The sequence below is a fragment of the Lentzea sp. NPDC051838 genome (genome assembly GCF_040681245.1).
In the GTDB taxonomy this organism is placed as follows: Bacteria; Actinomycetota; Actinomycetes; order Mycobacteriales; family Pseudonocardiaceae; genus Lentzea.
Window position 1 is genome coordinate 1 of the sequence record NZ_JBFAYI010000015.1, and the last position, 191,331, is coordinate 191,331.

Sequence of the window (191,331 nt, forward strand, 5' to 3'; positions counted from 1 at the left end):
TTTTCTGGGGGGTGCTTTTCCTTTTTGGTTGGTGGGCCGCGCCTGGTCTGGGGTGTCAACTCGACACGCTTTTCGTCGAGTTGACACCCCTGACCTGGTGTGGCTCGCTCGGACGCGACTCGTGACGGGACCCACCCCACCACCGCAACCAACAACGCAACAGCAAGCCGCCCAAAGCAACAGGCGTGCCATCAACCCGCGTATGGCGCTGGTGGGTCTTTGATCAGATTGGCGGGGTCTGGGGCGGAGCCCCAGAAAGCACCAGGAACAGACCTAAGCAACAGCACCACCTACGGACACAACCCAAGCGTCAGACCAGCCCCAACGCAGCCGGAGCCTTGGGGTCAGAATCGGCGAGGAAGGTGGAGCACCGCTCCCACTCCTCATCCTCCCCAATCTCCCGAGCAGCACGGGCAAGCGCGGCAAGCGCCCGCAAAAACCCCTGGTTCGGCCGGTGATCCCAAGGCACAGGCCCAAACCCCTTCCACCCAGACCGACGCAGTTGGTCCAGCCCACGGTGGTACCCAGTACGCGCATACGCGTAAGCAGCCACAGGATCGCCGGCGTGCAACGCCCGCTCAGCCAACAAGGCCCAAGCCTCAGAAAAGTCCGGATAAGCCCGGACGATCTTGCCGGGGTCGGTGCCACCGTCCGCGGCGGCCTGCGCCTCAGGGCGGTCGGGAAGACGGGTCGGCTCGGGCCCGAGGAGGTTCTCAACCATGCGGCCCATCGTGCCGCACGAACACGTGTCAGGAGACGAAGACCCTCACGACAGCACGTCTCAGGAGATGAAGACCCGCATGACAGCGGCCACAACGGCGAGCATGAGGGCGGTCACGAGCACTCCGGCGATGATCTTCTGGTTCATGTCCCGGCATGGTTCCGCGCTAGCCGGGTCAGATCAACGCCGTTCACCTGATCGTGCACACGAATTGGAAACATCAGGGTAAAACCAGGGTGGTTGTGACTTCCTGAACGCCGGTGATCCGCTCATGATGTTCGGATGATTCAGGGGGTAAAGCAGTTCCGCGACCAGTACTGGGAGCGGGGCACACCAGGCAGGACCACACCGGCGACGCTCACCAAGCAGCTCTACCAGCTGTGGCTGGTGGGCCTGCTGCTCAAGCTGCTGGGCTCGTCGTGGGACGTCTCGTGGCACTTCAAGTGGCTGCGCGACGACCTGGCGCCGCCCCACCTGATCAACACCGTCGGCACGGTGATCGTGGTCGGCCTCACGTTGTTCCACACCTTCACCGGCTACGGCGTGGACAAGCTGACGCTGCGGCTGATGCAGATCGGCTGCGGGATCTTCCTGGTCGCGTTGCCGATCGACGTGATCAACCACCGCATCAACGGCCTCGACATCACGTCGTGGTCCGGCTCGCACGCCCTGCTCTACCTGGGCACGGCGGTGATGCTGGCCGGTGCGATCCGCGGCTGGATGAAGTACTTCCCGGCCGGCAACGCCAGGACGTTCGGGCTCGTCGCGCTGTGGTTCTTCTTCCTGGAGAACGTCTGGTTCCCCAACCAGCACCAGGAGTACGGCGTGCGCGCGCTGCAGGCCTACGACAGCGGTAGGCCCGAGGCCGAGCCGATCCTGTTGCAGTTCGCCGCGGACCAGATGGGCATCTCGGTCGGGCGCGAGGCCGTCGTGCACTTCGCGTTGCCGATCGCGGACTGGGTCTACCCCGTGTGGGGTCTGGTCGCGGCCGCGATCGTGCTGGTGATCGCGCGCAGGACGATCGACCGTCCGTGGGCGGCTACGGCCGTCGTGGGCGGCTATGTGGCGTACCGGTGCCTGATCTGGCCGTTGCTCGCGGGGATCGACTTCCCGAAGTCCGCGGTGCCGTTGTTCCTGATCTTCGTCGGGCTCGCGATCGACGCGGCGCACGTGATCAAGATGCCGACGCCCGCCGCGGCCGTGCTGGGCTCCGCGACCGTCACGACGGTCGGTTACGTCGGCATCTGGTTCCAGCAGGAGTACCTGTGGGGGCCGCCGATCTCGTTCTCGTCGGCGGCGGTCACGGCGGTGCTGCTGGCCGTGCTGTGGACGGTCGGGGACATGGTGATCCACCGGCCGGAGCTACAGGTGATCGCCTCGCGGCTCAAGCTCGGCTGACAGCTTCCGGGTGATCCGCCCGAAGAGGTCCGCGAGCGGCTCGCCGACGTCCCGCCCGAACTCGGTCAACCCGTAGGTGACCTGGGGCGGGGTCGTCGGCTCCACGCGCCGCCAGATCAGGCCGTCCTCGACGAGGCCGCGCAACGTCTGGGAGAGCATCTTCTCGCTGATGCCCCGGATGCTCTCGCGCAGCTCGAAGAACCTCAGATCGTTGGTCTGCAGCGAGATCAGCACCCAGATGCCCCACCGGCTGGTGACGTGGTCGACCATCTCGCGCGCCGGGCAGTCGGTGTGAAACACCTCATACCGCTCGGTCGTCTCGTTGCGCGTGAACTGAACTCCGACCGCCATGTCTGGAGCTTACCCAGAGGTACGTCCTTACGAAAAGTAAGCCTGGTTCCTAGCGTCGTGTCCGACATCGACGAAGGAGCTGGAAATGATCGTGGTTACTGGGGCGACCGGGAACGTCGGAAGGCCTCTCACGCAGGCATTGGTCGAGGCGGGCGAGCAGGTGACGACCGTGTCGCGGCACGCGGCCGAGGTGCCGGAGGGTGTGCGGCACGTGGTGGCCGATCTCGCGGACCCGGCGAGTCTCGAACCGGTGCTGGGTGGGGCGAAGGCTTTGTTCCTGCTGCTGTCCGGCGACCTGCACGCCGTCGGGGCCGACCCGGCCGACGTCATCGGCCGGGCGGTGGCGAGCGGCGTGCGCCGAGTCGTCCTGTTGTCGTCGCTGGGAGTGGCGACCAGGCCGTTCGGTCCGACGCGGATCGCGTTGCGGGAGCTGGAGGACGTGCTGCGCGAGTCCGGTGCGGACTGGGCGATCCTGCGGCCGGGCGGGTTCATGTCCAACGCGCTGTGGTGGGCCGAGTCCGTTCGCGCCCAACGGGTCGTCGCGGCACCGTTCGGCGACGTCGGCGTGCCGATCATCGACCCCGCGGACATCGCCGAGGTCGCGGCCGCCTGCCTGCTGGACGACCGGCACACCGGTGGCGTGTACGAGCTGACCGGCCAGGAGGTGGTCACGCCGAGGCAGCAGGCGGAGGCCCTCGCACGAGCATTGGGCGAGGACGTGAGGTTCCACGAGCTGACTCGGGCGGAAGCTCACGCCGGGATGACGCAGCTGATGCCGGGCGAGCTCGCCGACGACACGCTCGACATCCTCGGCGCACCAACGGAAGCCGAGCTGCGCGTCAGCCCGGACGTGCAGAAGATCCTCGGCCGTGCCCCGCGCACGTTCGCCGACTGGGCCGCGCGCAACGTCGCCGCGTTCCGATGAGAAAGGCCCCGGCGGATCACCGCCGGGGCCCTCTCACAGCACGTGTCAGCCCGCGATCATGCGGCCCGACGACTTGAGGTGCTCGCACGCCTGCGCGATGCGGGCGCCCATGGCCGTCTCGGCGGCCTTGAGGTAGCTGCGCGGGTCGTAGGTCTTCTTGTTGCCGACCTCGCCGTCGATCTTCAGCACGCCGTCGTAGTTCGCGAACATGTGCGCCGCGATCGGACGGGTGAAGGCGTACTGCGTGTCCGTGTCGATGTTCATCTTGATGACGCCGTACGACACGGCTTCGTGGATCTCCTCGAGCAGCGAGCCGGAGCCGCCGTGGAAGACGAGGTCGAACGGCTTCGAGCCGGCCGGGAGGCCCAGCTTCTCGGCCGCCACGTCCTGACCCTGCTTGAGGATCTCCGGACGCAGCTTGACGTTGCCCGGCTTGTACACGCCGTGCACGTTGCCGAACGTCGCGGCGAGCAGGTAACGACCCTTCTCACCGGCGCCGATCGCCTCGATCGTCTTGAGGTAGTCCTCGGGCGTCGTGTAGAGCTTGTCGTTGATCTCGTTGTCGACGCCGTCCTCCTCGCCACCGACGACACCGACCTCGATCTCGAGGACGATCTTCGCCTTGGCGGAGAGGTCGAGCAGCTCGCTCGCGATCTGGAGGTTCTCCTCCAGCGGCACGGCCGAGCCGTCCCACATGTGCGACTGGAAGAGCGGGTTGCCGCCCTTGTCCACCCGCTCCTGGCTGATCGCGATCAGCGGACGCACGTACCCGTCGAGCTTGTCCTTCGGGCAGTGGTCGGTGTGCAGCGCGATGTTCACCGGGTACTTGGCCGCGACGACGTGCGCGAACTCCGCGAGCGCCACAGCGCCGGTCACCATGTCCTTGACCTTGGTGCCCGAGGCGAACTCGGCACCACCGGTCGAGATCTGGATGATGCCGTCGCTCTCGGCTTCGGCGAATCCGCGCAGAGCCGCGTTGAGAGTCTCCGACGAGGTGACGTTGATCGCGGGGTAGGCGAACTCGTTCGCCTTGGCCCGGTCAAGCATCTCCGCGTAGACCTCGGGAGTTGCGATGGGCATCGGTGGTCCTCCTCAGGTGCCCTGAACGCCGTGTCGTCCGCATCCTACGAGGACGTGTCACGGGGCCAACGCGGCGGCCAGCCGTTCGTAAATGATCGATCAAGTACCACTTGACCAGCCGGTCTCCGTTACTCGCCGGTACAGGCATAGTGGATGACATGGCAACCGCTCAGTGGAACGGCAAGGTCATCGCTTCTTCCGACGACACCGTGGTCGTCGAAGGCAACCACTACTTCCCGTTGGAGTCCGTGGACGAGTCGGTGCTCAAGCCGTCCGAACACACCTCCTTCTGCCCGTGGAAGGGCACCGCGAACTACTACTCGTTGCAGGTCAACGGCTCGGAGAACGCCAACGCGGCCTGGTACTACGCCGAGCCGAAAGAAGCGGCGGCGCAGATCAAGGACCGCGTGGCGTTCTGGAAGGGCGTCGAGATCACGCCTTGAGCCGGAGTGCGCCGGCCAGTTCGGCGTAGTGGCCGTTCAACGACTGGATCGCCACGTGATCGGCACCCGCGTCCAGGTGTGCCCGCAGTTTCGCGGCCACCTGGTCCGGCGTGCCCCACGCCACGAGCGCGTCGATCAGCCGGTCGGAACCGGGCGCGGTGATCTCGTCGGCCGAGAAGCCCCAGCGCTGCCAGCTGTTCGTGTAGTTGGTGAGCGAGAAGTAGTACGACAGCTGTTCACGGGCGATGGCCCGCGCGGTCTGCGGGTCCTCCTCGACGACCACGGTCACCTCGGGGGCCAGCAGCTTGTCGCCGAGCACCTTGCGCGCCTCTGCCGTGTGCTCGACCGGCACGAGGTACGGGTGCGCGCCTGCCGTGCGGTCCGCGGCGAGCTTGAGCACCTTCGGGCCGAGCGCGGCGAGCAGCAGCCGGTCCTGGGGCACGTCCAAGCGGTCCAGGTAGGACACGAGCTTGTCGTACGGCTTCTCGTAGGCCTGGTCGATCTGCTTGTGGCCGATGCCGACGCCGAGCACGAACCTGTCGCTGGCCAGCCTCGCGACCTCGGCCGACACGACCGCGGGATCGGTCTGCCAGACGTTGGTGATGCCGGTCGCGATGGTGATCGACCTCGTGGCGTTCAACGCCCGCTCGACCAGCGCCATCTCCGGTGAGCTGCCGATCCAGAACGTGCCGAAGCCCAGTTCCTCGATCTCCGCGATCTCGTCGATCCTGTCGGCCCACTGGTAGTGCGAGCCCCACACGCCGAACGTTCCCAGGAAGTCGCTCATACCTCTCGGCAACACGGACTACCGTCTCGTTATGCCGATCTTGAGCACCACTGGTTTGAACGTGTCCCGACTTTGCCTGGGTGGCAACGTCTTCGGCTGGACGGCCGACGAGGACACCTCGTTCGCAGTGCTCGACGCCTACACCGAGGCGGGCGGGAACTTCCTCGACACCGCGGACGTCTACTCCGCCTGGGCCGAGGGCAACTCCGGCGGCGAGTCGGAGACGATCATCGGCAGGTGGCTGGCCAAACGCAGCGACCGCGACCAGATCGTGGTCGCGACCAAGGTCGGCATGCTCGCCGGGTTCAACAACCAGAAGCGCGACACGGTCCTGAGCAGCGCCGATCGCTCGTTGAAGCGGCTCGGCGTCGACCACATCGACCTCTACTACAACCACCTGGACGACCCGAACACGCCGCTCGAGGAGACGCTGGCCGCGTACGACCAGCTCGTGCGCGACGGCAAGGTCCGCTACATCGCGGCGTCCAACTTCTCCGCCGAGCGCCTCCGGCAGGCCCTGGAGATCCAGGAACGCGAGGGCTTCGCGAAGTTCGTGGCGCTGCAGCCCGAGTACAACCTGGTCAGCCGCGACAAGTTCGAGGGCGATCTGCAGGACGTGGTCGCGACGAACGGGCTCGCCGCGGTGCCGTACTTCGGCCTGGCCAGGGGCTTCCTGACGGGCAAGTACCGCCCTGGTGTCGAGGTCCAGAGCCCGCGAGCCGGTGCGGCCTCGAAGCACCTCGACGAGCACGGCCTGCAGGTGCTGGAGGTGCTCGACGAACTGGCCGAGACGCACGAGACCACGGTGGCCGCGGTCGCGCTGGCGTGGCTCGCCCAGCAGCCGACGGTGGCCGCGCCGATCGCGTCCGCCCGCACGTTGGAGCAGCTCAGCGACCTGCTGCCGCTGCTCACGCTCGAACTGTCGCAGGCAGAGGTGGACCGCCTGAGCGCAATTTAACTTGCCAGTAGCTTACTGGGAGTAGGTTGCGTTACCGTGACGGCATGGACGTCACGGGCAAGGTGGTACTGATCACCGGCGCGGCCAGGGGCATCGGCGCCGAGGTGGCGAGGCAACTGGCCGCGCGCGGGGCTCGTCTCGCGCTCGTCGGGCTCGAGAAGGACCTGCTCGAAGAGGTCGCGCGGCAGACCGGCGGCAAGGCGTGGGAAGCCGATGTCACGGACTGGGACGTGCTCGAACGCGTGATGAACGAGGCCGCCGAGCACTTCGGCGCCATCGACGTCGTCATCGCGAACGCGGGCATCGCGGCCACCGGCTTCGTGCGCTCGATGGACCCGAAGGCGTTCGAACGGGTCATCGAGGTCAACCTGCTCGGCGTGTGGCGCACGGTTCGCACGGCACTGCCGCATCTGATCAAAAGCCGCGGCTACTGCCTGGTCGTGTCGTCGCTGGCCGCGATCGTGCACATCCCCGGCAACGCGGCCTACTCGGCGGCGAAGGCGGGCTGCGAGGCGTTCGCGGACAGCCTGCGCGCGGAGGTCAGGCACCTCGGCGTCGACGTCGGCACCGCGTACTTCTCGTGGATCTCCACGGACATGGTCAACAGCGCCGACGAACACCCGGTCTTCGGCAAGCTGCGCAAGGGCATGCCGGGCGTCGCCGGCAAGAAGTACCCGGTCCGCAACGTGGGCAGGGCCGTGGTCAGGGGCGTCGAGAAACGAGCGAAGGCGGTCCACGTCCCCGGCTGGGTCGGCGCGTTGAAGTACTTCCGCGCGTTCACGCCGATGGTCGTGGACCGCCAGGCGGTCGAAGAGGTGGCCGACGCCGACCGGCAGATGGCTGCCAGCGACACGTCAGGCCTGGTCGGACCAGGTGGTCAAGCCGCTAGTCGGTGAGCCACGAGCCCAGTACGACGTTCCAGACGCGGATCTCCCACTTCACGATGACGTTGGCGGGCGTGTACGGGTCGGCGGAGATGATCTCCTTCAACGTCGCCTCGTCGGCGGCGTCGTAGATGATCAACGCGCCGGTGTCGTCCGCGTACGGACCTGCGGCGAGGACGACGCCCTTCTCTGCGAGAGAGGCGATGTACTCGCGGTGTGCGGGGCGCACCGCGAGGCGCTTCTCCCGATCGGGACCGAAGACCAATTCGACTGCAAAGCGGGCCATGCCACCACCGTAGTGAAGCCGACCGGTACCGTCCTACCTTGTGGTTGGCGACGAAACCCCGCGCACCGTGCAGGACACCCTGACCAACCTGCGGATCCAGGACGGCGTCGCAGGACCACCCACAGGGCCCCTCACGCTCGAAGACCTGTACAAGCAGCACCGCATGCGCCTCATCAGGCTCGCGCTGCTGCTGGTGGACGAGCCGTCCACGGCCGAGGACGTGGTGCAGGAGGCCTTCACGGGCCTGCACCGCAACTGGAAGGGCCTGCGGGACTCCCAGGCTGCCGTGGGCTACCTCCGCACAGCCGTGGTCAACGGCTCGCGCAGCGTGCTGCGCCGGCGCAAGACCGCGCGCGACTACACCCCGCCGCACGTGGCGAACGCGCGGTCGGCCGAGTCGCTCGCGATGCTGACGGCCGAGCACCAGGCGGTCGTCAAGGCGCTGCAGCAGCTGCCGCCGCGTCAGCGCGAGGTTCTCGTGCTGCGCTACTACGGCGACCTGTCGGAGGCCGAGATCGCCGAGGCGACCGGCATCTCGAAGGGCACCGTGAAGTCGACGGCGTCCCGCGCTCTGGACGCCCTGCAGAAGATCATGGCGGGCTAAACCAGATCGTTAGCAACGTTCAAGTTTTCCCCAGTTGAGCCGTTTTGCCCGGTGAGAGCGGTTTCAGCTCGTAAGACCACACCCCCAAATCGGTACTTGGTATAGACCAATAGGGCTCCGATGCCGCAGGATCAGTCCTCGTGGCACGCAGACACGTGGTCGCCGTAGACATCGGTGGCACCGAAACCAAGGCGGCGCTGGTCTCCGGCACCTCGGACGCGGTGGCGGCGCAGAAGCACGCCCGTCGCGCGACTCCGGCCGAGCTGGAGCCGCTCCTCGCCGTGATCGCCGAGCTCGTCGACGAGCTCCGGCACGCCTCCGAGCACGAGATCGACGCCGTGGGAGTCGTGGCGCCGGGCATCGTGGACGAGGCCAACGGCGTCGGCGTGTACACGACCAACCTGCCGTGGAGCCAGTTCCCGTTCAGCTCGGTCCTCACGGAACGGCTGGGCGTGCCTGTCGCGTTCGGACACGACGTCCGGGCCGCCGGGCTCGCCGAGTGCCGCATGGGTGCCGCGAAGGACCTGCGCAACGCGGTGATCATGCCGATCGGCACCGGGATCGCCGGCGCGCTGCTGCTCGACGGGAAGATCTTCAGCGGCGACGGCTACGCGGGTGAGATCGGACATGTGAACGTCGGCCACGGCGTGCCTTGCGCGTGTGGCCAGATCGGCTGCGTGGAGACAGTGGCGTCCTCCGCGGCGATCGCCCGCCGGTACACCGCACATACCGGCACCCCCGTCAACGGCGCCGCTGAAGTCGCACGCAGGGTGTCCGACGGGGAGCAGGACGCCATCGCCGTGTGGCACGAGGCCGTGGACGCGCTCGCCAGGGGGATCCTGGTGCTGGCGACGCTGCTCGGTCCTGAGGCCGTTGTGCTCGGCGGTGGGCTCGCGCTCGCAGGAGACCTGCTGGTGGAGCCGTTGCGGGAAAGGCTGGACGGGCTGATCGCCTTCCAGCGCCGACCGGAGCTGCGGCTCGCGGCGCTCGGCGACGAGGCGGGCTTCCTCGGCGCGGCGCTGCTGGCCATCGACATGCTGGAGGCGTCATGAGCACGTGGGGTGGACCTGTCGACGTGACCCTGACCAATGGTCGGGTCGTCACGCCGGACAGGGTGCTCGAGAACGGGTGGGTGAGCGTCCGGGACGGCCGGATCGCCGCGGTCGGTGAGGGCGCCGCGCCCGACGGACCGACCACGGACGTCGGCGGCGGTGTGATCGTGCCGGGCTTCGTGGACATCCACTGCCACGGCGGCGGCGGTGACGCGTTCACCAGCAGCGACCCGGTGAAGGTGCGCAAGGCCGCGTCCGCGCACCGCAGGCACGGCACGACGACGTTGCTGGCCTCGCTGGTCTCCCGCCCGGTGCCGGAGCTGGCCGACCAGGTGTCCGCGCTGGCCGAGCTGGTCCAGGAGGGTGTCGTCGCCGGCATCCACCTCGAAGGGCCGTTCCTCTCAGCTGCTCGTTGCGGTGCGCACGACCCAGCGATCCTGTGCCCGCCGGAGCAGACCGCGGTGACGAAGCTGCTCGACGCGGGCAAGGGCACGGTCCGGATGATCACCATCGCGCCCGAGCTGGAAGGCGCGGTCCAGGCCGTCCGCCAGCTCGTCGACTCGGGCGTCATCGCCGCCATCGGCCACACCGACGCGACCGAGGCGCAGGTCCGCCCGGCCGTCGACGCGGGCGCCTCGGTGGCGACGCACCTGTTCAACGGCATGCGGCCGCTGCACCACCGCGAGCCCGGCCCGATCGGCGCGCTGCTGGACGACGACCGCGTCACCGTCGAGCTCATCTGCGACCTCGTGCACCTGCACCCGACCGCCGTCCGCCTCGCCGCGCACCACGCGGGCCTTCGCAGGACCGTCCTCATCACCGACGCCATCGCGGCCGCGGGTGTGGGCGACGGCGTGTACGACGTCGGCGGGCTCGAAGTGCGGGTCGTCGACGGCGTGCCAACGTTGGCAGGCGGCGCGGCGCTGGCCGGCAGCACGCTGACCATGGACATGGCTTTCCGCAACGCCGTCAACTCCTGCGGACTGTCGCTCGTGGAGGCCGCGTACGCCAGCTCGACCCGCGGCGCGGAGCTGCTCGGGCTCGACACGGGCAAGCTCGAAGCGGGCCTCGCGGCGGACATCGTGGTGCTCGATGCAGAATTGAAGCCGAGGGACGTGATGAGCAAGGGCGAGTGGGTCAAGGAATAGGTGGATGGCGGACGATCCGGAACGGCTGGTGACCGACGCGTTGCGCGCGCAAGCGACCAGCACGAATGCCGGATTTGCCGTACACGTCCCGGTTCCTGACGAGCGCCCGGCACCCATGTCCGCGTGGCTGGTGCTGGGCCTCGCCCTGCTGTTGGGCCTGGCAGCGGGCACGGTGGCCGCAGTGATCACGCTCAGCTGACCTGTACCTTGGTTGCCGTGACGATTGCATTGGGCCCTGACTGGCTGGACCCCGAAAAACTGCTGACGATGCTCGGCCCGTGGATGCTCGTCGGGCTGTGCTTGATCGTCTTCGCCGAGTGCGGGCTCCTCGTCGGGTTCTTCCTGCCGGGCGACTCGCTGCTGTTCACGGCGGGTCTCTTCGTCGCGGCAGGTCACATCTCGACGCCGCTCTGGCTCGTCTGCGTGTTGCTGACGGTGTGCGCGTTCGTCGGCAACGTCTGTGGTTACTACATAGGCCAGAAGGCCGGTCCGGCACTGTTCAACAAGCCGGAGTCGAAGATCTTCAAGAAGGAGTACGTCGACAAGACGCAGGAGTTCTTCGACAAGTACGGCCCGCGCGCCATCGTCCTCGCGCGGTTCGTGCCGATCGTCCGCACGTTCATCACCGCGATGGCCGGCGTCGGGCGCATGGACCCGAAGAAGTACTTCACCTACTCCGCGATCGGCGGCGTGGCGTGGGCGGCGGGTCTGACGATCCTGGGCTACTTCCTCGGCCAGGTGGAGTTCATCCGCAAGAACCTCGAGCTCACGCTCATCGCCATCGTGCTGCTCTCGGTCGTGCCGATCATCTTCGAGGTGATCAAGGCGCGCAAGGAGAAGAAGGCGCTGCTGCAGGCCGAGGCGGACGACATCACCAAGGTCATGGACACCCAGGTCCACCAGGACGACTCGACGCAGATCATCCCGCGCGTCGAACGCTGAGTCGCAGCTCAGGCCCGTCTGTTCCGACAGGCGGGCCTTTTGCTGGCCTAGTTTGAATACAGGGCTGTACTGTATTCATATGGTCATCATTGCGGGGGCGGGTCCGACCGGCTTGGCGCTGGCGTGCGGACTCCGGCAGTACGGGGTGGATGTTCGGGTCGTGGACGCGGCGGACAGGCCGGCCACGACGTCACGGGCGCTGGGCGTGCAGCCACGCGGCGCCGAGGTGCTCTACCGGCTGGGCGCGCTGGGCGACCTGCCCGACAAGGCGATCCGGCTGGACGCGTTGCGGCTCAACGGCGTGCAGCGGCTCGACCTGAGGCCGATGGCGGGCGCGGGGGCGTTGATCGCGTCGCAGACCTGGGTCGAGGCGCGGCTGCGCGACCGGCTCTCGGCGCTGGGGGTCGAGGTCGAGTGGGGGACGCCGATCTCGGAGGTCCCGGTGTCGGACGACGACTGGCTGGTCGGCTGCGACGGCGCGCACTCGGCCGTGCGGAAGATGGCCGGGATCTCGTTCGACGGCGAGGCGGTGATGGAGAACTTCCTGCTGCGCGACGTGCACGCGCGGTGGGACCTCGACCGGTCGTCGGTGCACATCTACATCAACGACGGCGGGCTGACGGCGATCTTCCCGTTGCCCGGCGACGACCTGTGGCGGGTCATGTCACCGGACGGCCGCTGGGCACCCGGCGAGATCGACGCGGTCGACTGGGAGTCGACGTTCCGGATCCACAAGCGGCTCGCGTCGACCTACCGGCGTGGCAACGTGTTCCTGGCGGGCGACGCCGCGCACATCCACAGCCCGTTGGGCGGGCAGGGCATGAACACGGGACTCGGCGACGCGGAGAACCTCGCGTGGAAGCTCGCGTTGGTCGTGCAGGGCAGGGCTTCCGAGAAGCTGCTCGACACCTACGAGGCGGAACGGCGCCCGATCGCCGCGGCCGTGCTCGGCTCGACCACGCCGGCGACCAGGATCTCGATGGGATCCGGGCGCGTCCAGCGGCTGCTGCGCGACCTGGTGGTGTTCCCGGCGCTGAGCCTGCCGCCGGTCCAGCGGCTGATCATCGGGTTCGCGTCGCAGCTGGGCGTGAAGTACTCGGGTCCGCTCGCGGTCGGCAAGCACGGCGGTGAACGCATGCCGGCGTTCGCGCGCACCGGCAAGTGGGTGCTCGCGGGTCCGTCGACGTGTCTGGAGGTGGCGCGGGACCGGCTCGGGGACGTCGTGCACCATGAACGCGCCGGTGACACGCTGCTGGTGCGCCCCGACGGACACATGGCGTGGCGTGGCCCCTCTGAAAGGTTCTCTGCGTGGCTGAACGAAGTGCTGGGCGTCCCCGAGACCCCGAGGCTGACAACGCGATCCTGACGGCGGCGTTCGAGCTGTTCCTGGAGCGCGGTCTCGACGGCACCTCGATCGAGCAGGTGGCCCGTCGCGCGGGAGTGACTCGCGCGACGGTCTACCGCCGGTTCGCCACGAAGGAAGACCTGCTGTTCAGCGTGATCGAGCTGCCGCGCGACGTCGCGGCGCTCGATCCGGAACGCATGGCGGTGTCGTCGGAGCAGGAGATCATCTCCAGCTGGGCGGCTCTGATGTCGACCAGCCAGGCGGTGCAGCTGATGCGCCGGATCGTGGGGGCTTCGGCGGACAACTTCCCGTTGATGCAGCGGTACTGGGAACTCTTCATCGCGCCGCGGCGCACCGTGCTGATGGACCGGCTGCGTTCCGGTTTTCCACCCGGTACCGACATGAACGTGGTGCTGGACCTGGCCGGAGGTGCACTTTTCTACCGCTCGCTGGTCCATCCGACGCAACTTCCGCTGGCAGAACTGGAGACCTACCTCCACAAGGTGTTGCACCAGATCGGATATCGCCCTTAGGTTTTCAGTGGTCTGAACCACTGGAGGCTCGCGATGTCGTTGTTCCGCAAGGGATTGGCGGTCGCACTGGCCGCCGTTTCCGTCTCACTTGGCGTCGGTGCCGCCGACGCCGCGCCGTCGAAGAAGATCGTCGGCGCCTACTACGGCAACTGGTACAGCGGCTCGAAGCCGATCTCGTCGATTCCTTCCAACACGCCGATCACGCACCTGTTCTACGCGTTCGCCCTGATCAAGGACGGCAAGTGCGTGATGGAGGCCGAGACAGCGGCTCGCGACTTCGCCGACATCCGGGACCTGAAGAAACGCAAGCCGTCGCTGAAGGCCCTGATCTCGCTCGGTGGCTGGGGTGCCGGCGGTTTCTCGGACGCCGCTCTCACTTCGGCGTCACGCAAGACGCTCGTTCAGTCCTGTGTGGACCTGTTCTTCTCCGACGGCACGTTCGACGGCATCGACCTCGACTGGGAGTTCCCGGTGTACGGCGGTCCGACCGAGATCAAGGACCGGCCGGAAGATCGTCGGAACATGACGTTGCTGACGAAGGACTTCCGGCGCGCGCTCGGGAAGAAGCTGGTCACCGCGGCGCTGCCCACCGGTCGCCTGCAGACCGACGGCTCGTACGACCCGGCGAAGTCGTTCGAGCTGCGCGAGCTGTCGCAGATCATGGACTTCATCAACGTCATGACCTACGACATGGGCACCGGTTTCTCGCCCGTGGCCACGTTCAACGCGGGTTTCCGAGAGGTCGCGCAGGACCCGATGCCCGCCGCCGACCGCAAGTGGAACAACGTCGTCGGCGCCATCAACTACTACGAGATGCACGGCGTCTCCCCGCGCAAGATGGTGCTCGGCACCCCGTTCTACGGCCGCGGCTTCAACGTGAAGACCGAGGGCCCGCAGCACGGCCTCTACCAGCCCTACGACAGCGCGTTCTGGGTCGACGGCTACGAGGACGCCTTGAAGCTCAAGGCGACCCCGGGCTGGAAGGAGTACTGGCACCCGGTCGCGCAGTCGCCGTGGCTCTACAACGCGGCCGAGAAGAAGTTCGTCTCCTACGAGAACCCGCGGTCGATCGGGATCCGCGCGGACTTCGCTCGCTCGCGCGGGCTGCTCGGCACGTTCATGTGGGAGCTGGGGTCCGACGACGCCCAGTACTCGCTGCTCAAGGCGATGTCCCGCTAAAGAGGTTTGAGTCTGACGTAACGTCAAGGTGTTGGTTGAACGGCATGACCACCACTCGACGTGAAGTACTGGGCTGGCTGGCAGGGCTCGGTGCGGCAGCAGTGCTCGCACCGAGCCAGGCCAACGCCTCCGTCGGCGTCACCGCACTGCGAGGCGTCACGCTGATCGACTCGGCGGGCACGCGCCCGAACGCGACCATCGTGCTGGCGGACAACAGGATTCTCGCGGTCGGCTCGTGCGACCTGCCGTTGCCGCGCGGGTCCACGGTGCTGGACCTGGCCGGCAAGTTCGTCATCCCCGGCCTCTGGGACATGCACGTCCACGGCGCGTTCATGGACCGCATCACGTTGCCGCTGTGCCTGGTCAACGGCGTGACAGGCATCCGCGAGATGTGGGGCTTCCCGCCGATTTACGCGCTGCGGGACCGCATCGAGCGCGGCGAGGTGTTCGGGCCGCAGCTGATCGTCGGCAGCACGATCATCGACGGCCCGCACTCGACGTTGCCGGGCGCGCAGATCGTTGCCACGCCGGAGGAAGGCCGCCAGGCCGTGCGGGACGCCAAGACCCAGGGCGCGGACTTCGTGAAGGTCTACTCGTACCTGGACCGGCCCACACTCGCGGCCATCGCGGACGAGTGCGCGCGCCAGAACCTCACGTTCGCCGGACACTGCTCGGACCACGTGGCGATGGGCGACGCGAGCTCGCTCGGCCAGCGCACGTTCGAGCACATGTACGGCCTCCCGCTCGCCACGAGCACGCACGAAACCCAACTGCGGCAAGCGATCGCGGACCTTCCACTCGACCCCGCCAACTCGTTCGCGTGGTTCAAGCAGGTGCTGGAGCTCGAACGCCGGGCCACGCTGTCGCACAGCCGGAGCAAGGCGGTGAGGCTCGCGAACCTGCTGCGGCGCAACGGATCCGCTTTGTGCCCGACGATGGTCACGATGCGGGTGTTGTCCAGCCCCGCGGACCGGTACGCCAACGACCCGCGGATGAAGTACATGCCGGCGTTCTACCGAGACCTGTGGCGCGACAGCCTGAAGAACTGGGCTCCCGTGACACCGCAGGAGATCCGCGACCAGGCCGAGTTCTTCCAGCGTCGCCAGGAACAGGTCGCCGAGATGCACGACCACGGCGTCGAGATCCTGGTCGGCACGGACGCGGGCAACCCGTACTCGTTCTCGGGTTTCTCGGTGCACGACGAACTCGAACTGCTCGTCGAAGCGGGTCTGTCGCCCAAAGCCGCACTCAACGCGGGCACGCGCAGCGCCAAGCTCCAGCCTGGCGAGGCGGCGAACCTCGTCGTGCTCGACGGCAACCCGCTCAAGGACATCCGCAACACCCAGCGGATCCACGCCGTGCTGACCCGCGGCCGGGTGCTCGGCGCAGCGGAACGAGCGGCCATGCTGAAGGAAGTGGAGAAAGCCTCTCAGGAACCGCTTTTTCCCGCTGTGCGCACGGCCTGTTGCTGAGTATTGTCTGCCCGGAGTTCCGGCTGGGGGCCGGGACATCGTCTGGGGGACAACCGAATGAGACGCACGTTCAGTGCACTGCTGATCGCTGCCGGGGTCATGGCGCTCGCCGTGACCCCGGCGACGGCAGAGGGTCAGCACATGACCCGCGACCTGACGCTTTCCGGCGTGGGCTACACCGACATCCGGGAACCGTCCAAAACCCTGACCGGCAAGGACATGCCGGTCGGCGCCTGGCTGGACGAGCAGCAGGGGTACCACGTCTCGAAGGCCTACTTCACCATCGATCTGAAGCCGTTGCGAGGCGTGCGCCTGTTCAACGTCTACGCGTACGCCTACGAGTCGGCGGTGACCGACTGCACCAAGCCGCGCACGACCGAGCTGTGGCACACCAAGCTCACCGAGCAGCCGACGTGGTTGCGCGCACCCAGGGAACTGACCCGTCAGGAAGGCACCGCCGGCACCGGCTGCCGCACCAACCTGCGCTGGGACCTCACCGACACCGCCGCGAAGGAGATCGCCGCAGGTGCCGAGAAGGCCACGTTCGCGCTGCGGCTGCCCGTGGACACGTACACCAACGTCGAGCACGGCCGTCGCATCGCGGGCCTTCAGGTGGAAGCCCGCTACAACACGGCGCCGAGCGCGGCGACCGATCCGCAGACCAACGGCAAGCCGTGCGACGGAACGGATCACTTCGTCGGCAAGGCGCCCGCCCTGTTCGCGAAGGTCACCGACGCGGATCCGGTGCCGGGCTTCCAGATCCGGTACGTGGTGACCGACGTCGCCGACCCGGCCAAGCGTCACGAGGGTGTCGTCAGCTCGTTCACGGGCAGCCCGTACACCTACCTTCCCGACAGCTTCCTCGAGCACGGCCACACCTACTCGTGGACCGCCCAGGGTGAGGACGGGTTCGACAAGGGCGAGGCCAGCCCGCCGTGCCGGTTCACCGCGGATCTGGTCGCACCCGCCAACGCGCCGACCATCGCGTCGAAGAACTTCACCCCGAACGGCCCGACCACGGGTGTGGGCATGCCGGGTGAGTTCACCTTCGACGCCAACGGTGACGAGGACGTCGTCGGGTTCCGGTACCGCCTGCGCGACGACGCGATGCACGAGGTGGCTGCCGACCGTCCTGGCGGCAAGGCGACAGCAACCGTGCGCGTACCGATCTCGGGTGACAACAGGATCGAGGCGTACGCGGTCGACCGGGTCGGCCACGGCTCCCCGTTCAGCACCTACGCGTTCAAGGTGCGCTACAACGGCCCGAGCGTGCACGCGCCCGAAGAAGCACAGCTGGGATCGACGATCGAGGTCTCGATGAGCTCGGCCGAGCCGAACATCACCGAGTTCGTCTACCAGGCCACCAGCAACGGCCCCGAGCTCACCGTCCCGGCGGTGTCCGGCGCGGCGAAGGTGTCGGTCCGGGTCACCAGCGCGCACTCGACCAGCGTCCGGGTGTGGGCCAAGACCGCGGCCGGCGATCGCACCGCGTCGAGCGGCAGCTTCACCCGCACCGCCGACTCCACGCCGACGATCACGCGTGACGGCGACCTGTACACGTTCGCGCCGGGCATGCCGGGCGTCGTCGAGTACGTCTACAGCGTCAACTCGGGGCCGGACCAGGTCATCGCCGCCGGACCGGACGGCAGGGTGACACTGCCGCTCGACCTCGGGGACGTCGAGTTCCCGCCCCCGAGCGTGGAGGTGCGGTCACGGACCGCGGACGGGTTGGTCTCGCGGATGGCGACGTACTACAAGGAAAGCTAGAGGCTGAACATCGAGCCGGGGTTGAACAGGTTCTCCGGGTCCAGCGCGCGTTTGATGTCGCGGTGGACCCGGAGGCCGACCGGCCCGATCTCCTTCGCCAGCCACTCGCGCTTGATCTTGCCGATGCCGTGTTCACCGGTCACCGTGCCGCCCAAGGACAACCCCACGGCGAGGATGTCGTCGAATGCCTTCTGCGCGCGGGCGAACTCGTCCTCGGAGGCGGGGTTGTAGACGATCGTCGGGTGCATGTTGCCGTCGCCAGCGTGGCCGACGACGGCGATCTTGAGGCCGACCTCCTTCGAGATGTCCTCGCAGCCCTGGATCAGCTCGGCGATGCGGGTGCGCGGCACACACACGTCGTCAGTCAGCCACGAGCCGTAGACCTCCAACGCCGTGAGCACCGCCCGTCGCGCCGTCAGCAGGTCGCGGCCCTCGTTGATGTCGTGGGTGGCGTAGACGAGGTCGGCTTCGAGGCAGATCTCCTCGATCTTCTGCAGCTCGTGCCGCGCCTGCTCGCCGCCCGCGTCGGACTGGCAGATCAGCAGCGCGGCGCAGCCGGGACCGGCGCCGAGCTCAGTCTTCAGGTACTGCTCGACGGCCTCGATCGAGGTCCTGTCCATGATCTCCATCAACGACGGCACCAGGCCCTCGCGGACGATCCTGCTCACCGCGGCGCCGGCCGTGGCGGTGCTGATGAAGGCGGCGACCAACGTCGCGGGAGCCTGCGGGAGCGGTTTCAAAGCCAGCGTGGCCTTGGTGATCACGCCCAGCGTGCCCTCGGAGCCGATGAAGAGCTTCGTGAGGTCGTAGCCCGCGACGCCCTTGACCGTGCGGCGACCGGTCTTGAGCACCTCGCCGTCGGCCAGCACGACCTCCAGGCCCAGCACGGAGTCGGTGGTCACGCCGTACTTCACGCAGCACAGGCCACCGGCGTTGGTGGAGAGGTTGCCGCCGATCGTGCACCAGTCGTAGCTGCTCGGGTCCGGTGGGTAGAACAGGCCGTTCTTCTCCACGGCACCGCGCAGGTCGAGGTTCACGACGCCCGGCTCGACGACGGCCAGGCGGTTGTCCGCGTCGATCTCGACGATGGCGTCCATCTTGGTCGTGACCAGGACGACGCAGCCCTCGATGGCGTTCGCCGCGCCGGAGAGGCCGCTGCCGGCGCCACGCGGAACGATGGGGACTCTCGCACGCGCACAAGCACGGACAACTGCCTGCACCTGCTCGGTGTTCAGCGGGAACACCACCGCCAACGGGCTGCCGTGCGGCGCCAACGGCATCATGTCGCGCTGGTAACTCGCGGTGACATCGGCATCGGTCAGGACACCGCCATCACCCACAGCGGTCCGGAGTTCGGCGAGCAAGGTCTCCATAGTCACCACGCTAGTCCGATTCGACTGGTTCACTCGAAGGTGATCTCAACGAAGAGGAGTTCACGTGGTGACCGAGCGTGCTCAATCAAGATTTCGTCATCCCGTTAGACCGATGTCGCCGTGCCGCCGGCGCACCACGACGTAGGCTGGCAAACCGTGGCGCATGCTTTCGCCTCGCTGGAGACCGCGGGTCCGGTGGCCGTGTGGGTCATCGTGCTGAGCTTCATCTTCGTCGAGTGCGCATTCATCTTCGGGCTGTTCCTGCCCGGTGACTCGCTGCTGTTCGCCGCCGGAGTCGTGCTGGCGACGCACAACAGCGAGCTTTCCGCGTGGGCGCTGTCCCTCGCGGCGCTGATCGTGGCCGTCGTCGGCAACCAGGTCGGGTACTTCATCGGCAGGGGCACCGGCACGCGCGTGCTCGCTCGCAAGGGCGGCAAGGTGCTGAACCGGCGCAACCTGAAGCGCGCCGGCGACTTCCTCGACCGCCGCGGGTTCTGGGCGGTCGTGCTCGCCCGCTGGCTGCCGTGGATCCGCACGCTGGCTCCGATGATCGCCGGTGCCGCGCGGATGGACCTCCGCCGCTTCACCCTGGCCACCACCCTCGGTGCCATCGCGTGGGTGCCGACGCTGGTGCTCGCCGGCTACTACGGCGCGGGCATCCTGCAGGAGCTGCCGTGGCTCGAGACGGCCGCGCTGGTCGTCAGCATCGCGTTCTTCCTCGGCGGCACCGGGTGGGGCATCTGGCGCTACCGGCAGGAGATGCGCAAGCCGATCGACGAGACCAGCGACGACCTCGCCCACGTCAGCGAGCACCACGCAAGCTAGAGCACCTCGGTGATCAGCAGGTCCGCTGAGCCCTTCGACGAGTTCACCATCAGCGCGTTGACGTGGTCGGTGCCGTGGAGCACGCGTTCCTCGGCCTCGGACAGGGTTCGCCCGTAGCGCAGGTGGCGGTCGATCAGCCGCTGCACGCGCACGTCCTCGTCGATGAACAGGAACCACGCCTCGTCCAGGATGATCCGGACGCGCTTCCACTTGTCGTAGTTGAGCAGCAGGTAGTTGCCCTCGGTCACGACGAGCGGGACGTCCGGGTGCACCGGCACCGCGCACGCGATCGGCTCCTCGATCTCGCGGCGGAACTCCGGCGCGTAGATCATGTCCGGCCCGCAGGCCTTGATCCGGCCCAGCAGGTCCACGTAACCGGGGATGTCGAACGTGTCCGGCGCGCCCTTGCGCTCGACCAGCCGCAGCCGTTCCAGCTCGCTCTGCGCGAGGTGGAAGCCGTCCATCTCGACGAGCACCGCCTGGCCGTCGAGCGCCTCGACGATCCGGCGCGCGAGTGTCGACTTGCCGGAACCTGGTGCCCCGCCGATGCCGAGGATCTTCCGTTCCCCGAGGTCGGTGAGCGCGCGAGCGCGCTCTAGCAGCTCTTCGAACCTGACCTGCTGTCCTGCCACCGTGCCAGCCTCTCAACCCAGTCCCCGACCGCACCGACCCGGACGGCCGCCGCCTCCGACGCGAAGCCGATGGCGGCCACCGGGTCCGCACCTGACGCCAGCGCGTAGGCGTACGCGCCGTGCCAGACGTCGCCGGCACCATTCGTGTCCTTCACCTCCGCCACCGGCACGGGCACCTCGCCGGACGAGCCGTTCCGCGACCAGGTCACCGGCATCGCACCCTGCGTGCGAATGACCAGCGGCACTCCGTACGAGTGCACCTCGGCCTCGGACCGCTCGAACCCCGAACTGCAGGCAGCCACGTCCACCAGCGGCAACAGGTGATCGAGGACAGGTTTCCAGCTCCCGGCGTCCAACACCACAGGCAATCCGAGAGCTTTCGCCTGCTGGGCGACGGGGATCACCAGGCCTTCGTGGTGTCCGTCCAAGAGCACCACGTCGACACCGGACAGAAGATCGGACAGATCGGGCGCGACGACGGGCACGGACGCGTTGCGGGAAACTACAGTGCGCTCCCCATCAGCGTCTCTGACGACGACCATGCTCACGGGCGTCGTTCCGGCCACGGCGGTGACGTGGACCGGGTCCAAGGAGGCCCGCACAAATTCACCCAGTGCGTCGGCACCCAGTGCGGTGAGCAGTGACGACTTTCCGCCGAGTGCCGCGACGGCACGGGCCGCGTTGGCCGCAGGACCGCCGGGCGAGAGCTCCGCGCCGAGCGAACGGATCTTCTGGCCGGGTTCCGGGAAGTCGTCCACCCGTTGAGTCACGTCGAGAGTTGTGAGCCCGACACACAGCACGGCTGCCATCTGGGCTTCCTCCAAACGGGTAAGGTCCCTGGCCATGGTCACCATGCGGGATGTCGCGGCTCTCGCGGGGGTCTCCATCACCACGGTGTCACACGTGATCAACGAGACCAGGCCCGTCGCCGGAGACACGCGAGAGCGCGTCCAGAAGGCGATCGACGAAACCGGGTACACGGGTGACGCCATCGCGCGATCGCTGGTCATGGGCGGGACGAAGTCGCTGGGCCTGGCGGTGTCGCTGGTCTCCCACCCGTACTTCGCGGAGCTGATCGCCGCCATCGAGTCCGAGGCGACGCGCAACGGCTACTCGCTCGTGCTGATCGACACCAGAGACACCCCCGAGTCCGAGCAGGCGGCGGTCAAGAAGCTGCGCTCGAGACGAGTGGACGGCCTGCTGCTGACACCGTCGGCCGGCGCCGGGGGCAGCCTGGTGCTGCCGGAGCTCAAGCGGCTCGGCATCCCGACGGTGCTGGTCGACCGGCTGACCGTCGCGAAGGACATCGACCAGGTCGGGCCGGAGAACGTCCAGGCCACCTCGGGTCTGGTGAAGCACCTCGCGGAACTCGGGCACCGCCGGATCGGCATCGTCTGCGGCAAGACCGGCGTGGCGACGACCGAGGAACGCATCCTCGGCTACCGGCTCGGCCTCGGCCGCGCGGGTCTGAAGTGGGACGAGGCGCTGGTGTCGCAGAGCGGCTGGCTCGCGCCGCTGCTCGACCAGGACGACCCGGCGACGGCCGTCGTGGCCGCCGACCACCTCGTCACCGTCGGCATGCTGCACGAAGCCCGCGCTCGTGGGTTGAAGCTCGGCACCGATCTCGCGGTCGTCGCGTACGACGAGGTCGAGTGGGCGACGTTGATCGAACCGCCGCTGACCACGCTGGCCCAGCCGGTCGAGGAGATCGGCAGAACCGCGGTGAAGCTGCTGCTGTCCCGCATCGCCGACCCGGAGCGGCCGCCGGAGACGATCCGGCTCGCGCCGTCGCTGATGCACCGGCAGTCCTGCGGATGCTGATCCCCGGCCTGGTGTCCGTGACGTTCCGGCAGCTGACGATCTCCGAGATCGGGGAGCTGGCGACGGAGTGCGGGCTGCAGGCCGTGGAGTGGGGTGGCGACGTGCACGTGCCGCCCGGCGACTTCGCGGCGGCACGGCGTGCGTTGGACACCGGGTTGAAGGTCGCGGCGTACGGGTCGTACTACCGCGCGGGCGTGACCGATCGGGCCGAGCTGGCGCCGATCCTGGAGACCGCGGCCGAGCTGGACGCGCCGCTCGTCCGCGTCTGGGCGGGAACCGCCGGCTCGGACGAGTGCCCTGATCGCGGGCCGGTGATCGAGGCGTTGCAGCACGCCGTCGAGCACGCCGACGCGATGGGCACGCGGATCGCGTTGGAGTACCACCGGAACACGCTGACGGACACGCTGGAGTCCGCGGTGCAGCTGCTCGACGAGGTCGAGGGCGTGGTGCCGTACTGGCAGCCGCGCGGAGGCCAGGACGTGTTCTCCGCTGTGCACGAGGTGCGGACGCTGGAACCGGTGACAGCGCACGTCTTCTCGTGGGGCGAGGGCGGCTTCAAGGAACGGCTGCCGCTCGCCGCGCGCCGCGACCTGTGGAAGCCGGTGCTGACCGAGCTCGCGCGCGACGGCATCGAGCGCAACGCGTTGCTGGAGTTCGTGATCGACGACTCCCCGGAGCAGTTCCGCGAGGACGCCAAGACGTTGCTGAGCTACCTCAAGGCGTAGCGAGCCCGTTGCGTTCCAGCAGAGCGGCCGCCTCCAGGCACATCCAGCCGCCGAGCTGAACGGACAGGTCGCGGCCTTCCCGCTCGTCCGCCGGAACCGTCCACTCCGGACCGAACAACGGGCCGCTCACCGCCATCACGCGGTTGAGCCACGCCGACTCCGCCGACTGGATCACCAGTTCTCGCGCCAGATCAGCGGTTTCCGCCCGATCGGGATCCAGCTCGGGGATCGTCAACGCTGCCTGGGCGAGGTAGCGCGTGAGGATGCCCGCGAACAGACCGCCGTCACCGCCGCCCTGCCCCTTGATCACGCCGTTGGTGGCCAGGTCGTCGTGGACCGCGGTGATCGTGCGGGCGGCCTTGTCGAGCCACTTGTCGGCCTGCCCGTGCTTCGCCAGCTCGACGCACGCGCCGATCAGAACTCCTTGGCAGTACGTGTAGATGTTCTTCTCGACCTCGCGGATCTCGCCGTTCGGGTGGACGTGGAGGCCGTCCCACGCGAGACCGCTGCCGGGGTCGACGAGGTGTTCCTCGATCCAGTCCACCGTGGACCGTGCGCGGGCGAGGTCGGTGCGTTCGTTCTGCCGTGCCAGGAAGATCGCGGCCGGGCCGTTGGCGGGCACGTTCTTGAAGTCGACGTTGCGCTTCCACCAGATGCCGCCGCCCGCGTGGTCGGTCCAGCCGTCGCGCAGCTGCTCGGCGATCGCCTTGAGCGCCTTGGGTTTCGCGATGCCGACGTGCTGCTCGGCGCGTTGCAGGGCGAGCCCGAGCCACGCGATGTCGTCGTAGTAGCTGTTGGTCCAGCCGAGGACGTTGCGCACCCGGATGCCCCGGACGACCTTGGTGATCCCGGCCTTGCGCAGCTCACTGGGCGAACGCAGGTAACCGTCGACCATGCAGTCCAGCAGGTGCGCCTGCCACCAGTAGTTGAACCTGGCGTGCAGCTTGTCCCGGAAGAGCGGGGGCCACACCCGTGCCCCGAGCAGCGTGCCCGGCACACCCCAGACCCGCCGCAGGTGCCTGGAGTACACCGCGCGCTCGGCAACGCCCGCGCGCGCCGCCAGCAGTTTCGCGATCACCACTCCGCCATCGTGCGTGCTTGACCGGTCAAGAAGCTCGGTGAATCACCCAGTGGTACAGGCCCATGGCCACAGAAGTTGTCAGGTTGTAACTGCTGACCTTCTCGCGCATGGGCAGCCGGACGATCCGGGTGGCCTTCTCGCGGACTTCCTGGCTCAGCCCGTGGCGTTCCGAGCCGAACGCCAGCACGGCGTTGTCGGGGATCGGTCCCGCCAGAAGATCACCGTCCGCGTCGAACGCGATCAGCTCACCGTCGAAGTCGAGGCTCTCGGCTTTGGCGACCGGCAGTGCGAAGTGCAGGCCCGCGCTTCCGCGAAGAACGTTGGGGTGCCACGGATCCACGTCACCGGTGGAGATCACGCCGCCCGCGTCCATCCCGGCCGCCACGCGGATCGTGGCGCCGAAGTTGCCGAGGTTGCGCGGGTTGTCGAGCAGCACCACCGGAGCGTCGCGGTCGAACGGCAGGTCCGGCTTCTCGGCGAACCCGGCCACCCCCGTCGGATGCGTGCGGCCGACGCGGATCTTGAAGTGGTTCTGGTCGACCTCGGTGGCAGCCTTGAACTGCTCGACGAGGTCCGGCGCGTGCGTCTCGGCGAGGCCGATGGCTGCGCTCAGGTCCGTGGTGATCAACGGATGCACGTCGGCGCCGAAGCGCAACGCGTGCTTAACAGCGTGAAAGCCTTCGAGCAGCACGGTGACCAGCATAGAAGCCGATCCACGACACCAGCACGATCGACCCCAGCACCAGCTGCACCAGCGTCGACGCGCTCTCCGGATACCAGACGCCGTCGATGTAGTAGTCGATGAACCCTGTGCCCAGCGACGGCATCCCGGCCTGCGCGCGGAAGAACTCCTCCGCCGTCGTCAACGGGCACGTCACCGGCATCAACAGGCTGAGGATCGCCCACGCGCCGATCGCGAGGTGCGGGTAGATCACGCCGCGCCAGCGCCACGCGACGTACCCGCCCACGAGCAGGAACGCCAGCACCGCGAAGTGCAACACCATGACCGCTTCCGCGAAGAACCTGGCCATTCGCACCACCCCGCCCTCCAATGTAGGACGGGGTAGCTCGACGCGCGCTTGATAAAACCCGGTCAGGCGAGTCCGAGGTCGTTCAGGTCCAACAGATACCGGTACTGCAGACCCTCCGCCTCGATGGCCTCCTTGGCGCCCGTACCGCGGTCGACGACCGTCGCGACACCGATCACGTCGGCACCGTGCTCCCGCAACGCCGCGACGGCCGTGAGCACCGAACCGCCCGTGGTGGAGGTGTCCTCGACCGCGAGCACCCGCTGGCCGCGCACGTCGATGCCCTCGATCTGCCGCTGCATGCCGTGCGCCTTGCTGGCCTTGCGCACCACGAACGCGTCCAGCACGTCACCGTCGGCCGCGGCGGAATGCATCATCGCGTAGGCAACGGGGTCGGCACCGAGCGTGAGACCGCCGACAGCGACGAAGTCCCAGTCGCTGGTGAGCTGGCGCAGCAGCTTGCCGATCAGGGGAGCCGCCGCGTGGTGCAGCGTCGCCCGCCGCAGGTCGACGTAGTAGTCGGCTTCCTTGCCGCTCGAGAGGGTCACCTTGCCGTGCACCACGGCCAACTCGCTCACCAGACGGGCGAGCTCCGACTTCGCGTTCGCGTCCAAGACCACTTCAGTTCGCACGGGTCGTCAGCTTCGCACACCTCGAGGGCGGACGCCGCATACCCTGCATCACCGTGAGCACCCTCTTCGTCGAACAGCCCTGGACGGCCATGAGCCTGTTGTTCCGGCCGCAGTATCGGGTGGAGGTGTTCGACGAGCGCGACGTGCCGGTCGCCGTGGTCCGCGAGCGGAGCGGTCCCGGGTTGCAGAGTCCGTTGCGCTACACCGGGTTCTCCGGCTGGACGACGTTCGATCTCGACGTCGTGGCACCCAGCGGTCAGCCGATCATGCACATCAGCAAGCGGTTCGGGCGCCGTCCGCACGTGCGCGTCAGTACGCCGGACGGGCAGCTGATCGGGACCATCAAGACCCACGGCGCGTGGCAGCAGTCACTGCACGACTCGAACGGTCAGCAGCTGTCCTTCTTCGGTGACATCGGTCGCATCGAGACCGGCAGGCGAGCCAAGCGCAACGGCAGCCGGGTGCGGCGGGACCACGTCCAGATCAATCCCGCCGTCACCGAGCCGGTGCGCTCGCTGGCGTTCGCCTGCGCCGTCGCGTTCGACGTCGTTCGCGGTACCGGGACCAGCCACACCAGCAGCGGTGGCGTGGACTGGCCGGTCTAGTGCCGTGGCCTACCAGGCGTCCTTGCGGAAGTGGCTCGGGCCGTCGTCCTCGTCGTCATCGTCACGACGCGGCGGCCTCGGGGCCGGGGTGCCCGACGCGATGATGTCGTCGATGTCCTGGCCCTCCTCGATCGCACGGTAGGCGCGCTGAAGGTCGGGAACGCCGACGGCGAGCGCCTTCTGCACGCCCTCGTCGTCCAACGCCCTGCCCGCGGCGACGTCGGCCCACGACAGCTCGCCGGATTCGACGCGCCGCTGGAAGTCCTTGAGCTCCTTCGGCGCACCCGGCGACTTCGCGAACCGTTCGATCTCGGCGAGGTCCTGTTCGGAGAGCCCTCGCGACCGGCGCTGCACCTGCGACGCGGCCGTCGCGACGTTGCCGAGGTCGGTGATCCGGGCGTCCACGCCGTCGAACAACGCCTGCAGCCGCGCCTGGTCGTACGGGAACGTCACTGCTGACCACCACCAGTCGGAGCGGGAGCCGGTGCCGGGGCGGGGGCGCCACCCGAGGGTGACCCGCTGGAGCCGCGGCCGGATGCGGCGGAGCCCGCCTTGCCGAGGCTGTAGGCACCGAGGCCCACCCCGATCGCGCCGGACTTCGCGGCAGCCTTGCCGTTGTCGAACTTCTGCTTGCCGTCCTGCACGCCGTCGACGACGTCGAGCGCGTCGTTCACGTCACGGACGTCCTTGAGCTTCATCAGCGCCGTGCCCATCGCCACGATGCCGTCGACCATGCCCTTGACGCCCTCGATCAGCGTCATGATCGACTGGATGATCTTGCGGATCGCGTCGACGATCTGGATCGCGTCGTAGACCATCCACACCGCGCGGCCCCACCCGACGACCGGGATCACCGCCGTCATCGCGGCTTCGAGCAGCATGGTGCAGAGCTTGTCGAGCAGGAACAGGGCGATCTTCGTGGCCGACCGGCACGCGGACGCCATGGACTGGAACTTGTTGCCGATGATCCGGGCGACCTGGGAGTCCGCCTCGATCGCGATGACCCACATGGTGTCCATGCGGCGTTCGAAGCCCTGAGCGGCCTTGCCGTCCCAGTGCGGGCCCAGCTGGCCGACGCCCTCGCCGACGTTGTGCCGCACGGCGTCCAGGGCCTTGGCAACCTGGTCCCACGCGTTGGCGTTGGCGTCGATCTTCTCGAAGTCACCGACCAGCGGGCTGATCAGCGACTCGATCAGGTTCTCGCCGGTGACCTTCTCGTAGATCCAGTTGACGCCCTGCAGCTTCCACCCGGCGGCTTCGATGAGCTCCTTGGTGGTCTGCCGGCCAGGACGGTCCTCGGCGGCCGCGTTGAGCGCGACCGAAGGGTCCTGGGTGTCTGCGTATGCCGTGGTCATCGGCCACCTCCGGCCTGCTGCATCAGGTTGACGCCGTGGAGGTCGACCTTCTCGTAGGAATCTGCCGTCTTCTTGAGCGCGTCGGAGTCCTTGAGCATCATCTTGTTCGCGAAGTCCAACGTCTCCCCGAAGAGGTTCGCGACGCCGGTCACGACCGGGTGCAGCAACGTCAGCAGGCCGGTGAACCCGCTGGTGTCGCCGCCCTTGGAGATCGCGTGATCCTTGATGGTCAGGAAGTGCTGGGCGTTGCGGTCCAGCAGTTCGCTGTACCCGCGCAGCTCGTCCGGCACGACATGGAACTGTTCACTCACATCCGCTCCGACGCCGCGTTCACCCGAATGGTTCCACTCACGTCCTGCCGCGGCCGCCGGCGAACCTCGACGCCATCTTGCGCACGAGGGGACGCGGGAGCAGGCGGGTGATCGTCACGATGGCCTTGTACTGGAGGCCGGGGATCGACAACGGCTTGCCGCGGCGCAGGTCGCGCAGGGCTTCGTGCACCAACCGGTCGGCGTCGACGTAGAGCCAGCTCGGCGTCTTGGACATGTCGATGTTCGCGCGCTTGTGGAACTCGGTGCGCACGAAACCGGGGCACAGCGCCATGATCCGCACGCCGCTGCCTTCGACGGCGAGGTTCATGCCCTCGGAGAACGTCGTCACCCACGCCTTGTCGGCGCTGTAGCTCGTGCCGCGGCCGGGCAGGAAGCTCGCGACGCTCGACACGTTGATCACGTCGCCCTTGCCGCGCGCGATCATGCCGGGAATCGCGGCCCTGGAGAGCCGGAGCACCGTGGCCACGTTGACGTCGAGCTGGGCCTGCAGCTTCTCGATGTCGGCCGCGAAGAACTCGCCGGTGTTCGCGAAGCCGGCGTTGTTGACGAGCAGGTCGACGGGCGACTCGGCGAGGCGAGCCTCGACCTTGGCCCTGTCGGTCTTGTCGCTGAGGTCGGCGGGCAGCACGTCCACGTGGACGCCGTGCCGCTCGTGCAGCTGCTGCGCGAGCTCCTCGAGCGCGGACGCCGTGCGCGCCACCAGTACGAGGTCATATCCCTCGGCGGCGAGCCTGCGCGCGAAGGCGGCTCCGATCCCGACGGTCGATCCGGTCACCAGTGCGGTTGGCATGCCACCGCACGGTAGTCGGGTCTAGGTCGGGGTCGGAAGCGCGCCGGTGATCACGTGCTGTTCTTCGTCGGACGACGTAGAACCACGAGGCGCAGCGCCAGGCCGGAAACGACCAGAGCGACTCCGCCGAACAGCAACCATCCGACCGACGCACCCGTGTTGGCCAGCGTCACGACGGACGCGGTGCCGGCAACTGCGACGGGCGGAACAACCTTTCCTCCGTACATCGTGCTTCCCTCCGGGGGGTTGGGGACACGACGCTTACGCACGGAGTATCTGAATCACCCTGGAATGTTTTACACAGAGTGAAGTGTGACGTAGCTCACACCACTTTGGTGACGGGATGGAATTCCGCTGGCAGGCGTGGCACGACGGCCGGTACATACGGCCCGTGACTACGGAACGTCATACGAGTTACGGCTGCTTGCGTCCGAACGACGGGCGGTAGACCTCGCCACCCTCGTCGTCCTCTGCCACCGGCTCCTCGTGCTCGGAGGGGTCCGGATCGAAGGGGTCGATGACGTCCGCCAGCTCACCGATGTCGCGCAGCAGCCGCTCCAGGCGCGCGGGCGACGAGTTCGGCGGCGCGGCGGCCAGCACCCAGTCGTTCTCCAGCCAGACAACCGTGACGTCGCCGCCGATCTCCTCGGCGGCGTCGATCAGGTCGGGCGTGATGATCTTGCGGGCGGCCGGCACGTCGGTGACGAACGCGTACCGCGACCCCACCGGCCCGAGCAGGTCGGGCATCGGCATCTTGTCGTTGTCGCGCTGGAACGGCACGGTCGACAGCCAGAGCTCGATCACCACCGACAGCGCTCTGCGGCAGCGCACGCCGACCAGCACGGAGTTGACCTTGCCGCCGGTCTCGTGGTCGAGCACGTAGACCTGCCTGCGCCCGTCCGCGGTGAAGGTCGAGCCCGCGACCACGTCCCGGGCGAGCCCGGTGCCGTAGTACGCGATGGCTCCCGCCTCCCACCGGGTCGGCAGCACGTGGTCTGTCTCCTCGAACTGCCAGCCGCGCAGGGCAGCCCAACGGCGCCGTTCACGATTACGCGCGGTTCGTTGCGCCCGGTCGGTCGCGAGCAGGGCGAACCCCGCCACGCCCGCCACCGCGGCGACGGTGAACCAGACCCACGCCGGTATGCCCACAGTGGAAGCGTAGTGGGTCGGCGCCGAGGAACGAAGATCACTTCCCCCGCGTCGTGAACTGGGCGCGCGTATTCGACGTGGTTCAGGGCATGTCCGCCACGTTCCCGTTCACCACGCCCCGCTCGTTGGACAACGAACCGGAAGCCCAGGAGCTGCTCGCCAACTCCGGTCCCGTGGCGCCCGCCACGATGGGCCCGATCCCCATCTGGCTGGCGCTTTCCTACGCCGCCTGCAGACAGGTGCTGACCGATCCGCGCTTCAGCCGGGAGGAGGCCGTCCGCCCCGGCGGCCCCGTCACCGCGCCGTCCGCGGCCAACCCCCTGGTCCTCACGTCGATGGAGGGCCGCAAGCACGCCCGCACCCGCAAGCTCGTTGCCTCCGCGTTCAGCCCGCGGATGGTCGCGTTGCTGGAACCGCGGGTGCAGGCCATCGTGGACTCGCTTTTGGACGCTCAGCCTCGGGACCTCGTCGCCGGGTTGTGCGTGCCGTTGCCGACGATGGTGATCTGCGAGCTGCTCGGAGCGCCCTACTCCGACGCCGCGGACATCCGCCGCTGGACCGGTCGCCTGATGACGTCCGTTCTCACGCCTGAGGAGTTGAAGAAGGCCGAGAACGACATGCAGGGCTACCTCGCCGACCTGGTCGAGGAGAAGCGCGTCCGGCCCGACGACAAGCTGATCACCGCGCTGGTCGCCGTCCACGACGAGGGCGGGCACCTGACGTCGTCCGAACTTCTCGCCAATCTCCAGTTGTTGCTCGCGGCCGGGCACGACACGACCGTCAACCAGCTGGGCAACTCGCTGCTGACACTGCTGCGCCACCCCGCCGAGATGCGGCGGCTGATCGACGATCCCGCGTTGATCGGCACGGCGGTCGACGAGCTGCTGCGGTTTTCGCGGTTGATGGCCGCGACGCTGCCCCGCGTCACGACCGAGGCCGTCGAGCTGGACGGCGTGCCGCTGCCGGCGGGTGCGGGCGTGCTGCCGATCATCTCGGCGGCCAACCGGGACCCGGCGGTGTTCCCGGATCCCGACCGCCTGGACGTGGCACGTGCCGACGCGGCGCCGCTCGCGATGGGGTTCGGGCCGCACTACTGCCTGGGCGCGCAGCTCGCGAAGATGGAGCTGCGGGTCGCGCTGACGTCGGTGCTCAAGCGGTTCCCCGGCTTGTCGTTGGCCGTCGACGAGTCCGAGTTGACCTACCGGATGGAGACCAACGTCCGTGCGCTGAAGTCGTTGCCCGTGACCTGGTGATCAGGCTGGCTGGAACAGCTCCACGGGGTTGCCGGACGGGTCGTCGAACACGATCTGCTGCCCACCCGGACCTTTGACGATGTCGCTGCGGAAGCGGACCAGCCCCTGGAGGCGGTCCACTTCGGCCGCGATGTCGTCGACGATCAGGTGGATGCGGTTCCAGCCACCGGGACCGGGCTTGGTGCCGTCGGGCATCTCCCTGCCCGCCGAGCTGGTCGGCCCGCTCAGCAGCAGGCGCAGGTTGCCGCGGACGACGTCGGCGAAGGCCGGTGCGAAGTTCGTGTTGACCGTGAACCCGAGGTTCTCGGTGTAGAAGGCGAGCGAGGCCTCCACGTCGTCAACGAGGTATCGCACGCTCACAAGGTCGGTCATCTCAGACCTCCAGGAGTCGGATGCGCCCGTCGAGCTCTTCGGCGGTGCGCTGGAACGCGGTGTCGGGATCGGGGTCGTGCGCGGGGTCGGCGATGCTCCAGTGCGCGAATCGCGGCTTCCCCGCGAACGCCGGCAACACCTCCCGCACCCGGTCGCACAGGGTGATCACGAGGTCGAAACGCTTGCGGCGCACAGCATCCAGATGCGTTGGCTCATGCTCGACCGTGATGCCGTACGGCTTCAGCGCCTTGATCGCGTTGGGGTGCAACGGCTTCGGCTGGCTGCCCGCGCTCCGGACCTCGACGTGCCCGGCCCGGTGCCGCAACAACGCCTCGGCCATCGGCGACCGGCCGCTGTTTCCCGTGCAGACGAACAGCACCTTCGAGACCGGGCTCGAGCTCAGCGCGACGCCTTCCCACGCAGCCGCGTACCGCCCCAGGTCCAGGTGGTAGTAGCTGTCCCGGCCGTCGAAACTGCTGCGGCGTGCGGTGACCAGACCGGCATCCCTGAGCTGTTTCAGGTGGTAGGAGACCAGGTTCTGCGGTTGGCCGAGAGCGGCCACCAGCTCGCGGACACGGCGGTCACCGACGGCCAGCTCGCGGGCGATTCGCCAGCGCAGCGGGTCGGCCATGAGCCGCAGGATGAGCGGCACCTCGTCGCCGGACACAGTCAGCACGATACATCAATCCAGATTGATGCACTTGTCGATCACGCGGGCACCACGACGACCTGGTCCGCGTCCTCGTAGACGACGCGGCCGGGATCGTCGGACTCCACTCGCTGCCACTCCACGCCGTGCGCGTCGAGGATCGCCAGATAGCCGGGCAAGCGGGCGGTCAGGTGCGTCGCCGAGGTCTTGAACCACGCGGTGGCGCCGGGATTGATCTCCCGGTCGTACACCGTCGGATCGACCGTCGACGGGTCGGTGTAGGCCGCGTTGTACCAGGCGCCGTTGGTGCGGCAGAACGATTCCTGCTCCTCGGTGAGCCGACCGGCTCTCCGCAGGCCGTTCACCAGGCCGAAGACACCGGCGAAGGTGCCCCGGGACGTGGGCTCGACCCCTTGGAACCGCACATAGCGAAAATCCCCCATGGGGCCCGAACCTACAGGCCCCACAGGGGATTCGAACTCAGACTCCGCGACCCACGATCAGACCGGAGTTGTCGTCCAGCACGTCGACCCGCACGACGTCGCCGTCGCGCACCTCGCCCGCCAGCAGCTCCTTCGCCAGCTGGTCACCGATCGCCGACTGCACCAGCCGCCGCAACGGCCGAGCCCCGTACACCGGATCGAAACCGTTGAGCGCCAGCCAGTCGCGAGCCGACGCGGTGACGTCGAGCGTCAACCGGCGGGTGGCCAGGCGGTCGGCGAGGCGAGCGATCTGGATGTCCACAATGGACGTCAGTTCCTCGGTCGCCAGCGCGTGGAACACCACGACGTCGTCCAGCCGGTTCAGGAACTCCGGCTTGAAGTGCCGCTGCACCACCGCCATCACGGCATCGCGGCGCTCGAGCTCGGTCAGCGACGGCAGCGCGATCGCCTGCGAGCCGAGGTTCGAGGTCAGCACCAGGATCGTGTTGCGGAAGTCCACGGTCCGGCCCTGGCCGTCGGTCAGGCGGCCGTCGTCGAGCACCTGCAGCAGCACGTCGAACACGTCCGGGTGCGCCTTCTCGACCTCGTCCAGCAGCACGACCGAGTACGGACGGCGGCGAACCGACTCGGTGAGCTGGCCGCCCTGGTCGTAGCCGACGTAGCCGGGAGGGGCGCCGACCAGGCGGGCCACCGAGTGCTTCTCGGAGTACTCGCTCATGTCGATGCGGATCATCGCCCGCTCGTCGTCGAACAGGAACGCCGCCAGCGCCTTGGCCAGCTCGGTCTTGCCGACGCCGGTGGGGCCGAGGAACAGGAACGAACCCGTCGGGCGGTCCGGGTCGGCGACGCCGGCACGGGTGCGCCGCACGGCATCGGACACCACTCGCACCGCTTCGGTCTGGCCGACGACGCGGCGGCCGAGCTCGTCCTCCATCCTCAGCAGCTTCGCGGTCTCGCCCTCCATCAGGCGCCCGGCCGGGATGCCGGTCCACGCCGAGACCACGTCGGCGATGTCGTCCGGGCCGACCTCCTCCTGGAGCATCGCGGTGTCCTGAGTGGACTCCGAAGCCGCGGCGAGCTCCTTCTCCAGCGCGGGAATCCGGCCGTACCGCAGCTCGGCCGCACGACCGAGCTCGCCGTCGCGCTCGGCACGCTCCGACTCGCCGCGCAACGACTCCAGCTGCTCCTTCAGACCGCGCACCCGGTCGATGGAGCCCTTCTCGTTCTGCCACTGGGCGGTCAGCGCGGACAGCTGCTCGCGCTTCTCCGCCAGCTCGAAGCGCAGTGCTTCCAGCCGTTGGACCGAGGCCGGGTCGGACTCCTTCGCGAGCGCCATCTCCTCGATCTCCAGACGGGTCACCGTGCGCTTGAGCTCGTCGATCTCGATCGGGCTCGAGTCGAGCTCCATCCGCACCCGTGACGCCGCCTCGTCGACCAGGTCGATGGCCTTGTCCGGCAGGAAGCGCGCGGTGATGTACCTGTCGGAGAGGGTGGCCGCGGCCACGAGGGCGCTGTCGCTGATCGTCACACCGTGATGGGTGTCGTAGCGCTCCTTGAGACCACGCAGGATGCTGATCGTGTCTCCCACCGAGGGCTCACCGACGAGTACCTGCTGGAAGCGGCGTTCCAGGGCGGCGTCCTTCTCGATGTGCTCGCGGTACTCGTCCAGGGTCGTGGCACCGACCATCCGGAGCTCGCCGCGGGCCAGCATCGGCTTGATCATGTTGCCGGCGTCCATGGCCGACTCGCCGGTCGCACCCGCGCCGACGATCGTGTGCAGCTCGTCGATGAACGTGATGACCTGGCCGGCCGAGTCGGTGATCTCCTTCAGGACGGCCTTGAGCCGCTCCTCGAACTCGCCGCGGTACTTGGCGCCCGCGACCATCGAGCCGAGGTCCAGCGACACGACTCGCTTGCCGCGCAACGACTCCGGCACGTCACCGGCCACCACGCGCTGCGCCAGTCCCTCGACGATCGCCGTCTTGCCGACGCCGGGCTCGCCGATCAGCACCGGGTTGTTCTTGGTCCGCCGCGACAGCACCTGCACGACGCGGCGGATCTCGGCGTCACGGCCGATCACCGGGTCGAGCTCGCCCTTGCGGGCACGTTCGGTCAGGTCGACGCCGTACTTCTCCAGCGCCTTGTAGGTGCCCTCGGGATCGGGCGACGTCACCCGCGCCGACCCTCGGACCTTCACGAAGGCCTCGCGAAGCGCGTCCGGCGTCGCACCGTGCCGGCGCAGCAGGTCGGCCACCTGGCCGCCGTGCTGCGCCAGCCCGACCAGCAGGTGCTCGGCGGACACGTACTCGTCACCCATCTCGGTGGCGAGCTCCTGTGCCCTGCTGAGCGCCCGCGCGGCGTCGCGCGAGAACTGCGGAGCGGAGACCGTCGAGCCCGACGCGCTGGGCAAGGAGCGGGAGACCTGCTCCAGCTCCTTGCGCACCAGCGTCGGGTCGGCGCCCACCGCCTTGAGCAACGGCGCGGTCAACCCGTCCGTCTGGGCCAGCAGCGCGCTGAGCAGGTGCGCCGAACTCACGTCCGGGTTGCCGTTGAGGGTCGCCGCCTGCACAGCTGCGGAAACAGCCTGCTGAGTCTTCGTCGTCGGGTTGAAAGCGTCCATTCCTCCACCTCGTGGTCAGCTTCCAGCATGGACCATCATCCCGCACAACGTCAGAAAAGTTGAGCGTGTTCCGCTCAACTATGAGAACGGGCCCACATCACTCATGGTCAACGGACGACGTACGGGCCGTGACCAGCTCGACGCCTCCACAGCCCCAACGTCCGGCGGGGACAAGCGGTTGCGTCCGAGCACGTCGAACTTGCCGTAACCGCGCACACCCGCCCGCAGCGCTGCCCTGGTCGGCTCCAGCAACCCGTGCGAACCCCGCACCAGCGCCGGATCCTCCACCAGGAACCCGGGACCGGACACACCCGGCTGCGGCGACCACACGAGGTTGCCACCGTAGACAGGCCGCGTGACAGTGGCCGCGTTGCCGACACCAAGACCCGCACTGGCGCTGACCAGGTTGTTCGCGAACGTCAGATCCTCCGGCGGCTTCACCCCTCCACCGAAGTCGACGCCACGACCGGCCGTCGCGATGAACGAGTTGCCCGTGACGACCGCCTTGCGCACCTGCGCGTGCCCGGTGAACGGACCCGACGGCGGCACACCGGGCGGCGGGTTGCCGGGCTTCTCGTCGCCCGCGAACATCAGGAACGCGTCCTCCAACGTCTCCACGTAGTTGTCCGTGATGACGTGGTCGTCCTCGCTCAGCCGGATCCCGTGCGCGGCCTTGAGCCCGTCGGCGAACACGAAGTTGCCGTGGATGACGTTGGCCTGCCCCGCCCGGATGTTGATCTCACCGGCCGACTCGCGGACCGTGTTGTAGCGGAAGGTGTTCGCCGAGCTCTTCAGCGACAGCACCTCGGCGTCCCCGGACAGCCTGACCAGCAGGTTGTACTCGAACACCGTGTGCGCGTGGAAGTAGTCGCCGGGCGGCCCGAACCCGCCGACGCGCAACGCCTCGCCGCCTTGGACTCCAGGCGCGAGGTCGTGCAGGTAGTTGCGGTCGACCAGGGTGTTGGTCGGGGTGAACGGGTTCTTGCCGATCTGGATCATGTGCCCGAGCTGCGCCTTCGGGCCCATCTCGTTGTGGTCGACCCTGTTGCGGTCCCCCTTCTGCCCGTGGACCTGCACGAACTCCGCGGCCGACGACCGGAACAGGCTGCGGGTGATCCGCGAGCCGACCGTGTTGTCGAGCCGGAAGTTCGCGCTGCCGGTGAACGTGAAGCCTTCGACGGTGACGCCCGAACCCGTGACGATCACGGTCCCGGAGGTGAACCCGGCGCCCAAGCGTTTGCGCGCCTTCAGGTGCACCTTGTCCGCAACGACCGTGACCGGCGCATACGTGCCGTCCTCGACGACAACGCACGCACCGGCTTTCGTGATCGCCTCGGCCAATGCGGCATCCGTGGCCACCGATGTACAAGGTGCCGCAGACGCCACGCCCGGTACGAGCAGGCCGGCTATGAGTGCGGCTGGAACCAACAGCCTCATGGAACGCGCCCTTTCCCGAAATTCGGGCGGCGGTTCACCCAGGCTAGGCGAAGATCAGCCCCATGACTTCAGTCATCCACAACGTCACCGTTGACGCACGGGACTCGTACACGATCGCCTCCTGGTGGGGCCAGGTGCTCGGCCTGCCGCTCGACCCGGAGGACAACCCCGACGACCCGGAGTGCCTGATCCACCTGCCCAGCGGCATCCGCTACCTCTTCATCAACGTGCCGGAGGGCAAGGAGCTCAAGAACCGCCTGCACATCGACCTGCAGCCGACCGACGGCACCCGCGACGAGGAGGTCGAGCGCCTCCAGGGCATCGGCGCGACGATCTACGACGATCAGCGCAGGCCCGACGGCACCGGCTGGGTCACCATGCGCGACCCCGAGGGCAACGAGTTCTGCGTGGAACGCAGCGCAGCCGAACGCGCCGCGACCTCCTGACCACCGTCACTCGAAAGCACCAACAGCTTGTCCACAGCGGAGCCCGAGTTATCCACAATCCGCTGTTCAGTATCCACAGGTGAATCAAGCTCAGTGGCGACCGTCTGTGCACCAGAACCCGTTGGAGTGACGTCCACGGAGTCCCGCAGCGGTTGCTCCTTGATCAACAAGACCGCGATCACCGTGAAGACCGCGAGACCGGCGGCGATCAGGAACAGCTCACCCATCGCATCGCCGTAGGAGTCCCGCACGACTGGGGAGAGGGAACCGCGGTCGAGCGTCTTGGTGCTCACCTGGGCAGCCAGCACAGCGCCCAACACCGAGACGCCGGCCGTCCCACCCAACGACCGCAGGAACGTGGCCGTCGAGCTGGCAGCCCCGAGATCCGACATCCCCACGCCGTTCTGCACGGCCAGCACGAGGTTCTGCATCGTCAACCCGACGCCGACCCCCACGAGCAACAGGTACGCGCCCATCAACGTGAGGTTCGTGCGGTGGTCGATCGTCCCGAGCAACGCCAGCCCGATGACCAGCGAAAACGCACCCCACACCAGGTAGCTCTTCCACTTGCCGCTCCTGGCGATGAGCTGCCCGCTGACCGTCGACGAAATGCTCAGCCCCAACACCAACGGCACCGTCAGCAACCCGGCCTTGGTAGGCGAGAACCCGCGCGCGATCTGGAAGTACTGCCCCATGAACACCGACGCCCCGAACATCGCCGTACCGACAGCGATGCCACCGAGCATCGCCAGCACGACCGTCCGGTTCTTGAACAGGTGCAGCGGGATGACGGGGCTGCTCGCCCGTCGCTCGACGAAGTAGGCCGTGATGAGCGCGAGAGCGGCCCCACCCGCGAACAACGCGCTCTCCTTGCTGAACCAGGCGAAGTCCTTGCCCGCGAACGACACCCACATGAGGACCAGGCTCACGCCACCCGTGATGAGCGTGGCGCCCAGGTAGTCGATCTTCACGTGCTGCCTCTTGGTCGGCAGGTGCAGCGTCTTGTGCAGCACGGCCAGCGCGACCAACGCCAACGGCACGCAGACGAAGAAGCACCAGCGCCAGCCCGGCCAGTCGACGAGGAACCCGCCGACCAGCGGTCCGCCGACGGTGCCCGCGGAGATCACCATGCCGGTGTACCCGCTGTACCGGCCGCGCTCACGAGGGCTGAGCAGCGCACCGACCACGACCTGGCCGAGTGCCTGCACGCCGCCCATGCCCAGGCCCTGGACGACGCGGAACGCGATGAGCTGCTCCATGTTCTGGCTGAGCCCCGACAGAACCGAGCCGACCACGAACAGCACGATGCTGCCCTGCAACAACCTCTTCTTGTCGAAGAGGTCAGCGAGCTTCCCCCACAACGGCGTGCTGGCCGTCGAGGCGAGGAGCATCGACGTGATGACCCACGTGTACTGGGTCTGGGTGCCCTTGAGCTCGGCCAGGATCGTCGGGAGCGCGTTCGAGACGATGGTGGAGCTGAGGATTGCGACGAGAAGCGCGACCCAGATGCCGGACAGCGCTTCGAGGATCTCCCGATGTGACGAGGGCCGAGTCAAGCCCACACCTCCAGTTAGTTAGTTGATGCCATACAACTATATCTGGAGATAGTTAGCTAAGCCAACCTTTTTAGCGGTCTACTGCGTCACTCAACAGCCGGGCGAGATCGCCCTCGAGCTTCCTCCCCGACGGCTCCGGCCACGCGAAGTACTCGTCGTCCTCCCAGTGCGGCACGACGTGAAAGTGCAGGTGAGCGACACTCTGCCCCGATCCGGGACCGCTCGCGTTGAGCACGCACACGCCGGACGCACCCAGCGCGGCCTCCATCGCCCGCGCCACGCGCCTGATCATCAGCCCGGCCGCGGTGAACGCGGCCGGGGTCGCGTCGTGCACCCCTACCGAGTGCTCACGCGGCACCACCAGCGTGTGACCAGGCGCTAGAGCGCCGGCAGGAAGCGGCAGGAACGCGACGGCGTCCGGCGCCCGCGCCACCCAGGAGGCGGGCAGGTCGCCGGACATGATCGAGCAGAAGACACATGACATACCGCCATGTGACCAGACGGGTCAGTCGGCGGCCTTGTCCGCCTTGACCCCGAAGAAGTCGCCACCCTTCCGCTTCACGTCGTCCGTTCCCCAGTCCCGGATGCGGTCGACGGGGATCATCCGCGGGATGTGCTTGCGGCAGTGGATGTAGGCCTCCTGCACCTCGACCACCACCCACCGCTCCACCTTCTTGTCCTCCGTGGAGAGCTCCTCGCGCGGCACGATCCGGGCACGACCGTTGACGTGCAGCCCGATCAGGTCGTCGGCGAAGTCCACCATCAGCATCCCGACGTGCGGGTTCTCCATGATGTTGCCCAGCGACGCCATCACGCCGTTGCCGCGGTACTCGGGGTACGCGACGGTCCGGGAGTCGATCACCTGGATGAACCCCGCCGGCCCTGCCCGCAGGGTCGAGTCGCACTCCCCGTCGGCATCAGCGGTCGAGATGAACGCCATCTCCATCCGGCCGACGAACTCGGCCATCGCGTCGTTGAGGTGATCGAGTACCTGATCGTCGTAGAAGCGTGTGGCGCGATCAGACGTCTCCAAGGCACATTGGAGGAAGTGCTCACCACGTGAGCCAGGACGCTCAACACAGTCGGGTGAGGTGGTCTCGGTCAGGTCGGTCAGCTCAGGCAGGGACACCCGCCACACGGTTCCACGCAAGCGAGCAAGTCGGTACAGAAGGGCCCTCACATTCACACTGTTGCGGTAACAACTACTCACGGAGTGTGATCAGGCTTCGCTCGAAGGTGGCATCAAGGAGTCAAACCCACCGATCAGGGGTTACTGTCCACCCTGTCGGGGGACGGATGCTTGACGAGGACTATCGCGCCTTGCCGGCGCCAATGAGAACGTGGAGACTGCGCGCGGACCATGACTGCGAACGCTGTGCTGAGCCCCATCCCTACCCCGCCACACCGGGAACCCCCACCCGGAGTCACCGCCATGGTGCGGATGATCCGGGAGAGCTTCGCGGTGGTGGAGCCGCACGCCGAAGAAGTGGCGAAGTTCTTCTACGGCATGCTCTTCTCGCTCTCGCCTGCCACACGCGAGATGTTCCCCGCGAACATGGAGGTCCAGCGGAGCCGCCTGCTCCGCGCCCTCGTGCACGTGGTGCAGATGGTCGACCGCCCGGACGACCTCATCCCCTTCCTCCGCCAGCTGGGCCGTGACCACCGCAAGTTCGGTGTCATCAACGTCCACTACGAGGCGGTCGGGACCGCGTTGCTGTCCGCGGTGAAGAAGTTCTCCGGCGCCGCCTGGACGCCCAAGGTCGAGATGGCGTGGGCCGAGGCCTACACGCTGATGGCCAGGGCGATGCAGGAGGCGGCCGACGCCGACAACGGGCCTGCCTACTGGCACGCGACGGTGCTGGAGCACCAGCGCGTCTCGTGGGACCTGGCCGTCGTACGGCTGCAGCCCGACCACCCGGTCAGCTACAAGGCCGGTCAGTACGTCAGCGTGGAGACCCCGCAGCGCAAGCGGCTGTGGCGGTACTACTCGCCGGCGAACGCCCCTCGTGAGGACGGCGTCATCGAGTTCCACATCCGGTCCGTCGACGGCGGCTGGGTGTCACGTTCGGTGGTGGGTCACACGCAGGCCGGTGACACGTGGCGGATCGGACCGCCGATGGGCCGTCTGAGCGTCGACCGCACGGCAGGCTCGGACATCCTCATGGTCGCCGGCGGCACCGGCGTGGCCCCGATGCACGCGATCATCGACGAGATGGCGCAGTACGGGGAGAACCCGCGCGTGCACCTGTTCTACGGCGGCCGCACCCGCGAGGACCTCTACGACCTGGACAACCTTCAGCGCATCGCGACCACGAACCCGTGGCTCACGGTCGTGCCGGTGCTGGAGTCGGATCCCGGCGTCCGAGGTGTCGAGCAGGGCAGCCTCGCCGACGTGGTCACCCGCTACGGCGCGTGGGAAGAGCGCGACGTCCTGGTCTGCGGCAGCCCCGCCATGATCAGGTCCACCGTGTCCCGCATGCTGGTCGCCGGAACGCCGCTCGACCGGATCAAGTACGACCCGTTCACGCTCGACTAAGCTCGGCACGTCTTCAGCGACTGGCGTGCCGAGGGTGGAACTGACCACCGGGAAGCGACGGCCGCGCACCGAACGCCTGGGTGCCCGGCACGGAGATGCGCCGTGCTCTCGAACGTCGACCCGCAAATCGCCGCCCTGATCGAGGCCGAGGCAGCGCGGCAGGCCCGCAAGCTGCGCATGATCGCCTCGGAGAACGACGTGTCAGCCGCCGTGCTCGAGGCAACAGGCTCGGTGCTGACCAACAAGTACTCCGAGGGCTACCCCGGCAAGCGGTACTACGAGGGCCAGCAGGTCATCGACCAGGTCGAACAGCTGGCGATCGACAGGGCGAAGTCGCTGTTCGGCGTCGAGCACGCCAACGTCCAGCCGCTGTCCGGCGCTCCGGCGAACCTCGCCGTCTACCTGGCCTTCCTGCAGCCCGGCGACACCGTCATGGGCATGTCCCTGCCGATGGGCGGCCACCTCACCCACGGCTGGAACGTCTCCGCGACCGGCAAGTGGTTCCACGCCGTCCAGTACGACGTCCGCAAGGACACCGGCGTCGTCGACCTGGACGAGGTCCGCTCCCTGGCTCTCGCCGAACGCCCGAAGGTGATCTTCTGCGGCGGCACGGCGATCCCGCGCACGATCGACTTCCCGGCGTTCGCGTCGATCGCTGAAGAGGTCGGCGCGATCCTGGTCGCCGACATCGCGCACATCGCCGGTCTCGTCGCGGGTGGCGCCCATCCGTCCCCAGTGGGTCACGCCCCGGTGATCACCACGACCACGCACAAGACTCTGCGCGGACCACGCGGCGCCATGATCCTCAGCGACGCCGAGCACGCTCGCGCCATCGACCGCGCCGTCTTCCCCGGCCTGCAGGGCGGCCCGCACGACCACACCACCGCGGCGATCGCCGTCGCACTGCACGAGGCCTCGCAGCCGGAGTTCCGCGAGTACGCCCACACGATCGTCGCAAACGCTCGCGCCCTGGCCGACGAGCTGCTCGCGCGCGGCTTCGACCTGGTCTCCGGCGGCACGGACAACCACCTTATCCTCGTCGACCTCACGTCGAAGGGCATCGCCGGCAAACCCGCCGCCCGCGCCCTCGACCGCGCGGGCATCGAGCTGAACTACAACGCGGTCCCGTTCGACCCGCGCAAGCCGTTCGACCCGTCGGGCATCCGTCTGGGCACCGCCGGCATCACCACGCGCGGCCTCAAGCCGGAGCAGATGCCGTTGATCGCGGACTGGATCGACAGGGCGATCGCGGCCGTCGACAACGAGCCCGCGCTCGACCGCATCGCCGCCGAGGTCGAGGACCTGCTCAGCACTCTCTAGCTGCGGCACGCACCTCTTCGAGCGCTCGGCGGGCGACTTCCGCGAAGTCCCCGCCGACCTCGAGCCACTGGGCGTACCCGCGCCGCAGCGCCAGAATGCCGAGCTCGGCGGCGACCTGGGCGTCGAGCTCGGCCACCCCGCGCCGCAGCATCGAGTCGACCATCGTGCGCGCGAACCCGGCCATCTTCAACGCGTCCCGCTCGCGCAGCTCGTCGTTGCCCGCGATCACCGCCAGCCGCCGCGGCCCGTTCGCCCGCCGCTCCTCGCTGAACGTCACGGCCATCGCCACCAGCGCAGCCTCGACCATCCCCAGCGGCTCGGCCTGCGCTCCCTCGATCCCGGCGACGATCAGTCCGAGCAGCTCGTCCTGGCCGCCGAAGAGCACCTCGCGCTTGTCCCGGAAGTGCCGGAAGTACGTGCTCTTCGTCAGCCCCGCGCGTTCGGCGATCTGCGCGACCGCCGTGTTCTCGTAGCCCTGCTCGTCGAACAGGTCGAGTGCGGCGCGCACCAACCGATCCCGCGCGTCCGGCTCCCATCGACCCATACCTCACATCATAAGTGATGCGACTCAGTCCCATCACTCTGCTACGGTTGATGAGACCAAGTCCCATCACTTGAAGGAAGTGCCATGAAGGTCTTCGTCACGGGTGCCAGCGGCCACGTCGGTTCGGCACTGGTCCCGGAACTGCTGCGCGCCGGACATCAGGTCGTCGGCCTGGCCCGCTCGGACGCGTCAGCGGAGAAGCTCATCGATCGGGGAGCGACAGTCCAGCGCGGCGATCTCGACGACCTGGACGGGTTGCGCAAGGGCGCTTCGGAAGCCGACGCCGTGATCCACCTGGCGTTCAAGCACGAGGAGATGTTCGCGGGTGACTACGCCGGCGCGTCGGCCGCGGACCTCGCGGTTGTCGCGGCGTTCCTCGACGAGCTCTCGGGCACCGGCAAGCCCTTGATCGGCACCGGCGGCACGCTCTCGTACTCGGGCCTCGGCCACACCGCCACCGAAGCCGAACGCGTTCCGGACGACCACAGCCGGGGCACCGCCCGCAACCTGATCATCGACGCCGATGACGTCCGCGGTGCCGTGGTCGTCCTGCCGCCGACCGTCCACAGTGAACTGGACACGGCCGGGTTCATCCCGTTGCTGGTCAGGATCGCCCGCACCACAGGCGTTTCCGGCTACCCGGGCGACGGCACGAACCGCTGGTCCGCCGCGCACACGCTGGACGCCGCTCGGCTCTACCGGCTGGCCGTGGAGAAGGCTCCGGCCGGCTCGGTGCTGCACGCGGTCGCGGAGGAAGCGGTGACGTTGAAGGAGATCGCCGAGGTCATCGGACGGAAGCTCGACGTGCCGGTGCAGAGCGTTCCGGACGAGCACTTCGGGCCGCTCGCGAACATGGTCACGCGGGACGCGCCGACGTCTGGTGCGCGCACGAAGTCGTTGCTGGACTGGGAACCGAAGGAGCCCACGCTCCTGGAGGACCTGGAGTCGGGCTTCTACTTCGAAGAGCGGTGAGTCAACCACTCCGCGAGACGGTCGCCGGGAGCATTCTCGCCGGTGCACTCCTCGACGAGGGCTTCGAGAGCGGACGGCGTGGCGTCGTAGTACGCCTCGATGGTCTGCCGTTCGCGTGAATCGCCGTTCTCGTGGGCGGTGTTCGCGATGCGCAGCCAGTAGAAGTCCGCGTCGAGCTCACCGGACGCGATCAGGTCCAGCACGCGCGGGAGCAGGTAGCGCGCGAACTTCTCGTCACCGATCGTGCCGGAACGCAGCCAGTAGATCTCGACCTGCTCCGCCGTCAGTTCGCGCAGCGGCACCGTCGTGAACGGCGCCACGTCCTCCGGTTTCACGCAGTGGTCGCAGTAGTCGACCACGCGCGGACGCGGCGCCGAGAAGACCTCGTAAAGGCGCTCGATCACCTGCTGTGCCTTATTTCCTGGGCTTCGGCTTCCACACCACGAGCGCGGTCTCCTGCCGGATTGGCACGAGGTCTCGCCGGTAGGACGCGTGCACGGCGGCGGCCGCGGAATCGGCCGCCGCCAACGCGTTCGCCAGTTCCTGCGTCAACTCGGTGACCCGAGAGCGCAGAGCGTCGACCTGGTGCTCCAGGTCGATGATCCGCTTGATGCCGGCGAGGTTCACGCCCTCCTCCTGGGAGAGGCGCTGAACTTCGCGCAGCAGCACGATGTCCCGCATCGAGTAGCGGCGGCCGCCACCGGACGTGCGGCCCGGCGACACCAGGCCCATCCGGTCGTAGGACCGCAGGGTCTGCGCGTGCAGACCGGAGAGCTGTGCGGCGACGGAGATCACGAAGAACGGCGTGTCCTCATCCGTCCCGGGAGGGAAGGGAAAACCCACCGGACTCACCGCCCTTCGAGCAACGCGTTCAGATCCCCTCGGGGATCGTGATCAGCGGTCACCTCTGCGTACGCCTCGAGCGCCTTGCGGGCGTCGGACGACAGGTTGTTCGGCACCGCGACCTCGAGGGTGATCAGGAGATCGCCCGCGGTCCCGTCCTTCTTGGTGATGCCCTTGCCCCGCGCCCGCAGCACCCGTCCGGAACCAGTACCGGCAGGCACCTTCAAGGTCACCTTGCCGTCCAGCGTCGGCACCGTCAACGTCGTTCCCAGCGCCAGCTCGGAGAACGTCATCGGCGCCGTCAGCGTCAGGTCGTTGCCCTGGCGTCCGAACACGCTGTGCGGGTTGACGTGCACGCGCACGAAAAGGTCGCCGGACGGGCCGCCGTTGCGACCGGGTTCCCCTTGTCCGGCAAGGCGAATCCGCTGGCCGTCGTCGACACCCGAAGGGATGCGGACGGTCAGGGTCCGCGTCCGGGTGCTGACGCCGTCGCCACCGCACTCGGGGCACGGGTCGTCGATGATCCGGCCGGTGCCGCGGCAGTCGCGGCACGGCTCGCTGAACGCGAAGGCGCCCTGCGAGCGGGTCACCAGGCCGGAACCCGAGCAGGTCGCGCAGACGTGAGGCGTGGTGCCCGGCTTGGCGCCCGAGCCGCCACACGTCGTGCAGGCGGCCGGGGACGACAGGCGCAGCGGCACCGTCGCGCCCTTGACCGCCTCGGTGAAGTCGATGCGGACGTCCGTCTCGACGTCCTCGCCGCGACGCGGGCGGGTGGCCGAACCGGCCGTGCCACCGCCGCCGCGACGGTTGAACAGGCCGCCGAGCAGGTCGCCGAGGCCACCGCCACCGGTGCCCTGGGCCGCGCGGCCGAACAGGTCGTTGACGTCGAAGCCGCCCGCGCCGCCGAAGCCGCCGGGGAAGCCACCGCCGCCACCCGCGAACAGGCGCCGGGCCTCGTCGTACTGCTTGCGCTTGGCCGCGTCGGACAGCACGCCGTAGGCCTCGGAGACCGCCTTGAAGCGGGCCTCGGCCTTGGCGTCGCCGGGGTTGGCGTCCGGGTGCAGCTCGCGGGCGAGCTTGCGGTACGCCTTCTTGATCTCGTCCGCCGACGCGTCGGAGGAGACGCCCAGCTCGCGGTAGAAGTCCTTTTCGATCCAGTCCCTAGCACTCATCCGGACGTCTCCTCCTCTCGTCAGTTCTCTTCGGCCTGCGGTGCCGGCGCGGCTTCGTACTCGGTCACCGCGACGAGCGCGGGCCGGACGAGCTTGTCGCCGAACTTGTAGCCGCGGCGCAGGACGGCGGTGACGGTCGGACCGTCGACGTCCGGGGACGTGCTGTGCTGCACGGCCTCGTGCACCGTCGGGTCGAACGCCTCGCCCTCGTGCGCGAACGGCTCCAGGCCGGTCTTGGCCAAAGTGGACACCAGCTTGTCCGCCACCGCCTTGAACGCACCGGTCAGGTCGCCGTGCGCGGCGGCCCTCTCGATGTCGTCCAGCAGCGGCAGCAGCTCGCCTGCCACGCCCGCCTTCGCGTTGTTGATCACTGCCTCGCGGTCGCGTTCCACCCGCTTGCGGTAGTTCGCGTACTCGGCGGTGAGCCGCTGCAGGTCGGCGGTGCGCTCGTCGAGCTGGACCTTCAGCTCGACGGACGGGTCGTCGACGATCTCCGCGACGACCGGTTCGTCAGCCGGAGCAGCACCTTCCTCGGCGGCAGCGTGGGCCGGCGCCCGGACCTCACCCGTTTCGGGGTCGATCCGGCGCCGGTCGTTCACGACTACCTGAGGCTGCTCCTCGTCAGGGGCGGCGTGCCTCGGCTCGGTCACTTCTTCTCGTCCTCGTCCACGATCTCGGCGTCGACGACGTCGTCCTGAGCCTTGGCACCGGCGCCCGCGGCACCCGGCGCGTCAGCACCAGGGGCCTCGGCACCGGCGGCACCCGGCGCGTTGGCGTAGATCGCCTGGCCGATGGCCTGGGACTCGGTCGCGAGCTTCTCGACCGCCGTCTTGATGGCGTTGATGTCGGTGCCCTTGAGCGCCTCGTTCGCCTCGGCGATCGCGGCGTTCACCTTGTCCTTGATCTCGGCGGGGAGCTTGTCGTCGTTCTCCTTGACGACCTTCTCCGTCTGGTAGACGAGAGTCTCCGCCTGGTTGCGGACCTCGGCCTCCTCGCGGCGGCGCTTGTCCTCCTCGGCGTGCGCCTCGGCGTCCTTGACCATGCGGTCGATGTCGTCCTTCGGCAGCGCGGAGCCACCGGTGATCGTCATCGACTGCTCCTTGCCGGTGCCCAGGTCCTTCGCGAAGACGTGGACGATGCCGTTCGCGTCGATGTCGAAGGTGACCTCGATCTGCGGCACGCCACGCGGGGCGGGCGGCAGGCCGGTCAGCTCGAACATGCCGAGCTTCTTGTTGTGCGCCGCGATCTCGCGCTCACCCTGGAAGACCTGGATCTGCACGGACGGCTGGTTGTCGTCCGCCGTCGTGAAGGTCTCGGAACGCTTCGTCGGGATCGTGGTGTTGCGCTCGATCAGCTTGGTCATGATGCCGCCCTTGGTCTCGATGCCGAGGGACAGCGGGGTGACGTCGAGCAGCAGGACGTCCTTGACCTCACCCTTGAGGACACCGGCCTGCAGAGCCGCGCCGACGGCGACGACCTCGTCCGGGTTCACGCCCTTGTTGGGCTCGCGGCCGCCGGTCAACTCCTTGACGAGCTCCGCGACGGCGGGCATGCGGGTCGAGCCACCGACGAGCACGACGTGGTCGATGTCGCCGACGGAGATGCCGGCGTCCTTGATCACGTTGTTGAACGGCGCGCGGGTGCGGTCGAGCAGGTCGGACGTGATGCGCTGGAACTCGGCGCGCGACAGCGTCTCGTCGAGGAACAGCGGGTTCTTGTCACCGTCGACCGTGATGTACGGCAGGTTGATGGACGCCTGCGACGAGCTGGACAGCTCGATCTTGGCCTTCTCCGCAGCCTCGCGGATGCGCTGAAGGGCCATCTTGTCCTTGGTCAGGTCGATGCCGTTGGCCTGCTTGAAGCGCTCGACCAGCCAGTCGACGACGCGCTGGTCCCAGTCGTCGCCACCGAGGTGGTTGTCGCCGGAGGTCGCACGGACCTCGACCACGCCGTCGCCGAGCTCGAGCAGCGAGACGTCGAACGTGCCGCCACCGAGGTCGAAGACCAGGATGGTCTGCTCCTTCTCGCCCTTGTCGAGGCCGTAGGCCAGCGCGGCCGACGTCGGCTCGTTGACGATGCGGAGCACGTTGAGGCCCGCGATCTGGCCGGCCTCCTTGGTGGCCTGGCGCTGCGCGTCCTCGAAGTAGGCCGGGACGGTGATCACGGCGTCCGTGATCTCCTCGCCCAGGTACGCCTCGGCGTCGCGCTTGAGCTTCATCAGCACGCGCGCGCTGATCTCCTGCGAGGTGTACTGCTTGCCGTCGATCTCGTCGGTCTTCCAGTTGGTGCCGACGTGGCGCTTGACCGAACGGATGGTGCGGTCGACGTTGGTGACGGCCTGGTTCTTCGCGGGCTGACCCACGAGAACCTCGCCGTTCTTCGCGAACGCGACGATGGACGGGGTCGTCCTGGAGCCCTCCGAGTTGGCGATGACCGTCGGCTCACCGCCCTCGAGAACGGCGACGACGGAGTTGGTCGTCCCCAAGTCGATGCCGACTGCACGCGCCATTGGAGTTCCTTCCGCTAGTACTTGTTGAGCGTTGCTGGCTCAAGTTTGCCATCCGCTCGAACTTGAGCCTACCCGACTCAAGCTTTCTGACTGACCCAACGGCCGGCAAAGTCTGGTTGTTCCCTCACAACGCACTGAGGACCACCCCTTGTGGAGTGGTCCTCAGCACATCCCCCGGTTCACGCAGGCTCAGACGGCCGTCACCTTGATGTTGCCGGAGCCCGCGTCGAGCTTGAGCTCGAACTTCGCGGCCGGGTCGGTCGGCACGTCGATCTTGCGGTCACCGCTGCCCGTGTCGCCGGTGACCTTGTACGGACCGCCCGCGCCCGGCACCCGCAGCGTGATGTCGCCGGAGCCCGAGTCGGCGCGGACCGTGCGCGCCGAGACGAAGGTCATCTCCACGTCGCCGGAGTCGGCGCTGGCGGTCACGTCGTTGTCGAGCGTCGTGCCGGTGATGTTGCCGGAGCCGGTGTGGAGCAGCATCTTGCCCTCCACCTGGTCCAGGTCGATGTCGCCGGAACCGAGGTCCGCGGTGACGCTGCCCTTGACCCTGGAGGCCTCGAACTTGCCCGATCCGCTGTGCGCCTTGACGTCACCCTTGATGTCACGCACGTAGACGTTGCCGGAGCCGTTGTCGACCTGGACGTTGCCCGCGATGTTGAAGGCCTCGAACTTGCCGGAACCGATCTTGTAGTCGACCGCGGCGACCCCCTCGATCACCGCGTCACCCGACCCGTTGTCCGGCGACTCCACGGTGATGTCCGCGTACGGCACCTGCACGTCGTAGTTGATCGAGCAGTTGTTGCCGCAGTCGCCCAGCACCAGCGCGGTGCCCTCGATCCGGTGCGCGACACCGGCGGGCTTGTTGTCCTTGGCGTGCTCGACCCTGCGGTGGATCTTCGTCTCGCTGATCCCCTGCACGTACCGGATCGCCACGTCCCCCGAGCCGGTGCGCACCCGCACCGACGTGTACTTCTCCGCGACCGTGTGGTCGTCGGTGAACTCGTACTTCATGATGCGGATGCCACACCCGGAGAGCAGAGCCCCCATCAGCACCGCCACCAGCGCCGTCCTCAGCATGAGCACAAAACTAGAGGTGACGCGGCTCAGCTACACGGTTGTCAGCCCCCGAAGGCAGGGTGGGGTTGTCCCTACCTTGATTCAGACAAGATCTTCGAGCACCGCTCGCAACGCAGGCGCCGTGCGCGCGGGGTCGTTCAGGAACCTCGTCGACGCGAGAACGTGAGCAGGGGCGATGCGCTCCCACAGCAGGCCGTCGACGGGCACCTCGGCGATGTGCAGCTCCACGCTCTGCGCCCACCGCCCGATGCGCGACTCGATGCCGCGAAGCACGTCCCCTATGGGCAACGCCACCGGAGACTGCACGCGGTGCAGCTGCTCGATGCCGGCCTTCATCGCGAGGACCGCTTCCCGGCAGGACGGCCGGGTCAGCAACGCCTCGGCGTCCTCGGGCACCGACGGCTCGGCGCCTCGGGTGCACGCGTCCAGCGCGTCGGCCCACCAGCCCGGCCACTCCCGCGTCACGGCGGCGCGGTCGACCCCCGCGGGCACGTGCACCGGCAACGACGGGACCAGGCCCGGCACGTGCGGCTCGACGTCGACGGACAACGCCAGCGAGTCGCGGACGTAGAGCGCGGCCAGCAGCCCCAGGCTCACCCCGTGGCTGATTCCGGACACCTCTCGCGCGAACTTCATACCTTCATTGTTCCCGCGTAACGGCGGTGAAATCGTCGCGACCACAGATCAAGAAGGACACGATTGGCTCCAGCTCCTCCTCGTTCGGAGCAACATCGGCTATCAGGCCCTGGATCAGCAGCCCGTCGACGGCCGCGAGGAACGCCCTGAACGCCACCGGATCGGCGGGCCGAACCGTCTCGACGGCCAGATCGAGCCACCGGCGTGCGGCGGCTTTCAGTTCGGGACGACGACCGGCCAGCAGGTAGAGCTCGTACTCGGCGAGTGTGCGCGCACGGTTCTCGTTGACCGCCTTCGCCAGCGACGCAGCGATAGCGCGCGGAGTGCCGCCGCTCGCGACTGCCTGCAGCATCTCGTCGCACGACTCTTCCGCCGCCCACAGCAGCGTGGCGATCAACAGGTCGTCGAGCGACGCGAAGTAGTAGGTGGGCGCTGTCGTCGGCACCCCGGCCTCGCGCGCCACGCTGCGGTGCGTCACGCCGGAGATGCCCTCGCGCTCGATGACCCTGAGCGTCGCCTCGACGATGGCACGCCGCTTCTTCTCGCCGCGCGCCTTGCGTCCATCGATTACGGCAGTCAGTGCGTCCTCCCGAGCTCGAGCGTCACCACGCCTCCGATGATCAAAGCCAACCCGATCACCATCGTGGGGTTGAGGGTCTCGCCCAGGAACTTCCAGCCGATGATCGCCACCGCCGCAACGCCGATGGCGGACCACACGGCGTAGGCGACGCCCACGGGCATACCCAACTTCAACGCGCGCGAAAGCGCCGTGAAGGCGATGGCGTATCCGACGACGACAACCACTGACGGCCACAGTCTGCTGAAGCCCTCGGACAGCTTCAACGACACGGTGGCGGCGATCTCCCCGACGATCGCCGCAGCGAGATACAGGTACAACACGGCGACCTCCAGGGCTGCTCAAGACAACTACCTGAACGATTGTTCCATAAGTTTTTGATCAACTTCTGGATACTTGACCGGTACGCGAGGAGACACCGGCCACGTCCAAGTGGTTACTCACGAGTAACGTGGCCTAGACTCCCGCCATGACCCTCCAGCTGGTTCTCGGACTCGTCGCCGTGGCGGTGAGCGTCGTCGCCTGGGGCGTGTTCGTCGCCGCCGTGCTGAAGCAGATCAAGATCATTCGGCTCGGTCAGCCGGACGGAACCCGCTTCGGGCCGTTCTGGCCGCGGCTGAAGACGTTGATCGTCGAGTTCGTCGCGCACACCAGAATGGCGAAGTTCCGCTCGGTCGCCCCGTGGCACTGGATGGTGATGTGGGGCTTCCTCATCGGCTCCGCGGTGCTGTTCGAGGCGTACGGCGAGGTGTTCGACCCGCACTTCCACTGGCCGATCATCGGCACGTGGTCCGTCTGGCTGCTGCTGGTCGAGCTGCTGGGTCTCGGCACCGTCGTCGGTGGCGTGGTGCTCGCGGTCATCCGCCAGCTCAACCACCCGCGCCGCGCCGACCGGCTCTCCCGCTTCCAGGGCTCGGACTTCAAGTCCGCGTACTTCGTCGAGGCGGTCGTGATCATCGAGGGTCTCGGCATCCTCGGCGTGAAGGCGTTCAAGCAGTCGAGCGGCCTGGAAGAGGCCCCGCTGTGGACGTCGTTCGTGACGCAGCCGCTCTCGCACCTGCTGCCGTCCGCCGCCATCTGGGTGTCGGTGATGGCGCTGATCAAGCTGCTGAGCGGCATGATCTGGCTGATCGTCGTCGGCAGGAAGCTGACGATGGGTGTTGCCTGGCACCGGTTCTCGGCGTTCTTCAACATCTACTTCAAGCGCGAGGACGACGGTGGCGTCGCGCTGGGCGCGCTGAAGCCGATGATGTCCGGCGGCAAGGTGCTCGACCTGGAGGAAGCCGACCCGGACAAGGACGTGTTCGGCGTCGGCAAGGTCGAGGACTTCACCTGGAAGGGCGTCCTAGACTTCTCCACCTGCACCGAGTGCGGCCGCTGCCAGTCGCAGTGCCCCGCCTGGAACACCGGCAAGCCGTTGTCCCCCAAGCTGGTCATCACGCAGCTGCGCGACCACATGTACGCCAAGGCGCCGTACCTGCTCGCCGGCGGCTCGCGCGACATGGGCGGCGACGAGGTCGGACTGGTCGAGGACAAGTACGAGGACTACAAGAAGCGCCTCGAGTCCATCGACGTGCTGGCGATGGCCGAGTCCGAGCGCCCGCTGGTCGGCGGCCCGGACGAGCTCGGCGTCATCGACCCCGACGTGCTGTGGTCCTGCACGACCTGCGGCGCGTGCGTCGAGCAGTGCCCTGTCGACATCGAGCACGTCGACCACATCGTCGACATGCGCCGCTACCAGGTGCTGATCGAGTCGAACTTCCCGACCGAGCTCGGCGGCATGTTCAAGAACCTGGAGAACAAGGGCAACCCCTGGGGCCAGAACGCCAAGGACCGCCTCGCGTGGACCGAGGGCCTCGAGTTCGAGGTGCCGGTGTTCGAGGGCGAGCTGGGCGACGCCGAGTACCTGTTCTGGGTCGGCTGTGCCGGCGCGTTCGAGGACCGCGCGAAGAAGACCACCCGTGCCGTGGCCGAGCTGCTGCACACCGCGGGCGTCAAGTACACCGTGCTCGGCCCGGAGGAGACCTGCACCGGTGACCCCGCTCGCCGCGCCGGCAACGAGTTCCTCTTCCAGATGCTCGCCCAGCAGAACGTCGAGGTCCTGAACTCGGTCTTCGAGGACCGCCCGGTCGGCCAGCGCAAGATCGTCGTCACGTGTGCGCACTGCTTCAACACGCTGGCGAACGAGTACCCGCAGGTCGGCGGCACGTACGAGGTCGTGCACCACACGCAGCTGCTGAACAAGCTGGTGCGCGAACGCCGCCTGGTGCCGGTCGCGCCGGTCACCGAGGACGTCACCTACCACGACCCGTGCTACCTGGGCCGCCACAACAAGGTCTACGAGGCACCGCGTGAGCTCATCGGCGCGTCCGGCGCGAAGCTGCGCGAGATGCCGCGTCACGAGGAGCGCTCCATGTGCTGCGGTGCCGGTGGCGCTCGCATGTGGATGGAGGAGCGGATCGGCAAGCGCATCAACGTCGACCGCGTGGACGAGGCCCTGTCGACCGCACCGTCGAAGATCGCGACCGGCTGCCCGTTCTGCCGCGTGATGCTCACCGACGGCGTCACCGCGCGCCAGGCCGACGGCCAGGCCGGTGCCCACGTCGAGGTCGTGGACGTCGCGCAGATGCTGCTCGAGTCGGTTCGCCGCGGCCAGACGACTCCGGCCGCGGAGGAAGCAAACGCTTAAGAGCGACAACGAAAAGGCCCTCGGTCCGTTGTGGACCGAGGGCCTTTCGCTTCGGTGAGGTCAGTCGTTGTCGGTGATCTTGTCGTAGACCACGTTCAGCACCCAGCCGGTCAGGGCGACGATGATCGCGCCCCAGAACGCGGGCCAGAAGCCGTCGACGCGGAACGGCAGGTCCAGCTGCTCGGCGAGCCACCCGGTGAGCATGAACAGCAGCGCGTTCACCACGAGCCCGATCAGGCCGAGGGTGACCAGGTAGAACAAGCAGCCGAAGAACTTCACGAGCGGCTTCACGATCGCGTTGACCAGGCCGAAGATCACTGCGACGCCGATCAGCGTGAGGATTCTCGTGCCGGTGGTGCCCTCACCCAGGTCGATGCCGGGGAGGGCGGTCGACACCCAGACCGCCACGGCAGTCAGCAGCACATGCACCAAGATGCCCATGCCGCAGACTAACCGTGGCGGGTCCTAAGTGGTCAGGACCGGCGGCGGCGCGCCACGAAGAACGCGCTCAGACCGGCCGCGAGCAGCACCGAGCCCAGCGCCAGGAAGCCGAGCGGCGAGGCACCGGTCGAGGCGAGACCGGTCTTGTTGCCCGCCTTGGCCACGGCCGGCGTGGTCGTGGTGGTGCTCGTCGGCGAGGTCGTCGTCGTGGTCTCCGACGGCGAGGTCGTGGTGCTCTTCTCCACGACCTGGACCCGCTTGCTGAACTTGGAGCCCTGGTTCCCGCGCTCGACGTCCTTGTGACCGCCGACCCACGGCCGCACGTACGGCCCCAGGTTGATGTTGGGCTCCTTGGGGTCCTCGGGCGCGGTGAACTCGGCCTTCACCTCGACCGTGAGCGACTCACCCGGCAGCAGCGGCGCGACCGTCTCGAAGTCGCCGTCCTCACCGACGACGTTCTTGCTGTGCGAGAGGATCTTCCCGGTGGGGAGGAAGACGAGGAACGACAGCTTGCCGGGGTTGTCGCCCCTGTTGGCCAGCTTGATCCTGATGTCGACCTGGTCGCCGACCGTGTACACGTCCTTGTCGGGCGTGACCGTGAACTCCTCGATGGCGGCGTCGGCCTTGGGCTTGAAGTAGCGGATGTCGATCCGCGTGTTCCGCGCCCCGGCCTTGGCCTGGCCCGTGACCCAGTCGATGTCGTTCGCGCCCAACGGCTTGGCGATCGCCAGTTCGCTGCGCGCGAGGTCCGGCGCCGTGACCGTGTAGGCGCCTTCCTTCAGCTCGAACCGGTACGAGCCGTCCACGCCCGGCTTGGTGGTGGCGTCGACCTGAGTACCGTCGATCGCCTTGCCGCTGACCTTGATCTCGCCGGTGGACGGCTGCTCGTCGGCCTGCTTCACGCCGTCACCGTTGGTGTCGACGAAGCTGAAGCCGTCGATGAAGCTGCCCCACACGGGGAAGTCGAGCGTCGTGTTCTCGGTGACGACGCGCGCGGCGAAGGGCGTGTTGAAACCGTCCTTGTCCATGTTCAGGACCAGGTACTGCGAGGCCTTGGGCAGTACTGCCTTGTACCGGCCGTTCGCATCGGTGCCGAACTCGGCGACCTTCTCGCCGTCCTTGTTCTTCACCTGCACGCCGGGGCCGTTCGCGCGGACGGTCTCACCCGCGTCGTACTTCTCGTTGAAGTTGCGGTCGAGGAAGATGACGCCCTCAACGGTGATCGTCTCGTCCTGCGCCGCGGCAGAGGTGGCCACGACGGGCAGGACGAGGGCAGCCGTCATGGCGACGGCGAAGACCTTCTGCACTGTTTCCCCCAGTGTTCGATTGCTCCACATAGGACATCGATCCACCAGGGGTGCGGTGTTGCGTGATGTCGCTCACTCCGACAGCGGATAGCCACCCATGTCGCACCCCTCCCTCTCGCGCCAGATAGCACGATATCGGATAGTACGAGTTCGTAGCAATTACTCCTTGCTGTCGAGAGCGAGCCGGGTGCGACGATGTGCCGGGCCCAGTTCGCCCGCGAGGACCTCCATCACCTGACGCAGCAGGTCGCGCAGGTTCTCCAGGTCAACGCCGGGCAGCGCGGTGAAGAGGTCCTTCTCGCGCTGCGCCTGGCCCGCGACGATGTCGAGGAAGATCGTGCGGCCGGCGTCGGTGAGCGTCGCGGGCAACGAGCGGCGGTCGCTCGGGTCGAGCTCGCGGACGACGAGACCGGCCTTCTCCAGGCGGTCGAGACGGCTCGTGATCGTCGTGGCCGGGCTCAGGGTGCCGTTGGCGAGCTGCTTGGGCGTGAGGCGGTGCGGCGGCCCGATCCAGAACAGACGGGCGAGGATCTCGTAGTCGGCGCGGTTCAGCCCGTGCGGCGCGGCGATCTCCGTGGCGAGGAAGTCCAGGTACTTGCTGATCTGGTGCACGCGGTCGACCACGCCCTCGACCACCGGATCGATCGCCGGAACCATGGCCCTCCACGACTCGACCTCGGCGTCGGTGTCGTCCGCACCTCGCTTGCCCATCCCACGATGGTAGTTGCGCCCGCATGCAGAACGGCCCGCGTCTCTCCCGGACGCGGGCCGTTCCGTCTTACCCCCTGGTGATCAGCGTCCCCCCGGTGCAGATCCCAGCCTTAAGACACCGCAGGCACCCGAGATGTTGCCCTGGCCCGCGAATGTCACTCGAATGGCTTAACGATCAGGCGGTCTTGCGGCGGCGACCAGCGAAGAGGGCCAGGCCACCGAGAACCAGGGCACCCAGGCCGATCGCACCCGCGGCGACGGGGTCCGCACCGGTGTTGGCCAGGCCCGCCGTCTTCTTGTACTCGGCGTCCACGACCGCGGGACCGTGGTTCTGCTCCGGCTGCGTGGTGGGCGCGGCGGCCACCGCGTTGATCTTGCGGGTCAGCACGTTGTTCGACCGGTCGGTGTCGGCGTTGTCGTTGCCGACCTCCCACTTGATCTCTCCGCCGGTGAACTCCTTCTCCACCACGACCTTGGCACCGAGGAACTCGGCGAGCTGCGGGCTCTGCTTGAGACCGTGCGGCAGGAGCACCTGCTGACCCTGCACGACAGCCCCGTAGCCGAGACCACCGGCGGGCTCCACGATGCGCAGACCCTCGGGCAGCGTCAGCGTGCCGCTGAGGCTCTCCGGCGCGTTGCCGTTGGCCCACAGCGAACCGAGGACGGTCAGCGTGTCGCCCACCTTGAAGGTGTTGTCGACGGTGGCGTCCGGGTTGGCGACGATGATCTGCACCGCCTTCAGGTCGGGGCGCAGCGTGATGAAGCCCGCGTCCACACCCTTGACCTGCTCGCCCCTGCCGACCTTCTGCACGTACGACTGCGCCGTGACCCAGTCGAACTTCGAGTCGCCGTGCGGCTTGGTCAGCACGAGCGGGTCGCCCGTCTTCTTGGTGGACGTGAGCGCGTAGTCGCCCGCGGGCACGTTGTCGAAGCAGTAGCCGCCGTCCGCGCCCGACTCGACGAGCTTGTCCAGCGCCTTCAGGTAGATCTGGCGGCCGGACAGCACCGGCTCGCCGGCCTGACGCTTGCCGTCCTCGTTGGTGTCGCTCCACGCGGTGCCGCAGATGGAGCCGCCGCGGACGCCGAAGCTCAGGTCCACCCCGCCGGAGTTGAGGTTCACCTTCACCGTGGACGGCGTGGTGTTGCCGAGCTTCGGGTCGACGTAGCTGACCTCGTACTCGCCGTACGGGGCGCGCTTGATCGTGTAAACGCCGTCGGCGGACGTCGGGAATCCGTGCGTCTGGCCGTTCGGCTCCTTGATCATGACGTCGACATCTCGAATGCCCGGCTCGTTGTCCTGCTTCTTGCCGTCGCCGTTGAGGTCGTTGAAGACGTAGCCGCCGATGTAGCCCGTCGGCTGCGCGTCGTCCTGCGCGAGTGCGGTACCGGAAAGCGCGAGCGGCACGGCGACCAGCGAGGTCACGACGGTGATGGCCGCAGCACGAATCTTGTTGCTCATTATCCTGCCCCCAGGAATTTTTGTGCAGCACAAATAGAGCTGCACATTTCAGTGATTTTTCCCAGCCGCTCCAGCGTCCGGTCGCTATAGAGTCGTTCGAGGGGCCTGTCCGGTTGCTGCCCGAGACCCAACCGTGATTTTCGCCGGTCAACGGCCCCATGTCAGCACTGTGGGCGTGCGGGCGCGGGCCTAGAGTGATCGCCATGAGCGAGAAGCCGTCGGGCTCGGGCGAAAGCACACTCACCGTGGTTCTGGCCCTGCTGGTGAATCTGGCGATCGCGGTCATGAAGGCCGTCGCGGGCGTTTTGACCGGTTCCGCGGCAATCCTCTCCGAAGCCGCGCACTCGGTGGCCGACACGTTCACCGAGGCGCTTCTGCTCACGGCCCTGCGCCGCTCGGACCGCCCTGCCGACCGCCGCCACCCGTTCGGCTACGGCAAGGAGCGCTACTTCTGGTCGCTGCTGGCGGCCGTCTCGATCTTCGCCTCGGGCGCGATGTTCGCGTTCTACGAAGGCTTCCGCACGGTCTTCGGCGAACAGGAGGAGCAGACCAGACCCCTGGTCGGCTACGTCGTGCTGGCGCTGGCGTTCGTGCTGGAGTCGATCTCGTGGACGCAGGCGTTCCGGCAGGTGCGCAGCGAGGCCGCCGCGCACGGCCGCGGGTTCTGGGACTTCCTGCGCGTGTCCGACGATCCGACCGTGAAGACGGTGTTCCTGGAGGACTCCGCCGCGCTGATCGGCCTGGTGCTGGCGTTCGCCGGCCTCGGTCTGCACCAGCTGACGGGGTCGTCGGTGTGGGACGGCCTCGCGTCGCTGGCGATCGGCGTGCTGCTGGCGCTGGTCGCGTACGTGCTGGCGCGCACCAACAAGGGTCTGCTGATCGGACAGCAGGCGGATCCCGTGATGGTGAAGGCGATCTGGCGCCGACTGGGCGAGGTGCCCGAGGTCGACGCCGTGGTCGACGTGCTGACGATGCTGATCGGCACCGACCGCGTGCTGCTGTGCGCGCGGCTCGACTTCGACGACAAGCTGACGGCGTTCGAGCTGGAGAACGCGTGCGTGCGCATCTCGGCCGAGCTGCGTGCGTCGTTCCCCGACCTCGACGAGATCTTCCTGGAACCCGTGCCGCGCACCGATCCGGACCTGCGGCGCCGGGTGCTCGACCGGTACGGCGACCTGAGCTAGCGCCGCGTGTCGGTGCGGTGGAAGTTCAGGTAGGCGCGGCTCGGCGTCGGCCCGCGCTGCCCCTGGTACCGGCTGCCGGCCTGCTTCGAGCCGTACGGGTGCTCCGCCGGGCTCGACAGCTTGAACAGGCACAGCTGCCCGATCTTCATGCCGGGGTGCAGGGTGATCGGCAGGTTCGCGACGTTGGACAGCTCCAGCGTGATGTGGCCGGAGAAGCCGGGGTCGATGAAGCCTGCCGTCGAGTGGGTGAGCAGACCGAGGCGGCCGAGGCTGGACTTGCCCTCGAGCCGGCCCGCCAGGTCGTCCGGCAGCGTCACCATCTCGTAGGTGCTGCCGAGCACGAACTCACCGGGGTGCAGCACGAACGGCTCGCCGTCCTGCGTCTCCACCAGGCTCGTCAGCTCGTCCTGCTGCATCGACGGGTCGATGTGCGTGTACTTGGTGTTGTTGAAGACCCGGAAGAACCGGTCCAGTCGCACGTCGATGCTCGACGGCTGAACCATCTCGACGTCGAACGGGTCGAGCAGCAGACGGCCCGACTCGACCTCTTTGCGCAGATCCTGGTCACTCAGCAGCACTCGGACAGGCTAACCGACCCCCGCGAGGCGCGTTGCGAGGCTGTGTATGATCGGCTCCGAGCTTGCTCGTGCGGGTGTAGTTCATTGGTAGAACGACAGCTTCCCAAGCTGTAGAGGCGGGTTCGATTCCCGTCACCCGCTCCACTCGAAGGCCCTCCGCGTGAGGGCCTTCGGCGTATCCGGGACCGTCGCCTCCAGGCTGCTCGACGCCGACAGGTCCATGGATTGCGAATAGAAATTTCTCGCCGCCTTTCTGCGTCCCATGGAATGTTTCACTCGATGGAGTGACGCTTGGCTACGCTGGACAGTTTCGGCGGGTAAGAAGTAACCCCGGCGATCGCTCTTTCGATGAAGCTGAAGTACTCGATTGGATGATCAGATCGCAGGACATCCGCTCAGTTAACCCGAATTAACCCGGAGTGACTTCTGAGACGCGACAACAGAGCCTCATTCGACGTCCTCGCGCAAGCCCTGGCGCAGTGCCACACGGATCGAGTCACCGGCGCGTTGCGCGTTGTGAGCAATGCGGGCGGATTGTTTCATTTGCGCGACGGCGTGGTCGTCGCGGTGGACAGCCCCGGTTCACCCGGAGCGGAGACGCTGCTGCTCAGCTCCGGAAAGATCGAGGAAAAGGACTGGACCAAGGCTCTGGTGGAAAGTGTCGAGTCGCGATCTCTGCAAGCCGCACTCGTCGCAATGGGAATCATCACCACCGCCCAGGTCCAGGACATCGTGACAACCGCCGTGCACGACGGTGCATTCGCCGTGGCCGCCGGCGACATCGAGCGGTGTGTCGTGGACGAGTCAATTGATCACCCCCTGCTGCCCGCACCCGAAGGCGTCGCCGCGGACGTGCTGATGTCGGAGACGGCTCGTCGACTGGACGCCCTCGCGTCACTCCCGATCGCGTTGTCGCCCTACCGGGACCGCGTGATCGCGGTCGACGGCGCTGAGCAGGGCTGTTCGACCGCGGAGCGGCGGGAGATCGTCGCGCACGCCACCGGCAGGCGCACCGCGCGGGACATGGCCTTCGCGCTCGGCCGCGGGCTCTACCCGGTCACCGTGGAGATCGCTCTGATGCTCGGTGACGGACTGCTGGAGATCGCACCACCTGCGACATCGTTCAGTTTTTCACGCTGGGGGCCGGCCGCACTGCGCCCCCGAAACGCCGGAACCGGCTGAGGCCGTGGAGGTGGAATGTTAGTCCTGAGCGGTTCGACCTTTCCAATTCAGGAGTGGAAGGAATTGGACTACGACGCCCTGAGCGCCGAGATGCGGAAGCTCCGGGAGAACGTCCCCGGGGTGACCGACACGGTCATCGCCGCAGCCGACGGGATTCCGATTCTCGCCGACGTGGCGAAGAACGTCGATCCGGCGCACATCTCCGCTCTGGCCGCCAGCGATCTCGGAATCGCGCGCCAGGCGGCGGAGGTGATCGGTCTGGGAGCGCTCAGCCAGACCGTTGTTTTCGGCAGCCAGGGTTACATGGCGGTGTACGCCATCGGCCGGCTGTCATTGATGGTCGTGCTCGGGGACAAGGGTCTGAACCTGGGACGCCTGCTGCTCGAGTCCCGGCCCGTGATCGAACGAGTCGGCGCGATCCTGGCCGCCTAGCGCATGTTTTCGCTCGGCTCTTTGCTCACCACAACGATTTCTTCCGCATGGAGGCGTGTCCGCGTGCCGTCGAGACACAGAAAAGCGGCCACGGCTCGACCATTTGTCGACACAGGGAAGTGGAGCCTGATGAACATCGATATCGCGTTGAAAGAGGCCATGTCCATCTCCGGCGCTATCGGCGTGGCGTTGGTCGACTACGACAGCGGGATGTCGCTCGGCACCAGCGGCGGCGGTGACTGGCTCAACCTGGAGATCGCCGCGGCCGGCAACACAGAAGTCATCCGGTCCAAGCTCAGGGTGATCTCAGCGCTCGGCCTCAACGACAGCATCGAGGACATCCTGATCACGCTGCACCGCCAGTACCACCTGATCCGGCTGATGGGTGGCGTGAAGGCCAGGGGTTCGCTCTTCCTCTACCTGGTGCTGGAAAGAGAGGTCGCGAACCTCGCCATGGCCCGGCACCAGCTCAAGCGCATCGAGTCCGAGCTGACGATCTGAGCGGACGAGGGCCCAGGTCACCCTGGGCCCTCGTCTACGAGTCGATCATCAGGCGGAGCAGGTCGCGCAAGGCGTGCCGCTGGTCCGGATCGAGAGCGGCCAGAGGGTCGCTGGCGAAGCGCAGCCGCTCGCGGAGATCCTTCGCCGCCGCCTTGCCGGCATCCGTGGTGACCAGCAGCTTGATCCGCCGATCGCTCGGGTCGGGTTGCCGTTCGAGGAGCTCACGAGCCTGCAGCCGGTCCACCACGCTCGTCAGGTTGGACGGCTCGGTGCCGAGACGCTCGGCCACGCGCCGCATGGGCAGCGGCGCCTCCGCCAGCACCAGCAGCGCTTTGACCTGCTGCGGCGTCAGGCCGTGGTGGGCAGCGGCGGACTCGTACTCGCGGGTGTACCGGTCGGTGATCGACGCGAAGAGCGTGATCACCTCGGCGGACAAGGGATCTACGGCGGACATCACGCACCGGAGTCTACATGAACTAGTTCACAACCATCATGGTTGACCATAATGGTGATGAAGTATAAGTTTCTTCCCATGAAGAAGCGCGCACTGGGCACCAACGGACCCGCAGTCTCCGCCGTCGGCCTCGGCCTCATGGGCATGTCCGAGTTCTACGGAGCCACCAACGACACCGACTCCATCGCCACGATCCACCGCGCCCTGGACCTGGGCGTGAACCTGCTCGACACCGCCGACGTCTACGGCGCCGGCCACAACGAACAGCTGCTCGGTCGCGCCCTCGCCGGTCGTCGCCGCGACGAGGCCGTGGTCGCCACGAAGTTCGGCTCGCGAGTGGTCGACGGCACCTTCACCGTCGACTCCACCCCCGCCTACGCGAAGGAAGCCGTCGACGCCTCCCTCGCCCGCCTCGGCCTCGACCACATCGACGTCTACTACCTGCACCGCCGCGACCCGGAGGTGCCGATCGAGGACACCGTCGGCGCGCTGGCAGAGCTCGTCGCCGCGGGCAAGATCCGCCACATCGGCCTGTCCGAGGTCAACGCCGACACCCTCCGCCGCGCGCACGCCGTGCACCCGATCGCCGCGCTGCAGAGCGAGTACTCCCTCTGGGAGCGCAGCCTCGAGGCGAAGGTCCTGCCGACCACCCGCGAGCTCGGCATCACGGTGGTCCCGTACTCCCCGGTCGGCCGCGGCTTCCTCTCCGGCGCGATCACGGACGTCAGCACCCTCGCCGAGGACGACTACCGCCGCTACGACCCCCGCTTCCAGGGCGAGAACCTCCGCCAGAACCTGCGCCTCGCCGACCAGGTCCGCGCGGTGGCAGCAGACGCGGGCGTCACGCCCACCCAGCTCGCCCTCGCCTGGCTGCTGCACCAGGGCGACGACATCGTGCCGATCCCCGGCACCAAGCGGATCAGCTACCTGGAGGAGAACGCGGCGGCCGCCGACGTCGAGCTCACCGCCGACCAGCTCGCGCAGCTCGAGGCCGCACTGCCGCCCGGTGCCGCGGCGGGCCTGCGCTACCCGGAACAGCTGATGGGCCGCGTCGACAACTAGTCGACCGGCAGGCCCCACGGGCGGCGATCAAGCTCCACCCACCCGCCGCCCTGGGCCAGCGCAGCGCGCACACCCGCCACGTGCTGAGCGAACGAGGCGAGGTCGCCGTGCAGCAGTTCGGCACGTTCGACGTCCAACGGGTGCGTGTCGTCGTGCCACAGATCGACCGGGAACGACGCCACGAACGGCATGGACTGCAGCAGCTGCAGGAGAGCCACCGACGGCTCGGACGACTCGGCGAGGTAGTCCACCCGGATCGACTCGCACGCCGCCAGCAGGTCGCGGACTCCGCGGATGGCGTCGGCGGGGGTGCCGTCCCACGACGGGTCGGGGTACACGCGGTCGCTCAGCTCCAGCCACAGCCGCCAACCCGCGGCCAGTTCGGCGTCATCTGAAGGAAACCACGTACCCATGGCTTCCACTGTGCATGCGCCACCTCGCATGAGTCTCGTGACGATGACGCACGCCACGGCAACCATCGAGTGATGTGTGCGTCTTGAAGCGCATGCCGCAGATGTGGCAAGGGCGCACCGTGCTGCGGAGTCTCGCGGCCGGGCTCGGAACCGGCGTGCTGCTGACGTTGCTGGCCGTGCCGGCGCTCCAGTACGAGGTGGCCGACCACGCCAACCTGATCACTCGGGTGTGCGCCTACGGCTTCCTGCTAGTGCCCATCGCGGTGTTCACGGTCCTCAAGAGCTCGTTCCCGGTCACGCACACGACCGGGCTGGTGGCCGGTGCGACGGTGGTGCTGGCCTCGACGGCCACGACGTACACCGGTACGCCCATGCCCTACATATGGCTCGCGGCGGCGACCCTGTTCGGGTGCGCCGCCGCGAGGATCATGAAGAACGAACGGGCTGAAGTTACGCCTTGACCGCTTCCACGTCGGGGGCGTCGGACTTGAGCGAGTCGATCAGCGCGTCGCGCTCGGCCGACGGTTCCGGCTTCAGGAAGCCGATCGCCAGGTAGAGCACCAGGGAGACCAGCAGCGGGGTCGACACGATCAGCGCCTGCGAGACGGCGAAGTCCTTCAGGAACTGCTGCTCGACGTAGAGGAACACCCAGGTCGCGAGGCCACCGGCGGTCGACGACAGCGCTGCCGTCGGGCCGACCTTGCGGAACCACGGGAGCAGGCCGAGCATCAGCGGGATCGCGATAGGGCCCATCGTGGCCGCCACCAGGGCGATCACGACCTTGAGCACGAAGCCCTTGGTGTCCGCGGTCAGCGCGATGGTCATCGACAGGCCGATGAACGCGAACGTCGTGATGCGCGCCAGTTTCAGCTGCGCATCGGCCGTCATGTTCAGGGCGCCCTTCCAGAGTCGCGGAAGGATGTCACGGGTGATTACTGCGGTGATGACGTTGGCGTCGGAGGAGACCATCGCCATCGTGTGCGAGAAGAAGCCCGCGAGGACGAGGCCCACCATGCCGGCGGGGAGCATCGCCTTGCCCATCTCGACGTAGGCCTGCTCGGCGTTGGCCTCCATGCCCGGCACGATCAGCGGCGCCGCCCACATCGGGAAGAACAGGACGAGCGGCCACACCAGCCACAGGCCGGCGGACAGCAGGGCCGAGCGCTTCGCGGCGAAACCGGACGGGGCCGCCATGTAGCGCTGGGCCAGGTTCCACATGCCGCCGTTGTACTCGAGCGTCTTGATCAGGAAGAGCGCCATGAAGAACGTCAGGGTGTAGGGGCCGGTCAGCGGGTCGCTGTGGCTCTCGGGGAGCTTGTCCCAGATCGTCCACATGAAGTTGATGCCGCCGAAGTGCGAGGCGACCGCGAAGAACATCGCGAAGCCCGCGAGGCCCTGGATGATGAACTGGCCGAAGTCCGTGAGCGCGTCGGCCCAGAGGCCGCCCAGCACCGAGTAGACCATCGTGACGATGCCGACGAGCGCGATGCCCCACGGGATCGGGACGCCCGCGAAGCCCTGCAGCAGCAACGAGACGGCGACCCACTTGGCCGCGATGTCGACGACCTTCAGGCCCGCGCCCGCCCACGCCATGAGCTGCTGGGTCGGCACGTTGTAGCGGATGGACAGGTACTCGAGCGGCGACTTGACGTCGTGCTTCGCGCGCAGCCGGTTCCAGGCGGGCGCCCAGAGGAAGGCGCCGATGCCGACACCGAGACCGATCGTCAGCGACCACCAGATGTAGACCGTGAGGCCGAGCCGGTACGCCTCCGCCGCGAACGCGACGAACATGACGGCGCTGTACCCGGACATGTGGTGGGAGATGCCCGACAACCACCACGGCATCTTGCCGCCGGCTGTGAAGAAGTCGGCGATGTTCTTGATCCGCCCTCGGGACCAGAGCCCGATGCCGACCATGACCACGAAGTAACCGGCGACCACGATCCAGTCGAGGGTGCCCATGTGACCTCCTTGCGTGCACACACGTGTGCCCGCGAGAGCACCAGGCCTCATGGCGGCGGAACCTGGCACATCCGCACGGGATATGTGACGTAGGTCTTACGAGACTGTTGCCCCGTGATGGAAGACCTTCGACGGTCTTGAATCACATTCGTGACCCTTGTTCATCCACGTGAACCTGCTATTCCGCGTCACACGTCCAGGTGAACCACGTCTTCCCTCCAGAAGCACGAACGGAGGTGTTGATGCTCCCGCCAAGCCGGCCTGCCCCCGGCGTCGCGCTGATCGACCCCGTGCCCCTGTACCGCGAGGGCCTGTCCGCACTGGTCAAGCGGACTCCCGGCCTGCGCTGGCTCGGCTCGACGGGCGACCTGCACGCCGCCGTTCGCCTGCACGAACGACTGCGCCCCGACGTGCTCCTCGTCGACTCCGTGCTCGACCCGGTCGGCCACCTGGCCCGGCTGCTGGTCGAGCGAGACCCCGCGCTGCTGATCATCGGACTGGTCCGCGACGCGCACTCGCACGCCAACTACGTGACGTCCGCGTTAGAAGCAGGAGTCCGCGGCGTCGTGCCGCGCTCGGCCCAGCCCGAGCAGATCGTGCGGGTCATCGCCGAGACCTGCCGGTCCCGCGGTTACGTGCATCCCGACCTGCGGCCGCGCGACCGGCCGACGCTCACGCGGCGCGAGTACGAGGTGCTCACGCTGATCGCGGACGGCCTGGAGAACCAGCAGGTCGCCGACGAGCTGATCGTGTCCGTGGAGACCGTGCGCACCCACGTGAAGGGCATCCTCCGCAAGCTGAGCGCGCGCGACCGGACGCACGCGGTCTCGCTCGCCTACCGGTCAGGCCTGCTGATCGGCCGCCCAGCCGTGCTCGAGTAAGCCGAACACCTCGTCCGCCGCCCGTTCGCGGTCGGGCCTGTCGAAGATCACGTCCCGGGCGTCCAGCGCGAACCGGGCCAGTGCCGCGCACCTGACGTCGTCCGCGGGCGCGCCGACCTCCTGCGCGATGGCCCGCGCCAACGCGTCCTGGTGGCGCGTCCACATCCGGTGCCCGAACTCCCTCAACGCCGGCGTCTCCACCACCAGCCGCTGGAAGATCTCGAACTGCGGATGGTCGGCATGCCCCTTCGCCGCCCGCACGAAGTGGTCGCGCAGGGCCATCGGGATCGACCTGTCGCCCCGGTCGCGCACAGCCGCGACCAGAGCCGACTCCTGCTGCTCGTCCTCGTCGAACAGCAGCGACTCCTTGCTGGGGAAGTGCTTGAACAGGGTCGTGACCGACACGTCCGCCGTGTCGGCGATCTCCTTCACGCCCACGTCGTCGAAGCCGCGCTCCAGGAACAACCTCGTCGCCGCGTCGGAGATCGACTGACGGGTCTGCAGCTTCTTCCGCTCACGGCGGCCGAGCTCGGTCACCCGCACACCATACCACCTGAGTTGAGTCGGTTCAAAAGTGTAGTGGTTGCACTTTATGAGTCGATACGCTTTCATGAGTCCATGACCTCACCACGCGTCGCCATCGCCGGGGCCGGCCTCGGCGGCCTCACCTGTGCCCGCGTTCTCCAGCTGCACGGCTTCGAGAACGTCACCGTCTTCGAGCGGGAGAGCTCGCCGGAAGCCCGCCAGCAGGGCGGCACCATCGACCTGCACGCCGACAGCGGCCAGGAAGCCGTCCGCGCCGCCGGCCTGTTCGACGAGTGGCGCGCGCTCGCCCGCTTCGAGGGCCAGGAGCAGCGCAAGGTCGACCCGGTCACGGCCGAGCTGATCGAGCACGAGCCGCCTGAGGGCGACTTCCGCCCGGAGATCGACCGCGGCCAGCTCCGTCAGCTCCTGCTCGACTCGCTGAAGCCCGGAACCGTCAGCTGGGGCCTCGGCATCGACTCGGTGACGTCGGGTTCGGTCACGTTCCTGGACGGCTCGACCGCGGAGTTCGACCTGGTCATCGGCGCTGACGGAGCCTGGTCACGGGTGCGCCCGGCAGTCTCGCCCGCTCAGCCGCGCTACACCGGCGTGATGTTCGTCGAGACCCGGCACGACGACGACGCGGAGCTGCTCGACCTGACCGGCCAGGGCACGATGGTCGCCGACGACGAGGGCCTGATGCTGTGGGCCCAGCGCAACAGCGGCAATCACATTCGCGCGTACGCGTGCATGCGCGCGCGTGAGGATTGGAAGCCCTCCAACGCCGAACTGCGGGAGCTGTACGCGGACTGGCACCCGTCGTTGCGGCGGTTCCTCGAGGGCGAGCTGATCCACCGGCCGCTGTACGCGCTGCCTGTGCCCCACACGTGGGAGCACACGCCGGGCGTGACGTTGCTCGGCGACGCCGCCCACCTGATGCCTCCGCTGGGCGTCGGGGCCAACCTCGCGATGCAGGACGCGGCCGATCTGGCGCTCGCGATCGCGCGGGACGGTGTCCGAGACGGTGTGCGGGCCTACGAATCGGTCATGTTGCCGCGCGCGATCGATGCGCAGGAGCGCACGAACGAGGGACTGCTCGACATGGTTCCCGAACGCGCGAACGTGGCCGCTCTCGGATAGTCCGCGACCAGGCCGGAGCCGAGGTACTGCCGGATCTGGGCGCGGAACGGTGAGTCGTACCCGCCGGGCGTGTTGGTGCAGATCCGCTGCTACGACCAGACCGGTGCACCGCCGCACCGCCTCAGCGACGAACCCCGGTGAGTCCAGCAACTGCGCGGCGTCGCGGAGAACTTCCTGATCCCGCAGGAGGGACGCTTGCAGGGATACCCCAGGCCTCAATGTGCGCCGGCACCATCTGCACGACCCGACCAGCGCCGCTCGTACCCGCCATGTCGTCGCACCAGGTCGCACATGCCGCTCGGCCGGTGGGCGAAATCTGGCGGAACCAGCACTCATGTCCCTCTCAGGGGTCACGGAGGACTGTCTACTTCGCCACCAGTGGGTGGTCGCCCTTGCCGAGGTTACTGTCGAGTAATACTCTGTTGTTACCGGTCAGTAGGCGACCCCGCCGCGACCCTGAGGAGTGAGCTGACGAGATGGGCCACTACAAGAGCAACGTCCGGGATCTCGAATTCAACCTGTTCGAGGTCTTCAACGTGCAGGACCACCTCGGCAAGGGGCCGTTCGAGCAGTCCGACGAGGACACCGCGCGCGGCGTTCTGGCCGAGATGAAGACGCTGGCGGAGGGTCCCCTCGCGGACTCGTTCGCCGACGCCGACCGCAACCCGCCGAAGTACGACCCGACGACCTTCTCGGCCACGCTGCCGGAGTCGCTGAAGAAGTCGTACCAGGCGATCTGGGACGGCGAGTGGTACCGCATGTTCCTGCCAGAGGCGCTGGGCGGCTTCGGCACGCCGCCGTCGGTCGCGTGGGCCGCGTCGGAGATGATCCTGGGCGCCAACCCGCCGATCTACATGTACCTGGCGGGTCCGAGCTTCGCGACGGTCGTCTACAACAACGGCACCGACCGCGACAAGCACTGGGCTCAGCTGATGATCGACCGCGGCTGGGGCGCCACGATGGTGCTGACCGAGCCGGACGCCGGTTCGGACGTCGGCGCCGGTCGCACCAAGGCGATCAAGCAGGACGACGGCTCCTGGCACATCGAGGGCGTGAAGCGCTTCATCACGTCCGGTGACCAGGACCTGACCGAGAACATCATGCACATGGTGCTGGCTCGTCCCGAGGGCGACGGCATCGAGGCCAAGGCGGGCACCAAGGGCCTGTCACTGTTCCTCGTGCCGAAGTTCCACTTCGACCCGGAGTCCGGTGACCTGGGCGAGCGCAACGGCGCCTTCGTGACCAACGTCGAGCACAAGATGGGCATCAAGGCGTCCACCACGTGCGAGCTGACGTTCGGCCAGCACGGCGTTCCCGCCCAGGGCTGGCTGCTGGGCGAGGTGCACGACGGCATCGCGCAGATGTTCGACGTCATCGAGTACGCCCGCATGATGGTCGGCACCAAGGCCATCGCGACGCTGTCCACCGGCTACCTGAACGCGCTGTCCTACGCCAAGGAGCGCGTCCAGTCCGCCGACCTGACGCGCATGACGGACAAGACCGCCCCGCGCGTCACCATCACCAACCACCCGGACGTGCGCCGCAGCCTGATGCTGCAGAAGGCGTACGCCGAGGGCCTGCGCGCCGTGTACCTGTACACCGCGACGTTCCAGGACAAGGTGATGCTCGGCGGCGACGACGCGGAGCTCGCGGCCAAGGTCAACGACCTGCTGCTGCCGATCGTCAAGGGCGTCGGCTCCGAGCGCGCGTACGAGCAGCTGGCGCAGTCGCTGCAGACCCTGGGCGGCTCGGGCTTCCTGCAGGAGTACCCGATCGAGCAGTACATCCGGGACTCGAAGATCGACTCGCTGTACGAGGGCACCACGGCCATCCAGTCGCTGGACTTCTTCTTCCGGAAGATCATCCGCGACAAGGGCCAGGCGCTCGCGTTCATCAACGGCGAGATCCAGTCCTTCCTCGACAACGAGGGCGGCAACGGCCGGCTGAAGGAAGAGCGCGCGCTGCTCAAGCAGGGTCTCGAGGACCTGCAGGGCATGCTCGGCTCGCTGGTCGGCTTCCTGACCACCTCGCAGGAGGACGTCCGCAACCTCTACAAGGTCGGCCAGAACTCGGTCCGCCTGCTGATGACCGCGGGTGACGTGCTCGTCGGCTGGCTGCTGCTGCGCCAGGCCGAGGTCGCGCTGCAGAAGCTCGACGGTGCGTCCGCCAAGGACAAGGCGTTCTACGAGGGCAAGATCGCCGTGGCGTCGTTCTTCGCGAAGAACGTGCTGCCGGAGCTCACCGCCCGCCGCAAGATCGCGGAGTCCACGGACAACTCGCTGATGGACATCGACGAGAGCGCTTTCTAAAGCGCCGCAAGAACGACGGGGCCCTGCACCTCCTGCCCGAGGTGCGGGGCCCCGTTTCCAGTTACGGCGCCATGAGCATCGGCCCCACCACGGCACCGATGTTCAGCGCGGCCGTCGCGTACGAACCGGCCATCGTGGGCGCGCCCGTCGCGTGGTGCAGCACGCGGGCGATCAACGTGCTGCCGACCGCGAACGAGACCGCGCCCAGCACGAAGACCAGCAGCAGCAACAGAAACGGCTCGGTGCCGAGCACGTCGAGGCTCGCCCAGCCGACGAGCACCAGCGGCCCGCCGAACGCCACGACAGGCCGCGGCGACGAGTCGGCCAGCCTGCCGCCGACGGTGACGCCGACGAACGACCCGATCCCGAACAGCACCAGCGCGACCGGCACCCACCAGTCGCTCAGACCGGCGACGTCCGTGACGACCGGCGCGAGAAACGTGAAGTGGCCGAACGTCACCGCGTTCACCAGCACCGCGAGCACCATCACCAGTGCCAGCCGCGGCTTGCCGAGCTCAGCCAGCTCCGGTCGAAGGGCGGGCGTGGACACGCGGTCGCGGTTCGCCGGAATCCCTTTCAGGACACCGAACGCCGCCGGCAGGCACAGCAGGGCGACCGCGAGAAACGTTGCGCGCCAACCGAACGCGGTGCCGAGCACCGAACCGCCCGGCACGCCCGCAATAGTGGCCACGGTCGTTCCCGACAACAACACGGCGAGCGCACGGCCTCGTCGCTGCGGTGACACGAGCGCGGAGGCCGTTGTCAGTGCCACGGCGAGAAAACCGGCGTTCGCGAGTGCGGCGACGACCCTCGTGGCGAGCAGCACGCCGAAGTTCGCGGTGATCGCCCCGGTCACGTGCGCGGCCAGGAAGACGACGAGGAACCCGAACAGAGCCAGGCTTGACGACCAGGTGCGGGTGAGGACTGCCATCAGCGGTGCGCCGACCACCATGCCGGCAGCGAACGCCGAGGTGAGCAACCCGGCGGTGCCGACGGACACGCCGAAGTCGGCGGCGATGGCCGGCAGCAGACCGGCGAGCATGAACTCGGAGGTGCCCATGGCGAACGTGGCCAGGGCAAGCAGATACAGCGAAAGAGGCACGGAACGACTCCGGAGGCGAAGAGGTTTTCGGGGCTGACGGCTAGACCGCAGCCCCGGACCTGTTCGCCTCCGGACTCACCACGAGCAGCACGCTACTGAAACAGCACTGCCAGGCGCACGTCGTTATCCCTTGAGCACTCGCGCTGCCACGAAGCAGTAGACGCCGAACGCGGCGATGCCGACCGCCACAGCAGTGAGCAGATACGGGCCGTAAGGCTGTGCTGCCAACGTCTTCAGCGCCTTGTCCATGCCACCGGACTGCTCGGGGTCCGCGTAGATCGCGGCGAGTCCGATGAGGACACCGATCACGCCGTACGCCACACCCTTGCCGATCCAGCCGATCCTGCCCACCGGCTCGACCCACGACGGCGCGCGGCTCATGTCGAGGTCCTTCTCGAAGGACTTCTTGACACCCTTGTACGCGATGACACCCGCGATGACGATCACGCCGACCGCGATGCCGCCGACGAGAAGCTGGCCGCCGGGAAGGGCGAGGATCTGCGCGGTCAGCTCCTGCTGTTGCTGGTTCTGGTCGCCGGCGCTGCCACCCGTCGCGTACTTGAAGGCACCGAGCGCGATACCGGTCGCGGTGACGGCGCGGGCCGCGGACCCGATGCGCTTGGAGATCCGCTTCCGGCCCTTCTGCACGTAGGTGTAGCCCACGCACGCGAGAAGCAGCTGCCACAGCGCGAAGAAGACGAGACCGATCGCGAGCGTCCAGAGCACCCACGCGCCGGCCTGCGCGATGTCGCTGACCGCGCCTTTCGAGTCGGCCTGTTCGGAGTCGCCGAACGCGACCTGGACCGCGAGCCACGCCACCAGGACGTGCACGATCCCGTACAGCACCATGCCCGCCCGCCCCAACGTCTGGACGACCGGGTGTCTTCGCGCCTCATGCGCAACAGTGGCCACGAGCGGGTGAATACCCGCGCGTGGCCACTGTTGAACCAGAGGTTGTGTCAGCCGCCGGCGGGCGGCTCACAGATGATCTTGAACTGCGGGTCGTAGCGAACCGTGCGCGACTCGCTGCGCGACTGGCCGCTGCGGCGGTCCTTGATCGTGCGGGTGTCCGTCACGGAGAAGCCGGGGGCGCCGTTGCTCGGCGAGCACCCCTCCTTGCTGATCTTCTTCTCCTGCGGCTGGGTGGGGTTGAACTCGCCACTGGTGGAGCCGGTGACGTCGTAGTTCTTGGTGCCCCAGAGCCTGATCGTGATCGACGAGCCGGTCCAGATCGTCTGGATGGCGACGCCCGTGTCGTCCGGGTTCGTGAACGCGATGTCGATCAGGCTGTTGCCCGCGCCGTCCATGAACACGGTGGCCTCGCGGCCCTTCGGGTACCGCGTGATCCAGTAGCTGTGCTCCTTGTGGCCCGCATCCTTCATGCCCGCGTAGTAGCCGGCGTTGTAGAGCGTGGTCGCGAACTGGGAGATACCGCCACCGACCGCCTTGCCGGGGATGCCGTTCTCGATGATGCCGGCCTCGACGTAGCCCTGCGCGGTGCCGCGGGGGCCCGTGTACTTGTTGAGGCTGAACGTCTCGTGCGGCTTCACGATCGCGCCGTTGACCTTCTCGGCCACGACCCGGATGTTGACGCCCGAGGCAGCGGCGAAGCCACCGGTCTGGAACTCGCCGATGACCTCCTTGATGCCCATCTTGTTCGCCTGCTCGGTGGTGACCTTCGCGGGCGTGTGCTTGTACTCGAACTTGACCTCGCGGGCGTCCGTCTTCTTCACCGTGTCGAAGTACGGCTGGAGGTTCTTGTCCCAGTCGAGGTCGAGGCCGTCGACCGACTCCTTGACCGTCGGCTTGCCGCCCTCGAAGACGATCTCGGCGTCCTTGCCCTGCTTGACCGTGTCCTTGAGCTGCGGGCCGACCGCCTCGGCGAGCTTGTCCTTGTTCGGCTTGACGTTCAGCGCGCCGCCGTCGCCGGGCTCGAACGCCAGCGTGCCGGCGATCTGCTCGGGCGTCAGGGTCGCGTCCTTGCCCTCGCCCTTCACGACGACCGGGCCGGAGACCGCGGTCTTGACGACCTCGTTGAGCGCCTTCTCGACGCCCTCCTTGGTCGTCTTGACCGGGGTGAAGTCCATCGGGACCTCGACCGGGCTGCCGGACGCCCAGTTCGAGACGACCGCGCCGACGGCCTCCTCGGCCTTCAGCTTCTGGCCGTCGTGCGGCTCGACGGCGACCGGGCTGGCACCTTCGAACTTGATGGTGCCCTCGATCGGATCGTGCTCGAGCTTCGGCCGCAGGGCCTCCAGCGCGCCGCCGACCTTCTGGTCGTCGCCCTTCGTCGCCACACCGACCTCGCGGCTGGTGAAGAACGAGGTGACGCGCGTGACGGGGCTGAGCGGCTGGCTGCCCGCACGATCGATCGTGGCGTTCCAGTCGAGCTCCAGACCCGCTGCCTTCGGGTCGAGCTCGGCTGTGACGTCACCGGCCTTGAGCGCGACCGGCTTGCTCAGGCGCGGGCCGATCTCGTCGCGGAGCTTCTTCTCGGCGTCGCTGTGGCTCAGGCCGCCCACGTCGACGCCCGCCACCGTCACGCCGCGCGGCACGTTGCCGCTCGACACGAGGATGTCGAGGCCGTAGAGCAGGCCGAACGCGCCCACGACGGCCGCGGCCACGATGAGGGCCTTCTTCTTGCCGTTCTTCGGAGCTTCCTCGTCCTCGCCTGGCTCGATCATCACGGGCCCGTAGACACCGGAGTCCTCCGGTGCGGGCAGCGGCGCCACCGGCTGCATGTACTCGGTGGCGTCCTCACCTGCAGGAAAGCCGACGCCCGGCACGGCCGCGCTGATGGTCGGCTCGTTGTCCGGCTCCTCGGACGGCCACGCGTCGGTGGGCGCGGCGGCGCTCACGGGCGCGATCTTCGTCGTCTGCTCGGAGGCGGTGCCTCCGGGGACCGGCGGCATCGCTCTCGTCTTGTCAGCGTCGTACGGCACAGCTCTCCCCGTTGCCCTGTCTCTCCACTGAGGCGGCGTACACGTGTGTAGCTATCAGGCCAAAATCACGAACCGGCGGCTCACAGGTACAGACCAGTACCGTGCTCGGTGAGTTCGCTGGCAACTGCGTGCAGATCGCGTTCCCTCATCACGAGATACGTGGTGCCCTGCACCTCGACCTCAAGTTGATCTTCCGGGTTGATCAGAACCCGGTCGCCCGCCTTCACGTGCCGCACGCTCGTGCCCACTCCGAACACGCTGCCCCACGCCAACCGCTTGGCCACGCTGGCCGTGGCGGGGATCACGATGCCACCGCTGGATCGCCGCTCGCCGTCCTCCGGCGAGATGCGCACCATGACGCGGTCGTACAGCATCTGGATCTCGAGCTTGACATCAGGCACCAGCAGAGTCTACGTGGCCTGCCGAGGTGCCTCGTCCATGCCGCCCATGAGCAACGGCAGCCGGGTAGGTGCATCGGCAACAACTCGAACGGGCACACCCCAGTCCTGCCTGGTCAGACGGCAGACCGGGTGTTCGTCGGCCGGATCGTCACTGCAACTGGCGGCCTGCGCTACTACGTGCAGAACGCCGTTCGTGATCTGATCGTTGATCCGCAACGCCCGTACCAGTTCGGTGCCGACCCCCGCGCCCTCCAAGATCAGCTCCGGGGGTGAGCTGGTGATCTCCAGGCGGGTGCTCGGCCCGTACCTCTCGTCGAGCTTGGTGCCCGTGGGCGGGGTGAAGACGACCACGAGCTCAAGATCGCCGGGAGCGATGTCGGTGGACGGCCGCTTGACCGCGTGCTCTTCCCCGTCGATCTTGACGGCCGCGGCGGAGAACCGTTCGAGACGGTGGGCCGCGCTCGCCACGACGACCAGCTCGCCGTCGACGAGCAGCGCGTCCGACGGCTCGGCGATGTCCGTCGCGATGGTGCTCAAGGTCTTCGCCTCGGGGTCGTAGCGCCTGATCGCGTTGTTGTAGGTGTCGGAGATCGCGATCGAGTGATCTGGCAGCACGGTGACGCCGAGCGGGTGCTGCAGGAGGGCGTCCTCCGCGTCGCCGTCCTTGTGGCCGAACGCGAACAGGCCCTTGCCGATCACGGTGTGGACTTCGCCGTGCTCCAGGTAGCGCAGTGCCGACGTCTCCGAGTCGACCATCCAGAGCTTGTCGCCGTCCGCGGCGAGCCCGGAGGTCTGCGCGAAGAAGGCTCCCTCGGCCGGACCGTCGTTGATGCCTTCGACGGTGGTGCCCGCGAGCCTGCTCACGGTGCCGGCCTCGGGGTCGAAGAAGCCCAGCGTGTGGTTGCCGGCCATGGCGATGGCCACGCCACCGTTCCACCACGCGACGTCCCACGGGCTGGTGAGGTCGATCTTGTCGGCCGGTCCGTCGATCTCTCCGTCGCGCCACTGCTCACCGGTGCCCGCGAGCGTCGTGACCTCGCCGGTGTCCAGGTCGAGGCCGCGGAGGAGGTGGTTGACGGTGTCCGCGATGACGACGTCGTAGCCGTGGGTGTTCGGGACGAGGGTGAGCCCGGCGGGCTCGGAGAAGGTGGGGTTGAGGCCGTCGGCCCTGCCTCGCTCGCCGGTGCCGATGCGGCGGATGACGGTCTCGCCGTCCGCTTCCAGCTCCACGATGCTGTGGTGGGCGGAGTCGCTGACCAGGATGGTGTTCCGCGGCGTGACGATCGCCTTCGCGGGGAACCTCAGCGTGGTGTTCTCGGGTGCGGGGGCGACGTACGGCCCGGTGCCGCGGTGCAGCGTGCCCTTGGCGTCGTGCTCCTCGACCAGTTCGCCGATGATCGTTTTCAGCGCCTCCACGTGGCCCTCACCAGCGGCGACGTGCACGACGTAGCCCTCGGGGTCGACGAGGACGAGCGTGGGCCAGGCCTTGACCGCGTACTGCTGCCAGGTGGTGAGCTCCGGGTCGTCGACGACCGGGTGGTGCACCTCGTAGCGCTCGACAGCCGCCTTGAGCGCGTCCGGGTCCGCCTCGTGGACGAACTTCGGCGAGTGGACGCCGATCGTGACCAGGACGTCCTCGAACTCCTTCTCGAGGGGGCGCAGCTCGTCGAGGACGTGCAGGCAGTTGATGCAGCAGAACGTCCAGAAGTCGAGCAGCACGATCTTGCCGCGCAGGTCCTTGAGGCCGATCGTGGCGTCACCGGTGTTCAGCCAGCCGCGTCCTACCAGCTCAGGGGCACGGACACGGGCACGGCGCTTGGCAGTCGTCACGTCCGTATCCAACACTGTGGAACGGGGTGTCCATTCCGGCGTCCATCATGTGGACGGCAGCTTGAGCCCCGGCTTCTCGCCCTCGTCGAACACCGGCATCACCTTGATCTCCGCCTCCGACAGGTCCACCTCGCCGCCGGTGAACCTGGCCCCGCGGAACGACACCTCGCCCGCGTTGAAACCCGCCCCCTCGAACTGCATCCGCCCGCCGCTGAACTCCGCCTTGTCGAACGTCACGCGCGCCCCGTCGAACGAGGTGCCGCCGAACCACACTTCCCCCGAGCCGCTGACCTTCATCCCGTCGAACGAGATCCAGCCGCCCGGAAACCGGGCCAGGCTCAGGAAGAACTTGCCGGACGACACGTGGATGCCGGAGAAGTCGGCCGACCGCAAGACCGCGCGGACCAGGTCGAAGTCGTGGCCCTGCCAGCTGACCAAGGCGTCGGCGCGCAGGTGCCGGGAGATCAGGCTCGTGATCGCCAGGCGCACCTCGGACTCCGCGTCGAGGTACCACTCCGACTCCAGCGACGGCTCGTACGGGATGCGGAGGTAGGAGCAGAGCACGTCGATGCAGACCTGGCGCTGTGACGGCCATTCGTCCGCCAGTGAGGCCAGGGCGTAGATGCCGGCGAGGCGGACGGTCGGGGCCTCGTTGCCGATCTGGTTGCAGGCGGCGCCGAAGCGTTCGTTCAGGAGCTTCACGCCTTCACGGGTCTCCGCGGACTCGGTCACGCGTTGCTTGCGGTAGGCCACGACCAGCGCGACCACACCGCCGACGCCCGCCACCACGGTCAGCGCGACCTTGATGATGTCCAGGCGGGCGGCCGAAGTCGTGGGGAAGCCGAGTGCGGCCCACAACGAAGCGCCTGCGAGGGCGAACACCGCTAGACCGATCAGCACAACCAGGCCTATGTGCCTTTTGATGGACCAAAGTCGCCCGGATTCCACGATGATGGACCGTAACCGCCCGTCTGAACCTTTGCGCTGTGTTTGGCGTAGAGGACGCCGGGAGGTGCGTGATGGTGGAGTACCTGGTGGTCGGTGCGGGTCCGGCGGGCCTGCAGATGGGGCGCTTGTTGCACCGGGCGGGCCGTGACTACGTGATCGCGGAGGCGGGGTCGGAGCCGGCGGGCTTCTTCCGCGAGTTTCCCCGGCATCGCGTGCTTTCCACGGACGACAACTCGCTGTTCGACGGGGTGCCGTTCGCCCGGTACAGCAAGCGGGCGTTTCCCGACGCGGACGATCTGGTGCGCTATCTGGAGGACTTCGCGCGTCCGTTGAACGTCCGGTACGACACGCGGATCAGCGACCTGACCCAGTACCAGGCGCGGCACGTCATCATCGCGACCGGCAAGAAGCCTTACGTGCCAAGCATTCCCGGGATCGAGCACGCCGAGACGTATGCGAGTGCCGCCACCGACCCGACGGAGTACGCCGGGAAGCGGGTGCTGATCATCGGACGGGGGCACAGCGCGTTCGAGACGGCCGACAACATCGCCACGACGGCACGGCTCACGCACACCGTCGGGCGGACTGTGCAGCGGATCGTCAAGGACGGCAACGAGTTCGTGGCGACCATCGACGGCACCGGGGAGCTGCGGTACGACAAGGTGATCGTGTGCGCCGGGTTCCGCAGGGACACCGCGCTCGACGTGCCGCACGCGCACACCATCACCGGCGACTCGATCAAGGCCATCCGGCACGCGGCCAGGGCGTTGCACAGGACGTTGGAGGCCGAGCACCACGGAGTGCCGTGGCCGCACCGGAAACTGCGGAACAGGCCCGACTCGCTGGCCGCGACCGTCGCGATCCGTGCGCGGCAGATTCCGGACGGGTTGGCGGATGTCGTTGTGCCGCAAGGACAGCACGCGATCCTCTACGACGAGATGCCGACGAGTGAGCGCAACGGGTTCGTCGTCACGCGCACGCAGGTGCGGCACTACCGGCGCAACGAGCTGATCGCCGTCGAGCGGAGGCTGCACCGCAAGCCGCTGGAGCGGTTCTTCTCGCAGCAGCTCGCGGTGCCGTGCATCGCTTAGGCCGGCAGGGTGCGCTTGAGGAACTCCGCGGTGCGGTCCCAGGCGCGACCGGCGGCTTCCTCGTCGTACCAAGGGGCCAGGTGGTTGAGGAACGCGTGGCCCGCGGGCTCCAGGGCGATCTCGGCACCCTCGTGCGCGGCCACCGCGTCGGCCACCTTCTGGTACCCGGTGATGAACGAGTCCTCGGTGCCGAAGTGGAACAGGATCGGGCACGACACCTGGTCCAGCGTGGCGATCTGGTCCGGGACGCCCGAGCCGTAGAACGAGACGGCGGTGTCCGGGTCGGAACCGGCGGCCGCCGCGTACGCCAGGGTGCCGCCGAGGCAGAAGCCGAGCACGCCGACGCCGCCGGTGACCTCGGGCAGGCCGCGCAGATACGCGACGGAGGCGACGACGTCCTGCACCGCGAGCGGGAAGTCGAGCTTGCCGACGACCTCCATCGACTTCTGGATGCCCGCCTCGTCGTGCTCACCCACCCAGCCCGGCTGGAAGCGGTGGAACAGCTCGGGCACAGCCACGACGTAGCCGAGGGCGGCGAGCTTCTCGGCGATGCCCCGCAGGTACCCGTCCAGGCCGAAGATCTCCTGGATCAGCACGATGCCGGGCCCGGTGCCGGACTCGGGGAGCCAGACCGGCAACGGCATGTCGTCAACTCGATGGGTCATACCAAGATCCTGCCCGAGAGCTGCGTGAGACGTTCGGCCTCGGCCCACAGACGCGCTGCCACCGCCTTGTCCCGGCTGGTGCGCGGCAAAGCGACGCGCTTGGTCGAGCCGACGAGCCCCCAGCGCGGGCCGTAGTAGGCACCGGACACGGCGGCGGGATCGGCCGCCGCGAACAGCAGCGGTTCGGAGCCCAGCTCAGGCCCCATCGACGGCAGGATCCTGGCGGCGAACCTCTCGAACGCGTTCTGCTTGCCTCCGTCGAGGCCAGGACCGGAGATCATCAGGTTCGTGCGGGTGTAGCCGGGGTGCGCGCCCGTCGACAGCAGCGGCCAGTCGTGCTCCGCGGCGAGCTCGGCCAGGTGCAGGGTCATCAGCAGGTCGGCCAGCTTGGACTGGGCATAGGCGCGCAACGGGCTGTACCGCCGCCGCGACTGCAGATCGTCGAAGTCGATCCGGCCACCGTTCGCGGTGCCGCTGCTCATCGTGGCGACCCGAGGCGCGGGAGCGGCCAGCAACAACGGCAGCAGCCGGATCGTCAGAGCGAAGGGGCCGAGGAAGTTGCTGGCCAGCTGCAGCTCGAAACCGTCCACCGTCTCGGTTCGCGAGGGCACGTTCATCACACCGGCGTTGTTCACCAGCACGTCCAGGTGCCTGCCGTCCGCGATCAACCCCTCGGCGAACGCGCGCACCGACGCCTGGTCCGCCAGGTCGAGGCGGCGGACGTCGACCTGAGCACCGGGATGCGCGGCCAGGATCTCCGCCTTCGCCTGCTCACCCTTGGCCGGGGTGCGGACCGCGAGCACGACGTCGGCACCGGCACCGGCGAGCCGCTTGGCCGTCTCCTTGCCGGTGCCGCTGTTCGCGCCGGTGACGACGATGAGCTTTCCGTGCTGGTCAGGAACCTGGTACATGGCACATCTCCGTTACGGACCGTCGGTATCTTATGCTTCCAACATAACGGACCATCAGTCTCTTAGTAAAGTACCGCCGGTCTGTAACATGGGCGACATGGTCTTCCAGCGAGCGCGCACCGATGAGCAGCGCACCGAACGGCGGCGGCAGATCCTCGACGCCGCGGCCGCGATGCTCACCGAGATGCCGGTGGCGCAGCTGAGCCTCACCGCGCTGAGCCGCCGGGTCTGCCTGGCGAAGGCCAACGTGCTGCGCTACTTCGACTCGCGCGAAGCCGTGCTGCTGGAGCTGCTGGAAGCCGAGATGGAGGAGTGGATCGCCGAGCTGGAACGCGCGGAGACACCCAGCTCCGGTGACTCGTTGGCGAAGCTCCTCGCTTCCACGCTGACCCGCAGGCCCGTGCTGTGCGACCTCGTCAGTGCGCAGGCTTCCGTGCTGGAGCACAACATCTCCACCGAGACGGCGATCCGCCACAAGTACGCCGCCAAGCAGTCCCTCGAAAAGCTGGTGGGGATCGTGAGACGGCATGTGCCCGAGCTCAGCGACGGCGACGCCATCACGTTCGTGCAGACCGTCATGCTGACGGCGATCGCGGCCTGGCCGTGCAGCCGGCCACCGGAGGCGATCCTCAGCGCATTCGCCGCCGACCCGGAACTGGCCGCGTTGCGCATCGACTTCACCGACTCCGTGCGCCGAGCCGCCGAGGTGACCGTTTCCGGTCTTCTCGCCCGCGGGAACTAGGTCCTGCCCGATAATCGGCCGATGATCAGGCTGATCGCGACCGACCTCGACGGCACGCTCCTGCAGCCGGGCGGGGTGCTGAGCGACCGCACCCGCGCCGCGCTCAACGCCGTCGACGCGGACGTCGTGATCGTCACCGCGCGGCCGCCGCGGTTCGTGCAGAACCTGGAGCTCACCGGCACGGCGATCTGCGCCAACGGAGCGTTGATCTACGACCTGGCCGAGCAAGAGGTCACGCACGCGCAGACGGTGCCGTTCGACGTCGTGCGGAAGGTGGCCGAGGCGCTCGCGGAGGTCATCCCGAACGTCACCATCGCGGTCGAGACAGGCCTGGAAACGTTGTCAGGACCTGGTTTCAAGGGGTTCGGGCCGAACAATCCACATCGGACGCTGGAGCTGCTGGACCACGTTTTCGAGGAAGCGCACCAGGTCGTGCAGATGCTCGCGTGGGCACCGGACGGCGAGTGCGACCCCATGATGGAGATCGCCAGAGAGGCCGTCGGGCAGCACGTCACGGTCACCCACTCCGGCGGAACGGGCATGCTGGAGATCTGCCCGCCCGGTGTGTCGAAAGCGGCCACGCTCGAATCCCTGTGCAGCACAAGAGGAATCGGCAGCCACGAGGTGATCGCGTTCGGGGACATGCCGAACGACCTGTCGGTGCTCGGGTGGGCCGGCACGGCGTACGCGATGGGCAACGCGCACCCGATCGTCAAGCAGGCTTGCAGCAACCACGCGCCGCCGAACACCGAGGACGGCGTCGCGCAGGTTCTCGAACAGCTCTTCCGGCTCTAACGGCGCGGCACCGAGGTGGGGCCTGCCACCTCGGCACCCAGCGCCGTCACCCGCCGCCGCAGCTCGCGGTCGGCGGTCACCACCGTCACCACGCGGCCGGCACCTTCGGAGCGCACGACCTCGACGATCGTGTCGTCGCCGTCGCCCGACGCAGCGACCACGCGAACGCCTTCGATGCTGGACACGTTGCGCGCCTTGCCTTCCACGACGAGGACTACCTCTTCGTCACGGCCTTGCAAGGCGTCGCGGAGGCGTTCGGCCGCGCCCGCCCGGTCGCGCCACCACCCGTCGGGCACCGAACCGACGACGTTGGCGGCATCGACCACGAGCAACGGCTTCACACCTCCAGCGTGCCTCAGCCCCGACGGGCTCGCAGCGCGTCCAGCGAGTCCGGGCCCTCGTCGACGGAGAGAGCCCCAAGACCAGCGGAAACTCCTGCCCAGCGCAGCACGGCGGCGGTCGCGACGCCGCGTTCCTTCTCGGGCAGCTTGGCGATGTTCGCGCCGTGGTTGCCGCCCGGCACCGTGAACGTCAGCGAGTCGCGCGTGCCCGGCCCGACGCGGAACGGCTCTGCGCTCCACGGGTCGTTCTGGCCGTAGACGAACAACAACCGCGAGCCCTGGTAGCGCACCCAGCGGTCGACGTCGGCCATCGCGTGCCGGTCGAACCGCGGGAACTCGATGGAGTCAGGCACCATCGTGCGCGGCACGCTGGAACCGGGGTAGCGCAACAGATCGCGCACCGCCGACTCGTCCGCTTCCGGCCAGCCGAGCTGCGTACCCGCCTGGTAGTAGTAGGTCTCGTACGGCGCGACGCCCGCGTCGGTGTAGAAGTCCCAGCCGACGGTCTTGTCGATGAACGTGAAGAGGTCGTCCACCGAGGCGGCGGCACCGGGCACCAAAGCGCACTGGGCCTGGGTCCCGTACTGCCAGAACGTGAACGGCGTGTCCAGCACCAGCACCTCGAGCGCCCGATGCGCACCGCGGAACTGCTGGTACGTGAAGCCCTTGGCCTCGAGCCGAGCCACGATCTCGTCCCGATGCGCCAAGATCTGCCGTTGCACGCCCTCAAGCCGACGGTTGCACGTCGGGTCGTTGCCGACGTTGCGGATGAACTCGCCGTAGACGTCGCGGTCGTTGACGACGTCGTTCGGTGCCACGTAAGCGATGGTCGCGTCGACGTCACGCGGGAAGAAACGACGGTGGTAGACCGAGGTCATGCCGCCCTTGCTCGCACCGGTCGACAGCCACTTCGCACCGTAGATCTTCTTGAACGCGGCCACGATCCGGTGGTGGTCGTTGGCCGCCTGCCAGATGTTCAGGTCGTCCCAGTCCGCCGGCGCCGGCCGCGACGGTGTGAAGAACCGCTGCTCGACGCTGATCTGGTTGCCGTCGACGAGCCGGGCGGGCTCGGACGCGCTGATCGTGCCGGACAGGTGGTAGCCGGAGGTGTGCAGCACCATCGGCTTGGACTCCGCCTTGTGCAGCAATGAGAAGCGCTGCTCGAACTTCAGCCCGCGCGGCTTGCGGTGGTCCGCGGGCTGCTGGATGCCGAGCACGAACGTCCGCGCCGTGCCGGACGTTCCTTCGCTGATGATCCGGACACCGGGCAGCGCGGCGATCCGGTCCTTGATGTCGGGAGCCGCGGACACGACCGCGGCTGTGGCCAGCACCTGCGTCGACACCAGGCCGAACGCCAGCAGGGAGCGTACGAGTCTGTTCACCTGGCCAAGCTATTGAGCCCGCACGCCCTGCCGGACCGGCCGATCGTCGCTATTCGAAGCTGGCGAAGTAAGACGCGGCCATGTCCTTCTCACCGTGGCCACCGGACACCGCGCGGTCGAGACGGGATGCCGACGCCTGCGCGACGTCCAGCCGCACCTTGGCCCGTTCAGCGGCCTCACCGACGAGCAGCGCGTCCTTCAACGCGTTCTGCACGGTGAAGGCGGCGGGGAAGTCGCGCGCGATGATCGCGTTGCCCTTCATCTGCAGGTACGCGCAGTCCATGGCACCACCGGAAACGGCTTCCAGGAACAGCTTCGGGTCGAGCCCGGACGACTCGGCGAGCGACACGGCCTCGCCGACGGCGGCGGTCAGCGCGAGCACCCAACTGTTCGCCACGAGCTTCAACCGCGACGACGCACCGGCTTCACCGACCCACATCGTGCGGGCGCCGATCACGTCGAACACCGGCTGCACGCGGTCGCGCAGTTCGGCGACACCGGACGCGAGCACGACGAGCTTGCCCTCGGTGGCAGGCTTCACGCTGCCGAGCACCGGCGCGTCGACGAACTCCAGCCCGAGCGAGCGGGCGAGCGCGATGTGGTCGTCGGTCGCGTCGACGCCGACCGTGGACGCCTGGACCCAGACGGCGTTGTGCGGCAGCGATGGTGCGGCCGCCTGCATGGTCGCGGTGACCGTGGGGCCGTCGTTGAGAATCGTCAGGACGATCTCGACGCCCTCGACGGCTTCGGCGGGCGTGTCGGCGACGGTCGCGCCCTGAGCGGCGAGCGGTTCGGCCTTGGCGCGCGTGCGGTTCCAGACCCGGACTTCATGTCCGGCGGCGGCGAGGTTGGCTGCGATGGGGGCACCCATGAGGCCGGTGCCGAGCACGGCGATCTTCATGGGTCCAGCAAACAAGAAACCTCGCGGTGCTGCCAGGTCGGGGGTCCGACAGCACCGCGAGGTCAACAGTGACATCGGCGGACCGACGTGCGCTGTTACAACGCCATCATACTGTGGCGTGGATCACGTTTAACAGAATGAAACCCCTGGAGCGCGGGAGGTGCTCCAGGGGTTCCCGTTGGGGAGGCACTCGCGACGGGGCGCCGTGCGAGTGCCGGGTCGTGAAGTCAGCGCAGGGTGGTGACCTGAGCCTGGGCGATTGCCATCAGCTCGTGACGCATGGACGGGGTGGTCGCCATGTCGATCGCGCGAGCCACAGCCTTCTGGTTGCGCGCCTGGGCACGACGGGCGCGGAGCTTCGCTGCGAAGTTCATCTCGGTCTGCACTTCCCTCTCGGAGGTCTGTTTGGTTGGTGACTTAAGTATGCACCCCCCTACCCGCAAACGCACGCGATTATCCGGTGAGTTGGGGCACACGCCGATGAATCGCCGGTTGACAACGTGAACGGCCGGACAACACCGGTCACTCCTCGCGGCCGAGCAAGAACCTCCCGAAGTGCGGCACGGTGAAGGCGATCTGACCCCGTTCCGCGCTGTAGACCAGGCCTTTCTTGATGAGCGAGTCCCGCGCGGGCGACAGCGACGAGGGCTTGCGACCCAGGTGGTCGGCGACCTGGGCGGTGTTGACCCCGGCGTCCTTTCCGTCGGTCAACTCGGCCATCGCCCGGAGATACTCGCGTTCGGCCGGTGTCGCCCGCTCGTATCGGGAGCCGAAGAAGCCCACGGCCAGCTCCGCGTCGGCCTCCGGAGCAGCCACGGAGACGTCCATCGCGGTGATCGGGTCGGCCGGCGCCGCGTCCCAGGCGGCCTTGCCGTACGCCTGGATGAAGTACGGGTAACCGCCTGATGCGTCGAACAACGCGTCAAGCGCCTCGTCCGTGATACCGGCGTCTTCGCGTTCGACCGGGGCGAGCACCGCGCGGTCGGCGTCCTCGCGGCTCAGCCTGTCGATCCGCACGTACCGGAAGAGCCGCTCCGAGTACGACTTGCTGGCACTGAGGACCGCGGGGAGGTGCGGCAGGCCCGCACCGACGACCACGAGAGGGGCGCCCAGCTGCGAGAGCTCGTGGCACGCCGCGCACAACGCGCTGATGTCGTCCGGCTTGAGGTCCTGCATCTCGTCGATGAGCAGCGCAACGCCCGTGCCGACGTCCTGCGCGAGCTCGGCGACGTCCGTGAACAGCTCGACCAGGTCGATCTCGATGTCACCGGAGTCCGCGCGTCCTTGGGCTGCCGGGACGTCGATGCCGGGTTGCCAGCGGTCTCTGAGCTTCGCGCCGTCCGGAGCCGCTCTCAGCGCGAACGCCTTGAGGATGCCCAGGATCGCCTCGACGCGGTCCGGCGCACGGTGCCGCACGGCGAGATCCCTGATCGCCCTGTGCAGTGCGGCGGACAGGGGCCTTCTGAGGTCCGCGTCCGGACGCGCCTCGACCTTGCCCGCACCCCACCCGCGTTTGACCGCCATGGACCGCAGCTCGCCGAGCAGCACCGTCTTGCCGACGCCGCGCAGTCCCGTCAGCACGAGGCTGCGTTCGGGACGGCCACGCGCCACGCGTTCGAGCACCACCTCGAACGCTCCGACTTCCTTGTCCCGGCCGGCGAGCTCAGGAGGCCGCTGGCCTGCACCGGGAGCGAACGGGTTGCGCACCGGGTCCATGCCTCGCACCGTATCGGCGTTTCTAGTGCCTGACGTAGAGACGCGCAGACTCAGCTCGAAGTGCGTCCGGATGCCTGCGTATACGTTTATCTAGTGATTGAGCTATAGAGTCGAATAGTTGCGGATGTACCGGTGCACGGGTTGGGTTGAGCCTGTGGCTGAAGTCGTGACGAAGGGGACCGGCGAGGTCGAGCGCACCGCCGACCGCGCCCAGGTGGACGTGACGTTCGAGGCGCTCGGTGCCGACCGCTCCGAGGCGGTGAGCACGCTCAACCAGCGCATTTCCGCCGTCGAACCGCTGCTCGAGGACTTCGAGGTGCGGTCGCGGCAGCTGTCCGTGCACGACAACTGGGACAACAACCAGCGCGTCGGCAGCCGCGCTCAGCAGCAGTACGTGATCTGGGTGTCGGACCTGGACCGCCTCGACGGCCTGCTGGCGGACCTCGTGCAGAACGAGCCGTCGTGGGTGAACGGACCGTCGTGGACGCTCGTCGACGACACCGAGGCCATCCGCGAGGCGCAGAAGGGAGCCGTGGCGGACGCCCAGCGTCGCGCCGAGGGCTACGCGTCCGCGCTGGGGAAGCGGCTCGGTCCGTTGCTGCGGATCGGCGACACCGACGGCGGCGCGCACTACTCGCCGCGCATGGCCTCCGCGTCGTTCGAGATGGCCGGAGCCGCCGGGATGGTCGACCAGCTGAACCTCAAGGCGCAGCAGATCACCGTGTCCGCGTCATGCACGGCGTCCTGGTCGTTGCTCGACTAGATGTTCAGGCTTGAGCAAGTCGAACTGAAGCTCGCCATCGGCGTGGTGGCCGTGACGATGGTGCTCATCGGCGGCTGCAGCACCCAACGGGTCGAGTCGCCGACGTTCGGTCCAACTCCGACAGTGACGACGACAGCGCTCCCAACGGCGCCGACCAACCCAGCGGGTCCGGCGAAATACGTCACCGCAACGGTGAAATCATGCGCCGAGATCGGGCAGGGGACAGGTGGCCGGCTGTCTCCGCAACCGGACGACGGCCGCGGGCTGGGCTCGAACTCGTCGGCACGATCCTGCACGGTCAAGGCCGCAGATCAGACCGAGGTCTTCAACATCAGGTCCTGGGACAACACCGACGACGCCACAGGCGTCAGGTCAGGGGCCGAACACGCCGAGAAGTACTTCATGGACCGCACCAAGACGTGGGAGCGGGACACCAGCGTGAACATTGGTTCGGACGCACGCTGGCGAGCCAAGTCAACCACGGCGTGCACCTTGGAAGTGCTTGACGGCAACGGCGTGCTGACTGTGGGCCGCGTCAGCGACACCTCGGTCGACCAGGAACTGTGCCGTGCGGCGGTGCGCGACCTCGCGAAGAAGTTCTTCGTCGCCGTGCAGCCGTAGTCCTGAAGTCTGACTCCGGGATCATGCTGCGGCGTGATCCGCGGTGACGGCACCGGTGCATAGCGTTCCGATCCATGCGGAACTTGCTGATCGGAATGGTCGTCGGCGCGGCGGCGGTGGCCGTGACGACGCTGGGGATCGCGCCCGCGCAGGCGATCATCGACGGGCACCCGACCTCGGTGCACGGCACGCTGGTGCAGGTCGACACCTACGACCAACTGGACGACGGCGGCGTCGTCCAGATCGTGAGTCGCTAACTGGCCTGCAGGGCGGTCACGGCTGCGCGCACGGCTGCCGCGTCCGGGTCGTCCGGCCTGGCTTCGCGCCATTTCGTCAGCCACACGTCACGACGCGCGGCCGCCTGGGCCAGCACCAGCACGATGTAGGAGCGCCGGTCCCAGTCCCGCGCCGACCTCATCGCGTCGGCGGCCGGTCGCCACTCGTCGCGCAACGTCCCGGTGACCGCACGGGCCAGCACCGGATCCTTCTCCGGGTCAACCTGCAACATCGCCCAACCCCCAGGTACCGCACCATCGCGGTTCAGAGAGTGTGCATCGCCTCGCGCCAGAAATCACGCATGTGGTCCGGTGGAGTGGGACTGGTCATGGCCGTGCGGGTGAGCAGGACCGTGATCAGGTTCCGCGAACCGACCACGTGGGACGCGGTGCCGGAGCCTCCTACCCAGCCATAACGGCCATTCACGTTCCACGGGTCGGTCTCGGCGATGTCCACGCTGCCGCCGTAGCCCCAGCCTTGGCCTTCCAGGAAAATCGTCGCTTCCTCGCGTTCCTGCGCGGTGGTGGTGTCGACCGCCAGCTTCGAGAGCAGGCCGCTCGAGAGCAGGTACCGGTTGAACGCCAGCAGGTCGTCCACAGTGGACTGCAGGCCGCCCGCGCCGGACGGCAGCACGTCGCTGAGAAAGCTCGTGTTCGTCATGCCCGCGGGGCCGAGGAGCTGACCGGTGAGGAAGCCGGGCAACGAGCCGGTGGCGCGGTGGAGCAGCACGCCGAGCACGTCGTACGAGGTGTTGTACGTCCAGCCGGCGCCGGGCTGGTGCAGCAACGGGACCTCGGCGAGCTGCTTCAGCCATTCGTCCGGGGCAGGCAGGTCCGGGCGGCCGTGCAGGTGCGCCTGGTCGAAGAGCTTCGCCGTGGCGGGCAACGCGAAGTCCGCCGTGAAGCCCAGCCGGACCTGGACTCCAGCAGGTGTCCTCACCGATCGCCGCGAACTCGACCTCGTCACCGCGGGCGACGAGCGCGACCCCGGTGGGAACGGTCTCGCGGTGCGCCTCCAGAACGGATTTCAGCGTCACCGTTCCAAAATAGCCGTGATTCCCTGACCACCCGCGGCGCAGATCGACACGAACCCGCGCCCGCTTCCCTTCTGGTGCAGCAGCTTGGCCAGGGTCGCCACGATTCGGGCACCAGTCGCCGCGAACGGATGCCCTGCGGCCAAAGAGGATCCGTTGACGTTCAGCTTCGACCTGTCGATTTCGCCGAGGTCGGACTCCCAGGCCTTCAAAGTGGCCAGCACCTGCGACGCGAACGCCTCGTGCACCTCGTAGAAGTCGAACTCCTGCAGTTTCAGGCCGGCCTTGTCGAGCATGCGCGGTGCGGCGTGGACCGGGGCCATCAGCAGGCCCTCGTCGCCGTGCACGTAGTCGACGGCGGCGGTCTCGGCGAAGGTCAGGTACGCGAGGACGGGGAGCTTGCGGGCGCGTGCCCATTCCTCGGTCGCGAGCAGGACCGCGGAGGCGCCGTCGGAGAGCGGGGTCGAGTTGCCGGCGGTCATCGTGTCGCCGAAGACCGGCTTGAGCTTGGCGAGCTTCTCGACACTGCTGTCCGGGCGCAGGTTCTGGTCGCGGGTCAGGCCCAGGTACGGCGTGACGAGGTCGTCGAAGAAGCCCTCGTCGTAGGCGCGGGCCAGGTTCTGGTGGCTGCGCGCGGTGAGCTCGTCCTGGTCCTCGCGGGCGATGCCGTACTTGGCGGCGGTGATGGCCGCGTGCTCGCCCATCGACATGCCCGTGCGCGGTTCGCCGTTGCGGGGCAGGTGCGGGACGACGTGACCGGGGCGCAGCTTGGTCAGCAGGCTGACCTTGCGGGTGCGGTTGAACTCCAGCAGCAGCTTGCGGAAGTTCTCGTTGACGCCGATCGGCGCGTCGCTGGTGGTGTCGACGCCGCCCGCGATGCCCGCCTCGATCTGGCCGAGCGCGATCTTGTTGGCCACGGCGATGATCGCCTGCAGGCCGGTGCCGCACGCCTGCTGGAGGTCGTACGCCGGAGTTTCGGGGCTGAGCTTGCTGCCCAGGACCGACTCGCGGACGAGGTTGAAGTCGCGCGAGTGCTTGAGCACGGCGCCCGCGACCACCTCGCCGAGGCGTTCTCCCTGCAGGCCGAAGCGGCTGACCAGGCCGTCCAGCACCGCGGTGAACATGTCCTGGTTCGAGGCGGTGGCGTACGGGCCGTTCGAGCGGGCGAACGGGATGCGGTTGCCGCCGATGATCGCTACTCGCATGACCGCATACTACCTACTAGCGGGTAGACTTACTAGCGAGTAGGTTGATGCACGTGGACAGGTACCAGAAGTTCGCCTCTTCGGGGCTGGGTCGTCAGCTCGTGCGCAGGCTCGGCCTGCCGAACCCGTACCCACTCCGTCGCGACGCCGCTCTCGCCACACCCGTTCTGGTCGGTGGCACTTCCCGGCTGCCCTTCCTGAAGCAGCTCGAAACAGGTTCCGCTCCCCACGGCGCGTTGGTTTTCGACGCGTCGGACGTGGCGTCGGTCAGCGACCTGCGGCAGCTGCACGACTTCTTCCACCCGGCGATCACGCGGCTCGGGCCGTGCGGGCGGGTGATCGTCATCGGACGGTCGCCGGACTCCATCGCCCAGCGCGCTCTCGAAGGCTTCGTGCGGTCCGTCGGCAAGGAGCTGCGGCGGGGTGGCACGGCGAACCTCGTCTACGTGGCGGACGGTGCCGAGGACGGGGTCGAGTCCACGCTGCGGTTCCTGCTGTCCGGACGGTCGGCTTACGTGTCCGGGCAGGTCGTCCACGTTTCCACTAACGCTGCCGTCGGAACGCTGGAGGGCAAGGTCGCGCTGGTCACGGGTGCTTCGCGGGGCATCGGCGAGGCGATCGCGACGGTGCTGGGACGCGAGGGCGCGCACGTCGTGTGCCTCGACGTTCCCGCCGCCGGCGACGAGCTGTCGAAGGTCGCGAACGCCGTGGGCGGGTCGGCGCTGCAGCTCGACATCACCGGGGATCCCGCGCGGCTGACGTCGTACCTGTTGGAGCGGCACGGCGGCGTGGACGTCGTGGTGCACAACGCGGGCATCACGCGCGACAAGACGTTGGCGCGCATGGACGCCGACAAGTGGGACGCGGTGCTGGAGGTCAACCTCGGCTGCCAGGAACGCATCAACGCGGCGCTGCTCGACGGCGACGTGCTGCGCGAGGGCGGGCGGATCGTCGGGGTGTCGTCGATCGCGGGCATCGCCGGCAACGTCGGCCAGACCAACTACGCCACCTCGAAGGCCGGCGTGATCGGGATGGTCAAGTCGCTCGCACCTGTGCTGGCCGCTCGCGGGGCCACGATCAACGCGGTCGCGCCCGGCTTCATCGAGACGAAGATGACCGCGGCCGTGCCGTTGATGACGCGTGAGGTCGGGCGACGGATGAACTCGCTGTCGCAGGGCGGGTTGCCGGTCGACGTGGCGGAGACGGTGGCGTGGTTCGCCTCGCCCGGCTCCGGTGGTGTGAACGGGAACGTCGTGCGGGTGTGCGGCCAGATGCTGCTGGGGGCGTGATGTTGCTGCGTGCCGCTCTGACGTCGTTCCGGCGCGGGGAAAGCCTTGCCGCCGAACCGGTTTCGGGGACGTTCGACGTCTCGCTGAAGCATCTCGCGGCCTACAACGCGGTGTGCGGGTTCGGGTTGCGCGACGCGTTGCCGTTGACCTATCCGCACGTGCTGGGCTTTCCGTTGCAGATGAAGCTGATGACGGGCTCGGGTTTCCCGTTTCCGTTGCCCGGCCTGGTGCACATCGCGAACCGGATCACGCAGTCGCGGCCGCTGACGCTGGACGAGCCGCTGGAGATCACGGTGTCCGCGCGCGATCTCCGTCCGCATCCGCAGGGCACGCAGGTCGACGTGGTGACGTCGGTTTCCGGTGTCTGGGAAGGCGTTTCGACCTATCTGCGACGCACGGGCGGTGGTTCTGCCGGGAGCGAGGAGCTGGAACGCCCGATCGGGTCGGCGGTGTGGCGGGTGCCCGCGGACATCGGGCGGCGGTACGGGGCAGTGTCCGGCGACCGGAACCCGATCCACCTCTACCCGGTGAGCGCCCGGTTGTTCGGGTTCAAGCGGGCGATCGCGCACGGGATGTGGACGAAGGCCCGCTGCCTGGCCGCGTTGGAGGGCCGGCTGCCCGAGGCCGTGACCGTCGACGTCCGGTTCAAGAAGCCGCTGCTCATCCCCGGTCGCGTCGAGTTCTCCGCTTCCGAGGTTTCCGGCGGCTGGGAGTTCGGTGTGTGGGGCAAGGGACCCCACTTGGTGGGCTCAGCGGCGTGACGGCGGGTGCCAGACGTTGCCGTCGACGAGGTCGCCGAAGCCCATCCACACGAGGTTCATGAGGCGCGCGGCGACGACTCCCGCGGGCTCCTCGGGGTGATCGAGCCACCACTCCGCGAGCGACTCACCGGCCCCGACCAGCGCGGCGGCCAGCGACTCGGCTTCGAGCTTGGTCGCGGGCGCCTTCGTGGACTGCGTGAGCAGCGCCGCGACCAGCGACACAGCCCGGCTGCGCATGTCCGTGAGCTCGACCGCGAACGGTCCACCCTGCGTCGACGCCTGCCGGTGCAGCACCATCCAGCTCGCCCGGTTCTCCCCGACGAAGCCGAAGAAGGCTCTCAGGCCGCTCCACAGCTGCACGTCGGGTTCCTGGTCGGGCTCCACGCCGGTCGCGATGGCCTCCATCATCCGCGTGGCCTCACGCCGGATGCAGGTCGCGAAGAGCTCTTCCTTCGACCCGAGATACGCGTAGAGCATGGGCTTGGAGATGCCCGCGACCTCGGAGATCTCGTCCATCGAGGCGGCGTGGAAACCGAGCCGCGAGAACACGTCGACGGCGGCGTCCATGATCTGCCGCTCACGCACTGCGCGTGGCAAGCGCTTGGCTCGACCTTCTGTGCGCATCACACCCCCTCGGTTCGGAGGAACAAGATTATCCGATCGGCTTGCCGCTATACCTACTCGACAGTAGTCTTACTCGCGAGTAGGTACCAGGAGGTGTGTCAATGACGCTCGACCTCACCACCGAGGCGATCGCGAAGCTCAGCCCGGCTGAGCTGATCAGCACGCTGCAGCAGATCTCGCCGGACGACCCCGCTCTGGCCGACGTCGACATCGACGTCATCGCGCGCGGCATCGACCCGAAGAAGCTCGGCAAGACCGACTTCGCGGCGTTGCTGAACGCCCTGGGCGCGCTGGCCGACGGCGGCGCCGACCTCGACCTCTCGAAGATGGACCCGTCCAACTTCGCCCGGATCATCTCGCGCGCGTCGAAGGACCAGATCGAGGCCGTCGTGGCCGATCCCGCGTTGCGCGTCCGCGTGCTGGACGAGGTGTTCCGGCGCATGGAGGTCCACTTCCGCGCGGACCGGGCCGGTGCCACCCGCGCCGTCGTGCACTTCCACGTGCTCGAGGACGTCTACGAGGCCATCATCGAAGACGCGCACTGCACCATCAACAAGGGCGTCACGCGCGAGGCACGCGCCATCGTCACGTTGACGCCCGCGGACTTTTTGAAGCTCGCGACCGGGAACGCCTCCGCCCCCGTGCTGTTCATGACGGGCAAGCTCAAGGTGAAGGGCGACCTGGGGTTCGCGGCGGGGTTCATGAGCCTGTTCAACATCCCGAAGGCCTGACGGAGAGGTTTTGCAGTGGGTGGCTTCTCGCTCGAACTGAACGAAGACCAGACCGACCTGCGCGACTGGGTGCACGGTTTCGCTCGCGACGTGATCAGGCCGGCGGCCTCGGAGTGGGACGAGCGCGAGGAGACGCCGTGGCCGGTGATCCAGGAGGCGGCGAAGATCGGCCTCTACGGCTTCGAAGCCCTGGCGACCTGGTTCGCGGACCCGATCGGGCTGTCTCTGCCGATCGCGACTGAGGAGTTGTTCTGGGGCGACGCGGGCATCGCCCTCTCGCTGATGGGCACCGGTCTCGCCGTCGCCGGCATCTTCGCCGGCGGCGAGCCCGAGCAGCTGGCCGAGTGGGTGCCGGAGTGCTTCGGCGACGAGTCGGACCCGAAGCTCGCGGCGTTCTGCGCCTCCGAGCCCCAGGCGGGTTCCGACGTCGCCGGCTACCGGACCCGTGCGCGCTACGACGAGGCCACCGACGAGTGGGTGCTGAACGGCCAGAAGGCCTGGGCGACCAACGGCGGCATCGCGAACGTGCACGTCGTGACCGCTGTCGTCGATGCAGAGCTCGGCTCGCGTGGCCAAGCAGGCTTCATCGTTCCGCCCGGCACGCCCGGCTTGTCCTCGCCGGGGAAGATCAAGAAGCACGGCATGCGCGCGTCGCACACGGCTGACGTATTCCTGGACGACGTGCGGGTGCCGGGCCGGTGCGTACTGGGCGGCAAGGAGCGGCTGGACGCACGGCTAGCTCGGGCGCGTGAAGGTTTGAAGGCCGGCGGCCAGGCCGCGATGGCGACGTTCGAGACCACGCGCCCGACCGTCGGCGCCATGGCCGTGGGCGTCGCACGCGCCGCCTACGACTACTCGCTGGAGTACGCGAAGGACCGCGAGGCGTTCGGGCGCAAGATCATCGAGAACCAGTCGATCGCGTTCGACCTCGCGAACATGCGGATGGAGATCGACGCGTCGCGACTGCTGGTGTGGCGCGCGGCGTGGATGGGGCGCAACAACGTGCCGTTCACCGCGGGCGAGGGCTCGATGTCGAAGCTCAAGGCGTCCGAGGTGTCGGTGTGGGCGACGGAGCGGGCGATCCACATCCTGGGTGGAGCCGGGTACACGCGGGAGCACCCGGTGGAGCGGATGCACCGGGACGCCAAGATCTTCACCATCTTCGAGGGGACTTCGGAGATCCAGCGGCTGGTCGTGTCGCGCATGATCTCCGGAATGCAGATCAAGTGAGCTGACCATCTCAGGCCGTCCTCAGGCCGTCTGAGCGGGCGGGGTCTTGCGAGGCTTGAAGACCCCGTCCACGGCAGACCGTGCACGTTGGTGACTGGACGGCAGCAGGTGCGTGTACGTGCGGAGCGTGAAGCCTGGGTCCGCGTGGCGCCTGATATTGCAGCAGCGGTTATCGTCATCGGGCGCCGTGAGCGTGCTTCGCCGGACGGGTGGGTTGATCTTGGGGCGACCTGCCTCAGGATTGACGGAGCAAACGGATCCGACTTCAGGCAAACCATTTTATACGATGCCGATCTCACAGGGGCATCTCTGAAGCAAGCCCGCTTCAATGGCACAACGATCGAAAGAACCAGATTCGACGACGCCATGTTGTATGGCGCCACTTTTGAACATATAACCGGAACAGGCGCGTTGTTTAAGGTGCCCGACCGTGGGATGCAAAGTTTGACGATTCGATGCTCGATAAGTCGGACTTTTCTGGCGCCGATCTCCACCGTGCTACTTTCTCCAATTCATCGCCCAACAACATGAAGATGGATGGCGTGAAAACGGAGGAAGTCACGTTCAGGAGCGTAAGAAGGTAGCAGTATCCTGGGTCACATTAGGCGACAGACGTATTGCAACCCGGCTGACGCTCCCTATCGGTGCAGTTGATGATGTTTCGTGTCAGACCCGACTCTTTCGGATTTTGTATTCTCTAAGTGGCACTACATCCCCAGAGAGCCATGGCGGCTGCCAGCTTAGTCGCTTGCAGACCTCTTCAAATGACGGGTCTACAACATCTGGATAGGTGTAGATGTCACGTATGCGCATCCCAAGCAGATGTCGTTTGTCTACCGAAGTGTCCGGATGGGCGATATCACGCCGCGCAGCGACCAAGAAGTCTCCGTACAGCCTCATGAATACTGCAACGGGCGGTTCGGAGTAAATTGCTTGCATCAAGTTATGGAACGATCCGACCGACTCATCTGATCCGTAAATTCCGATCCATGTTGAGAAGTCCGCAATCTTCTTTGTAGACTCGTCAGCCCTCTTCCCGGTCGGCGTATCTCCGCCAAGCATGTCGCGAAGTAGTTCGATCATCGGTTTGTAGATCTCGTACTTCCGCTCTGATATGCGGTTTTCGAGATCGCGCGCTCGTTCGGCTTCAACTTCTGCGCGCCGAGTCTTCCAAGCGAACACTCCAGCAATTACTGCGGCGGCAATTGCGGCAAACGCGGAGGCTCCGGCAGCGATCAGTGCAACCCATACATTTTGGGCGGTAGGCATGGACTACAGGCCAAAGTAGGACTTGATGAGTGTGGCAATCACTCCGCCCGCTGCGGAGGTTGCGATCTTGCCGCCTACACTGGCCGTTCCAAGCGAAATCTTCCCGAGCCAGCCGCGGACCTTTGGACCAGGTTCGGCAGGATCGCTTCCTCCTGCCTGGGCGCGATCATCGGCAAGGGCTTGGCGAAGCTCCTCGACTTCGGCCTTTTCTACTCCGGTTGCAGCCACTGCAGCCAGTAGCCCGGATTCGTCGCCGCGCCCGACAACTGAAGCAGATTGGGTTACGTCGTGACTCTGAATGGCCAGGTTGTTGGAGCCACCGTAAATGTTGTTGATAATACTCTGGGCAGGTTCACGTTCGGGCACGGGGCCTCCTTGTTCGCCGATCCTAGGTGAAATCTTCTCGAATGCCAGCGCGAGATCGAGTGTTCGCGTGCGCACGGTGTCCACAATTCCTTGCAAGTGCTGCGGGCTGATTTGGCGCCATGCTTGCATCAGGCCCATTGAAGGATACGCGCGAACATCCCCCCTCTCTATCATCAAATTCGTGAACGCAATTGAATCTGCATCCCATGATGCATGAAGCGGCTTTTCTGATTTACTGAGAGATTCAAGTTCGACAATTGGCTGAGAAAAGGAGAGGTAGAACAGATCACTGTCCCGCAACTTCTCAGGAAAGCACACCGGGGGAATTGGAGCGTTTTGAACTCCACTCCCGAATGGGCCGGCAAAATGACCAAGAACCTCAACCCTGAATGGACCCCGATAGGCAGGTATTTCGTTCCCTTCCTTGTATCCGCTGAGCTCGTTTTCAACCCATTCGTCGAGCTTGGCGGTGTCGATCCGGGCTGCAAGAACCTTGACCTTCCGGAGCAGCGACGCCACCGGCATCTGGTCACCGCTCGCTCCGTCGATGATCTCTTGTAGGAGGCTCATGCTTCCGCTTCGTTGGTTGTTGATGTCTCGTTACACAGTTGGTGGCCGTAGAAGGTCACCGTAGAAGATCATTGTGCTGCCGAACTTGGCTCTATGGGATCAAGGCGCGCCGCCGACGGCGGCGCGCTGTGCCTGTCGCCTTGGCACCGTGTCCACATCCATCCCGGCACGCCAGGCTCCCGCTTCGCTCCGCCTGTCGGCCGGGCGGCGCGGCACGGCCGGCCGGGCGATAGCGCCACCGTCGGCGGCGCGCAGGAACCAGCTCCCAGCCAGTACCGGCCAAGCCGATCGCGCACATGGTCACCCGGATCGAGCCGGGCACGGCGATCGACGCCCGCCGACGCTCCGCGCCAACGGCCAACGAACCGCAGGCAGCACGAAGGGCACCACCCTGCCACGCCATGATCAGCCACGGCCAGCAGCGACGCGTCAAGGCGGGAGAACGTGCCTTGACCCACCACCACTGACCGCGAGATCAGCTTCGTGTCGGGGTGATGCCCCAGGTGTGGACAGCCCAAAGCCAGGCCGTGTCCAGGCCGTCGAAGGTCCAGAAGGGTCGGTCAACGACGACAAACGACGACCCGGAACGCGCAGGTCAGCCGAGTTTCAGCCGTAAGACCGCCAGATCAGCCGGACCCCAGCGCAAGATCTTCACCATTTCGAGGGCACCAGCGAGATCCAACGGCTGGTCGTGTCGCGCATGATCTCCGGGATGCAGATCAAGTGAGCCGAACGGGCCGGGGTGTCGCACCCCGGCCCGTTTCACGTCAGCAGGACGAGCCGCTCGCCCCGGTCAGCTCGTCGTTGTCCACCCACACGGTGGCGACGGCGCGGCTGCACTTGTCGTTGAGGATCCGGCTGAACGTCCAGACGTCCTTCTGGTTCACCTCGCCCCTCGTGGGCGGGGTGAAGGTGCCGTCCGCCCGCAGCGAGATCTCGGCGCGGAAGGCGCCGGCGCTCGTGAGGCGGACGTGGCCGTACTTGCCGCCGCAGCCCTGGAACTGCGTGATGGTGGCCATCGTCGAGGTGCCGCGTTTGACGACGGACGACGAGCCGATCTGCACCGCGCTCGGGCAGGTCGGCGGGGTCTGTACTGCTGCCTGTGCGGTTCCCCCGAAGAGCAGGGCAACGCCGGTCGTGACGATTCCCAGTTTGATCAGCACGAGCCGAACGTAGGTCGCGCTGGTTAGCCGACGGTAAATCCGCGAACGCGTGGAGTAACACCGGGTCCCGCTACTCCGATCAGACGAGTGGATCGGCGTTAGGGGGAATCGAGATGCTCCCGAATGTGTACGTCATGGCCGCCGCGGTTCTGGCTGGTGCCGCGGGCAGTGCCTACGTCGTGACGGTCGTGGACCGCCAGGAGCCGGCGGTGGCGAGCGTGGTGCGCGTGGTCGACGGCGAGACGGTCGAGGTGCGCGAGGGTGATCGCGTCGCCCTGGTCAAGCTCGTGAACGTCGATGCGCCTGCCGCGGACGAGTGTTTGTTCGACGAGGCCAGGAAACGCTTGAGCGAGCTGCTGCCGCAAGGAACACAGATCACCGTCGCACGCGAAGGGCAGCTGGTCGGGCTGTCCACACAGGACGGTCTGGTCAACGCGAAGCTCATCGACCAGACGGTGTTGCTCGCGAAGGTCACCAAGGCGGTGCCGACGTTGTACCGCAAGGAAGCCGAGTTGCGGAACGTCGCGAAAGGACTGCGCTGACCTATCCTCCGTGGTCATGAAGCAGTTGCGGCGGGCTGCCGCCGGGATCGCCGTGGTCGACGCACTGATCGTGGTGGCGAGCGTGCTGCCGGGCGCGCCGCTGTTGCCGATGTGGATGACCGTCGTGGCCTGCGCGCTGACGGTCGCGGTGCTCGTCCTGACGATCGTCAAGACGGGCACGCTGCGCGCCAAGGGACTCAAGGAACTGTTGCAGCGGCTCAGGAACGCGTTGCCGGTGTGGGCGATCGTCCTCATCGCCGTCGCGTTCTACGGCGGGTGGATCATCGCGCTGGTCACGTTGGCGAGCGATGCCTACGCGGGCAACCTCAAGCACGAGAACGGGCAGTACACCTCGACGCAGCGCAAGGTCGTGCGCGTGCTGACCGAAGAGCAGTACCTGGCGGCGCAGGCGGCGAACCAGCGGATGTTCGGCGCCGGGGCGATGGCCGTCGCGGCCGGCGCGCTCGCCCTGGGTGCGCTCAGGCCGGCAGCGGAAGGATCATCCCCACGCGCTTGAGCTCGCGGTGGTGCACGGCCAGCAGCAGGGTGTCCTCGGCGCGGCGGAAGTGCAGCACGACGAACTTCGGCTGCGGGGCGTCGTGGTGCGTGATCATCTCGACCCGGCCCTCGTCAGGGCTGAAGATGATCCGCCTGTCCCAGATGATGCGTGACGGCCCGAAGTACAGCGGGCCCTCCTGCCAGCGGCCGTCGAGGAAGACGTCGCCGTCGCCCTCGGTGTGGTGGTCTCCAGTGGGACCGAACAGCTCGCCGGCGATTCCCCCGAGCAACTCGAACAGAACAGACATGACGTTCCCCCTTCGTCTCCACGAGAACGAGCTGGGCGCCCAGCAGGTTCCCGCAGGTGGAAAGGTTTAGCCGAACGGCTGACCGGCCTCGCGCAGCCACTCGCGCTCCGCCGAGTGGTCCGGCATCGCGGGCCAGCCGTTGATCTTCGCGATCAACACCCAGTACCGCTCGGCACGCCGGTCCGCGAAGTCGGAGAGCTCCCGCAGCCGCTCGACGAGCTGCTCGTCGTTCGGCAGGCTCAGCGCCTCCGCCCACTTGGCGTTCACGCGGCCCACGACCTCACGAGCCTCGGCAGACCCCGGCGCGATGCCGGCGTCGAGTGCCTCACGAGCCTGGGCGATCGCGAAGTTGAACGCCTCCATCTGGTTGTCCCCTGGAGGGCTCATGTCCTGGCCGCTGCGCCGGAACTCCTCGTGCTGCTGGGACATCCGCTTCACCGACGCGCGGAAGTCCGGGTCCTGCACGAGCTTCGCGAGCTCGACCCACGCCTCCAGCTGCTCGGTCGACGGGTCGTCCGGCAGCTCGATCCGCACGGAACGCATGTGCTGCTCGAACTGCGGATCCAGCTCGTAGGGCCCGAACACCTCCTCGAAGAAGTCGTCGAGGATGCGCTGGCGCTCCTCGTCCGACATCCGTGCCAACTCGTTCATCAGTTCCATCTCCCCTCCCTTGGCGACCGCGCGCAGGACGGCTCGGCGGAGCCGCAACGTCTTCATCTGCGCGTCGATCGCGTCTGCATGGGCGCGCGCCACGTCGGTCACCGTCACCTCGCGGGCGAGAATCCGCCCGGCGGTCGGCAGGTCGACACCCAGATCCCGCAGTGTGCGGACGAGCTTGAGCTTGGCGACCGCCTCACCGTCGTACGTCCGGTAGCCGCCGACCGTTCTCGCTGTGGGCGGGATGAGGCCCTGGTCGGAGTAGAACCGGATCGTCCTGACGGTGAGGCCGGTCATCCTGGCCAGCTCGCCGATCTGGTAGCGCGTCACGGGGACAACTCTGAACCCTCCAGTGACTGGAGAGTCAAACCCGATTAACCGATCGAGTTCCAGAACGAGCAGTTGTGCCTGGTCAGGCCGTTGATCGGGCCGACGTGGGCCAGCGAGTACTCGTGCACGGTCCCGTTCGAGTAGCGCGCCCAGCCGGGCTTGCCGGTGCGCGCGAACGTCGTCCAGTCGCGGATCATCGTCGCCGCGAGCCGCTGCTGGTCGGGGTTGAGGTCGAACGTCGGGAGGTCGAAGAGGTAGGCGAGCTCGAACGAGTGCGCCGCGCCGGCCGGGAAGCCCGTTGGGAAGAGGTCCTTGAACCAGCCGAGCGGGGCGGTGCGATCGGCGAACTCGTAGCCGTACGTCGGCGTGTAGCGCGAGAGCAGCCGGGCGTCAGCGAGTTGGTGGCACGCCCACACTCCGTCGGTGAGCACCGAGCCGTAAGCAATCCGCGCGGACTCGCCCGCGGGATACTCGGCAACAACCCTCTGGGCGTTCGGACCGTACGACTGCTCCAGCAAACCGTTGTAGTCGAACGGTTCCGGCACGGTCGCGGACGTCAGCCTGCCCTCGTCACGGGTGTTGCCCCAGATCACCGGCACGCGGTTGAAGCGGCCGGTGCGCAACGCCTCGACGGGGTGCACCGGCAGCACGCTGTTGCCGATCACGATCGGGGTCGCGCCGCGGTCGATCGCCGTGAAAGCCGTGGGAGGCAACGAACGCAGGCATGCGACGTCCGAGCAGCCGAGCTGGGCCGAGATCGCCACGGCGTCTTTCGCCGCCGCTTCCTTCGTGATCCACGGCGATCCGCCCGGCTTCGTGTGGATCACCCCGTTGGCACCCCAGGTCGTGGAGCAGCCGCCGCTCTGCGCGATGGCCTTCTGGAACAGGCCCCGCGACTTCGGCGAAGTCACCTGCGCACACACGTCGAACGCACCGCCGGACTCACCGAAGACCGTGACGTTGCGCGGATCTCCGCCGAACGCGGAAGCGTTGCGCTGCACCCACTTCAACGCGGCCTGCTGGTCCTCGACGCCGTACGCGCCCGAGTCCGGCAGGTCCGGGTGCCCGAAGAACCCGAAGAAACCGAGCCGGAAGTTGATGGTCACGACCACGACATCGCCCTGCACGACCAACCGCCGCGGGTCGAACCCGTCACCGGACAGGTAGCTGTTGCCGCCGCCGTGGAGGTAGACCATGACGGGCTTGCGGCCGTGCCTGGAAGGCGTGGTGACGTTGAGGTAGAGGCAGTCCTCGTTGCTGCTGGGCGAACCGGCGCCGGGGGCCTGCGCGCAGACGGGGCCGGGCTTCGTGGCGTCCAACGGTGTCGTCCACGGCCTGACCGGCTGAGGTGAACGCCATCGCAGCTCGCCCACGGGCGGCGCCGCATACGGAATCCCTTGGTACACCTGACGATCGGCGAGAACCGTGCCGCGCACCTGGCCGGAGTCGGTTCGCACGAGACCAGACTCGGAAGCCTGCGCCACGCCCACCGGTCCGGCCAGCAGGGCTGCGGCGATCAACAGAGAAAATCGCTTGTTCATGTGACGACGTCGATCGAGAAGACCGCGGATTCGACATCCCGCCGGACTCACATACCGATCTTGAGGCACGATCACCGGCGTGGGGTCGATCACCTGGCAGTACGCGGCGGCGGGGGCGCTGGCCGTGGTGTGGCTGTTGTTGCTGCTCCGGCGCCTGGGGCTGCCGTCCTGGCGGCGGGCCAGGCGGGAGACTCAGGCACCGGTCTGGATGTCGATCGTCGGCTGGCTGCTGATCGCGGTGCTCGTGGCCGCGACGGCGGGTGGCGGTCTGCTGTCGCTGCTGGGCTGGCCGAAGCTGCCGAAGCAGGCCGCGTTCAGCACGACCGAGATGCTCGACCTGCTGAAGATCGGACTGGCGGTGGTCGCCGGGTTCGGTGGTGTCGTCGCGCTGGCGGTCAACTACCGCAAGCAGCGCGTCACCGAGGCTGCCCACGAGCACAGCCTCAACCAGGAGGAACGCGAGCGCACCAAGCTGTTCAACGAACGCTTCAAGGTCGCCGCCGAGCTGCTCAACGGAGATCAGACGGGTCTGCGGATCGCCGGCGTCTCGGCCATGGCGGGCCTGGCCGACGACTGGGAAGCCCAGCGGCAGACGTGTGTGGACGCGTTGATCGACCAGCTGCGGCTGCAGGAGGACGACGGTCAGACGACGAACAAGATCCTTCGCGCCCTGCGCGACCGGCTTGGCACACACCGCGAAGCCGGACCGTGGTCCGAGCTGAACTTCGACTTCACCGGCGTGCTGTTCGTGGACGCCGACTTCAGCGAGCGCACGTTCGCCGGTGCGGTGATCTTCGACGGCGCCGAGTTCACCGGCGACAACACCTCGTTCGAACGCACCGCGTTCCGCGACACCGTGTTCAGCTGCCACGGAACGACGTTCACCGGTACCGAGGTGAACTTCCAGGACGCGTCCTTCATGCGCGGCGCGATCGAGTTCGTCGGTTGCACGTTCGACCGCACGACCCTCAACATGCGCGGGATGGAGGCGGTGGTGCGCGGATTCGACTTCTACCGCTGCACCTTCACCAGCAGCAGCATCATCGGGAAGGACACGGTTCTGTCCCCGATCCGGGTGGAGCTCTGCAGGCTCGTCGACAGCACCATCGACGTGCGCGCGGACTACGACCCCGACGCTCAGGTCGTGCGGCTCACCAACAACACGGTCGTGAGTGGGGAGCCCGAGAGCTCCCCACCCCAACAACCTCAGTAGGTCATCGCGATGCCCGGCTCGGCCAGCAGCGCGCCGACGTCGGCCAGGAACTGCGAGCCCTGCTGACCGTCGACCACGCGGTGGTCGAAGGAGAGCGCGAGCTGGCAGATCTTGCGGATCTTGATCTCGCCGTCGACCACCCACGGCATGTCACGGATCGCGCCGAGGGCGAGAATCGCGGACTCACCGGGGTTGAGGATCGGCGTGCCGGTGTCGACGCCGAAGACGCCGACGTTGGTGATCGTGATCGTGCCGTTCATCATGTCGGCCGGGGCGGTCTTGCCGTCCCGGGCGACGGTCGCGAGCTCGTCCAGCGCGACCGCGAGCTCCTTCAACGACATCCGGTCGGCGTCGCGGACCTTCGGCACCACCAGGCCGCGCGGCGTGGCGGCCGCGATGCCCAGGTGGACGTAGTCCTTGTAGACGATCTCGTTCGCGGCTGCGTCCCACGTCGCGTTGACGTCGGGGGTGCGGCGCGCGGCGAGGATGACGGCCTTGGCGCAGAACGCGAGCGGCGTCAGCTTCACGCCGCGGAACTCCGGCGCGTTCTTCAGCTTCGCGCGCAGCTCCATCATCGGCGTCACGTCGACCGTCAGGAACTCGGTGACGTGCGGGGCCGTGAACGCGCTGTCGACCATCGCCTGCGCGGTCGCCTTGCGGACGCCCTTGATCGGCACCCGGCGTTCGCGCGAGCCGTTGTCCACAAAGGACAACGCGGACGGAGCAGCAGGCGCGGCGACGGCGCTTTCGACGTCCTCGCGCGTGATCACGCCGTCCGGGCCGGAGCCCGTCAGCGCGTAGAGGTCGACGCCGAGGTCCTTCGCCAGCTTGCGGACCGGCGGCTTGGCCAGCGGCACGTAGCCACCGGGAGCCTGGACCGGAGCAGGAGGCGCGGCCACCGGAGCGGGAGCCGGCGCAGGCGCGGGCGGAGCCACCACGACGGCAGCCGGAGCCGCGGCCGGAGCGGTGTCCTTGCGCGCACGACGCTTGGCCGCACCGGACTTCGGGCCGTAGCCGACGAGCGTCGCGATGCGCCCGCCCGGCATCTCCTCGCCGATCTTGCCGGACGAGGTGCCGTTCGCTTCCGCGGCAGCAGGAGCGGGGGCGACGGGTGCGGCGGCGCCACCGGGGTCGGTGTCGATCGTGATGATCGGGACGCCGACCTCGACGGTCTGGCCGGGCTCCGCGAGCAGCTCGGTGACGACGCCGGCCCACGGGCACGGCAGCTCGACGGCCGCCTTGGCCGTCTCGATCTCGACGATGATCTGGTTGACCGTGACGGTGTCACCCGGCTTGACGTGCCAGGTGAGGATCTCGGCCTCGGTCAGCCCCTCTGCCGTGTCGGGCAAGGGGAATTGCTTGTACTGCGGCATTTCCGGTTGTCCCCTTACCAGGCGAGAGAGCGGTCGACGGCGTGCAGCACCCGGTCGAGGTCGGGGAGGAACTCCTCCTCGAGCTTCGACGGCGGGTACGGGGTGTCGAAACCGGTCACCCGCAGCACCGGTGCCTGCAACGAGTAGAAGCACTCCTGCTGGACCTTGGCTGCAATCTCACTGGCGATCGAGGACTCGGACGGCGCCTCGGACACGACGACCAGCCGGCCGGTGCGGCGCACCGACTCGAACACGGGCGCGAGGTCCAGCGGCGACAGCGTGCGCAGGTCGATGACCTCCAACGAGGTCCCGTCCTCGGCAGCCGCACCCGCGGCGTCCAGAGCCGTGCGCACCATCGGGCCGTACGCGACCAACGTCGCGTCCGTGCCGGAACGCAGAACGCGCGACTCGAACAGCTTGCCGGGCTGGGCCGTGGTGTCGACCTCGCCCTTCTCGTAGTAGCGGCGCTTGGGCTCGAAGAAGAGCACCGGGTCGTCGCAGTCGATGGCCTGCTGGATCATCCAGTAGGCGTCGGCCGGGTTCGAGCACGAGACGACCTTGAGGCCGGCGGTGTGCGCGAAGTACGACTCGGGCGACTCCGAGTGGTGCTCGACGGCACCGATGCCGCCACCGAACGGCACGCGGATGACGATGGGCATCTTGATCTTGCCCTGCGTGCGGTAGTGCAGCTTCGCGACCTGCGACACGATCTGGTCGAAGCCGGGGAAGATGAAGCCGTCGAACTGGATCTCGCACACCGGGCGGTAGCCGCGGATCGCGAGGCCGACGGCGGTGCCGATGATGCCGGACTCCGCGAGCGGCGTGTCGAGCACGCGCTGCTCACCGAAGTCCTTCTGCAGACCGTCGGTAATTCGGAAGACGCCACCGAGCTTGCCGATGTCCTCGCCCATCATGATGACCTTGGGGTTGGCCTCCATGGCCGCCCGCAGACCCATGTTGAGCGCCTTCGAGATCGTGAGCGTCTGCACCGGGGTCGCCGGGGCAGCAGCGGTCGAACGATCCATCGTCGGAGCAGCCATCAGTGCTCACCTCCAGCAAAACCCGAGACGTAGTCGAGGAACTCATCGCGCTGCGCTTCGAGGTTGGGGTTCCCCTCGGCGTACACGTTGCTGAAGATCCGTTCCGCGGGCGGGTCGGGCATGTTCGTGCAGAACTCCCGCAGCTCCTCGCCCAGCTTGTCCGCGTCGGCCTCGACGGACTCGAAGAACTCGCTGTCGGCCCACTGCTGCTTGACCAGGTAGACCTTCACGCGCTCGATCGGGTCCTTGAGCTTCCACATCTCCAGCTCGTCCGACAGCCGGTAGCGGGTCGGGTCGTCGGAGGTGGTGTGCGCGTCCATCCGGTAGGTGAACGCCTCGATCAGGATCGGGCCGTTGCCGTGGCGGCACTCGTCCAGAGCCCACTTCGTGACGGCCAGCGTCGCGAGGACGTCGTTGCCGTCGACCCGGATGCCGGGGAAGCCGTAGCCGCGGGCGCGCTGGTACAGCGGCAGACGCGACTGGCGCTCGGTGGGCTCGGAGATGGCCCACTGGTTGTTCTGGCAGAAGAAGACCAGCGGCGCGTCGTAGACAGCCGCCCACACGAAGCCCTCGTGCACGTCACCCTGGGAGGTCGCGCCGTCGCCGAAGAAGCACATGGTGGCTTCTCCCTCGTCGTCGCCGACCTTGCCGTCGAACTTCTGACCCATCGCGTACCCGGCCGCGTTGAGGACCTGGTTGCCGATGACGATCGTGTACGGGTGGAAGCGCTTCTCGACCGGGTCCCACGTGCCCTGGTCGGTGCCGCGGAAGATGCCGAGCAGCTCCGTCGGGTTGATCCCGCGGGTCCACGCGATGCCGTGCTCGCGGTAGCTCGGGAAGGCCATGTCGGTCTCACGCATGGCGCGGCCGGCGCCGATCTGCGCGGCCTCCTGACCGAGCAGCGGCACCCAGATGCCGAGCTGCCCCTTGCGCTGCAACGCGTTGGCCTCGCGGTCGACCCGGCGGATCAGGACCATGTCGCGGTACAGACCGCGCAGCTCCTCCGCCGTGATGTCGATGTCGAAGTCCGGGTGCGTCACCCTCACGCCCTCGGGAGTGAGGAGCTGCACCAGGTCGGCGCCACCCTCGTCTGTTGCTCGCAAGCCTGCGATCACCTGTTCCGCTGTCGGTTTTGCGGCAGTGGCGGCCGGCGCTGCGTCCGGCTCAGGGTGCGTCCATTGCTCAGGGGACGACATGCGCCTTCTCCTCTGTCTCTCCGACCGCCTGATCGCTCGTGACGATCTCGTGCGGCGACGCCGGCGGTCGCCGCTGACCCTGTGGGGCCGGAGGCAGCCGTCGACGGTGACGGTGGCTTACGACCACATCCTGACACGGCCTCACCCGAGTTGGTGAGACCCGTCCCACTTCGTAACACACAAGTCAACGTTCTGATCAGCGACAACAGTCGGAGGTTCGACTTTTTGTCCTCCGACTAGGCCGTCCGATTACCGGACGCGACTGTCCCGGTTACCGATCGTTAACTTCTGCCGACGCCTCCACGGACAAGGTTCTGGACGCGGGCAGAGGCGGAGTCGTGACAGGATCGAGAGGTGGACCGCTCAGTTGTGACCAGCACCGTCCGGACGCTCTGGGACTCGGAGATCCTCCCGAGCCTGTCTCAGCTCGTCGCCGTGCCGGCGATCTCGCCGGCGTTCGATCCCGCCTGGGAGGAGCACGGCGAACTGGCCGCCGCGATCGCCCACGTGCAGGCGTGGATCGCTGGTCGTTCCCTTCCCGGAGTGACCCTGGACGTCGTCCAACTGGCGGGACGAACGCCGCTTCTGGTGGTCGACGTGCCCGCGTTCGGTAACTCGGGCGACGACACGGTGTTGCTTTACGGACACCTCGACAAGCAACCGCCGGTGGGTGGTTGGGGTGAAGGGCTCGGTCCGTGGACCCCGGTTCTGCGTGACGGACGTCTCTACGGACGTGGCGCGGCGGATGACGGTTACTCCGGATATGCCGCAATCGCCGCTCTCGAGGCCGTGCGGGCAGCCGGCGGCTCGCACTCGCGCTGCGTGGTGCTGCTGGAGACCGGCGAGGAGTCGGGTTCGCCCGATCTGCCCGCTTACCTGGAGCACTTGTCTTCGCGTTTGGGCCGGGTTTCTTTGGTCGTGTGCCTGGACTCCGGCGGCTCCGACTACGAGCGCATGTGGCTGACCACGTCGCTGCGCGGGTTGGTGCAGGTCACGATGACCGTGCGGGTGCTGGAGGGCGGCCTGCACTCGGGCATGTCGTCCGGCATGGTGCCGTCGTCGTTCCGCATCGCACGCGTGCTGCTGGACCGCCTCGAAGACTCGCTGACCGGCGAGATCCTCGTGCCGGAGATGCACGTCGAGATCCCCGCACACAGGCTGACCGAGGTCCGCGAAGCCGTCGAGGCCGCGCCAGGTGCCCTGTGGGGTCCGGTGCCGCGCGTGGGCGACCTCCAGCCGATGTCGACCGACGAGGTCGAGCAGGCGCTGGGCATGGGCTGGCGGCCGACGCTGTCCGTGACGGGCGCCGACGGCCTGCCGCTGCCCGACGACGCCGGCAACGTGCTGCGGCCGTTCACTTCTCTCGTTTTGTCGTTCCGCCTGCCGCCGACGGCATCGTCTTCGGCCGCCTTGGAGGCCGTGCGCGAGCGGCTGACCACGGACGTGCCCTACAACGCGACGGTCGAGCTCTCGCGCGTCGAAGCCGCCGACGGCTGGAACGCGCCGCGGCTGGCGCCGTGGCTGTCGGCCGTGCTGGACGACGCCGGCAAGGAGGTCTTCGGCGCGCCGTGGCGAACCGTGTCGCTCGGCGGGTCGATCCCGTTCATGGGGCTGCTGCACGAGGCGTACCCGGACGCGCAGTTCGTGGTGACCGGAGCCGTCGGACCGGACTCGAACTGCCACGTGCCGGACGAGTGGCTGCACCTGGCGCACGCCGCTCGGGTCACCGAGGCGATCGCCCTGGTGCTGGACGCGCAGTCGAAGCAGAGCTGAACTCTTCGAGCAGGGCCAGGCCTGTCGCCGGGTTGCTCCCCGCGTACCGACGCGCTCTGGCCAGCGCGTCGACCTGCGCGGGGACGACCTCGGCCAGGTCGTTCGTGAAGTGGTCGCGGACGGCGGCGAGGAACGCCATCCGTGCCGCCGCCCTGTCCGCGAGATCACCGATCGCGGTGTGCTCCTTCGCGTAGGAGGCCTGCACGCGTTCGCGCAGGACGTGCAGGTCCGGGTCCGGATCGACGAGCACGCGCAGCAGTTTCGTCACGCCGTCGCGGTCGTCCAACGCCGTCAGCGCGTCGCTCGTCGTCTTGCACACCCTGTCCAGCTCGTCGGTGATCAGCTTCTCGGCCACGTCCACCAGTGAGGTGCCCCGCGGCTGCCGGACGATCGCGCGGGCCGAGCGGGTGAGCTGCCGGGCGAGTCCCCCGGAGAACGCGTAGGCGAGCGCCACGAACACCTCGGGCAGCCCGTCGACCGATCTGCTGATCAGACCGCGGGCGAGCTGGAAGTCCAGGTAGTCGACTCGGACGACCTCGTCGAACGAGCTGTCGAAGACGCTGCGCAGCCCCATGCCGGCGAGCTCGAAGTCGTGCTGGGCCTCGGTGGACACCGACATCAGGTAGTAGCAGCCGGGGACGTCGAACACGGCCTTGATCTCGTTGAGGAACCTGCGGGCGGGCTCTCCCGCACCGATGCGGTCGATCTCGTCGATGGCGATCACCACCCGCACCGGGTCCAGCGTGCGGGCGACGGTGCGGACGAACTCGCGGAAGTCGTCCACCACCTCGGGATAGGTCGGCGGGCGGCCCGCCAGGCTGGTCGCGCGCTTGTAGGCCAGCTCGGCACCCCGGAACCCGAACTTGCCGCTCGTCTCCCCGGTGACGGTCTGGACGTACGCGATGTCGCGGAGACCGCGCTGCGCCGACCTCGCCAGCAGGCGCCGTTGGTCCGGCCGGGCCCACCAGCGGCGCCGGAGGACCGAGGGAGCGGTATCGCGGAGGTGGGCGAGCACCGTGTGGCAGGCCTGCGCGTAGAGGTGCAGCACGAACTCGCGCGGGACGTAGTCGACAGGTGCCGCGACCAGCACGGTCAGGTCCGCGGCCTGGCCCTGCCGGCGGTAGGCGCCCTGGCAGAAGGCCCTCAGCAGGTTGGTCTTGCCGGAACCGCGCGGTCCCGCGAGCGCGAAGCTGCCGCCGTCGAGGGAGTCGACCAGCTCGGCCAGCTCCCTGCCCGCCGGCACCGGCTGGTGGCTGATCAGCGACCCGCCCCGGTGCAGGTTCCGCGCGTCGTCGAACCTCAGCTCGGTGCCGGGCACGATCCGGGTGCCGCCCAACTCGGCTCGCAGCGCGGGCAGCACGCCGGCGTTCACCATCGCAGACCGCCATTCCACGAGCGCCCGGTCCGCCGCAGCGGATTTGGCGGCGAGCATCGCCGGTGGCAGCAGGACGTTGAGGGCTTCGATCAGCAAGCCTCCGCCCCAGACGAGCCCGACGCCGAGCGGCAAGGTGGCGAACAACCATGGCCAGGGGCCCACGAACAGCGCGACGACGTTCGCGCCGAGCGCGAGGAGGGTGACTCCGCCCAGCGCCAGGACCCCGCAGAACCACGCGATCGTCCTGCCGACCACGCCCAAGTACGAAACCCCGAGCACGACCGCGGCGATTCCGGCGGCGGCCACCGTGTAGCTGACCAGGGGCAGTGCGGGGTTGCCGTTGACCCCGTACTTGAACACCAGCCGCACCAGCACGCTCTCGGTCAGCGGAATCACGAAGAGCACGAGGAAACGCCAGAGGAACGGGTGCTTCTTCGCGGAACGAACCACAGACCGTGCGCGCACGGTCTCGACGCTGAGCTCCGCGTAGCGGTCGTGCTGGGCACGCGCCGAAGCGACGATCCACGGCTTGGCGTCCCGCAGCACCGCCCGCAACGCCTCGGGATCACCAGGCGGTCCCCCGTGCTCGCCCGGCCGCAGTGCCGTCTCCACGGCCTGCTCGAAGACCTCGTCCTCGGTCACCCGTGCATCGTGCGCTCGTTCGGACACGCACGAAATGGGCCGTTCAGGTCATCGTCGAGCCCGGTTTTAGTGAGGAAAGACTCAGACAAGACCTGGGCCCGACCGGCCGCCTGACCTGGTGTCTCACACTGGGGCGATGGGCGAACATGCGGAACGGGCGCGTCTCGCGGAGTCGGAGACACCGACTTCGCCGTGGCGGCTGTGGGGGCCGTACCTGTCGGGTCGCCAGTGGGGCACGGTGCGCGAGGACTACTCGCCTGAGGGGGACGCGTGGGCGTCGTTTCCGTTTGACCACGCCCGTGCGCGCGCTTACCGGTGGGGTGAGGACGGCATCGCGGGGATCTGCGACGTGCACGGGTTCCTCAACTTCGCTGTCGCCCTGTGGAACGGCAACGACCCGATCCTCAAGGAGCGGTACTTCGGCCTCACCAACGACGAGGGCAACCACGGTGAGGACGTCAAGGAGCACTGGTGGGTCACGGACGGGACGCCCACGCACTCGTGGATGCAGGTGGTCTACCGGTATCCGCAGCGAGAGTTTCCGTACGGGCAACTAAGAGAAATGGCGCGCAACGCCGGCCGAGAGAACCGCGAGCCTGAGCTGAGTGACACCGGGGTGCTGGACGAGAACCGGTTCTTCGACGTCCAGGTCACCTACGCGAAGGCGCACACCGACGACATCTGCGTCGAGATCAAGGCGACCAACCAGGGGCCGGACGACGCGCCGCTGCATCTCCTGCCTCAACTCTGGTTCCGCAACACCTGGGCGTGGGGGCGGGACCAGCGGCCCTGTCAGCTCGTGGCGAGCACCACCGCGGGCAGGAAGGTCACGGCCGACCACGGGAACCTCGGCCGGTACACGCTGCACCTGGACGACTCGCCGTCTTTGCTCGTGACGGACAACGAGAGCAACGAGATGTCGCTCTTCGGGGCCGAGCGGAACCCGTCGCCGTGGACCAAGGACGGCATCTGCAACTACGTCGTGCACGGGAGCACGTCCACGTGTCAGGTGGTCGGGCCGGACGACGCGGGGGCGGCGGGCACGAAGTTCGCGGCCTGGTACTCGTTCGACCCCGTGGAGCCGGGCGAGACGGTGACGATCCGGCTGCGGCTCGTCGGCGGGGACGGGCATCTGGACCCGTTCGGGCCGAGCTTCGACGAGACGCTCCAAGCCAGGAAACTCGAAGCCGACGAGTTCCACGACGCCATCGCGCCCACGAACAACCCTGACGAAAAGCACGTGCTACGGCGCGCGCTCGCGGGACTCATGTGGACCAAGCAGCACTACCGGTTCCGCACGCGCGACTGGCTCGACGGCGACCCGACCAAGCCCGAAGCACCATCCAGCAGGAGAACTCCCGAAGCGCGCAACGTGCACTGGCGGCACCTCGACGTCGCCGACGTGATCTCCATGCCGGACGAGTGGGAGTACCCGTGGTTCGCGGCGTGGGACCTCGCGTTCCACACCATTCCGTTCACGCTGGTCGACCCTGCGTTCGCGAAGGAGCAGCTGCTGCTGTTCTGCCGCGAGTGGATGATGCACCCGAACGGCCAGATTCCCGCCTACGAATGGGAGTTCGGCGACGTCAACCCGCCGGTGCACGCGTGGGCGGCGCTGCAGGTGTACCGGGCGGACGGGAGCAGGGACCGGCAGTTCCTCGCCAAGATCTTCCACAAGCTGCTGCTCAACTTCTCGTGGTGGGTGAACCGCAAGGACGCCGGCGGCAGCTACCTGTTCGAGGGCGGCTTCCTCGGCATGGACAACATCGGGCCGGTCAACAGGTCGGAGCCGATGCTGGGCGAGTGGCGGCTGGAGCAGTCCGACGCCACGTCGTGGATGGCCGCGTACAGCCTGCACCTCATGCAGATCGCGCTGGAGCTGGCACGCGACGACGAGTCCTATGAGGACGTTGCGACGAAGTTCGTCGAGCACTTCCTGTCGATCGCGGAGGCGTTCACGCACTTCGGGTCGCACGGCGGCGGGATCTGGCACGACGAGGACGGGTTCTGCTACGACCGGGTGTCCAAGCGGCACCCCGACGGCCACGTCGAGTCCGAGCCGGTGCGCGTGCGCTCGATGGTCGGCCTGATCCCACTGCTCGCGAGTGCCGTGCTCGAACCGTGGGTGCTCAGCGACCTGCACGGGTTCACCAGCCGCCTCGAACACCTGCTCAAGAGAAGGCCCGAGCTCCGGCAGTTCATCACCTTCCACTACGAGCGCGGCGCGTTCGTCTCGTTGCTGGACGAGCACAAGCTCAAGCGCGTGCTGCACCGGATGCTCGACGAGCACGAGTTCCTCGCACCGCACGGGATTCGCAGTCTGTCCGCCGCCCACCGCGAAGGACTCGAGGTCAACGTCGCCGGCCAGGAACACCGGATGGGCTACGAGCCCGGCGAGTCGAACTCCCCGATGTTCGGCGGCAACTCCAACTGGCGCGGCCCGATCTGGCTGCCCACCAACGCACTGCTCGTCGAGGCGCTCAGGACCGTCTGCGCGTTCCACGACGGCACGTTCCAGGTCGAGATGCCGACGCACTCCGGCCGCTGGGTCACCGCTGGCGAGGTGGCGGACGAGCTCAGCGATCGGCTGATCGGGCTGTTCCTGCCTGACCACGACGGGCGCAGGCCTTCGGACGGCAAGCGGATCGAAGCCTCCGAGTCACCGCTTTGGCGCAAGCACGTCACGTTCAGCGAGTACTTCGACGGCGACACGGGCGAGGGCCTCGGCGCGACCCACCAGACCGGCTGGACGGCGCTGGTGGCCGGGCTGCTGACGGACCGGTCCCGTTCAACTGATTCCTGACCAAACCCCTTGGTGTGCAAGCCTTTCCGCTGACATCCCGACACATCTGGGGGTTTGCGGAATGATCAAGGTAGCGGCGGTCGCGGCCGTTTCGGCACTGGCGTTCACCGGCCTCACCGGCACGGCGTCCGCGCAGTCCACCGACGGCTGCATGGGCATGCTCAGCTACGTCCAGCTCAACGGCGGCCTGGTCGGCGGCAACCTCGGCATCGAGTGCTTCGCGGGCGAAGGCGTGGTCTCGAAGGGCTTCGGATGGATCGAGACCAAGACGGGCGACGGGGACTGGACGAGGGTCGAGGCCTCGGAGCAGCGCGAAGAGCGCGAGGGCCGGTGGAGCGTGTCGCTGGCGCTCAGCACGCCGTGCCTGACGGGCACGCACTCGTACCGGATGCACGGCGGGTCGTCGACCGTGGGCGGCAGCGACGGTGAGGCGTCCGGACCGGCCTCCACCTTCACCTGCTGACGGCCGGTTGGGCCACGCGACTGACCAGGGCGGGCCATTCGCCCTGGTCGATCGTGATCAAATCCTGATCAAGACCCGCTGCAAATCGTCACCAATCGAGTGCAATACGTGCAGACGTTGTGTGATCTAGGCTATTTCGCGCAACGATTTGCGCCCAACAGTCAAATGTCACACAAAATTGTTGCGTTGAAGTGGCCTGTAACACGCACGTGCTGTCCACACCGTCACCCGAGTGGCAGGATCCCGTTCACTCGTCCGCAACAGTTACGAGGAGTGACGCAGTGGCTCGTCGAACCAGGCAGTTGATGGCCATGATCCCAGCTCTGGGGCTGGCCGTGATGGCAGCATCGGGCTGCGCGACTCCCGTGAACCAGGGCAGTGGCGGCTCGGACGTCCCGCTGGTGCAGAGCGGGAAGCTGGTCACCTGCACGCACCTGTCTTACAAGCCCTTCCAGTACAGCGAGGGCGACAAGACGGTCGGCTTCGACGTCGACCTCGTCGATCTGATCGCCAAGGAACTGAAGGTCACCCAGCAGATCTTCGACACGCCGTTCGAGACGATCACGTCGGGCACGTCGTTCAACGCGAACCAGTGCGACCTGGCCGCGGCGGGCATGACGATCACCGACGAGCGCAAGCAGGCGATCGACTTCTCCGACCCGTACTTCGACGCCGAGCAGGCGCTGCTGGTCAAGAAGGGCTCGAACCTGAAGTCCCTCGCGGACCTCAAGGGCAAGAAGCTCGGCGTCCAGCAGGACACCACGGGTGAGAAGTACGCCAACGACAACGCGGCCGCCAACGGCTACACGGTCGTCCAGTTCGAGGACCTGCCGCTGTCCGAGACGGCCGTGCGCACCGGCGCCGTCGACGCGGTGATCAACGACAACGGCGTGCTCTACGACTACGTCAAGGAGTTCCCGGACACCGAGGTCACCACCGAGTTCAAGACCGACGAGAAGTACGGCATCGGTGTGAAGAAGGGCAACACCGCCCTGCTGAACAAGATCAACGAGGTCCTGAAGAAGGCCAAGTCGGACGGCACGTACGACACGATCTACGAGAAGTGGTTCGGCAAGAAGCCGACGTCGAAGTAGTCGCTTCTCCGGGGCCGGCAGCGCTGCTTGCCGGCCCCGCCGCTTGTCCGAACCACATTCGCTAGGAGCCGCAATGGCCATGTCGAAGCGCAAGCGCGCGGAGTACATCCGCTACGCGCAATACGGCGTGCTCATCGTCGTCGTACTCCTGGTCGCATTCCTCGCGGACTGGGGCCAGATCAGGCGGGCGTTCTTCAACACCGACATCGCCGCCTCGATGTTCCCCAACGTCATCACCGTGGCGTTGAAGAACACGATCATCTACACCGCGCTCGGCTTCGGGTTCGGCCTCGCGCTGGGTCTCGTGCTCGCGCTGATGAAGCTGTCGTCGGTCGCCCCGTACCGGTGGATCGCGACCGTCTACATCGAGTTCTTCCGCGGCGTGCCCGCGCTGCTGGTCTTCATCGGCATCTACTACGGCGTGCCGATCGCGTTCCAGGTGCAGTTCCCGCCGCTCACCACGGTCATGCTGGCGCTCGGTGGCGTCGGCGCGGCCTACATGGCGGAGACGATCCGCGCCGGCATCCAGGCCGTGCCGAAGGGTCAGGTCGAGGCCGCCCGTTCGCTCGGCATGTCGCAGGGCCGCGCGATGATCACCGTCGTGATCCCGCAGGCGTTCCGGATCATCCTGCCGCCGCTCACGAACGAGCTGATCCTGCTCACCAAGGACTCCTCGCTCATCTACATCCTCGGCCTGTTCCGCGAGCAGTACGAGCTCACCAAGTTCGGCCGGGAGACGCTGAGCCGCAGCCCGTCCCTGACGCCGATCCTCATCGCGGGCCTGTGCTACCTGATCATCACGTTGCCGCTCGGCTACCTGTCGCGGTACCTGGAGCGCCGCGGGACCACCGGTAGCAGGAAGAAGGTGTCCGCATGAGCGAGACGTGCGTCGAGATCACCGGGCTGAAGAAGTCGTTCGGCCCGCTCGAGGTCCTCAAGAACATCGACCTGACCGTCAGCCGCGGTGACGTCGTCTGCATCATCGGCCCGTCCGGTTCCGGCAAGTCGACGTTGCTGCGCTGCGTGAACCTGCTGGAGGACCCGAGCGGCGGCAAGATCGTCGTCAACGGCACCGAGCTCACCGACCCGGACGTCGACATCGACGCCGCGCGGACGAAGATCGGCATGGTCTTCCAGTCGTTCAACCTCTTCTCCCACCTCAACGTGCTGGCCAACCTCACCGTGGCGCAGCGCAAGGTGCTCAAGCGCCCGGAGGAGGAGGCGAAGCGGGTCGCGCTGCACAACCTGGAGCGCGTCGGCCTGAGCGAGAAGGCCTACTCGATGCCCGCGCAGCTCTCCGGCGGTCAGCAGCAGCGCGTGGCGATCGCCCGCGCGTTGTCGATGAACCCCGAGGTGATGCTGTTCGACGAGCCGACCTCGGCGCTCGACCCGGAGCTCGTCGGTGACGTGCTCGGCGTCATGCGCCAGCTCGCCGACGAGGGCATGACGATGCTGGTCGTGACGCACGAGATGCAGTTCGCCCGCGAGGTCGCCGACAAGGTGATCTTCATGGACGGCGGCTACATCGTCGAGGAGGGTCCGGCGGCCGACGTGATCGGCAACCCGCAGGAACCGCGCACCCAGGAGTTCCTGGCACGCGTGCTCGACCCGACGCACCACGGCCCGAGCGACCTGGTCTAGCACGTGGCGAGGGGGAAGGTCGCCGCGGCGGACGTGCTGCGGGGGCTGTTGGGGGAGAACGACAACTCAGGTGGTGGCGGGTGGAGGTTGCCGCGGCGCAAGCCGAGCACCCCACCCGTCATCCGCGTGGTGGACCGGGTGGTCACCGACGTGCTCGACCTGCGCGCGGTCGAGGTGCCGTACGTGCTGGAGTTCGAGCGCTGCCAGTTCGAGTCGGCACCTGACCTGCGGCAGGCGAACCTCGCGGGCATCTCGTTCAGCGACTGCGACCTGCCCGGACTGGAAGCGCGCAACCTCAGCAGCAGCAACGACGTCTCGCTGCTCGGGTGCCGCGTCTCCGATCTGGTCGACCTGACCGACGCCGAGATCGCGGGCTCGGTTCTGTTGCGCGACAGCAGGTTCAGCGTGCCGGGCGGGCTGTGCGTGCACGGCGACCGGCTGACCGTGGCGGGCGCGCTGCTCGCGTTCGGCATCCACACCGAGGGCGAGATGCGGCTCGCGGGCGCGCGCATCGGCGGCAACGTCAACCTCGGCAGCGCGGTGCTGGAGAACCCCGACGGCTTCACGTTGAACGGCAACGGGATGCAGGTCGGCGGCAACTTCCTCGGCGCGTTCACCTCGCACGGCGTGATGTTCCTGGCCAACGCGCGAATCAGTTCGGCGATGTCGTTGCGCGGCGCGATGCTCTCGCGCGGCGACGTCCTGGACGAGACCACCGATCCGCACGCCGACCCGTCCGTGACGCTGATCCTGGACCGCGCCGACGTGTCCGGCGACGTCGAACTCGACCGCGGCTTCACCAGCGCGGGCACCGTCCGTGCCGTGAACACGCGCATCGGCGGCACGTTGTCGCTGGCAGACGCGGTGCTCGACGCCGTGTCGCCACCGTCCGTCGGCACCGACCCGACGGGTTCCGGCCGCGCGTTGCACGTCGACGGCGCGGAGATCGGCGGCGACATAGTTGGCCGTGGCGTGCGGATCAAGGGCCAGCTGCGCATGGTCGACACGCACGTGCGCGGCAGCATCACCCTCGAACGGGCCACTGTGGACAATCCCGCCGCGGACGCCCTGCTGACCAACCGCTCGCAGATCGGCAGCAACTTCGTGGTGCGCGAGTGCGAGATCTCCGGCGGCCTGGAGCTGCGCGGCATCACCGTCGGCGCGAACCTCGACCTGCGCGGCAGCCGGCTGATCAAGCCCGGCAAGTACCGCCACCAGCCGCGCGAGAAGCCGTCGCTCGACATCGGCGGCGCCGTCATCGGCCGCGACCTCATCTGCGCGCGCGGCGAGAAGGAGTTCGTCGCGCACGGCGGCGTCCGGTGCCGGCGCGCGACGATCGGCCGGATGGCGAACTTCAACGGCGCGGTGCTCGGCTACAAGCTCGACAGCCACGCGTTGAACGCCATGGGCATGCAGGTCCAGGAGCTGATGCTCAACGTCGTGTCGCCGCCGAAGGGCCTGGTGACGCTGCGACAGGCGCGCTGCACGTCGTTGGACGACAACGAGAACTTCTGGAACGCCACGGGGTTCATGGACCTCGACGACTTCCGCTACGACTCGCTCGCCTACCCGATCGACCTGCGCGACGACGCCCAGGTCGAGCAACGGCTGCGCTGGCTGCGGCACGCGATGCGGCGCAGCTACCACCCGCGCCCGTACGACCAGTTCGCCGAGATGCTGACCGCGGCGGGCAACGAGGAACACGCCTCGACCGTGCTGATCGAGAAGCAGCGGCTGCGGTATCGCGCGGTGGCCGAGGGCATGCGGTTCTTCGGGCCGTTGGTGCTGGTGTGGAGCTTCCTGCAGCGCTCGATGGTCGGCTACGGCTACCGGCCCGCGCGTGCTCTCGGGTGGCTGATCACGGCGTGGGTCGTGGGCAGCATCTGGTTCACGGTCAAGGGGCCGCTGGTCGAGATCAACGCCGACGACCACCTGCCGTGGAACGCGTGGCTCTACACGATCGACCTGGTGGTGCCGATCGTCGACTTCGGCAACAAGAACCGCTGGCAGACACCCGGTACGTCGATGTGGATCGCGTCGGGGCTGATCGTGACGGGCTGGATCCTGGCGACCACGGTGGCCGCCGGTATCACCCGGATGTTGAAGCGCTAGCGCCGTGACCGTCGGCCTTTGCCCCGTATTCGCCGTTCAGACGGGTGCATCGTGGTGCCGGCCCCGCGTCCTCATCCTGGTTGGCTGTGGGCGTGGGGCCGGTACCGCGAGGCGCCCTGCTGAGCGGTGAAGACGCGGCGGAGGCTGGCGGTCACGGCGCTAGGAACGCCACCATCGGGGTATTTCGTCCAGGTGTGAACGATGGTGCGATCGTTCGGTGATCGCCGCCGAGTCCACCGAGCTCTTCGTCGGGCCTCGGACCGCACTGCTGCAGGTCGTGCGGGTGACCTCGCCTACGTTGGCGGGACCGGTGCACGCGCACGTCTCCGGTCCCGGCCTGCACTCGCCGCGGCACGGTGGAACGGCGGTGCTGGGGCCGTTCGGCTACGAGGTCGCGGTCGACGTCTCCGAGCACTCCCCCGGCGCGGTGGTGCCTGCGCAGGCCGTCGTGAGATCTGGTTCCGGCGAGGACTCGTGCACGTTCTCGCTGGTCGTGGGGTCTCCCGGGTGGACTGTGCATCTCGTGGGGCACGTGGCGGGGGACGCGCCGTTCTCCGTGCTGCGGGCGCACCTGGACCTGGCTCTGACCGACCCCGCGTACCGGTTCGCGGTGACGTCCGTGGAGTTGCTGCAGCCGTACTGGGACATGTTCCCGCAGCACCGGTCGTTGCTGCTGCGGCTGATCTCCGAGGGACGGGTGGAGGTCGTCGGCTCACCGTCCAATGTGGTCGGTGTGACGCCAGTGCTCTCGTCGCTGCCGGCCGGGGTCTCCTTGGAGGCTTCGTCGCTGGGTGAGGCCGAACGGGCGGTCTACTCGTCGTTCCTGGCGTTGCGGTCCGGGTCCTCGCAGCACGTGATGCTGCCGGTCGGACATCCGCGTTCGGCGCCCTCGCCGTGGATGACCGCGATCCACCACGACTGGCCGACGCGGTACACGTGGCCGCGGATCATCTGCTCGTTGCCGCGCGACTACTACGTGCGCGGGTCCGTGCCGGTGCCGCCTGCTCCTGCCGACGAGTCTCCTGCTGCTGTGTTCGCCTCGCACGCTGCCCGGCTGACCGGGGCGGCGTATCCGGCCGCGGCTCTCGCTCGTGCTGCTGCGGCGCATCCTCGCGAGGCTTTCGACCTGCAGTCCGAGGTCATCTCACGGTCGTTGTCCGCGCTGACGTCCACTGTGGACTCGTCCGTGGTCGTCTGGAACCCGGCCGGTGCGCCGCGGACTGATGTCGTGTCCGTGCATCTGCCCGCCGCTCGGAACGTCCACGCGGCTTTTGGTGACGAGGTGCTGCCGACGTTGGTCGACGGGACCACGGTGACGTTCCTGGCGCGAGACGTGCCGGCGGCCGGGTGGCGGACCTATTCGCTGGTGCCCGACGACGTCGACCACGGGTGGAAGCGCGGGTTCGGCACCGAGATCGCGTCCACGCACTACGTCCTGTCGTACGACCCGATCGCGTCGTTGGTCGCCGTCGACGGACCGGCGTTGGAGGCGCCTCGCCTGACCGGGCCGGTGTCCGTGTGGCACAGCGAGGTCGGCGAGAAGATGGTCGGCTCGTCGACCTTCACGTTGTGGCACGAGGTCGACCACCTGGGGCCTTCGTCCTTGGTGGGCGTGCTGGGCTCTCGCTCACCCGCCACCGGCTCGCTGCCCGACGTGGCCGCGCGGCTGGCCGTGGCGGGACCGCCTTTGGGCCCGGTTTCGCCCGCCGTGACACCGGTGTTCGCGCGCTACTGGCTGCACGAGCCCGCGCCGTTGGGAGGCCTGCCCGCGAACGTGCACCTGGAGGTGCTCGGCCCCACCCGGCTGCGGGTGGTCGCGGTCTCGGACAGCGCGGAACCCTTCGAGGGCGTAGTGCGCCTGGTGCTGCCGGACGGTTGGGCGGCGTCGTGGGAGTCGTTGCCCGTGTCACTCCCCGCCGGCGGACACGTGGCGGCCGAGGTGCGCTTGAACGCGCCGCGCACGCCCGGCTGCTACCCGGTGCGAGCCGTTCTCTCAGGGCTGCCGTTCGAGGTCTACGACGTGGCGCTGCTGACCGTGCCGGAGTGGGACGCCGAGGATCCCGTCGAGGTGCTTTGGGTGGCTTCGTCACCTTCGGTCGTTTCCGTCTCTCCCGGCTCCTCCGCTGCGTTGCAGGTCGTGCTGGCTTCCGGCGCCCACGGCGACCTGCCGATCCAGGCCTGGCTGTTGTCGCCACGGGAGACTTGGGAGCTGGCCGGACCGTTCTGCGTCAGCGGAGTCCTGCCTGGTCAGGGACGGCTGACGCTCGGCTTCACAGTCTCGGCGCCTTTGTGGGCCTCCGCAGGCTCGTGGTCCGCCGTCGTGAAAGTGGCGGCAGGTGAGCTGGTCCGGACCACTGGGGTGATTCGGCTCGAAGTCGCTGGTTAACATGGATCACCGTGACTGATCTGGTGCTGGCACTGGACTTCGGCGGCACCAAGATCGCCGCCGCCCTGGTGGACGCCTCCGGCGCGGTGGTGCGCTCCTCACGCGTACCCACCCCCGCCGTCGACCCGTGGGACGCCGTCGTGTCCGTGGTGTCGTCAGTGGTGACCGACGCGGTGGTTTCCGGTGTGGGGATCGCGTCCGCAGGCCCGGTGGACACCGTCTCGGGCACGGTCTCACCGATCAACGTGCCTTCCTGGCAAGCCTTCCCACTACGTTCAGCAGTCTCGTCGCTGTTCCCCGGCGCACCGGTAGAGCTGGCAGGCGACGGCGTGTGCATGGCACTGGGCGAGCACTGGCGCGGAGCGGGGCAGGGCAGCACGTTCATGGTCGGGCTAGTCGTATCGACCGGCGTAGGCGGCGGCCTCGTGTTCGACGGCCGCCCGTTCGGCGGACGAACCGGCAACGCGGGCCACATCGGCCACATCGTCGTAGAGCCGGACGGCGAACTCTGCACCTGCGGCGGCCGAGGGTGCGTCGAAACCGTCGCGGGCGGCCCGCGAATGGTGGCCTGGGCCAGGCGAGCCGGGTGGCAGGCACCCGACGACGCCGATGCCGCCGTGCTGGCCGCCGCCGCTCTGGTCGGAGACGAAATCCCTCTAGAAGCATTCGAACGCGCCGGTCAAGCCGTAGGGATGGCGATCGCCGGTGCCGCCGCCGTGTGCGACCTGGACCTGGCGGTCATCGGCGGCGGGGTGGCGCAGGCCGGGGAGCTGCTGTTCGAACCGGTGCGGCGGGCGCTGAAGACGCATGCCGGTTTGTCGTACCTGGGTGGGCTGGAGGTCCGGGCGGCGGAGCTGGGCGGGGAGGCCGGGCTGGTAGGCGCGGCGGCCCTGGTGCGCCAGGCACGCTGACGCAGGCGAGCTGTAGTGGCGACGGCGACGCCGAGCTGCCCTTAGCCAAGAAACGAATAGGGTGGGGTGGGTCCCGTCACGAGTCGTGGCTGATCGTTGGCCGCGCCAGGGAGGGGAGGTCAAGTCGACACGCTTTTCGTCGACTTGACCCCTCCCCTCTGGTGTGGCTCGCTCGGACACGACTCGTGACGGGGGCCACCGGACCGCACCACCTACGCAACAGGCAGCCGCTGTAAGCAACAGGCGTGCCATCAGCCCGCCCGCAGCGCTGGCCCCCAGATCAGATTGGCGGGGTTTGGGGCAGAGCTCCCAAGGGGAAGCACGCAACAGCCAGAGACCTACGCAACAGGGGAACGCTACGAAACCGGAACTCCGACGACGCAAGGCGACCACGTACGGACACGAAACCGCCAGCCGCCAACGCGACAGGGAGACGGCAACGGCAACCGGAGCGCCCGCCCCCGCCGACAGGCGGCTCCACCCCAACAGCAGGCTCTACCGCAACCCAGCAGTCTCAGTAACCGCCCTCAACGCAGCCACCACAGCAGAAAACGGCGGCAAGAACGGCCTCTGAGACGGAGTCTCCCCCAACCACCCAACCCCACCCCGATCAATCCGCGATGGCGGCAACGGCACCAACGTCCCCAACCGATGCGTCAACGCCCCCCGAGCGCGCAACCGAATCAGGTTCACCTGAGAAGCCTCATCAGCAGACTCAGTGAGGATGAGCCACCGCCCAGCACCACCCCGAGCCCCAGCCCCGCCACGCCCGCCAGGCAACACCACCACCGGCCCACCCAACATCCGAACCGACAGGTAGTGCTGCACCTCCCCACCGATCCCAGCCGCCATCTCCACAGCGGACACAGCGTGATCAGTGGTCAGCAGCAACCGGTTCTCCGACCGCAACACCAACCACCCCCACGCCGAATACCTCTCAAGCGCATTCGAAAAGGTGTCGAGCTGCGGCAGCACACCACCAGACAACACACCGGCCGGCAACACACCACCCGGCAATCCACCGCCTGGCAACACTCCTGCTGATCGGGCTCCCTCAGGCGAGTCCATCGATCTCACCCCACAAGGTGTCAGTACCGTGTAACTCCGATCACACGATTTGACTCTCCGCCGCCATGAACTCACTATCGGGCCGCCATCGGCACACTCGAATGGGGCTGGAGAGCGTGACTGACCAGCAAGAACACAACTCGCAAAACCACCCGCAAAACCACCCGCAAGATCGGCACCAACAACACCGCCACCTGCAAGACCGCCACGTAACCATGATCGCCCTGGGCGGCGTGATCGGCGCAGGCCTCTTCGTAGGCACAGGCGCAGGCATAGCGGTAGCAGGCCCAGCAGTCCTCATCTCATTTGGCGCAGCCGGATTCCTTGCACTCCTCATCATGCGCATGCTCGGCGAAATGGCCGCGGAACACCCCAGCGGCGGCGCCTTCTCCGTCCACGCCGAAAAAGCGATCGGTCCCTGGGCCGGCTTCACCGTCGGCTGGGCCTACTGGGCAACTGTGGGAGTCGTGCTGGCGGTAGAAGCCACCGGCGCCGCGAAAATCGCAGCAGGCTGGGTCCCGACAGTCCCTCAATGGGCCTGGGTTCTGATCTTCATGACGGCCCTCACCGCGGTCAACCTGACCAACGTCCGCAACTTCGGCGAGTTCGAGTTCTGGTTCGCGGGCCTCAAAATCGCCGCCATCGTCATCTTCCTGGCCCTGGGCGCGGCAGCGATCCTGGGACTGTTCCCGAACCACGACTCGCCAGGAACGCAGAACCTCACGAACTTCATCCCCAACGGCTGGGGCGGAGTAGTAGCGGGCTTCATGGCCGTGGTGTTCGCGTTCGGCGGCCTGGAAGTCGTCACCATCGCCGCCGCAGACGCGGAAGACCCGAAGCACGCCATCAAGAAGGCAGTGCGCACCTCGATCACCCGCCTGCTGGTCTTCTACCTGGGCTCCATGGCGGTGGTAGTCACCCTCCTGCCGTACAACGACTCCGAGGTCGGAGCCAGCCCGTACGTGGCAGTGCTGAACAAGCTGGGCATCCCGGCAGCCGCCCAGATCATGAACGTCGTGATCTTCGTGGCCCTGCTGAGCGCCATCAACGCCACCCTGTACGGCGCGGCCCGCATGCTCTGCTCACTGGCCGAGCGGAACGAAGCCCCCAAAGCACTCCTGACCAAAACCAACGGCGTCCCGAGCAACGCGGTCCTGGCGAGCGTCGCCTTCGGGTTCTTCTCCGTCATCCTCAACTACCTGTGGCCCGACACGGTGTTCCTGCTGCTGCTCAACGCCGTGGGGTCGGCGCTCCTGGTCGTCTGGGCGTTCATCGCCATCTCCCAGATCCGCCTCCGCAGGACGATCACGAACCCGACCGTCCCGATGTGGGGCTACCCGTACCTCTCGTACCTCGCGCTGGCCGCCATCATCGCGATCATCGTGCTGATGCTGAGCGACGAGCAGGCCCGCGGACAGATCCTCTCCACGGGCGTGCTCGTCGCCGTCATCGCGGCGATCGCGCTCAGCAGGTCAGCTTTGCGCCGGCGAAGTCTCCGCGGTCGAACCTGACGCCGTCACCGCTGTCGTTGACCACGAGCCGCAGGAACTTGGCTCCTGCCAACGAACCCGTCAAAGACACGGCATCGTCCTGCCACGTGCGCAGGCCGCTGTCGGCGACCTTCACACCGTCGGCGTAGACCTGGAAGATCGCCGAGCCGAGCTTGTTCACGTCACGCTCGTCGTCGATGCCGACATCAGAGGTGAACGACGAACACCGGCCACCGATGTAGAGGATGAGCTCGGCGTTGGCGTGCGCGCCGAGCCCCTTCTCGTAGGTCTTGCCGTTGATGGTCAACGTCTTCCCGTCACCACCGACATAGCCACCGTTGGACCGATCTCGCTCGACAGGCCCATAACCGCTGCGCTCAGTCGTGAACTTCACGTCAGACGCCCACAACGAAGCCCCAGAAGGCGGCGCGACGGGCACCAGCACGGAAGACTTCACCGGTCGCGCCAACCGACCGTGCCCGACCCAGGTGACGTCCAACGAGCCGTTCAACAGATGGGCTCCAGGAACCACCCCGGTAGGCGGTGTCACCTTCCACTTGCTCTGCACCGACTGCGAGGTCAACAACACAGGAGCACGTTCGGAGGAAAGCTTCTCGACCTTCCACCCGGCAGGCGCCACAAAGGAAGTAGAGGCGTTCAGCACCGGGATCGGCGCCTGGTTGGTCGCGGACACCGTGGCCACGAAAGGCTCGCCGGCGGGCGTGATCGTCGAAGGAATCCCTGGGATCTGGGCAGCGATGGAGAGCTGCGTGTCGATCGCCGGCTCGTGCTTGTACCAGTCCTGCGACGCCTTCACCCGGAAGATCGCAGTGCCGTGCGGCGGCAGGGAAGCCGAGATCTGCCCTGCCGACTGGAAGTTCTTGTGCTGCCACAGGTCCCGCACGGTGTAGCCGATGCTGCGAGGCAAACCCAGATCACGGGCCGAGGTCGAGATCGTCGTGTTCACCTCGGACTCGTTGAACAGCGCCACGGCCTTGTCGCCGTTGGCCAGCGGCTTGACGAACACCCACTGCCCGTTCTCCTGCTTGATCACCTTGCCCTGGACGCCGAGCTTGTCCTGGTTGACCGCGATGATCTCCTTGTTGCGCAGGATGTCGAAGTGCTCCGCCGACACCTTGCGCAGGTCCGCGCCGATCAGCAACGGCGCCGCCATGATCGACCACAGCGCGAAGTGGCTCTGGTACTCCACAGTGGACTGCTGGCCGTTGCCGACCTCCAGCATGTCCGGGTCGTTCCAGTGCCCAGGCCCCGCATAGGCGTCCAGCGGCGCGTTCAGCTTCAGGATCTCGACGGTCTTGGACCAGGTGTCGTTGATGTCACCGGTGGTGCGCCACAGGTGCCCGACGCCCTTGCCCCACTCCCACGGCTTGTTCTGCCCCCACTCGCAGATCGAGTAGACGATCGGCCGACCGGTCTTCTTCAGCGCGTCCCGCATCTTCGTGTAGCGCTCGAGGGCGGGACGGCCCTCGTTGTTGCAGTTGTCGTACTTCAGGTAGTCGACGCCCCAGTCCGCGAACGTCTGCGCGTCGATCTCCTCGTGGTCCAACGCGCCGGGCATCGTCTTAGCACAGGTCTGCACACCCGCGCTGGTGTAGATGCCGAACTTCAGTCCACGCGCGTGGATGTAGTCGGCAAGAGCCTTCATCCCGCTCGGGAACCGCGTCGGGTGGTTGCGCAGCCGCCCGGTCGCCGGATCACGGGTGAGATCCGCCCAGCAGTCGTCGACGTTCACGTACTGGTAGCCCGCGTCCTTCAGGCCCTTGGTCACGAAGATGTCCGCCATGTCGCGGATCATCTGCTCGTTGATGTCGCAGCCGGTGGTGTTCCAGTTGTTGAACCCCATCGGTGGCGTGAGCGCCAGCGTCGGGTCCACCAATGGTTCGGCCTGAGCGACGGGAACAGCCACGGAGGCCGCGACGAGCGCCACGACCGTCAGCAGAGATCTCACTCCCACTTGTAACCCCTGTAGTTGCGGATGAGCTGATAGGTGTTCTGCAGGCCGGAGCTCTCGATGCTCCGGTAGATGCCCCACTTCGGGCGCAGGTAGTTCTTGTCCCGCCACAGGTCCACAGCGGTCGTACGGCCTTGGCCGACGACCGTGCCCGCGTCCTTGAACAGCCACGCGAGGTGGCCGCCGGAGTTCGACGCCTTGAACTCGAACTCGACGTCGATCCACTTGTTCTGCAACGGCGTCCAGTCGCCGACGACGTGCTCGGTGTTGGCGTCGTTGTCCTTCAACGTGAGGATCGTCAGCGTCGGCTTGTCCTTGGCCCGCGGCGTCAGCGTCCACAGAGGACCGCCGACGTCCTGCACCTTCATCTGCATGATGTGGGTGAACCGGGTCGTGGCGGTCAACGACGACGGCCAGAACGCCTGGTAGGTGATCTTCCAGGTCTGGTCCTTGCCGATCTTGTGCGTGGTGCCACCGGACTTCATGCCCTTGCACTCGTTGCGCTGCCGGTCCGAGCCGTCGCGGTCGCGGGTGTGCATGTCGAAGCGCCAGTGGTCGCCCTCGACGTAGATGTGCTTCACCCCGCCGTGCGAGCCCGCACGGTCGTCTTCCAAGCCCTCGAAGGCTTTCAGGCCGTCCCCGGACGGCGTGGGGTTCCACTTCAACGCCCAGTCGGCCTGGATCGCCGGATCCGCGTACGCGGGCCGTGCCATCCCCAGTGCGAGCGCCCCCGCGGCGCCGAGTTTGACGGCGCCGCGACGGGAGAGTTCAGCCATCGTCTTGCCTCCTTCGGATCACTCCTCGGGCGGCGGCGGGTGACGGTCAGGCTTTGGGTTTCTCCAGCGTGATCGCGAAGACGTGCAGCCGCGGACCGGTGGTCTTGGGCAGCGTGACGCCGGTGAGGTCCTTCGCGGGATCAAGCTCCAGGGTCTGGTGGAAGATCGACACCTGCTTCTGCACCGGACCACCTGGTGTGTGCATCAACGTCGTGGCAACGGGTTCCGACTCACCGAACTGCGGCCGCTGCTGCCACGCCGTCACCCGGAACCGGGCAGCCGCGGCACCGTCGGCGTAGACCACGGCACCGTCGGCTTCGACGTTGTTGGTGTCCGCGGCCGCCAGCAGGTGCAGCTTCACGTACTTCCCGGCGGGAACGGCCAGCGTCTGCCCGGCGGCGATCACGTTGTTCTTGCTCGCCTCGTCACCGTTGTGGAACTCGAACAGGATGCTGTCGTCGGTCACCGACCCGGTCTGCGGCAACTGGGCGGCCGGATACGTGTTGCCCAAGCCGTCGAAGTTGCCGTCACGACTGGTGAACTCGTTGGACAGTCCGTCGTTGTCGAGCGCCGCGCTGATGTCCACCGGCACCGCGCTGCCACCGGGCGGCAACGCGGGCAGCCCCCACCGCTTGCCGGGCTCGGTGATCCGCACCGGCGCGATCGTGAAGTCCCGCTCACCCCGAGCGTGGATCAACGCGTCCTGGCCACGACGAAGCTCAAGCTCGACGACCCCGTCGCGCACGCTCCAGCGCGAGCAGCCACGCACCTCGATGCGGCCCTCGATACCCGTTCGGATCCGGCACGGCTGCCCCGCTTCGCTGTGCACGCGCACGAACCGCGTCTTGCCGCCCCGCCGCACCGCGCTGACCAGGAACGCGCCCTCGGTGCGGGTGTCGTGGATCGTGACGTCCTGCCACACCGGAGGCACCGCCGGGAAGATCCGGATCAGCCCGCCCCAGCTCTGGATCAGCATGTCCTGCAACGACTTGGCGGCCGACAGAGGCGTCTCGATCACCGGACCTGCCTCGAAGTACATCGTGTTGGGCTGGGCGAACCGGGCGACGAACTCCCGCAGGTACTTCAGCGCCTCGGCACCACGCGTCATCTGGGCCGCGATCGACGCCGCGCCGGTGAAGGTGAAGCCGCGCAACGACCCCTCGAAGCTCAGCCAGTGCTTCAACGAGCGTTCGATCAGGTCGCGGCGTTCCGGCTGCTCCCAGGTGACCTCGTGCAGCGGGTAGACCGCGAGCATGTGCGAGTAGTGCCGGTGCGACTTCGCGAACGGCACCCCGGCGCCGATCATGAACCCGCCCGCGTCCGCCGGGTACTCGACGAGCTGGTCGAGCACCTCCTGCCAGCGAGCAGCCAGCGGGTCGTCGATGCGCAGGATCCTGGCCGACTCGATCAACGTCCGGCACGACCAGCGCAGCAGCGCCAGGTCGAAGTTGCAGTCGGGCGCGACGCCGTACTCGGGCGAGTAAGTCGGCAGCAGGTGCAGCTTGCCGTCGTTGCCCTTGCGCAGGAAGTGCAGGTAGTAGTTGGTGGAGCGGCGCAGCACCGGGAACACCGTGTCGCGCAGGATCCGCTCGTCCATCGTGTGCCGGTAGCTGAGCCACGCGTTGTGCAGCAACCAAGGCAGGTTCCCGATCTCCGGGTCCGGCGACGGGTGCAGCGGCGAGCCGACGAAGCCGGCGTCCTGGAACGTCGGGTCGGTGCTGCGGCGCAGGCCCATCGAGTCGGCGCGGAACTCCGGTCTCAACGCGTCGACCAGGATCTGCTGGTTCTGCGAGATCGTGCGCGGAATCGGGTCCAGCTCCAGGTGGTTGGACGCGAGCACGGCCCAGTACTCCAGCTGCGCGTTCAGGTTGAACCACACCGACGGCCACGGCGTCGGCTCCAGCCACGGCCCGGTCGTCGGCATGATCGGGGCTTCCGCGCGGGCACCGGACGCGAGCTTGTACAGCTGGATCCAGTAGAAGCTCTGCATCAACGCGTCCGGCACGGACACGAAGCTCTTGCGGTAGAAGCGATGCCACCACTTCTGGTGCTGGTAGCGCAGCATCTCCGGGATCGACGCCCTGCTGACCGCGGCACGGACCTCGGCCTCGGCGGTGCGCTCGGGGAACGAGTGGGCGACCGACAGCAGCAGTTCCGTGCGGCCGTGCAGCTTCTTGACCTGGTACGCCGTCGCCGTCTGGCCGCCCGCGACCATCTCCTGGGTGACGAGCGTGAGGCCGTTCTCGGTGCGCGTGACCGGTTTCGGGTTCAACGGCAGCGTCGCCGGCGGTGGTTCGCGGATGACGCGCGGGCTCAGCGCGTCCAGTGCCAGGAACTCCAGCTTGAACGCCTTCTCGCCGCTCGACGGCCGCACTTCCAGGTGCAGCAACGACTTCTCGGCGTGGACGAACGTCCGGATGGTGAGCTCGCCCTTGTCGGTGACGATCTTGCCACGCAGCTCGGCGTTCCACAGGTCGAGCCGGAGATCGACTCCGGTGATCTTGCCGACCGGCGTCAGCAGCACGCGCCCGACCGGCAGCCGCGCCACTCCCCATTCGTTCCCGAACTGGGGCCGGTGGTCCTGCACCAGGGCGTGGTCGACGGTGAACCGGATCGCGTTCGCCCCCGGCTCGCGGTACATCGCGGTGGCCAGGAAACCGTTGCCCAGGAACGGACCCTCGTACCAGGCACGCGGAACCCGCTGCCACACCAGGTCCTGCTCACCGAGGAACCGCTCCCAGTCGATCCTCGTGGCACATCCGGACGCCTCCACGTCCGCACTGGCCGTTCCAGGCAGCGCCGTGAGCGCCGCCCCAGCCACTACCCCACCGAGCAGTCCGCGCCGCGACAGATCCACAGAACACCTTTCACGTCCGCGGGCGGCTGCGAACAAAGATCGGAGGTGTGCCTACGAGCGCAGCCTATGACGGGCCTCACAGCGGGTCAAGGTCGGCCAACCCTCGGATGAAAGCGTTTACCACCGCGATTCAAGACGGGATGGTGGTGATCACGCTCTCCCGGCTCGCATGATGAGGGTCCGTCACGAGTTCCGGAGGATGCCCATGACTGCGCGCTCCTACCCGTTCGGTCCGGTGGACGGGCTGGTGATCGACCCGATGTACGGCCGGCTCCGCGAGGAAGAACCCCTCGCCCGCGTCAAACTCCCTTACGGGGAAGAAGGTTGGCTGCTCACCCGCTACGACGACGTCCGCATCGCCCTCGGCGACGCCAGATTCAGCCTCGCCCAGGCCGCCGTCCGCGACACTCCCCGAATGGGCCCGCAGCGGATGGGCGCGATCCTGACCGACCTCGACCCACCCGACCACACCCGGCTGCGCAGGCTGCTGGCGCACGCGTTCACCGTGCGCCGCGTCGAGAAGTTGCGCACCCACGTGGAAACAGTGGCCGCCGAGCTGCTCGACGAGATGGAGAAGGCCGGTCCGCCGGCGGATCTCGTGACGGCCTTCGCGGTTCCCCTGCCAGGACTGATGATCTGCGAGCTGCTCGGCGTGCCGTACGACGACCGCGACCACTTCCAGGAGCTCGCCGCCGCGTTCATGTCGGTCACCGCGATGACCGACCAGGAGAAGCTGGCGAGGCTCGGCGAGCTGGCCGGCTACCTCGGCGGACTCGCCGACCGCAGGCGTGAGCACCAGGAAGACGACCTGATCAGCGCGTTGGTCGTGGCGCAGGAGGACGGCGACCGGCTCACCGGCGAGGAACTGGTGCAGCTGCTGGTGTTGTTGCTCGGCGCGGGCTACGACTCCACCGCCGCCCAGATCGCCAACTCGGTGTACGTGCTGCAGCGGTTCCCCGACCAGGCCGAACTGCTGCGCGCCCGGCCGGAGCTGATGCCGGGCGCCGTCGAGGAGCTGATGCGCTGGATCCCCGCGCAGGAGGTCGCCGACATCATGCCCCGGTACGCCCTGGAGGACGTGGAGCTGAGCGGTGGCACGGTGCGGGCGGGCGAGCCGGTGCTGCTCGCGAAGCACGCGGCGAACCGGGATCCGCGCCAGTTCCCCGATCCCGACCGCTTCGACGTCACCCGGAACGCCAAGGGGCAGCTCGGGTTCGGGTTCGGGCCGCACCACTGCATCGGCGCGCAGCTCGCCAGGATGGAGCTCCAGGTGGCGCTGACGACGTTGCTGGCCCGGTTCCCCGGCCTGCACCTGGCCGACGAGGTGCGGTGGCGCAAGGGCCTGGCGATGCGAGGACCGCTCGCCCTGCACGTCGCCTGGTAGGCGTTTTTCCGGCTGAGAACGCGCGGCACGCCAGAACCCCCGCTCGTGTCTTGCTCCTGGCGGCGGGGGTTCGGTGCACTGCGACGCATGACGGAAGCCGTCCAGGCCACGGACCTCGACACCCTGCGCGCGCTGGAGCAGCGCGTGCTGTGGCTGTCGACCGCGATCGTCGACCACGCCAACCGGGTGCGGCCGAACACCACCGGGTTGAAGGTGGGCGGCCACCAGGCCTCTAGCGCGTCGATCACGAGCATCATGACCGCGCTGTGGTTCGAGCACCTGCGGCCGGAGGACCGGGTGTCGGTCAAGCCGCACGCATCGCCTGTCCTGCACGCGATCGAGTACCTGCTCGGGCTCCTGGACGACGCCGACATGACCTCGTTGCGCGCTTTCGGCGGCCTGCAGTCCTATCCGTCGCGCACCAAGGACCCGGTGCCGGCCGACTACTCCACCGGGTCGGTCGGCATCGGCGCCACGGCACCGATCTGGGGCGCGCTGTCCCGCCGGTACGTGGGCGGGCACTTCGCCGCACAACCGCAAGGACGCCAGTACTCGTTGGTGGGCGACGCCGAACTGGACGAGGGCGCGTGCTGGGAGGCGATCCTCGACCCGATGGTCGCCGGGCTGGGCGAGATCGTGTGGATCGTCGACTTCAACCGGCAGTCGCTCGACCGCGTGGTGCCTCTCCTGGCCGCCGACCGGATGCGCGCGCTGTTCACCGCCGCCGGCTGGCAAGTGATCACCGTCAAGTACGGCGCGGTGCTGGAGGAGCTGTTCACGCGGCCGGGAGGTGCGGCTCTGCGCGACCGCATCGACACCATGACCAACGCCGAGTACCAACGTCTGCTGCGCCACACGCCGTCGAAGCTCCGCGCTTCCCTGCCCGACCTGGACGTCAGCGACGACCACCTCACGGAGGCGTTCCGCAGCCTCGGCGGGCACGACCACGCGGCGCTGCGCCAGGCGTTCGAGGCGATCGACGACTCCCGGCCGACGGTGATCATCGCCTACACCGTGAAGGGGTACGGACTCCCGACCGCCGGGCATCCGCAGAACCACTCCGCTTTGCTGACCGGAGCACAGTTCGAGGAGCTGGCGGTCCGAAGTGGAATGTCTGCTTCCCAGCCGTGGCAACGGTTCGCTGACGGCACCGCCGAACACGCCGTGTGCTTGGAAGCCGCCCGACGACTGCGTCGACCTCCGGTCGAGGGCGCTCAACCTCCTGCTGTGCCAACGGATCTGGGCCGCACGCCGTCCGGAACCGCGACCACGCAGTCCGCCCTCGGCCGAACTTTGCTGGACCTCAACCGGGCAGCACCGGCCGTCGGTGCGCGGGTCGTCACCGTGTCGCCGGACGTCAGCTCCAGCACCAACCTCGGCGGCTGGGTCAACAAGGTCGGCATCTGGTCCACCACCGAGGGCGTCGACTGGTTCGCCGACGACGCCGAGACGATCCTGCACTGGCGCGAACGCCCGACCGGTCAGCACATCGAGCTCGGCATCGCGGAGACCAACCTCGTCGGGCTCCTCGGCGAGCTGGGCGCGACGTGGAGCCGTTGGGGCCAGCCGCTTCTGCCGATCGGAGTGCTCTACGACCCGTTCGTGACCCGCGCGCTGGAACCGTGGTCGTTCGGCATCTACGCGGGCGGCCAGTCGATCCTGGTCGGCACCCCGTCCGGCGTCACGCTGGCGCCGGAAGGCGGCGCGCACCAGTCGATCACCACACCGTCCATCGGCGTCGAGCAACCCGGCTGCACCACCTGGGAACCGGCGTTCGCGCTCGACACCGAGTGGTGCCTGCTCGCCGCTCTGGCCCAACTGGGCCGCCCCGGCGGCTCGTCCACCTACCTGCGCCTCTCCACGCGCCCGGTGGACCAGCGACTGGCGGCCGTCCCGACTGATCCCGCAGCGCGCGAACGACGGCGCAAACAGGTCGTGGCCGGTGGCTATCCCCTGCGGCGCACCAACTCCCCGGAAGCCGCGATCGTCGCGATGGGCGCTCTCGTGCCCGAGGCCCTGGACGCCGCCGAACGACTCGAAGGCATCGGCGTGAACGTCGACGTCATCTGCCTGACCAGCCCGGACCTGGTGTTCCGCGCGGCGCAGGCCCGACGTGGCAGCGGCGACGCACCGACGTGGATCCTCGACGCGCTGTTCCCCACCGACCTACCGCTGGTGACCGTGCTCGACGGACATCCGCACACGCTGGCGTTCCTGGGAGGCCGGGCGATCCATCTGGGAGTGACGGAGTTCGGGCAGTCGGGCGACCTGGACAGCGTCTACCGCGCCCACGGCATCGACACGGACAGCATCATCACCGCGGTCTTGGACGTCCTAGGCTGACCGGCTCTGCGGCGCCAGCAGCTCGTTGATGGAGTCCAGCGAGATGTTCAGCGCACCCGCCAGCGCGGCGATCGTGAAGAACGACGGCGTGGGAGCACGCCCCGTCTCGATCTTGCGCACGGTCTCGGCCGACAACCCGGCACGCGCCGCGATCTCGACCATGCTCTCCTCGCCGCGGGCGTCCCGCAGCAACTGACCGAGCCGCCGGCCGCGCTCCCGCTCAGTCGAGGTCAGGGGAATGCGAACCATGAGTGCGGATTCTACGCGAAACAGGCGAGTCAGGCGGCGTGAGAAAAGTCCGTTGCAGGGCCAGCCGATCAAGGCATAGGTTCGCAGTACACAAGAGAGGAGGTGGTCCAAAGTTGTATAGCTATCGGACTCGTGAGGTGGCTGTCCGCTAGGACCGCCCTCGGTAGCGCCTAGTGCAGAACCAGGCAGCCACCCGACCCCCGGACTCTGAGCGCTGGTCCCGCTCGGCCTGCTCGCGCAGGAGTCGTCCGGGGGTTGTCCCATTCACAGGGACTTCTTCAACGCCTTGAGGTCCTTCACGAACGCGTCGAACGCCTCCGTGAAGTTCTCGGCCCGCACCACCGCCGACGGGTGCACGGTCACGCCGACCCTGAGATCCTCGTGTTCCAGCACTTCACCCCGGTGCTCGGTGAGCTTGAACGACGGCCCCAGCACCGCCTTCGCCGCCACCGCACCCAAGCACACGACCAGCTGCGGCTTCACGACCCGGATCTCCTCCCGCAGCCACGGGAAGCACGCGACGACCTCGGACCGTCGAGGCTGCTGGTGGATCCTCCGCTTGCCGCGCTCGGTGAACTTGAAGTGCTTCACCGCGTTGGTCAGATAGATCTCGGACCGATCGAGGCGAGCGGCCGCGAACGCCTTGTCCAGCAACCGCCCAGCAGGCCCCACGAACACGTGCCCCTCGGCGTCCTCGCGGTCACCGGGACACTCCCCGACCATCATCAGCCGCGCCGGCACCGGTCCCTCGCCGAACACGGTCTGCGTCGCTTCCTGGTAGAGCTCGCACCCGTGGCACTCGCAGGCGGCCGAACGCAAAGCCGCCCAGTTCCTCCCCTCGGGGACGAACTGGGCGGCGGAGACGGTCCTACTTGTCCGAGCGGAAGGCATCCTTGACCTTCTCGCCGGCCTGCTTGATGTCGGCCTTGGCGCGCTCGGCGCGGCCCTCGGCCTGCCACTGCTCGTTGTCCGTGGCGTCGCCGACGGCTTCCTTCGCGCGGCCCTTCAGTTCATCGGCCTTGTTGCTGAACTTCTCCTCAGCTCCCATGCAACTCGGTTACCCGGCGAGCACTGTCCGAAACAGTTGATAAGGTGATCACTCGCGGTTGAGAACCCAGCCGCAAGCCGATGTGACGGCTTGCCCTGGGTGTGCCCGCCCTTCGCAATGCAGCTCCCAGAGCACCGTCGTCGCACCGGCATGCCGCTGTGACCATGACGACGCGAAAGGAGCCGGCGGTGTCGTCCGCGAGAATCACCGCCCTCGAGGCCGAGGTGGCGGGGCTGCGCAAGGCTCTGGCGTCCCGGACCGTCATCGGGCAGGCCACGGGCCTGATCGCCGCACGCAAACCCTGCACACCCCAGCAGGCGTTCGGGCTGCTGGTGCACATCTCCCAGCACCACAACATCAAGCTGCACGTCGCCGCCGACCGGCTGGTGGCGGCGTTCGTGCACGCTCATCTGGGCCGACCGGTGCGGCCGGCCGACCAGATGTTGTGGGATCACGTCGACGCGACGACCGCGAACGACTCCGGGGAAAGCGACGACGGGTTCGCCGAGGAGGTCAGCAGCACCTCGCCCTGAGGCAGCGGGACGGGCGTCGTGCCGAGGTTGACCACCACGCGGGTCTCGCCGCGGTGCAGCACGAAGCACAGCCCGTCCTGCTCCACCACGAACCTGTCGAGGCGCGGGTCGGCGAGCTCGGGACGGGCCCGCCGCAACGCGATCAGCGCTTTGTAGGTGTCCAGCACCTTCGCGTGATCGGCGTTGCGCAGTTCGTCCCACTTGAGGCGCGAGTTCTCCACGGTCCGCGGGGACATCGGGTCTGGCACGTCCGACTCGCCCCAGCCGTGCCGCGCGAACTCCCTGCGCCTGCCCGTCCGCACGGCCTCGGCCAGCTGCGGGTCCGGGAAGGACGCGAAGAACTGCCACGGCGTGCTCGCCGCCCACTCCTCGCCCATGAAGATCATGGGCGTGTACGGCGAGGTCAGCACGATCGCGGCCGCGCACAACAACTTCCCGGTCGACACGGTCGCGGGCAGACGGTCGCCGGTCGCGCGGTTGCCTATCTGGTCGTGGTTCTGCGTGTACGCGAGGAACCGGTAACCAGGGATCAACGCGGTGTCGACCGGCTTGCCGTGGTGCTTCTCGCGGAACGACGACCAGGTGCCGGCGTGGAAGAACACCTTCTCCAGGGTGTTCTTCAGCGCTCCCGGTGCCGCGAAGTCCTCGTAGTAGCCGAAAGTCTCACCCGTCAGTGCGACGTGCAGACAGTGGTGCAGATCGTCGGACCACTGCGCCTGCAGGCCGTAGCCGCCGCCTTCGCGTGCCGTGACCAGCTTCGCGTCGTTGAGGTCGGACTCGGCGATCAAGGTCAACGGACGTCCGACACCCGCGGAGAGCGCGTCCACCTCGACGGCCAGCTGTTCGAGGACGTGCACCGCGCGCCGGTCGTTGAGCGCGTGCACGGCGTCGAGCCTGAGCCCGTCGACGTGGAACTCCCCGAGCCACTGCAGCGCGTTGTCGATCACGTACCGGCGCACCTCGTCGGAGTTCGGCCCGTCGAGGTTGAGGCCGGGACCCCAGTCGTTGCGACCGGCGAAGTACGGGCCGAACTTGTCCAGGTACGCGCCGGACGGTCCGAGGTGGTTGTAGACGACGTCCAGCAGCACGGCGAGTCCTCGCGCGTGGCAGGCGTCCACGAACCGCTTGAACCCGTCCGGGCCTCCGTAGGGCTCGTGCACCGCGCCCCACAGCACGCCGTCGTAGCCCCAGCCCTCGACGCCGTCGAAGCTGTTGACCGGCATGACCTCGACGAACGTGATGCCGAGGTCCACCAGGTGGTCCAGCTTGCCGATCGCCGCGTCGAACGTGCCCTCCGGCGTGAACGTGCCGATGTGCAGCTCGTAGATCACGCCGCCTTGGAGTGCCCGGCCGGTCCAGCTCTGGTCGGTCCACTCGAAGTCGTGCCGGTAGACGCGCGATGCCTCGTGCACCCCGCCCGGCTGCCACAGCGACCGCGGATCCGGATACGCCCTGCCCTCGATGACGAACGCGTAGTCGGTGCCGGGTGGCGTGTCGACGGTGGCGAACCACCAGTCGCCCTCGCGCTTCATCTCGTGGTCGAACCCGTCCACCCTCGCATGGACCGACTCCGGGGTCGGAGCCCAGACGGAGAGTGGCAGCGGGTGGGCGAGGTTGCCCTGGCTACCGGATCCACTCATTCCCCACCTCGCACCAGCAGTGCCACCGGATACCGCTCCAGCATCTCCGCCAGCCCCTCCGACGCGGCTCGGCCCGTCACCACGTCCGTCCACCCTGGACCCGGCAGCGGCAGAACCGTGTCCTGCCAGCCCTTCCGCGCCAGCCCGACCGGCAGCCGCGTGGCCACCGTGATCACGTCGCCTCGTTGGAACGCCAGCACGTGCTCCGCCGCCGGGCCCTCGGCGCGCAGTGGCCGGTAGCCGTGCAGACCTCGCCGCCGGACGTGCAAAGCCTTCTGCACGACCAGGAGCTTCGCGGCACCCGAGTCGTCTACCTCCGGCAACCAGCCGTCCTCGATGCGGCGCAACAGATCCCTGCGGACCTCGTAGTCGACCGGGCGGCGGTTGTCCGGGTCGACCAGCGAGAAGTCCCACAGCTCGGTGCCCTGGTAGACGTCCGGCACGCCCGGCGCGGTGAGCTGGACCAGCTTCTGCCCCAACGAGTTCGCGTACCCCGGCGCCTTGATCCGTTCGGCGAACGCGGCGACCTCGGGCTCGTTCAGCACCTTCGCGGGCCAGGCGGCGACCTCGGCGTCGAACTCGGCGTTGCGGTCGACCCACGACGTCTTGATCTTGGCTTCCCTGGACGCCTTCTCCAGGTACTGGCCCAGGCGTTCCTCGGTGATCGGGAAAGCACCGACGAGCGACTGCCACGCGAGCCGGTTCAGCGACGGTTCGGAGATGCCGTGCTTCTCCGACATCGCACTCTCGAACGCCAGGTAGGAGTCCGGAATTTCGGCGAGCACCGCGAGCCGCGCGCGGACGTCCTCCGAACGCTTGGTGTCGTGCGTCGACAGCGCGGTCATGGCTTGCGGTGTCTGGGCTTCACGTGCCTGGGCGCGCTGGTGGAACTCCTCGACCGGCATCCCGAACCGGTCCGGTGAGCCGCCGACCTCGTTGAGCGCCACGAAGTTCGTGTAGCGGTAGAAGGCGGTGTCCTCGGTGCCCTTCGCGACGACCATGCCGGACGTCTGCTGGATCCGGGTCGCCAGCTCGCCGTGCGGATCCGCGCGCACCTGCTCGTCCAGTGCCCTTGCGGCAGGCGATGTGGCTTTCCGGACCGCGGTTTCCCAGTGATCGGACCCTTCCGGCAGGTACGACCGGTACACCGGGAAGTTGACCATCACCTCGGCGACGGCCGCGCAGGCGTCCTCGAACTCGACACCCTGGACCAGCCTGGCGATCCGGCGCACCTCGGCGACCAGGATCGAGTCGGCGACCTGCTGCCGTGACGCGTGCTCGACGGTGTGGAAGTCGCCGGCGAACGCGTCGGTGGGCGCGATGAACACACCGCAGACCTCGCGCAACGCGTCGTACCCCGTGGTGCCGTCGACCGGCCAGCTCTGCGGCAGCGACTCGTCCGGCCCGAGGATCTTCTCGACGACCAGCCAGCCGTCGAAGTGCTCGCGCAGCCTGCGGAAGTAGCCGCCCGGATCAGCGAGGCCGTCCGGGTGGTCCACGCGCAATCCCGTGACACCCCACGACAACACCTCGCGATGCGTCGCCTCGAACACCTCGGGATCCTCGACGCGCACCGCCGCGAGCTCGGTGATGTCGAAGAACCGCCGGTAGTTGAGCTCGGAGTTGCCGCGCCGCCAGTCGACCTTGACCGAGTGCTCGCCAGGTTCCTCGGGTGATCCTTCCGCGAGCACGGGCAGGAGCACGCGACCGGACGACCAGTCGATGTCGAAGTACCGCGCGTACCTGGACTCCTGGCCGTTCGCGAGGACGTCCTCCCACCACGGGTTCGGCACGACCATGTGGTTCGGCACGATGTCGACCACGAGCCCGAGCTCGTGCTCCTCCAGGCTCTTCTGCAACGCCCGGCGGCCTTCGTCGCCTCCCAGCTCGGGCCGCGCACGGGTCGGGTCCACGACGTCGTAGCCGTGCGTCGACCCCTGCCGCGCGTCGAGCATCGGCGACGCGTACAGCGCACCAACGCCCAGGCGCGCAAGATAGTCCGCGATACCGGCGGCGTCGGCGAAGGTGAAGTTCGGGGTGAGCTGGACGCGATACGTCGAAGCGGGCATCAGCCCACCCTCTGCAGCACGACGAGCGACCGCGCGGTGAGGGTCAGCTGCCCGCCCGCGACCACGGGCTTCTCCCCGTTGCCGACGTGCCCGGTCGTCGTGTCGACCATCACCGTCCACTCAGGACCGTACTCGACGTCCGGCAACGTCACCTCGATGTCCTCGTAGTGGGCGTTGAACGCCATCAGGAACGAGTCGTCGACCACCCGCATGCCACGCGCGTCCAGGTCCGGGATGCCCTCGCCGTTGAGGAAGATGACGACGCACTTGCCGAAGTCGTCCTCCCAGTTCTGCTCGGTCATCTCCTCGCCGGACGGGGTGAACCACGCGATGTCGCGCAGCTCCTCACCCTTGCGAATCGGCCGGCCCGCGAAGAACCTCCTGCGCCGGAACACCGGGTGCTTCTTGCGGAACGCCGCCAGCGCGGAGGTGAACTCGACCAGCTCGGAGTTGGCCTCCAGCAGGGACCAGTCGATCCACGACACCTCGTTGTCCTGGCAGTACGCGTTGTTGTTGCCGTGCTGCGTGCGCCCGAACTCGTCGCCGTTGACGATCATCGGCACACCCTGCGACAGCAACATCGTCGCCATCAGGTTCCGCCGCTGCCGCGCCCGCAGCGCCAGGATCTCGGGGTCGTCCGTCGGCCCCTCGACCCCGCAGTTCCAGGACCGGTTGTGGCTCTCGCCGTCCTGGTTGTCCTCGCCGTTGGCCTCGTTGTGCTTCTCGTTGTACGACACCAGGTCGTTGAGCGTGAACCCGTCGTGCGCCGTCACGAAGTTGATCGACGCGTACGGCCTGCGCCCGTCGTCCTGGTAGAGGTCGCTGCTGCCGGTGATGCGCGACGCGAACTCGCCGAGCGTCGCCTGCTCACCCCGCCAGAAGTCCCGGACCGTGTCGCGGAACTTGCCGTTCCACTCCGTCCACAGTGGAGGGAAGTTGCCGACCTGGTACCCACCGGGCCCGACGTCCCACGGCTCCGCGATCAGCTTCACCTGCGACACCACCGGGTCCTGCTGCACGACTTCGAAGAACGTCGCCAGCCTGTCCACGTCGTAGAACTCCCGCGCCAGTGTCGCCGCGAGGTCGAACCGGAACCCGTCGACGTGCATCTCCGTGACCCAGTACCGCAGCGAGTCCATGATGAGCTGCAACGTGTGCGGCGAGCGCACGTTCAACGAGTTACCGGTACCCGTGTAGTCCATGTAGAACTTCGGGTCGTCCTCCACCAGCCGGTAGTACGACTCGTTGTCGATGCCTCGCATGGAGAGCGTCGGCCCGAGGTGGTTGCCCTCCGCGGTGTGGTTGTAGACGACGTCGAGGATGACCTCGATGCCGGCCTGGTGCATCGCCCGCACCATGCCCTTGAACTCCTGCACCTGGTTCAACGGCAACGCCGAGTAACCGTCGTGCGGCGCGAAGAAGCCGATCGTGTTGTAACCCCAGTAGTTGCTGAGCCTGCGCTCGGCCAGCGTGTGGTCGCTGATGAACTGGTGCACCGGCATCAGCTCGACGGCCGTGACGCCCAGCTTCGTCAGGTGGTCGATCATCACCGGATGCGCGAGCCCGGCATAGGTGCCCCGCAGCCGCGGCGGAATCTCGGGGTGGTCGATGGTGAGACCGCGAACGTGCGCCTCGTAGATGACGCTCTCGTTGTACGGCGTCTTGGGCAGCCTGTCGTTCGTCCAGTCGAAGAACGGGTTCACCACCACGGACTTCGGCACGTGGGGCGCGCTGTCGGTGTCGTTGCGCTCGTCCGGCGACCCGAACTTGTACCCGTACAACGCCTCGTCCCACGCCAGGCCGTTGGAGATGGCCTTGGCGTACGGGTCGATGAGCAGCTTGGTGGGGTTGCACCTGAGCCCGCGAGCGGGGTCGTACGGGCCGTGCACGCGGTACCCGTACTTCTGACCTGGGCCGACGCCCAACAGGTAGCCGTGGTGGACGAAACCGTCCACCTCCGGCAGCCTCACACGGGTCTCTGCGCCGTCCTCGTCGAAGAGGCAGAGCTCGATGTACTCCGCGACCTCGGAGAACAGGGCGAAATTGGTGCCCACGCCGTCGTACGCGGCGCCAAGCGGGTAGGGCCTTCCAGGCCAGGGTCGCACGATGCTCCTCACAGAACGGCGGCTACCGACAGACCATATCCACGCGACAACGTCATGGCATCACGCCGTTGTGACGGACGGTCCGGTCCTCGACTGATCCGGCCGGCCGGTGCGTGGTGAACGCTGCACGGCCGCCGGCCCACCTGAGGTGGGACTTCCGGGCGACTCCACGTCCGTTCGAGCCTCGCGGCTGCAGGTCTCTGATACCTGCTGTGCTTCTCACCACGAGCAGGTCTTCGAGGACGGAACCACCGGTCGGCCACGGACAGTCGGCTACCCCGCCGCCGCGTCTTGTACGCCAGCCGGGAGCGAATCTCAGCGAATCCCGCATCGGCGGCTGAGCAGGCGGCCGATCAGCGCGGTCCACCTCGATTCGGCGGGCCGGCTTGCGGGTGGACTCATACGGCCTGGACGAGTGGGGCACTGCCGGGGTGGGGGCCTCGGGTGCGATCCCGCAGCCGGCCTCAGCCTCGCGCGGGCCCATCACGGCCCTGACCAGCGCAGGGCCCCAGTGGGACGCGAACCACGCAGCACCACAGTGCGCGGACGATGCCCGCGCCTGCGCTGGGGTCGGGTCCAATGCGAACCGGTAGGCCTGGTGGACGATCACACTCGAACCCTACGAGCGGGCACCGACGAAATCGGGCCCGTCACTCGAAGGTTCTCACGAGAGTGGGAGCGGCTGAATTCGATCGTGTGATCGTCGCAGCGAGGCGGCTACCGGATGCAGTCACACTCCTTCGTGCGCCAACACGAGCTGGCCACGGGCAGCGGTCAGCAGCGTGCGTGCTTCCTGGATCTCCACGTACTTGAGGTGCTCACACGCGGCCTCCGCGCACGCCAGCGCGTGCTGCAGAGCGATGTTGTCCTCCACGGGTCCTGCGTCCCGCAGCGCGTCACGCAGGGATTCCTCCGCGCGCCGTGCCCCGACCACCGGGTCGCCGAGTGCAGCCGGTCTCACCGAAGCGAGGACCTGCTCGACGGCCAGTTCAAGCACGCCGGTTGGGTTCCGCGTGCTCACGGCTGAGCTCATCTGGTACGCCACCTCCAAAACGTTCGTCGTCCGCCGTCGGGTGACGGCTTTACAGTACTCCGCAGGTGCGTGACCTGCCGTTACGTGGAAGTTTCATCTTTCCCGGCTGCGCAGCGGACGGGTGATGTCCCGCACGCGTGGAAAGAAATCGTCCAACGCCACGGGCAGGGGAATTCTCCAGTTCGGGTGCTCGTCGATCGTGCCCGGCACATTGGGCTGCCGGGTTTCCCGCAGAGCGTCCTGAGGTGAAGTCAGGACCAACGCGCAGGGTGCCTGCGCGAGCAACTCGTGGGCGCCCGCGACCCGGTCCGCGGGGTCGATGCCCTCCGCCAGCATCAACGCGTCGAAGTCCGGGCCGTCCGGGCCAGCGAAGAACGTCGCGGCCGTCGGGAGGTCGTGCGTGGAGATGCTGGCCATGGCCCGCGGGTTCCACTGCGACGGCGGGATCAGCGGGTGGCCGTCGGCGTAGTAGTCGCGCTGGAAGTAGAGGACGGCGCTGGTCAGCATGCCGTTCTCCTGCAACGTCTTCGTGACGACCGGCTCGACCGTGCCGAGGTCCTCGCCGACCACGACAGCGCCGGCTCGGTACGCCTCCAGAGCCAGCACGCCGAGCATCGCGTCGGCGTCGTAGTAGACGTACGTGCCACGTGACGGCGGCTCGCCCGGCGGGATCCACCACAGGCGCCACAGCCCGGCGACGTGGTCGATGCGGATGCCGTCGGCATGCTTCAACACCGAGCGCAGGACCTGGCGGAACGGGCGGTAGCCGGTCTCGGCGAGCTTGTCCGGGCGCCACGGCGGCAGGCCCCAGCCCTGGCCGTCCGCGCTGAACGCGTCGGGTGGCGCGCCGACCGTCACGTCGATGGCGAAGACGTCCGGGTCCGCGAACGTGTCCGCGCCGCCCGGCGAGACGCCCACCGGCAGGTCGTGAATGACGCCGATGGCCATGCCGGCCTCGTGCGCGGCGAGCCGCACGTCCTGCAGCTGGCGCGTGCACAGGTGCTGCAGCCACGCGTGGAAGGCGACTCGATCCGCCGGAGCCTCGCGGTCCGCGGGCCAGGAGCGCCAGTCCTTGCCGTGGATCTCGGCCAGCGCGCAGTAGGTGGCGAAGGCGCGCAGGTCCGCGTCCATCTCGACGTCGCCGCCGGGGAACAGCAGCTCCAGCGCCTGCTTCTTCGCGTCCCAGATCACGTCGTAGTCGATCAGGTCGGCGTTCGGCGGGCGCAGGTCGCGGATCAGCTGCCGGGTGCGCGGGCCTGCCTGCAGGAACTCCGCGGTGTCGGCGATCCGCAGGTACAGCGGGTTCGCGAACCGGCGGCTGGTCGGCGAGTACGGCGAGCGCTCGACCGGGTGGGTCAGACTGGGTGCCTGCACCGGGTTGACCAGCACGACGCCCGCTTCCAGCTCCAGACTGCTGCGCCGCGCGATCGTGGCGAGGTCGGCGAAGTCGCCCATCCCCCACGAGTCGTTCGAGCGGGCGGCGTAGAGCTGCAGCATCCAGCCCCAGGTGTGCGGCACGTCCGGCAACGTCCTCGGCGCGACGGCCAGCGTGATCGTCTGCGTCGCCGTCTCCACCCGGTGCCAGCCGAGCGGCAACGAATCGGGCAGGCGGCGTTCGACCTCGAACGTGCCGCCGTCCTCGAGATGGACGGTCGCCGGCCCGCGCAGGTCGTACGTCTCGTACTCGCGGATCACGATGGTGGGCGGGAGGACGCGTTCGGCCCGGCGTTGCTCGACCAGCGCGAGCTCGCGGGCCACGGAGTCCTCAGTGGACGCGTCGACGCCGAACTGGGCGAGGACCTTGACGACGACCTCGGTGTCGACGGTGACCTCTTGCTGGTCCGCGTTCTCGTACCGAGTGGCAACGCCCCAGGCGTCCGCCAGCCGCGCCACCAACTCCTCCACAAGTACAAGCTATGTCACAGCTCGATGCGTATTACCAGAGCAAATGGTCCCTGGTCACCCGAAGGGTGCAGGCCGGTCGAGACCACACCCTCAGTTGCATTTTACTTAGACATCCGATGCTTCTGCCGGAATGGCGACAACAGCCTCGACCTCGACCAGAAAATCGGGCCCGAACAATGCCGCGACCTGGACGAGAGTGCTCGCCGGGTTGTGCACTTCTCCCAGCGCGGGCCGCAGAATCTCGTCACGGACATCACGAATGGTCTGAACCTCCGAAGCATCAAGCACATACCAGGTGAACTTGATGACATCCGACCAGTCGGCGCCGAGGTTTTTGATCACGTGATGAAGATTGCTCAACGCCTGCCGGGTCTGCGCCCCCAGGTCGTCGACGCCGACCACGCAGCCCTTGGCGTCGACCGCGATCTGGCCGGAGACGAACGCGACCTTCCCGGTGACCGTCACGGCGTGGGCGTAGCCGGGGGTGTTCGGCAACGCGGGCAGTTCGGTCAAACGCTCTTCGACAGGCATGCGCTCACAGTACTTTCCCGCCGTGCGCATCTTCCTGTGGCTGCTCGTCGCTGTGGCGGTGGTGCTGTTGATCTGGCTGTTCGCCGCCTGGAACATCGCGGAGTCCGCGGCCAAGCGCGACGCGACCGGCCAGATCCAGGACATCACCGCAGCGCTGCGTGCCGCCGTGGCGGACGGGGAACTGACACCGGACGAGATGCGGGCGATCGGCGTCTCCGAGGTCAGCAGGGAGAACGGCAGACTCGTCGTGAGCGGGCGCACCTACGCGGAACGGACGTGGTGGGCGCCGCTCGCCAACGGCACGGCCACCCGCGAAAGGTCAGCGGAGTGGGCCGTCAACGGGACGCACGTGACTATCTACCCGCAGGGCTGACCGGGCCGCTGGAGTTCCGGACGACGAGCCGCACCGGGTGCTCGGCCGGTTCGATCTCGCCACCGCGGATCAACGTGAACAGGTCCGCGACCGCCCGCTCGCCCTGCTCCTTCGCCGCACCCTCGACCGCGGTCAGCCCGACGACGCGGGTGAGCTCCTGCCCGTCCAGCGACACGATCGACACCTCGTCCGGCACCGCGCGCCCGTCGCGTTGCATGCGCAGGTAGATGCCCAGCGCCGCCGCGCCGTTCGAGCTGATCACGGCGGTCGGCAGCCGTTCGCCGTCCAGCAGGACGTCGACCACCTGCTCGCCGCCGTCGACGGTCGGCGAGCACCAGACCGTCCACTCCGGACGGACCTCCAGCCCTGCGGACACCAGGATCTCGTCGTACGACTCGTCCTCTCCGTCCGACAGCACCAGCGCCACGTCTCGATGCCCGAGGGACAGCAGGTGCTGCAAGGCCGTCTGCAACGCGTGCCGCAGATCCGCGTCGTCGACGGTCACATGAGGAACTTCGAGTGAAGCCAGCGCGGTCTGTTCGGCCTCTGTCAAAGACATGGACAGAAGAAGCACTCCGTCGACCCGGCGCCCCAGCGGCAGCTCGTCGAAGAACTTCTCCCTCGACGACTCATCACCGAGCACGTACAGCAGCACGTCGTAACCGGCCTGCCGCAGCGCGCCCTCCGCACCGGCCAGCACAGGACTGACCTCGGACGTCAGCACCGCGATCGCATACCGGCGCCCACCGGCCAACGACGACGCGTCGCGCGCGATGGCGTACTTCATCCGCCGCGCGATCTCGCTCACGTGCTGCCTGGTCGCCTCGGACACGCCCGGTTCGCCGCGCAGGGCCCGCGATACGGTCGCAGCGGACACCCCTGCAGCCTTGGCCACATCGGACATGCTGGTCACGGTTCGAGAGTATTGGAGATCCATGAAGCCCGGCGACCTCGCCCCCGACTTCTCCCTGCCCGACCAGGACGGCACCGAGCGCAAGCTGTCCGAACTGCTCGAGAACGGCCCGGTCGTGCTGTTCTTCTACCCCGCCGCGATGACGGCCGGCTGCACCGCGCAGAGCTGCCACTTCCGCGACCTCGCCGCCGAGTTCACCGAGGCCGGCGCGCAGCGCGTCGGCATCTCCACCGACGACGTCGATCGCCAGAAGCAGTTCGCGGAGCTGAACAACTTCGACTACCCGCTGCTGTCCGACGTCGACGGCGAGGTCGCGGAGCAGTTCGGGGTGAAGCGCCGGTTCGGGCCGATCCCGGTGAAGCGGCACACGTTCGTCATCGACGCGGACCGCGAGATCATCGAGGTGATCAAGAGCGAGTTCTCGATGAACGCGCACGCCGACAAGGCGCTGGCGGCACTCAGGAATCGGTGATCGTCAGCACGCCGTAGGGCCCGGAAGCCTTGCCCTCGCGGACAGTCGTGCCGTCGATCGTGTACTTGCCGTGCACCTCGGCGCCGTCCGGGCCCGCCACCACCACGAGCATCACCGACATCGGGGCGTCGGTGGGCACCTCGACGGTCTTGGTCCACGGCAACGTCACGTTCGGCTCGTTGTGGATGGACGCGCCGACGGTGGCGGTGACGTTGAACGCCTTGCCGCTCCCAGTCACTTCGAACGTCACCACGCGCGTCGCGGGAACGGATGGCTCCGGCGAGCTCACAGCCTCGGAGGTCGGGCTGATCGTGCGGCGGAGCATGCTCGTCACGTGGTTGCCGAACGTGAGCGTGCCGACGACCAGCAGCGCCACGACGAGCAACATCACCCACGGCCACTTCGGCGACGGTGGCGGCGGCTCGTGCAATGGCGGCGCGACGCCGTACTCAGGTGGCAGCTGCGACATGGAAACCTCCCCCTCACCAGGGAGTTCGGCGTCGCGCCTCCCGCTGTTACTGGACCGCGGAGATCAACGTCCGCGCCAGGTCGAGGTATTCGTCCACATCCCACGCGGTCAGCTGGAAGTCGACGAAGACCTCGTCCACCAGGCCGTCGACCCGCCGCACGTAGTCCGCGAGCTGGCTGACCGTGCCCACGTGCGGGACGTGGGCCGGATCGGCCTTGTCCGCGGTGATGTGGGGGTTGATCCGCAACGGGAACCGCAACGCGCCCGGATCACGCCCGAACGACAAGGCCTGCTGCTTGATCGACTCGATGGTCTGAGTCAGCATCGGCAACGGCAGGCCGACAGCGAGCCAGCCGTCCGCCCGGCGCGCGATGCGGGTGAAGGCCGCGGGAACCAGACCGGCGAGCAGCACGGGCGGGCGCGGCGACTGCACCGGCTTGGCTTTGACCAGCGACTCTGGCACCGTCCACAACGGACCCTCGTGCGCCACCAGATCGCCACCCCAGAAGGCGTCGAGCACGTCCAGCGTCTCGTCGAGCCGCGCGCCACGGCCCTCCCACGGCACGCCGGCGGCCTGGTACTCGTCGCGCATCCAGCCCACGCCGATGCCGAGGTCGATCCGGCCGCCGCTGAGCTGGTCCAACGTCGTGACGGTGCGGGCGAGCAGCGCGGGCGGCTGCCACAGCGCGTTCAACGTGCTCGTGCCCAGCCGCACCCGTGAGGTCGAACAGGCCGCCGCCGCGAGCAGTGTCAACGGATCGAGGAAGTTCTCGTACGCGGACGGGATGACGCCGTCCGGGCTGATGTAGCGGTCGCGTGGCGCGGTCGGGAGCAGCAGCCGGTCCGACACCCACAGGCTGTCGAAGCCCATGCCCTCCGCTTCGACGGCGACGCGCAGTGCGGCGGAAGGATCGGCGAACACGCCGTACTGGGGCAGGGCAAGACCGAGTTTCATGCGGACCAGCGTGCTCCACGCCCCTTTCTGCCGTCTTAATTCGCAGGTCAGCCACCGTGGACGCGCTCACATGGGAAACTGCCCGCCATGCGGTTCCACCTGCTCGGTCCGGTCGAGGTGTCCGGCGACGACGGCACCCCCGTCGCGCTGCCGGGTGCCCGCGCCAGGGCGATCCTCGCGATGTTGCTGATCTCCAGGCCGAACGTCGTGACCGCGAGCAGGCTGTTCGAGACCGGGCACACCGCGAAGGACCCGGTGAACGCGCTGCACGTGCAGATCGCCAAGCTCCGCGCCGCGCTGCCGGAACCGCGCCTCGTCTCCGAACAGGGCGGCTACCGGCTGATCACCAAGCCGGGCGAGGTCGACGTGGACGTGTTCGTGGAAGCCTGCGCGACAGGAGCCGACCTCCGGAAGGCGCTCGCCACCTGGCGCGACCCGGTCGACTACGAGTTCGCCGAGGCCTGGCGCGCGGAGCTCGAAGAACTCCGGCTCACCGCACTGGAGACCGCGATCGACGCGGAGATCTCGCGGGGCGAGTTCCCGGTCGCGGAACTCACCGGGCTCGTCGCGCGGCACCCGCTCCGCGAACGCCTGGCAGGGCTGCTGATGCGCGCGCTGCACGGGGAGGGACGCAAACCGGAAGCGCTGGTGGTGTTCAGCGAACTGCGCGAACGCCTGGCAGACGAGCTGGGTGCCGACCCGTCGCCGGAGATCGCCGCGCTGCACCTGGAACTGCTGCGGGACGTGACCACGACCGGCGATGTGCCGCACCCGGTGGCCACTCGAACAGGCCGGGGCCACCCCGCCGCCGGCAACCTGCCCCACCCCGTCGGCACCCTCGCCGGCCGGGACACCGAGCTCGCCGACCTGCACCGAACCCTCCGCGAGCACCGGCTCGTCACCGTGACCGGACCCGGCGGCGTCGGCAAGACCCGCACAGCGCGCGAACTGGGCCACCGGCTGCGCGACGCGTACCGCGACGGCGCCTGGATGATCGAACTGGCCTCCACCGCTCGCGACGGCAGCGTGCTGGATGCCGTCGCGGCGACGGTGCTGGAGGGTGGGGCGCCGCGCGACCGGGTGCTGTCGTGGTTGCGCGACCGGGAAGCGTTGCTGGTGCTGGACAACTGCGAGCACGTCGTCGACGACGCGGCCGAAGCGGTGAGCCTGCTGCTGGGCCGCTGCCCGCGGCTCACCGTGCTCGCGACGAGCCGCGAACCGTTGTCGATCGAGGGCGAACGCCAGTTCCCGTTGGCGCCACTGGCACTTGCCGACGCCATGCGGTTGTTCCGCGACCGCGCACCGGCAATTCGCGGCGACGACACCGCGCTGGCCCAGCTGTGCACGCGTCTCGACGGATTGCCGCTGGCCCTCGAACTCGCCGCGGCCGGCACCCGGTTGTTCTCCCTGAACGAGATCGAGTCCAGGTTGGACGGCCTCGCCAACGCCACCCGCCACGCCCCGGCACGTCACCACTCGCTGCGGTCGGTGCTGGACTGGAGCTACGATCTGCTGCCCGACGCCGAACGCCAGGTGTTCGCGGGCCTGTCGGTGTTCCGCGACGGCTGCACGTTCGCCGACGCGGAACGGGTGTGCGGCGCCTCCTCCGCCGTGCTCGCGCGGCTCGTCGACAAGTCGCTCGTCGTGCCGGGCCCGGACGGTCGCTTCCGGCTGCTGGAAACCGTCCGCGCCTACGCCTCGGGCACCGCGGACACGACGGAGTTCCGCTCCCGCCACGCGGACGTGCTGCTGGCGTTCGCGCAGGAGGTCTACGCCGGGCTCAGCTCGACCCGCAAAGACGAGCTGCTGCGGCGTTTCCTGGCCGAGCTGCCGAACCTGCGCGCCGTGACGACGTGGCTCCTCGACCGCGGCGACACCCCTCGGGCACTCGCGCTGCACGGCGTGCTGGGCTACTTCTGGTACGTCAGCGGCCGCGAAGCCGAGGGCGCGCGGTGGCTCGGCCGCGCGCTCGCCTCGTTCGACGCGGCTCCCGTCCCCGGCTGCGACGGCCCGCTGTCCCTGGCCCTGGCGTGGCACAGCTACCTCGGCTGGCTGTCCGGCACGCTGGCCGATCCCTGGCAACCGGCGGCCCGCGTCCGTTCGCTCTACCGCACGACATCCGTCCCGGAGGAGGTGCGGATCGCGCTGGTGGCCGTCGCCGTCGTGGCCGTCCACCTGCGTCCGGACGAGGCCCGGACGTGCCTGGAGGAGACCGAGAAGGCCCTGGCGGACATCGACCACCCGTGGCTGGAGGCGATGCTCGACGCCGTCCGCTCCGACCTGCACCGCCGCGCCGGTGACCTCGAGGCCGCGGTCGAGGCCGCCACCGCGAACCTGCGCTACTTCGAGGGCATCGGCGACACGTTCGGCATCGTCTACTCCGAACTGCGGCTGGGCGACGCCGAGGAGCACGCCGGCCACCGCTCTCGTGCTCGCGAGAGGTGGACCCGAGCCCGCGACGCCGCCGGACTCTCGCCGGTGAAGCGCGGGCACGCCGAACTGCGCCTGGCCTACCTCGACCCCACGACCACCGACCTCACCGCACTCCGCGCCTCCGCGCACGAGTGGGCCGCCCACGACCTCGCCACCGCCGCGACCACGCTGCTCGGCCTCGCGCACCTCGAACGCGGTGAGGTGTCCGAGGCCGTCGAACGCTTCCGGGAGGCGGTGGCGGAGAGTCGGGCCCTGCCGGTGCGAACGGCCGTCGCGGCGGCGCACCTCGTCGCGCTGGACGGACCTCGGTGGACGGACGAGGTGAGCAAGGCGGTGGAGAGGATCACCGACCCGCTGCACCTCGCGGCGCTCCGAGCGGTGCTGCGGGAGATTCCGGGCTTGGAGGGGATCAGCAGGACCCTTCCAGATCAACCGGCTTGTACTCCGTTGGCAGCACTCGTCTGAATCAAACGTTCAACGTATCCGGCGCTCAGCTCTCCTGCGTCGTGCCGCCGGTACTCCTCCCCCAACATCTCCGCCCGCGCCCGGAACCCCTGACCACCCAACACCTTCCGCACGGCAGCCTTAATCGCCTTCTCCGACGGCGTCGAGGTCCGCAGGTTCAGCCCAGCACCCGACCTCTCCACCCGAGCCGCCACCTCGGGCTTGTCCTCGGTCATCCCCGCCACCACCAGCGGCACTCCCTGAGCCAGCGCCAGCTGCACCCCGCCGAACCCGCCGTTGGTCACCATCGCGGACACCAGCGGCAGCAACCGGTCGTACGGCAGGAACGGCGCCGCGAAAGCGTTAGGAGGCAACGGCCCCACGTCGTGCGAACCAACACTCGCGACCACGGTGACGTCCTCGTCGGCCAACGCCCGGATCGTGGGCAGCACGAGCTGCCCGAGATCCATGTCGGCGACCGTGCCCTGCGTGACGTGCACGATGGGTCGGCCAGAACTCACCATCCGCTCCCACCACGACGGCAGCTCGACGACAGCCACGGGATCCACCAGCGCCCCGACGTACTTCACCTGCGGCGGCAGGAAAGCACGCGGGTGCTCCAGCGCCGCGACACCGTTCTGCAGGTGCAGGTGCGCGGACACACTCGCGAGCCCGCGCTCTCCGGCCGGCAGACCCAACGTCGACAGGATCCGGTCGCGGTGCTCGTAAACCGGCTTGAACACCACGTTGTCCAGCAACGAACGCACCGCCGCGTAAGACAGCCGCGCCACCACACCGGACCGGTACCGAAGACCGGGTCCGAACGGCGGCACGTCCGCCGCGGGCAGCATCATCGGCGTGACACCAACGGAAACCGCGCGCGGCCCGCCGAGCTGCTCCAGCACCGTGGCACCGACGTACGCGGTGTCGTGCAGCACGAGATCAGCGGGACGAGACGTCAGCACCCGGCGCAGGTCGTCGACCTGGGCCGGGATCGGGTCGAGGAACACCGCGCGCATGTCGTAGCGCAGCTTGGCGACGCCCTTGAGCGAGGTGCGCTCGGGGAACAACGTGTCGACGTTGCGCCCCATGTGGTCGATCGACGGGTTCATCGCGACGAACTCCGCGCCACAAGCCGTGACGCGCTCCTCGAACACCCGGCCCGTGCACCAGCGCACGTGATGGCCGCGCGAGGTCAACGCACGGGCGATGGGCAACAGCGGTGCGACGTGGCCGGGCACGGGCATGGTCGCGAACAACAGGTCCATGCCGGAAAGGAGATCAAGCAGGCCTTTCCGGATACTGTCCGCCGGCGGAAAGCCCGGACAGCACGAAGTCCGCGATCTCCCCTGCCAGCACCGACGGCGGCTTCGGGCCGTCCGGCCGGTACCACATGGGCAGCTGGTTCACGACGCCCAACGCGATCCGCACGACGGTGTCCGCAGGGACCGCAGAGCTGAACGAGCCGTCCGCCTGCCCCTTCTCGATCACCGCGAGGAACGTCTCGTGGTACCGGCGGCGCTCGGCGCGGAACTCGGTCATCCGGTCCTCGCCGAGCCGGTGCAGCTCGCGCACGAACACGGCCGTCTCGTCGACCCGTTCGGCCGTCGAGACCACCAGCGAGCCCAGGATCTCCCGGACCGTCTCCCCGGCGGACAAGCCGAGCCCGATGATCCGGTCCATGTCGGCGGACTGGGACGTGATCAGCAGCCGGTAGATCTCGAAGAGCAGGTCGTCCTTCGCGCGGAAGTAGTGGTACAGCGCGCCTTTGGTCACCTCCGCGGCCGTGACGATCTCCTGCACCGAGGTCGCGTCGTAGCCCTGCGACGCGAACAGGCGCACGGCCGCGTCGATGATCTTCTGCTCGGTCGCGCCGGGCACGGCTAGGCCTTGGGTGCGAGCGCGCGTACCTGCTCGACCTGGTCGCCGCCGGTCGGGAGGAGCGCGATGATCGGGGTGTCGACGCCCGCGGCCTGGTACTCGGCGACGCGCGCCCGGCACTGGTCGAGCGACCCGTGCACGACCAGCGCGTCGACGACCTCGTCCGGGATGGACTTCGACGCGGCCTTGCGGTCGCCCGCCGCCCACGCCTCGTGCATCGGGCGCAGCACGTCGCCGCGGCCCAGCCAGTCGTGGAACGCCGCGTAGGCCGGCACGGTCAGGTAGGTGCTGATCAGCATGCGTCCCAGCGCACGGGCGGCGTCGGCGTCCTCGGTCGGGCACACGAAGATCCGCGCGGCGAGCTCGGCGTCGCCCAGCTCCTCCCGCACCTTCGCCACGTCGGTGGCGGCCAGCCAGTTCGTGATCGCGCCGTCGGCCTCACGAGCGGCCAGCCGCAGCATGTTCGGCCGCAGGGCAGCCAGCATGATCGGCACCTTCTCGGCCGGCGGGCGCTCCAGCTTGAAGCCCGAGACCTTGAACGTGTCGTACTCGGCGGTGACCTTCTCCCCCGCCAGCGCCGCCTTCAGGAAGCGCAGCGTGTCGCGAGTGCGCTTGAACGGCTCCTCGAACGGGATCGAGTTCCAGCGCTGCACGATCGCGGGCGACGACGAGCCGATGCCCAGCACGAACCGGCCACCGGTGACCTCGGCCATCGTCGCCGCGCTCATCGCCAGCGTCGCGGGGCCGCGCGTGTAGACCGGCACGATCGCCGGGCCGAAGCGCAGCTCGGAGGACCACTGCGCGGCCAGCGCGAGCGGCGTGAACGCGTCCGTCCCGGTCGTCTCGGCCGACCACACGTCCGTGTAGCCGAGCCCGGCGAGCTCGGACACCAGCGCGTGGTGCTCCAGCACCGGCACACCGATCAGCGGCAGCGTGATTCCCCAACGAGCCATGAACGCCTCCAAGTGCGCGACTTGAAGACCACCCTACCGACCGGTCGGTATGCTCACAACTTCCGAGCGAAAGTCAGTCCGTCCGCAATGGGCACCAGCACCGACTCCACGCGGGGGTCACGCCGCACGAACTGGTTGAACGCGTCGATCGCGGCCGCGTTGCCTTCAGGCTGCTCAGAGGCCACCTCGCCGTAGTACAGCGTGTTGTCCGCGAGCAGCAGGCCGCCCTGACGCACCCGTGGCACCAGCAGATCCCAGTAGTGCACGTACCCGACCTTGTCCGCGTCGATGAACACCAGGTCGATGACCGGCTCCTCGGGCAGCTCGGCCAGCGTCTGCGCGGCCGCCCCGAGTCGCAGGTCGATCCGGTCGCGCACGCCCGCCGCCTGCCACGCCTCCTCGGCGATCGCGGTCCACTCGGTGGAGATGTCGCAGGTGATGACCTTGCCGGACGGGGGAAGCGCCTGCGCGAACGCGAGCGTGGAGTACCCGGTGTACGTGCCGACCTCGACGATCGTCTGCGCGCCGGTGAGCTTGACCAGCAAGGACAGCAGAACGGCCTGCTCGTGCGGGATCTGCATCTCCGCCGAGTCGCCGAGTTCCAGCGTCCTCGCGATCAGCTTCTCCTGCACCGCGGTGGGCTGGCCTGCCTGTTTGCGCACGTACTGGTAGATCTGCGGGGTCATGACCACGGCCTTGAAGTCGTTCACGCGCGGCCTTCTTTCATAGTCGAGTGGCGAACGTCCTGAGTGTCTCTCCGTACTCGGGCCGAAGCGGGCGTTTCGCGAGGTCGTGGCCGATCGCGGACAGGACGGCGGCGCGGTGGGCGCGGTAGCGGCTCACGCACACGTTCTCCCGGCTGACGAGGAAGAACTCGTCGAACCGGGCGCGCTCGGCGTCGGTGGTGGGCACGCGCGTACGCCCCGACTCGCGCAGCAGCGAGTTGCCGCCGGGCACGAGTCTGCGCATGACCTCCATGTGTGCCAACAGGTTCGCCTTGCTCGCGGTGGAAAGCGGCGCGGCCGCCACGGGCCCCAGTGCGGTACGGGCCCGGCGCAGCAGGCCGGGCAGCTGCTCGTAGTCACGAGCCCACCGCCCGCTGAACGCCGGGTCGAACGCCATCATCATCGGCCGGATGACGTCCTCGTACACCTCACGGGAACAACTGCCCGAATAGGCCAGCATCACCGAGTACGCGTCATATCCAAGCGCAGTGAGGCGGACTAGTTGCGAATCAGGCTCGCGTATCAACCGATCGAGTGAAGCCGAAAGAAACCTCCAGACCAGGAATGCGCCGTGATGGCCGAGAAACCACCGGTGGACGGCTCGGTCCACCGCATCTTCCGGCGTTTCGACGTCGATGGGAATCTCATAACAGCCGTTCACGCACGGAATCAGTTCCGTACCCGGCATCGGCAGGCGCAGCACCGGCAGGTCGACCCACGTGTGTCCCCAGGCCGGCGCGCAGACGGGGGCGGTCATCGTTCACCCTCCACAATGGAGTCGAGCAGGTCCGCGACGCGGCCCAGAGCGGTGTCGAGCGGCCGGTCTTCCACGATCGGCGGCACCTCCTCGGCGATCCGGTCGAACACCTCCGCGAGCTTCGGGGCCTGCGGGCGGCGCGCACCGACGTGCACGGCCTGACGCAGCCCGATCGCGAGCCCGGCGTGCAGGTAGCGCAGCAGACCGGCCTGGTCGAGCGCGGTGAACGCGGCCTGGGTGCCGAACGGGACGACGTCCTGGTTGTGCAGGTTCGTCGGCAGGCTCTGCACCGAGGCGGGCGTGGCGGCGCGGCGCATCGCGGCCACGGTCGCCGTCGTGCACAGCTGAACGCCTTGCAACGCGTGGTGTTTGCCGGGCTGTGGGCTGAGCATCGGCGGCAACCCGTTGGTGCGATGGGGATCCACCAGGAGGTCGAGCTGACGTTCGGCCAGGTTGCCCAGCTGCGTCAGGGCGACGTTGAGCTGGTCGGCCGCGAACGCGCTGGGCTGACCGAAGAAGTTGCCGCCGTGCACGACTTCCTTCGTCTCCGGGAAGAACAACGGGTTGTCGCTCACGCCGTTGAGGTCGCGCCGCACCACCACGTCCGCGTGCCGCACGCTCGTTCCCGCCGCGCCGATCAGCTGAGGTGCGCAGCGGATGCTGTAGGCCTCCTGCAGCGGGCGCTCACCGGTCGGCGTGCTGCCTTCGAGCCAGGTCCTGATGGAGGCACCGGTGTCCGCGACGTCCGGGTGGCCGAACGCGGCCAGCAGCTCGACCGAGGCGAACTCCCTGCCGCAGCCCAGGACGTCGGTCATCAAGGCGGACAACAGCTCCGCGGTCCGGTGGGAACGATTCGCCTGTGCGACAGCGAGTCCGAGTGCTGCGGCGGTCACCGAAATGCCGTTGACCAACGCCAGCGCGTCCCGGCCGTCGAGCTGGAGCGGCACGAGCCCGGCCTGCGTGAGTGCCTCTCCCGCCGGCATGAGCTTGTTCTGGAAAAACGCATTCCCGTTGCCTCGCAACGCATGTGCGACGTACGCGAGCGGTTGGAGGTCTCCGCTCGCGCCGACCGAGCCGAGTCGTGGCACGGCCGGGGCGAACTCCGTGCCCAGCATGGCGATCAGCGCTTCGACGACGTGCTCCGACACGCCCGATCGCCCCTGCGCCAACGAGAACAGCCGCGCCAGCACGGCCGCGCGGGCGATCGCCGGTGGCATCAGCTCACCGTGCCCGACGATGTGGTGGATGATCGTGTTGTCGCTCTGACCTGCGCCGTCCTCGCGGCCCGCGAACTCGACGAGCGGGCCGAAACCCGTTGTGACACCGTAGATCGCGCGTCCGGAGCCGCTGACGTCGAGCACGAACTCGCGGCACCGCGCGACTCTCGCTCTCACGTCGCCGGACAGTTCGACGTGCAACGGATCGCACGCGAGCTCGAGGTGGGCAGGTTCGAGCGCCGCTGCCAAGTTCACGGCAGCGGAAGATGTTCCGACAGGCACGACGCCTCCTGTGGACGACGATTCGGGGAGCCTCTCGCGACGATCCCCGTTGACCTGTCGGCGAGGAAGGGCCTAAACGCTCTTACACGAAGAAATATCAGCCGTCCGAGGGCGTGACGAGTCCGCCGGAACGGTGATCGAACTCTCCGCTCACGATTCGGGCCAAAAGACCGGCCGACTGCTCCACCGGGGTGAACCTGCCCTGCGCGCGCTGTGTTCTCGCCCACTGCGCGATTTTGCGCAGCTCGGGGTCTTGCGCGCTTTCGTCGCAGCCGCGGTGCATCAGGCCGACGTCGACCATGCCGGGGTCGTAGCTCAGCACCGCGATCGGGCGTCGTTTGAGCTCGACCGCGACGTTCTCGGTCAGCTTGATCACGGCCGCCTTCGACACGGAGTACGCCGTGACGTAAGGCCAGCGGTGCACACCGGCGTTGCTGACCACGTTGATGATCCGCCCGCTCGTCATCGTGCGAATCGCCGCGTTCATGGCCGTCGCGGTGCCGCGCAGGTTCACCTCGAACGTGCGCCACCAGTCGTCCTCGTCGACCTCCCACGTCGGCCCGACCGGTCCGCCGAGCGCACCGTTGTTGACCAGCACGTCGAGGTGGCCGAGGCTCTCGATGAGCTTCGGCGTCGCGTGCGGGTCCGCGAGGTCCGCGACGTGCGTCCGGACGTCGACGCCTTTGGCCTTCAGCTCGGTTTCCGCCGCGTCGAGCGCCTTCTCGTCACGGCCGGTGATGACGAGCTCATGTCCTTGCGCACCAAGGACTTCCGCGAACGCCCTGCCGAGCTCTTTGGCGCCGCCGGTGACCAGGACGCGCACTAGTCGTCCTTCAGCAGCCGGCGCAGAATCTTGCCGGAGACCGACCTGGGTATCTCTTCCACGAACTCAACCTGGCGCACCTTCTTGAACGGCGCCACCTCCGCCGCCACGAACGCCATCAGCTCCTCGGCCGTGACGTCGCCTTGCGTCACCACGAAGGCCTTGGGCACCTCGCCGTTAACCCGATCGGGCGCACCTTTTACCGCAGCGTCCTTCACCTGTGGATGCTTGCGCAACAACGCTTCCAGCTCGGCGGGCGCGACCTGGTAGCCCTTGTACTTGATCATCTCCTTGACGCGGTCGACGACGTAGAACCGGCCATTCCGGACCCGCACCAGGTCGCCCGTCTTGAGCCATCCGTCCACGAAGGCCTGTCGCGTGGCCGCCTCGTCGTTCAGGTAGCCGTCCATGACCTGCGGGCCGCGGATGAGCATCTCGCCCTCGGTCGCGTCTTCGGTGGTGCCCGGTTCGACGATGCGCGCTTCGGTGCCCGGGCTGAGGACGCCGACGCTTCGCGGGTCGGTTTCCTCGTCGTCGTCGAACGTCTGGTGCGTGCCGCCCGCCTCGGTCAGGCCGTAGCCCTGCCGTACCGGGGCGTTCAGCTTCAGCTCGGCTCGCCTGCGCGTGTCCTCGTCGAGCGGGGCGGCGCCGCAGAGCACGAGCTTGAGATGCGTTGGGGTGGTTGGCGCTTCCTGGTCCGCGATGGCGGCGGCCAGCGGTGGCACGAGGAACGCGCGGGTGACCTTGTGGTCTTCGAGGCGTCGCAAGTACGTGCCGGCGTCGCTGCGGGGCATGGTGACGAGCGTGGCGCCGCCGAGCAGGCCCGAGTTGAGGATGATCGCGAAGCCGTAGATGTGGAAGAACGGCAGGTTCGCGGCGAGCACGTCGGTCTCGTCGATGCGCCAGCCCTGGCGTTGCTGCTCCAGGTTCGCGACGAGGGCTCGGTGACTCAGCTTGACGGCCTTGGTGAAACCCGTTGTGCCGCTGGAGAACAGGATCGCGGCGGTGTGTGCCGGGTCTGTTTCCGGCAGCTGTGCCGTGCCGTCTTCTGGCAAGTCGTCCAGGTCGAGCGTCCTGGTCACGTTCGCGAGGGTCTTCAGCTGCTCGATCTCTTGGGGTGTGAGCAGCGGGTTGATGAGCGCCGCCGTCGCTCCCGCGGCCATGATCGCGTGCAGTCCGACGGCGTACCTCGGCCTGTTCACACTCGTGATCGCGATGGTGTCGCCGGGCTTGATCCCTTGGGCGACAAGGCCTCTGGCGGTTGCCTCGACGGCTCTTTTGAGTTCGGCGTAGGTGATCGCCTCGTCCGAGACGGCGTCCTTCAGCGCGACCTTGTCGTTGTCGTGCACGAGAACATGTGCGGGGACCGTGATCGCAGGGACGGCCACCGCGGGCAGGGGGCTGCGGTAGATCACTTGCTCGGCTCCGGGTTTCCACGCCGCCCCGCCTCGGTGCGGGACGGCGTGGCCGGAGACTACTACTGGCCCCTAGAGGGAAACACCGCGCTCGGCGAGCCAGCCGACGGGGTTGATCTTCTGCCCGCCGCCGACCCACACCTCGAAGTGCAGGTGCGGCCCGGTCGACTGGCCGCGGTTGCCGATCGTCGCGATCTGCTGCCCGGCCTTGACCTTCGCACCCTGCGGCACGTCGATGGTGTTCATGTGCCCGTAGACGGTGATGGTGCCGTCCTCGTGCTGAACCCGCACCCACAGCCCGAACCCGGACGCGGGCCCGGCCTCGATGACCGTGCCGTCCATGGCGGCCACGATGGGCGTGCCGATGGCGTTGGCGATGTCGACACCGTTGTGGCTGGTACCCCAGCGGGCGCCGAAGCCGGACGTGAACGTGCCCTGCGCGGGCCTCACGCACTTAGGGCGCTTGGCCTCTTCCTCGGCCTTGATGCGCGCCTGCTCGGCCTTGAGCGCTTCCTGCTGCTTCGCGTAGGTGCCTTCCGCGGCCTTGAGCGCCTCGCGGACGGTGAACTGCACCTGAATCTGCTCGGCCTGCAGCAGCTTGCGCGTCTCACCACTGGCGTCAACGCTGTGGATCGTGGTGATGCCCTGCGGCTCGGGCTGCGCGGTCATGGCCGCCGCGAGGTCCTTCGTCGCGGCAACCGGAACGATGCGGTCGACGGGCGTGACCGTGGCCATCGCCTGTGCGAACCCGGCGCCGGCCAGGGCGCCCGCGGCCACGACAGCCGCTACGGCCTTCTTGCGGTCCAGGTCGACTCTGGCGATGACGTCTACCAGGTGGCCCTTCGCTCGATGCCGTGCCAAGACTTGCCTCCATGCACTCGGGGGAGTCCGGTAACCGCTCGTGCGTTTCGGGCTTTCATCGGCCTTGGCGCGGCTCGCTTCGGCTTCGGGGGCCTCTGGCGTGCAGAGCCGTTCAGGCTTCGGGGGCCTGTCGGGCGCTGCTTGCGGGCTCCTGGGTCCGTCAGCGGGGTTCGGGGCCCTGCTGGCGGGCTTGGTGGAGCCCTGGTCGGACTGGACCGTTTCGGGGGTGATCCGTGTCCTCGCGGTTATCGAACTGTGACATGCGGCAGGGAACGTAACCTCGCGTCACCGCGCCGGGCAAGCCATGTGGGCGTTTAGGTGACGAGGCCCACGGTTGGTGACGTAGCGTAGTGAGACGTGCTGGCGCTTGATTAACCCTCTTTGAACCAATCCCCGTCTTGGCGTTTGTACTGGTCAGTGCTTTATCGTGAAAGGCTGACGGCGGGGTTTGAGGGCTGGGTCACGCTGGGCGTGGTTACTTCGGGTGGCTGGGGCGCTGACGCGGCTCTTGCGGGTCGGCTTGCGTTGGCTGGTCGCGTTCCAGCGGGGTGGTCGCCGATGCGGAGTGGTCGCCTTCCAGCGTGGGCGCGCGGGTCCTTACGAGCTTGGTTTCGTCATCGCCGCTTCGCGACGATCGCGATCGGGCTTGACTTCGGGGCCCTTACGAGGCGCTCTGTCGGGCGGAAAAGGGCGGATGCTCCGCACCCGTCCGATCCGCGAAACGGTAGCACCTCGAACCCAAAGTCAAGCCCGATCGCTTCGCGTGCGTGGTTGCGTTTGTGCTGGTAGGTGCCGGTTATTACCGGCTTGCCGCGTTGGGCATGCTCTCGTTCGGGCTCGCTGCGCATCGCCCCTCGGGGTGCCTCGCCTTCGGCTTTGGCCCGCGTTGTTCGCCCGCACTCGGCTCGGCTTCGCCATCGCCGCTTGCCTTCGGCTTTGCGAGGAGCCGCGCGTGCCGCGCGGGACGTTGCGTGCTCGTGGTTCGGCTCCCGTACCTGATGCCTCCTGGCGGGCACTCCACCTGCCGGACGCACGCCCATCCCCAAAGTCCCCTCCCCCGCAGCTACGGCGGGTTGCTCCACCTTCCGCGCACACGCCCACCTGCCACCACTCCCCTTGCCGATGGCGTCAGCGGGTGCTCGCCCCAGCACGCCCCGGTCCACCCGCCACCGCTCCCCCAGCCGGTAGCGCCAGCGGGTGCTCGCCCCGCCACGCCCCCGTCCCGCCACAGCCCCCTGCCCAGGGCCACCTGGCGGGTGCGGGCAAAGCAAAGGGCCGCCGGACGCGGCTGGCGTCCGGCGGCCCTGCGATCAAACAGGCTCTGCTCGTCCTACTTGTAGCGTGCCGCTGCGGGCGGCAGCGGTACCGGGTCGGTGCCCTCGTGGATCACCTTCATCGCGCCGAACCACGTCGGCGCTGCTACCTGGCCGCCGTAGACGCCCGCGCTGCTGCCCGGGCAGAGGCGGATCGGGCTGGCGCAGATGACCTCGGGGTTGTTGCCGTCGGCGTAGGTCATGACGGCGCCCGCGTACTGCATGGTGGCGGCCATGAAGGCGACCGACTTGTGTTCCTCGGTCGTGCCGGTCTTGCCGATCATCTGACGGTTCCAGCCCGGCGGGACGGCGCCGGCGGCGGTTCCGGGCGAGACGACGTCGCGGGAGAGGCCCTGGGCCAGCGAGTAGGCGAGGTCCGGGGTCACGGCCTGCTCGCAGGGCTTTTCCTTGAGCGGGATTTCCTTGCCGTAGCGGTCGATGACCTTCTCCACCGGGGTGGGCGGGCACCAGGTGCCGCCGGAGACGATGGTGGCGGCGACGTTGGCCAGTTCGAGGACGCTGGTGGCACCGGGGCCGAGGGTGTAGGAGCCCGCGTTGGCCTGCTTCGTCCAGTCGCCCTGGGACGGGCCGTTGGAACCGTCCTGCTTCAGGGGCTCGCCGCCGCGGTTCACGCCGCTGAGCGTGTCGCGCATGCCCAGGCGGTAGGCCATGTCCACGACCTTGTTCAGGCCCGCCTTCTCCTGCAGGATCACGAAGCCCGTGTTCGGGGAGGTCGCGAGGGCCTGGGTGAGCGACATCTTGTCCGAGTAGGTGCCGGCGTTCTTGACCGTCCAGGGCGTGCCGCCGTTGGCGTAGGCCCTCGAGGTGTACGAACTGGGGACGTCGATCTGCTTGTCGATGCCGGTGACCCCGGCCTCCAGCGCGGCGGCGGCGGTGAAGACCTTGTTCACCGAGCCGGGACCGAACGGGAGGACCTCGGCGGGCACGGGGCGGGCGACCTGGCCGAGCTCGGCCTTGTTGCCGTAGTCGCGGGAGGCGACCAGGGCGCGGACGCGGTGCTTGTCCTTGCCGGGTTGGACGACCGACATGACGTTCGCGATGCCGTTCTGGGTCTTCGGGACCTGCTGCTCGGCCGACTGCTTCGCGGCCTTGGTGGCCTTCGGGTCCAGCGTGGTCTTGATGGTGAGGCCGCCGCGCTGCAGCTGCTTGTTCGTGATGCCCGCGGCGCGCAGGTAGTCGAGCAGGTAGTCGCAGAAGAAGCCGTAGATCGGGCCGTCGCCCGCGCCGACGCAGCCCTTGGGCAGCAGCTGCAGGTTGTCCACCACGCCCAGCGGCGCCGCCTTGTACTCCTCGGCCTTCTTCTGGGCCTCGGCGTGGTCGGCGCCGAACGAGCCGTTCTCGCGCATCTTGTCGATGACGATGTTGCGACGCTCCAGCGCCTTGTCGGGCGAGGCGCCGGGGTTGAGCGACGACGGGCGGTTCGCGATGGCGGCGAGCAGCGCGGCCTGCGGGACGGTCAGCTTGTCGGCCGTGGTGTTGAAGTACGCCTTGGACGCCGCGCCGACGCCGTAGGTCTGGTTGCCCAGCGGCACGATGTTCAGGTAGCCGGCGAGGATGTCGTCCTTCGACACCTCCTGCTCGAGCTGCAACGCGATGCGGGCCTCGCGCAGCTTGCGGCCGACCGTCGCCTCGGTGGCCTTCTCCCAGGCCTCCTGCTCGTTGTCGGCACCGAGCACGAACGCCATGTAGTTCTTGACGTACTGCTGCGTCAGCGTCGAGGCGCCCTGGGTCGCGCCACCGTCCACACCGGCCTTGGCGGCGGCACGGGCGATGCCCTGCCAGTCGACGCCGCGGTGCTCGTAGAACCGCTTGTCCTCGATCGCGAGGATCGCGGCCTTCATCGTGTCCGAGATCTGGGCGGAGGTCAGCGGGATGCGGTACTGGTCGTACAGGTAGGCGATCGGGTCGCCGTTCATGTCCTGGATGGTGGTGACGAGCGGCAGCTCCGCCTTCGCGAGATCACCGGACGTCTTGTCGACCTCGTCGGCCGCGCGGTTGGACGCGAGCCCGAGGCCTCCGACGAACGGGAACACCATCGCGGCGAGGAGGACGCCCGCAGTCAGGCACAACCCCAGCAACTTGACCAAGCCTGACGCGCGTGCGGCGAACAACCCGCAACTCCTTCCGAACCAAACCCCAGAAAGACTCTCTACGTATAAGTCGCGCGGGAGGCCCGTGAGGTTGCGTCCGCTGATCGACTGTTTTAAACCTACCGGAGCAATCGCAGCCCGATCGTCGGACTAGCCCTTCTCACCTCCACGCCCGCGTGATCCGGTAGCAGGTCGTCGAGGAAGCCGTACCGCGCCAGTTCCTCGTCCGCCCGCCTGCTCACCGTCCGCCACCACACCGCGATGTCACCCCACCCCGGCGCCGACAGCGAACCGCCGAAATGCTGCACGGACAGCGCCGCGCACAGGTTCGCGAACCGCACCCGGTGCTCCAGCGGCCACCCGGCGAGAGTGCCCATCACGAACCCGGCCCCAAACACGTCTCCGGCTCCCGTCGCGTCGAGCTGCGCCACGTTCAGCCCCGGCACGTCCACACATTCGCCGGTAGAGCTGTCGACGGCGACCGCTCCCCCGCCCCCGCGTGTGACGACCACCACTGGCACGTGCTCGGCCAGCTTGCGCGCCGCGTCCTCCGGCGAATCGGTCCGCGTGTAGCCCTGCGCCTCCACGTGGTTGGGCAGGAAGACGTCATATCCCTCAAGGCGCCGCAAAAGCTCCGGCGACCACGCCCCGGTGCGATCCCAGCCGATGTCCGCGAACAAGAGCGCGCCATTCTCCTTGGCCGTGCGCACCCACTGCTCGTCCTCACTCTGAATGTGCACAAAACATGCCCGAGCGGACGGCGGCGGACAGAACAGGTCGTCCGCGACAACGGGCGCCTTGTGCCCGTGCGTGACCATCGAACGGTCGCGCTCCATCGCCATCGACACGGTCACCGGCGAGTGCCACCCGTAAAAACGACGGCAGTAAGAAAGGTCGACGCCCTCCTGCTCGGCCAGCACGTCCCAGCAGAAGTCGCCGTACGCGTCCTCCCCGAACGCCGCCGCCAGCGCGGTGCGCAGCTCCAGCCGCCGCAGCGCCACCGCGAGGTTCGCGATCCCACCCGGACACGACCCGAGCCCCTCGGCCCACACCTCGGTCCCCGCGGCGGGTGGGCGGGGCAGGCCGGTGAAGATGATGTCGAGGAAGACGGTGCCGGTGAGCAGCACGTCGAAGTCCGGGTCAGCCATGCGGACAACCATGCCACCCGACACCGACATTCATGCGCTAAGAACAGTCCCCATGGGGGTTCCACTCAGAAGAAACGTCCAGTTCCAGCTGCTCTGGCTCGGCGGCGCGGTCTCGCAGCTCGGCACGCAGCTCACGACGTACGCGATGCCGCTGCTGATCTTCGCGGTCACCGGGTCGTACTTCTGGGCGGGTGTGATCGCGGGCGTGCGGGCGACCGCGCTCATCGTCGCCCAGATGCCGGCGGGAGTGTGGGTGGACCGCTGGGACCGCGGCAAGGTCCTCGTCATCAGCCAGACGACTCAGGCGGCGGTGGTCACCGCGATGGCCGCCAACGTCGTCACGGGCGCCAACTCCATTCCGCTCTTCCTCGTGCTCGCCGCGCTGGACGGCGTGTGCACCGCGTTCTCCGGACCCGCGCGGTCCACCGCGATCAAGTCCGTCGTGCCACCGGAGCAGCTCAAGACCGCCTACGCCCAGGAAGAAGCCCGCGGCCACACGGCGTGGCTCGCCGGCCCGTCGCTCGGCGCGCTGCTCTACGGGCTCGGCCGCGCGGTGCCGTTCGTCGCCGACGCCCTCTCCTTCTTAATAGCGGCCATCTGCGCGTGGTTCGCCAAGATCCCCGCACGCACCGAACAACGCCCACGGCAGCGCATGCACCAGGACGTCAAGGAGGCCTGGGCGTGGCTGTGGCGCCAGCGCGGCATGCGCAACGTCGTCGCGATCTTCCTGACGCTCAACCTGCTCGGCGGCGCCACGCTGATCCCGGTCGTCGCCACCGTCAAGGAACGCGGCGGATCCGACTGGCTGGTCGGCCTGGTGCTCACCGGCGTCGGCGTCGGCGGCGTGCTCGGGGCGCTCATCTCGCCGAGAGTCACGATCAGCCACGACCGGATCGTTGTCGGCGTGCTCGTCGTCTTCGGCGTGAGCAACCTGGCGATGGCACTGCCGTTCGGCGCGTGGTGGCCGTTCGCGCCGTTGATGGTCACGGCGGTCGCGACACCGTTGCTCAACGTCTCGGTGAGCGCGGTGTTCACGGCGTTGGTGCCTGACGACCTGATGGGACGGTTGGACGCGATCCTGACCTTCGCCGCACGAGCGCTCACGCCTCTCGCACCCGTGCTCGGTGCGTTCGCGGCGGACGTCGTCGGTGGTGCGGCCGCGGTGTTCGCGTTCGGCGCGCTGATCCTGGTCACGGCTCTCGTGGCGGCCTTCAGCGACCTCAGGACAACAGTCCCGCACGCATGATCACGTCCGCGTTGCCCGCGATCCGCGACCGCAGCTCCGGGTCGAGCCCCGCCAGCGGTTCGAACGGGTTGTCCAGCCCCATCGGGAACGGGTAGTCGCTGCCCAGCAGGAGGTGGTCGGCGCCGAACGTGGAGATCGCGAGGTCGACGAGCTCCGGCCGGTGCACCAGGCAGTCGCTCCACAGCCGCCGCACGACCTGCAGCGGGTCCTCCACGGTCGTGATGCCCGGCCGCGACGTCGAGACCCCGCGTGCCCACCGCGCCACGACCGACGGCACCACGCCGCCGCCGTGCACGAGGATGATCATCAGGCCTGGATGCCGGGTGAGGACGCCGCCGAGCACGAGCTGCGCGGTCGCGAGACCGGTCTCGACCGGGTTGCCCAGCAGGTTTCCCAGGTAGTGCCGGTCCAAGCGCTGATCAGGTGACTCGCCGGGGTGCAGCAGCAGGGGTTTGCGCCGCGCCGCCACAGCCGCCCAGAGCGGTTCGAACGACGGGTCGTCCAGCGCCAAGGACCCTCCACCGGCCGACGCCGTCCAGCCGACCGAGTCGCTGATGTCCGAGACCAGCTCGAAGGCGATCTCCGGGCGGTCGAACGGCAGGTAGGTGAGCCGGTCCAGCGCGGGCTCGGAGGCCACCCGCGCCCGCAGACCGTCGTCGAGGGCTCGCACCCACTCGCGAGTGCGCTCCGCGTCGAGGTGCTGCCGGTAGAGAGGTGGCGGCGCGGACACCCATGCTCGGTCCACGCCGTTGACGGCCAGATGGCGCGCGAGGGCACCGGCGTCGTACAGACCGGGCACTCCGACCCGATGCCCGTCCACGACCAGACGCCCGCCGACTTCCTCCACACCATCCACCTCGCACCCCATCAGGGGCGCCAAGTGCGTGTGCACGTCTGTGCTGTGCATCAGGCTCCGTCCAACAGTGCGCGGACGCGATCGATCACAGGCCGCGCGGTGTCCAGCCCAGGGCGCGACCGGGCCGCACGCAGGTCCCGAAGCCGCGCCAACGTCTCGATCACGACCTCCAACGGCGGACCGCTCGCCGTCATGTCGGTCTGCCGTTCCTCGGGCGCATGAGCCGCCGGTTCCTGCAGGAACGGCAGCACGAGCCGGTTGTGGTGGTACACGGTCGCGGCCCCGTGCTCGCGGCACGCGTCGAGCAGCAACGCGGCGTTCTCCTTCAACGGCGCCGAAATCCCCGCCGACAGCTCCTGTTCGACTTGCGCCAGCAACGACGGCAGCAACCCCAGGTCCCGCAGCAGCGGCAGGTCCGACGGCGCCACATAAGGAGTCTTGTCGAGCACGACCCACTGGTAGAACGGATCGTGCGGCGAGCACAGCCCGAGCAGCACGTCGATCGCGTTGATCGCCGCGAAGTCGCCCGCGTTCGCTCCCCGGTACTCCGCAGCGCCCACCCGGTAGCTCTTGAAGTACGGGCGGATGTTGTAGAAGAACCGGTCGACGTCGAGCTCGGCCGCGAGGACCTTGTTGTACTTCATGACGTCCCGCAACGCGGCCACGGCGTCCGCGAAGTGGTACGTGGCCAACGGGTTCGAGACGCCCAGAGCCGGAATGCTCAGCAACGCGAAAGCAGCCCGTCGATAGGCCATCACGGACAAACCGTTGTAGGTCAAGAAGATGCGTTCACTGTCCAAAGTGGTGAAACTGTTGAACGCGCCCCCGACGGCCCTGTTGCGGATGTGCTGGTGCGCCGACGAGAACCGCGGCGCGACCCCGAGCGACGACGCCAGCGCCTGGGCAAGCGGGGAGACGTCAGCCGGCGACACCTCGTGCCGCCGGCAGGCACCGAGGTAGAAGCCGATCATCCCGAGCAGCTCGTACCTGGCTTCCGGATCCGCCGGCAGCTCACGACGTTCGGCCACTCGCGCGATCAACGCTCCCCCGTCCCGCACGAGGAACGAGGTCAACGAGTCCACGTCGTCCCTATCCTGCAGAACGATGGCCTTCTCCGCGAAGTAGATCTCCTCCAGCGAGGTGTTGATCTCCTGGAACTCGCCCCGCAACCAGCGGTCGAGGTCGCCGATGACGCTATGCCGCACGGCTCACCAGCCGGTTCGTCAGCTCGCCGAGCCCGGACACCCGCGTCACCACCACATCTCCCTCGGCCAGGAACACCTGCGGATCCCGCGCGTTGCCGATTCCCGACGGCGTCCCGGTCAGCAGCACGTCGCCGGCCCGCAACGTCATCCCGCTGCTCAGCTCCGCGATCAGCCGCTCGACCGGGAACGCCATCTGCTTCGCCAGCGCGTCCTGCCGCAGCTCACCGTTGACCTCGCACTGGATCCGCAGCCCGGCAAAGTCGACAGCGTCCGAAGTCGTGATCCACGGACCGAGCGGCATGGTCGCGTCGATGCTCTTGCCCTTGAGCCACTGCCCGCCGTGCGCACGCTGCAGGTCACGCTGCGACACGTCGTTCGCCACGCAGAACCCGAAAACGTGCTGCCACGCCGAACTTTCCGGGATCGACCGCCCGTCGCGGCCGATGACCAGCGCGACCTCGGCCTCGTAGTCCCACTTCGACGACAACGAGCCGTCGTAAGCGATGTCGTCGTACGGCCCGATCACCGTGTCCGGTCCCTTGGTGAAGAACGTCGGGTGCCGCGGCCGTTCCACCGGGTCCTGACCCTCGCGCTTGCCGCGAGACTCCTCGAAGTGGTCCCAGTAGTTCCAGCCGGTGCACAGGACGTCCCGGTTGAACCGCTGCAACGGCGCCGCGAGCCGCACCTCGTTCAACGGCACGTGCGGCGTACGCTCGGAAGCGGCACGAACCTCGTCCAGAGTGCCGTCCCGGATGACGTCGTCGAGCGTGCCGAGCGCGGGCGGCAGCAACGCGATCTCGTCCTCGACGACCACGCCGAACCGCCGAACGCCCTCGTAGTACGCGGAAGCCAGCTTCACGGCAGCACCGCGATCGCGTTGATCTCGATCAGGTACTCGGGCTTCACGAACCCGGACACCTCGACCATCGTCGACGCCGGCGCCACCCCGGTGAAGTACTGCCTGCGCACCGCGTGGATCGCCTCGAAGTCGTCGATGTCGCGCACGTACACGTCGACCCGCGCGATGTCGTCGAGCTTGCCACCCGCGGCTTCGACAGCGGTGCGGAGGTTCTGGCACACCTGGTGCGTCTGCGCGGTGATGTCACCGACGCCGGTGATGCCGCCCTCGGCGTTGCGGGCGGTCATGCCCGAGATGAACACCAGCCGGCCCGGCGTCGCGGTGGTCGCCTGCGAGAAGTGCCCCAGCGGAACGGCGAGGTCGTCGGTGCGAATTTCCCTGCTGTGCATGGTTTTCCTCAGCGAGCGTCGTCGGGGTTGGTGTACCAGGAGGGCTGGACCGGGTAGTGCGGCCCGTCGTAGATCTCCAGCAGCACGGACTCCTCGTCCGCGTGCGTCGGTCCGTGCGCGCTGCCCTTGGGGTTCCAGTAGAACGAGCCCTCGGTGAGGGTCAGCCCCGTCGGCACGTAGGTGTAGCGGCCGCGCAGGCAGTACATGAACTGGTTGGACGCGTGCTCGTGCCGCGACGGAATCCCGGCCCCCTGCTGGAACCGGACCAGCGCGATCGACGCGCCGGTCTCCTCGTCACGCCAGAGCATCTTGTGCGACAGGCCTTCCAGCGACTTGTCCACCCACTCCAGATCCTTGGTCCGCAGCAGGATTTCCTCAGGGACGTTCACGGTTGTCCTCCCAGGTGCTTGAGCTCGATCACGCGGTCGCCGACCAGTACGAACCGCTCGGCTGGGTAAACCCGCACCACGTCGTTCTCGAACACGACGTCCAGCTGGGGCAGTGGATCCCCGGTCGCCTCCTCACCGAGGTCCTTCAGCTCGACGATTCGGTTGCGGTACGTGCGATCGCCGTCGTTGGTCAGCATGTGCACCGGCGAAACAGGCCGGTAGATCACGCCACCCTCGACTTCTTCGAGGTAGCGCGGCGGATCCCCGTTGAGCCAGTCCATGTGGCACGGCGAGGACTGCACGTTCAGCACGAGGTACGGGTTGTGGTGCAGGTGCCACGGCTGTGACTCGCCGGGCTCCAGCACGACTTCCCACACCCGCACCCTCGGGGTGTCGAGCAGCACGGTCTGCCCGACCTCGCCGAGCACGACCTGCGTTCCGTCGGGCGCGGTGACGATCTGGCCCGCGGTCATCGGGTGATCCGGAGGTAGGCGTCGCGGATCGGATCCTTCGTGGTGTCCGAGAGGTCGACGGGCAGAATCGCGGCGACGTGGCCGTCCGGGCGGACCAGGACAGCGGTGTCCGGCAGCACTCCAAGCCGACGAGCGGCACGCTCGCCGGGATCGAACAGGGCGTGGTCGCGCAAGCCGGAGTCGAGCGGTGCGTCCCAGCGGCTGACGAGGTAGCGCGCAAGTCCAGGAAGGCCGTCAGCAAGTACCGGCTTTCGCCTCACATCCGTGAAGTACAACGCCGCGAACGAATCCCGGACCAGGTCGTGCAGCCAGACCTGTCCACCGGACCCGAACACCGGCACGTCCGGCAGCCGATCCCCCACCCGCACCGGCTGCGGCACGTCACCGGCCGCGATCATCGACCAGTCGCCGCTGCCGTCCACGTCGAGGCTCACCCCGAGCAACGACCGCGTCACCGCCACTCCCCAGCGCCCACCGTCCATTGCGGACACATCACCCCGCCGGTCCATGTACGCCCGAGCCGCCTCGGCCATCTCCCCGGACCCGCGCACGGCCACCGGCGACTGCTCCCGCTCGTACCCGTCGAGCAACGACGCGTCAGCCCACCCGCGCAACACCCAGGCCAGCCGCCACGGCAGGTTCGACGCGTCCAGCACCCCGGTGTTCAGCCCTAGCGCCCACATCGGCGTGATCAGGTGCGCGGCGTCGCCCATCAGGAACACCCGCCCGTCCCGCCACCGATCGGCGACGCGGTGGTGCACCGGATACACGTTGGTCCCCAGCACCCGCAGGTCGTCCACGTCCCCGATGAACCGCCGTGCCTTCGCAGCCAACTCGTCACGACCCGGCTCCGGAGCGTCGGGCTCCAACGGGAACAGGAACCGCCAGCAGTGCGGCTGCCGGACCAGGACCATCCACTCGGAGGGATCACCGAAGTAGGCCAGGTAGGGGTAGTCGCGCGGGTTCGTGACGTCGAGGTCGACCTCCAGGTCCACGAGCACGTACCGCTGCGGCAACGTGTGCCCCTCGACCGTCACGCCGAGCGCCTCCCGCACCTGCGACCGCCCGCCGTCGCACGCCAGCAGATAGCTGCCGCGAACGCTTTCCCCGCCCTCCAAGTGCACGAGAACGTGGTCGGAAGACTGCGTGAACCCGGTGACGCGGTGTCCCATGTGGAGGGTTCCAGGTGGAAGCTGGTCGCGCAGCACGGGTTCCAGGTGGTGCTGCGGGATGTTGATGACGAACGGAAACCTGGTGTCGTCGACCAGCTCGCCGGTCAGCACGCTCGTCCGCGACACCCCGGTGGCCCGGTCGATGTCGCCGATCTCGTCGATCCGCAACGACGCCGCCAGCACCGGCTCGGCCACGCCGTAGCGGTGCAGCACCTCGATCGTGCGGGTCAGCACCGTGCCGGCCTTGGTGTCGAGCGAGAGCTGGTCGTCCTCCTCGAACACCACGACGTCGATCCCGTGGTGCAGCAACCCCAGCGCCGTGATCAGCCCGACCGGCCCGCCACCCGCGATGATCACCGGATCAGCCATGACGGCGCTCCAGCGTGGAACCGGACATCGTGGCCGCGTCGGACAGCAGGAACAACAACGGCCCCACGATGTCCTCCGGCAGTCCGATCCCGGTGGTCGCCTCCCAATGCACCCGCTCGGAGCCCTGGTTCGCCGCGCGGAACTGCGGGGTGTCGATCACGCCCGGGAACACCGTGTTGACCCGGATCCGGTGCTGCGCCACCTCGGCGGCCAGCGACTTCGCGAACGGGATCAGCGCGCCTTTGCTCGCCGCGTAGGCGGAAGCCTGCGCCCGGCCCGCGTGAGCCAGCCCCGAGGAGAACATCAGGATCGTGCCGTGCCGGCGTTCGATCATGTGCGGCAGAACCGCCTGACAGCACCAGACCACGCCGTCGAGGTTCACCGCGAGCGTGCGGCGCCATTCGAGCGGATCCGTGACGGCGACGTCCGCGCGGGGCTGAACCGCCGCCGCGCAGACCAGGGCGTCGATCCGGCCGTGCCGCGCCAGGACTTCCTCGACGGCGGCGAAGACGGCCGCGCGATCGGAGACGTCGACCCCGAGATGCGAGACGTGAGGGATCTTGCTGGTGGGTGGCACCACGTCGAACACCACCGAGTTCCCACCGGCTTCGGCATACCCGCGGGCGAGGGCGGCGCCGATGCCGTTGGACCCGCCGGTCACGACCAGAACTTCGCCGGAAGCGTCGAGAAACGTCTTCATGAGAGCTCCACTCCCAGGCTCTCGGCTGTCTTGTGCAACGCCATCAACACTCCCCCGTCCACCTGAATCCCCTTGCGCGCCGCCACCTCGGCCCGTTCCTGCTCCAGCTGCCCTGGCAGGTACACCCGCTCCACCCCAGGCCTCAGCGGCGACTTCGCGACACCCCGCACCAGCTTCACCGCCTTGGCCGCGAACAACTCTGCACCCCCGAACGCCTCCGGGTCGATCGCCAGGAAGAAGTGCGCGCAGTCGTTCGGCACACCCGTGTCGGCGTACAGCCCCCGCACCTCATCCCCCGACGCACCACCGGACAACACCCCGGTCAGCACGTCGATGATCAATGCGAGCCCGTACCCCTTCGGCCCACCGGAAGGCAGCAGCATCCCCTCCAGGGCCGCAACGGGATCCGTCGTCGGCACACCGTCACGATCGGTCGCCCACGTCACCGGGATGTCCCGGCCCTCGGAAGCCGCCAGCCGCACCTTGCCCAGCGCCGCCTCCGACAGCGCCATGTCCAGGACGACAGGAGGGAGTCCTGGCAACGGCACGGCGACCGCCAGCGGGTTGTTGCCCACGACCGGCCGCGCCCCGCCCGGCGCCGGCATCAACGGCCGGGTGTTCGCCGCCGCCACGCCGAGGCAACCCGCCGACGCCGCGGCGGAAGCAAACCGGAAAGCCGCGCCGAAGTGGAACGCGTGCCGTACCGCGACCGCGCCGATCCCGTACCGCTGGGCCTTGGAGACGGCCATCCGCATCGCGTGGTCGCCGCTCAGCACGCCGAGCCCGTGGTGGGCGTCGAGCGTGGCCACCGCACCGAAGTCGGTAACCACGACCGGTGACTCGACCAGGCTCACGGACCCGCGCCGGATGCGGTCGACGTACATCGGGACGAGCAACGCGCCGTGTGAGGCAACCCCGCGCATGTCCGCCGCCACAAGAGATTCCGCAACGACCGATGACGCCTCAGCGGACAGGCCGACCGCGCGGAAGATCCGCGCGATCGAGCCGGTCAGCCACTCCTGAGCCACGTTCACGAGACTTCGACCTTCTGCCTGCGCTTCAACACCGCGTGCACCACCAGCAGCACCACGAAGAACGGCACCCCGAACTGCCACGCGGGATCCAGGCCGGGCACGAAGTACGTCGAGACCAGCACGCCGGTCAGGAACACCGCGGCCAGCCCGGACGTCACCGGCGCGCCCTTCAACCGGACCGGCGCGTCGGGCAGGCCGAGCTGACGCCGCTTGTACCGGAACGTGAAGTGCGTGACCAGGATCAGGATCCACACGACGATCGCGGCGAAGATCGCGATGCCGAAGATCACCAGGTACGCGTCGGACTTCGACTGCCACGACAGGATCGCCGCGACCGCCATCCCCAGCGCGGACAACGCCAAAGCATTGCGCGGCACACCGTGAGCCGTCAGCTTCCCAGTCCACTTAGGAGCGAGCCGGTGCAACGCCAGCGAGTGCACCATGCGCGTCGCCACGTAGAGATTGGTGTTGGCGCTGGACAACGCGGCCGTGATCACGACGAAGTTCATGATCCCCGCGGCAGCCGGAATGCCGGCCGCTCCGAACACGCTCACGAACGGGCTCGACTGCAACGTTCCGCCTTGCGCCGCAACGGTCCACGGCACGACCGTGACGATCACCGTCATCGCGAGCACGTAGAACAACCCGAGCCGCAGGATCATCTGCCGGGCCGCACGAGGAATGTCCCGAGCGGGATCCTTCGACTCCGCCGCCGTCACCGACACCACCTCGGTGCCGATGTAGCTGAACAGCGCGAACACCATGGCCAGACCGAGCCCGGAGACGCCGTTGGGCAGGAAACCGCCGTGCGCGGTCAGGTTCGCCAATCCAGTCGCAGGCCTGGAAGGCAGACCGAAGAAGATGATGACCGCGCCGAGCACCACGAACACGGCGATCGCGGTGACCTTGATCGTCGAGAACCAGTACTCCAGCGTGCCGAACGCGCTGACCGTCGCCGCGTTGACCGTGAGGATCACCAGCGAGAACACCACGACCGGCGCCCACAAAGGGATCGAAGGCCACCAGTACTGGACGTAGATGCCGGCCGCGATCACCTCGCCGCCGACCGCGATGACCTGCCCCGCCCAGTACGTCCAGCGCACCACGAACCCGGCCCACGGACCGACGTAGGAGTGCGCGATCGAGCCGAACGCGCCCGCGTCGGGATGCGTCACGACCATCTCGGCCAGCGCCCAGCCGATGACCAGCGCGACCAGGCCGCTGATCACGTACGCGACGATCGCGGCGGGTCCCGCGTTGCTGATCGCGAGGGTCGACCCCAGGAACAGGCCGGTGCCGATCGCGCCCCCGATGCCGATCATGGCGAGCTGGCGCGAGTGCAGCTTTCTGGCGAGCTGCGGGCCTTCGCTTGTGGTCAAGTCAGCCTCCGGTAGTCCCGAACTGCGGTGACGAGGGCGTCGACGTCTTCGGTGGTGTTGTAGTAGTGCAATGCGATTCGGACGGCGTTTCCGCGCGGGCTCGTGACGATTCGGCGGCTGTTCAGATAAGCCGCCAGATCAGTCGGATTCTCATCGAGCAACGCTATTTGCGGGCCGCGCAGGGAATCGCAGAGCGGCGAGGAGAAGCGCTCGTCCTCCAGCGCGTGCTGCGCGTAGTGGCCGAGCCGGGTGACGTGTTTTCTGACGACGTGCGGGTCGAGCTCGCCCAGCACTCGCATGCCTGCCACCGCGCCGTACGCGGCGGGAATGGCGGGCGTGCCGGACTCGAAGCGCCGCGCGTGCTTCGGGTAGTCGAGCTCGCGCGGGTTGAAGCCGAACGGGTCGCGCCGGCCGAACCAGCCGGTCGCGGGCGGGTCGTAGGAGTCCTCCACCCCGGCGCGGACGTAGAGGAACGCGATGCCGGGAAGGCCGAGCAGGAACTTCAACGCCCCGGCGGCGAGGAAGTCGCAGCCGATCTCGCGCACGTCGATCGGCTCGACGCCGGCGCCCTGGTAGGCGTCGACGAACGTCGCGGCGCCTGCCTTCCGTGCTGCCGCGACGACCTCTTTCACCGGCAGGCGCGCGCCGTTGCGGTACGAGATCAGCGGGATCGAGACGATGCCGCAGGTCTCGTCGATCAACGCCAGATAGTCCTCCGGCTCGACGACGCCGCCGCGGTCCTCGACGTGGCTGACCTTGGCGCCGTTGGCCCGTTGCGCGAGCCACACGTGGGCGACGGACGGGAACTCCATGTCCGTCGTGACGATCCGGGAACGCAGGAACCAGTCCCGTGTGGACGCGACCTGGTAGGCAGCGTTGGACAGCGTCGGCACCACCGCGATCTCGTCGAGCGAAGCGTTGATCAGGTTCGCGAACAGCTGCCGGGCGCGGTCGACCTCGCTCATCCACAGTTCCCACGCGGCACCGTGCCGGAGCAACGTCTGCTGGTACTCCACCACCGCGTTGCCCAATGTGCGGGAAAAAGCGCCCTGGCTGCAGGAAGCCAGGTAGGTCATTTCCTTCAGGGCGGGGAATTGAGTTCTGAATTCCTCCGGCGTCGTCATGGAGGAAAGACTAGAAACGCGTGATGTCCCGCACTATCCGCTCAGCGCGGCGGTTGTCCGTTCAGCGACGCGGTGTCTCAACGGCGCAGGGTCGCGGACGGCGACTCGCCGAACCGCTCGCGGTACTGCACGGAGAACCGGCCGAGGTGCGGGAACGCCCACCGCGTCGCGACGTCGGTGACGTTGACGCTGCCCGGTTCGGCGGCCAGCAACTCGGTGTGGACCTGCCCCAGCCGCACGTCCCGCAGGTACGCGAGCGGCGTGGTGTCCGCGAACCGCCGGAACCCGGCCTGCAACGACCGCACGCCGACGCCGACCGCCTCGGCGATGTCCTCGACGGTCAGCGGTTCGTCCGCGTGCTCCTCGATGATCGTCATCGCCCGCCGGATCGCCTTGGGCGCGACAGGACGTTCGACCGAAGCGATACCGGGCTGGGTCAGCAGAAAACGCTGGAACACCAACGACTCCAGCTGCTCCGCGGCCATCGGCGTGCCCTCGGCCGTGGACACCTCGGTCAGCAGCAGGTGCACGACGTTGAGCCACGCACGAGCCGCCGCCGTCGTCAGGTCCATGCCCAGCCCGAACCGCAGCGGCCGGTCCAGCGTCCTGCCCAGAAACCGTTGCGTGTGCTGGACGAGCCGCTCACGATCAAGACCGACGATGAGATGCGGGGTGCCGCTCGACCAGGTCATGTCGAGTCGATCGGACGGGTCGACCACCACGGCGTTGCGAGGATCTGACGTCACGGTGTCACGTCCACAGGTGATGGAAGCGCGACCACAGAGCGGGATGTGCACCAGGTACCCACTGCTCGGCGCGCTCGTCCTGATGCGCACCGCGGCCTGGTAGTCGACGAAGCTCAACGACATGCCACCGACCACAGTGGACCGCAGAATCGTGCGAAACCCTTGTCCGGTTTCGGTTGTCAGCTGGTGCTCGCGGAAGACGCGGCCGGCGACCGCGCGAGCCTCGTCGACGTCCGTCGTGTCGAGGACCTCGTGCCCGGCAAGCGGTGCTTCAACGCTCATCGCCCGCTCCTTCCGCGAAGGGTCACACCGTAACGCCACCCAGGGGGTCGTTGGGAACACCCGGATACGCGCTCGTCCCATTTGGCAGGTAGGCCGCGGCGGGCGAACCGGCCGGCACGAACACGGCGACCTCGCGAATCGGCACGTCCCCGGTGTTCTCGACCTGGTGCAGCGTCCGTGCCGGCAGGTGGATGCACGCGCCGGGGTAGATCGGGTTCCGCTCACCGTCGATGTGCAGGATTCCGTTGCCCTGCAACACGTAGATGACTTCGTTGTAGAGGTGGTAGTGCAACGGCGCGGGCTCGCCGGCGGGCACGTCGCCGACGAAGTGCGTGCCGGAGCGGAACCCCGTCGACGGGTCGGCCAGGATCCGGTACTCACGACCGGCGGTGGCGTGGCCGAGTTCCTGCTCGCCGAGCGGCGACACCGTGCGCCTCGACCCGGCCTCACCCTGCGGCTCGGCGACCTTCACACAGACGATCTCCGCCAAGTCGGAGGCAATCTCGTAGGTCTCGTCCGGTCCGATGTAGATCCCGCTCTCCGGCCCGAACGCGTGCTCTTCGCCGTTCACGCGGAGACTGCCGTGACCGGCGAGAACGAACAGCAGCTCCTCGTGCTTGCCCGAGTGGAAAGCAGCCTTCCCCGTGACAGTGCGCACGGCCTGCGTCAGGTACTCGCAGCCGAACTCCTCGGTCAGCACAGGCCTGGTCACGACGCCCTCGGCAACCTCGGGCTCGACTTCCCCGGTGTGCACGACGTACCGCGATCCCATGTGTCAGACCACCTTCACCAGTGCCGTGGTGATCGTCGTGCCCGCCAGCGCCAGCGACACCGGGCACGTGCGTTTGGCCTGGTCGACCAGCCGCGCGAACTCCTCGTCCACGAGTGTGGCGGCCGATCCCGTGACCGACAGGCTGATCTCGGTGATGCGGAACCCCGCGGCCGTCTCCTCCAGGTTCACCGCGGCGGTCGCGTTGACGTCGACCTGCGTGAACCCGGCCTCCTCCAGCAGGTTCGCGACCGACATCGCGAAGCACCCGGCGAGCCCGGCCCCGATCAGCTCCTCGGGGTTGGTGTTGAGCGGCGCATCGTCGGTCTCCCGCGACCGCAGCGAGTAGTCCCGGTCGACGGCCCCGCTGCCGGTCCTGATGTGCCCTGATCCCGTCGGAATCGGCCCTGACCAGCGCGCCTCGGCCCTGCGACGAACTCGAATGCCCATGTTCCCGCCTCCTTGGCCAGGCAGCTTGCTCCCCGCTTGCCACTGAGTCAAGTACTTGCTCAGCGCTTGCCCTGGAGGCATCCTTGCGGGTGTGGACGAGTCCAAGATCGACGCTCAGCTGCAGTCGATGGCCGAGAAACTGCGCTCCGCACGGTTCGCCCGTGGCATGCGCCTGATCGACATCGCGTCGATGACCGGCCTCAGCGAGGTGCACCTCTACCGCCTCGAACAGGGCGAGCGCGCGCCTTCACTCCGTGCGCTCCTCACGGTCGCCGCAGCCCTGGACCTCGACCCGGCCACCCTGCTGTCGACGTCGACCGAGGAGCGCTCCGCTCCGCACACCGGCAAGGCGGTGTGGACCGGCACCGAGAAGGCGGGCTCGGGCGTGATGATCCAGGGCGGGGTGCAGATCCCGTACGACCTCCCGCACCGCGCCGACCCCGCCCCGGACGACGGCACGCCGGAGTCGTTGCTGGGCCTGGCTTTCGCCGGCTGCTTCTCGATGTCGCTGGCCTCGGACCTCGACGCGGCGGGCTACGAACCCGTTCGCATCGAGACGTTCGCGCGCGCCCACACCTCGACGAACACCAGCGGAATCGCGTTGAGCGACATCGAGCTGGAGTGCGAGGCAGCGGTCCGAGGCATCCCCGACGCGCAGTTCCAGGCGCTCGCCGAGAACACGAAGCGCAGTTGCCTGGTGTCACGAGCGTTGTCGGCGGTGCCGGCCCGCCTCGACGCCCGACTCGTCCCCCTCGCGTAGATTCCGCTCAGCGGAAGCGCGCTCTTCCCGGTGACGCCGGTCACGACGTCCACTGAGGACATGTCCGAACGCCCCGCTCTCCTGCTGGTGCACGGCGCCTGGCACGGCTCCTGGTGCTGGGAACCACTGCGCGAGATCCTCACCGACGACGGCTGGCAGGTCGACACGGTCGACCTGCCCAGCGTGGGCTCCCCCGCCCACGGCATGCACGACGACACCAAAGCGATCACCCAGGCCGTCAACGGTCCCACGGTGATCGTCGCCCATTCCTACGGCGGCATCCCGGCCACCCAGGCGGCCTTCCACCCGGACGTCCAGCACCTGGTCTACGTCGCCGCGTTCATGCCCGACATCGGCGACTCGCTGCGCGGCATGATCCCCGGCCCGCCCCCGCCGTGGTGGGAGCAGGACGGCGAGGTCCTGCACGCGAAGACCCCGGAGACCGTCTTCTTCAACGACGTCTCCGATCCACCCCTGGACAAGCTTCGCCCGCAGAGCTACCGCGCCTTCACCGACCAGGTCACCAACGCCGCGTGGCGCTACACCGACACCACCTACGTGATCTGCGAGAACGACAACGCGATCCCGCCGCCGGCCCAAGAAGCCATGTCGCAACGAGCAACCGCGACGGAACGCCTTGATGCAGGACACTCCCCGTTCCTGTCCTGCCCGCAAGACCTCGCCGCGATCGTCGCGCGAGCTAGCCTTCTTCCGCGATCATCTCCCGCATCCGGGTGAGCGCGCGGTGTTGCGCGACCCGCACCGCACCCGGCGTCGACTCGACCGCCAGCGCGACCTCCTCCGCGGACAACCCGACGGCCACCCGCAGCACGAGGATCTCGCGCTGGCGTGACGGCAGCTTGTGCAGCAGCCGCGTGACCTGCGCCAGCATCTCCCCGTTGATCGCGTTCTGCTCCGGCCCGTCCTCAAGCGAAGGACAGTCCGGCAGCTCGGGCACGACCTCGGCGCGGTTGCGGACGGCGCGACGGCGGGCGTCCGCGACCTTGTGCGCGGCGATGCCGTACACGAAGGCCAGGAACGAACCCGGTTCGTAGCGGTACTTCGACAACGCTCCGAGCACGGCCACGCACACTTCCTGCGCGATGTCCTCGGCTGAGACGAGTGTGCGCTCCCGGCCACCGACCCGTGCGCGGCAGTAGCGCACGATCAGCGGCTGGATGCGGCCGAGCAGGTGCTCGACCGCCCGTCTGTCTCCGGCTAGGGCGGCGTCGACGAGGTCGGTGAACTCGGCTTCGGCGAGCCACTGGTTGGAGACCGGCGCCTGGCGCACCCGACGGCGCATGGGCACCGTTGGCTGGTTCCAAGCCTCCTCGGGATCGAGGACGCTGACCCCGCCACCGGTCCGCACGGCTGTGGGTTGGACCATCCCGGCGACCTCCTCCACTACAGCGCTACTAGGGGCTTCACTGAGAAAGAGACCGCAGTCAGCCGTTTGATACCGCCTGCTTCCAAGAGGACCACGAAGTCCAGCCGGGTGGGTAAAGCAGCACCCAATTGGGGCAGAAGGTGGTCCTAATGGCCCAGTCTTTCGACCATGCCGAACTGCTGTACGCCCAGGTAGCCGACGCGGAAACCGGCCTCCGAGTAGGCCAGGTAGAACTCCCACATCCGGCGGAAGGTGTCGTCGAAGCCGAGCCCCTTCACCTCGTCCCAACGGGTGAGGAACGTGTGCCGCCAGCGCTTGAGGGTCTCGGCGTAGTCGTGCCCGAACGAGCGCGTCTCGGCGATCCGCAGCCGCGTGTGGTCGCGCACGGACTCCTCGATCGAGCGGACCGACGGGATGAGCCCGCCGGGGAAGATGTACTTGTGAACCCAGCTGTAGGTGGCCTTGCTCGCGATCATGCGGTCGTGCGGCATGGTGATCGCCTGCAGCCCCACCCGGCCGCCCGGCGCGAGCACGCGGTCGAGCATCGAGAAGTACTCCGGCCAATATTCGGCACCGACTGCCTCGATCATCTCGACGGAGACGACGGCGTCGTACTGACCCCGTTCCTCTCGGTAGTCGCGCAACTCGACCTTCACTCGATCGTGGAGGCCCGCGTCCCTCACCCGGTCCAGCGCCAACTTCCGCTGTTCCGCTGAGATCGTCAACGACGTCACGGTCGCGCCCCGCTCGGCCGCACGGATCGCCAGCGCACCCCACCCGGTGCCGATCTCGAGCACCCGCGAACCGGAGCGCACCCCCGCGTAGTCAAGGACGCCGTCGATCTTGCGCAGCTGGGCGGTGTGCAGGTCGACGTCCCGGTTCTCGAACAACGCCGACGAGTACGTCATCGTCTCGTCCAGGAACGCCGCGAAGAGCTCGTTCGACAGGTCGTAGTGCCGGTGGATGTTCTGCCGCGAGCCCGCGACGTCGTTGATCTCGTGCTGCCGCCGCTCCGCCCACCGCCGCAGCCGCTGCAACTTGGGCGGGATCAGCGTCGACAGCCGGGTGGCGAACGCCGCCAGCACGTCCGCGAGCTCGTCGGACACCCAGTCGCCGACCATGTACGCCTCGCCGAAGCCGATCTTGGCGTCGGCGCCGAGCCGGTGGAAGAACGCCGCGGGCCGCTCCAGCCTCATGACCGGTCCGCCGGCGCCCCACCTCTCACCGTTGGGCAGCAGCACGGTGACCGGCAACGTGCGCACGGCGTTGCGGAACAACGACTCGGCGATCCGCGCGCGCAGGGGCGAGCGCGGTGTGGTGAACAGCCCAGGCCAAATGCCCTGGCCGGGGCGGGGCAGGGACAACGTGCTCATCCATCACTCCTGGGGATGATCGGCAGACGCTTGAAGTACAGAGCGATGCCATGACGGCGGATCAACGCGGACACGCGCTGGGGCATCAGCGGCCGTCTGAAGAGCATTCGCAGCCCCGTGCTGCGCGTGCCCTTCATCGTGGCGCTGAAAGTCGTCTTCCCGTTCTGCCGCAACGCGATGGTCACCGACAGTTGATTTCCCGGTTTCGGCAGCCGCATCACGTAGTTGCCGTCGACTTCCAGGAACGGGGAGACGTAGAACTCCTTGTCCACCGACGCGCGGCCATGCTCGTCGGTGCGCAGCAGATAGCAGTGCCTTCCGCCGTAGGTGTTGTGCACCTCCGCGACCACGCACACGAGCGCTCCGGACGCGTCGTGGCACCAGTACACGGACAGCGGGTTGAAGACATAACCGAGCACACGGGCGTTGGCGAGCATCAGGACCTGCCCGCCGCCGAGGTCGACGCCGCGCTCGGCCAGCCACTCGTCCAGGTTCTCCCGGATGGTCTTGTCCGGCGACCCGACATGATCGCGGGCCTCGAAGCGCGCGAACGGCTTCACCCACCACTTGAGGCGCGGCAGTTCGTCGAGGTCGACCAGCCACATGTACGCGCGGTGGCTGAACGCCCGGTCGATGAGCTCGCGGCGCTGGTGGGTGATGACGACGTCGTAGATCACCAGTCGACCCCGAAGTGCTTGGCAGCGCGCACTCCTGACGCGCAGCCGTCCTCGTGGAAGCCCCAGCCGTGGTACGCGCCGGCGTACGCGGTGGTGGCACTGTTGACCTCGGGCAGACGTCGTTGCGCCGCAACGGATTCCGGCGTGTAGACCGGGTGTGCGTAGACCATCCGTGCAAGAACGGCGTCGGGGTTCACGTCGTGCGGATTCAGCGTGACCACGAAGTCGCGCGGTTCGTCGAGCCGCATCAGCCGGTTCATGTGGTAGCTGACGAGCACCTCGTTGCTCGTCTCGCGGCACGCTCGCTTGTAGAGGTTCCACGACGCCTTGGCCCCGCTCGTGCGCGGCAGGATCGACGCGTCGGTGTGCAGCCACGTCTCGTTGCGCGAGTACTGGAACGCGCCCAGCACCTCTTTCTCCTCGCGCGTCGGGTCGGCGAGCAACCCCAGCGCCTGGTCGGGATGCGTGGCGATGACGACGTGGTCCGCGGTGTGCAGCACGTTGTTCTCGTCGCGGATCTCCACGCCGTTGCCGGTCCGCGTGACCGCACGGATGGGAGTGCTGACGTGGACCGCGTGCAGGCTCTTCACCGCGCGGTCGACGTACGTCCGCGAGCCGCCGACGACCGTCTTCCACTGCGGCGTGCCACCGATCGACAGCATGCCGTGGTTGCCGAGGAACTCGAACAGGTACCAGGCCGGGTACTTCAGGCAGAGCGCCGCGCCGGACGACCACACGGCGCTGACCAGCGGGATGACGAAGTGATCGACGAAGTACCTGCTGTAGCCGCCGATCGCGAGGAACGCGCCGAGCGTGACGTCGTGCGCCTCCTCGTAGTCGAGCACTCGCTGGGCGTGCCGGTAGAACCGCGTGATCTCCGACAGCATCTTGAGATAACGGCCGTTGGTGGCGTTGCGCGGCTGGGCGAACAACCCCGGCAGCTTCTTGGCCCCCGCGTACTCGAGCCCGCACCCGTCGCACCGCACGCTCATGGACATCTCGGAGTCCTGAGTGGACACGTTCAGCTCGCGGAAGAGCCGGAGCAGGTTCGGGTAGGTCCGTTCGTTGTGGACGATGAAGCCGCTGTCCACCGCCACGCCGTTCAGGTCGTGCGTGTGCGCGTGCCCGCCGAGCCGGTCGTCCGCCTCGAACAACGTGACGTCGTGCTTGCGTTGCAGCACATAGGCGGCGGTGAGCCCGGCAACCCCTGCCCCGATGACGGCGACCTCAGCCACGCGAACCTCCCAATGGCACGTCGAGGCCACGCGGTGAGGCCTCTTCCATGGCATTCGCGATGTCCGGTGCGACCGGTTCGAGTCCCAGCTCACCGTGCACGAAGTCGACGACGAGACCCGTCCAGTCCCGTGCCCGCCTGAGCATCGCGTGGCCGTCCCCGACGACGTTGAACCGCGCGACCTTCTCCGTGACCGTCTTGGCCTGCCGCGCGAACCACAGCGACTTGGCCGGGTCCGTCATCCGCTCCTGGTCGCCGTGCGCGATCAGCAACGACTTGCCCCTGAGCTGTGCGAACGGCTCACCCGGCTCGATCCAGGGCGCCAACGCGCACACGGCCACGACGCTCGGATGCCCGGCGACCCTGAGGGCCGTCCTGCCGCCCATCGAGTGCCCGACGAGCACGACCGGCCTGCCAGGATGCAGCTGGGAGATCCTTTTCAACGCCCACTCGGCGTCCTTGACGGGATCGAGGCTCGGCGCGTTCCAGCCGCGCTTGCGGTACCGCATCACCCAGACCTCGACGCCGGGCGCACGCAGCGCTCGGGCCAGCGGCACCATCCTCAGATAGGCGAGGTTGTGCCGCCGGACGGGTTCCTGGCCGTGTTCGCGGCCGCCGTGCAGCACGAGCACAACGGCATTCGTACCGGCGGAGGATGTCAGCACGTCGACATGCGGATGCACACCCGATGTTCGTGCGGCCACGTCTTTCGGCTCGGATCTTGAGAGCCAGGTCACACAGGTAGTGTTCGAACCTGTGATCGAGCACATCAGCATCGAGACCGAGGCAGGCACCTTCGACGCCATCGCGTCCGGCCCCGAGGACGGCCGCCCGGTGTTGCTGCTGCACGGTTTCCCCGAGGCCGCCATCGAGTGGGAGCACCAGGTCGCGGTGCTGGGCGCGAACGGCTTCCGCGCGGTCGCCCCCGACCAGCGCGGCTACTCCCCCGGCGTGCGTCCCGAGAACGCGAACGAATACACGGTCACGCACCTCGTCGGCGACGTGATCGCGATGGCCGACGCCCTGGGCTGGGGCACGTTCGACCTGGTCGGCCACGACTGGGGTGGCGCCGTCGCGTGGTGGACCGCGATCGACCACCCGGATCGCCTCCGCACTTTGAGCGTGTTCTCCACCCCGCACCCCGGCGCGTTGAAGACGGCGTTGCAGACCGATGAAGAGCAGCGGATGCGCTCGCAGTACATGCTCGACTGGCGCGAACGCAGCACCGAGAAGCGGATGCTCGACAACAACGCCCACGCGCTCAAGCAGATGTTCGAGTGGCGGATCCGGCCGTCGCACGTCGAGGAGTACATCCAGCGGCTGTCCGAACCGGGCGCGTTGACGGCCGCGTTGAACTGGTACCGGGCGGGCAAGCCGTCCGGTGCCGCGGACAAGATCGCCGTGAAGACCATGTACGTGTGGAGCACCGAGGACGTCGCGTTCGGCTCGGTCGCCGCGTTCGAGACCGAGAAGTGGTGCACCGGCGGGTACCGGTTCGAGATGGTCGAGGACGTCAGTCATTGGATCCCTGAGGAGATTCCTGAGGCTGTTTCCTCACTTCTTCTGGAACATCTGACCTAGACATCGGATCTCTAACCCTGGTAGGTCTGTGCGTGCCGCCGCCTCGGCATGTCCTTGGAGGAAGCACGCATGACCACGTCCAGGCGCGACTTCGTCAGACTCGGCGGCGTCGCACTAGGTGGTGTCGCCCTCGGAACGGGCATCGGAACGGGCACCGCGTCCGCGAAGGAGCGGATCGACTGGTCCGTCGAGGTCGTCGAGTCGACCATGAGGCAGTACACGCCGGAGACGCTCGGCAGCTGGGGCTACACGCGCGGCCTGTACCTGTGGGGGCAGTGGCTCGTCTTCCAGCGCACCAAGAACAAGAAGTACTTCGACTTCATCAAGGCGTGGGTCGACCGGTTCGTCGGGCCGGACGGTCGCATGAACCGCAGCTTCACCAACCTCGACGCGATGCGTGCCGGGCAGCTGCTGCCGTTGCTCTACACCGCGACCGGTGACGTCAGGTACCGGACGGCTTCCACGCAGATCCGCGAGCGCCTCAACACCTACGCGCGCACCAAGGAAGGCGGCTTCTGGCACGCCGAGAGCGGCACGCGCGACTGGCAGAACTGGTCGGACGGCGTCTACATGGTCGTCCCGTTCATCATGCGGCACGGCTACACGTTCGGTGAGAAGCAGTGGGCCACCGACGAGGCGTTGAAGCAGCTCTTCGTCTACGCGAAGAACCTGCAGCACAAGGACGGCCTGTTCCACCACGCCTACGACGAGTCGCGCACGGTCGGCTGGGCGAACAAGGAGACCGGGGTGTCGCCGGAGTTCTGGGGCCGCGCGATGGGCTGGTACGCGATCACGTGCTGCGACGTGCTCGAAGACCTGCCGCGCACGCACCCGGACCGGCCGAAGCTGATCTCGATCCTGGGCAGGCTGATCGCGGCGCTCGCGCGCTACCAGGACCCGAAGACCGGACGCTGGTTCCAGGTCGTGGACAAGGGCGCCAACCCGGACAACTGGACCGAGACGTCGTGCTCGTCCATGTACTCGATGGCCATCTCACGGGCCGTTGAGCGCGGTTACGTGTCACGCCGGTACGACATCGTGGCCCAGCGCGGCCGCCGCGGTGTGCTGGAGCGGGTGAAGGTCAACGCGGAGGGCAACACCGAGATCTCCGAGATCTGCATCGGCACCAACGTCGGTGACCTGCCGTTCTACTTCGCGCGGCCGCGGGCGGTGAACGACCTGCACGGCATCGGGGCGTTCCTGATCATGAATGAGCAGTTCCAGAAGCGGTAGGTTCAGGGCATGCGCGTGGCCGGCCTCCTGCTCGCCGCGGGGGCCGGCCGCCGGTTCGGCACCCCCAAGGCTCTCGTCCCGTTGGACGGCAAGCTCTTCGTCGACTCCGCGGCCGAGCTGCTGAAGGCCTCGGGGTGCGACCCGGTGGTCGTGGTCCTGGGCGCCCAAGCCGACGAAGTGCGAGCGCAGGCCTCTTTGGACGGCGTCACCGTCGTCGACAACCCGCACTGGGACACCGGAATGGGCTCGTCGCTGCGCACCGGCCTGCACGCCGTCGGCAGCGCGGACGCCGTGATCGTCCTCCCCGTCGACACCCCCGGCGTCACCGTCGAGGCCCTGCACCGCCTGATGGACCTCGCCGAGCCTGACGTGCTGGCCCGCGCGGTCTACGACGGCGAAATCGGCCACCCGGTGCTCATCGGCTCCGACCACTTCGCGGGCGTGATGGCGTCCGCGGCAGGCGACCAGGGCGCGCGGGACTACCTCAAAGCGAACACCGTCCGCCACGTCGAATGCGCTGACGTGGCGGACGGTGCGGACATCGATCAGCCAGAAGACCTCAGGCGACGTAGCGGCGGAGCTTGATGCCCGACGAGACGTTGGCCCCGGTCAGCCACGCCAGCTTCCCGCCCGCGTAGGCAGGGTCGGCGACGGCGAACTCGTTGCCACCGGCGCGGTAGCCGACGATCGTGGCGTAGTGGCCGCCGGAGTAGTTGCGGCCGTTGAGGCGGATCACGTTGATGACGACGGCGTGGCCCCTGCTGACGTTGTAGATCACGTCTTCCTTGAGCCTGCGCTGCAGCTCCGTGTCGTTCGACCACTGCTTGACCTGGTAGTAGGTCGTGCCGGCGTAGTGGTCGAGGGCGCTCTCGAGGTTCTTGATGTTCGGCAGGCCGTCGGTCGTGACCTTCATGTACGAGGCCAGCGTGGACTGCTCGATCTTCTTGCCCCGCGCCGTGAGGGCGATGCGGGCGGCGGCGGCGGAGCACCAGTAGCCGGTCTTCTGGACCTGGAACTCGTGCGGCAGAACGCCTTCGGCCTGGATGCCGAGCTCGGCGGCGGCCGGGATGACGTTCTCGCCGGGCGCCGCCATCGCGACCGGAGCCGTCAAGATCGTCATCGCGACACCGGCCGCGGCGACCGCCCCAGTGATCTTCGCAAGCTTCATCTCTGATCCCCTCAGTGGTGGCGCCGAACCCCTGGCACGGCGCTCGGCGAAAGCTTGCTGGGACCCGGCAGAAGCTCGCCACCACATTCGGCCAGTTCCTAAAAAGCCAGGTAGAACTACTCGGACCCACGCAAAGTGGAGCGGTTTGCACCATTCGGCTGAGCTGTCTCGAATCCGGTACAAGGCTTGAGACGCTGTGCCACTCTGCTGTCCGTGCTGCGTGTCCACTTCACGGCGGAGGACCTCGCGAGGGTGCGCGTCGCCCCCGGTCCCGACCCGATGTGGGAGATCCTGCTGAGCCTGCACGTGCTGCGGCAGCGTTCGGCGACCCCGGTGTTCGGCACCTGGCGCGCGAACGTGCGCACGACGCTGCCCGACGACGCCCGCTGGCTCATGCAACTGGCGCCACCCGTCGGCTACTCCCCCGACTTCCTGACCCCGACCGCGGGTTCCTGCGCCCTCGACGCGGGCATCGACGCCGTCCTCTCCACGCCCGTCGAGTCGTTGCGCGCCGACCTCGCCCAGCTCGACCACCAGCACCGCCTCGACCCGCGCACCCACCTGCTGGCCAGCGGTGACGTGGCCACATTGGACTGCCTCGGCGATGCCTTGCGCGCGTACCACCGCCACGCCCTCGCCCCGATCTGGGACGAGATCAGGGCGACCGTCGACGCCGACCGAGCGGTCCGGGCACGTTCCTTTCTGGACAACGGTTGCGAGGGCATGCTCTCGGCCCTGCACCCGACCATCTCGTGGACCCCGCCCGTCCTGCGGATCGAGTCCCGCTTCCCCCAGCGCGACGTCCACCTGCACGGCCAGGGCCTGGTGCTCGTCCCGTCGTACTTCTGCTGGGAACGCCCGATCATGCTCCGCGACCAGCGCCACCCGCCGGTCCTCGTCTACCCGATCGCGCGCGACCTCCACGTCGCCACGAGCGGCAAACGTTCGCTGGAAGCCCTGTTGGGCCGAACGCGCGCAGCCGCCCTCGAAGTCATCGCGGGCGGCTGCACCACCACCGAACTGGCCCGCCGCCTCGGCATCTCCGCCGCGTCCGCCAGCGCCCACGCCTCGGTGCTGCGCGACGCGGGCCTCGCCGTGGCCCAGCGCCACCGCAACTCCGTGCTCCACACAGCTTCGGCTCTGGGCGTCGAACTGCTCACCTAGGGCCGTGCCCGGACCGCCGCGCGAGCACACCCACCTGCGACAACCAGCAGCGCCAGCGACACCCAGACCGGCCACAGCTCGGAGTAGGTGATCGCCAGCGCGATGTGCGTGGCCCCCGCCGCCGTGAAGACCGCCGCCAGCACGACCCAGAAGTAGAAGTACCGCCTGATCCAACCCACCCCCTGACGCACAAGAGTCCCGTTATCGCGCGTATCGAGGTTTGTGGTGCTCGGGTTACTGGTGAGGTCACCTGCGATCCGGTACTACTGACCCGCATGACGACCGACACCGTGACCGGCTCCGACTACGGCAACCTCGTGCGCACCCACCTGACGCGCGTCGAACAGCACAACGCCGCCGCGCTCGACGACGTGGCCGAGCTCGTACTGGCCGCAGTGCAGGCGGACGGGCTGCTCCTCACCGCGGGCGCCGGCCACTCCCTCGCGGCGGTCGCCGAAACCTTCTACCGAGCGGGCGGCCTGGCCTGCGTCCGCCCGATCTACCACCCCGAACTGCTCCCGATGCACGGCGCCATCAGCAGCACCTCGGCCGAACGCCGCTCGGGCCTCGCAAGCGAGGTCCTCCGCGAATCGGGCCTCGCCCCGCACGACGTCCTCTTCGTCTTCTCGACCTCGGGCGTCAACTACTACCCGGTCGAACTGGCCCAGGAAGCCGCCGGCAAGGGCTGCCCGGTCGTCGCCGTCACCTCGGTCTCGGCCAGCGCCCAGGCCCCGCGCCGAGCAGGCGTCACCCTGGCCGAAGCGGCCACCGTCGTCCTGGACAACCTCGTCCCGCCCGGCGACTCGACCTACCCGCAGGAAGCCCCGGTCACGGCAGCCATCTCCACCCTCGCCACCACGTTCCTCTGGAACCTGCTGATGGTCCGCCTGATCGACAAGGCCACCGAAACGGGCGTGCAACTGCCGCTCTGGCGCAGCGCCAACGTGAAAGGCGGCGACGCGGCCAACGCCGACCTGCTCAAGCACTACCAAACCCGCGTCCCCCAGCTCGGATAGGTAGAAACCCTCAGGGCTTCTCAGCTCACCACCGTTAGTCTCCCACCGGGGAAAGCACTTACCTGGGGGGAATTGAACAGTGGAACAGAAGACCCGCAGATGGATCCTGATCAGCGGAGCGCTCGCCACCGCCACCATCATCGGCGTGGCGGGCGCCCTGCTCTGGACCCCGGACCCGGTCATCTCGGAAACCAAGACACCGCAACAACAAGCCACCGAACGCCCGGCCAACCGCCCAGCCGAAGTGGCCCAATCCTTCGTGAACGCGCTGTTCAGCGTCGACGGCACCGCCGCGGCCAACATGACCGACGCCTCAGAAGCCGCCACCACAGCAATCCGCGCCACCAAATCAGGCATGGGCTCCTCGGCCTACCAAGCCCGCCTGGCCACCACAGCACCCCCGGCAGCCGACGCCACCACAGCAGAAGTAGCCGCCTCGGTCACCTGGACGATGCCGAACTCCAAGACCCTCAACTACGACATCAAAATCCCGCTGCAAAAAACGGCCGACCGCTGGACCATCCACTGGACCCCGGCGATCATCCACCCGCAACTGACCGACGACGCCTCCCTGACCTACCGCACGGCCCTGGCCGACGGCGCCCTCCTGGGCCGAGACGGCAAGCCCCTGGTAGCAGGCTCCATCCCAGACGGCATCTACAAAGCCGTCACCGGCCAGGTAGGCGACGTCAAGGGCACCGACGGCTGGGAAGTGGGCATCACCACCGGCAACGCCTTCACCCCACTGGACGGCAAGAAACCCGAGTCCGGCGAAAAGATCACCGTCACCATCGACCCGACCCGCCAAGCAGCCGCCCAAGCCGCAGTGGACGCCCTCCCACAAGGCGCGGCCATCGTCGCCATCGAGGCGAACACCAGCGAAATCCTGGCCGTGGCCCAAAACAAGACCCTCTCGGGCACCAACCCGTTCGTAGGCCGCTACGCCCCAGGCTCAACGATGAAAATCGTGACCGCCGCAGCCGCCATGAACGCAGGCCTGGTCCAGCCCAACAGCACAGTCGCCTGCCCCCAAACAGCCACGATCGGCACCCGAACAGTCAACAACGCAGGCTTCGGCCAGCCTTCGATCGCCTTCCACTCGGCCTTCGCCATCTCCTGCAACACAACGTTCGCCGACCTGGGCTCAAAACTCCCGCCGAACGCCCTCCCGGACATGGCCAAGCGCTTCGGCCTGGGAGCCGACTGGACCATCCAGGGCGCCGACACCAACACCGGCAAGGTCCCGCCAGCAACCGGCGACCAACAGGTGGAAAACAGCTTCGGCCAGGGCAACGTAGTAGCCAGCCCCTTCGGCATGGCCCTGGTAGCCGCAACCGTGGCCTCGGGCAAAACCCCAACCCCAACGCTGATGCGAGGCAAGCCCTCAACCCCGAACGACGTGGCATCAGCCCCACCAGCCAACGTCCTCCCAGCCCTCCGCACCATGATGCGAGAGGTGGTCACCTCGGGCACCGCCAAGCAGTTGGCCGGAATCCCCAACCTGGCAGGCAAAACAGGCACAGCGGAAGCAGGCGGCGGCAGCGCACACGGCTGGTTCGTCGGCTACCAGGGCAACGTCGCCTTCGCAGTCTTCGTAGAAAACGCAGGCTCGTCCCAAAGCGCCCTAACAGCAACAGCAGCGTTCCTGAAGGGCTGACAGGGCAACGGGTGTAGTTACCTCACAACGAAAAGGTGGGGTGGGTCCCGTCACGAGTCGTGCCTGATCGTTGGCCGCGCTCGGAGGGATGGGTCAAGTCGACACGCTTT

192 protein-coding genes, 1 tRNA gene, 1 pseudogene and 1 riboswitch are annotated in these 191,331 nt (G+C 68.1%); of the genes and pseudogenes, 75 read left to right on the top strand and 119 right to left on the bottom strand.

Translation table 11 applies throughout. The features are described 5' to 3' along the window. Positions 1–310: 310 nt before the first annotated feature. Positions 311–721, bottom strand: coding sequence for a DUF3151 domain-containing protein (locus AB0M24_RS27900; RefSeq protein ID WP_090046054.1), 411 nt, complete (start codon positions 719–721; stop codon positions 311–313). Positions 722–1,003: 282 nt separating this feature from the next. Here AB0M24_RS27900 and AB0M24_RS27905 point away from each other — a divergent pair, with 282 nt between their 5' ends. Further along, positions 1,004–2,119, top strand: a complete 1,116-nt coding sequence (locus AB0M24_RS27905; RefSeq protein WP_363774015.1) for a hypothetical protein — start codon at positions 1,004–1,006, stop codon at positions 2,117–2,119. Here the strand turns inward: AB0M24_RS27905 and AB0M24_RS27910 are convergent. Then, entirely contained in the window at positions 2,084–2,470 is a 387-nt protein-coding gene (locus AB0M24_RS27910; RefSeq protein WP_363774018.1) for a helix-turn-helix domain-containing protein, read from the bottom strand. The two genes, AB0M24_RS27905 and AB0M24_RS27910, sit on opposite strands and share 36 nt — an antisense overlap. Before the next feature lie 85 nt (positions 2,471–2,555). Between AB0M24_RS27910 and AB0M24_RS27915 the strand changes: the two genes are divergently transcribed. After that, positions 2,556–3,395, top strand: a complete 840-nt coding sequence (locus AB0M24_RS27915) for an NAD(P)H-binding protein (RefSeq protein ID WP_363774021.1) — start codon at positions 2,556–2,558, stop codon at positions 3,393–3,395. A 45-nt stretch (positions 3,396–3,440) separates the two neighbouring features. On the opposite strand, the gene fbaA is transcribed toward AB0M24_RS27915, so the two are convergent. Next, entirely contained in the window at positions 3,441–4,475 is a 1,035-nt protein-coding gene (gene fbaA / locus AB0M24_RS27920) for a class II fructose-bisphosphate aldolase (RefSeq protein WP_363774024.1), read from the bottom strand. Between the two features lie 158 nt (positions 4,476–4,633). Here fbaA and AB0M24_RS27925 point away from each other — a divergent pair, with 158 nt between their 5' ends. Continuing rightward, positions 4,634–4,918: a DUF427 domain-containing protein gene (locus AB0M24_RS27925; protein ID WP_363774027.1), complete on the top strand. Its 285-nt coding sequence runs from the start codon at positions 4,634–4,636 to the stop codon at positions 4,916–4,918. On the opposite strand, the gene AB0M24_RS27930 is transcribed toward AB0M24_RS27925, so the two are convergent. Further along, on the bottom strand, positions 4,908–5,705 hold the full coding sequence (locus AB0M24_RS27930) for an LLM class F420-dependent oxidoreductase (RefSeq protein WP_363774030.1): 798 nt from the start codon (positions 5,703–5,705) through the stop codon (positions 4,908–4,910). The two genes, AB0M24_RS27925 and AB0M24_RS27930, sit on opposite strands and share 11 nt — an antisense overlap. Positions 5,706–5,736: 31 nt before the next feature. Here AB0M24_RS27930 and AB0M24_RS27935 point away from each other — a divergent pair, with 31 nt between their 5' ends. Both AB0M24_RS27935 and AB0M24_RS27940 read left to right on the top strand, forming a co-directional pair. After that, positions 5,737–6,663: an aldo/keto reductase gene (locus tag AB0M24_RS27935; RefSeq protein WP_363774033.1), complete on the top strand. Its 927-nt coding sequence runs from the start codon at positions 5,737–5,739 to the stop codon at positions 6,661–6,663. A 44-nt stretch (positions 6,664–6,707) separates the two neighbouring features. Next, a complete protein-coding gene (locus tag AB0M24_RS27940; protein WP_363774036.1) occupies positions 6,708–7,559 on the top strand; it encodes an SDR family oxidoreductase in 852 nt (283 codons plus the stop codon). On the opposite strand, the gene AB0M24_RS27945 is transcribed toward AB0M24_RS27940, so the two are convergent. Then, on the bottom strand, positions 7,549–7,833 hold the full coding sequence (locus tag AB0M24_RS27945; RefSeq protein ID WP_363774039.1) for a YciI family protein: 285 nt from the start codon (positions 7,831–7,833) through the stop codon (positions 7,549–7,551). The genes AB0M24_RS27940 and AB0M24_RS27945 overlap by 11 nt on opposite strands. Positions 7,834–7,900: 67 nt before the next feature. On the opposite strand from AB0M24_RS27945, the gene AB0M24_RS27950 reads away from it, so the two are divergent. The 10 genes from AB0M24_RS27950 (at position 7,901) to AB0M24_RS27995 (ending at position 17,875) form a co-directional block, all read left to right on the top strand. Continuing rightward, positions 7,901–8,437, top strand: coding sequence for a SigE family RNA polymerase sigma factor (locus AB0M24_RS27950; RefSeq protein WP_363774540.1), 537 nt, complete (start codon positions 7,901–7,903; stop codon positions 8,435–8,437). A 140-nt stretch (positions 8,438–8,577) separates the two neighbouring features. Beyond that, positions 8,578–9,489: an ROK family protein gene (locus tag AB0M24_RS27955; protein WP_363774042.1), complete on the top strand. Its 912-nt coding sequence runs from the start codon at positions 8,578–8,580 to the stop codon at positions 9,487–9,489. Next, positions 9,486–10,637 carry an N-acetylglucosamine-6-phosphate deacetylase gene (gene nagA, locus AB0M24_RS27960; RefSeq protein WP_363774045.1) on the top strand — a complete coding sequence of 384 codons (1,152 nt, stop codon included), beginning with the start codon at positions 9,486–9,488 and terminating at the stop codon, positions 10,635–10,637. Before AB0M24_RS27955 ends, nagA begins: the two co-directional genes overlap by 4 nt. A 4-nt stretch (positions 10,638–10,641) precedes the next feature. Then, on the top strand, positions 10,642–10,836 hold the full coding sequence (locus tag AB0M24_RS27965) for a hypothetical protein (RefSeq protein WP_363774048.1): 195 nt from the start codon (positions 10,642–10,644) through the stop codon (positions 10,834–10,836). A gap of 68 nt (positions 10,837–10,904) precedes the next feature. Further along, the gene (locus tag AB0M24_RS27970) at positions 10,905–11,579 is read left to right on the top strand and encodes a VTT domain-containing protein (protein WP_363774543.1); all 675 of its coding nucleotides are present in this window, start codon (positions 10,905–10,907) and stop codon (positions 11,577–11,579) included. A gap of 79 nt (positions 11,580–11,658) precedes the next feature. After that, complete coding sequence (locus AB0M24_RS27975; protein ID WP_363774051.1) at positions 11,659–12,945, top strand: FAD-dependent monooxygenase; 1,287 nt, start codon at positions 11,659–11,661, stop codon at positions 12,943–12,945. Then, on the top strand, positions 12,888–13,457 hold the full coding sequence (locus tag AB0M24_RS27980) for a TetR/AcrR family transcriptional regulator (protein WP_363774054.1): 570 nt from the start codon (positions 12,888–12,890) through the stop codon (positions 13,455–13,457). Before AB0M24_RS27975 ends, AB0M24_RS27980 begins: the two co-directional genes overlap by 58 nt. A gap of 33 nt (positions 13,458–13,490) precedes the next feature. After that, positions 13,491–14,636, top strand: a complete 1,146-nt coding sequence (locus tag AB0M24_RS27985; protein ID WP_363774057.1) for a glycosyl hydrolase family 18 protein — start codon at positions 13,491–13,493, stop codon at positions 14,634–14,636. A gap of 44 nt (positions 14,637–14,680) precedes the next feature. Continuing rightward, positions 14,681–16,108 carry an amidohydrolase family protein gene (locus tag AB0M24_RS27990; protein WP_363774060.1) on the top strand — a complete coding sequence of 476 codons (1,428 nt, stop codon included), beginning with the start codon at positions 14,681–14,683 and terminating at the stop codon, positions 16,106–16,108. A 57-nt stretch (positions 16,109–16,165) separates the two neighbouring features. Then, positions 16,166–17,875: a hypothetical protein gene (locus tag AB0M24_RS27995; protein WP_363774063.1), complete on the top strand. Its 1,710-nt coding sequence runs from the start codon at positions 16,166–16,168 to the stop codon at positions 17,873–17,875. On the opposite strand, the gene AB0M24_RS28000 is transcribed toward AB0M24_RS27995, so the two are convergent. Further along, positions 17,872–19,254 (bottom strand): FAD-linked oxidase C-terminal domain-containing protein, encoded by a 1,383-nt coding sequence (locus AB0M24_RS28000; protein ID WP_363774065.1) that lies wholly within the window; start codon positions 19,252–19,254, stop codon positions 17,872–17,874. The two genes, AB0M24_RS27995 and AB0M24_RS28000, sit on opposite strands and share 4 nt — an antisense overlap. 150 nt (positions 19,255–19,404) lie before the next feature. Here AB0M24_RS28000 and AB0M24_RS28005 point away from each other — a divergent pair, with 150 nt between their 5' ends. Next, positions 19,405–20,073, top strand: coding sequence for a DedA family protein (locus AB0M24_RS28005; RefSeq protein ID WP_363774068.1), 669 nt, complete (start codon positions 19,405–19,407; stop codon positions 20,071–20,073). On the opposite strand, the gene AB0M24_RS28010 is transcribed toward AB0M24_RS28005, so the two are convergent. Beyond that, complete coding sequence (locus AB0M24_RS28010; protein WP_109629547.1) at positions 20,070–20,705, bottom strand: nucleoside/nucleotide kinase family protein; 636 nt, start codon at positions 20,703–20,705, stop codon at positions 20,070–20,072. The two genes, AB0M24_RS28005 and AB0M24_RS28010, sit on opposite strands and share 4 nt — an antisense overlap. Continuing rightward, entirely contained in the window at positions 20,669–21,514 is an 846-nt protein-coding gene (locus AB0M24_RS28015; RefSeq protein ID WP_363774072.1) for a PfkB family carbohydrate kinase, read from the bottom strand. The genes AB0M24_RS28010 and AB0M24_RS28015 overlap by 37 nt, the downstream gene beginning before the upstream one ends. A gap of 34 nt (positions 21,515–21,548) precedes the next feature. On the opposite strand from AB0M24_RS28015, the gene AB0M24_RS28020 reads away from it, so the two are divergent. Both AB0M24_RS28020 and AB0M24_RS28025 read left to right on the top strand, forming a co-directional pair. Further along, positions 21,549–22,526, top strand: a complete 978-nt coding sequence (locus AB0M24_RS28020) for a LacI family DNA-binding transcriptional regulator (protein ID WP_363774075.1) — start codon at positions 21,549–21,551, stop codon at positions 22,524–22,526. After that, the gene (locus AB0M24_RS28025; protein WP_363774078.1) at positions 22,520–23,251 is read left to right on the top strand and encodes a TIM barrel protein; all 732 of its coding nucleotides are present in this window, start codon (positions 22,520–22,522) and stop codon (positions 23,249–23,251) included. The genes AB0M24_RS28020 and AB0M24_RS28025 overlap by 7 nt, the downstream gene beginning before the upstream one ends. On the opposite strand, the gene AB0M24_RS28030 is transcribed toward AB0M24_RS28025, so the two are convergent. From AB0M24_RS28030 to pyrE, 4 genes are all read right to left on the bottom strand, one after another. Next, the gene (locus AB0M24_RS28030; RefSeq protein ID WP_363774081.1) at positions 23,241–24,332 is read right to left on the bottom strand and encodes a glycoside hydrolase family 76 protein; all 1,092 of its coding nucleotides are present in this window, start codon (positions 24,330–24,332) and stop codon (positions 23,241–23,243) included. The genes AB0M24_RS28025 and AB0M24_RS28030 overlap by 11 nt on opposite strands. 25 nt (positions 24,333–24,357) lie before the next feature. Then, complete coding sequence (locus AB0M24_RS28035) at positions 24,358–25,035, bottom strand: TrmH family RNA methyltransferase (RefSeq protein ID WP_363774084.1); 678 nt, start codon at positions 25,033–25,035, stop codon at positions 24,358–24,360. Next, positions 24,995–25,363, bottom strand: coding sequence for a DUF2784 domain-containing protein (locus AB0M24_RS28040; RefSeq protein ID WP_363774087.1), 369 nt, complete (start codon positions 25,361–25,363; stop codon positions 24,995–24,997). Before AB0M24_RS28040 ends, AB0M24_RS28035 begins: the two co-directional genes overlap by 41 nt. 62 nt (positions 25,364–25,425) lie before the next feature. Beyond that, positions 25,426–25,980 carry an orotate phosphoribosyltransferase gene (gene pyrE, locus AB0M24_RS28045; protein WP_363774546.1) on the bottom strand — a complete coding sequence of 185 codons (555 nt, stop codon included), beginning with the start codon at positions 25,978–25,980 and terminating at the stop codon, positions 25,426–25,428. 65 nt (positions 25,981–26,045) lie between these two features. Here pyrE and AB0M24_RS28050 point away from each other — a divergent pair, with 65 nt between their 5' ends. Next, positions 26,046–26,597 (top strand): hypothetical protein, encoded by a 552-nt coding sequence (locus AB0M24_RS28050; protein WP_363774090.1) that lies wholly within the window; start codon positions 26,046–26,048, stop codon positions 26,595–26,597. A gap of 9 nt (positions 26,598–26,606) precedes the next feature. Here the strand turns inward: AB0M24_RS28050 and AB0M24_RS28055 are convergent, their stop codons facing one another. The 6 genes from AB0M24_RS28055 to AB0M24_RS28080 all read right to left on the bottom strand — a co-directional run bounded on the left by AB0M24_RS28055 (position 26,607) and on the right by AB0M24_RS28080 (position 30,223). Further along, positions 26,607–27,050, bottom strand: coding sequence for a hypothetical protein (locus AB0M24_RS28055; protein ID WP_363774093.1), 444 nt, complete (start codon positions 27,048–27,050; stop codon positions 26,607–26,609). After that, the gene (locus AB0M24_RS28060; RefSeq protein WP_363774096.1) at positions 27,047–27,952 is read right to left on the bottom strand and encodes a hypothetical protein; all 906 of its coding nucleotides are present in this window, start codon (positions 27,950–27,952) and stop codon (positions 27,047–27,049) included. Before AB0M24_RS28060 ends, AB0M24_RS28055 begins: the two co-directional genes overlap by 4 nt. After that, on the bottom strand, positions 27,949–28,263 hold the full coding sequence (locus AB0M24_RS28065; RefSeq protein ID WP_363774099.1) for a hypothetical protein: 315 nt from the start codon (positions 28,261–28,263) through the stop codon (positions 27,949–27,951). The genes AB0M24_RS28060 and AB0M24_RS28065 overlap by 4 nt, the downstream gene beginning before the upstream one ends. Positions 28,264–28,300: 37 nt before the next feature. Beyond that, the gene (locus tag AB0M24_RS28070) at positions 28,301–29,074 is read right to left on the bottom strand and encodes an SDR family oxidoreductase (protein ID WP_363774102.1); all 774 of its coding nucleotides are present in this window, start codon (positions 29,072–29,074) and stop codon (positions 28,301–28,303) included. A gap of 50 nt (positions 29,075–29,124) precedes the next feature. Continuing rightward, positions 29,125–29,301 (bottom strand): LPXTG cell wall anchor domain-containing protein, encoded by a 177-nt coding sequence (locus AB0M24_RS28075; RefSeq protein ID WP_363774104.1) that lies wholly within the window; start codon positions 29,299–29,301, stop codon positions 29,125–29,127. Positions 29,302–29,488: 187 nt separating this feature from the next. Further along, entirely contained in the window at positions 29,489–30,223 is a 735-nt protein-coding gene (locus tag AB0M24_RS28080) for a hypothetical protein (RefSeq protein ID WP_045315637.1), read from the bottom strand. 89 nt (positions 30,224–30,312) lie between these two features. On the opposite strand from AB0M24_RS28080, the gene AB0M24_RS28085 reads away from it, so the two are divergent. Next, positions 30,313–31,476: a cytochrome P450 gene (locus AB0M24_RS28085; protein ID WP_363774108.1), complete on the top strand. Its 1,164-nt coding sequence runs from the start codon at positions 30,313–30,315 to the stop codon at positions 31,474–31,476. Here AB0M24_RS28085 and AB0M24_RS28090 read toward each other — a convergent pair whose 3' ends face one another. The 5 genes from AB0M24_RS28090 to AB0M24_RS28110 all read right to left on the bottom strand — a co-directional run bounded on the left by AB0M24_RS28090 (position 31,477) and on the right by AB0M24_RS28110 (position 36,919). Beyond that, a complete protein-coding gene (locus AB0M24_RS28090; RefSeq protein ID WP_363774111.1) occupies positions 31,477–31,848 on the bottom strand; it encodes a VOC family protein in 372 nt (123 codons plus the stop codon). A 1-nt stretch (position 31,849) separates the two neighbouring features. Then, positions 31,850–32,479, bottom strand: coding sequence for a metalloregulator ArsR/SmtB family transcription factor (locus tag AB0M24_RS28095; protein WP_363774549.1), 630 nt, complete (start codon positions 32,477–32,479; stop codon positions 31,850–31,852). A 77-nt stretch (positions 32,480–32,556) separates the two neighbouring features. Beyond that, on the bottom strand, positions 32,557–32,940 hold the full coding sequence (locus tag AB0M24_RS28100; RefSeq protein WP_363774114.1) for a hypothetical protein: 384 nt from the start codon (positions 32,938–32,940) through the stop codon (positions 32,557–32,559). 37 nt (positions 32,941–32,977) lie between these two features. Then, a complete protein-coding gene (gene clpB, locus AB0M24_RS28105) occupies positions 32,978–35,560 on the bottom strand; it encodes an ATP-dependent chaperone ClpB (RefSeq protein WP_363774117.1) in 2,583 nt (860 codons plus the stop codon). Positions 35,561–35,638: 78 nt separating this feature from the next. After that, on the bottom strand, positions 35,639–36,919 hold the full coding sequence (locus AB0M24_RS28110; RefSeq protein ID WP_363774120.1) for a chondroitinase-B domain-containing protein: 1,281 nt from the start codon (positions 36,917–36,919) through the stop codon (positions 35,639–35,641). Between the two features lie 140 nt (positions 36,920–37,059). On the opposite strand from AB0M24_RS28110, the gene AB0M24_RS28115 reads away from it, so the two are divergent. Beyond that, positions 37,060–37,443, top strand: a complete 384-nt coding sequence (locus AB0M24_RS28115) for a VOC family protein (RefSeq protein ID WP_363774123.1) — start codon at positions 37,060–37,062, stop codon at positions 37,441–37,443. Here AB0M24_RS28115 and AB0M24_RS28120 read toward each other — a convergent pair. The 3 genes from AB0M24_RS28120 to AB0M24_RS28130 form a co-directional block, all read right to left on the bottom strand. Next, positions 37,341–38,999: an MDR family MFS transporter gene (locus AB0M24_RS28120; RefSeq protein WP_363774126.1), complete on the bottom strand. Its 1,659-nt coding sequence runs from the start codon at positions 38,997–38,999 to the stop codon at positions 37,341–37,343. The genes AB0M24_RS28115 and AB0M24_RS28120 overlap by 103 nt on opposite strands. Before the next feature lie 70 nt (positions 39,000–39,069). Beyond that, positions 39,070–39,483: an HIT domain-containing protein gene (locus AB0M24_RS28125; RefSeq protein ID WP_363774129.1), complete on the bottom strand. Its 414-nt coding sequence runs from the start codon at positions 39,481–39,483 to the stop codon at positions 39,070–39,072. A 21-nt stretch (positions 39,484–39,504) separates the two neighbouring features. Then, the gene (locus AB0M24_RS28130; RefSeq protein WP_363774132.1) at positions 39,505–40,128 is read right to left on the bottom strand and encodes a pyridoxamine 5'-phosphate oxidase family protein; all 624 of its coding nucleotides are present in this window, start codon (positions 40,126–40,128) and stop codon (positions 39,505–39,507) included. A gap of 303 nt (positions 40,129–40,431) precedes the next feature. On the opposite strand from AB0M24_RS28130, the gene AB0M24_RS28135 reads away from it, so the two are divergent. Together AB0M24_RS28135 and glyA are read left to right on the top strand one after the other, a co-directional pair. Next, positions 40,432–41,535: an FAD-binding oxidoreductase gene (locus tag AB0M24_RS28135; RefSeq protein WP_363774135.1), complete on the top strand. Its 1,104-nt coding sequence runs from the start codon at positions 40,432–40,434 to the stop codon at positions 41,533–41,535. A 6-nt stretch (positions 41,536–41,541) separates the two neighbouring features. Then, positions 41,542–41,624, top strand: a riboswitch (ZMP/ZTP riboswitch). Between the two features lie 13 nt (positions 41,625–41,637). Then, positions 41,638–42,855: a serine hydroxymethyltransferase gene (gene glyA / locus AB0M24_RS28140; RefSeq protein WP_363774138.1), complete on the top strand. Its 1,218-nt coding sequence runs from the start codon at positions 41,638–41,640 to the stop codon at positions 42,853–42,855. On the opposite strand, the gene AB0M24_RS28145 is transcribed toward glyA, so the two are convergent. Beyond that, positions 42,842–43,399, bottom strand: coding sequence for a TetR/AcrR family transcriptional regulator (locus tag AB0M24_RS28145; RefSeq protein WP_363774141.1), 558 nt, complete (start codon positions 43,397–43,399; stop codon positions 42,842–42,844). The two genes, glyA and AB0M24_RS28145, sit on opposite strands and share 14 nt — an antisense overlap. A gap of 84 nt (positions 43,400–43,483) precedes the next feature. Here AB0M24_RS28145 and AB0M24_RS28150 point away from each other — a divergent pair, with 84 nt between their 5' ends. Then, the gene (locus tag AB0M24_RS28150; protein ID WP_363774144.1) at positions 43,484–44,371 is read left to right on the top strand and encodes an SDR family oxidoreductase; all 888 of its coding nucleotides are present in this window, start codon (positions 43,484–43,486) and stop codon (positions 44,369–44,371) included. Here the strand turns inward: AB0M24_RS28150 and AB0M24_RS28155 are convergent. The 9 genes from AB0M24_RS28155 to AB0M24_RS28195 form a co-directional block, all read right to left on the bottom strand. Beyond that, a complete protein-coding gene (locus tag AB0M24_RS28155; RefSeq protein WP_363774147.1) occupies positions 44,353–44,775 on the bottom strand; it encodes a hypothetical protein in 423 nt (140 codons plus the stop codon). The two genes, AB0M24_RS28150 and AB0M24_RS28155, sit on opposite strands and share 19 nt — an antisense overlap. Before the next feature lie 10 nt (positions 44,776–44,785). Continuing rightward, positions 44,786–45,214 (bottom strand): helix-turn-helix transcriptional regulator, encoded by a 429-nt coding sequence (locus tag AB0M24_RS28160; RefSeq protein WP_363774150.1) that lies wholly within the window; start codon positions 45,212–45,214, stop codon positions 44,786–44,788. Between the two features lie 5 nt (positions 45,215–45,219). Further along, the gene (gene dnaJ, locus AB0M24_RS28165; RefSeq protein ID WP_363774153.1) at positions 45,220–46,386 is read right to left on the bottom strand and encodes a molecular chaperone DnaJ; all 1,167 of its coding nucleotides are present in this window, start codon (positions 46,384–46,386) and stop codon (positions 45,220–45,222) included. Between the two features lie 20 nt (positions 46,387–46,406). Then, positions 46,407–47,036 (bottom strand): nucleotide exchange factor GrpE, encoded by a 630-nt coding sequence (grpE, locus tag AB0M24_RS28170; protein ID WP_363774156.1) that lies wholly within the window; start codon positions 47,034–47,036, stop codon positions 46,407–46,409. Beyond that, the gene (gene dnaK / locus AB0M24_RS28175) at positions 47,033–48,895 is read right to left on the bottom strand and encodes a molecular chaperone DnaK (RefSeq protein ID WP_363774159.1); all 1,863 of its coding nucleotides are present in this window, start codon (positions 48,893–48,895) and stop codon (positions 47,033–47,035) included. The genes grpE and dnaK overlap by 4 nt, the downstream gene beginning before the upstream one ends. Before the next feature lie 189 nt (positions 48,896–49,084). Further along, positions 49,085–49,975, bottom strand: a complete 891-nt coding sequence (locus AB0M24_RS28180; protein WP_363774162.1) for a DUF4097 family beta strand repeat-containing protein — start codon at positions 49,973–49,975, stop codon at positions 49,085–49,087. Positions 49,976–50,056: 81 nt separating this feature from the next. Beyond that, on the bottom strand, positions 50,057–50,611 hold the full coding sequence (locus AB0M24_RS28185; protein WP_363774165.1) for a hypothetical protein: 555 nt from the start codon (positions 50,609–50,611) through the stop codon (positions 50,057–50,059). A 4-nt stretch (positions 50,612–50,615) separates the two neighbouring features. Further along, positions 50,616–51,191, bottom strand: coding sequence for a TetR family transcriptional regulator (locus tag AB0M24_RS28190; protein WP_363774552.1), 576 nt, complete (start codon positions 51,189–51,191; stop codon positions 50,616–50,618). Further along, entirely contained in the window at positions 51,188–51,511 is a 324-nt protein-coding gene (locus AB0M24_RS28195; protein WP_363774168.1) for a multidrug efflux SMR transporter, read from the bottom strand. The genes AB0M24_RS28190 and AB0M24_RS28195 overlap by 4 nt, the downstream gene beginning before the upstream one ends. A 146-nt stretch (positions 51,512–51,657) precedes the next feature. Between AB0M24_RS28195 and AB0M24_RS28200 the strand changes: the two genes are divergently transcribed. Further along, positions 51,658–53,877: a (Fe-S)-binding protein gene (locus tag AB0M24_RS28200; protein ID WP_363774171.1), complete on the top strand. Its 2,220-nt coding sequence runs from the start codon at positions 51,658–51,660 to the stop codon at positions 53,875–53,877. A 60-nt stretch (positions 53,878–53,937) separates the two neighbouring features. Here the strand turns inward: AB0M24_RS28200 and AB0M24_RS28205 are convergent, their stop codons facing one another. The 4 genes from AB0M24_RS28205 to AB0M24_RS28220 all read right to left on the bottom strand — a co-directional run bounded on the left by AB0M24_RS28205 (position 53,938) and on the right by AB0M24_RS28220 (position 57,795). Next, positions 53,938–54,318, bottom strand: a complete 381-nt coding sequence (locus AB0M24_RS28205; RefSeq protein ID WP_363774174.1) for a phage holin family protein — start codon at positions 54,316–54,318, stop codon at positions 53,938–53,940. A gap of 32 nt (positions 54,319–54,350) precedes the next feature. Next, entirely contained in the window at positions 54,351–55,625 is a 1,275-nt protein-coding gene (locus AB0M24_RS28210) for a hypothetical protein (protein ID WP_363774177.1), read from the bottom strand. A 159-nt stretch (positions 55,626–55,784) separates the two neighbouring features. Beyond that, positions 55,785–56,336, bottom strand: a complete 552-nt coding sequence (locus AB0M24_RS28215; RefSeq protein WP_363774180.1) for a MarR family transcriptional regulator — start codon at positions 56,334–56,336, stop codon at positions 55,785–55,787. Positions 56,337–56,511: 175 nt separating this feature from the next. Then, positions 56,512–57,795, bottom strand: a complete 1,284-nt coding sequence (locus AB0M24_RS28220; RefSeq protein ID WP_363774183.1) for an SdrD B-like domain-containing protein — start codon at positions 57,793–57,795, stop codon at positions 56,512–56,514. A gap of 203 nt (positions 57,796–57,998) precedes the next feature. Here AB0M24_RS28220 and AB0M24_RS28225 point away from each other — a divergent pair, with 203 nt between their 5' ends. Then, positions 57,999–58,979, top strand: coding sequence for a cation diffusion facilitator family transporter (locus tag AB0M24_RS28225; protein ID WP_363774186.1), 981 nt, complete (start codon positions 57,999–58,001; stop codon positions 58,977–58,979). Here the strand turns inward: AB0M24_RS28225 and dcd are convergent. Beyond that, positions 58,976–59,557 carry a dCTP deaminase gene (dcd, locus tag AB0M24_RS28230; protein WP_363774189.1) on the bottom strand — a complete coding sequence of 194 codons (582 nt, stop codon included), beginning with the start codon at positions 59,555–59,557 and terminating at the stop codon, positions 58,976–58,978. The two genes, AB0M24_RS28225 and dcd, sit on opposite strands and share 4 nt — an antisense overlap. 70 nt (positions 59,558–59,627) lie before the next feature. Between dcd and AB0M24_RS28235 the strand changes: the two genes are divergently transcribed. The 4 genes from AB0M24_RS28235 to AB0M24_RS28250 all read left to right on the top strand — a co-directional run bounded on the left by AB0M24_RS28235 (position 59,628) and on the right by AB0M24_RS28250 (position 61,672). After that, positions 59,628–59,701: transfer RNA gene (locus tag AB0M24_RS28235), tRNA-Gly, on the top strand. A 399-nt stretch (positions 59,702–60,100) separates the two neighbouring features. Next, on the top strand, positions 60,101–60,739 hold the full coding sequence (locus AB0M24_RS28240) for a hypothetical protein (RefSeq protein WP_363774192.1): 639 nt from the start codon (positions 60,101–60,103) through the stop codon (positions 60,737–60,739). A gap of 63 nt (positions 60,740–60,802) precedes the next feature. Then, positions 60,803–61,171, top strand: coding sequence for a roadblock/LC7 domain-containing protein (locus tag AB0M24_RS28245; protein ID WP_363774195.1), 369 nt, complete (start codon positions 60,803–60,805; stop codon positions 61,169–61,171). A 129-nt stretch (positions 61,172–61,300) separates the two neighbouring features. Further along, the gene (locus tag AB0M24_RS28250; RefSeq protein ID WP_363774198.1) at positions 61,301–61,672 is read left to right on the top strand and encodes a hypothetical protein; all 372 of its coding nucleotides are present in this window, start codon (positions 61,301–61,303) and stop codon (positions 61,670–61,672) included. A 34-nt stretch (positions 61,673–61,706) separates the two neighbouring features. Here the strand turns inward: AB0M24_RS28250 and AB0M24_RS28255 are convergent, their stop codons facing one another. Further along, complete coding sequence (locus tag AB0M24_RS28255; protein ID WP_363774555.1) at positions 61,707–62,126, bottom strand: MarR family transcriptional regulator; 420 nt, start codon at positions 62,124–62,126, stop codon at positions 61,707–61,709. Between the two features lie 78 nt (positions 62,127–62,204). Here AB0M24_RS28255 and AB0M24_RS28260 point away from each other — a divergent pair, with 78 nt between their 5' ends. Beyond that, positions 62,205–63,188 carry an aldo/keto reductase gene (locus AB0M24_RS28260; RefSeq protein ID WP_363774201.1) on the top strand — a complete coding sequence of 328 codons (984 nt, stop codon included), beginning with the start codon at positions 62,205–62,207 and terminating at the stop codon, positions 63,186–63,188. Here AB0M24_RS28260 and AB0M24_RS28265 read toward each other — a convergent pair. Continuing rightward, positions 63,185–63,601 (bottom strand): hypothetical protein, encoded by a 417-nt coding sequence (locus tag AB0M24_RS28265; protein WP_363774204.1) that lies wholly within the window; start codon positions 63,599–63,601, stop codon positions 63,185–63,187. The two genes, AB0M24_RS28260 and AB0M24_RS28265, sit on opposite strands and share 4 nt — an antisense overlap. Before the next feature lie 83 nt (positions 63,602–63,684). Between AB0M24_RS28265 and AB0M24_RS28270 the strand changes: the two genes are divergently transcribed. Beyond that, positions 63,685–64,062: a hypothetical protein gene (locus tag AB0M24_RS28270; protein ID WP_363774207.1), complete on the top strand. Its 378-nt coding sequence runs from the start codon at positions 63,685–63,687 to the stop codon at positions 64,060–64,062. Here AB0M24_RS28270 and AB0M24_RS28275 read toward each other — a convergent pair. Continuing rightward, positions 64,052–65,563 carry a sodium:solute symporter family protein gene (locus tag AB0M24_RS28275; RefSeq protein WP_363774210.1) on the bottom strand — a complete coding sequence of 504 codons (1,512 nt, stop codon included), beginning with the start codon at positions 65,561–65,563 and terminating at the stop codon, positions 64,052–64,054. The two genes, AB0M24_RS28270 and AB0M24_RS28275, sit on opposite strands and share 11 nt — an antisense overlap. Before the next feature lie 242 nt (positions 65,564–65,805). On the opposite strand from AB0M24_RS28275, the gene AB0M24_RS28280 reads away from it, so the two are divergent. After that, a complete protein-coding gene (locus AB0M24_RS28280) occupies positions 65,806–66,444 on the top strand; it encodes a response regulator transcription factor (RefSeq protein ID WP_363774213.1) in 639 nt (212 codons plus the stop codon). On the opposite strand, the gene AB0M24_RS28285 is transcribed toward AB0M24_RS28280, so the two are convergent. After that, positions 66,406–66,981, bottom strand: a complete 576-nt coding sequence (locus AB0M24_RS28285; protein ID WP_363774216.1) for a TetR/AcrR family transcriptional regulator — start codon at positions 66,979–66,981, stop codon at positions 66,406–66,408. The genes AB0M24_RS28280 and AB0M24_RS28285 overlap by 39 nt on opposite strands. Positions 66,982–67,062: 81 nt before the next feature. On the opposite strand from AB0M24_RS28285, the gene AB0M24_RS28290 reads away from it, so the two are divergent. Together AB0M24_RS28290 and AB0M24_RS28295 are read left to right on the top strand one after the other, a co-directional pair. After that, complete coding sequence (locus tag AB0M24_RS28290; protein WP_363774219.1) at positions 67,063–68,106, top strand: NAD(P)/FAD-dependent oxidoreductase; 1,044 nt, start codon at positions 67,063–67,065, stop codon at positions 68,104–68,106. Positions 68,107–68,582: 476 nt separating this feature from the next. Further along, positions 68,583–70,415 (top strand): acyl-CoA dehydrogenase, encoded by a 1,833-nt coding sequence (locus tag AB0M24_RS28295; protein ID WP_363774222.1) that lies wholly within the window; start codon positions 68,583–68,585, stop codon positions 70,413–70,415. Positions 70,416–70,476: 61 nt separating this feature from the next. On the opposite strand, the gene AB0M24_RS28300 is transcribed toward AB0M24_RS28295, so the two are convergent. From AB0M24_RS28300 to AB0M24_RS28325, 6 genes are all read right to left on the bottom strand, one after another. Continuing rightward, positions 70,477–71,517: a Cmx/CmrA family chloramphenicol efflux MFS transporter gene (locus AB0M24_RS28300; protein ID WP_363774225.1), complete on the bottom strand. Its 1,041-nt coding sequence runs from the start codon at positions 71,515–71,517 to the stop codon at positions 70,477–70,479. A 123-nt stretch (positions 71,518–71,640) separates the two neighbouring features. Continuing rightward, positions 71,641–72,429: a DUF1206 domain-containing protein gene (locus tag AB0M24_RS28305; protein ID WP_363774228.1), complete on the bottom strand. Its 789-nt coding sequence runs from the start codon at positions 72,427–72,429 to the stop codon at positions 71,641–71,643. Positions 72,430–72,476: 47 nt separating this feature from the next. Beyond that, a complete protein-coding gene (locus tag AB0M24_RS28310; protein ID WP_363774558.1) occupies positions 72,477–74,429 on the bottom strand; it encodes a VanW family protein in 1,953 nt (650 codons plus the stop codon). Positions 74,430–74,539: 110 nt separating this feature from the next. Next, on the bottom strand, positions 74,540–74,833 hold the full coding sequence (locus AB0M24_RS28315; RefSeq protein ID WP_363774561.1) for a co-chaperone GroES: 294 nt from the start codon (positions 74,831–74,833) through the stop codon (positions 74,540–74,542). A gap of 36 nt (positions 74,834–74,869) precedes the next feature. Further along, positions 74,870–76,690, bottom strand: coding sequence for an NHL domain-containing thioredoxin family protein (locus AB0M24_RS28320; protein WP_363774231.1), 1,821 nt, complete (start codon positions 76,688–76,690; stop codon positions 74,870–74,872). A gap of 45 nt (positions 76,691–76,735) precedes the next feature. Beyond that, positions 76,736–77,590 carry a pentapeptide repeat-containing protein gene (locus AB0M24_RS28325; RefSeq protein ID WP_363774234.1) on the bottom strand — a complete coding sequence of 285 codons (855 nt, stop codon included), beginning with the start codon at positions 77,588–77,590 and terminating at the stop codon, positions 76,736–76,738. 119 nt (positions 77,591–77,709) lie between these two features. Here AB0M24_RS28325 and AB0M24_RS28330 point away from each other — a divergent pair, with 119 nt between their 5' ends. Next, the gene (locus tag AB0M24_RS28330; RefSeq protein ID WP_363774237.1) at positions 77,710–78,729 is read left to right on the top strand and encodes an NAD(P)-binding domain-containing protein; all 1,020 of its coding nucleotides are present in this window, start codon (positions 77,710–77,712) and stop codon (positions 78,727–78,729) included. Here AB0M24_RS28330 and AB0M24_RS28335 read toward each other — a convergent pair. Both AB0M24_RS28335 and AB0M24_RS28340 read right to left on the bottom strand, forming a co-directional pair. Continuing rightward, entirely contained in the window at positions 78,726–79,394 is a 669-nt protein-coding gene (locus AB0M24_RS28335; RefSeq protein WP_363774240.1) for a dienelactone hydrolase family protein, read from the bottom strand. The two genes, AB0M24_RS28330 and AB0M24_RS28335, sit on opposite strands and share 4 nt — an antisense overlap. After that, a complete protein-coding gene (locus AB0M24_RS28340; RefSeq protein WP_363774243.1) occupies positions 79,391–80,305 on the bottom strand; it encodes an SDR family oxidoreductase in 915 nt (304 codons plus the stop codon). Before AB0M24_RS28340 ends, AB0M24_RS28335 begins: the two co-directional genes overlap by 4 nt. Positions 80,306–80,402: 97 nt before the next feature. On the opposite strand from AB0M24_RS28340, the gene AB0M24_RS28345 reads away from it, so the two are divergent. Both AB0M24_RS28345 and AB0M24_RS28350 read left to right on the top strand, forming a co-directional pair. Continuing rightward, the gene (locus AB0M24_RS28345) at positions 80,403–81,047 is read left to right on the top strand and encodes a TetR family transcriptional regulator (protein ID WP_363774245.1); all 645 of its coding nucleotides are present in this window, start codon (positions 80,403–80,405) and stop codon (positions 81,045–81,047) included. Positions 81,048–81,068: 21 nt separating this feature from the next. Further along, the gene (locus AB0M24_RS28350) at positions 81,069–81,842 is read left to right on the top strand and encodes an HAD family hydrolase (RefSeq protein ID WP_363774248.1); all 774 of its coding nucleotides are present in this window, start codon (positions 81,069–81,071) and stop codon (positions 81,840–81,842) included. Here the strand turns inward: AB0M24_RS28350 and AB0M24_RS28355 are convergent. The 5 genes from AB0M24_RS28355 to AB0M24_RS28375 form a co-directional block, all read right to left on the bottom strand. Beyond that, positions 81,839–82,183, bottom strand: a complete 345-nt coding sequence (locus AB0M24_RS28355; RefSeq protein ID WP_363774251.1) for an NTP pyrophosphohydrolase — start codon at positions 82,181–82,183, stop codon at positions 81,839–81,841. The genes AB0M24_RS28350 and AB0M24_RS28355 overlap by 4 nt on opposite strands. A 14-nt stretch (positions 82,184–82,197) precedes the next feature. Further along, positions 82,198–83,565: a S28 family serine protease gene (locus AB0M24_RS28360; protein WP_363774254.1), complete on the bottom strand. Its 1,368-nt coding sequence runs from the start codon at positions 83,563–83,565 to the stop codon at positions 82,198–82,200. 49 nt (positions 83,566–83,614) lie between these two features. Then, a complete protein-coding gene (locus tag AB0M24_RS28365) occupies positions 83,615–84,466 on the bottom strand; it encodes an NAD(P)-dependent oxidoreductase (RefSeq protein WP_363774257.1) in 852 nt (283 codons plus the stop codon). 227 nt (positions 84,467–84,693) lie between these two features. Beyond that, entirely contained in the window at positions 84,694–84,840 is a 147-nt protein-coding gene (locus AB0M24_RS28370; protein ID WP_363774260.1) for a hypothetical protein, read from the bottom strand. Positions 84,841–84,988: 148 nt separating this feature from the next. Then, a complete protein-coding gene (locus AB0M24_RS28375; protein WP_363774263.1) occupies positions 84,989–86,182 on the bottom strand; it encodes an ATP-binding protein in 1,194 nt (397 codons plus the stop codon). Between the two features lie 154 nt (positions 86,183–86,336). On the opposite strand from AB0M24_RS28375, the gene AB0M24_RS28380 reads away from it, so the two are divergent. From AB0M24_RS28380 to AB0M24_RS28390, 3 genes are all read left to right on the top strand, one after another. After that, entirely contained in the window at positions 86,337–86,945 is a 609-nt protein-coding gene (locus AB0M24_RS28380) for an SIMPL domain-containing protein (protein WP_363774266.1), read from the top strand. Then, positions 86,946–87,566, top strand: coding sequence for a hypothetical protein (locus tag AB0M24_RS28385; RefSeq protein WP_363774269.1), 621 nt, complete (start codon positions 86,946–86,948; stop codon positions 87,564–87,566). A gap of 74 nt (positions 87,567–87,640) precedes the next feature. Next, the gene (locus AB0M24_RS28390; RefSeq protein ID WP_363774272.1) at positions 87,641–87,823 is read left to right on the top strand and encodes a hypothetical protein; all 183 of its coding nucleotides are present in this window, start codon (positions 87,641–87,643) and stop codon (positions 87,821–87,823) included. Here AB0M24_RS28390 and AB0M24_RS28395 read toward each other — a convergent pair. From AB0M24_RS28395 to AB0M24_RS28405, 3 genes are all read right to left on the bottom strand, one after another. After that, on the bottom strand, positions 87,820–88,074 hold the full coding sequence (locus tag AB0M24_RS28395; protein WP_363774275.1) for a hypothetical protein: 255 nt from the start codon (positions 88,072–88,074) through the stop codon (positions 87,820–87,822). The genes AB0M24_RS28390 and AB0M24_RS28395 overlap by 4 nt on opposite strands. 32 nt (positions 88,075–88,106) lie before the next feature. Further along, a complete protein-coding gene (locus AB0M24_RS28400) occupies positions 88,107–88,781 on the bottom strand; it encodes a serine hydrolase domain-containing protein (RefSeq protein ID WP_363774278.1) in 675 nt (224 codons plus the stop codon). A gap of 93 nt (positions 88,782–88,874) precedes the next feature. After that, complete coding sequence (locus tag AB0M24_RS28405) at positions 88,875–90,080, bottom strand: acetyl-CoA C-acetyltransferase (protein WP_363774281.1); 1,206 nt, start codon at positions 90,078–90,080, stop codon at positions 88,875–88,877. Positions 90,081–90,127: 47 nt separating this feature from the next. Here AB0M24_RS28405 and AB0M24_RS28410 point away from each other — a divergent pair, with 47 nt between their 5' ends. Both AB0M24_RS28410 and AB0M24_RS28415 read left to right on the top strand, forming a co-directional pair. Next, positions 90,128–91,369 (top strand): 3-oxoacyl-ACP reductase, encoded by a 1,242-nt coding sequence (locus AB0M24_RS28410; protein WP_363774284.1) that lies wholly within the window; start codon positions 90,128–90,130, stop codon positions 91,367–91,369. After that, positions 91,369–92,130: a MaoC/PaaZ C-terminal domain-containing protein gene (locus AB0M24_RS28415; RefSeq protein WP_363774564.1), complete on the top strand. Its 762-nt coding sequence runs from the start codon at positions 91,369–91,371 to the stop codon at positions 92,128–92,130. The genes AB0M24_RS28410 and AB0M24_RS28415 overlap by 1 nt, the downstream gene beginning before the upstream one ends. Here the strand turns inward: AB0M24_RS28415 and AB0M24_RS28420 are convergent. Beyond that, positions 92,119–92,754 carry a TetR/AcrR family transcriptional regulator gene (locus AB0M24_RS28420; RefSeq protein WP_363774287.1) on the bottom strand — a complete coding sequence of 212 codons (636 nt, stop codon included), beginning with the start codon at positions 92,752–92,754 and terminating at the stop codon, positions 92,119–92,121. The genes AB0M24_RS28415 and AB0M24_RS28420 overlap by 12 nt on opposite strands. Before the next feature lie 101 nt (positions 92,755–92,855). Here AB0M24_RS28420 and AB0M24_RS28425 point away from each other — a divergent pair, with 101 nt between their 5' ends. The 4 genes and pseudogenes from AB0M24_RS28425 to AB0M24_RS28440 all read left to right on the top strand — a co-directional run bounded on the left by AB0M24_RS28425 (position 92,856) and on the right by AB0M24_RS28440 (position 95,299). Continuing rightward, positions 92,856–93,485, top strand: coding sequence for an SCP2 sterol-binding domain-containing protein (locus AB0M24_RS28425; protein WP_363774290.1), 630 nt, complete (start codon positions 92,856–92,858; stop codon positions 93,483–93,485). A 15-nt stretch (positions 93,486–93,500) separates the two neighbouring features. Continuing rightward, entirely contained in the window at positions 93,501–94,715 is a 1,215-nt protein-coding gene (locus AB0M24_RS28430; RefSeq protein WP_363774293.1) for an acyl-CoA dehydrogenase family protein, read from the top strand. Positions 94,716–94,859: 144 nt separating this feature from the next. Beyond that, positions 94,860–95,096, top strand: a pseudogene (locus AB0M24_RS28435) (pentapeptide repeat-containing protein); the annotation flags it as partial. A 74-nt stretch (positions 95,097–95,170) separates the two neighbouring features. Continuing rightward, complete coding sequence (locus tag AB0M24_RS28440; protein WP_363774296.1) at positions 95,171–95,299, top strand: hypothetical protein; 129 nt, start codon at positions 95,171–95,173, stop codon at positions 95,297–95,299. Between the two features lie 82 nt (positions 95,300–95,381). Here AB0M24_RS28440 and AB0M24_RS28445 read toward each other — a convergent pair whose 3' ends face one another. From AB0M24_RS28445 to AB0M24_RS28455, 3 genes are all read right to left on the bottom strand, one after another. Further along, positions 95,382–95,984, bottom strand: a complete 603-nt coding sequence (locus AB0M24_RS28445; RefSeq protein ID WP_363774299.1) for a hypothetical protein — start codon at positions 95,982–95,984, stop codon at positions 95,382–95,384. A 3-nt stretch (positions 95,985–95,987) separates the two neighbouring features. Then, the gene (locus AB0M24_RS28450) at positions 95,988–96,920 is read right to left on the bottom strand and encodes a hypothetical protein (RefSeq protein WP_363774302.1); all 933 of its coding nucleotides are present in this window, start codon (positions 96,918–96,920) and stop codon (positions 95,988–95,990) included. A 767-nt stretch (positions 96,921–97,687) separates the two neighbouring features. Further along, positions 97,688–98,083 carry a hypothetical protein gene (locus AB0M24_RS28455; RefSeq protein WP_363774305.1) on the bottom strand — a complete coding sequence of 132 codons (396 nt, stop codon included), beginning with the start codon at positions 98,081–98,083 and terminating at the stop codon, positions 97,688–97,690. A 113-nt stretch (positions 98,084–98,196) separates the two neighbouring features. On the opposite strand from AB0M24_RS28455, the gene AB0M24_RS28460 reads away from it, so the two are divergent. Further along, complete coding sequence (locus AB0M24_RS28460; RefSeq protein ID WP_363774308.1) at positions 98,197–98,625, top strand: hypothetical protein; 429 nt, start codon at positions 98,197–98,199, stop codon at positions 98,623–98,625. Positions 98,626–98,641: 16 nt separating this feature from the next. Next, the gene (locus AB0M24_RS28465) at positions 98,642–99,142 is read left to right on the top strand and encodes a hypothetical protein (protein WP_363774311.1); all 501 of its coding nucleotides are present in this window, start codon (positions 98,642–98,644) and stop codon (positions 99,140–99,142) included. On the opposite strand, the gene AB0M24_RS28470 is transcribed toward AB0M24_RS28465, so the two are convergent. The 3 genes from AB0M24_RS28470 to AB0M24_RS28480 all read right to left on the bottom strand — a co-directional run bounded on the left by AB0M24_RS28470 (position 99,105) and on the right by AB0M24_RS28480 (position 101,959). After that, positions 99,105–99,431 (bottom strand): hypothetical protein, encoded by a 327-nt coding sequence (locus AB0M24_RS28470; RefSeq protein ID WP_363774314.1) that lies wholly within the window; start codon positions 99,429–99,431, stop codon positions 99,105–99,107. The genes AB0M24_RS28465 and AB0M24_RS28470 overlap by 38 nt on opposite strands. A 66-nt stretch (positions 99,432–99,497) precedes the next feature. Then, positions 99,498–100,418: a MerR family transcriptional regulator gene (locus AB0M24_RS28475; RefSeq protein ID WP_363774317.1), complete on the bottom strand. Its 921-nt coding sequence runs from the start codon at positions 100,416–100,418 to the stop codon at positions 99,498–99,500. Positions 100,419–100,462: 44 nt separating this feature from the next. Continuing rightward, positions 100,463–101,959: a carboxylesterase family protein gene (locus AB0M24_RS28480; protein ID WP_363774320.1), complete on the bottom strand. Its 1,497-nt coding sequence runs from the start codon at positions 101,957–101,959 to the stop codon at positions 100,463–100,465. A 79-nt stretch (positions 101,960–102,038) separates the two neighbouring features. Between AB0M24_RS28480 and AB0M24_RS28485 the strand changes: the two genes are divergently transcribed. Continuing rightward, a complete protein-coding gene (locus tag AB0M24_RS28485) occupies positions 102,039–103,172 on the top strand; it encodes a hypothetical protein (protein ID WP_363774323.1) in 1,134 nt (377 codons plus the stop codon). Here the strand turns inward: AB0M24_RS28485 and AB0M24_RS28490 are convergent. The 3 genes from AB0M24_RS28490 to pdhA are packed head-to-tail and all read right to left on the bottom strand — an operon-like array spanning position 103,166 to position 106,781. Next, on the bottom strand, positions 103,166–104,545 hold the full coding sequence (locus tag AB0M24_RS28490) for a dihydrolipoamide acetyltransferase family protein (RefSeq protein WP_363774326.1): 1,380 nt from the start codon (positions 104,543–104,545) through the stop codon (positions 103,166–103,168). The two genes, AB0M24_RS28485 and AB0M24_RS28490, sit on opposite strands and share 7 nt — an antisense overlap. 14 nt (positions 104,546–104,559) lie before the next feature. Next, positions 104,560–105,585 (bottom strand): alpha-ketoacid dehydrogenase subunit beta, encoded by a 1,026-nt coding sequence (locus tag AB0M24_RS28495; protein WP_363774329.1) that lies wholly within the window; start codon positions 105,583–105,585, stop codon positions 104,560–104,562. After that, positions 105,585–106,781 (bottom strand): pyruvate dehydrogenase (acetyl-transferring) E1 component subunit alpha, encoded by a 1,197-nt coding sequence (gene pdhA, locus AB0M24_RS28500; protein WP_363774332.1) that lies wholly within the window; start codon positions 106,779–106,781, stop codon positions 105,585–105,587. The genes AB0M24_RS28495 and pdhA overlap by 1 nt, the downstream gene beginning before the upstream one ends. A 354-nt stretch (positions 106,782–107,135) precedes the next feature. On the opposite strand from pdhA, the gene AB0M24_RS28505 reads away from it, so the two are divergent. Next, complete coding sequence (locus AB0M24_RS28505; protein WP_363774335.1) at positions 107,136–108,554, top strand: M20/M25/M40 family metallo-hydrolase; 1,419 nt, start codon at positions 107,136–107,138, stop codon at positions 108,552–108,554. Here AB0M24_RS28505 and AB0M24_RS28510 read toward each other — a convergent pair. Beyond that, positions 108,505–110,571, bottom strand: a complete 2,067-nt coding sequence (locus AB0M24_RS28510) for a hypothetical protein (protein WP_363774338.1) — start codon at positions 110,569–110,571, stop codon at positions 108,505–108,507. The genes AB0M24_RS28505 and AB0M24_RS28510 overlap by 50 nt on opposite strands. Positions 110,572–110,707: 136 nt before the next feature. Here AB0M24_RS28510 and AB0M24_RS28515 point away from each other — a divergent pair, with 136 nt between their 5' ends. The 9 genes from AB0M24_RS28515 to AB0M24_RS28555 all read left to right on the top strand — a co-directional run bounded on the left by AB0M24_RS28515 (position 110,708) and on the right by AB0M24_RS28555 (position 124,560). Beyond that, the gene (locus AB0M24_RS28515) at positions 110,708–113,374 is read left to right on the top strand and encodes a glucosidase (protein WP_363774341.1); all 2,667 of its coding nucleotides are present in this window, start codon (positions 110,708–110,710) and stop codon (positions 113,372–113,374) included. A gap of 61 nt (positions 113,375–113,435) precedes the next feature. After that, on the top strand, positions 113,436–113,837 hold the full coding sequence (locus AB0M24_RS28520) for a hypothetical protein (RefSeq protein WP_363774345.1): 402 nt from the start codon (positions 113,436–113,438) through the stop codon (positions 113,835–113,837). A gap of 281 nt (positions 113,838–114,118) precedes the next feature. After that, positions 114,119–114,931, top strand: coding sequence for a basic amino acid ABC transporter substrate-binding protein (locus tag AB0M24_RS28525; protein ID WP_363774348.1), 813 nt, complete (start codon positions 114,119–114,121; stop codon positions 114,929–114,931). A 73-nt stretch (positions 114,932–115,004) separates the two neighbouring features. Beyond that, positions 115,005–115,808, top strand: a complete 804-nt coding sequence (locus AB0M24_RS28530) for an amino acid ABC transporter permease (RefSeq protein WP_363774351.1) — start codon at positions 115,005–115,007, stop codon at positions 115,806–115,808. Further along, positions 115,805–116,572 carry an amino acid ABC transporter ATP-binding protein gene (locus tag AB0M24_RS28535; protein WP_363774354.1) on the top strand — a complete coding sequence of 256 codons (768 nt, stop codon included), beginning with the start codon at positions 115,805–115,807 and terminating at the stop codon, positions 116,570–116,572. The genes AB0M24_RS28530 and AB0M24_RS28535 overlap by 4 nt, the downstream gene beginning before the upstream one ends. A gap of 3 nt (positions 116,573–116,575) precedes the next feature. Then, on the top strand, positions 116,576–118,684 hold the full coding sequence (locus AB0M24_RS28540; protein ID WP_363774357.1) for a hypothetical protein: 2,109 nt from the start codon (positions 116,576–116,578) through the stop codon (positions 118,682–118,684). 217 nt (positions 118,685–118,901) lie between these two features. Further along, positions 118,902–121,070 carry a hypothetical protein gene (locus tag AB0M24_RS28545; protein WP_363774360.1) on the top strand — a complete coding sequence of 723 codons (2,169 nt, stop codon included), beginning with the start codon at positions 118,902–118,904 and terminating at the stop codon, positions 121,068–121,070. Between the two features lie 11 nt (positions 121,071–121,081). Continuing rightward, positions 121,082–121,981 (top strand): ROK family protein, encoded by a 900-nt coding sequence (locus tag AB0M24_RS28550; RefSeq protein WP_363774363.1) that lies wholly within the window; start codon positions 121,082–121,084, stop codon positions 121,979–121,981. A 1,262-nt stretch (positions 121,982–123,243) separates the two neighbouring features. Next, entirely contained in the window at positions 123,244–124,560 is a 1,317-nt protein-coding gene (locus AB0M24_RS28555) for an amino acid permease (protein WP_363774567.1), read from the top strand. Here AB0M24_RS28555 and AB0M24_RS28560 read toward each other — a convergent pair. The 3 genes from AB0M24_RS28560 to AB0M24_RS28570 are packed head-to-tail and all read right to left on the bottom strand — an operon-like array spanning position 124,514 to position 130,144. Next, complete coding sequence (locus AB0M24_RS28560; RefSeq protein WP_363774366.1) at positions 124,514–126,508, bottom strand: NPCBM/NEW2 domain-containing protein; 1,995 nt, start codon at positions 126,506–126,508, stop codon at positions 124,514–124,516. The genes AB0M24_RS28555 and AB0M24_RS28560 overlap by 47 nt on opposite strands. Then, complete coding sequence (locus AB0M24_RS28565) at positions 126,505–127,287, bottom strand: Tat pathway signal sequence domain protein (protein WP_363774369.1); 783 nt, start codon at positions 127,285–127,287, stop codon at positions 126,505–126,507. Before AB0M24_RS28565 ends, AB0M24_RS28560 begins: the two co-directional genes overlap by 4 nt. 46 nt (positions 127,288–127,333) lie before the next feature. Beyond that, positions 127,334–130,144: a Tat pathway signal sequence domain protein gene (locus AB0M24_RS28570; RefSeq protein ID WP_363774372.1), complete on the bottom strand. Its 2,811-nt coding sequence runs from the start codon at positions 130,142–130,144 to the stop codon at positions 127,334–127,336. 205 nt (positions 130,145–130,349) lie between these two features. Between AB0M24_RS28570 and AB0M24_RS28575 the strand changes: the two genes are divergently transcribed. Together AB0M24_RS28575 and AB0M24_RS28580 are read left to right on the top strand one after the other, a co-directional pair. After that, on the top strand, positions 130,350–131,528 hold the full coding sequence (locus tag AB0M24_RS28575) for a cytochrome P450 (RefSeq protein ID WP_363774375.1): 1,179 nt from the start codon (positions 130,350–130,352) through the stop codon (positions 131,526–131,528). Positions 131,529–131,615: 87 nt separating this feature from the next. Then, the gene (locus tag AB0M24_RS28580) at positions 131,616–133,871 is read left to right on the top strand and encodes a pyruvate dehydrogenase (protein ID WP_363774378.1); all 2,256 of its coding nucleotides are present in this window, start codon (positions 131,616–131,618) and stop codon (positions 133,869–133,871) included. On the opposite strand, the gene AB0M24_RS28585 is transcribed toward AB0M24_RS28580, so the two are convergent. From AB0M24_RS28585 to AB0M24_RS28595, 3 genes are all read right to left on the bottom strand, one after another. Continuing rightward, positions 133,863–134,120, bottom strand: a complete 258-nt coding sequence (locus AB0M24_RS28585) for a helix-turn-helix transcriptional regulator (protein ID WP_363774380.1) — start codon at positions 134,118–134,120, stop codon at positions 133,863–133,865. The two genes, AB0M24_RS28580 and AB0M24_RS28585, sit on opposite strands and share 9 nt — an antisense overlap. A gap of 264 nt (positions 134,121–134,384) precedes the next feature. Continuing rightward, positions 134,385–135,011 (bottom strand): UdgX family uracil-DNA binding protein, encoded by a 627-nt coding sequence (locus AB0M24_RS28590; protein ID WP_363774383.1) that lies wholly within the window; start codon positions 135,009–135,011, stop codon positions 134,385–134,387. Beyond that, entirely contained in the window at positions 134,989–135,168 is a 180-nt protein-coding gene (locus tag AB0M24_RS28595; protein WP_319981380.1) for a CsbD family protein, read from the bottom strand. Before AB0M24_RS28595 ends, AB0M24_RS28590 begins: the two co-directional genes overlap by 23 nt. Positions 135,169–135,356: 188 nt before the next feature. On the opposite strand from AB0M24_RS28595, the gene AB0M24_RS28600 reads away from it, so the two are divergent. Next, a complete protein-coding gene (locus AB0M24_RS28600) occupies positions 135,357–135,701 on the top strand; it encodes an ANTAR domain-containing protein (RefSeq protein WP_363774387.1) in 345 nt (114 codons plus the stop codon). On the opposite strand, the gene treZ is transcribed toward AB0M24_RS28600, so the two are convergent. The 6 genes from treZ to AB0M24_RS28630 form a co-directional block, all read right to left on the bottom strand. Continuing rightward, complete coding sequence (gene treZ, locus AB0M24_RS28605) at positions 135,620–137,341, bottom strand: malto-oligosyltrehalose trehalohydrolase (protein ID WP_363774390.1); 1,722 nt, start codon at positions 137,339–137,341, stop codon at positions 135,620–135,622. The two genes, AB0M24_RS28600 and treZ, sit on opposite strands and share 82 nt — an antisense overlap. After that, positions 137,338–139,410, bottom strand: a complete 2,073-nt coding sequence (gene treY / locus AB0M24_RS28610) for a malto-oligosyltrehalose synthase (protein WP_363774393.1) — start codon at positions 139,408–139,410, stop codon at positions 137,338–137,340. Before treY ends, treZ begins: the two co-directional genes overlap by 4 nt. Then, positions 139,410–141,515 (bottom strand): glycogen debranching protein GlgX, encoded by a 2,106-nt coding sequence (gene glgX, locus AB0M24_RS28615; protein ID WP_363774396.1) that lies wholly within the window; start codon positions 141,513–141,515, stop codon positions 139,410–139,412. Before glgX ends, treY begins: the two co-directional genes overlap by 1 nt. A 730-nt stretch (positions 141,516–142,245) precedes the next feature. Further along, positions 142,246–142,536, bottom strand: a complete 291-nt coding sequence (locus AB0M24_RS28620) for a hypothetical protein (RefSeq protein ID WP_363774399.1) — start codon at positions 142,534–142,536, stop codon at positions 142,246–142,248. Positions 142,537–142,641: 105 nt separating this feature from the next. Next, entirely contained in the window at positions 142,642–144,453 is a 1,812-nt protein-coding gene (locus AB0M24_RS28625) for a 4-alpha-glucanotransferase (protein WP_363774402.1), read from the bottom strand. Positions 144,454–144,558: 105 nt separating this feature from the next. Beyond that, positions 144,559–144,984 carry a RidA family protein gene (locus tag AB0M24_RS28630; RefSeq protein WP_363774405.1) on the bottom strand — a complete coding sequence of 142 codons (426 nt, stop codon included), beginning with the start codon at positions 144,982–144,984 and terminating at the stop codon, positions 144,559–144,561. Positions 144,985–145,006: 22 nt separating this feature from the next. On the opposite strand from AB0M24_RS28630, the gene AB0M24_RS28635 reads away from it, so the two are divergent. Next, a complete protein-coding gene (locus tag AB0M24_RS28635; protein ID WP_363774408.1) occupies positions 145,007–145,357 on the top strand; it encodes a hypothetical protein in 351 nt (116 codons plus the stop codon). Here the strand turns inward: AB0M24_RS28635 and AB0M24_RS28640 are convergent. After that, the gene (locus AB0M24_RS28640) at positions 145,338–146,261 is read right to left on the bottom strand and encodes a LacI family DNA-binding transcriptional regulator (protein ID WP_363774570.1); all 924 of its coding nucleotides are present in this window, start codon (positions 146,259–146,261) and stop codon (positions 145,338–145,340) included. The genes AB0M24_RS28635 and AB0M24_RS28640 overlap by 20 nt on opposite strands. 31 nt (positions 146,262–146,292) lie before the next feature. Between AB0M24_RS28640 and AB0M24_RS28645 the strand changes: the two genes are divergently transcribed. Beyond that, positions 146,293–146,742: a peroxiredoxin gene (locus AB0M24_RS28645; RefSeq protein WP_363774411.1), complete on the top strand. Its 450-nt coding sequence runs from the start codon at positions 146,293–146,295 to the stop codon at positions 146,740–146,742. Here AB0M24_RS28645 and AB0M24_RS28650 read toward each other — a convergent pair. Then, positions 146,729–147,211, bottom strand: a complete 483-nt coding sequence (locus AB0M24_RS28650) for an MmpS family transport accessory protein (RefSeq protein ID WP_363774414.1) — start codon at positions 147,209–147,211, stop codon at positions 146,729–146,731. The two genes, AB0M24_RS28645 and AB0M24_RS28650, sit on opposite strands and share 14 nt — an antisense overlap. Positions 147,212–147,257: 46 nt before the next feature. Then, positions 147,258–148,166 carry a TIGR03619 family F420-dependent LLM class oxidoreductase gene (locus AB0M24_RS28655; RefSeq protein WP_363774417.1) on the bottom strand — a complete coding sequence of 303 codons (909 nt, stop codon included), beginning with the start codon at positions 148,164–148,166 and terminating at the stop codon, positions 147,258–147,260. A gap of 87 nt (positions 148,167–148,253) precedes the next feature. Between AB0M24_RS28655 and AB0M24_RS28660 the strand changes: the two genes are divergently transcribed. Continuing rightward, positions 148,254–151,064, top strand: coding sequence for a BTAD domain-containing putative transcriptional regulator (locus AB0M24_RS28660; protein ID WP_363774420.1), 2,811 nt, complete (start codon positions 148,254–148,256; stop codon positions 151,062–151,064). On the opposite strand, the gene AB0M24_RS28665 is transcribed toward AB0M24_RS28660, so the two are convergent. From AB0M24_RS28665 to AB0M24_RS28715, 11 genes are all read right to left on the bottom strand, one after another. Further along, positions 151,028–152,311 (bottom strand): nucleotide disphospho-sugar-binding domain-containing protein, encoded by a 1,284-nt coding sequence (locus AB0M24_RS28665; protein WP_363774423.1) that lies wholly within the window; start codon positions 152,309–152,311, stop codon positions 151,028–151,030. The genes AB0M24_RS28660 and AB0M24_RS28665 overlap by 37 nt on opposite strands. Positions 152,312–152,324: 13 nt before the next feature. Beyond that, positions 152,325–152,924 carry a TetR/AcrR family transcriptional regulator gene (locus tag AB0M24_RS28670; protein WP_363774426.1) on the bottom strand — a complete coding sequence of 200 codons (600 nt, stop codon included), beginning with the start codon at positions 152,922–152,924 and terminating at the stop codon, positions 152,325–152,327. 2 nt (positions 152,925–152,926) lie between these two features. Beyond that, positions 152,927–153,877, bottom strand: coding sequence for an LLM class F420-dependent oxidoreductase (locus AB0M24_RS28675; RefSeq protein ID WP_363774429.1), 951 nt, complete (start codon positions 153,875–153,877; stop codon positions 152,927–152,929). A 53-nt stretch (positions 153,878–153,930) separates the two neighbouring features. Beyond that, entirely contained in the window at positions 153,931–154,587 is a 657-nt protein-coding gene (locus AB0M24_RS28680; RefSeq protein ID WP_363774432.1) for an O-methyltransferase, read from the bottom strand. A 13-nt stretch (positions 154,588–154,600) separates the two neighbouring features. Beyond that, positions 154,601–155,359, bottom strand: a complete 759-nt coding sequence (locus tag AB0M24_RS28685) for an L-tyrosine 3-hydroxylase (RefSeq protein ID WP_363774435.1) — start codon at positions 155,357–155,359, stop codon at positions 154,601–154,603. Beyond that, a complete protein-coding gene (locus tag AB0M24_RS28690; RefSeq protein WP_363774437.1) occupies positions 155,356–156,831 on the bottom strand; it encodes an aromatic amino acid ammonia-lyase in 1,476 nt (491 codons plus the stop codon). Before AB0M24_RS28690 ends, AB0M24_RS28685 begins: the two co-directional genes overlap by 4 nt. Before the next feature lie 124 nt (positions 156,832–156,955). Further along, the gene (locus AB0M24_RS28695; RefSeq protein ID WP_363774440.1) at positions 156,956–157,681 is read right to left on the bottom strand and encodes an SDR family NAD(P)-dependent oxidoreductase; all 726 of its coding nucleotides are present in this window, start codon (positions 157,679–157,681) and stop codon (positions 156,956–156,958) included. Continuing rightward, positions 157,681–159,096, bottom strand: coding sequence for an AMP-binding protein (locus tag AB0M24_RS28700; protein WP_363774442.1), 1,416 nt, complete (start codon positions 159,094–159,096; stop codon positions 157,681–157,683). The genes AB0M24_RS28695 and AB0M24_RS28700 overlap by 1 nt, the downstream gene beginning before the upstream one ends. A gap of 72 nt (positions 159,097–159,168) precedes the next feature. Continuing rightward, on the bottom strand, positions 159,169–159,957 hold the full coding sequence (locus tag AB0M24_RS28705; protein WP_363774445.1) for a M23 family metallopeptidase: 789 nt from the start codon (positions 159,955–159,957) through the stop codon (positions 159,169–159,171). A gap of 1,330 nt (positions 159,958–161,287) precedes the next feature. Then, the gene (locus AB0M24_RS28710) at positions 161,288–163,402 is read right to left on the bottom strand and encodes a transglycosylase domain-containing protein (protein WP_363774448.1); all 2,115 of its coding nucleotides are present in this window, start codon (positions 163,400–163,402) and stop codon (positions 161,288–161,290) included. 98 nt (positions 163,403–163,500) lie between these two features. Continuing rightward, on the bottom strand, positions 163,501–164,529 hold the full coding sequence (locus AB0M24_RS28715; RefSeq protein ID WP_363774451.1) for a PfkB family carbohydrate kinase: 1,029 nt from the start codon (positions 164,527–164,529) through the stop codon (positions 163,501–163,503). Between the two features lie 52 nt (positions 164,530–164,581). Between AB0M24_RS28715 and AB0M24_RS28720 the strand changes: the two genes are divergently transcribed. Beyond that, positions 164,582–165,775, top strand: a complete 1,194-nt coding sequence (locus AB0M24_RS28720; RefSeq protein ID WP_363774454.1) for an MFS transporter — start codon at positions 164,582–164,584, stop codon at positions 165,773–165,775. Here AB0M24_RS28720 and AB0M24_RS28725 read toward each other — a convergent pair. The 14 genes from AB0M24_RS28725 to AB0M24_RS28790 form a co-directional block, all read right to left on the bottom strand. Then, positions 165,750–166,682 carry an amidohydrolase family protein gene (locus AB0M24_RS28725; RefSeq protein ID WP_363774457.1) on the bottom strand — a complete coding sequence of 311 codons (933 nt, stop codon included), beginning with the start codon at positions 166,680–166,682 and terminating at the stop codon, positions 165,750–165,752. The two genes, AB0M24_RS28720 and AB0M24_RS28725, sit on opposite strands and share 26 nt — an antisense overlap. Then, complete coding sequence (locus AB0M24_RS28730) at positions 166,682–167,836, bottom strand: monodechloroaminopyrrolnitrin synthase PrnB family protein (RefSeq protein ID WP_363774460.1); 1,155 nt, start codon at positions 167,834–167,836, stop codon at positions 166,682–166,684. The genes AB0M24_RS28725 and AB0M24_RS28730 overlap by 1 nt, the downstream gene beginning before the upstream one ends. Continuing rightward, positions 167,826–168,695, bottom strand: a complete 870-nt coding sequence (locus AB0M24_RS28735; protein WP_363774463.1) for a fumarylacetoacetate hydrolase family protein — start codon at positions 168,693–168,695, stop codon at positions 167,826–167,828. The genes AB0M24_RS28730 and AB0M24_RS28735 overlap by 11 nt, the downstream gene beginning before the upstream one ends. Beyond that, positions 168,692–169,084: a RidA family protein gene (locus AB0M24_RS28740; protein ID WP_363774466.1), complete on the bottom strand. Its 393-nt coding sequence runs from the start codon at positions 169,082–169,084 to the stop codon at positions 168,692–168,694. Before AB0M24_RS28740 ends, AB0M24_RS28735 begins: the two co-directional genes overlap by 4 nt. An 8-nt stretch (positions 169,085–169,092) precedes the next feature. After that, positions 169,093–169,473, bottom strand: coding sequence for a cupin domain-containing protein (locus AB0M24_RS28745; RefSeq protein ID WP_363774468.1), 381 nt, complete (start codon positions 169,471–169,473; stop codon positions 169,093–169,095). After that, positions 169,470–169,946, bottom strand: a complete 477-nt coding sequence (locus AB0M24_RS28750; RefSeq protein WP_363774471.1) for a hypothetical protein — start codon at positions 169,944–169,946, stop codon at positions 169,470–169,472. The genes AB0M24_RS28745 and AB0M24_RS28750 overlap by 4 nt, the downstream gene beginning before the upstream one ends. Then, positions 169,943–171,487 carry an FAD-dependent monooxygenase gene (locus tag AB0M24_RS28755; protein WP_363774474.1) on the bottom strand — a complete coding sequence of 515 codons (1,545 nt, stop codon included), beginning with the start codon at positions 171,485–171,487 and terminating at the stop codon, positions 169,943–169,945. Before AB0M24_RS28755 ends, AB0M24_RS28750 begins: the two co-directional genes overlap by 4 nt. Continuing rightward, positions 171,480–172,187, bottom strand: a complete 708-nt coding sequence (locus tag AB0M24_RS28760) for an SDR family oxidoreductase (protein ID WP_363774477.1) — start codon at positions 172,185–172,187, stop codon at positions 171,480–171,482. Before AB0M24_RS28760 ends, AB0M24_RS28755 begins: the two co-directional genes overlap by 8 nt. After that, on the bottom strand, positions 172,184–173,221 hold the full coding sequence (locus AB0M24_RS28765; protein ID WP_363774479.1) for an Ldh family oxidoreductase: 1,038 nt from the start codon (positions 173,219–173,221) through the stop codon (positions 172,184–172,186). Before AB0M24_RS28765 ends, AB0M24_RS28760 begins: the two co-directional genes overlap by 4 nt. Next, entirely contained in the window at positions 173,218–174,600 is a 1,383-nt protein-coding gene (locus AB0M24_RS28770; RefSeq protein ID WP_363774482.1) for an amino acid permease, read from the bottom strand. The genes AB0M24_RS28765 and AB0M24_RS28770 overlap by 4 nt, the downstream gene beginning before the upstream one ends. Then, complete coding sequence (locus tag AB0M24_RS28775; RefSeq protein WP_363774485.1) at positions 174,597–175,676, bottom strand: aminotransferase class V-fold PLP-dependent enzyme; 1,080 nt, start codon at positions 175,674–175,676, stop codon at positions 174,597–174,599. Before AB0M24_RS28775 ends, AB0M24_RS28770 begins: the two co-directional genes overlap by 4 nt. 125 nt (positions 175,677–175,801) lie before the next feature. Beyond that, a complete protein-coding gene (locus tag AB0M24_RS28780) occupies positions 175,802–176,752 on the bottom strand; it encodes an AraC family transcriptional regulator (RefSeq protein ID WP_363774487.1) in 951 nt (316 codons plus the stop codon). A 22-nt stretch (positions 176,753–176,774) separates the two neighbouring features. Then, positions 176,775–177,524, bottom strand: a complete 750-nt coding sequence (locus AB0M24_RS28785; RefSeq protein ID WP_363774490.1) for a cupin domain-containing protein — start codon at positions 177,522–177,524, stop codon at positions 176,775–176,777. A gap of 3 nt (positions 177,525–177,527) precedes the next feature. Then, positions 177,528–177,971, bottom strand: a complete 444-nt coding sequence (locus AB0M24_RS28790) for an OsmC family peroxiredoxin (RefSeq protein ID WP_363774493.1) — start codon at positions 177,969–177,971, stop codon at positions 177,528–177,530. A gap of 91 nt (positions 177,972–178,062) precedes the next feature. Here AB0M24_RS28790 and AB0M24_RS28795 point away from each other — a divergent pair, with 91 nt between their 5' ends. Together AB0M24_RS28795 and AB0M24_RS28800 are read left to right on the top strand one after the other, a co-directional pair. Beyond that, positions 178,063–178,731 (top strand): OsmC family peroxiredoxin, encoded by a 669-nt coding sequence (locus AB0M24_RS28795; RefSeq protein WP_363774496.1) that lies wholly within the window; start codon positions 178,063–178,065, stop codon positions 178,729–178,731. A gap of 30 nt (positions 178,732–178,761) precedes the next feature. Beyond that, complete coding sequence (locus AB0M24_RS28800; RefSeq protein WP_363774499.1) at positions 178,762–179,469, top strand: alpha/beta hydrolase; 708 nt, start codon at positions 178,762–178,764, stop codon at positions 179,467–179,469. On the opposite strand, the gene shbA is transcribed toward AB0M24_RS28800, so the two are convergent. The 5 genes from shbA to AB0M24_RS28825 all read right to left on the bottom strand — a co-directional run bounded on the left by shbA (position 179,432) and on the right by AB0M24_RS28825 (position 184,067). Beyond that, positions 179,432–180,118, bottom strand: coding sequence for an RNA polymerase sigma factor ShbA (shbA, locus tag AB0M24_RS28805; RefSeq protein WP_363774502.1), 687 nt, complete (start codon positions 180,116–180,118; stop codon positions 179,432–179,434). The genes AB0M24_RS28800 and shbA overlap by 38 nt on opposite strands. Before the next feature lie 146 nt (positions 180,119–180,264). Further along, positions 180,265–181,491 carry a cyclopropane-fatty-acyl-phospholipid synthase family protein gene (locus AB0M24_RS28810; RefSeq protein ID WP_363774505.1) on the bottom strand — a complete coding sequence of 409 codons (1,227 nt, stop codon included), beginning with the start codon at positions 181,489–181,491 and terminating at the stop codon, positions 180,265–180,267. Continuing rightward, complete coding sequence (locus tag AB0M24_RS28815) at positions 181,488–182,168, bottom strand: DUF1365 domain-containing protein (RefSeq protein WP_363774508.1); 681 nt, start codon at positions 182,166–182,168, stop codon at positions 181,488–181,490. The genes AB0M24_RS28810 and AB0M24_RS28815 overlap by 4 nt, the downstream gene beginning before the upstream one ends. Next, positions 182,165–183,403: an FAD-dependent oxidoreductase gene (locus AB0M24_RS28820; RefSeq protein ID WP_363774511.1), complete on the bottom strand. Its 1,239-nt coding sequence runs from the start codon at positions 183,401–183,403 to the stop codon at positions 182,165–182,167. The genes AB0M24_RS28815 and AB0M24_RS28820 overlap by 4 nt, the downstream gene beginning before the upstream one ends. Next, positions 183,396–184,067 (bottom strand): alpha/beta fold hydrolase, encoded by a 672-nt coding sequence (locus tag AB0M24_RS28825; protein WP_363774514.1) that lies wholly within the window; start codon positions 184,065–184,067, stop codon positions 183,396–183,398. The genes AB0M24_RS28820 and AB0M24_RS28825 overlap by 8 nt, the downstream gene beginning before the upstream one ends. A gap of 91 nt (positions 184,068–184,158) precedes the next feature. On the opposite strand from AB0M24_RS28825, the gene AB0M24_RS28830 reads away from it, so the two are divergent. The 3 genes from AB0M24_RS28830 to AB0M24_RS28840 all read left to right on the top strand — a co-directional run bounded on the left by AB0M24_RS28830 (position 184,159) and on the right by AB0M24_RS28840 (position 186,801). Then, on the top strand, positions 184,159–184,983 hold the full coding sequence (locus AB0M24_RS28830; protein ID WP_363774517.1) for an alpha/beta hydrolase: 825 nt from the start codon (positions 184,159–184,161) through the stop codon (positions 184,981–184,983). Between the two features lie 69 nt (positions 184,984–185,052). After that, on the top strand, positions 185,053–186,216 hold the full coding sequence (locus AB0M24_RS28835; RefSeq protein WP_363774520.1) for a glycoside hydrolase family 88 protein: 1,164 nt from the start codon (positions 185,053–185,055) through the stop codon (positions 186,214–186,216). Between the two features lie 9 nt (positions 186,217–186,225). Continuing rightward, the gene (locus tag AB0M24_RS28840) at positions 186,226–186,801 is read left to right on the top strand and encodes a nucleotidyltransferase family protein (protein WP_363774523.1); all 576 of its coding nucleotides are present in this window, start codon (positions 186,226–186,228) and stop codon (positions 186,799–186,801) included. On the opposite strand, the gene AB0M24_RS28845 is transcribed toward AB0M24_RS28840, so the two are convergent. Further along, entirely contained in the window at positions 186,776–187,384 is a 609-nt protein-coding gene (locus tag AB0M24_RS28845; protein WP_363774526.1) for a C39 family peptidase, read from the bottom strand. The two genes, AB0M24_RS28840 and AB0M24_RS28845, sit on opposite strands and share 26 nt — an antisense overlap. Before the next feature lie 213 nt (positions 187,385–187,597). On the opposite strand from AB0M24_RS28845, the gene AB0M24_RS28850 reads away from it, so the two are divergent. Further along, positions 187,598–188,548, top strand: coding sequence for an ArsR family transcriptional regulator (locus AB0M24_RS28850; protein ID WP_363774529.1), 951 nt, complete (start codon positions 187,598–187,600; stop codon positions 188,546–188,548). Here the strand turns inward: AB0M24_RS28850 and AB0M24_RS28855 are convergent. Beyond that, the gene (locus AB0M24_RS28855; RefSeq protein ID WP_363774532.1) at positions 188,545–188,727 is read right to left on the bottom strand and encodes a hypothetical protein; all 183 of its coding nucleotides are present in this window, start codon (positions 188,725–188,727) and stop codon (positions 188,545–188,547) included. The two genes, AB0M24_RS28850 and AB0M24_RS28855, sit on opposite strands and share 4 nt — an antisense overlap. Positions 188,728–188,823: 96 nt before the next feature. On the opposite strand from AB0M24_RS28855, the gene AB0M24_RS28860 reads away from it, so the two are divergent. Further along, complete coding sequence (locus AB0M24_RS28860) at positions 188,824–189,564, top strand: SIS domain-containing protein (RefSeq protein WP_363774535.1); 741 nt, start codon at positions 188,824–188,826, stop codon at positions 189,562–189,564. Between the two features lie 79 nt (positions 189,565–189,643). Further along, complete coding sequence (locus AB0M24_RS28865; RefSeq protein ID WP_363774538.1) at positions 189,644–191,221, top strand: penicillin-binding transpeptidase domain-containing protein; 1,578 nt, start codon at positions 189,644–189,646, stop codon at positions 191,219–191,221. Positions 191,222–191,331: the final 110 nt, after the last annotated feature.

Coding starts and splice junctions, on each gene's coding strand:
- AB0M24_RS27900 (WP_090046054.1), bottom strand. CDS start 721: ATGGTTGAGAACCTCCTCGGGCCCGAGCCGACCCGTCTTCCCGACCGC.
- AB0M24_RS27905 (WP_363774015.1), top strand. CDS start 1,004: ATGATTCAGGGGGTAAAGCAGTTCCGCGACCAGTACTGGGAGCGGGGC.
- AB0M24_RS27910 (WP_363774018.1), bottom strand. CDS start 2,470: ATGGCGGTCGGAGTTCAGTTCACGCGCAACGAGACGACCGAGCGGTAT.
- AB0M24_RS27915 (WP_363774021.1), top strand. CDS start 2,556: ATGATCGTGGTTACTGGGGCGACCGGGAACGTCGGAAGGCCTCTCACG.
- fbaA (WP_363774024.1), bottom strand. CDS start 4,475: ATGCCCATCGCAACTCCCGAGGTCTACGCGGAGATGCTTGACCGGGCC.
- AB0M24_RS27925 (WP_363774027.1), top strand. CDS start 4,634: ATGGCAACCGCTCAGTGGAACGGCAAGGTCATCGCTTCTTCCGACGAC.
- AB0M24_RS27930 (WP_363774030.1), bottom strand. CDS start 5,705: ATGAGCGACTTCCTGGGAACGTTCGGCGTGTGGGGCTCGCACTACCAG.
- AB0M24_RS27935 (WP_363774033.1), top strand. CDS start 5,737: ATGCCGATCTTGAGCACCACTGGTTTGAACGTGTCCCGACTTTGCCTG.
- AB0M24_RS27940 (WP_363774036.1), top strand. CDS start 6,708: ATGGACGTCACGGGCAAGGTGGTACTGATCACCGGCGCGGCCAGGGGC.
- AB0M24_RS27945 (WP_363774039.1), bottom strand. CDS start 7,833: ATGGCCCGCTTTGCAGTCGAATTGGTCTTCGGTCCCGATCGGGAGAAG.
- nagA (WP_363774045.1), top strand. CDS start 9,486: ATGAGCACGTGGGGTGGACCTGTCGACGTGACCCTGACCAATGGTCGG.
- AB0M24_RS27965 (WP_363774048.1), top strand. CDS start 10,642: ATGGCGGACGATCCGGAACGGCTGGTGACCGACGCGTTGCGCGCGCAA.
- AB0M24_RS27970 (WP_363774543.1), top strand. CDS start 10,905: ATGCTCGGCCCGTGGATGCTCGTCGGGCTGTGCTTGATCGTCTTCGCC.
- AB0M24_RS27975 (WP_363774051.1), top strand. CDS start 11,659: ATGGTCATCATTGCGGGGGCGGGTCCGACCGGCTTGGCGCTGGCGTGC.
- AB0M24_RS27985 (WP_363774057.1), top strand. CDS start 13,491: ATGTCGTTGTTCCGCAAGGGATTGGCGGTCGCACTGGCCGCCGTTTCC.
- AB0M24_RS27990 (WP_363774060.1), top strand. CDS start 14,681: ATGACCACCACTCGACGTGAAGTACTGGGCTGGCTGGCAGGGCTCGGT.
- AB0M24_RS27995 (WP_363774063.1), top strand. CDS start 16,166: ATGAGACGCACGTTCAGTGCACTGCTGATCGCTGCCGGGGTCATGGCG.
- AB0M24_RS28015 (WP_363774072.1), bottom strand. CDS start 21,514: ATGGCAGCCGTGCTGTGTGTCGGGCTCACAACTCTCGACGTGACTCAA.
- AB0M24_RS28020 (WP_363774075.1), top strand. CDS start 21,549: ATGGTCACCATGCGGGATGTCGCGGCTCTCGCGGGGGTCTCCATCACC.
- AB0M24_RS28025 (WP_363774078.1), top strand. CDS start 22,520: ATGCTGATCCCCGGCCTGGTGTCCGTGACGTTCCGGCAGCTGACGATC.
- AB0M24_RS28035 (WP_363774084.1), bottom strand. CDS start 25,035: ATGCTGGTCACCGTGCTGCTCGAAGGCTTTCACGCTGTTAAGCACGCG.
- AB0M24_RS28040 (WP_363774087.1), bottom strand. CDS start 25,363: ATGGCCAGGTTCTTCGCGGAAGCGGTCATGGTGTTGCACTTCGCGGTG.
- AB0M24_RS28060 (WP_363774096.1), bottom strand. CDS start 27,952: ATGACCACGGCATACGCAGACACCCAGGACCCTTCGGTCGCGCTCAAC.
- AB0M24_RS28070 (WP_363774102.1), bottom strand. CDS start 29,074: ATGCCAACCGCACTGGTGACCGGATCGACCGTCGGGATCGGAGCCGCC.
- AB0M24_RS28075 (WP_363774104.1), bottom strand. CDS start 29,301: ATGTACGGAGGAAAGGTTGTTCCGCCCGTCGCAGTTGCCGGCACCGCG.
- AB0M24_RS28085 (WP_363774108.1), top strand. CDS start 30,313: ATGTCCGCCACGTTCCCGTTCACCACGCCCCGCTCGTTGGACAACGAA.
- AB0M24_RS28090 (WP_363774111.1), bottom strand. CDS start 31,848: ATGACCGACCTTGTGAGCGTGCGATACCTCGTTGACGACGTGGAGGCC.
- AB0M24_RS28095 (WP_363774549.1), bottom strand. CDS start 32,479: ATGGCCGACCCGCTGCGCTGGCGAATCGCCCGCGAGCTGGCCGTCGGT.
- AB0M24_RS28100 (WP_363774114.1), bottom strand. CDS start 32,940: ATGGGGGATTTTCGCTATGTGCGGTTCCAAGGGGTCGAGCCCACGTCC.
- clpB (WP_363774117.1), bottom strand. CDS start 35,560: ATGGACGCTTTCAACCCGACGACGAAGACTCAGCAGGCTGTTTCCGCA.
- AB0M24_RS28115 (WP_363774123.1), top strand. CDS start 37,060: ATGACTTCAGTCATCCACAACGTCACCGTTGACGCACGGGACTCGTAC.
- AB0M24_RS28125 (WP_363774129.1), bottom strand. CDS start 39,483: ATGTCATGTGTCTTCTGCTCGATCATGTCCGGCGACCTGCCCGCCTCC.
- AB0M24_RS28135 (WP_363774135.1), top strand. CDS start 40,432: ATGGTGCGGATGATCCGGGAGAGCTTCGCGGTGGTGGAGCCGCACGCC.
- AB0M24_RS28145 (WP_363774141.1), bottom strand. CDS start 43,399: ATGGGTCGATGGGAGCCGGACGCGCGGGATCGGTTGGTGCGCGCCGCA.
- AB0M24_RS28150 (WP_363774144.1), top strand. CDS start 43,484: ATGAAGGTCTTCGTCACGGGTGCCAGCGGCCACGTCGGTTCGGCACTG.
- dnaJ (WP_363774153.1), bottom strand. CDS start 46,386: ATGAGTGCTAGGGACTGGATCGAAAAGGACTTCTACCGCGAGCTGGGC.
- dnaK (WP_363774159.1), bottom strand. CDS start 48,895: ATGGCGCGTGCAGTCGGCATCGACTTGGGGACGACCAACTCCGTCGTC.
- AB0M24_RS28180 (WP_363774162.1), bottom strand. CDS start 49,975: ATGCTGAGGACGGCGCTGGTGGCGGTGCTGATGGGGGCTCTGCTCTCC.
- AB0M24_RS28185 (WP_363774165.1), bottom strand. CDS start 50,611: ATGAAGTTCGCGCGAGAGGTGTCCGGAATCAGCCACGGGGTGAGCCTG.
- AB0M24_RS28200 (WP_363774171.1), top strand. CDS start 51,658: ATGACCCTCCAGCTGGTTCTCGGACTCGTCGCCGTGGCGGTGAGCGTC.
- AB0M24_RS28205 (WP_363774174.1), bottom strand. CDS start 54,318: ATGGGCATCTTGGTGCATGTGCTGCTGACTGCCGTGGCGGTCTGGGTG.
- AB0M24_RS28215 (WP_363774180.1), bottom strand. CDS start 56,336: ATGGGCAAGCGAGGTGCGGACGACACCGACGCCGAGGTCGAGTCGTGG.
- AB0M24_RS28220 (WP_363774183.1), bottom strand. CDS start 57,795: ATGAGCAACAAGATTCGTGCTGCGGCCATCACCGTCGTGACCTCGCTG.
- AB0M24_RS28225 (WP_363774186.1), top strand. CDS start 57,999: ATGAGCGAGAAGCCGTCGGGCTCGGGCGAAAGCACACTCACCGTGGTT.
- AB0M24_RS28250 (WP_363774198.1), top strand. CDS start 61,301: ATGAACATCGATATCGCGTTGAAAGAGGCCATGTCCATCTCCGGCGCT.
- AB0M24_RS28255 (WP_363774555.1), bottom strand. CDS start 62,126: ATGTCCGCCGTAGATCCCTTGTCCGCCGAGGTGATCACGCTCTTCGCG.
- AB0M24_RS28260 (WP_363774201.1), top strand. CDS start 62,205: ATGAAGAAGCGCGCACTGGGCACCAACGGACCCGCAGTCTCCGCCGTC.
- AB0M24_RS28265 (WP_363774204.1), bottom strand. CDS start 63,601: ATGGGTACGTGGTTTCCTTCAGATGACGCCGAACTGGCCGCGGGTTGG.
- AB0M24_RS28275 (WP_363774210.1), bottom strand. CDS start 65,563: ATGGGCACCCTCGACTGGATCGTGGTCGCCGGTTACTTCGTGGTCATG.
- AB0M24_RS28280 (WP_363774213.1), top strand. CDS start 65,806: ATGCTCCCGCCAAGCCGGCCTGCCCCCGGCGTCGCGCTGATCGACCCC.
- AB0M24_RS28290 (WP_363774219.1), top strand. CDS start 67,063: ATGACCTCACCACGCGTCGCCATCGCCGGGGCCGGCCTCGGCGGCCTC.
- AB0M24_RS28295 (WP_363774222.1), top strand. CDS start 68,583: ATGGGCCACTACAAGAGCAACGTCCGGGATCTCGAATTCAACCTGTTC.
- AB0M24_RS28310 (WP_363774558.1), bottom strand. CDS start 74,429: ATGCCGCCGGTCCCCGGAGGCACCGCCTCCGAGCAGACGACGAAGATC.
- AB0M24_RS28315 (WP_363774561.1), bottom strand. CDS start 74,833: ATGCTGTACGACCGCGTCATGGTGCGCATCTCGCCGGAGGACGGCGAG.
- AB0M24_RS28330 (WP_363774237.1), top strand. CDS start 77,710: ATGGTGGAGTACCTGGTGGTCGGTGCGGGTCCGGCGGGCCTGCAGATG.
- AB0M24_RS28335 (WP_363774240.1), bottom strand. CDS start 79,394: ATGACCCATCGAGTTGACGACATGCCGTTGCCGGTCTGGCTCCCCGAG.
- AB0M24_RS28340 (WP_363774243.1), bottom strand. CDS start 80,305: ATGTACCAGGTTCCTGACCAGCACGGAAAGCTCATCGTCGTCACCGGC.
- AB0M24_RS28345 (WP_363774245.1), top strand. CDS start 80,403: ATGGTCTTCCAGCGAGCGCGCACCGATGAGCAGCGCACCGAACGGCGG.
- AB0M24_RS28350 (WP_363774248.1), top strand. CDS start 81,069: ATGATCAGGCTGATCGCGACCGACCTCGACGGCACGCTCCTGCAGCCG.
- AB0M24_RS28365 (WP_363774257.1), bottom strand. CDS start 84,466: ATGAAGATCGCCGTGCTCGGCACCGGCCTCATGGGTGCCCCCATCGCA.
- AB0M24_RS28370 (WP_363774260.1), bottom strand. CDS start 84,840: ATGAACTTCGCAGCGAAGCTCCGCGCCCGTCGTGCCCAGGCGCGCAAC.
- AB0M24_RS28375 (WP_363774263.1), bottom strand. CDS start 86,182: ATGGACCCGGTGCGCAACCCGTTCGCTCCCGGTGCAGGCCAGCGGCCT.
- AB0M24_RS28385 (WP_363774269.1), top strand. CDS start 86,946: ATGTTCAGGCTTGAGCAAGTCGAACTGAAGCTCGCCATCGGCGTGGTG.
- AB0M24_RS28390 (WP_363774272.1), top strand. CDS start 87,641: ATGCGGAACTTGCTGATCGGAATGGTCGTCGGCGCGGCGGCGGTGGCC.
- AB0M24_RS28395 (WP_363774275.1), bottom strand. CDS start 88,074: ATGTTGCAGGTTGACCCGGAGAAGGATCCGGTGCTGGCCCGTGCGGTC.
- AB0M24_RS28405 (WP_363774281.1), bottom strand. CDS start 90,080: ATGCGAGTAGCGATCATCGGCGGCAACCGCATCCCGTTCGCCCGCTCG.
- AB0M24_RS28410 (WP_363774284.1), top strand. CDS start 90,128: ATGCACGTGGACAGGTACCAGAAGTTCGCCTCTTCGGGGCTGGGTCGT.
- AB0M24_RS28415 (WP_363774564.1), top strand. CDS start 91,369: ATGTTGCTGCGTGCCGCTCTGACGTCGTTCCGGCGCGGGGAAAGCCTT.
- AB0M24_RS28420 (WP_363774287.1), bottom strand. CDS start 92,754: ATGCGCACAGAAGGTCGAGCCAAGCGCTTGCCACGCGCAGTGCGTGAG.
- AB0M24_RS28425 (WP_363774290.1), top strand. CDS start 92,856: ATGACGCTCGACCTCACCACCGAGGCGATCGCGAAGCTCAGCCCGGCT.
- AB0M24_RS28440 (WP_363774296.1), top strand. CDS start 95,171: ATGCTCGATAAGTCGGACTTTTCTGGCGCCGATCTCCACCGTGCTACT.
- AB0M24_RS28445 (WP_363774299.1), bottom strand. CDS start 95,984: ATGCCTACCGCCCAAAATGTATGGGTTGCACTGATCGCTGCCGGAGCC.
- AB0M24_RS28450 (WP_363774302.1), bottom strand. CDS start 96,920: ATGAGCCTCCTACAAGAGATCATCGACGGAGCGAGCGGTGACCAGATG.
- AB0M24_RS28460 (WP_363774308.1), top strand. CDS start 98,197: ATGCTCCCGAATGTGTACGTCATGGCCGCCGCGGTTCTGGCTGGTGCC.
- AB0M24_RS28465 (WP_363774311.1), top strand. CDS start 98,642: ATGAAGCAGTTGCGGCGGGCTGCCGCCGGGATCGCCGTGGTCGACGCA.
- AB0M24_RS28470 (WP_363774314.1), bottom strand. CDS start 99,431: ATGTCTGTTCTGTTCGAGTTGCTCGGGGGAATCGCCGGCGAGCTGTTC.
- AB0M24_RS28480 (WP_363774320.1), bottom strand. CDS start 101,959: ATGAACAAGCGATTTTCTCTGTTGATCGCCGCAGCCCTGCTGGCCGGA.
- AB0M24_RS28490 (WP_363774326.1), bottom strand. CDS start 104,545: ATGCCGCAGTACAAGCAATTCCCCTTGCCCGACACGGCAGAGGGGCTG.
- AB0M24_RS28495 (WP_363774329.1), bottom strand. CDS start 105,585: ATGGCTGCTCCGACGATGGATCGTTCGACCGCTGCTGCCCCGGCGACC.
- pdhA (WP_363774332.1), bottom strand. CDS start 106,781: ATGTCGTCCCCTGAGCAATGGACGCACCCTGAGCCGGACGCAGCGCCG.
- AB0M24_RS28515 (WP_363774341.1), top strand. CDS start 110,708: ATGGGCGAACATGCGGAACGGGCGCGTCTCGCGGAGTCGGAGACACCG.
- AB0M24_RS28520 (WP_363774345.1), top strand. CDS start 113,436: ATGATCAAGGTAGCGGCGGTCGCGGCCGTTTCGGCACTGGCGTTCACC.
- AB0M24_RS28530 (WP_363774351.1), top strand. CDS start 115,005: ATGGCCATGTCGAAGCGCAAGCGCGCGGAGTACATCCGCTACGCGCAA.
- AB0M24_RS28535 (WP_363774354.1), top strand. CDS start 115,805: ATGAGCGAGACGTGCGTCGAGATCACCGGGCTGAAGAAGTCGTTCGGC.
- AB0M24_RS28565 (WP_363774369.1), bottom strand. CDS start 127,287: ATGGCTGAACTCTCCCGTCGCGGCGCCGTCAAACTCGGCGCCGCGGGG.
- AB0M24_RS28575 (WP_363774375.1), top strand. CDS start 130,350: ATGACTGCGCGCTCCTACCCGTTCGGTCCGGTGGACGGGCTGGTGATC.
- AB0M24_RS28580 (WP_363774378.1), top strand. CDS start 131,616: ATGACGGAAGCCGTCCAGGCCACGGACCTCGACACCCTGCGCGCGCTG.
- AB0M24_RS28585 (WP_363774380.1), bottom strand. CDS start 134,120: ATGGTTCGCATTCCCCTGACCTCGACTGAGCGGGAGCGCGGCCGGCGG.
- AB0M24_RS28590 (WP_363774383.1), bottom strand. CDS start 135,011: ATGCCTTCCGCTCGGACAAGTAGGACCGTCTCCGCCGCCCAGTTCGTC.
- AB0M24_RS28595 (WP_319981380.1), bottom strand. CDS start 135,168: ATGGGAGCTGAGGAGAAGTTCAGCAACAAGGCCGATGAACTGAAGGGC.
- treZ (WP_363774390.1), bottom strand. CDS start 137,341: ATGAGTGGATCCGGTAGCCAGGGCAACCTCGCCCACCCGCTGCCACTC.
- treY (WP_363774393.1), bottom strand. CDS start 139,410: ATGCCCGCTTCGACGTATCGCGTCCAGCTCACCCCGAACTTCACCTTC.
- AB0M24_RS28630 (WP_363774405.1), bottom strand. CDS start 144,984: ATGCCTGTCGAAGAGCGTTTGACCGAACTGCCCGCGTTGCCGAACACC.
- AB0M24_RS28640 (WP_363774570.1), bottom strand. CDS start 146,261: ATGTCCGATGTGGCCAAGGCTGCAGGGGTGTCCGCTGCGACCGTATCG.
- AB0M24_RS28645 (WP_363774411.1), top strand. CDS start 146,293: ATGAAGCCCGGCGACCTCGCCCCCGACTTCTCCCTGCCCGACCAGGAC.
- AB0M24_RS28650 (WP_363774414.1), bottom strand. CDS start 147,211: ATGTCGCAGCTGCCACCTGAGTACGGCGTCGCGCCGCCATTGCACGAG.
- AB0M24_RS28655 (WP_363774417.1), bottom strand. CDS start 148,166: ATGAAACTCGGTCTTGCCCTGCCCCAGTACGGCGTGTTCGCCGATCCT.
- AB0M24_RS28660 (WP_363774420.1), top strand. CDS start 148,254: ATGCGGTTCCACCTGCTCGGTCCGGTCGAGGTGTCCGGCGACGACGGC.
- AB0M24_RS28665 (WP_363774423.1), bottom strand. CDS start 152,311: ATGGACCTGTTGTTCGCGACCATGCCCGTGCCCGGCCACGTCGCACCG.
- AB0M24_RS28675 (WP_363774429.1), bottom strand. CDS start 153,877: ATGGCTCGTTGGGGAATCACGCTGCCGCTGATCGGTGTGCCGGTGCTG.
- AB0M24_RS28685 (WP_363774435.1), bottom strand. CDS start 155,359: ATGACCGCCCCCGTCTGCGCGCCGGCCTGGGGACACACGTGGGTCGAC.
- AB0M24_RS28715 (WP_363774451.1), bottom strand. CDS start 164,529: ATGGCTGACCCGGACTTCGACGTGCTGCTCACCGGCACCGTCTTCCTC.
- AB0M24_RS28720 (WP_363774454.1), top strand. CDS start 164,582: ATGGGGGTTCCACTCAGAAGAAACGTCCAGTTCCAGCTGCTCTGGCTC.
- AB0M24_RS28725 (WP_363774457.1), bottom strand. CDS start 166,682: ATGCACAGCACAGACGTGCACACGCACTTGGCGCCCCTGATGGGGTGC.
- AB0M24_RS28740 (WP_363774466.1), bottom strand. CDS start 169,084: ATGCACAGCAGGGAAATTCGCACCGACGACCTCGCCGTTCCGCTGGGG.
- AB0M24_RS28750 (WP_363774471.1), bottom strand. CDS start 169,946: ATGACCGCGGGCCAGATCGTCACCGCGCCCGACGGAACGCAGGTCGTG.
- AB0M24_RS28755 (WP_363774474.1), bottom strand. CDS start 171,487: ATGGCTGATCCGGTGATCATCGCGGGTGGCGGGCCGGTCGGGCTGATC.
- AB0M24_RS28760 (WP_363774477.1), bottom strand. CDS start 172,187: ATGAAGACGTTTCTCGACGCTTCCGGCGAAGTTCTGGTCGTGACCGGC.
- AB0M24_RS28775 (WP_363774485.1), bottom strand. CDS start 175,676: ATGACCTACCTGGCTTCCTGCAGCCAGGGCGCTTTTTCCCGCACATTG.
- AB0M24_RS28780 (WP_363774487.1), bottom strand. CDS start 176,752: ATGAGCGTTGAAGCACCGCTTGCCGGGCACGAGGTCCTCGACACGACG.
- AB0M24_RS28785 (WP_363774490.1), bottom strand. CDS start 177,524: ATGGGATCGCGGTACGTCGTGCACACCGGGGAAGTCGAGCCCGAGGTT.
- AB0M24_RS28790 (WP_363774493.1), bottom strand. CDS start 177,971: ATGGGCATTCGAGTTCGTCGCAGGGCCGAGGCGCGCTGGTCAGGGCCG.
- shbA (WP_363774502.1), bottom strand. CDS start 180,118: ATGGTCCAACCCACAGCCGTGCGGACCGGTGGCGGGGTCAGCGTCCTC.
- AB0M24_RS28810 (WP_363774505.1), bottom strand. CDS start 181,491: ATGAGCACGTTGTCCCTGCCCCGCCCCGGCCAGGGCATTTGGCCTGGG.
- AB0M24_RS28835 (WP_363774520.1), top strand. CDS start 185,053: ATGACCACGTCCAGGCGCGACTTCGTCAGACTCGGCGGCGTCGCACTA.
- AB0M24_RS28840 (WP_363774523.1), top strand. CDS start 186,226: ATGCGCGTGGCCGGCCTCCTGCTCGCCGCGGGGGCCGGCCGCCGGTTC.
- AB0M24_RS28845 (WP_363774526.1), bottom strand. CDS start 187,384: ATGAAGCTTGCGAAGATCACTGGGGCGGTCGCCGCGGCCGGTGTCGCG.
- AB0M24_RS28860 (WP_363774535.1), top strand. CDS start 188,824: ATGACGACCGACACCGTGACCGGCTCCGACTACGGCAACCTCGTGCGC.